Origin of the sequence: Clostridium autoethanogenum DSM 10061, from assembly GCF_001484725.1 — a bacterium.
Lineage (GTDB): Bacteria > Bacillota > Clostridia > Clostridiales > Clostridiaceae > Clostridium_B > Clostridium_B ljungdahlii.
On sequence record NZ_CP012395.1, the window covers coordinates 2,595,215 to 2,825,900 of the forward strand.

The 230,686-nt window shown below is 31.5% G+C and carries 188 protein-coding genes and 4 riboswitches (2 of these 192 cut by a window edge); of the genes, 144 read left to right on the forward strand and 44 right to left on the reverse strand.

Annotated features, from left to right (window positions below):
- The 15 genes from uvrA to rlmD form a co-directional block, all read left to right on the forward strand.
- On the forward strand, positions 1-80 hold the end of the coding sequence (gene uvrA / locus CLAU_RS11905; RefSeq protein ID WP_023162603.1) for an excinuclease ABC subunit UvrA. 2,743 nt of this gene lie to the left of the window's left edge; 80 of the gene's 2,823 nt are visible here — the last part of the coding sequence; the start codon falls outside the window, past its left edge; the stop codon is at positions 78-80.
- A gap of 69 nt (positions 81-149) precedes the next feature.
- Positions 150-590: an FHA domain-containing protein gene (locus CLAU_RS11910; protein ID WP_013236997.1), complete on the forward strand. Its 441-nt coding sequence runs from the start codon at positions 150-152 to the stop codon at positions 588-590.
- Between the two features lie 52 nt (positions 591-642).
- Positions 643-1,845 (forward strand): FtsW/RodA/SpoVE family cell cycle protein, encoded by a 1,203-nt coding sequence (locus tag CLAU_RS11915; protein WP_013236998.1) that lies wholly within the window; start codon positions 643-645, stop codon positions 1,843-1,845.
- Between the two features lie 4 nt (positions 1,846-1,849).
- Positions 1,850-3,277, forward strand: a complete 1,428-nt coding sequence (locus CLAU_RS11920) for a peptidoglycan D,D-transpeptidase FtsI family protein (protein ID WP_013236999.1) — start codon at positions 1,850-1,852, stop codon at positions 3,275-3,277.
- 142 nt (positions 3,278-3,419) lie between these two features.
- A complete protein-coding gene (locus CLAU_RS11925; RefSeq protein WP_013237000.1) occupies positions 3,420-4,028 on the forward strand; it encodes a metal-dependent hydrolase in 609 nt (202 codons plus the stop codon).
- A gap of 17 nt (positions 4,029-4,045) precedes the next feature.
- The gene (gene uvrC, locus CLAU_RS11930) at positions 4,046-5,914 is read left to right on the forward strand and encodes an excinuclease ABC subunit UvrC (RefSeq protein WP_013237001.1); all 1,869 of its coding nucleotides are present in this window, start codon (positions 4,046-4,048) and stop codon (positions 5,912-5,914) included.
- 204 nt (positions 5,915-6,118) lie between these two features.
- On the forward strand, positions 6,119-7,033 hold the full coding sequence (gene murB / locus CLAU_RS11935; protein ID WP_013237002.1) for a UDP-N-acetylmuramate dehydrogenase: 915 nt from the start codon (positions 6,119-6,121) through the stop codon (positions 7,031-7,033).
- 121 nt (positions 7,034-7,154) lie between these two features.
- The gene (gene rapZ / locus CLAU_RS11940) at positions 7,155-8,039 is read left to right on the forward strand and encodes an RNase adapter RapZ (RefSeq protein ID WP_013237003.1); all 885 of its coding nucleotides are present in this window, start codon (positions 7,155-7,157) and stop codon (positions 8,037-8,039) included.
- A complete protein-coding gene (locus CLAU_RS11945) occupies positions 8,036-9,364 on the forward strand; it encodes a gluconeogenesis factor YvcK family protein (protein ID WP_013237004.1) in 1,329 nt (442 codons plus the stop codon). Before rapZ ends, CLAU_RS11945 begins: the two co-directional genes overlap by 4 nt.
- 13 nt (positions 9,365-9,377) lie before the next feature.
- A complete protein-coding gene (whiA, locus tag CLAU_RS11950) occupies positions 9,378-10,328 on the forward strand; it encodes a DNA-binding protein WhiA (protein ID WP_013237005.1) in 951 nt (316 codons plus the stop codon).
- Positions 10,329-10,339: 11 nt separating this feature from the next.
- On the forward strand, positions 10,340-11,644 hold the full coding sequence (locus tag CLAU_RS11955) for a DRTGG domain-containing protein (RefSeq protein ID WP_023162606.1): 1,305 nt from the start codon (positions 10,340-10,342) through the stop codon (positions 11,642-11,644).
- A 6-nt stretch (positions 11,645-11,650) separates the two neighbouring features.
- Positions 11,651-15,127, forward strand: coding sequence for a DNA polymerase III subunit alpha (locus tag CLAU_RS11960; RefSeq protein ID WP_013237006.1), 3,477 nt, complete (start codon positions 11,651-11,653; stop codon positions 15,125-15,127).
- Positions 15,128-15,342: 215 nt separating this feature from the next.
- On the forward strand, positions 15,343-16,299 hold the full coding sequence (gene pfkA, locus CLAU_RS11965; protein WP_013237007.1) for a 6-phosphofructokinase: 957 nt from the start codon (positions 15,343-15,345) through the stop codon (positions 16,297-16,299).
- Between the two features lie 30 nt (positions 16,300-16,329).
- Positions 16,330-18,087 carry a pyruvate kinase gene (pyk, locus tag CLAU_RS11970; protein ID WP_013237008.1) on the forward strand — a complete coding sequence of 586 codons (1,758 nt, stop codon included), beginning with the start codon at positions 16,330-16,332 and terminating at the stop codon, positions 18,085-18,087.
- Between the two features lie 271 nt (positions 18,088-18,358).
- Positions 18,359-19,789, forward strand: a complete 1,431-nt coding sequence (gene rlmD, locus CLAU_RS11975; protein WP_023162609.1) for a 23S rRNA (uracil(1939)-C(5))-methyltransferase RlmD — start codon at positions 18,359-18,361, stop codon at positions 19,787-19,789.
- 130 nt (positions 19,790-19,919) lie between these two features.
- Here the strand turns inward: rlmD and CLAU_RS11980 are convergent, their stop codons facing one another.
- Positions 19,920-21,707 carry a sigma-54-dependent transcriptional regulator gene (locus tag CLAU_RS11980; RefSeq protein ID WP_023162610.1) on the reverse strand — a complete coding sequence of 596 codons (1,788 nt, stop codon included), beginning with the start codon at positions 21,705-21,707 and terminating at the stop codon, positions 19,920-19,922.
- Positions 21,708-21,968: 261 nt separating this feature from the next.
- Between CLAU_RS11980 and CLAU_RS11985 the strand changes: the two genes are divergently transcribed.
- The 21 genes from CLAU_RS11985 to CLAU_RS12085 all read left to right on the forward strand — a co-directional run bounded on the left by CLAU_RS11985 (position 21,969) and on the right by CLAU_RS12085 (position 45,110).
- Positions 21,969-23,240, forward strand: coding sequence for a four-carbon acid sugar kinase family protein (locus CLAU_RS11985; protein ID WP_023162611.1), 1,272 nt, complete (start codon positions 21,969-21,971; stop codon positions 23,238-23,240).
- Between the two features lies 1 nt (position 23,241).
- Positions 23,242-24,402: an iron-containing alcohol dehydrogenase gene (locus CLAU_RS11990; RefSeq protein WP_013237065.1), complete on the forward strand. Its 1,161-nt coding sequence runs from the start codon at positions 23,242-23,244 to the stop codon at positions 24,400-24,402.
- A gap of 49 nt (positions 24,403-24,451) precedes the next feature.
- Positions 24,452-25,351: a 4-hydroxy-tetrahydrodipicolinate synthase gene (gene dapA, locus CLAU_RS11995; protein WP_013237066.1), complete on the forward strand. Its 900-nt coding sequence runs from the start codon at positions 24,452-24,454 to the stop codon at positions 25,349-25,351.
- Between the two features lie 23 nt (positions 25,352-25,374).
- Positions 25,375-26,376: a 4-hydroxythreonine-4-phosphate dehydrogenase PdxA gene (gene pdxA, locus CLAU_RS12000; RefSeq protein ID WP_013237067.1), complete on the forward strand. Its 1,002-nt coding sequence runs from the start codon at positions 25,375-25,377 to the stop codon at positions 26,374-26,376.
- A 97-nt stretch (positions 26,377-26,473) separates the two neighbouring features.
- The gene (locus CLAU_RS12005; RefSeq protein ID WP_013237068.1) at positions 26,474-27,424 is read left to right on the forward strand and encodes a phosphoglycerate dehydrogenase; all 951 of its coding nucleotides are present in this window, start codon (positions 26,474-26,476) and stop codon (positions 27,422-27,424) included.
- 35 nt (positions 27,425-27,459) lie between these two features.
- Entirely contained in the window at positions 27,460-28,773 is a 1,314-nt protein-coding gene (locus tag CLAU_RS12010) for an MFS transporter (protein WP_023162612.1), read from the forward strand.
- A 425-nt stretch (positions 28,774-29,198) separates the two neighbouring features.
- On the forward strand, positions 29,199-29,612 hold the full coding sequence (locus CLAU_RS12015; protein WP_275507166.1) for an MFS transporter: 414 nt from the start codon (positions 29,199-29,201) through the stop codon (positions 29,610-29,612).
- Positions 29,613-29,747: 135 nt separating this feature from the next.
- Positions 29,748-30,008, forward strand: a complete 261-nt coding sequence (locus tag CLAU_RS12020; protein ID WP_013237071.1) for a YkuS family protein — start codon at positions 29,748-29,750, stop codon at positions 30,006-30,008.
- Between the two features lie 265 nt (positions 30,009-30,273).
- Positions 30,274-30,477 carry a hypothetical protein gene (locus tag CLAU_RS12025; RefSeq protein WP_013237072.1) on the forward strand — a complete coding sequence of 68 codons (204 nt, stop codon included), beginning with the start codon at positions 30,274-30,276 and terminating at the stop codon, positions 30,475-30,477.
- 176 nt (positions 30,478-30,653) lie between these two features.
- Entirely contained in the window at positions 30,654-31,091 is a 438-nt protein-coding gene (locus tag CLAU_RS12030) for a M20/M25/M40 family metallo-hydrolase (protein ID WP_023162614.1), read from the forward strand.
- A 164-nt stretch (positions 31,092-31,255) separates the two neighbouring features.
- On the forward strand, positions 31,256-32,968 hold the full coding sequence (locus tag CLAU_RS12035; RefSeq protein WP_023162615.1) for a methyl-accepting chemotaxis protein: 1,713 nt from the start codon (positions 31,256-31,258) through the stop codon (positions 32,966-32,968).
- Positions 32,969-33,074: 106 nt separating this feature from the next.
- Positions 33,075-33,404 (forward strand): DUF3870 domain-containing protein, encoded by a 330-nt coding sequence (locus tag CLAU_RS12040; RefSeq protein ID WP_023162616.1) that lies wholly within the window; start codon positions 33,075-33,077, stop codon positions 33,402-33,404.
- A 226-nt stretch (positions 33,405-33,630) separates the two neighbouring features.
- Entirely contained in the window at positions 33,631-34,569 is a 939-nt protein-coding gene (locus tag CLAU_RS12045) for a DMT family transporter (protein ID WP_029170137.1), read from the forward strand.
- Positions 34,570-34,651: 82 nt separating this feature from the next.
- Positions 34,652-34,735, forward strand: a riboswitch (cyclic di-GMP riboswitch).
- A 165-nt stretch (positions 34,736-34,900) separates the two neighbouring features.
- Positions 34,901-36,613, forward strand: a complete 1,713-nt coding sequence (locus tag CLAU_RS12050) for a methyl-accepting chemotaxis protein (RefSeq protein WP_023162618.1) — start codon at positions 34,901-34,903, stop codon at positions 36,611-36,613.
- An 87-nt stretch (positions 36,614-36,700) separates the two neighbouring features.
- Positions 36,701-37,639, forward strand: coding sequence for a glycosyltransferase family 2 protein (locus CLAU_RS12055; RefSeq protein ID WP_023162619.1), 939 nt, complete (start codon positions 36,701-36,703; stop codon positions 37,637-37,639).
- Between the two features lie 23 nt (positions 37,640-37,662).
- Positions 37,663-40,719: a 6-pyruvoyl-tetrahydropterin synthase-related protein gene (locus tag CLAU_RS12060; RefSeq protein WP_058893782.1), complete on the forward strand. Its 3,057-nt coding sequence runs from the start codon at positions 37,663-37,665 to the stop codon at positions 40,717-40,719.
- A gap of 1 nt (position 40,720) precedes the next feature.
- Positions 40,721-41,344 (forward strand): Firmicu-CTERM sorting domain-containing protein, encoded by a 624-nt coding sequence (locus tag CLAU_RS12065; protein WP_023162620.1) that lies wholly within the window; start codon positions 40,721-40,723, stop codon positions 41,342-41,344.
- Entirely contained in the window at positions 41,341-41,937 is a 597-nt protein-coding gene (xrtG, locus tag CLAU_RS12070) for an exosortase family protein XrtG (protein ID WP_023162621.1), read from the forward strand. Before CLAU_RS12065 ends, xrtG begins: the two co-directional genes overlap by 4 nt.
- Entirely contained in the window at positions 41,918-43,288 is a 1,371-nt protein-coding gene (locus CLAU_RS12075; RefSeq protein WP_029170190.1) for a TIGR03111 family XrtG-associated glycosyltransferase, read from the forward strand. The genes xrtG and CLAU_RS12075 overlap by 20 nt, the downstream gene beginning before the upstream one ends.
- Positions 43,289-43,344: 56 nt before the next feature.
- A complete protein-coding gene (locus tag CLAU_RS12080; RefSeq protein ID WP_207644229.1) occupies positions 43,345-44,568 on the forward strand; it encodes a GGDEF domain-containing protein in 1,224 nt (407 codons plus the stop codon).
- A gap of 50 nt (positions 44,569-44,618) precedes the next feature.
- Positions 44,619-45,110 (forward strand): 6-carboxytetrahydropterin synthase, encoded by a 492-nt coding sequence (locus CLAU_RS12085; RefSeq protein WP_023162624.1) that lies wholly within the window; start codon positions 44,619-44,621, stop codon positions 45,108-45,110.
- Positions 45,111-45,152: 42 nt separating this feature from the next.
- On the opposite strand, the gene CLAU_RS12090 is transcribed toward CLAU_RS12085, so the two are convergent.
- Positions 45,153-45,467 (reverse strand): hypothetical protein, encoded by a 315-nt coding sequence (locus CLAU_RS12090; protein ID WP_029170189.1) that lies wholly within the window; start codon positions 45,465-45,467, stop codon positions 45,153-45,155.
- A gap of 336 nt (positions 45,468-45,803) precedes the next feature.
- On the opposite strand from CLAU_RS12090, the gene CLAU_RS12095 reads away from it, so the two are divergent.
- The 3 genes from CLAU_RS12095 (at position 45,804) to CLAU_RS12105 (ending at position 48,837) form a co-directional block, all read left to right on the forward strand.
- Positions 45,804-47,033, forward strand: coding sequence for an ammonium transporter (locus CLAU_RS12095; RefSeq protein WP_013237086.1), 1,230 nt, complete (start codon positions 45,804-45,806; stop codon positions 47,031-47,033).
- A 128-nt stretch (positions 47,034-47,161) separates the two neighbouring features.
- The gene (locus CLAU_RS12100) at positions 47,162-47,536 is read left to right on the forward strand and encodes a P-II family nitrogen regulator (protein WP_013237087.1); all 375 of its coding nucleotides are present in this window, start codon (positions 47,162-47,164) and stop codon (positions 47,534-47,536) included.
- A 170-nt stretch (positions 47,537-47,706) separates the two neighbouring features.
- Positions 47,707-48,837: a THUMP domain-containing class I SAM-dependent RNA methyltransferase gene (locus tag CLAU_RS12105; RefSeq protein ID WP_023162626.1), complete on the forward strand. Its 1,131-nt coding sequence runs from the start codon at positions 47,707-47,709 to the stop codon at positions 48,835-48,837.
- A 48-nt stretch (positions 48,838-48,885) separates the two neighbouring features.
- On the opposite strand, the gene CLAU_RS12110 is transcribed toward CLAU_RS12105, so the two are convergent.
- Entirely contained in the window at positions 48,886-49,524 is a 639-nt protein-coding gene (locus CLAU_RS12110; RefSeq protein ID WP_023162627.1) for a TetR/AcrR family transcriptional regulator, read from the reverse strand.
- A 189-nt stretch (positions 49,525-49,713) separates the two neighbouring features.
- On the opposite strand from CLAU_RS12110, the gene CLAU_RS12115 reads away from it, so the two are divergent.
- The 3 genes from CLAU_RS12115 (at position 49,714) to CLAU_RS12125 (ending at position 54,956) form a co-directional block, all read left to right on the forward strand.
- Positions 49,714-50,988: an efflux RND transporter periplasmic adaptor subunit gene (locus CLAU_RS12115; protein ID WP_023162628.1), complete on the forward strand. Its 1,275-nt coding sequence runs from the start codon at positions 49,714-49,716 to the stop codon at positions 50,986-50,988.
- A 14-nt stretch (positions 50,989-51,002) separates the two neighbouring features.
- Positions 51,003-54,059, forward strand: coding sequence for an efflux RND transporter permease subunit (locus CLAU_RS12120; RefSeq protein ID WP_023162629.1), 3,057 nt, complete (start codon positions 51,003-51,005; stop codon positions 54,057-54,059).
- A 402-nt stretch (positions 54,060-54,461) separates the two neighbouring features.
- Complete coding sequence (locus tag CLAU_RS12125; RefSeq protein WP_013237092.1) at positions 54,462-54,956, forward strand: methyltransferase domain-containing protein; 495 nt, start codon at positions 54,462-54,464, stop codon at positions 54,954-54,956.
- Positions 54,957-55,261: 305 nt separating this feature from the next.
- Here the strand turns inward: CLAU_RS12125 and CLAU_RS12130 are convergent, their stop codons facing one another.
- Positions 55,262-56,707 carry a DEAD/DEAH box helicase gene (locus tag CLAU_RS12130; protein ID WP_029170188.1) on the reverse strand — a complete coding sequence of 482 codons (1,446 nt, stop codon included), beginning with the start codon at positions 56,705-56,707 and terminating at the stop codon, positions 55,262-55,264.
- Between the two features lie 130 nt (positions 56,708-56,837).
- Here CLAU_RS12130 and CLAU_RS12135 point away from each other — a divergent pair, with 130 nt between their 5' ends.
- From CLAU_RS12135 to CLAU_RS12145, 3 genes are all read left to right on the forward strand, one after another.
- Positions 56,838-58,055, forward strand: coding sequence for a deoxyguanosinetriphosphate triphosphohydrolase family protein (locus CLAU_RS12135; RefSeq protein WP_023162631.1), 1,218 nt, complete (start codon positions 56,838-56,840; stop codon positions 58,053-58,055).
- Positions 58,056-58,256: 201 nt separating this feature from the next.
- The gene (locus CLAU_RS12140; RefSeq protein WP_023162632.1) at positions 58,257-59,258 is read left to right on the forward strand and encodes a sodium:calcium antiporter; all 1,002 of its coding nucleotides are present in this window, start codon (positions 58,257-58,259) and stop codon (positions 59,256-59,258) included.
- Between the two features lie 272 nt (positions 59,259-59,530).
- Positions 59,531-59,959 carry an Lrp/AsnC family transcriptional regulator gene (locus CLAU_RS12145; RefSeq protein ID WP_013237097.1) on the forward strand — a complete coding sequence of 143 codons (429 nt, stop codon included), beginning with the start codon at positions 59,531-59,533 and terminating at the stop codon, positions 59,957-59,959.
- 51 nt (positions 59,960-60,010) lie between these two features.
- Here the strand turns inward: CLAU_RS12145 and CLAU_RS12150 are convergent, their stop codons facing one another.
- Positions 60,011-61,240, reverse strand: a complete 1,230-nt coding sequence (locus CLAU_RS12150) for an NAD(P)-dependent malic enzyme (RefSeq protein WP_023162633.1) — start codon at positions 61,238-61,240, stop codon at positions 60,011-60,013.
- Between the two features lie 105 nt (positions 61,241-61,345).
- On the reverse strand, positions 61,346-62,755 hold the full coding sequence (locus tag CLAU_RS12155) for an aspartate ammonia-lyase (protein WP_023162634.1): 1,410 nt from the start codon (positions 62,753-62,755) through the stop codon (positions 61,346-61,348).
- 294 nt (positions 62,756-63,049) lie between these two features.
- On the opposite strand from CLAU_RS12155, the gene CLAU_RS12160 reads away from it, so the two are divergent.
- From CLAU_RS12160 to CLAU_RS12225, 14 genes are all read left to right on the forward strand, one after another.
- Positions 63,050-64,375: a 2-hydroxycarboxylate transporter family protein gene (locus CLAU_RS12160; protein ID WP_167599648.1), complete on the forward strand. Its 1,326-nt coding sequence runs from the start codon at positions 63,050-63,052 to the stop codon at positions 64,373-64,375.
- Positions 64,376-64,405: 30 nt separating this feature from the next.
- Entirely contained in the window at positions 64,406-64,669 is a 264-nt protein-coding gene (citD, locus tag CLAU_RS12165) for a citrate lyase acyl carrier protein (protein WP_023162636.1), read from the forward strand.
- Positions 64,670-64,691: 22 nt separating this feature from the next.
- Positions 64,692-65,564, forward strand: a complete 873-nt coding sequence (locus CLAU_RS12170) for an HpcH/HpaI aldolase/citrate lyase family protein (protein WP_023162637.1) — start codon at positions 64,692-64,694, stop codon at positions 65,562-65,564.
- Between the two features lie 59 nt (positions 65,565-65,623).
- Positions 65,624-67,165, forward strand: coding sequence for a citrate lyase subunit alpha (gene citF / locus CLAU_RS12175; protein WP_023162638.1), 1,542 nt, complete (start codon positions 65,624-65,626; stop codon positions 67,163-67,165).
- A gap of 142 nt (positions 67,166-67,307) precedes the next feature.
- A complete protein-coding gene (dcuS, locus tag CLAU_RS12180; RefSeq protein WP_023162639.1) occupies positions 67,308-68,912 on the forward strand; it encodes a DcuS/MalK family sensor histidine kinase in 1,605 nt (534 codons plus the stop codon).
- Complete coding sequence (locus tag CLAU_RS12185) at positions 68,909-69,610, forward strand: response regulator (RefSeq protein ID WP_023162640.1); 702 nt, start codon at positions 68,909-68,911, stop codon at positions 69,608-69,610. Before dcuS ends, CLAU_RS12185 begins: the two co-directional genes overlap by 4 nt.
- 130 nt (positions 69,611-69,740) lie before the next feature.
- The gene (locus CLAU_RS12190) at positions 69,741-71,168 is read left to right on the forward strand and encodes an amino acid permease (RefSeq protein ID WP_023162641.1); all 1,428 of its coding nucleotides are present in this window, start codon (positions 69,741-69,743) and stop codon (positions 71,166-71,168) included.
- 370 nt (positions 71,169-71,538) lie between these two features.
- Positions 71,539-72,687, forward strand: coding sequence for a methyl-accepting chemotaxis protein (locus tag CLAU_RS12195; protein WP_023162642.1), 1,149 nt, complete (start codon positions 71,539-71,541; stop codon positions 72,685-72,687).
- A gap of 274 nt (positions 72,688-72,961) precedes the next feature.
- Entirely contained in the window at positions 72,962-73,474 is a 513-nt protein-coding gene (locus CLAU_RS12200; protein ID WP_023162643.1) for an RNA polymerase sigma factor, read from the forward strand.
- The gene (locus tag CLAU_RS12205) at positions 73,471-73,920 is read left to right on the forward strand and encodes a hypothetical protein (protein ID WP_023162644.1); all 450 of its coding nucleotides are present in this window, start codon (positions 73,471-73,473) and stop codon (positions 73,918-73,920) included. The genes CLAU_RS12200 and CLAU_RS12205 overlap by 4 nt, the downstream gene beginning before the upstream one ends.
- A complete protein-coding gene (locus CLAU_RS12210; protein ID WP_013237104.1) occupies positions 73,901-74,425 on the forward strand; it encodes a hypothetical protein in 525 nt (174 codons plus the stop codon). The genes CLAU_RS12205 and CLAU_RS12210 overlap by 20 nt, the downstream gene beginning before the upstream one ends.
- Positions 74,418-74,723 (forward strand): LiaI-LiaF-like domain-containing protein, encoded by a 306-nt coding sequence (locus tag CLAU_RS12215; protein WP_023162645.1) that lies wholly within the window; start codon positions 74,418-74,420, stop codon positions 74,721-74,723. Before CLAU_RS12210 ends, CLAU_RS12215 begins: the two co-directional genes overlap by 8 nt.
- A gap of 109 nt (positions 74,724-74,832) precedes the next feature.
- Complete coding sequence (locus CLAU_RS12220) at positions 74,833-76,104, forward strand: WS/DGAT domain-containing protein (RefSeq protein WP_023162646.1); 1,272 nt, start codon at positions 74,833-74,835, stop codon at positions 76,102-76,104.
- Positions 76,105-76,136: 32 nt separating this feature from the next.
- Positions 76,137-76,787 carry an HAD-IA family hydrolase gene (locus CLAU_RS12225; RefSeq protein WP_023162647.1) on the forward strand — a complete coding sequence of 217 codons (651 nt, stop codon included), beginning with the start codon at positions 76,137-76,139 and terminating at the stop codon, positions 76,785-76,787.
- 149 nt (positions 76,788-76,936) lie between these two features.
- Here CLAU_RS12225 and CLAU_RS12230 read toward each other — a convergent pair whose 3' ends face one another.
- The 4 genes from CLAU_RS12230 to CLAU_RS12245 form a co-directional block, all read right to left on the reverse strand.
- The gene (locus CLAU_RS12230) at positions 76,937-77,635 is read right to left on the reverse strand and encodes a collagen-like domain-containing protein (RefSeq protein ID WP_023162648.1); all 699 of its coding nucleotides are present in this window, start codon (positions 77,633-77,635) and stop codon (positions 76,937-76,939) included.
- Between the two features lie 223 nt (positions 77,636-77,858).
- Positions 77,859-79,238, reverse strand: a complete 1,380-nt coding sequence (locus CLAU_RS12235; RefSeq protein WP_013237109.1) for a COG1361 family protein — start codon at positions 79,236-79,238, stop codon at positions 77,859-77,861.
- A 96-nt stretch (positions 79,239-79,334) separates the two neighbouring features.
- Positions 79,335-80,708: a hypothetical protein gene (locus CLAU_RS12240; RefSeq protein WP_013237110.1), complete on the reverse strand. Its 1,374-nt coding sequence runs from the start codon at positions 80,706-80,708 to the stop codon at positions 79,335-79,337.
- 361 nt (positions 80,709-81,069) lie between these two features.
- Positions 81,070-81,921, reverse strand: coding sequence for an AraC family transcriptional regulator (locus tag CLAU_RS12245; protein WP_023162649.1), 852 nt, complete (start codon positions 81,919-81,921; stop codon positions 81,070-81,072).
- Between the two features lie 136 nt (positions 81,922-82,057).
- On the opposite strand from CLAU_RS12245, the gene dapA (CLAU_RS12250) reads away from it, so the two are divergent.
- From dapA (CLAU_RS12250) to CLAU_RS12260, 3 genes are all read left to right on the forward strand, one after another.
- Positions 82,058-82,939 (forward strand): 4-hydroxy-tetrahydrodipicolinate synthase, encoded by an 882-nt coding sequence (gene dapA, locus CLAU_RS12250; RefSeq protein ID WP_023162650.1) that lies wholly within the window; start codon positions 82,058-82,060, stop codon positions 82,937-82,939.
- Positions 82,940-82,972: 33 nt separating this feature from the next.
- Positions 82,973-84,241: a dicarboxylate/amino acid:cation symporter gene (locus tag CLAU_RS12255; protein ID WP_023162651.1), complete on the forward strand. Its 1,269-nt coding sequence runs from the start codon at positions 82,973-82,975 to the stop codon at positions 84,239-84,241.
- Positions 84,242-84,494: 253 nt separating this feature from the next.
- Entirely contained in the window at positions 84,495-84,740 is a 246-nt protein-coding gene (locus CLAU_RS12260) for a hypothetical protein (protein ID WP_013237114.1), read from the forward strand.
- Between the two features lie 687 nt (positions 84,741-85,427).
- Here the strand turns inward: CLAU_RS12260 and CLAU_RS12265 are convergent.
- The 7 genes from CLAU_RS12265 to CLAU_RS12295 all read right to left on the reverse strand — a co-directional run bounded on the left by CLAU_RS12265 (position 85,428) and on the right by CLAU_RS12295 (position 93,732).
- Positions 85,428-86,699, reverse strand: a complete 1,272-nt coding sequence (locus tag CLAU_RS12265; protein WP_029170207.1) for a SpoVR family protein — start codon at positions 86,697-86,699, stop codon at positions 85,428-85,430.
- 5 nt (positions 86,700-86,704) lie between these two features.
- On the reverse strand, positions 86,705-87,907 hold the full coding sequence (gene yhbH, locus CLAU_RS12270; RefSeq protein ID WP_023162652.1) for a sporulation protein YhbH: 1,203 nt from the start codon (positions 87,905-87,907) through the stop codon (positions 86,705-86,707).
- A 4-nt stretch (positions 87,908-87,911) separates the two neighbouring features.
- Positions 87,912-89,834, reverse strand: coding sequence for a PrkA family serine protein kinase (locus CLAU_RS12275; protein ID WP_029170208.1), 1,923 nt, complete (start codon positions 89,832-89,834; stop codon positions 87,912-87,914).
- A 217-nt stretch (positions 89,835-90,051) separates the two neighbouring features.
- Positions 90,052-90,543, reverse strand: a complete 492-nt coding sequence (locus tag CLAU_RS12280) for a MarR family winged helix-turn-helix transcriptional regulator (protein WP_013237118.1) — start codon at positions 90,541-90,543, stop codon at positions 90,052-90,054.
- Entirely contained in the window at positions 90,500-92,077 is a 1,578-nt protein-coding gene (locus tag CLAU_RS12285; protein WP_013237119.1) for a DHA2 family efflux MFS transporter permease subunit, read from the reverse strand. The genes CLAU_RS12280 and CLAU_RS12285 overlap by 44 nt, the downstream gene beginning before the upstream one ends.
- Positions 92,078-92,089: 12 nt before the next feature.
- Complete coding sequence (locus tag CLAU_RS12290) at positions 92,090-92,743, reverse strand: HlyD family secretion protein (protein ID WP_013237120.1); 654 nt, start codon at positions 92,741-92,743, stop codon at positions 92,090-92,092.
- Positions 92,744-92,763: 20 nt separating this feature from the next.
- On the reverse strand, positions 92,764-93,732 hold the full coding sequence (locus CLAU_RS12295; RefSeq protein WP_013237121.1) for an HlyD family secretion protein: 969 nt from the start codon (positions 93,730-93,732) through the stop codon (positions 92,764-92,766).
- 457 nt (positions 93,733-94,189) lie between these two features.
- Between CLAU_RS12295 and CLAU_RS12300 the strand changes: the two genes are divergently transcribed.
- The 3 genes from CLAU_RS12300 to CLAU_RS12310 all read left to right on the forward strand — a co-directional run bounded on the left by CLAU_RS12300 (position 94,190) and on the right by CLAU_RS12310 (position 99,792).
- Positions 94,190-95,239 (forward strand): carbamoyl phosphate synthase small subunit, encoded by a 1,050-nt coding sequence (locus tag CLAU_RS12300; RefSeq protein WP_029170210.1) that lies wholly within the window; start codon positions 94,190-94,192, stop codon positions 95,237-95,239.
- A gap of 44 nt (positions 95,240-95,283) precedes the next feature.
- Positions 95,284-98,490 (forward strand): carbamoyl-phosphate synthase large subunit, encoded by a 3,207-nt coding sequence (carB, locus tag CLAU_RS12305; RefSeq protein ID WP_023162656.1) that lies wholly within the window; start codon positions 95,284-95,286, stop codon positions 98,488-98,490.
- Positions 98,491-98,622: 132 nt separating this feature from the next.
- Positions 98,623-99,792, forward strand: a complete 1,170-nt coding sequence (locus CLAU_RS12310; RefSeq protein WP_023162657.1) for a M20 metallopeptidase family protein — start codon at positions 98,623-98,625, stop codon at positions 99,790-99,792.
- Positions 99,793-99,889: 97 nt separating this feature from the next.
- On the opposite strand, the gene CLAU_RS12315 is transcribed toward CLAU_RS12310, so the two are convergent.
- Positions 99,890-101,833: a sigma 54-interacting transcriptional regulator gene (locus CLAU_RS12315; RefSeq protein ID WP_023162658.1), complete on the reverse strand. Its 1,944-nt coding sequence runs from the start codon at positions 101,831-101,833 to the stop codon at positions 99,890-99,892.
- Positions 101,834-102,243: 410 nt separating this feature from the next.
- On the opposite strand from CLAU_RS12315, the gene CLAU_RS12320 reads away from it, so the two are divergent.
- Together CLAU_RS12320 and CLAU_RS12325 are read left to right on the forward strand one after the other, a co-directional pair.
- Positions 102,244-103,140 carry an isocitrate lyase/PEP mutase family protein gene (locus CLAU_RS12320; RefSeq protein WP_023162659.1) on the forward strand — a complete coding sequence of 299 codons (897 nt, stop codon included), beginning with the start codon at positions 102,244-102,246 and terminating at the stop codon, positions 103,138-103,140.
- Between the two features lie 198 nt (positions 103,141-103,338).
- Positions 103,339-104,622, forward strand: a complete 1,284-nt coding sequence (locus CLAU_RS12325; RefSeq protein WP_023162660.1) for an MFS transporter — start codon at positions 103,339-103,341, stop codon at positions 104,620-104,622.
- A gap of 460 nt (positions 104,623-105,082) precedes the next feature.
- Here CLAU_RS12325 and CLAU_RS12330 read toward each other — a convergent pair whose 3' ends face one another.
- On the reverse strand, positions 105,083-106,297 hold the full coding sequence (locus tag CLAU_RS12330) for a sensor histidine kinase (RefSeq protein WP_023162661.1): 1,215 nt from the start codon (positions 106,295-106,297) through the stop codon (positions 105,083-105,085).
- A 3-nt stretch (positions 106,298-106,300) separates the two neighbouring features.
- Positions 106,301-106,978, reverse strand: a complete 678-nt coding sequence (locus CLAU_RS12335; RefSeq protein WP_023162662.1) for a response regulator transcription factor — start codon at positions 106,976-106,978, stop codon at positions 106,301-106,303.
- 268 nt (positions 106,979-107,246) lie between these two features.
- Here CLAU_RS12335 and CLAU_RS12340 point away from each other — a divergent pair, with 268 nt between their 5' ends.
- The 5 genes from CLAU_RS12340 (at position 107,247) to hemL (ending at position 114,414) form a co-directional block, all read left to right on the forward strand.
- Positions 107,247-108,197: a glycosyltransferase family 2 protein gene (locus tag CLAU_RS12340; RefSeq protein WP_013237127.1), complete on the forward strand. Its 951-nt coding sequence runs from the start codon at positions 107,247-107,249 to the stop codon at positions 108,195-108,197.
- 162 nt (positions 108,198-108,359) lie between these two features.
- Complete coding sequence (locus CLAU_RS12345) at positions 108,360-108,779, forward strand: GtrA family protein (RefSeq protein WP_023162663.1); 420 nt, start codon at positions 108,360-108,362, stop codon at positions 108,777-108,779.
- 12 nt (positions 108,780-108,791) lie between these two features.
- Positions 108,792-110,999, forward strand: coding sequence for a glycosyltransferase family 39 protein (locus CLAU_RS12350; RefSeq protein WP_023162664.1), 2,208 nt, complete (start codon positions 108,792-108,794; stop codon positions 110,997-110,999).
- Positions 111,000-111,582: 583 nt separating this feature from the next.
- Positions 111,583-111,751: riboswitch (cobalamin riboswitch) on the forward strand.
- A 158-nt stretch (positions 111,752-111,909) separates the two neighbouring features.
- Entirely contained in the window at positions 111,910-113,106 is a 1,197-nt protein-coding gene (hemA, locus tag CLAU_RS12355; RefSeq protein ID WP_023162665.1) for a glutamyl-tRNA reductase, read from the forward strand.
- A gap of 33 nt (positions 113,107-113,139) precedes the next feature.
- Positions 113,140-114,414 (forward strand): glutamate-1-semialdehyde 2,1-aminomutase, encoded by a 1,275-nt coding sequence (gene hemL / locus CLAU_RS12360; protein ID WP_023162666.1) that lies wholly within the window; start codon positions 113,140-113,142, stop codon positions 114,412-114,414.
- Between the two features lie 297 nt (positions 114,415-114,711).
- Here hemL and CLAU_RS12365 read toward each other — a convergent pair whose 3' ends face one another.
- From CLAU_RS12365 to CLAU_RS12375, 3 genes are all read right to left on the reverse strand, one after another.
- Positions 114,712-115,515: a lipid II flippase Amj family protein gene (locus CLAU_RS12365; protein WP_023162667.1), complete on the reverse strand. Its 804-nt coding sequence runs from the start codon at positions 115,513-115,515 to the stop codon at positions 114,712-114,714.
- Between the two features lie 497 nt (positions 115,516-116,012).
- A complete protein-coding gene (gene galU / locus CLAU_RS12370) occupies positions 116,013-116,882 on the reverse strand; it encodes a UTP--glucose-1-phosphate uridylyltransferase GalU (protein WP_023162668.1) in 870 nt (289 codons plus the stop codon).
- Positions 116,883-116,917: 35 nt separating this feature from the next.
- Positions 116,918-118,573, reverse strand: a complete 1,656-nt coding sequence (locus CLAU_RS12375) for a glycosyltransferase 87 family protein (RefSeq protein ID WP_023162669.1) — start codon at positions 118,571-118,573, stop codon at positions 116,918-116,920.
- A gap of 129 nt (positions 118,574-118,702) precedes the next feature.
- Here CLAU_RS12375 and CLAU_RS12380 point away from each other — a divergent pair, with 129 nt between their 5' ends.
- From CLAU_RS12380 to CLAU_RS12390, 3 genes are all read left to right on the forward strand, one after another.
- Positions 118,703-119,542 (forward strand): DNRLRE domain-containing protein, encoded by an 840-nt coding sequence (locus tag CLAU_RS12380; RefSeq protein WP_023162670.1) that lies wholly within the window; start codon positions 118,703-118,705, stop codon positions 119,540-119,542.
- Positions 119,543-119,692: 150 nt separating this feature from the next.
- Positions 119,693-120,496 carry a DUF6385 domain-containing protein gene (locus tag CLAU_RS12385; RefSeq protein WP_023162671.1) on the forward strand — a complete coding sequence of 268 codons (804 nt, stop codon included), beginning with the start codon at positions 119,693-119,695 and terminating at the stop codon, positions 120,494-120,496.
- 65 nt (positions 120,497-120,561) lie between these two features.
- Positions 120,562-122,364, forward strand: a complete 1,803-nt coding sequence (locus tag CLAU_RS12390; RefSeq protein WP_023162672.1) for a tetratricopeptide repeat-containing glycosyltransferase family 2 protein — start codon at positions 120,562-120,564, stop codon at positions 122,362-122,364.
- Between the two features lie 30 nt (positions 122,365-122,394).
- Here the strand turns inward: CLAU_RS12390 and CLAU_RS12395 are convergent, their stop codons facing one another.
- From CLAU_RS12395 to CLAU_RS12410, 4 genes are all read right to left on the reverse strand, one after another.
- Positions 122,395-123,297, reverse strand: coding sequence for a sensor histidine kinase (locus CLAU_RS12395; protein ID WP_023162673.1), 903 nt, complete (start codon positions 123,295-123,297; stop codon positions 122,395-122,397).
- Positions 123,298-123,370: 73 nt separating this feature from the next.
- On the reverse strand, positions 123,371-124,111 hold the full coding sequence (locus CLAU_RS12400; protein WP_023162674.1) for an ABC transporter permease: 741 nt from the start codon (positions 124,109-124,111) through the stop codon (positions 123,371-123,373).
- Positions 124,104-125,027: an ATP-binding cassette domain-containing protein gene (locus CLAU_RS12405; protein WP_013237140.1), complete on the reverse strand. Its 924-nt coding sequence runs from the start codon at positions 125,025-125,027 to the stop codon at positions 124,104-124,106. Before CLAU_RS12405 ends, CLAU_RS12400 begins: the two co-directional genes overlap by 8 nt.
- An 86-nt stretch (positions 125,028-125,113) precedes the next feature.
- Positions 125,114-125,809, reverse strand: a complete 696-nt coding sequence (locus CLAU_RS12410; RefSeq protein ID WP_023162675.1) for a response regulator transcription factor — start codon at positions 125,807-125,809, stop codon at positions 125,114-125,116.
- 114 nt (positions 125,810-125,923) lie between these two features.
- A riboswitch (SAM riboswitch) is annotated at positions 125,924-126,024 on the forward strand.
- A gap of 78 nt (positions 126,025-126,102) precedes the next feature.
- On the opposite strand from CLAU_RS12410, the gene CLAU_RS12415 reads away from it, so the two are divergent.
- The 6 genes from CLAU_RS12415 (at position 126,103) to CLAU_RS12440 (ending at position 132,670) form a co-directional block, all read left to right on the forward strand.
- Positions 126,103-127,059, forward strand: coding sequence for a methionine ABC transporter ATP-binding protein (locus CLAU_RS12415; protein ID WP_013237142.1), 957 nt, complete (start codon positions 126,103-126,105; stop codon positions 127,057-127,059).
- 2 nt (positions 127,060-127,061) lie between these two features.
- Positions 127,062-127,718 (forward strand): methionine ABC transporter permease, encoded by a 657-nt coding sequence (locus CLAU_RS12420; RefSeq protein WP_013237143.1) that lies wholly within the window; start codon positions 127,062-127,064, stop codon positions 127,716-127,718.
- Between the two features lie 81 nt (positions 127,719-127,799).
- Positions 127,800-129,074, forward strand: coding sequence for a nickel-dependent lactate racemase (gene larA / locus CLAU_RS12425; RefSeq protein WP_023162676.1), 1,275 nt, complete (start codon positions 127,800-127,802; stop codon positions 129,072-129,074).
- Between the two features lie 319 nt (positions 129,075-129,393).
- Positions 129,394-129,780: a GntR family transcriptional regulator gene (locus CLAU_RS12430; protein WP_013237145.1), complete on the forward strand. Its 387-nt coding sequence runs from the start codon at positions 129,394-129,396 to the stop codon at positions 129,778-129,780.
- A 22-nt stretch (positions 129,781-129,802) separates the two neighbouring features.
- Positions 129,803-130,939: a DUF1648 domain-containing protein gene (locus CLAU_RS12435; protein ID WP_013237146.1), complete on the forward strand. Its 1,137-nt coding sequence runs from the start codon at positions 129,803-129,805 to the stop codon at positions 130,937-130,939.
- Positions 130,940-131,485: 546 nt separating this feature from the next.
- Positions 131,486-132,670, forward strand: a complete 1,185-nt coding sequence (locus CLAU_RS12440; protein ID WP_023162677.1) for a pyridoxal phosphate-dependent aminotransferase — start codon at positions 131,486-131,488, stop codon at positions 132,668-132,670.
- A 717-nt stretch (positions 132,671-133,387) separates the two neighbouring features.
- Here CLAU_RS12440 and CLAU_RS12445 read toward each other — a convergent pair.
- A complete protein-coding gene (locus tag CLAU_RS12445) occupies positions 133,388-134,149 on the reverse strand; it encodes a LysM peptidoglycan-binding domain-containing protein (RefSeq protein WP_023162678.1) in 762 nt (253 codons plus the stop codon).
- Between the two features lie 7 nt (positions 134,150-134,156).
- A riboswitch (cyclic di-AMP (ydaO/yuaA leader) is annotated at positions 134,157-134,292 on the reverse strand.
- Between the two features lie 455 nt (positions 134,293-134,747).
- On the opposite strand from CLAU_RS12445, the gene CLAU_RS12450 reads away from it, so the two are divergent.
- Entirely contained in the window at positions 134,748-135,911 is a 1,164-nt protein-coding gene (locus tag CLAU_RS12450; protein WP_023162679.1) for a DUF116 domain-containing protein, read from the forward strand.
- 19 nt (positions 135,912-135,930) lie between these two features.
- Here the strand turns inward: CLAU_RS12450 and CLAU_RS12455 are convergent, their stop codons facing one another.
- Positions 135,931-137,388, reverse strand: coding sequence for an MDR family MFS transporter (locus CLAU_RS12455; protein ID WP_023162680.1), 1,458 nt, complete (start codon positions 137,386-137,388; stop codon positions 135,931-135,933).
- A 162-nt stretch (positions 137,389-137,550) separates the two neighbouring features.
- Positions 137,551-138,000, reverse strand: a complete 450-nt coding sequence (locus CLAU_RS12460; RefSeq protein ID WP_023162681.1) for a MarR family winged helix-turn-helix transcriptional regulator — start codon at positions 137,998-138,000, stop codon at positions 137,551-137,553.
- A gap of 319 nt (positions 138,001-138,319) precedes the next feature.
- On the opposite strand from CLAU_RS12460, the gene CLAU_RS12465 reads away from it, so the two are divergent.
- The 11 genes from CLAU_RS12465 to CLAU_RS12515 all read left to right on the forward strand — a co-directional run bounded on the left by CLAU_RS12465 (position 138,320) and on the right by CLAU_RS12515 (position 149,313).
- The gene (locus CLAU_RS12465; RefSeq protein WP_013237152.1) at positions 138,320-138,682 is read left to right on the forward strand and encodes a DUF2089 domain-containing protein; all 363 of its coding nucleotides are present in this window, start codon (positions 138,320-138,322) and stop codon (positions 138,680-138,682) included.
- Positions 138,683-138,707: 25 nt separating this feature from the next.
- On the forward strand, positions 138,708-139,097 hold the full coding sequence (locus CLAU_RS12470) for an SHOCT-like domain-containing protein (RefSeq protein WP_023162682.1): 390 nt from the start codon (positions 138,708-138,710) through the stop codon (positions 139,095-139,097).
- A gap of 12 nt (positions 139,098-139,109) precedes the next feature.
- Positions 139,110-139,361, forward strand: a complete 252-nt coding sequence (locus CLAU_RS12475; RefSeq protein WP_023162683.1) for a hypothetical protein — start codon at positions 139,110-139,112, stop codon at positions 139,359-139,361.
- A 50-nt stretch (positions 139,362-139,411) separates the two neighbouring features.
- Positions 139,412-140,683 carry an MFS transporter gene (locus CLAU_RS12480; RefSeq protein ID WP_023162684.1) on the forward strand — a complete coding sequence of 424 codons (1,272 nt, stop codon included), beginning with the start codon at positions 139,412-139,414 and terminating at the stop codon, positions 140,681-140,683.
- Positions 140,684-140,796: 113 nt separating this feature from the next.
- Complete coding sequence (locus tag CLAU_RS12485) at positions 140,797-141,345, forward strand: hypothetical protein (protein ID WP_023162685.1); 549 nt, start codon at positions 140,797-140,799, stop codon at positions 141,343-141,345.
- A gap of 461 nt (positions 141,346-141,806) precedes the next feature.
- The gene (locus CLAU_RS12490) at positions 141,807-143,210 is read left to right on the forward strand and encodes an amino acid permease (protein WP_013237157.1); all 1,404 of its coding nucleotides are present in this window, start codon (positions 141,807-141,809) and stop codon (positions 143,208-143,210) included.
- Positions 143,211-143,266: 56 nt separating this feature from the next.
- Complete coding sequence (locus CLAU_RS12495; protein WP_023162686.1) at positions 143,267-144,676, forward strand: amino acid permease; 1,410 nt, start codon at positions 143,267-143,269, stop codon at positions 144,674-144,676.
- Between the two features lie 367 nt (positions 144,677-145,043).
- Complete coding sequence (locus tag CLAU_RS12500; RefSeq protein WP_023162687.1) at positions 145,044-146,756, forward strand: methyl-accepting chemotaxis protein; 1,713 nt, start codon at positions 145,044-145,046, stop codon at positions 146,754-146,756.
- Between the two features lie 314 nt (positions 146,757-147,070).
- Positions 147,071-148,015 carry a sensor histidine kinase gene (locus tag CLAU_RS12505; RefSeq protein WP_023162688.1) on the forward strand — a complete coding sequence of 315 codons (945 nt, stop codon included), beginning with the start codon at positions 147,071-147,073 and terminating at the stop codon, positions 148,013-148,015.
- Between the two features lie 83 nt (positions 148,016-148,098).
- A complete protein-coding gene (locus tag CLAU_RS12510; RefSeq protein ID WP_029170187.1) occupies positions 148,099-148,971 on the forward strand; it encodes a tRNA 2-thiocytidine biosynthesis TtcA family protein in 873 nt (290 codons plus the stop codon).
- Positions 148,972-149,043: 72 nt separating this feature from the next.
- A complete protein-coding gene (locus tag CLAU_RS12515; protein ID WP_023162690.1) occupies positions 149,044-149,313 on the forward strand; it encodes a hypothetical protein in 270 nt (89 codons plus the stop codon).
- Positions 149,314-149,385: 72 nt separating this feature from the next.
- On the opposite strand, the gene CLAU_RS12520 is transcribed toward CLAU_RS12515, so the two are convergent.
- Together CLAU_RS12520 and CLAU_RS12525 are read right to left on the reverse strand one after the other, a co-directional pair.
- A complete protein-coding gene (locus CLAU_RS12520) occupies positions 149,386-149,766 on the reverse strand; it encodes a hypothetical protein (protein WP_023162691.1) in 381 nt (126 codons plus the stop codon).
- Between the two features lie 26 nt (positions 149,767-149,792).
- The gene (locus CLAU_RS12525; RefSeq protein WP_023162692.1) at positions 149,793-150,233 is read right to left on the reverse strand and encodes a cell wall hydrolase; all 441 of its coding nucleotides are present in this window, start codon (positions 150,231-150,233) and stop codon (positions 149,793-149,795) included.
- A gap of 205 nt (positions 150,234-150,438) precedes the next feature.
- Between CLAU_RS12525 and CLAU_RS12530 the strand changes: the two genes are divergently transcribed.
- The gene (locus tag CLAU_RS12530) at positions 150,439-151,494 is read left to right on the forward strand and encodes a cell wall-binding repeat-containing protein (RefSeq protein ID WP_023162693.1); all 1,056 of its coding nucleotides are present in this window, start codon (positions 150,439-150,441) and stop codon (positions 151,492-151,494) included.
- 172 nt (positions 151,495-151,666) lie between these two features.
- On the opposite strand, the gene CLAU_RS12535 is transcribed toward CLAU_RS12530, so the two are convergent.
- A complete protein-coding gene (locus CLAU_RS12535; RefSeq protein ID WP_023162694.1) occupies positions 151,667-151,897 on the reverse strand; it encodes a type II toxin-antitoxin system MqsA family antitoxin in 231 nt (76 codons plus the stop codon).
- A 724-nt stretch (positions 151,898-152,621) separates the two neighbouring features.
- Between CLAU_RS12535 and CLAU_RS12540 the strand changes: the two genes are divergently transcribed.
- The 6 genes from CLAU_RS12540 (at position 152,622) to CLAU_RS12565 (ending at position 163,402) form a co-directional block, all read left to right on the forward strand.
- Complete coding sequence (locus CLAU_RS12540; protein WP_023162695.1) at positions 152,622-156,185, forward strand: cell wall-binding repeat-containing protein; 3,564 nt, start codon at positions 152,622-152,624, stop codon at positions 156,183-156,185.
- 632 nt (positions 156,186-156,817) lie between these two features.
- Positions 156,818-160,129, forward strand: a complete 3,312-nt coding sequence (locus CLAU_RS12545) for a cell wall-binding repeat-containing protein (protein WP_023162696.1) — start codon at positions 156,818-156,820, stop codon at positions 160,127-160,129.
- Positions 160,130-160,879: 750 nt separating this feature from the next.
- Complete coding sequence (locus CLAU_RS12550) at positions 160,880-161,536, forward strand: ABC transporter ATP-binding protein (RefSeq protein ID WP_023162697.1); 657 nt, start codon at positions 160,880-160,882, stop codon at positions 161,534-161,536.
- The gene (locus CLAU_RS12555) at positions 161,533-162,294 is read left to right on the forward strand and encodes an ABC transporter permease (RefSeq protein ID WP_023162698.1); all 762 of its coding nucleotides are present in this window, start codon (positions 161,533-161,535) and stop codon (positions 162,292-162,294) included. The genes CLAU_RS12550 and CLAU_RS12555 overlap by 4 nt, the downstream gene beginning before the upstream one ends.
- Positions 162,295-162,445: 151 nt before the next feature.
- On the forward strand, positions 162,446-162,994 hold the full coding sequence (locus tag CLAU_RS12560) for a transposase (protein ID WP_023162699.1): 549 nt from the start codon (positions 162,446-162,448) through the stop codon (positions 162,992-162,994).
- A gap of 147 nt (positions 162,995-163,141) precedes the next feature.
- Positions 163,142-163,402 (forward strand): hypothetical protein, encoded by a 261-nt coding sequence (locus CLAU_RS12565; protein ID WP_023162700.1) that lies wholly within the window; start codon positions 163,142-163,144, stop codon positions 163,400-163,402.
- Between the two features lie 100 nt (positions 163,403-163,502).
- Here the strand turns inward: CLAU_RS12565 and safA are convergent, their stop codons facing one another.
- Positions 163,503-164,114 carry a SafA/ExsA family spore coat assembly protein gene (safA, locus tag CLAU_RS12570; RefSeq protein ID WP_023162701.1) on the reverse strand — a complete coding sequence of 204 codons (612 nt, stop codon included), beginning with the start codon at positions 164,112-164,114 and terminating at the stop codon, positions 163,503-163,505.
- Between the two features lie 124 nt (positions 164,115-164,238).
- On the opposite strand from safA, the gene CLAU_RS12575 reads away from it, so the two are divergent.
- Positions 164,239-164,931: a metallophosphoesterase family protein gene (locus CLAU_RS12575; protein WP_023162702.1), complete on the forward strand. Its 693-nt coding sequence runs from the start codon at positions 164,239-164,241 to the stop codon at positions 164,929-164,931.
- Between the two features lie 62 nt (positions 164,932-164,993).
- Here CLAU_RS12575 and CLAU_RS12580 read toward each other — a convergent pair whose 3' ends face one another.
- Positions 164,994-168,056, reverse strand: coding sequence for an insulinase family protein (locus CLAU_RS12580; RefSeq protein WP_023162703.1), 3,063 nt, complete (start codon positions 168,054-168,056; stop codon positions 164,994-164,996).
- A 205-nt stretch (positions 168,057-168,261) separates the two neighbouring features.
- Positions 168,262-169,221 (reverse strand): helix-turn-helix transcriptional regulator, encoded by a 960-nt coding sequence (locus CLAU_RS12585; RefSeq protein ID WP_013237171.1) that lies wholly within the window; start codon positions 169,219-169,221, stop codon positions 168,262-168,264.
- A 371-nt stretch (positions 169,222-169,592) separates the two neighbouring features.
- Here CLAU_RS12585 and nifH point away from each other — a divergent pair, with 371 nt between their 5' ends.
- From nifH to CLAU_RS12635, 10 genes are all read left to right on the forward strand, one after another.
- Positions 169,593-170,411 (forward strand): nitrogenase iron protein, encoded by an 819-nt coding sequence (nifH, locus tag CLAU_RS12590; protein ID WP_013237172.1) that lies wholly within the window; start codon positions 169,593-169,595, stop codon positions 170,409-170,411.
- 147 nt (positions 170,412-170,558) lie between these two features.
- A complete protein-coding gene (locus CLAU_RS12595; RefSeq protein ID WP_013237173.1) occupies positions 170,559-170,885 on the forward strand; it encodes a P-II family nitrogen regulator in 327 nt (108 codons plus the stop codon).
- Positions 170,886-170,898: 13 nt separating this feature from the next.
- Entirely contained in the window at positions 170,899-171,291 is a 393-nt protein-coding gene (locus tag CLAU_RS12600; protein ID WP_023162704.1) for a P-II family nitrogen regulator, read from the forward strand.
- Positions 171,292-171,314: 23 nt separating this feature from the next.
- Entirely contained in the window at positions 171,315-172,925 is a 1,611-nt protein-coding gene (gene nifD, locus CLAU_RS12605) for a nitrogenase molybdenum-iron protein alpha chain (RefSeq protein WP_029170224.1), read from the forward strand.
- Positions 172,925-174,286, forward strand: coding sequence for a nitrogenase molybdenum-iron protein subunit beta (gene nifK, locus CLAU_RS12610; RefSeq protein ID WP_023162706.1), 1,362 nt, complete (start codon positions 172,925-172,927; stop codon positions 174,284-174,286). The genes nifD and nifK overlap by 1 nt, the downstream gene beginning before the upstream one ends.
- A 613-nt stretch (positions 174,287-174,899) precedes the next feature.
- Positions 174,900-176,237: a nitrogenase iron-molybdenum cofactor biosynthesis protein NifE gene (nifE, locus tag CLAU_RS12615; RefSeq protein ID WP_029702505.1), complete on the forward strand. Its 1,338-nt coding sequence runs from the start codon at positions 174,900-174,902 to the stop codon at positions 176,235-176,237.
- Positions 176,238-176,259: 22 nt separating this feature from the next.
- On the forward strand, positions 176,260-178,941 hold the full coding sequence (nifB, locus tag CLAU_RS12620; RefSeq protein WP_023162707.1) for a nitrogenase cofactor biosynthesis protein NifB: 2,682 nt from the start codon (positions 176,260-176,262) through the stop codon (positions 178,939-178,941).
- A gap of 191 nt (positions 178,942-179,132) precedes the next feature.
- A complete protein-coding gene (locus tag CLAU_RS12625; protein WP_023162708.1) occupies positions 179,133-180,167 on the forward strand; it encodes a homocitrate synthase/isopropylmalate synthase family protein in 1,035 nt (344 codons plus the stop codon).
- A gap of 49 nt (positions 180,168-180,216) precedes the next feature.
- On the forward strand, positions 180,217-181,017 hold the full coding sequence (locus CLAU_RS12630) for a beta/alpha barrel domain-containing protein (protein ID WP_013237180.1): 801 nt from the start codon (positions 180,217-180,219) through the stop codon (positions 181,015-181,017).
- 176 nt (positions 181,018-181,193) lie between these two features.
- Positions 181,194-184,526: a cell wall-binding repeat-containing protein gene (locus CLAU_RS12635; protein WP_013237181.1), complete on the forward strand. Its 3,333-nt coding sequence runs from the start codon at positions 181,194-181,196 to the stop codon at positions 184,524-184,526.
- A 52-nt stretch (positions 184,527-184,578) separates the two neighbouring features.
- Here the strand turns inward: CLAU_RS12635 and CLAU_RS12640 are convergent, their stop codons facing one another.
- The 6 genes from CLAU_RS12640 to CLAU_RS12665 form a co-directional block, all read right to left on the reverse strand.
- Positions 184,579-186,138 carry a cell wall-binding repeat-containing protein gene (locus tag CLAU_RS12640; protein ID WP_013237182.1) on the reverse strand — a complete coding sequence of 520 codons (1,560 nt, stop codon included), beginning with the start codon at positions 186,136-186,138 and terminating at the stop codon, positions 184,579-184,581.
- A 171-nt stretch (positions 186,139-186,309) separates the two neighbouring features.
- Complete coding sequence (locus CLAU_RS12645) at positions 186,310-187,002, reverse strand: response regulator transcription factor (protein ID WP_029170157.1); 693 nt, start codon at positions 187,000-187,002, stop codon at positions 186,310-186,312.
- A complete protein-coding gene (locus CLAU_RS21160; RefSeq protein ID WP_013237184.1) occupies positions 186,980-188,110 on the reverse strand; it encodes a sensor histidine kinase in 1,131 nt (376 codons plus the stop codon). The genes CLAU_RS12645 and CLAU_RS21160 overlap by 23 nt, the downstream gene beginning before the upstream one ends.
- A gap of 9 nt (positions 188,111-188,119) precedes the next feature.
- Positions 188,120-188,872 (reverse strand): ABC transporter permease, encoded by a 753-nt coding sequence (locus CLAU_RS21165; protein ID WP_023162709.1) that lies wholly within the window; start codon positions 188,870-188,872, stop codon positions 188,120-188,122.
- Positions 188,859-189,584 (reverse strand): ABC transporter ATP-binding protein, encoded by a 726-nt coding sequence (locus CLAU_RS12660; protein ID WP_013237186.1) that lies wholly within the window; start codon positions 189,582-189,584, stop codon positions 188,859-188,861. Before CLAU_RS12660 ends, CLAU_RS21165 begins: the two co-directional genes overlap by 14 nt.
- Before the next feature lie 96 nt (positions 189,585-189,680).
- A complete protein-coding gene (locus CLAU_RS12665) occupies positions 189,681-190,934 on the reverse strand; it encodes a hypothetical protein (RefSeq protein WP_013237187.1) in 1,254 nt (417 codons plus the stop codon).
- A gap of 461 nt (positions 190,935-191,395) precedes the next feature.
- Here CLAU_RS12665 and CLAU_RS12670 point away from each other — a divergent pair, with 461 nt between their 5' ends.
- The 3 genes from CLAU_RS12670 to CLAU_RS12680 all read left to right on the forward strand — a co-directional run bounded on the left by CLAU_RS12670 (position 191,396) and on the right by CLAU_RS12680 (position 194,272).
- Entirely contained in the window at positions 191,396-192,532 is a 1,137-nt protein-coding gene (locus tag CLAU_RS12670) for a TolC family protein (protein WP_013237188.1), read from the forward strand.
- Between the two features lie 33 nt (positions 192,533-192,565).
- Positions 192,566-193,708: a TolC family protein gene (locus CLAU_RS12675; RefSeq protein WP_013237189.1), complete on the forward strand. Its 1,143-nt coding sequence runs from the start codon at positions 192,566-192,568 to the stop codon at positions 193,706-193,708.
- A 156-nt stretch (positions 193,709-193,864) separates the two neighbouring features.
- Positions 193,865-194,272, forward strand: a complete 408-nt coding sequence (locus tag CLAU_RS12680) for a hypothetical protein (protein ID WP_013237190.1) — start codon at positions 193,865-193,867, stop codon at positions 194,270-194,272.
- A 316-nt stretch (positions 194,273-194,588) separates the two neighbouring features.
- On the opposite strand, the gene CLAU_RS12685 is transcribed toward CLAU_RS12680, so the two are convergent.
- The gene (locus tag CLAU_RS12685; protein ID WP_013237191.1) at positions 194,589-196,346 is read right to left on the reverse strand and encodes a WG repeat-containing protein; all 1,758 of its coding nucleotides are present in this window, start codon (positions 196,344-196,346) and stop codon (positions 194,589-194,591) included.
- 236 nt (positions 196,347-196,582) lie between these two features.
- Between CLAU_RS12685 and CLAU_RS12690 the strand changes: the two genes are divergently transcribed.
- The 28 genes from CLAU_RS12690 to rfbC all read left to right on the forward strand — a co-directional run bounded on the left by CLAU_RS12690 (position 196,583) and on the right by rfbC (position 227,430).
- The gene (locus tag CLAU_RS12690; protein WP_013237192.1) at positions 196,583-197,455 is read left to right on the forward strand and encodes an SLAP domain-containing protein; all 873 of its coding nucleotides are present in this window, start codon (positions 196,583-196,585) and stop codon (positions 197,453-197,455) included.
- A 187-nt stretch (positions 197,456-197,642) separates the two neighbouring features.
- Positions 197,643-199,457 carry a cell wall-binding repeat-containing protein gene (locus CLAU_RS12695; protein ID WP_013237193.1) on the forward strand — a complete coding sequence of 605 codons (1,815 nt, stop codon included), beginning with the start codon at positions 197,643-197,645 and terminating at the stop codon, positions 199,455-199,457.
- 183 nt (positions 199,458-199,640) lie between these two features.
- Positions 199,641-200,969 carry a cell wall-binding repeat-containing protein gene (locus CLAU_RS12700; protein ID WP_013237194.1) on the forward strand — a complete coding sequence of 443 codons (1,329 nt, stop codon included), beginning with the start codon at positions 199,641-199,643 and terminating at the stop codon, positions 200,967-200,969.
- A 143-nt stretch (positions 200,970-201,112) separates the two neighbouring features.
- Positions 201,113-202,159: a hypothetical protein gene (locus CLAU_RS12705; RefSeq protein WP_013237195.1), complete on the forward strand. Its 1,047-nt coding sequence runs from the start codon at positions 201,113-201,115 to the stop codon at positions 202,157-202,159.
- Positions 202,160-202,189: 30 nt separating this feature from the next.
- Complete coding sequence (locus CLAU_RS12710; protein WP_023162710.1) at positions 202,190-202,873, forward strand: YveK family protein; 684 nt, start codon at positions 202,190-202,192, stop codon at positions 202,871-202,873.
- 74 nt (positions 202,874-202,947) lie between these two features.
- Positions 202,948-203,715 (forward strand): tyrosine-protein phosphatase, encoded by a 768-nt coding sequence (locus tag CLAU_RS12715; protein WP_023162711.1) that lies wholly within the window; start codon positions 202,948-202,950, stop codon positions 203,713-203,715.
- A gap of 38 nt (positions 203,716-203,753) precedes the next feature.
- On the forward strand, positions 203,754-204,473 hold the full coding sequence (locus CLAU_RS12720) for a CpsD/CapB family tyrosine-protein kinase (protein ID WP_023162712.1): 720 nt from the start codon (positions 203,754-203,756) through the stop codon (positions 204,471-204,473).
- Between the two features lie 128 nt (positions 204,474-204,601).
- A complete protein-coding gene (locus CLAU_RS12725) occupies positions 204,602-204,829 on the forward strand; it encodes a DUF1659 domain-containing protein (protein WP_023162713.1) in 228 nt (75 codons plus the stop codon).
- A 38-nt stretch (positions 204,830-204,867) separates the two neighbouring features.
- Positions 204,868-205,086, forward strand: a complete 219-nt coding sequence (locus CLAU_RS12730; RefSeq protein ID WP_023162714.1) for a DUF2922 domain-containing protein — start codon at positions 204,868-204,870, stop codon at positions 205,084-205,086.
- A gap of 555 nt (positions 205,087-205,641) precedes the next feature.
- Complete coding sequence (locus tag CLAU_RS12735) at positions 205,642-206,265, forward strand: sigma-70 RNA polymerase sigma factor region 4 domain-containing protein (protein WP_023162715.1); 624 nt, start codon at positions 205,642-205,644, stop codon at positions 206,263-206,265.
- An 18-nt stretch (positions 206,266-206,283) separates the two neighbouring features.
- Complete coding sequence (locus tag CLAU_RS12740) at positions 206,284-206,850, forward strand: sigma-70 family RNA polymerase sigma factor (protein WP_023162716.1); 567 nt, start codon at positions 206,284-206,286, stop codon at positions 206,848-206,850.
- Positions 206,851-207,658: 808 nt separating this feature from the next.
- Entirely contained in the window at positions 207,659-208,327 is a 669-nt protein-coding gene (locus tag CLAU_RS12745) for a sugar transferase (RefSeq protein WP_023162717.1), read from the forward strand.
- 118 nt (positions 208,328-208,445) lie between these two features.
- Entirely contained in the window at positions 208,446-209,564 is a 1,119-nt protein-coding gene (locus CLAU_RS12750; protein ID WP_029170155.1) for a glycosyltransferase family 4 protein, read from the forward strand.
- A complete protein-coding gene (locus CLAU_RS12755; RefSeq protein WP_029170154.1) occupies positions 209,565-210,677 on the forward strand; it encodes a glycosyltransferase family 4 protein in 1,113 nt (370 codons plus the stop codon).
- Positions 210,678-210,797: 120 nt separating this feature from the next.
- On the forward strand, positions 210,798-212,111 hold the full coding sequence (locus CLAU_RS12760; protein ID WP_023162722.1) for a hypothetical protein: 1,314 nt from the start codon (positions 210,798-210,800) through the stop codon (positions 212,109-212,111).
- Positions 212,112-212,419: 308 nt separating this feature from the next.
- Positions 212,420-213,295, forward strand: a complete 876-nt coding sequence (locus tag CLAU_RS12765) for a glycosyltransferase family 2 protein (RefSeq protein WP_023162723.1) — start codon at positions 212,420-212,422, stop codon at positions 213,293-213,295.
- A gap of 209 nt (positions 213,296-213,504) precedes the next feature.
- Positions 213,505-214,398, forward strand: coding sequence for a glycosyltransferase (locus CLAU_RS12770; protein ID WP_023162725.1), 894 nt, complete (start codon positions 213,505-213,507; stop codon positions 214,396-214,398).
- A gap of 19 nt (positions 214,399-214,417) precedes the next feature.
- Positions 214,418-215,257, forward strand: coding sequence for an N-acetyltransferase (locus tag CLAU_RS12775; protein ID WP_023162726.1), 840 nt, complete (start codon positions 214,418-214,420; stop codon positions 215,255-215,257).
- 8 nt (positions 215,258-215,265) lie between these two features.
- Complete coding sequence (locus tag CLAU_RS12780) at positions 215,266-215,673, forward strand: sugar 3,4-ketoisomerase (RefSeq protein WP_023162727.1); 408 nt, start codon at positions 215,266-215,268, stop codon at positions 215,671-215,673.
- Between the two features lie 14 nt (positions 215,674-215,687).
- The gene (locus CLAU_RS12785; protein WP_023162728.1) at positions 215,688-216,785 is read left to right on the forward strand and encodes a DegT/DnrJ/EryC1/StrS family aminotransferase; all 1,098 of its coding nucleotides are present in this window, start codon (positions 215,688-215,690) and stop codon (positions 216,783-216,785) included.
- A 33-nt stretch (positions 216,786-216,818) separates the two neighbouring features.
- Positions 216,819-218,264, forward strand: a complete 1,446-nt coding sequence (locus CLAU_RS12790) for a lipopolysaccharide biosynthesis protein (RefSeq protein ID WP_023162729.1) — start codon at positions 216,819-216,821, stop codon at positions 218,262-218,264.
- Complete coding sequence (locus CLAU_RS12795) at positions 218,257-220,611, forward strand: glycosyltransferase (RefSeq protein ID WP_023162730.1); 2,355 nt, start codon at positions 218,257-218,259, stop codon at positions 220,609-220,611. Before CLAU_RS12790 ends, CLAU_RS12795 begins: the two co-directional genes overlap by 8 nt.
- 14 nt (positions 220,612-220,625) lie before the next feature.
- Positions 220,626-221,756, forward strand: a complete 1,131-nt coding sequence (locus CLAU_RS12800) for a glycosyltransferase (RefSeq protein ID WP_029170152.1) — start codon at positions 220,626-220,628, stop codon at positions 221,754-221,756.
- Between the two features lie 481 nt (positions 221,757-222,237).
- Positions 222,238-223,617 (forward strand): mannose-1-phosphate guanylyltransferase/mannose-6-phosphate isomerase, encoded by a 1,380-nt coding sequence (locus tag CLAU_RS12805; protein ID WP_023162734.1) that lies wholly within the window; start codon positions 222,238-222,240, stop codon positions 223,615-223,617.
- Positions 223,618-223,676: 59 nt separating this feature from the next.
- On the forward strand, positions 223,677-224,732 hold the full coding sequence (gene rfbB, locus CLAU_RS12810; protein WP_023162735.1) for a dTDP-glucose 4,6-dehydratase: 1,056 nt from the start codon (positions 223,677-223,679) through the stop codon (positions 224,730-224,732).
- Positions 224,733-224,911: 179 nt separating this feature from the next.
- Complete coding sequence (rfbA, locus tag CLAU_RS12815; protein WP_023162736.1) at positions 224,912-225,790, forward strand: glucose-1-phosphate thymidylyltransferase RfbA; 879 nt, start codon at positions 224,912-224,914, stop codon at positions 225,788-225,790.
- A 20-nt stretch (positions 225,791-225,810) separates the two neighbouring features.
- Positions 225,811-226,698, forward strand: a complete 888-nt coding sequence (rfbD, locus tag CLAU_RS12820; protein WP_023162737.1) for a dTDP-4-dehydrorhamnose reductase — start codon at positions 225,811-225,813, stop codon at positions 226,696-226,698.
- 183 nt (positions 226,699-226,881) lie between these two features.
- Complete coding sequence (gene rfbC / locus CLAU_RS12825) at positions 226,882-227,430, forward strand: dTDP-4-dehydrorhamnose 3,5-epimerase (protein WP_029170151.1); 549 nt, start codon at positions 226,882-226,884, stop codon at positions 227,428-227,430.
- Positions 227,431-227,738: 308 nt separating this feature from the next.
- Here rfbC and tnpC read toward each other — a convergent pair whose 3' ends face one another.
- Positions 227,739-229,280, reverse strand: a complete 1,542-nt coding sequence (tnpC, locus tag CLAU_RS12830) for an IS66 family transposase (RefSeq protein ID WP_058893783.1) — start codon at positions 229,278-229,280, stop codon at positions 227,739-227,741.
- Positions 229,281-230,003: 723 nt separating this feature from the next.
- Between tnpC and CLAU_RS12835 the strand changes: the two genes are divergently transcribed.
- Together CLAU_RS12835 and cps2T are read left to right on the forward strand one after the other, a co-directional pair.
- Positions 230,004-230,639 carry a sugar transferase gene (locus CLAU_RS12835; protein WP_029702423.1) on the forward strand — a complete coding sequence of 212 codons (636 nt, stop codon included), beginning with the start codon at positions 230,004-230,006 and terminating at the stop codon, positions 230,637-230,639.
- Between the two features lie 45 nt (positions 230,640-230,684).
- On the forward strand, positions 230,685-230,686 hold a 2-nt sliver of the coding sequence (cps2T, locus tag CLAU_RS12840; protein WP_013237224.1) for a beta 1-4 rhamnosyltransferase Cps2T. It continues 1,153 nt past the right edge of the window; only 2 of the gene's 1,155 nt are visible here; the start codon is cut by the window's right edge — 2 of its three bases fall inside, at positions 230,685-230,686; its stop codon lies beyond the right edge, outside the window.

Sequence of the window (230,686 nt, forward strand, 5' to 3'; positions counted from 1 at the left end):
TTCTCTGCATGGGTACTCCAGAACAAATATCTGAAAATAAGGGTTCTTACACAGGACAATACTTAAAAAAGATGTTATAATTTACATAAAGACTAGCATAAGCACACCTATAATGCTAGTCTTTCCATGTATTAAGGGAGGATATTTAAATGGATCTTAGTAAATTGAGTATAGTTTTTAAAATTGTTATCATAGGTATAGTATATATTATAATATTTTGGGCACTGAGAATAATGTACAAGGATGTTAAAAATGGAAGCAAGAGAGGTAGAAATGTTAATAGGAAATCCTTTGGACTTGAAGTAGTTAATCCAGGTGAAAATGCGAATCTTAGAAAAGGTGCTGTGATTCCAGTGCGAAGGGAAATAACCATAGGAAGAAAAGGCGATAATCAACTTATGCTAGAGGATCCATATACCTCAGGACATCATGCAAGAATTTATATAAAAAATGGGAAAGAGTGTATATTAGAGGACATGGGAAGTACTAATGGTACTCTTTTAAATGGTAAAAAGTTAAGGGGCAAGCACTATTTGGCTTCTGGTGATGAAATTAAAATTGGAAATACATCCTTTAAAGTTATAGGGTGATTAAATATAAGCAGTTTTTAAAAACTATCATAAATAAGTGGGTGGTGGAATATTGGATACTACTAGAGATGAAAAAAAGTTATTAAGATATACATATTTGTTGTGTTTTGTGTGTTTCCTTAATTTAGCCATTATAAAGCAGCCTTTTGATAAAGGTGCTATGATAATGGCACTAGTAACTTGTCTTCTTATAGGATATTCTTACTTTGTAATAAGAAAATTTTTCTCTGACGGAGATAAATATATATTTATTTTTTCCAGTATACTGTCAGTTATAGGTATGGTAATGATATATAGAATAGATACTGCAGCCTCTATTAAACAAATAATTTGGTTTGCAGTCGGAGTTACTGGATTTATACTCATTGTTGTATTAATGCCGGATACTAGCGGATTCAGCAAGTATAAATATATATATTTGGTAGTTACATTAATATTTATGGCAATGGGTACTTTTTCAGGTACTGAAATCAATGGTTCAAAAAACTGGGTTAGTCTAGGTGGAATTCAGTTTCAGCCATCGGAATTTGGAAAACTATTTTTGGTAGCCTATCTGGCGGCGGAATTAAAGGATTATAAAAATTTTAAAAATTTAATAATACCTTGTGCAGTAGTAATGCTATCCTTAGTGTTTATGGTAATTCAAAGGGACCTTGGATCTGCTCTTATATTTTTTGGGATATCTGTAACCATGCTGTATATAGCTACTTCTAAATTTAGGTATGTAGCTATATGTTTTCTCCTTTCAGCTGCAGGGTCAATAGTAAGTTATAGGTTGTTTAATCATGTTAGAATAAGGGTTATGATATGGAAAAATCCTTGGCCTTATGCTAATAATCAGAGTTATCAAATTGTTCAATCTATGTTTTCTATAGCATCTGGGGGACTTACTGGAACGGGGCTTGGACTAGGACATCCGGAATACGTCCCTATTAATACTACAGATTTTATATTTGCGGTGTTGTGTGAAGAACTTGGGATACTTATAGGATTTGCTATAATAATATTATACTTTTTATTGTTTTACAGATGTATGAGAGCTGCTGTCTATGGGAATGATAAATTTTCAAGGCTTTTGGCAGTAGGTTATAGTGCAATGATTGCATCTCAGGTTTTAGTTATAGTTGGTGGTGTTATGAATGCTATCCCACTTACAGGTATAACATTACCTCTTGTAAGTAGGGGGGGAAGTTCTATGCTAATAACGTTTTTTTCGCTGGGTATAATTCAGAAGATATCAGAAGAGGGTAGGTAGCATTATGAATAACATAGTGAACAATATAAAGAAAGTGATGATGGTCTTCTTAATATGTTTTATAGCACTTATTTCTTATATGACTTATTTTGAAATGATAGTGGGACCTAAGATAGAGAATAGTCCTTATAATAGAAGGTTATGGATAAAAAGAAATGAGGTGCTTAGAGGAACCATATATGATAGAAATGGTAATGCACTTACTAAGAGCGATCCTATAAATTCTGAAACTCAGAAAAGGGAATACACAGGGGGGGCAATGTTTGCCCATGTACTTGGTTATGTGGATCAAAAATATGGAATTACAGGACTTGAGAAAAAATATGATGAACAGTTAATGTCCAGTAATATTCAGGATAGTATAAAGAGCCTTATTCAAAATAAGGGGAAATCCCAAAAGAAAGTGGGAAATAGTTTAAAAACAACTTTGGATTTGGAAACTCAAAAAATGGCTTATGACCTGCTTGATGGAAATAAGGGGGCAGTTGTGGCGTTAAACCCAAAGACTGGTGAAGTAATAGCACTTGTTTCAAGACCTTCTTTTGATCCGAATGACCTTGCAAATACATGGCAGCAGTTAAATCAGGATAAAACTAAACCTCTTTTAAATAGAGCTACGGCAGGGCTTTATCCACCTGGATCTACTTTTAAAACTGTAACTGCTGTAAGTGGATTAGAAAATATATCAGGAATTCAAAATAGATATTTTCAGGATAATGGTGAACTTCCTTTAGGTGGAGGATATTCTCTGCACAATTTTGAAGGAGAGGTTCTTGGAAGTATTAATTTTAAACAAGCATATACTCATTCTAGCAACGCTTATTTTGGATCACTTGGAATTGAGCTCGGAAATGACAGGTTAAAACAAACTGCTGAAAAGTTCTTCTTTAATAAGGAAATACCTACAGATGGAATACCTGTAGAACCTAGTAAATTTCCAATGTTAAAATCCTATGAAAAGGGAAGTATAGCTCAGAGTGCTATAGGGCAGAGCAGCGATTTGGCAAGTCCACTTCAAATGGCAGTAGTTACAAGCACTATAGCTAATGGTGGTGTTATGATGAAGCCTCATTTGGTAAGCGATGTGCTTACAAGTACGGGTGAAGAAGTAAAGAGCATACAAGCAGAACAAGTAGGCCAAATAATTTCTTCAAATACAGCAAATACTATGAAAGATCTTATGAGATCTGTTGTAGAATCTGGAACAGGAACTAATGCTTCTGTGGAAGGTGTAGAAGTAGCAGGAAAGACTGGAACAGCAGATAATCAGACAGAAGGACCTGGTTCACCACCTCATTCCTGGTTTATAGGTTTTGCACCTTATGATGATCCACAGATAGCTGTGGCGGTAATTGTAGAAAATGGAGGACAGGGAGGAAAGTTAGCGGCTTCTATAGCTTCGCAAGTTATAAGAACAGCATTACGAAAATAATTGAAATTTTAAAATTCCCCGGGAAATTTTGTTGTAAAAAGTAAATTTGTTGTAAATTTAATGTTATAATATAGGCAATAAGCGGATTATCGAATTATATGCAAAAATATTTAACATTATGACAGGATAAAAAGGAGAAAATATGAAGGGGAAAACTCATGCGGAAATGGGAATAGTTACTTTTTTGTCCGTTTACAACGTACTTCCGGGGAAATTTAATTATATAGGCCTTTTAATAGTGGCATTTTCATCAATACTTCCAGATGTGGATCACCCTAAAAGTATAATAAACAAATATATACTTCCATTTAGAAATAAGACAAGTAAGATTATGGTGTATAGCTCTTTAGGGATAGGACTACTTTGGTACGATTATCTTTATACTAATGCACCTATTATTAAAGCTATTGGCATATCGTTTATAATAATAGCTGTGTCTTCTCATAGAAATGGATTGACTCACAGCTTGATGGGTATGATATTGTTTTCTTTTATTATAGGATATTTAGGAAACATGTATAATGTACACTATCTGGTGTACTATTTTATGATAGGATATGGAATGCATCTCCTTTGTGATATGGTTACCAATAGAGGGGTACCCCTTTTTTACCCTTTTAAGAATAAAAAATTTAAACTGCCGTTAACTTATAATACTAATTCTAAAATTGGTTGTGTAATAGAGGATTTTTTAATGATATTTGGACTTTTATTTACAATATACAAGCTTCCAATCATATTTTGTAAGTAGTTTTAGGAGTGGATGTAGTGTTTGATTTTGAATATCAGTTAAAGGTATTACCGGATAAACCAGGAGTATATTTAATGAAAAACTCTTTAGGTGAGGTAATATATGTTGGAAAGGCAAAAATTTTAAAGAATAGAGTTAGGCAGTACTTTCAAAATTCTAAGAATCATTCTGAAAAGGTAAAGGCTATGGTGAAGCATATTGCTGAGTTTGAATATATAGTTACAGATTCAGAAATGGAAGCTCTTATTTTAGAATGTAATTTAATTAAAAAATATAGACCTAGGTATAATATACTTTTAAAGGATGACAAAGGATATCCTCTCATAAAAATAACAGTAAATGAGGATTTCCCAAGAATAATATCCGCTAGAAATATGGTAAAGGATGGCTGTAAATATTTTGGACCTTATATTAGTCCTTCTGCTGTATATGAAACTATGGAAATTATAAAAAAGATATTTCCAATTAGAACTTGCAGACTATCAATAAAAGAAGGAGAAATGAAGGGAAGGCCTTGTTTAAACTACTATATAGGGTTGTGTAAGGCTCCTTGTACTGGATATATTACTAAAGAGGAATACGGAAAAATCGTGAGTGGAGTTATGGATTTCTTATCAGGAAAAAATAGAGACATAAGTAAAAAGCTTAAAGAAGATATGGAAATTGCCTCAGAAAAACTCGAATTTGAAAAAGCTGCAGAGCTGAGAGATAAAATCCTAGCAGTGCAAAAGATAATTGAAAAACAAAAGATAACCACTGGAGGATTTGAAGATGAAGATTTTATAAATATGTATTCAGATAATGTGGACAGCTGTGTTCAAGTATTTTTCTCTAGATCCGGAAAAATAATAGGAAGAGAGCATTTTATTTTAGAAAATACTCAGGATTTGCCTAAGGGTGAAATAGTATCAAATTTTATAGAGGGGTTTTATGGGGGAACTGCATATATAGCAAAAACAATATATGTGCCTGAAGCTGATGAAATTGAACTTCTCCAGAATTGGCTTAGTATGAAAAAAGATGCTCGGGTATATATTAAAATACCTCAAAAAGGAGAAAAAAGGGCTACTTTAAATATGGTGGAGGAAAATGCTAAGACAACTTTGAAAAATTTTAAATTGAAATTAATTCAAGATAAAAAGATGTACAATACTGCTCTTGAAGAACTTACAGAAGCATTAGACATGGAAGATATACCCCACAGAATAGAAGCGTATGATATATCTAATATTCAGGGCGTGGATTCAGTAGGTACTATGGTAGTGTTTGAAAATGGAAGAGCTAAAAACAGTGATTATAGAAGATTCAAAATAAATTCCGTAAAAGGAGCCAATGATTACGATAGTATGAGGGAAATACTGACTAGAAGATTTAAGCATGGCTTTGATGAAATAGAAAGAATAAAGAAAAGAAATTTAAAGTTTAGTGCAGGAAAGTTTTGTGCCTTCCCAGATTTAATTCTTATGGATGGTGGAAAGGGTCAGGTAAATGCGGCCTTGGAGGTGTTAAAAAAATTTAATATAGACATACCTGTGTGTGGAATGGTAAAAGATGATAGACATAGGACTAGGGGACTTATATATAAAAATGAAGAAGTTTTGATATCTCCGCATTCTAATGTAATTAAACTCATTGCTAGAATACAGGACGAAGTTCATAGGTTTGCAATAACCTATCATAGGAGTTTGAGAAATAAAAGAGTACTTCATTCTGTATTAGAAGACATACCTAATGTAGGTAACAAGAGAAGAAAAGAATTGTTAAAAAAATTTGAGAGTATAGAGAATATAAAAAAAGCTACCATGAATGAACTTATGGATACGCCTTCAATAGATAGACGTACGGCGGAAAGCATAATTTCATACTTTAAAAAAAATGAAAATTAAATATAGGATTTCTAAGCATTAGATGGAGTTAAAACTTCATCTAATGTCAATAACTCTGTTTATAAATCCTATATTTTTAACTTTATTTTGGGAAAAAATTTAGTTTGATAGATAAAAGAAAATATGATACAATTTGTAATTGCATTGTATATTATAATTACATAGTGTAACGCTTAATTTTAATTTTCAAGGAGAATATTTATAATGAATAAGTTTAAAGATTTTGCTACAAATTTAGAGAAAATATTAGATAAAGAAGACATAAAAATAGACGAACCTATGAAGGAACATACTTCTTTTAGAGTAGGAGGTCCTGTAGATATATTAGTTACTCCTAAAAAATTTCAGGAAGTAGTAGATGTTATAACGTTATGTAAAGAACATAATATACCTTATTATATAATGGGAAATGGTTCTAATTTACTTGTTAAAGATGGCGGAATAAGAGGCATAATGATTAAACTTATAAAACTAAATGAAGTTAAAGTTGAGGACAATAAGATTATTACAGAAAGCGGTGTATCGCTAAAGGATATTTCAACTACTGCCCTTAATAACAAGCTATCAGGTTTTGAATTTGCCTGTGGCATACCTGGAAGCGTAGGTGGGGCAGTTACAATGAATGCAGGTGCTTATAATGGCGAAATTTCACATGTTGTAGAAAGTGCAAAAGTCATAGATAATGAAGGAAAAATCAAAGTATTAGATAGAAAACAATTAGAGTTAGAATATAGAAGCAGTTCCATTTTGAAATACAAATATACTGTCCTAGAAGTAACCTTTAATTTGGAGCATGGGGATTATGAGAAGATAAAAAACCGTGTAGAAGATTTGAATAGAAGGAGAAATGAAAAACAACCTCTAGAATATCCATCTGCAGGAAGTACCTTTAAAAGACCAGAAGGGTATTTTGCTGCAAAACTTATAGAAGACAGTGGATTAAAGGGAAAGAGTGTAGGTGGCGCCCAAGTATCTGAAAAGCATTCAGGATTTATAATAAATAAGGGAAGTGCAACAGCAAAAGATATCTTAGATTTAATAGCTATTGTACAGCATAAAGTTAAGGAAAAATTTAATGTAGACTTGTATACTGAAGTTAGAGTTATAGGGGAAGAGTAGAGAGCGGAGAATTGGTGCTGTGTATTGCACTGGTTCCCCTTTTTAGGTTGTATTTATTGTTGTAGTTTGTTGTGATATAATTAGAAAAAGTAAAAATATTTTTAAATGGAGGGATGTGACTATGAGATTTGTTATAGTGACAGGATTATCTGGAGCGGGAAAAACTCAGGCTATAAGAAGTTTAGAAGATTTAGGGTACTTTTGTGTAGATAATCTTCCTCCTACACTAATACCGAAATTTGCGGAAGCATGCTATAAAACTGATGGGAAAATAGATAAAATAGCCCTAGTAATAGATATAAGAGGAGGTCAATTTTTTAATGACATATTTGAAAGCTTGAATTATCTAAAGGAGCAGGGTTATAAATATGAAATATTGTTTTTAGATGCTTCAGAGGAAGTACTTATTAAAAGATTCAAAGAATCCAGGAGAAAACATCCTCTAGCACCTGACGGAAGAATTTTAAATGGTATAATTATGGAAAGAAACAAACTTAGAGAATTGAAAGACAGGGCAGACAACATAATAGATACATCTAATTTAGTAACTAGGGAACTTAGAGAAGAGATAACTAAGATATATTCAGAAGAAGGACAGATGGAAACAGAGCTTATGATTACCGTACTTTCTTTTGGATTTAAATATGGCATACCTGTTGATTCAGATCTAGTATTTGATGTGAGATTTTTACCAAATCCTTTCTATATACCTGAGTTAAAAGAATATTCAGGTAAGGATACCTCTGTAATGAAATATATAATGAGTTTTAAGGAGACTAATGAATTTATAAATAAACTGGAAAGTATGTTAGAATTTTTAATTCCAAATTATCTAAAAGAAGGAAAGAGACAACTGATTATCTCCATAGGATGTACTGGGGGAAGGCATCGTTCTGTATTTATTGCAAATGCCATTTATAATAGACTAAAAAACAATGGGCATAAGGTTAATATTGATCATAGAGATATAGAAGAAGATGTTAATAAAGGTGGTAAAAAATTATGAAGATTGTAGATTGGCTTAGACCTGGCATAAAAGTTAAAAGGTGGGTTATGCTTGGAGCCATGGGAGTACTCTTTATAATATTTGGAGTAATAGAATTTGTAAACAGAAGATTTTACAGCCTTTACTATATATCATTTTATGTATTTTTAATTATATCCGGGATATTTGTAGTATATATTTCCATAACTCAAGGTATGAGATCTATAATAGCACTTATAAATAAAGGATATTTAAGTGTGTCATTAGATTCCAGAAAGTTAGAAAATTTAATATATGAAAAACGTCTTTTGGTAAAAGGTCCTAAAATTGTTGCTATTGGAGGAGGAACTGGCCTTTCCACTATGCTAAGAGGACTTAAATACTATACGTCTAATATAACTGCTATAGTAACTGTAGCAGATGATGGAGGAGGTTCCGGGGATTTAAGGGAAGATCTTGGAATGCTCCCACCAGGAGACATAAGAAACTGTATAATGGCACTTGCTGATACTGAGCCACTTATGGAAGATTTACTCCAGTATAGATTCAAGGATGGAAGATTGAAAAATCAGAGCTTTGGAAATTTATTTTTGGCAGCTATGGATGGAATATCCGGAAATTTTGAAGAAGCCGTCCATAAAATGAGTTCTGTACTTGCGGTAACAGGTAAGGTAATGCCTGTTACCCTTGACAATTTAACTTTAAAGGCCAGATTGAAAGACGGATCTATTGTAGAGGGAGAATCAAATATTCCCCAAAAAGCAATAGAAAGAAATAGTCCAATAGATAAAATTTTTATAGAACCTAGAGGTGCTAGGGCATTAAAAGAAGCCGTAGAAGCTATAAAAGAAGCCGATGCAGTAATACTTGGACCAGGTAGCTTGTATACGAGTGTAATACCAAATCTTTTAGTTGGTGATATAGCTAGTGCACTGCAAAATACAAATGCTGTAAAGCTTTATGTTTCAAATATAATGACCCAGCCGGGAGAAACGGATGGATTTTCTGTAGAAGACCATATTAGTGCTATATTTAATCATGTGGGTGCTCCCATAATAGATTATGTAATTATAAATGTAGGTAAAATAAATACAGAGTTAGAAGGGAAATATAAAGAAGAAGAATCTCATTTAGTTAAAATAAATGAAGATTTAGTAGCTTCTATGGGGGTAAAAGTAATTGAAGGAGATTTTATAAGTATTAAGAATGGACTTATAAGACATAATTCTGAAAAATTGGCTTCCATACTTATAGAAACTATTATGGATAAAAAGCTGTTATTTGATAGAAAGAAGATAATAGAATATTTTTATTTATCAGAAAGATTAAAGGAAAATAGGAGATAAGTGGGAGATATATATGTCATTTTCATTGAAAGTAAAAAATGAAGTTTGTAGGTACTCAAATATAGATGAGGAAGAAGCTATAGCAGAATTGTCTGCCATAATGAAGGTTAGTGGAACTTTGATGCTTGGAGGAAAGAGGCAGTTTAGCTTTAAGATAATTACTGAAAATGCTGCAATTGCCAGATTCATATTTAAGATATTGAAGGATATTTTTCATATACATACTAGAATCCTGGTTAAAAAGAGTAATTCTTTAAAAAAAAATAATGTGTATGTAATAATGATAACAGAAGATGCTGATGTAAGATCCATACTTAAAAAAGTAGGACTTTTAAAGGAGGAAGAAGATGTTTTTTCACTGGATTATAGTATAACAGAAGATATTAAGGAAAATGAAAAGCTAAAAAAGGCATATATAAGGGGAGCTTTTTTAGGTGGTGGGAGTATAAGTAATCCAGAAAAGACGTATCACCTTGAATTTGTGACTCATGACAGTGATTATGCATTGGATTTAAGTAAACTTATAAATGGATATGGATTGAATTCTAAAGTAATACAGAGAAAGAGTAGTTTTATAGTGTATATTAAAGAAGGAGAGCAAATAGTGGATCTTTTGAATATAATAGGAGCACACTCTTCTCTTTTGGAATTAGAGAACATAAGGATAATGAAGGAAATGAGGAATAATGTAAATAGGCTGGTGAATTGTGAGACTGCAAATTTGAGTAAAACTGTTAATGCGGCAGTAAGACAAATGGAGAGTATAAAGCTTATACAAAAAGAGATAGGGTTAAACAGGCTGCCTGAAAACTTAAGGGATATTGCAGAACTTCGGTTAAATTATCCGGATGAATCTTTAAAAGAATTAGGTGAAATGTTGAATCCTAAAGTAGGTAAATCTGGAGTAAATCACAGACTTAGGAGAATTGAGAAAATAGCAGATGAACTGAGAAAAGAAAGGTAGGCACAGATTATATGTCAAAACATGAGGATATAATCAAGTACATACTTTCACTAGAAACTGGTACTAAAATTTCAGTGAGAAGTATAGCAAGTGAGTTAGGGGTTAGTGATGGAACGGCATATAGAGCTATAAAAGATTCAGATAGCCTTGGAATAGTTACTACAATCCCAAGAGTAGGAACTGTGAGAATTGAAAAAGTTGAAAAGAAAAATATGGAGTCTCTAACTTATGGTGAAGTAATAAATATAGTAGATGGAAGTTTGCTTGGGGGAAAAAATGGAGTACATAAAATACTACATCGATTTATAATAGGAGCTATGACCATAGAGGCCATGAAGCAATATATAAAAAAAGATTGTTTAGTCATAATAGGAAACAGAGAAGAAGCCCAAAGACTTGCCCTTTTAAACGATGCAGGAGTCCTTATAACTGGCGGCTTTGGATGCAGTAATCAGATAAAGAACCTAGCTAACGAAAAGTGCCTTCCTATAATATCTACTAGCTATGATACTTTTACTGTAGCTAGTATGATAAATAAAGCTATTTCAGAAAATTTAATAAAAAAAGAAATAGTGCTTGTAGAAGATATAATGCAAATTAATCCATCTTATCTTAACGTTAAGGATACGGTACTTAAATGGAAGCAAATGATGAAAGAATTTAAGCATGACAGATATCCTGTAGTAGATGATGAAAATAAACTAGTAGGAATTGTTGCACCAAAGGATTTACCAAGTCATGGTTCTGATAATGAAGTTATAGGCAGGGTGATGTCTAAGGAACCAATTACAGTAACGCCTAAAACTACAGTAGCTTATGCAGCTCATATAATGGGGTGGGATGGTATAGAATTATTTCCTGTAGTAAAAGGTAAAAAACTAATAGGAGTTATAACTAGGAAAGATGTGATAAAGGCACTTCAGTACATGGCAAGGCAGCCTCAACTAGCAGAAACTCTTGAAGACTCCATACTAAAGAAATTTGAATTTCAGGTTAAGGATGGTAGAAATTGCTTTACAGGAAGAATAACTGCAGAAATGCTAGATTCTATGGGGACAGGTTCCTGGGGTACCTTAAATATGCTTTTGTCCACTATGGCAATTGTAATCTTGAGACAGAAAAACAATGCAAATATACTTGTAGATAATATAAATACATATTTTATGAAGCCCGTACAAATTGATAATGAAATTACAATATATGTAGATGTAATAGGCAAAGGTATAAATTATTGCAAAGTAGAAGTTAGTATGCTTAATGATAAAAAGGATATAGTTGGGAAAAGCATTTTATCTGCAAAAATGATAAGAAGGTAATGTTTAATGGACAAAGGAAAACATAGATGGGTTAGCTTACACCAACATACGGAATATTCCCTCCTGGATTCTTCAGCTAAAATTCCAGAACTTATAGCCAGAGCAAAAGAACTGGGAATGGATAGTATGGCAATAACAGACCATGGTGTTATGTACGGATGTGTGGAATTTTATAAAGAAGCAAGGGCACAGGGAATCAAGCCTATAATAGGCTGCGAAATATATGTATCTCAGGGAGATATGACTATAAAGCAAAACAATGGCAAAAATGAAAACTACCATCTGGTGCTTTTGGTGAAAAATGAAGAAGGATATCAGAATTTAATGAAAATAGTATCTACAGCTTCTATAAAAGGATTTTACTATAAACCAAGGGTAGACCATAATTATTTGAAAAATCATAGTGAAGGGCTAATAGCACTAAGTGCTTGTATGAGTGGTGAAGTTCAATCCAATATATTAAAAGGAAATATAGATAAAGCTGAAGAGACAGCTTTGTTTTATAAAAGTGCTTTTAAAGATGGTTTTTATTTGGAAATTCAATATCATGGTATAGAGGCTCAGCTCAAGATAAATGAACAGTTGATTTCTATGTCTAAAAAATTAAACATACCTTTAGTTGCCACAAATGATGTTCATTATATAAAAAAGGAAGATTACAGGGCTCATGATATTTTGCTTTGTATACAAACTGGCAAAACTGTAGATGAAGAAAATAGAATGAGATATCCTTCAGATGAATTTTATCTAAAGTCGCCAGATGAGATGTATGATATGTTTTCCAATGTGCCGGAGTCTCTAGAGAATACGATTAAAATAGCAGATCAATGTAATTTTGACTATGAGTTTCATAAATCAAAGCTTCCTAAATTCCCTCTACCGGAAGACACAGATCCTTATGAGTACATGAAGGATTTATGCTATAAGGGACTTTATAAAAGATATAATGATGTAACAGATGAATTGAAAAGTAGGCTGGAATATGAGCTAGGCATAATAAAGAAAATGGGTTATGTTGACTATTTTCTTATAGTATGGGATTTTATACGATTTGCGAGAAAAAATGGGATAATGACAGGACCTGGACGAGGAAGTGGAGCAGGTTCTATAGTTGCCTATACACTTGAAATAACTAAAATAGATCCTATAAAATATAAGCTTATATTTGAACGTTTCCTAAATCCTGAAAGAGTTTCTATGCCGGATATTGACAGTGATTTTTGTTATGAAAGGCGTGGAGAAGTAATAGATTATGTGGTAGAAAAGTATGGAAAAGACAGTGTGTCTCAAATTATAACTTTTGGAACCATGGCAGCCAAGATGTGTATAAGAGATGTAGGCAGAGCGATGAATTACAGTTATGGGGAAGTAGATAGAATAGCCAAAATGATACCTTCAATTCCCAATATAACTATAGATAAAGCACTTGACATGAATCCTGAGTTTAAAGAAGCTTATGACAGTGAATCAAGAACTAAAGAACTTATAGATATTGCTAGAGCACTTGAAGGGCTTCCAAGGCATACCTCTACCCATGCGGCAGGAGTTGTTATAGCTTCAGAACCTCTTGTAAATTATGTGCCACTTCAAAAAAATGAAGATAATATAGTTACACAATTTACTATGAATACTCTGGAGGAGCTAGGACTTCTCAAAATGGACTTTTTAGGATTGCGTACGTTGACTGTTTTAAGAGATGCTGTTGAAATGATTAAAGAGGATAAGGGTATAGAAATTGATTTAGATACTATAGATTATGATGATAAAGCTGTTTACAATATGATAGGTGAAGGAAAAACTGTAGGGGTATTTCAACTTGAATCACCTGGTTTTAGTTCTTTTATGAAGGAACTAAAACCAGATTCTCTGGAGGATATAATAGCAGGAATAAGTCTTTATAGACCAGGACCTATGTCAGAAATACCCAAATATATTAAAAACAAAAATAACCCTGAGGGAATAGAATATGTAACCCCTCAGCTTGAACACATTCTTTCTGTTACTTATGGATGCATGGTATACCAGGAGCAGGTAATGCAAATTGTAAGAGATTTAGCAGGATATTCCATGGGCCGAAGTGATCTGGTGAGACGTGCTATGTCAAAAAAGAAACACCATGTTATGGAGGAAGAGAGACATAATTTTGTATATGGAATTGTAGATGAAAAAGGTGAAATACAGGTACCAGGCTGTGTGCGCAATGGTATATCTGAAAAAATAGCCAATGACATATTTGATTCTATGATGGATTTTGCATCCTATGCATTTAACAAATCCCATGCTGCAGCCTATGCTGTAGTGGCGTTTAGAACAGCGTATTTAATGTATTATTATCCTACTGAGTTTACAGCAGCTATGTTAAATAGTGTAAAAGGAGACAGTGAAAAAGTAGCCTATTATATAAGGTTTGCCAAAAGTATTGGAATAGAAATAATGCCTCCAAGTATTAATGAAAGTTGTACAAAGTTTACAGTAGAAGATGGGAATATAAGATTTGGGTTGTCTGCTATAAAAAATGTAGGTGAGAATGTAATAGATAGTATAGTCAGATCACGGTCCAAACATGGTAAGTTTAAAGATATAGTGGATTTTTGTAATAGTATAGACTTGGATTCCATAAACAAAAGGGTAGTAGAGAGTTTAATTAAAGCAGGCGCCTTTGACTGTTTTGGAGTGCTGAGATCTCAACTTATAGCAGTACATGAAAAAGTAATTGACAGTGTTATAAATTCTAGAAAAAAGAATATAGAAGGACAGGTGAGCCTATTTTCTCAAATTGAAGATAGTAGTGTAAGAATAAAATATCCTTCTATAGAAGAATTTAAAAAGCTAGATATGCTGGCTATGGAAAAGGAAATGACTGGATTATATCTTTCAGGACATCCGCTGGATGAATATGCAAGAACATTAGAATTGCAGGCAGATACTAAAATATCTGACATAGTAGGTAGGAAAACTTTAGAAGATAATTTTGTAGAGGAAGCTAAAGTAAATGATGGTGATAGAGTTATAGTTGGTGGAATACTTTCCGAAGTATCTAAAAAAATTACTAAAAATAATGATATGATGGCTTTTGCAAAGTTAGAAGATCTTTATGGAATTATGGAGATAATAGTATTTCCAAAAGTATTTCAGAGAGTTAGAAGTCTAATTGAAGATGATTATATGATTATAGCAAAGGGTAGAGTAAGCGTAAGGGAAGATGAACAGCCTAAGCTTCTCTGCGAAGTTATAGAGCCTCTGGTGAGAATAGATACAGAAAAACTTTATATTTTGATTGAAGATCAAGATATTTTAAAGGAAGCTTTAGAGAGAATTAGACCTGTATTTGTAAACTTTAAAGGAAATATTCCCGTATATTTGTGTACAAAAAAGGAAAGAAAAAAGTTTAGGTTGGATAGGGAATTATGGATAAAATCTGATTTGGAACTTATGTCTTTTCTAAGAAAAAGCTTTGGAGATAATAATGTAAAAATTATATAGATAAGAAGTATATTTTTGTGACAAAACAACCAAAATACTATAAGAAAGAAATTTTTATAATGTTTTGGTTGTTAGAATTTTATTTGAATAAAGTTCATAATGTGGTGAAAAGTACATAATTGTATGTTATAATTATGATTGTAATTATAGTAAATTAAGTTGGTTTTAACTAAAGCGGGACATAAATAGTCCCTGCGGTCATAGGGGGTGTGCATATGAAAACAATAGCTGTGTTAACAAGTGGAGGAGATGCTCCTGGAATGAATGCTGCTATAAGGGCAGTAGTGAGGACAGCTCTAGATAAAAACTTAAACGTAATGGGAATTAAAAGAGGATATAGTGGATTAATGAATGGCGAAATAGTACCCATGCAGAGGAGTAGTGTTGCAGACATTATACAAAGAGGAGGAACTATATTAAAAACTGCTAGATCTAAGGAATTTAAAACAGAAGAGGGAAGAGAAAGAGCAGTAAATATATTAAAAACATTTAGAATAGATGGATTAGTAGTTATAGGTGGAGATGGATCTTTCAGGGGAGCACATGAATTATCTAAATTAGGGATAGCTACTATAGGATTACCTGGAACTATAGATAATGATTTGGCATATACAGATTTTACCATAGGATTTGATACAGCAGTAAATACCGTTTTAGATGCTATAAATAAGTTAAGAGATACTTCTACCTCTCATGAAAGAGTAAGCATTGTAGAGGTTATGGGAAGAAATTGTGGAGATATAGCTCTTTATTCTGGACTTGCAGGTGGAGCTGAAAATATAATTTTACCTGAAAAAGGATATGATGAACAAGAATTGTGTAGAAGTATATTAGAAGCAAAGATGAAAGGAAAAATGCACAATTTAATATTACTTGCAGAAGGTATTGGTGGAGCTGAAGCTTTAGCTGAGAAGGTTGAGAATATTACCGGTATAGAAACTAGAGCTACAAAACTTGGACATATTCAAAGAGGAGGAAGTCCTACTTGTTCAGATAGAATTTTAGCTTCAAGATTTGGATATAGAGCTGTCGAATTGTTAGAACAAGGCAAATCTTCTAGAGTTGTTGGAATTAGAAACGGAAAGGTTGTTGATTTGGATATAGACGAGGCACTAAGTGAGCCAAGAAGGTTTGACGAAAAGCTTTATGAGATAGCTTATGCGCTAGCGTAAATAATATTTTCTATTAAGGAGTGTGTTACTATGCAAAAAACAAAGATGATTTTCACCATTGGCCCTGCAAGTGGTTCAGAAGAGGTTTTGTCAGAGCTTATTGAGGCTGGAATGAACGTATCAAGACATAATTTTTCTCACGGAGATCATGAAGAACATGAGAAGAGAATAAATATGGTAAAAAAACTTAGAGAAAAATACAATAAGCCAATAGCAATAATGCTTGATACAAAGGGACCTGAGATAAGAACGGGTAATTTTAAGGAAGATAAGGCAGAATTGAAAGAAGGGCAGCAGTTTACTGTTTATTGCGGAGAAGATATTTTAGGCGATGAGACTAAATGTTCCATAACTTATGCTGAATTGAGCAATGATGTAAAAAAGGGCGACAGCATACTTATTGATGATGGTCTAGTTGGACTTGAAGTTGAAAGTGTTGAAGCAAATAAAATAAATTGCACAGTTAAAAATAGCGGGGCAGTTGGCAATCATAAAGGTGTAAATGTACCGGGAGTTTCTATATCTATTCCTGCCATAACTGAAAAAGATAAAGATGATTTGAAATTTGGATGTTATATGGAAGTAGATATGGTAGCTGCATCCTTTATAAGAAAAGCAGCTGATGTTATGGCTATAAGAAAAGTACTTGAAGCAAATGGAGGACAAGATATACAGATATTTTCTAAAATAGAAAGTCAAGAAGGCGTTGACAACATAGATGAAATAATAAAATTTTCTGATGGGATAATGGTAGCAAGAGGAGATATGGGAGTAGAAATTCCTATAGAAAAAGTACCAATGATTCAGAAATTTATAATAGAAAAATGTAATAAGGCAGGAAAGCCTGTTATAACTGCTACACAGATGCTTGATTCCATGATAAGAAATCCTAGACCTACACGAGCAGAAGCTTCTGATATAGCTAATGCTATATTTGATGGTACAGATGCTATAATGCTAAGTGGAGAATCTGCTAATGGAAAATATCCTGTGGAAGCTGCTAAAACTATGGCAAGGATAGCTAAGAGAGCAGAGGAGCAAATTAACTATGATTCTTTGCTTGAGAAAAAGAGAGAAGCACATATACAAAATGTACCAAATGCTATAAGCCTTGCTGCATGTACTACAGCTTCGGAATTAAAAGCTTCTGCTATAATAACAGCTACTCAAAGCGGTAATACTGCTAGAATGGTTTCAAAATATAGGCCAGGATGTCATGTTATAGCTGTAACTCCAAGTGGTAAAGTAGCTAGGGGACTTGCTTTAAATTGGGGCGTATTCCCAATACTTGCCAAAAAGGTGGAGTCTACAGATGAAATGATAGACAATTCTGTTGAAATATCTTTGAAAAGTGGATATGTAAAAAAAGGAGACCTGGTAATCATAGCAGCAGGTATACCTGTAAGCTATTCTGGAACTACAAATATGCTTAAAGTTCATATAGTAGGAGATATACTAGCTCAGGGAAGAGGATCAGGGACTAGACCGGGTTATGGAACTGCAAAGATAGTAAGTAGTCCGAAAGAAGCAGATGAAGTAGTTGAAAAGGACGACATTTTAGTAGTTAAAGATTTGGATAAAGGATATATTAATATTTTGGATAGAGTTGCAGGAATCATATCAGAAAAAGGTGGCTTAACCTCTCACCTTGCCATTGAATGTCTTACAAGAGAAATACCTATTATTTGCAATGCAGGAGGTGCCACTGAAATATTAAAGACAGGCACATTTATTACTATGGACGTCATAAGAGGAATAGTATATAACGGCAGAGTAAATATAATGTAGTTATATTTTTAAATATTTATTGAAATTTAACATAACTTTAATGTATAATATAACAATATATGGCTAAAATTATATAACAGAGAAAGTAAGACAACTGATTCTATTTTTTGCACCTTTGCGGGTGCAATTTTTTTTGTTTGTACAAAGTGTTCCTTTAATTGTATACTGTACTTATGGAAATTTTGAATCATAAATTGGACTATGTATTGGTTGTGGTTGAGTTAAGAATTAATAATGAAAAGTTTTAGATTTTGTTTAAGTAGGTGAATATATGAGTGAAAAAATAGAAAAAAATAAAGAATATATAATTGAAATAGATGGCATGGGATACCAGGGAGAGGGAGTTGGAAAGGTAGACGGGTTTACAATTTTTATACAGGGAGCTATTCAGGGAGAAAAGGTAAAGGTAAAAGTCATAAAGGTAAATAAAAATTTTGCTTTTGGAAAATTGCTGGAGGTACTTGAACCGTCTCCTTATAGGGCAAATCCTCTCTGTAGTATATATAAAAGATGCGGTGGATGTCAGCTTCAGCATATGTCCTATGAAGGGCAACTTGATTTCAAAAAAAAGAGGGTAAAAGATTGCTTAGAGAGAATAGGAAAATTTGAAGTAGAGGAACAGGATAGAATATTTAAAGATAATGTTTTAGAGAAAAGCAGTGAAGATACTTCAGTAAAATTGTATAACACTCTAGGTATGACAAATCCCTATAGATATAGAAATAAAGTACAATTGCCAGTAGGTAAATGTAATCAAAAAATAAATATAGGATTTTATGCAAAGGCAAGTCATGAAATAATAGATATGGAAAGCTGCCTCATTCAAGACGAAACTTCAGATAAAATAGTAAAATTTATGAGAGATTGGATTGAAAAGTATAATATAGAACCCTATGATGAAAAAACAGGCAGAGGTACTATAAAACATATAATGACTAGAAAAGGATTTGCTACAGGTGAAATTATGCTGGTAATTGTAACTTTTACTGAAAACTTGCCTCATAAAAAAGAACTTGTAGAACTTATGTGTAAGAACATATCTGGAGTAAAGAGTATAGTACATAATATAAATAATAATAAAACTAATGTGATATTGGGTAAAAAATGTGTAAATCTATGGGGACAGGATACTATAAGGGATGCTATAGGTAATTTTAAATTTAATATATCCCCTCTTTCATTTTTTCAGGTAAATCCTATTCAAACGGAAGTGCTTTACAGTAAAGCATTGGAATATGCAGGCTTAAGTGGGAATGAAGTTGTATTTGATGCTTATTGTGGTACGGGAACTATATCTTTATTTTTATCCCAGAAGTCAAAGAAAGTATATGGTGTGGAAATAATCGATGAAGCCATAAAAAATGCAAGGATAAATGCGGAGCAAAATGGGGTAAATAACGTAGAGTTTATAACGGGAAAGTCTGAGGTAGTGATACCAGAGCTCATAAGCAAAGGAATAAAGGCTGATGTGGTAGTGGTTGATCCCCCAAGAAAGGGATGTGATATGGGGCTCCTTAAGGCAATTGCAGATATGGAACCAAGGACTGTAGTTTATGTGTCCTGTGATCCTGCAACCCTTGCCAGGGATTTAGCAGTGTTGAGAGAGCTCGGATATATGACTAAAGAAGTACAGCCTGTGGATATGTTTGCACAGACTGCTCACGTGGAGTGTGTAGTTAAGCTAATCAAGGTAAATCAATAGATTTGCGTAATTAAATATGAAAATTTGGCTGTTTGCCACCGCGTTTGTTTTCTGGGTGGCAAATTATTTTATATTAGAAATAACAGATTCTAATATGCCCTTTCACAAAAATAGATAGTTTGCAGATCATCTATTTAGATTTAATTAAACGCCACAATGTAGTTCGACTGATTTTGAGACTTTCAGCAGCCTTGGTTTGATTGCCGTTACACACCTCAATTACCTTTAGTGCAATATTTTTGTCAATTTCACTAAGAGGACGAGATAGGTCTAATAGCTTTGCAGAATATTTAGAATTGAAAGAAGTTGAAAAAATAGTTTTCTCTTTACTTAAGACTTCTTTTACCTCATCAGAAGAAATATATTGACCTTTAGTTATTATAGTGAGATTTTGAATAACCCGAGTAAATTGCGTATAGTTATAAGGCCAAGAAAATCCGCAAAGCATCTGTATTGCATCTGGCGTGATTCCTAAAATTTGTTTTCCAGTAGATATATTTAGTTTGTTAAGATATAGTTTTAAAATTGAATCTATGCGCGCTGGATCATCTCTTAATGCTGGTAAAGTGATGATAAAACAGTGCAGGTGATTTATAAATGCCATCATATTTGAATCAAGTGTTCCGCTAGAAGAACTTATACATGAAAGTAAAACTCTATTTCTTTTACAAATTTCCATATCTGTCATGGCAATTAAAAGCTCCTTTTGCTGCTGCTGACTTAAACCATTTACATTTTTTATAAAAATAGTGTTACCAGAATCACATAAAGGTGAATTATGATTATTTAAAATGTAATCCCATATTTTATCACTTAATAGAGTACAATCAATTTCTATAAATGGCTGCTTAACTGCAGGACTGTTTAAATAGATAGCCTTAGCAATTTGCTTTTTTCCTGTACCTTCTTCACCAGAAATCATAACAGGGTAAAAATTTTGATTTACTTGGTCAATGGTGCTGTTAAGTTTATCAATTGAACCAACTATACTATAAGCACTATTGAAATAATCTTTTTCTACTTCTTTACTGCTACTGTAATTGATACCGCATTTGTTGCCAGATAGTGGAGGCTTACTAACAGAAAAATAGAAAGCTATATATTCAAATTCGTCAGAGAGAATTCTCTGTCCTTGAATAGAATAAAGCAGGTTATTTTGACGATGTAAGAAATGACGTTTTCCAGTTGGAAGAACTTCATCTATTTTTTTATGAAGTGTATCTAAAATATCTGTATCATCATCTAAAAGTGTAGAATAAAACAATTTCCCATCATTTGTAAAAACTACTGTTTTGGCATCTCTTCCATGGATAAGTTGTCTTAAAAAGTGATTTTCAGATCTCATATTAGTATAGTTATTACAGTAAAAAACAGAAGTATCAAATGCATCACGAATACTTTCAATTCCCGATGTAATTAAAAATGCATTCATACCAAATTTTCTAGCAGTTGTATAGGTAATCATATCGCAAAGAATAGCATGGTAACCAGTATCTTTTAAATTTTGTAGAATTGAAATATCTTCATCTGCAGAATTTATTGTAAATATGTCAATTTCATATGGTAATAATTCCATTAAAGATAAAAGGCCCTTTGTAATATTTGGGAAACCAACTACTGCGACTTTTTTTGTATCAGCATCTGATAATTTTAAAGTACGTAAAATATCATAAACAGATGTGTTAATTTCAATTACAGGCAGTGAAACTGACTGTTGAAGTAATTTAGCAGTACCGCCTCGTGATATAATAACATCGTAGTTTCCGTGAAAATTATTTTGAGCGATTTCTACTCCTTTTTTTAAATCTCCCACCGTAATTGTCAGATCTATATTGGGATAATCTTTTGAGACCTTAATTAGTAAAGGCTCCATACTGGAATATGGTGCAATGGCTAAAATTCTTATTTTAGATGACATTTTATATCTCTCCTTATAATCATATGTTCAAATATGAAATACTTATGTAACAATATTATAATATTTCATCAATAAATACAATAAGCTTTAATATTGTTTCAAAATTAAACGAAAAATGTGGACGTTTTCATTTAATGGAATTATAAGTTCTGATATTATAAGGGCATAAAGAACACGGCATAATGTCCATGAAATCTTTATTAAATATTTTATTTTTATTAATAGAAATCATTACATTAATTGGAGGAGGCCTTACATTACATGGTTAAACTATTGATAATAGCAGATGATTTTACAGGAGCACTAGATACAGGTGTGCAGTTCACACTTAGTGGTGCTGTAACATATGTGATAGTTGATTCTCAAATCAATTACACTAAAATAGAGTCAAATGTGGAAGTATTAGTAATTGATGCAGAGACTCGCCATCTTGATAAGGCAGAAGCGTATCAAAAAGTATTTTCAATTGTAAGACAAGCAACTGAAATCGGAATTTCATATATTTATAAAAAAACTGATTCTGCTTTGCGTGGAAATATTGGTGCAGAACTTACGGCGGCAATGCTGGCAAGTAAATCAAAACACATTCATTTTATTCCTGCATTTCCGAAAATGGGTCGCACTACTGTAAATGGTGTACATTATATAAATGGAATTCCAGTTGCTCAAAGCATTTTTGGTCAGGACCCCTTTGAGCCGGTTTGTTACTCAGATATAAAAGAAATTATTAATTCTCAGTCTGAGCTTCCAGTTCATATTATGAGCGCAGATATTTCAGAATCATGTGAATCAACAGAAGGAATCATAGTGTATGATTCGAGTTGTGATCAGGATATCAAAAATATTGCTGAAAAGCTTAATAAAAAGGATGAAATGCATCTAATAGCTGGTTGTGCAGGATTAGCGTCTATATTATCACAGATTCTTCAGCTTGGAAGCGAGAGACCGCGAATACCTGAAATAAAACCCAATATGTTTGTAGCATGCGGCAGTGTTAATCCAGTTTCAGTTGCTCAATGCAATGATGCAAAGTGTAAGGGAATACCATATTTTAGACTTACTCCAGAGCAAAAGCTGAACACTGATTGGGCAGAAAACTGTGATGCAGATGAATTTATTCAGAATTTGTATGATTCTAGTGAAAATAATCATATGGTCATTATTGATACAAACGATATGGAAGGCACTGAGAGCACAACTGCTTATGCACAGAAAAAAGGAATTTCAACTGAACAGATGCGTACACATATTATATCTAGCATGGGCAAGATTTTGAAGCGGTTAATTGACAAGGGATGTGATAGTACCATTTTCATTATGGGGGGAGATTCACTCATTGGATTTGCACGTGAGGCTGGTATTAAAGGTATATTTCCTGTATGTGAAATGGATTGTGGAGTTGTGCTGTCACAGCTTAATTATAATGGAAAGATGCTAAATGTAATTTCAAAATCTGGTGGATTTGGTAAAGAAACTATATTTAGCGATTTATCAAAAATGCTTTTAAGATTAAATGAGGGAAGGAAGTTATAAAATGTTAGAAAAATATAATCTAAAAATGCCACATGTTGTATATAGTGGTGAAAATTCATTAGAAAATATAAAAACAATTATTTTAGAAAATAAAGTAAATAAGTTAGCTGTTTTTACAGACAAAGGAATTGAAAGTGCAGGTTTATTAGATTATCCTATGAACTTTGTGAATGCAACAGGAGTTGAAGTAAGTATACTTGATGATCTACCACCTGAACCTACATATAGTCAAGCACAAAAGCTTGTAGATGAATTTAAGGCAAGTAAAGCTGATTTTATTATGGCAGTAGGCGGAGGCAGTGTTATGGATACTGCAAAGCTTGCTAGTATACTTGCAACAGATGATTATGGAGTTCATGAATTATTAGATGAACCTAAATTAGCTAAAAAGTGTATAAAGACTTTGATGATACCTACAACAGCTGGAACTGGAGCTGAAGCTACACCTAATGCAATCGTGGCAGTTCCTGAGAAAGAATTAAAGATAGGTATAGTAAATGAAGAAATGATTGCAGATTATGTTATTTTAGATGCAATTATGATTAAAAAGTTACCTAGAAAAATTGCAGCTGCTACTGGTGTAGATGCATTAGCTCATGCTATTGAGTGCTTTACTGGAAACAAGGCAAATCCTTTCAGTGATATTTTTGCTCTAGAAGCTTTGGATATGATTCTTAATAATATTGTTAAGGCCTGTGATGATGCTGAAGCAATGAGTGCTAAAAATAAAATGCAAATTGCAAGCTTTTACGCAGGAGTTGCAATAACAGCTTCAGGAACAACAGCTGTACATGCTTTAAGTTATCCACTTGGTGGTAAATATCATATTGCTCATGGCGTATCTAATGCGATTCTTTTGGTACCTGTAATGAGATTTAATGAACCAGTGTGTCGCGCAAAATTTGCTGAAGCATATGACAGATGTGTTCATGGAGAAAAAACTTGCACTACTGTGGAAGAAAAAAGTGAATTTATGATTAAACAGTTTGAAAAAATTGTAAAGCATTTGGATATTCCAACGAGTCTATCTACTTTTGACGTACCAGCATCTGATTTGGATATTTTAGTTGATGCAGGAATGCAGGTTACACGTTTACTAGATAATAATATGCGTAAAGTTACCAAAGAAGATGCCTGTGAATTATATAAACAAATTCTTTAAATTAAAGTTTTTATACAAAATTAAGTTTTTATAGAAAGGATGTTTAAAAATGAAACAAGTTGAAATTAAAGGAATTATATCAGCAATGATTACACCAATGAATGAGGATGAATCTATAAATGCTGCTGCACTTAGAGAACAAGTAAATCGCCAAATTGAAAACGGTGTACATGCTATATTCTGTTTTGGTACTAATGGAGAAGGTTATATTTTAAATAAAGAAGAAAAAAAGTTAGTTCTTAAAACTGTAATTGAAGAAACTAATGGACGTGTTCCAGTATATGCAGGTACAGGATGTGTTTCAACTAAAGAAACAATTGAGCAATCAAAAATGGCAATGGATTTAGGAGCCGATGCATTAAGTATAATTACACCTAGCTTTGCAGTAGCCAGCCAAAATGAATTATATGATCATTATAAAACTGTAGCCGAAGCAGTAGATATGCCAATCATATTATATAATATTCCAGCGCGTACTGGTAATGCTTTAGCTCCAGCAACAGTTGGAAAGTTAAGTCAAATTCCTAACATTATTGGTGCAAAAGATTCTTCAGGTAACTTTACAAACATTCTTGGATATATTTCTGCAACTGAAAAAAATAATTTCAGTGTCTTATCTGGAAATGACCAATTAATTCTTTGGGCTTTAAAAGCAGGTGGTGTTGGAGGTATTGCAGGTTGTGCAAATGTATATCCTCATACTATGGCATCAATTTACAATTCTTATATGGAAGGTAATTGGGAAAAAGCTAAAGAATACCAAGATAGCATAGCTAGTTTCCGTGGCTGCTTTAAATATGGAAATCCAAATACAGTTGTTAAAACAGCAGTGTCATTATTAGGATACAATGTTGGTAAATGTCGTGCACCTTTTAATCAATTACCAGAAGAAGGCATTGAAGCTTTAAAGAAAGTGTTAAAGGAAAATGCAGATAAAGGAATGAGATAATTTTAGAGTAAGGAGGAAAAGAGATGCTTAAAAAACTTGTAATTGGTATTACAATGGGTGATGCATCAGGAATTGGTCCTGAAATTATAGTAAAGGCATTAAGTCATAGAAATGTATATGATATTTGTGCACCAGTTGTAATAGGAGATCCAAAGTTTTTAAAAAAAGCAATAGAAATTACTAATTCTGATGTAAGCTTAAATTTAATAAATGATATAAAAGATGCAGAGTTTTCATATGGTAAAATTGACTGCTTTAATATTGATATAATTCCCGAAGATTTAACTATTGGAAAAATGTCACCGGTTGCCGGAGATGCAGCATTTCAATTTGTAAAAAAAGCTGTTGAACTTGCAAAAGAAAATAAAATACAAGCTATTTGTACCGCACCTTTAAACAAGGAAGCAATGCAAAAAGGTGGACATAAATTTGCTGGACATACAGAAATTTTAGCAGAATTAACTAATACAAAAGATTATTCAATGATGTTATCATCACCAAAACTGAAGGTAATTCATCTTACAACACATGTTGGTCTTGTAAAAGCAGTTGAAATGATAAATCCTGAAAGAACTTATAGGGTTATTAAATTAGCTAATGATGTATTAACTAGAGCTGGATACAAGAATCCGAAGATTGCAGTTTCTGGTATAAATCCACATGCTGGTGAAAATGGACTTTTCGGAAATGGTGAGGAAGAAGAAAAATTGATTCCAGGAATAAAAAGAGCTCAAGAAGAAGGTATAGAAGTAAGTGGACCTTATCCACCTGATACAGTATTTTTCCGTGCTGTAAATGGTGACTTTGATATTGTAGTTGCCTGCTATCATGATCAAGGACATATTCCTATAAAAGTTCTTGGAATGTCTGATGGAATAAATGTAACAGTTGGGTTAAATGGAGGAGTTATACGTACGTCTGTTGACCACGGAACTGCCTTTGACATAGCTGGAAAAAATATTGCTGATGAAAAGAGCATGTTAGCTGCAATTAAATCAGCAGTTGAATTAGTACCTAAAAATTAATAATTATACTATCATTATAAAATAATTGAATTTATCAAATTAGTATGTAAATTTGTTCATACTGATTTGGTAAGAAATGAGAGAGGACGTGTAATAAATGAAAGTAATATCTACATCACCTTCATTTGCAAAATATTCAAAAGAACCTATAGAGTATTTAAGTAAAAACGGTATAGAAGTCAGTTATCTGCCAGCAGATATTGCAGAAGACGAATTTATAGAAAAGATACACGATGTTGATGCATTAATAGTGGCTTTTACTCAAATTAATGAAAACGTATTAAAAAATGCGCCAAATTTGAAAATTGTATGTAAACATGGTGTTGGGGTTGACAATATTGATTTAGAAGCAACAAAAAAGAGAAATGTATATGTAACAAATGTTCCGAATGCTAATAAACATGCTGTTGCAGATTTTGCGTTTGGATTAATACTTGCTTCAGCAAGACAAATCCCTCAAGCTAATGATTTGACAAAGAAAGGCGAATGGCCAAGGACTTTTGGAACTGATGTCCATGGAAAAACTTTAGGAATTGTTGGACTTGGAAACATAGGTAAAGAAGTTGCTTTTAGAGCAAAGGGATTCAGTATGAATGTATTTGCATATGATCCTTATCCAGATGAAAAGTTTGCAGCTGAAAATGGAATTACATTTGTAACGATAGATAAATTATTAAAACAAAGTGATTTTGTTTCAATTCATATTCCACTTTTAGATAGCACGAAGAATTTAATTGACTATAAAAAATTGAAGATGATGAAAAAAAGTTCATATTTAGTTAATGCATCAAGGGGGGGGATTGTTGTAGAAGAGGACCTTTATAAAGCATTGAAAGAAGGAGTAATTTCAGGGGCAGCTTTAGATGTATTTACAGAGGAACCCTTAAAATCACACCCATTATTTGAGTTACCTAATTTTATTGCATCACCTCATATTGCGGGCTATACAGCTGGGGCTACTGATGCACTTGGAATGACTTGTGTAGAAAATATTGTAAGCGTATTAGTCAATAAAGAAAAACCTAAATTTATTGTGAACAAACTTTAAGTTCTTTATAAATAGGTTAAATTGGGGGTATAGTTGTGGAAAATAGAAAAAGTACATTGAAAAACAGCATGGGTAGAAGGACAAATATTCGCTGGATTGTTGCTGCTATGATGTGGGCTGCAATTGCAATTAACTATATTGATCGTACAGTACTTTCTACAGGAGCTACTCATATATCTAAAGAATTTAGCTTATCATCTGGAGAAATGGGTATTCTCATGTCTGCATTTTTCTGGTCATATGCATTATTACAAATTCCAGCAGGTTGGGTTGCAGACAGAATTGGTCAAAAAAAGACCCTTGGATTTGCTGTTGGCTGGTGGTCTATAATGACTGCTGTAACGGGTTTAGCAGTAGGATTTAAATCATTGCTAGGATTTCGTGTAGCTTTAGGAGCTGGAGAAGCTGGTGCGTATCCAAGTAATGCAGGAATAACTTCAAAATGGTTTCCTAAAAAGGAAAGAGCTACTGTTTCTGGATTGTTTGATAGTGGCTCCAAATTTGGAGGAGCAATTGCAATGCCATTAATTGCATGGCTTATTGTAACATTTGACTGGAAATTAACCTTTGCTTTTATAGGTTTGTTAGGCGTTATATGGACTATTATATGGTTGTTATTTTTTAAGGAAACTCCTGCGGAACATAAAGGAGTAAATAAGCTTGAGTTAGATTACATAAACCAGGATAACAATGAAAACGTTAAAGCTGAAAATGTTGATTCAAAGAGTTCGATAAAATGGTATCAATTACTGAAATATAAAAATATTTGGGCTATGTGCATAGGATTTTTTATGATAAATTATAATTCATATTTCTTTATTACATGGCTACCTACTTATTTGGTCAAAGAAAGAGGAATGAGTTTACTTAAAATGGGATTTGCGGCGTCACTTCCTTTATTATGTGCTATGGTTGCTGAAATAATAGCAGGTTGGCTATCTGATAAGGTATACTCTAAAAAGTTATTATCACTTACTGCAACGAGAAAGGTATTTTTAATTGTAGGCTTATTAATGGCATCTTGTATTGGAGTAGCAGCGTTTACTAAATCACCAGCTTTAGCAGTTGCATTACTTTGTATTGCTAAGTCGGGTAACACTGTAGCAGCTTCTCAAGTATGGGCACTACCTGGAGATGTTGCACCTAAAAATATGACATCAGTAGTTGCTGGAATGCAAAATACAGTTTCTAATATGGGTGGAGTTGTAGGACCAATTATTACTGGATTTATTGTAGGAGCAACAGGATCATTTGTTCCAGCACTATTGTTCTCAGCTGTTCTAATTGTAATTGCCATTTTTAATTATTTATTCTTATTAGGAAAGGTTGAACGTATTGAAGTACAATAAATAATAATTGATTTATAGTATACTTTAAATAAATAAGCTGTTACGTTAATTAGCGTAACAAAGTTGAAAAAAGATATTGTAAACTAATATTCCAACGGATTTATTCCACGGTGCTTTTGTACCGTGGATTTGTATTCTTACAATAAAAAGATGGTAGGTTGTCCGTTGAATATATCGTAGAAATCGTGCTATAATGTAAACTCTAGAAAGATGTAAATAGCCTTGAGAGAAGAACTCTTAGGGCTTTTATTATACAAAAATTAAGGCTTCAGACTTATGTTCTGAGGCTTTTGTTATTGTTGGAGGAATATTGAGGTCAAGATTTTGCCTATGTCATCAAATATTATAGCTGTAAGATAAGATAAAATTCCTATATAGAAATTTGGAATTATAAGGAATATATACCAGCAACTTTAATAGGTATTATCATCATGATTGTTTCTTCAAAATTGGCAGACAGAGGAAAGTTATCTATGATAGCGTTTTTTTCATTTGCAGGTATATTAGTTGGAGGAGGAAGCCTTTTTTTTAACAATTTTTATATTATACTTTTGGGAACTACTTTTTTCATGGCAGGATATATGAATTTTAGTGCAATACTCCCGGGAAGTGTAACAAAACTTTCTACAAAGGAAATTAGAGGAACTGTTACTGGTATCTATAATACAGTACAATTTATTGGCTCATTTGTGGGTGGAACTTTAACAGGTATATTGTGGGGAATAAATAGTCATTTTCCAGCAGTATTTATTATTATAGTTAGTATAGTAGGATGTATTTTTGTTAGAAAATTAGAAACTATAGACAAACATACATCTACTGATAAAATAAAGTTGTAAAGGAACTTAATGAAAGTGTAGGTAAATTTAAATTATAATACACCATTATGAAACAAACAACTTTTATTAAAATAAACGTGATAAGTATGTATATCCACACCTATGAGTGGAAAAATAAATACGAGGTGATAACATATGAAAAACATTGGTGTGGAAAAAGGATTGTCTAGAATGGCAGATTATCTAAATGCTCAAGGATATTCAGTGCAAATTTTAGGAGAAGATCTTGAGAATAATGTTTCAAAGTGCAAAAATTTAGATGCAATTGTTACAGCAGGATATAATACAGATATGATGGGTTTTAGTGATACTTCTACAAAAGTTCCTGTTATTAATGCTGACGGTTTAACACAAGAAGAAGTAAAGAATATGATTCAGCAGAAAACTACTAGATAATAATATCAGCATTTCTGTTCGTAGAACGTAGAGTATGAGAAATTATAATAGGATTAAGGAGTAAATGCCTTGGTCCTATATTTTATGTGTGGATGTGTAGCATAATGGTAGTTAATGGATCAATTACTAACACTGCTTGCAATCTCTCAATGACTTAAATAAAAGCTATCCATTGTCTTTAATAAGAAAGTTGTAACAAATGATACTGAACTTATAGTTTTTCAGTGATAAACTAATAGTAAATCAATTCTAAGGAGGAAAGAATATGGATATAGTAAGTTTAAAAAGGCAGCATAGTGAAGAAATGAAGAAAGTTACTGAAGCATATGAAAATTATAAATCAAAATATAATACATCTAATAAAATTACAAATAATATTGAAGGGTTTAAACAAGATACAATACAAATTTTTAAGGCCTTATCAGATAGAATAGATAGAGAAGAAAAGGAGTTATATCCATTACTATAGACGTCAAGTTTTATATAGTGTTAAAGAAGATGATAGGGTTGTACATAGAGAAAAATAGAATATTAAAGGCTTAGTTAAATTTTAGTTTGTAAAAATATAGCTAAGCTTTTTTCTGCTGTATATCTAAACACTATAATACAATTAAAAATCTTCCTTTTGCCAAAGAAAATTCAAAGTTGTACAAAGGACCTTCAATTAATTTAGCAATGATTCATGGAGGGGAAGTATATAATAAAGTACCTGATTATTGTAAAATGTCTCTTGATATAAGAACTTTGCCTGAACAAAATATAGATGATATTGTTTTACAAATTAAGAATAAAGTAGATTGTAAAATAATTATTTCAGATACAGGGGATCCAGTAAAAACTGATATAAATTCTCCTTATGTTAAAAAGCTTAAAAATGTAGCTTCACAATTTTTAGATAGAGATTGCATTTTATTTGGACAACATGGCTCTGCAGATACACGTTTTTATTCAAAAGATAACATTCTGGCAGTAGAGTTTGGATCAAGTGGGGTAAACTGTCATGGAAATGATGAATATGTTTTAATAGATACGATTACAAAATATAAAAATATTTTGAAACAGTATGTAAAAACATTTCAGTAGTTTATGCGTTATGTGAAAAATGACAATAGTGAATAAGATTTATATAGTTGAGAAGCATTTACTTAGGTAGGTGCTTCTTATATTGTGCAACACCGGATAATTTGGATTTTATTAGGCATTGTTGTAATATATAGTATATAGGGGAATGAAAGGGGAGATAATATATGACTTTTTTTAAAAATATGAGAGTAAGGATAAAATTAATTTTATGTTTCCTTATTATATCTATATTAATTGTTATTGTTGGAATTATAGGTATAAAATCGTTAGGAGTTGTAAATGCCAATTCTGAAGAAATGTATAATAATAGACTACAAAGTGTGTATATGCTTACAGATATGAAGCAAAATTTGACACAGGCTGAGTCTGATATATTACAGTTGGTATATGTAAAGGATAATTTTAAAAAGGATGACTTAGAAAAAGATATTCAACAAAATAAGGCTGAAAGTGATAAGTATATCTCTAGTTATGAAAAGTTATCCATGAATGACGAAGAAAAGCAAATATGGTCTACATTTAAAAGTCAACTTAGTCAATATAGAACTTTAAGAGAAAACGTTGTCGAATCTGTGAATACGGCAAATAATGATAAAGTAGTAACACAGTATGAACAATTAATAGGATATAAGACGGAAATGTTTAGCAACCTTGAAAAACTTATAAGTATAAATAACGATAGTGCCAAGGCATCTAATGTAGAGAACCACTTAGTATATATAACTTCAAATAGATCTATGATAATATTAATGATAATAGGGGCATTAATTGCAATAGGTCTTGGATTATTTATATCAAGGGATATAAATAATCCACTAATGGAAACATTAGATTTTGCAGAAAATTTATCAAAATTTGATTTAACCCATGAGTATCAAGTTACTAGAAAAGATGAATTTGGTAAAACCAGTGAAGCACTTATAAAAGCCCAGAAGAATATCAAAGAACTTATAAAGGTAATAATGGATAATTCACAGGATATGAGTGCATCTAGTGAAGAACTTTCTTCTACATCAGAAGAATTGTCATCCAAAGTTCAAGAAATAGACAATGCAGTAACAAATATAACAGCTCAAATTGAAGATGCAAGTGCATCATCACAACAAATATCTGCATCTATACAAGAAATAGATTCAAGCATCAATGAGTTATCTGGCAAAGCAATAGAGGGAAGCAATAATGCAAACAATGCAAAAGAAAAGTCCACCAAAGGCAAGAAAGATGGAAAAGAGATTATGGATCAGGTACAAAATTTGTATACGGAAAAGAGAAACAATATGCTGCAGGCAATCGAAGATGGAAAGGTTGTTAAGAATATAAGCGTTATGGCAGATACTATTTCAGGTATTGCAGAGCAGACAAATTTGCTTGCACTAAATGCATCTATAGAGGCAGCTAGGGCAGGAGAGCAGGGAAAAGGCTTTGAGGTAGTTGCACAGGAGGTAGGAAAACTTGCAGAGGAATCCCAAAATGCTGTAGCAAGTATACAGGATACTATTTTAAAGGTTCAGGATGCATCTAAAAAGTTATCTGAAAATGGTAGTGATTTGTTAAAATTCATAAATGAAGAGATATACGGAAAAATTGAACAGCTTAGAGATATAATAGATTACTATAGTGAGGATTCAGATTTTGTAAGTAAGATGTCAGAAGAAATAGCATCTATGTCGGAAGAACTTACTGCTACAGTTGCTCAAGTAAGCGATGCAATTCAAAATGTGGCTTCAACTTCACAGAAATCGAGTGAAAATGCACAAAATATAAAAATTGGTGTTAGTGAAACAACTAAGGCAATAGATCAGGTAGCTTTGAGTGCACAAAGTCAGGCTGAATTTTCACAAAAACTCAGTGAAATGGTACAAAAATTTAAGATTTAGAAGAGGTCATATCTAAGGATTTTTTATGATAAATATGATATAATGATGCTGTTTAGAAATTTTGCCATAAGGGTTCATCAAGATTAAAGTTTAGGAGATAAGTGAGTTGAAAAGAAATAAGATATTTGTTAGTGGTTATGCAAAACTTCCAGGTGGAATAACTGCAACTGAAGTTTATACTGAAATTGCAATGACAGCTGTTTTAGATAGGATTACGGGAAAAATATATGAAATAGAGTGTACACTTGTAACTAATACAGCAAGAGAATACATAAAAAAATTGCTTATTGGTAGAAACATAAAAGATATAGATGATATGGTAAAAGATATTTCTGATAATTATTTTGGAATTGCTAAAAAAGCTATAATAGCATCGTTGACAAACTGTTATGAAAGATATATACTTATTACCAAAAGCGGTAATGAAGACAAATAAATGTAAATTTAATGAGAGTGCCATTTTGTTATGGTGCAAAGTTATCCCTTTGCATAAAAGTGACAGGAACACGGCATTAATATATTCTAAAGTATATTAATGCTGTTTTTTGATGTTGTTTTTTAATTAAAAGTATATAAGTTGAATAAAAGGAGGTATAAGTAAAATTAAAAAAGGTTTCAATTAATATATTTAAATAATATTTTAGGAAAGGATGTTTGTAATTGTGGGTTATGTATTTATTATTTTAGCTGCTGTAATTTTTAGTACGATGGAAATCGTAGGCAAGCTAGCTGTGGGTTTAAACCCATTGCAATTAAATTTTCTTAGATTTCTAATAGGAGGATTAATTTTATTACCACCAACTATTAAAGCTGTGAGAAATAAAAAAATGAAGTTTAAAAAAGATGATTTATATTATTTTTTAGGTACAGGATTTTTATGTGTTGTACTCAGTATGTCCCTGTTTCAATTGGCAATTACATTTACAAAGGCATCTACAGTTGCCATAATTTTTAGTACAAACCCTGTATTTACAGTAATGTTTGCATATTTGTTCTTAAAAGAAGATTTAAATAGAGGTACTATTATATCAATTATATTTAGTCTGATTGGTATAGTGTGCATACTAAATCCTTTTGGTACAGTTAGTGATGTAAAAGGAATAGTATTATCTATTTTAGCAGCTGTTACTTTTTCACTCTATAGTGTAGTTGGAAAGTTGAGATCTGAAAAGTATGGAAGTATTACTTTAAATTGTGTTAGTTTTTTAGTTGGAGATGTTATCATGCTTCTGATTATATTATTATCAAATCTTCCAGTAGTTAGCAGCATAATAAATCCTAAGGGTGGTTTAAGTTTTATGTCTCATATACCAATTATTTATGGAATAAATGCTGCTAATATAATTCCAGTAATATTTTTAGGAATTGTAGTAACAGGATTGGGATATATGTTTTATTTTATGGCTATGGACGAGACTTCAGCAACCACAGCATCTATAGTTTTCTTTATTAAACCAGCACTTGCACCTATTTTTGCATTAATTGCTTTAAGTGAAAAAATACCTATGAATACTGTCATAGGAATATGCTTCATACTAATAGGATCCTATTTTTCCTTTACAGCTAAGAGTAGAGCTAAAGTTGGAGAAATAGAAGGTTAAATAAGAATTGTATAGTCATAAGTTAACTTTACAGCATAAGAATTTTGTTGAATAAGGCATATATTTGTGTTAATATTATTGATAATGTAAAGGAAACTATGATATATATGCCGTAATTTGGGTATCAGACATATATGGAGTTAATGATACAACCGACCTTACATCTATAATCTATAGGTGTGAGGTTTTACTTTTACAATTTAATAATTTCCATATTTGTAAATAATGTAGTATTGATTTATATTATTTATTGAGGTGGAAATTTAGTAATATATTTAAGTTTTATGTTATTTAGGATAAGTTATTTAATATCTTACGAGGGGGAAATAATATGAGATGGTTTAATGATTTAAAAATTAAACAAAAACAGATTATAGGCTTTTTTATGGTAACTTTATTCGTTGTAATTGTAGGAACAGTAGGTTTGGTGAACATGTATAACATAAATAAAGGTTCCAATCAGATGTACAGTGTGGATTTAGAAAATGTTAAAAATCTTGACAAGTTTGATGCTGATATAATGCATCAACGCTTAGAACTAATAAATCTTGTTGAAAGCAAAGATAAAGATAAGGTTCAGGATACTATAAAAAATATAGCTCCTTATCAAAATAAAGATAACAGTATATTAAATGATTATAAAAACTCTGATTTGACTTTGCAGGAAAAAAATTTAGTATCTAAGTTGGAAAGTCAATTGATTGACTGGAGAAATATATGTAATAAAATTATAGAACTTATGGGTCAAGGAAAATATGATGATGCCATGAATGCAAATAAAGAAGCAGCTACTTATAGAGATAAATTAACTTCTACTATTGAGCAGTTGACTCAAAGTGCAGTTCAAAAAGCCAATGATAAGAATAGTAGCAATATGTCTATATATAATGAGTCATTATATATGATAATGATAATTACTCTAATTGGAATAGTTGTGGCTTTCTTTTTAGGAAATAAGATTGCTTCATCAATTTCAAAAGAAGCAAATAATATTTTGAAATTTACAGATGCTATAAGTCAGGGTGATTTAAGTAAATCCATTCAGTTATTAAGTAAAGATGAAATGGGGATTATAGCTAGTGAGTTGGGTAAGGCTAATAAAAATATTAGAAATTTGATACTTGAGATAACGCAGAGTACTGAAAGTATAAGTGCTTCTAGTGAGGAGTTATCTGCTACTACAGAGGAAATCTCTTCTATGATGTCGTCTGTAAATGAGTCTACGTCACAAATAGCAGGTGGATCTGAAGATTTAAGTAGGATTACAGAAAAAATAAGTGTTTCTTGTGAAAAAATGGAACAAAATACAAATAAGCTTACCCAAAAAGCAAGTGAAGCTACAAAATCTTCAACAGAAATAAAAAACCGTGCTGTGGACATAAAGGAAAAGGCAGCTCAAAGTATAGAAGAAGGTAATGATATATATAATAAAAGAAGAGAGGATATTATAAATGCTATTGAAAAGGGCAAAGTAGTTTCAGAAGTTAAAATTATGGCAGCTTCTATTGGTGATATAGCAGAGCAGACAAATCTCTTAGCGTTAAATGCAGCTATTGAAGCTGCAAGTGCAGGTGAGCATGGTAAGGGATTTGCGGTAGTTGCAGATGAAGTTAGAAAATTGGCAGAAGAATCTTCAGAAGCAGTTGAAAATATAAATAGAATGGTACTTGCGGTGGAAGATGCTTTTAATAATTTGTCTGACAGCGGCAAAGAAATTTTGAATTATATATCAAATAGTGTTAAACCCAATTATCAAATTCTAATGGATACAGGGCTGCAGTATGAAAAGGATGCAGAATTTATGAATCAGATGTCAGAGGAAATTGCTGTAGCTTCAAAACAGATGAGTGATATAGTATCTGAGGTAAATGGTGGTATCCAAAGTGCAGCAGCTACTGCCCAGGAGTCTGCGGCTGGATCTGAGGAAATTTCCAGTAGTGTAAATGAGGTTACTAAGGCTATTTCAGATATATCTGGTTCTTCTCAAAGCCAGGCAGAACTTGCAGAAAAACTTACAGATATAGTAAGTCAATTTAAAATATAAAAATTCGAATATTAAAGTAAGAAGTGTGTGCATAAAATTATTTATACCTAATATTATAACTACAAATTGATATAAGGGGTTGAGATTATGGTTTCCATAATTATACCAATATATAATGAAGAACTGCAAGTATATTCTAATGTAGTTAAAATAATGTCAATTTTATTAGAGAATAATATAGAACATCAATTTGTATTAGTCAATGATGGATCTACAGATAACTCTTCTAAAGAGATGAATAGATTGTGCAAGGATTACGATAACATATCCATTATTGAATTAAGCCGTAATTTTGGAAAAGAAGCTGCTTTATGTGCAGCCTTAGAGCATGTATCGGGAGATGCTTGTGTCATACTTGATTGTGACTTGCAGCATCCCCCAGAATTAATACCTGAGATGGTGCGTCTTTGGAAGGAACAAGGCTATGATGTGGTAGAAGGAATTAAATTGGAGAGAGGAAAGGAACCTTTATTTAGGAAATTTGCTGCGTCAGCGTTTTATGATTTGTTCAATAAAGTGTCAGGCATAAACTTAAGCAGTGCATCTGATTTTAAATTATTGGATAGAAAAGTAATAGAGGCTTGGAAATCAATGCATGAATCAATTACTTTCTTTCGAGGTATGTCAGCCTGGGTAGGATATAATAGAATTCAAATTCCCTTTGAGGTCCAAGCTAGAACTAGCGGTAAGTCTAAATGGTCACTTGGTAAGCTAGTAAAGCTTGGAATATACTCTGTTACTTCTTATACATCACTGCCATTGTATATAGTTGCTTGGTTAGGTATTATAATGATGATTGTTGATTGCATTTTATTTGTACAAACGTTGTATATGAAATTTAATGGTAAGGCTTTTACAGGATTTACTACAGTGATAATTCTGATACTAGGAATTGGAAGTTGCATAATGATAAGTTTAGGAATTATTGGCATATATATATCTAAAATATATGGCGAAGTAAAGAGAAGACCTAGGTATTTGATTGCAAAAAAACAAGGAAAAGAATTTTATTATAAAAATCAATAGGAATCATTAGGTGGTGATTTTTAGTGAAGTTTCAAGGATATAAGTATAAATTTAAAATAAATATTTCTCACAGTGTTTTAATCAATAATAGACGTGGAAATTTACATTCACATACGTTTGAAATTTCACTTTTCATAAAAATTATCAACGATGATTTTGCCTTGTATGATGATGTGGAAAAAATAGTACAAGAATTTTTGAATATTTATGATGAAAAAGAATTAAACTTGATTAAACCTTTTGATAAGATAGAACCGACAATTGAAAATGTAGGAGATTTCTTGTACGTTCGGCTTAAAGGGATATTGAAGAATAATAATATGATACTTATAAGGTTAGAAATTAGTGAAACTCCTGCAAGGGTTTATGTTGTAAATTATGATGAAAATCATATAAAAGAACCAGGTTACGAGAAAGAGTTTAAAAGCTATAAAAAAAGAATGACAAGAATAATTATTAATAATATTTTAAATACTACAGCTAAACAATTAACAGATGATTTAAAAAATTCGAGTAATACTATTGTTGAAGGAACATGGATACAAGAGGATGATAAAAAGGAAAAAGTTATAGAAAAGAAAAATACTATAAAAATAAAAGAAAGTAAAAAGGCTCCTGACGATATAGGGCATAGTGGAAAAGTGAGAAAAAACAATTATGTGTTTTTAGAGATATTGGGAGCAATATCTGTTTTGCTAATTGGAACAATAGTACTTTTACTTTGTATAATAAAAACAGGAGGATACCCTTGGGGTGCAGATACTTATGGACATATATTTAAAGGAGACTTGTTATACAAAAGCATAAAAGAAGGCAATATATATCCACTTTTTACTCAGTTTTGGTACAATGGTGTACAACCATTTAGGTATTGGGGACCACTTTCCTATTATGTACTTGCTGGATGTGAATTTATTTCCGGTGGCAATCCCATTAATGGGTATGTAATTTTTATTGGGTATTCATTTTTTATAGGAGGTTTAGGGTGGCTGCTGTGGGGTATACACCAGAGAAGAATATTACTTTCCTTAGTTTTTGGAATTCTATGGTTTTTTCTTCCGGAAAATATAAGAGTGCTTTTTGTTGCTGGAAATATACCTAGGGTTATTATTGCAGCACTTATACCTTACTTGTTCTATTTTGTATGGAAATTTGTAAAGGATGATGATAGATCTTCTATTATACCTATTGCACTGTTTATGTGTGCTATAATAATGTGCCATTTAATGATAGGGGCTATGGTAGGAATCGCTTCATTTATATTTTTATCCCTTTATTCTATAATGAACAAGAAAATTGAAAAAAGCGTTCATGTTATATTAACAATGCTTTTATCCTTTGCAATTTGTGGAATTTGGATTTATCCTGCTTTAAAGGGCGGACTGGTTTCTATGGATAGCGGGGCTACTTCCTCTCAGATGATGGAGCTTTTGGCTACCCCATTTACTATCTCATTGAATCCATTTTTAAGATTATTTGGTATAGTAGATAGAGAATATTTTTACTATGGGCTGTCAATTTTGATTATATCGATTTTAGGAATATTTGTTTCAAATAAAAAAAGTGCACCCGGATTTGTTACCTCTATAGTGATATTTCTGGGAACAACTACAGCTTTTGTACCTATGCTTGAAAAGATGCCCTTTAGTCAGCTATTGTGGATGGTTAGATTTACTCCTATAGCCTATGCATTATTTATTATCAGTTTATTGAATTGGACAAAATGTAAAAAATATTTTATGATTATAATGGTGGTTTTAATAGCTGCTGACAGTTCTTTATCATTTAATCTTTCATTATACCCACAAATTAAATCCGCTGAAGTAGACAATATTTTAAGTTCAGCTAAAAATATTACAAAACAGAGAATTGCACTGCTCGACGACAGTACATTTGGGGCATATCCATCTTTCTATATTTGCAGTGAAGATAAGAAAATTTCATATTCCTATGGTTGGGCATGGCAGGGTGCGGCAACGGCTCAAAATATTGTGCTTTTAAATACTGCACTTGAAAAAGGCTATTACAATTATATGTTTGACAGATCCCTTGAAATGGGATGCGATACTGTTGTTGTAGCCAAAGCACCTATGAAAAAGGATAAAAGAGATTTTAACATTATAAATAATGCAGCAAAGTTCTCTCAATACACCTTATACAAAGAGACAAGTGAAGGTTATGTATTTCATAGAAAAGCTTCGGAAAACTTTGGGGTAGTAACAAAATATTCCGGTTTGTGTATAGGGCGTTCTGCATCGGATATACCTCTTGAATATCCTTCTTTTGAAATAGGATCTTCCTGGAATATTGAAGATTATACATTAGATGAACTTAGTAAATATAAAGTGATTTATCTTTCAGATTTCCGTTATAATAGTAGATCTAAAGCAGAAAATATGGTTTCTAAACTAAGTAGTATGGGAATAAAGATTATTATAGATATGAATAGAATTCCGGCAGATACAATTACAAATCGTATGGTTTTTCTAGGGGTCACGGCCCAGCCTATTACGTTTAATACAAAGATGCCTGACATGTTTTTTAACGATAAAAAGTATGAAAGTGTAAATTTTAAAGATGAATATAAAAGATGGAATACAGTTTATTTGGATAATGTTCCTCAGGTTACAGGATTCTCTTGGGTCAACGGCAAAAAAGTTCCTTTCCTTGGAAATGGAAAAGAAAGAAATAAAAATGTAACTTTTTTAGGTTTTAACTTAATTTTTCATGGAATGGAAAATGACGATAGCAGGGTATTAGCCATAATGAATACAGTGATGGGAACTAAATCTTCTATATTGCCTAAACGAGTTCTTGTACCTATAAATTTAAAATATGGACAAAATTCAATTACTATAAATTCTCCTAAAAACAATGTCAATACAACAGTTGCATTCTTGGATGCCTATAAAAGTAATAGTGGCGAAATCTATGCAAAACAAAATCTTTTGAATGTAAATAAAGGTGAAACTAAAATTAGAGTTACTTATCCCTATTTATTTCAAGGAATAGCTGTATCTGTAATAGGACTACTGGGGTTTGCATTTTTCATTATTTATATATATAAAAGGGTGGTCTAAAATGAAAAAGATAATTACAATTATATCTGTACTCCTTATATCTGTAATGTTTTTATATCCTCTAAAAGTATATGCTGCTGACAGTGGGGTGACACTAGATGGATATTTTGATGACTGGATTGATAAACCAAGCCAAAAATTATATTATTGGCAGGGAGCAGTTCACACTGTGAAGTGGTATTCAGATGATAAAGACTTATATTTATATATAAAAATGGCAACTGTAGGTGGGCAGCAGTTGAATAACTATATAATAATGTATTCTGATAATAATGGCATTCAAGGAAACTTGACTATACAGGTTGATAGACCGTCCAAAGGACGTATATCTATTTATAATTATAGCATGGATTACAGGCCGTTTTCTACAGACGGATACGTAGTACGTGGAAGCAACATCGACGGAAAAACAAGTGATCAGGGTGAGTTTAGAATACCTTTAACTATTTTTCAAAAGGACGTCAAAGACCAAATGACTACCTTAAATCTTCAGTTTCCTAATTTAGGTAACCAGGGTATAGCATTTCAAGTAGGTAGTACCTATCCTTACATGGGAGTTTCTATAGGTGTCTTGATTGTTGCTTCTGGATTTTTTATCTATCGTAGAAAGAGAAAAATAGAATGAAGATATTAATATGTTTTTTACTAATTGTATGGATATATTTAATAACGGTTTTTACGAGGGCTAAATTGCATTTCTTTAAATTTGTGGTTGGATCTGTTGGTTTGTTTTTTTTCATGATGGTGATTTTACAGCCTTATTTAGTAAATATGTTAAGTCGTTCAGTTGCAGCAGCTTCGGGTATTATGGGGGATGTCACAGGATGTTACCAGGCTTTTTACCAGTATTCGCTTATACTTATACAAAGTGGAGGGTCAGCTATATCCATGTATATAGACTATGAGTGTTCAGGAGTAATAGAGATACTTGCTTTTACTGCACTTTTATGGTTCTTTCCTTTATATAATACACTGGAAAAAATAATGTACAATATAATAGGAGTAGTGTGGATATTTGTGGCGAATATAATTAGAATTTTTATTATTTGTATACTTGTATATTATTATGGTAACAATATTTTTTACTTTGCTCATACTATATTTGGAAGAATAGTTTTTTATGCCTTGTCAATAATTTTGTACTTTTACGTATTTACCAGGTCTCAAATTAAAAGGCAAAAGGTAGGTAATGTTTTATATGGAGATGATATTAAGTAAAACCTTTAAGGAAATGATTTTTTGGATGGCGTGGATCATAATACCTTTTATAATGGAAATCGTGCCTTCCATTGTAGGATTTTTTATTCTAATTAAAAAGAAAATGTCCCTAAAAAAGGAATGCTTTTCAGGAAAACTTCCGGAAATAACAGTTATTGTTCCTGTATATAATTCTGCACAAACCCTGGAATCTTGCATTAAATCCATATATGAATCTAATTATCCTACTGGACTTATAGATGTGATGCTTGTAAATAATATGAGTAGTGATAATAGCTTCGAAATTTTTACAAAAAGCCAGAAAGAATTTGAAGGGCTGTCCATGAGGTACTTAAATGCAAAACAAGGTAAATCAAAAGCACTTAATATGGCACTTTTTAATAGCGGAGGAAAATATATAATTCACATTGACAGCGATGGCATACTTGAAACTAACGCAATAAGGAATATGGTTGTACGTTTTGAAGAAAATCCGCATATCCACTGTATGACTGGTGCAATTTTAACTGATGCCAAATATATAGAAAACACTAAAACTCCATTTTTAAAGTTAGTAAGAAGGTGTGAATTTTTTGAATATGCTCAAGCATTTTTAGCAGGAAGAAATTTTGAATCGGAGCTCAACAGTATATATACTTTATCTGGTGCTTTTTCAGCATTTAGAAAATCTACAATCTTAAAAACTCAGCTCTACAATAGTGAAACTGTATGTGAAGATACCCAGATAACTTTTCAAGTCAGACATTTATTAAAGAAAAAAGTATACTTGTGTGAAAATGCACTTTTTTTTGTTGAACCTATCGATAATTTTAATAAGCTATATACCCAGCGTCAGCGTTGGCAGCGCGGCGAAATGGAAGTTTCACATATGTTTTTAAAGGACAAGATCTATTCAGCTGGAGGATTTTTCAGCAATTTTATGATAAGAATATTGATGTATGATCATACATTTGCGTTTCCTAGGATGATATGGTATTTTGCCCTTATATTTCTTCTATTTATGGATTATCCCCTTTATCTTGTCTTAGGATCTGTATTTGTAATATATTTATTATATGTTCTATCTGCATTTTTATTTTATCTAAATGTAAGGGTATATCTCGCAGAGTATAAGGATATAAGGAAATATTATTCTGCAAAAGTTTATTTGATTGTTTTAATGCCCCTATTTAACTTTATGATATTTTGGATAAGGTTTGCAGGAATTATCAACAGTATAAAGCTTGAGAGTAAGTGGAAGACACTGAATTTAAAAGAGGAGTATAGAGCATTTTGCAATGTAAGTAAGTCGGATTTTCAAAGAGTATTTAAAATAATAGACAAAGTAAGAAGGATAGTCAATAATCCATGATATTGTATTGGAGAAATAAAACTAAGATCATAATTTCAAGAGAGGAAACTGCATTGATGATGAAGAAAAGAGCATCAGAAAATTATTTGATAAAAATACTTCTAATCTTTATAATAACTGCAGCCTTTATTTCAGCATTGTGGCTTGACATATTTTATGAAATAGGCAATCATAAAAAGAATATAATAGATGCTTTTTCAAGAGAGCAATATTCAACTACTAATCAATTATCAGACAGGCTACAGGAAAGTTTAAATGATTATGTACAAAATAAGGGACTTACATTACATTTGGCAGAAGAAAAGGTTATAAGTGAGATTATTAAAAAGGAGATAAATTCTCAAAATAAATATATGTTTTTTTATAATAGCAAGCATATTTTATTTGAAAGAAATTATTTAACCACTGAAGAGTATAAAGGTAAAGGATTAAAAGATAGTTTTAATTTATGGGAATATAATGGTGGCGGTAACTTGGATGAAGTAAAAGGTCTCATGAACTCTGGGATAAGTGGTAAAGGTGAAATTGTAAAGGACAGTAAAGAGGGAAAAGAAATTGTTTCCTGGTGCTTTTTTAAAGTATTAAACGAGAAATATGTTATAGGAATGTCAACTTCAGAAAATTATCTATTTAGAGAGACTTTATTCAATCAACACGTTGTAAGGTTATATATTCTTGGTGGAATAGCTACTATGGCAATTATAATACTTTCAGCAGCTTTTTCACTATACCTGTATCTCATGTTTAAAAAAGTAAAGAGCCTCACAAACCAACTTAAAAACAAGAACATTCAAGTACAAAACTTTGTTTCTGCAATAAGTCAGGTGGAGAAAGCTGCACGTAAGGCTACCATATGTGATCCACTTACAGGAGTGTATAATAGAAAGTTTTTTTATACCATCCTTCCTAAAATGAATGAGGAGTTATTTTTTCCTATTACAGTAATTAGAGTAAGTATAGAAGGTATAAAAAATGTAAATAATGTTTTAGGCCGTGGAAAGGGTGATGAGGTATTAGTAGAATTAGCAGAAATACTTTTAGAAAGTTGTAATGAATCTGATATTGTTTCAAGAATAAGTGATAATAAATTTGTACTAATTATGATTAACACAGGTAGAGAAGCTGCTTTCAGAAAAGTAGATGAAATAGGAGAAAAAATAAGAAGTAGTTTTATCGTTCCTATATGTAGTATATTTTTTGGAGTTGCAGTAAAAACATCTGAAACGCAAAATTTATTTAGAATTTTAAAGTCTACAGAAAAAAATATTAGGCAACTGTAATTTGAAATACTTGAAGTATAACTACTATGTGGAAATGGAGGAATAAACTTTTGAAATATAACCAATATAGATTTAAATTTTACCTCAATGCATCACACTCTATATATCTAAAGGGTATTTTGGGTGAAGAACACCCACATACTTGGGAGATTACCCTGGATACAGTTAAGTTAGAAGATAACTTTATTATTTTTAATGATATAGAAAAGAATATTGAAGAATACTTGCAAAAGTTTCAAGATAAATATATTAATAACATTACTCCATTTAATACGTTGAATCCAACACTTGAAAACATATGTGCATATTTTAAAGAATGTTTTGAAAGCTTGCTAATGGAAAATAAGTGGCTGCTGCTATCTATAGAAATAAGTGAAACTCCAACACGATCATATATTATTGATGTTTCTGATGAAATTAACTACAATAATATTTCACATATTAAAGACAAAGAAAAATATAATTGGAATAAGGGTATTTCCATTGTAAATCAGGAGATTGATCGGATCACAAAATTAGTTATTGATAAAAATAAGTCATAAAAATAGATTCATGAAAGTAAAATATTCATGAATCTATTTTCTTTAGCTTATCTTAAATGCTCCTACCATTTCTTGAAGGTTGTCAGATGAATATTCTAAAGTATCACTTATTTCTTTTAACCTTGTTGTTTTGCTCAGTATTTCTTCAAGTAAATTCAGGGATTCCTCACTACTGCTAGTACCTTTAACTGTTCTTCTATTTATTTCATCTGCAGCTTGATTTATATTTACAACTATGTTGTCTACATCTTCGATTTCTTTATTAGTTATTTGAAATATATTGTCCGTAGTTAAATTGGAAACTACTTCAACAGAGTCTTTTGATGTTTTGGAAGAAATACCAACTCTCTTTATCATAGACATTTGATTATTTATAAATTTATTAAACCATCTTGAAAGCTCACCTATTTCATCGTAAGAAAGTTTGTCTACTCTTTTTGTTAAATTTTAATTTATAGTATTCATTAATAATGTGTAGTATATTTCTTAATCTTATATACAATACTGAAATATATAAGAATAAATTCTTATATGAATATTAATGAACTAAATTCTGCAATTGTTAATAAAAATATACTATTCATAATAAATTATTAAAATTTTAATATTACTATTGATAATTTGTCTAAAAATTAGTATTATATATATAAGTTTTTCAAAAATTTATACACATTTTTAAAAGGAGGTATTTTTATGAACGGAGTAAATGGAGCAGATACAGTTTTCGTACTTATAAGCGCGGCACTAGTAATGATAATGACTCCAGCACTGGCCTTATTTTATGCAGGAATGGTTAGAGGAAAGAACACTTTAAACAGCACTCTTCATAGTTTTTCAGCTTTAGCAGTTATATCTATTCAATGGATACTTATAGGATACACATTGTGTTTTGGTACAGACATTGGAGGAATCATAGGTGGTTTTAATTTTGCAGGCTTAAAAGGAGTTGGATTTGCACCAAATGCAGATTATGCAGCTACTATTCCACAGCAAGTATATATGCTGTTTCAGCTTATGTTTGCTATAATAACTCCAGCACTTATATCAGGATCTATTGCAGAAAGAATGAAATTTATGCCTTGGGTAGCATTTGTTTTACTTTGGACAACTTTAGTTTATGATCCTATTGCTCACTGGGTATGGGGAACAGGTGGATGGCTTAAAAATCTCGGAGCTTTGGATTTTGCAGGTGGTAATGTAGTTCATATTAGTTCAGGTATTTCCGGACTTGTGGCAGCACTTATGCTTGGTAAAAGGAAAAATGTAGGAAAACCTAGTAACCTGCCGATGACATGTTTAGGAGCTGCCATACTTTGGTTTGGTTGGTATGGATTTAATGCTGGAAGTGCACTTGCTATAAATGATGTAGCAGTAAATGCTTTTATAACTACAAATACTTCCGCAGCAGCTTCAGCAATAAGTTGGAGTATTTGTGAACTTCTCTATAGGAAGAAAGTTACTTCTCTTGGAGTCGCTAGTGGAATAGTTGCAGGTCTTGTAGCTATAACTCCAGCTGCAGGTTTTGTAAGTCCTTTAGCTTCAATACTTATTGGATTAATAGGAGGAGCTATTTGTTACACTACTGTTACTTTTGTAAAATCTAAGTTTGGATATGATGATGCACTTGATGCTTTTGGATGTCATGGTGTAGGAGGAATCTGGGGAGGAATTGCTACAGGAATATTTGCATGGAAAGCAATAAACTCTGCCGGTGCGAGTGGACTTATACATGGAAATCCTAAATTGGTTTTAATTCAACTTACAGCTGTTGTGGCAAGTGTTGTATATTCTGCAATAGTTACATTTATAATAATTAAAGTAATTAAAGCTGTAAGTGGTATAAGAGTAACTGATAAAGATGAACAAATTGGACTTGATGTTACAGAACACGGTGAAGAAGCTTATGGAGGAATGAATATTTAACAATTGACTATTTTATTGTAAGAAAGGGAACTCTAGTTTAAAATAAGAATTGAATTAGAGAGTTAATTTTCATAAAATATCATAAGCTGTATTATGAAAGCAAATATATGTTTAAAGGAGGTAAAATAATGGGAGACAAACTTACTAAGGTTGATATTATTACTTCTGGCGGAAGATTTGAAGAGCTGAAAAAAGCATTAGGAGATATAGGCATTTCAGGTATGACTGTTACAAATGTTTTAGGGTGTGGAATGCAAAAAGGCCATAAAGAATATTATCGTGGGTTAACTATGGATATTAATTTATTGCCTAAAGTTAAAGTAGAGATAATAGTTTGTGAGGTACCTGTAGAGAAAGTTGTTGAAACTGCTAAAAAAGTTCTCCACACTGGAGAAATGGGCGATGGAAAAATATTTGTATATAATGTAGAAAATGTTATACGAATAAGTACTGGCGACGAAGGCAAAGCCGCCCTTCAATATAACAAAGATGATAAAAGGTAAATATAAACAGAAATTCTGAATTAATAATACTCTGGCCAACAATTAATAATACTTGTTAATTGTTGGCCTTATATTTTATAATTTCTATATAAATTAAAACTACATTTGATATAATAACTATAGAACTTGTAAAGGAAAGCTAGATTTATATATAACTTTAGGAGGATAATATGGACTATACTTTAATTGCCACATCAACTTTTGGACTTGAGTCCGTAGTGGCTAAAGAGCTTAAAAACTTAGGATATGATGACTTAAAATTGGAAAATGGTAAAGTTACTTTTCCTGGAGATGAGATGGATGTAGTTACCTGTAACTTGTGGCTTAGAACTGCAGACAGGGTACTTATAAAAATGTCAGAATTTAAAGCTGAAAGTTTCGAAGAACTTTTTCAAGGAACGCTTGCTGTAGATTGGGGAAGCATAATGCCTGAAAATGCGTTTATGCATGTAACTGGAAAATCTATAAAATCCAAACTACATAGCGTGCCGGATTGCCAGTCAATAGTTAAAAAAGCGGTTATTGAATCTATGAAAAAAAAGTATAACAGAGAGAAATTTAGTGAAGATGGAGTAGAATATAAAATAGAAGTAGCAATATTAAAGGATATAGTAACTTTAACTGTGGATACTTCCGGTGAAGGACTTCATAAGAGGGGATATAGGAAGAACTCAGGTGGAGCACCTATGAAGGAAACTTTAGCAGCAGCTTTAGTTCTCCTAAGCAAATGGGAGCCCTCTAGAGTACTCGTAGATCCTATGTGCGGTTCTGGAACTATTGCCATTGAAGCTGCTATGATAGGAAAAAATATAGCACCAGGTTTAAATAGGAGCTTTGTGTCAGAAAAGTGGGGTATAATTCCTCATGATTTATGGGATGATTTGAGAAAGCATGCTAGAAATTCCATAAATAATAAAGAGTTTAAAATTTTAGCTTCGGATATAGATGGCTGGGTAATTAAAACCGCAAAAGATAATGCTAAAAAAGCAGGAGTGGCAGACCAAATTGAATTTCAAAAAATTCCTGTTCAAAGTTTTAGTTCAAAAAAGAAATATGGTTTTATAATAAGTAACCCACCTTATGGTGAAAGACTTGGAGATGTCAAAGAAGTGGAGAAACTTTATGAGGATATGGGCAGCGTATTTTCAAAGCTTGAAAATTGGTCTTATTTTATAATAACGGCTCATGAAGGATTTGAAAAACATTTTGGAAAAAAATCAGATAAGAATAGAAAACTATATAATGGGAAATTAAAATGTTATTATTATCAGTATTTTGGAGAAGAGCCAAAACATAATTAACTGCCTAACGTACATAAAATGACTTATATATTTTTTATTATGTATAAGTCATTTTTGCTTTATCCCATTTATTAATAAATCGCAGTATGTCTCTGTGATTTCATTTATAGATTTTTCATGCTTTTTATATGTAGCATATCCTTTGGAAAATTCCACTTCTGGTATATTGAGTCTCTCCACAATGAAGTCTCTGAGAAGTACCATATTTCTAAATATATAAAATATTATAATATTTTTATCTAAATCCCTACGTATCAATTTTTTATCTTGAAATATATCTATTATAGCTATAAATTCTTTTCGATTCGTTGGTAAATAGCTTTTAAATTGTTCACTTTTACAGGCATGAAAAAGAAAGCTAGCATAGTTGTAATACATAAAATCAAATTCCAATACATGTATTACAAGTTTTTTTGACAACGTTATAGCATCTAAATACTCTTCTTCTGGTTTAAAGTTGGTTATATAAGCTAATTGCTTGCTCAAGGTATAGTCAATAAGAAAGATATATAGGTCTGTTTTATTACTAAAATATCTATAGAAGCTTCCCTTAGCAATTTTTAAATTAGTTATAATTCTATTTAAAGAAGATGAATCAAAATCGTGATTTGAAAATTCCTTAATAGATATTTCTATAATTTCCTTCTGTCTTTCTTTTGGCAAATTAAAAAAAGTTTTATTAGGCAAAGTTTATCACTCCTAATTTTATAATTAATACAATTTAAGCAATAGGTTTATAATCATGGAATCTCTCAATAGTAATTATAACATTTATGATCAAGTTTTCTAGTATTGACAATAAAAGTACGTAGGTGGTATAATTTATTGATTGACCACATGGTCGCGACTTATCATTCTTATATTAGGAGGTGTATTATGTCAAACAAAGTTCTTAATGTTATAAGAGAAAAGGTACCTAATGTTGTTGTAAGAAAAAAAGTACCTATTATTTGTTTAGTTGTTGTAGTTATTATTGCATTAACAACGTATTTTACAGCTTTTTCAAAGAATAAAGAAAAAGAACCTACTGCTAAAAGTTATCCGGTAAAAACTGTGGAAATTAAAAGCGGAAGTTTTCCTATGACACTCCAATATGAAGGATTAACAGGAGGCAGTGAAGTTAGAAAATTATCTTTTAAGAGTTCAGCTAAAATTTCAAAGATATATGTATCGAAGGGCCAACATGTAAAAAAAGGTGAAAAATTAGCAGACCTTGATAAAACTGATTTAAATTTTGCAGCACAAGCTGCTAAATCTCAAATGGATACAGCTTCGGCACAATATAGTAAAGCAGTAAATGGAGCACAGCAGGAAGATATAAATAAAGCTCAAATAGCCGTGCAAAATGCACAGGATAACAATAATTATTATAAAGATTTATATAATAAATATCTTAAATTAAATCAAGCCGGAGCTATTTCAAATCAGCAGTTAAATGATACAAAGCTTCAGGTAGACAGTACTCAGAATGCATTAGATAGTGCCGAGCAAAGTTTGCAGCAGCTTCAAAATGGGTCTAGACCAGAAGACAAACAAGCAACTCTGGACCAATTAAATGAGGCAAAAGCAGATTATGATTCAAAAGAAAGTTTACTTAATGATGCTACTATGACTGCAGATATGGATGGTTATGTTGTTGATGTATTAGGTAAAGAAGGAGAAATGCAGCAGGCAGGTAGTCCAGTAATATTGTTTAGAAGTGAAAATCAGGTTATTACAGTAGGTCTGTCGGATGATGATGTAAAGAAAGTAAAAGTTGGGACAAAGGCACAAGTAAATATTGGAGACGATAAGGCACAAGGAGAAATTATAAATATAGTCCAAATGGCAGATAGTAAATCTGGAACATATAGTGCTGAAATCAAGTTGTCTACTCCTGTAGACTCTAGCAAATATTATGTAGGTGAAACTTCAACAGTTTACATAGACATGGGTCAAACGAATTCTATATCCGTTCCAATTAGTTCAGTCTTAAATGATGGCGAAGATTATGTTTATGTAGTTGAAAATGGACATGCTGTTAAGAAAAATATAACTTTAGGCGATACTGATGAGGATAAAGTTTCAGTAGATGGGTTAAAAGATGGAGATGAACTTGTAGTTCAAGGAATGAAGAACTTAAAATCAGGATATAAAGTTACAGTTAAATAGAAGGAGAATATAATATGGGATTAATTAAAGCAGCTATAAAAAATAAAAAAATTGTATTATTTCTAGTGGCTATAATTATAGTTAGTGGCTTTTACTGTTATAGTGGAATCTCAAAACAGGAAACCCCAGATGTTGCATCTCCAGCAGCTATGATTACTACAGTTTATCCAGGTGCTTCACCTAGCGATATAGAAAAGTTGGTTACTAAAAAGGTTGAACAGAAAGCCGAGGAAGTTGATGGATGTGACTATGTACAATCTTATTCAGAAAGCAATGCGTCAATAGTTATACTCTATTTAAACAATGATGCTGATGAAGATAAATCTTGGAGAGATTTAAGAGATAAGATAAAAGATTTAAAATCTGACCTTCCAAGTGGATGTAATGATAGTGAAATTAATACTAATCTTACAGAAACAGCTGGCAGCATAATAAGTATATCAGGTAATAATTATTCTTATCAACAGTTAGGAGATTATGCTGATGATATAAAGAAGGAACTTCGTGATACTGAAGGTGTTTCTAGGATAGATGTAAAGGGTAAGCAGGATAGACAAGTAAAAGTAGATATAGATTGGAATAAAATAAATAAATATCAAATATCTGTAGCAGATGTATGTTCTGTATTAAAAGCACAGAATGTAGACATACCATCAGGTTCCTTAAATTTGGTTACGGGTAAGATAAAAGTAAATACACCAGGTATGTTTAGTTCACTGCATGATATAGAAAATACTGTTGTAGGAGTCTCAAGTAGTACAGGTGAAATGGTAAGAATTAAAGATATAGCAAAAGTATATATGGACTATGATGATGATTCAACCTATAAATTTACTGACAATGCTCAAAATGCAGTATTGCTTGCGGTGTATTTTCAAAAAAATAAAAATATAATTCCAATAGGAAATGACATAAAGAAAAAATTAGACACAATAAAAAAAGGAACTCCAAGTGATCTCAAAATAGATGAAGTTACTTTTCAACCTAAAGATGTAAGTGATTCTGTCTCATTTTTTATGAAAAATCTCAGAGATGGAATAATACTTGTAATCATAACTGTTCTTATAGGCATGGGATTTAGAAATGCAATGGTAGTATCTGCAGTTATACCTATATCAATATGCATGACTTTTGCTATTATGTATGCTCTTGGAATAAAAGTTGAACAGATGTCAACTACAGCACTTATTATAGCACTTGGAATACTTGTTGATGATGCCATAGTAATAGGAGATGTCATACAGGTTGGAATAGATGATGGATTGCCGAGAAATGAAGCGGCATTTAATGGAATAAAGAAATTATTTGTTCCAGTATTTACCTCTACATTAATTATTGTAGGAGCCTTCTTACCGCTGCTTTCCATATCTGGAGTAGTCGGCAAATTTTTAAAGAGTTTGCCACAGGTTGTTATAATATGTGTAATTTGTTCTTATTTATGTGCGTTGTTTGTAACACCAGCTATGTCTTCTTTGTTTTTTAGAAAGAGTAAGGAGAGCAAACGGCAAAATCCAATCCGTATGATGTTTGAGAATCTTTTAAAATATGGACTTAAGCACAAGAAAACTATTATTGGGGCAGCATTAGCTGTTTTTGCAGTGGCATTGATTTTAATTAAAACTCTCGGAATGCAGCTCTTCCCTTATGTAGATAAAAATATGATATATATAGATGTCTCAAATGAAAAAGTTGCGGATATAAAAAGTACCAGCAAGTTGGTGAACCAAATAGAAGGCATATTAAAACAGCAAAAAGAAGTTACAGCTTATACTTCAGCTATTGGAGGTGGTATGCCTAAGTTTTATGTAACATTACCTACAGTTGCACCTGCAGATGATACAGCTCAAATTATGGTAAAAGTAGATTTAAATAAGACAAATAAGTTTAAAACTAGGCAGGAGTTAGTAGAATATGTACAGAATCAAATAGACAATAAAATTTCTGGTGGTACAGCTACAGTAAAACAACTTGAGGAAGCGATGCCTATAGGTGCACCGATACGTTTAAGACTTACTGGAGATGACTTGGATCAGATTCAGAAGGCTTCTGAAAAGATACAGCAGCAGTTAAAAAATATACCTGGAACTATGAATGTAAGAGATGACGCTGCTAAAAAGACTTATGAATATGAAGTAAATATAAATGAAAATAGAGCATCACAACTTGGCTTATTAAAGTCAGATATACTGCAGCAGATTAATGTTGCACTTAAAGGGTATAAGGCTTCTACTTATAGAAAAAATGGTAATGAATATGATATTATGGTCAAAACAAATATTTCATCTGTAGGAGACTTGAAAAACTTATATATTGAATCAGGTGTTACCAAGAATAAAATACCTTTATATGAGGTTGCATCTGTTAAACTTAATTCGGAGATAGATAAGATAACTCATTATAAAGAAGACAGAACTATAACTATTTATAGTGATGTTAAAAGTGGATATAATTCAGTTAATATAGAAAAAGAATTGAAACAAAAAATAGATGGAATGAGTATAGATCCAGTAAAGGTTATATATGATGGTGAAAAGGCTCAGATAAGTAAATACTTCACAAGCCTTGGTGTAGCAGGTGTACTCATTTTAGTAATAATATATGTACTTTTGTTTATTCAGTTTAAATCATTTGTACAACCACTTGTAATAATGTGTTCTCTGCCGCTGTCCCTTATAGGAGTTTCAATAGGACTTCATGCTTTTGGAATGAATCTGTCACTTACAGCTTTTATGGGCATAATAAGCTTAATTGGAGTTGTTATAAGAAATGCCATACTTCTCATTGAGTATATAAATAATGGCAGAGAAGATGGGCTTTCTGTAGATGATGCTTGTATGTTTGCCGTAAGCCAAAGATTCAGGCCTATAATATTGAGTTCTACGGCAACAATTACAGCACTTATACCACTGGCTTTTTCAGGTAGTGCACTTTTTGGACCTATGTCTGTTGCCATGATGTGTGGACTTTTGACAGCTACATTCCTTACTTTTGTGGTAGTACCTGTAGTTTATTCTATGGTAAATACGAAACTAGAGAAAAAGATTAAGAGTAAAGAAGTTATTACTGATTAAGAAATGCAATATAGAGTTTTAACTTAAAAATCAACTTATACTTAGAAATATTTAATTGTACTTGTGGTTGTACAAATATTGGGAGTATAAGTTGATTTTTTGCTTAGAAATTCCATAACAGGAAAAGGGTAAGGTATATTAATATAAAAAGTTTAATATAATTATAGTAAAGAAAGTATGAATTCGTTGGATACTTTTCACATTTTTATGTAGCTGTAAATAATATATATTAAAAGCATGAAGGAATATTCTCTAGTAAATGTTTAGGAGTGGTTTATAACGAAATATAATAGTGAAGAAGAAAATTGCTATAAAGATAGGGGGTATAGGAAACTTCATCTTGGATGTGGAAGAACTATACTTGAAGGATGGATAAACTTAGATCTTATAAAGCTTCCAGGTGTGGATGTAGTTGCAAATTTAGATGAATGTACTAATGTTAAGCTTCCATTTGAGGATGACTATTTTGAAGAGTTTTATGCAAGCCACTTAATTGAGCATATAAAAAATGCACTGCCTATGATGCAGGAACTTCATAGAATAGCAAAACCAAATGCTAAAGCTACTTTTAGGTGCCCTTATGGATCCAGTGATGAAGCTTTTGAAGATCCTACTCATGTTAGGCAGTATTTTTTAAACTCTTTTGGGTATTTTGGACAACCGTTTTATTGGAGAGCTGACTATGGTTATAGAGGAGATTGGAAAGTAAAAAGACTTATTTTAACAGTTGATAAAAATAAATATGAGGGTGTTGAGCCTTATAAGATTTTAGAGGAAGTAAATAAATTTAGAAATATTGTAAAGGAAATGGTTGTTGAATTAATAGCAATAAAGCCTATAAGAAAGCCTAATAAAGATTTACAAGATCGTGTAAATGTTGAATTTAATCTAGTTTAGCTTTACGCCTATAGGGTTTCTAAGCAAAAATCAACTTATACTCCGAATATTTTTAGTAATTAAAAATTAAGAGTTAAGAATTAATAGTTAATAGTTATGGATGATTTTCCTCCATTAGCACTTCAGAAAATCTAAAATGTGGTATTACTTATTCAAAGACTCAATAAGTTTCAAATTTTAAATTTTTCGGAGCGTAGAGGAGAAAAATTGACCTTCACTATTAATTCTTAATTATTAATTCTTAACTTAAAAATATTTCTACACATAAGTTGATTTTTAAGTTAGAATATCCTATAGGTTTAGCATTATTTTTGAGCTATTTCTACTCTTACAGATTTCCCCTTGATGGTTTTGTGTTTAAGCCCATCGAGAACTATATGGCCTTTCCCAGATAGTATATCAACGTAAGAAAAGTTATCTTGAATTTCTATTATGCCAACGTCCTCAGGATTAATACCATCGATACTTGATATAGTTCCAGCAATATCTCCTGGTCTTATTTTTTTCTTTTTACCTGCACTTATATATATTTTTGTGATGTCTTTATTTAGTTTAGTGGATTTATCTTTTTTTATCTTAGGAGCAGCTTTTAATTTTTCCTTGTATATATCCTTACCTTTTTCTACTTCTTCTTTTGATGGAATTGTACCTTTTTCAATAGTAAGATTGAAGAATTTTTCTATTTCTTCTAGAAATCTATATTCTTTAGGTGTAACAAAAGTTATGGCAGTTCCACTTTTCCCGGCACGACCGGTTCTTCCTATTCTATGAACATAACTTTCTTTTTCCATAGGAATATCATAGTTTATGATATGAGTTATATTTTCTACATCTATCCCACGGGCTGCAACATCCGTGCATACAAGGAAAATAAATTCTCCTCGTTTAAATCTTTTCATAACATCAATTCTTTCGGATTGAAGCATTCCTCCGTGAAGACCACTGCAGGAATAACCTTTACCTTTCATTTGAAGCACAAGGTCTTCTACATTCTTCTTTGTTCTGCAAAATATCATAGAACTTTCTGGCCTTTGAGTATATACTAGCTTATTTAACAAATCGAATTTTTTATATGCCTCTATCTGATAATATATTTGATTGATTCTATTTATTACGGGATCTTCGGCGTCTATTTCTACATTAATAGGATTATTCATATATGCAGCACATAATTTAAGTATTTCCTGGGGAATGGTTGCAGAAAAAAGGAGAGTTACTCTATTTTTAGGCAGCTTATCTAGAACAGCCTTAACTTGGTCTATAAATCCCATATTTAGCATTTCATCTGCTTCATCTATGATCAAATATTGTATTTTCTTCAGGGAAAGAGTACCTTTTTCTATATGATCTAGTGTTCTTCCTGGTGTTCCAACTATTACGTGAGTTCTTTGTTTAAGTTCTTTTATCTGAGTTGTTATAGGCTCTTTTCCAAAGATTGCAGTACAATTTATTCTCTTAAATCTTCCTATATCGTAAAAATCTTCTTTTATTTGCAGTGCAAGTTCTCTTGTAGGAGCAAGTACTAATACCTGGGAATTTTTTTCTTCAAGTTCTATTTTTTCACAGATTGGTATGGCGAAAGCTGCTGTTTTTCCGCTGCCGGTTTGTGACTTTACTATAATATCCTTGTTTTTAAAAATAAGTGGTATTACTTTTTCTTGAACCTGAGACGGATTTTTATATCCCAATTTTTCTATTGACTTTAATATATCTTCGCTTAATGCGAAATCTTTAAATTCTAGTTTATCCATAATTTTTTTTACCTCGTATACTTTTATATTAACAATACTTATCATACTATTATGTCCTTATAATGTATAGGAAATTATAGTTATGTTATAATATTTACGCGATACAAGTTGCAAAAAGGAAGGTCGAAAAATGGAGAGAAAAAAATTTTTAGATGTTGCTACTACAGAGAATAACGAAAAATGGAAACAAAGCATTTCTAGAGAAAACAAGTTGTATGAAAGAAACCATGAGCTCCGAAGCGAATTTTCAAGAGATTATAATAGAATATTGCATTCTACTTCATACAGGAGACTAAAACATAAAACTCAAGTATTTTTTGCAACAGATAATGACCATATATGTACAAGAATCGAACATGTAAACCATGTCTCTGCTGTGAGCTATACTATTGCCAACTATTTGGGGTTAAATACACAGCTTACTACAGCCGTTGCTATTGGACATGATTTAGGACATACCCCTTTTGGACATGAAGGTGAAAAAATATTAGGAGACTTTTCTAAAGCACAATTAGGCAATGAATTCTGGCACGAAAAAAATAGTTTAAGGTTTGTAGATAAAATAGAAACTTTACCAAACCCTGCGGGAAAGCAAAGCAATCTTGATTTAACCTATGCTGTAAGAGATGGAATTGTATGTCACTGTGGAGAGGTAAGAGCAGAGGCAATTTTTCCAAGAGATCAGGTTGTAGATTTAAACGACATACAAAAAACATTACAAATATCTTCTTATACCTGGGAAGGTTGTGTCGTCAAGATAGCAGATAAAATATCTTATCTGGGGCGGGATATAGAAGATGCTTTTAAACTTGGAATATTAAAGAGAAGTCAATTAAAAGAACTATATAATATAACAAAAGATACTGTTGGTATACACAGTATAAGAGAAATAAATAATACGGTGCTCATGCATAATTTTATTGTAGACCTATGTCAAAATAGCAGTCCGGATAATGGTATTGTATTGTCAAGCAAATATTTGACTTTTATTAATCTTGTGAATAAATTTAATTATGAAAATATTTATAATCATGAAAGACTTAATAATTTTAAAAATTATGTAAAATTGGTTTTAGATACCATATTAAATACTTTAATGGGTTATTATGATGGTGAAGAAACTTTAGACAAAATTAAAGACTTTAAAAGGATATATCCTTCGCTGCATGAGGGATTTTGTGGATGGTTAAAAAAATATTGTATTCAATTTAAAGGAAAATGGAGAGATAATGAAAAAATTTATGATTTAAAGAATTATCGTGATTATATCCAGGCTATCATAGATTATACATCCGGTATGACGGACAATTTTGCCATAAGAGTTTTTAATGAAATGTTGAGATTTTAATTGACAATATAAAGTTATGTGAGTAAAATATAATAAATTGATATATAGTCAAGAGGGAGTAGTTTGAAAGATAATGTCAACATATTGGCTTTTTAAAAACCTGGCATTATCCACAATTATGTGTAACGAGACTTTTGGTGTATTTAGTTTAATACACCAGAAGTCTTTTTTTATTTTTTACTTTAAGAGGAGGCGTTTAAAATGATTTTATCTGGTATTACTATGCTTTTGTCAGCTCTTTTAATTTATTTTAGCTGCGAATTTTTTGTTAATAGTATTGAATGGGTGGGCAAGGCTTTTAATATATCCAAAAATGCAGTAGGAACTGTACTTGCAGCCTTTGGTACTGCTTTACCTGAAAGTATTGTGACCTTAATTGCAGTAGTATTTGGAGCAAACTCAAGCCAAAAGGATATCGGAGTTGGTTCAGCTTTGGGAGGTCCTCTTGTACTGAGTACCATTGCTTATGCAGTAGTTGGGGTAAGCATAATTATGTTTAGTAGTAAGAGGAAAATAGGAAAGCATATTAAAATTAACGCAAGAAAGTTGGGAAGAGACCAAATTTGGTTTATGTGTATTTTTGCATTTAAAGTGGCATTGGGATTTGTAGCTTTTTCCATAAAGCACTGGTTGGGATTTTTATTCCTGGCTGTTTATGTACTTTATTCTTATGGGGAATTAAAGGCAGGTGCGGAAGAAACTGAAGAAAAACTTGAACCTTTAAAGATTAGTCCTAAAAATACACATCCTACAAAAATTATGATTTTAGGTCAAACCATAGTATCTCTAGTATTTATTTTTGCAGGTTCTCAGATATTCGTACACAATTTAGGCTCACTAAGCAGCTTCCTTGGAGTACCACCGCATATAATAGCATTGATACTCAGTCCTGTGGCAACAGAACTCCCGGAGACACTAAATGCAGTTATATGGGTAAGACAGGGAAAGGAAAATTTAGCACTTGCAAACATCAGTGGATCTATGATGATTCAAGCTACTGTGCCAAGTGCACTTGGAATTATTTTTACACCATGGATGTTTGATAAAAGTCTGGCGCTTTCAGCTTTTATAACTTTTATAGCAATCTTATTTTTATGGATAACTTTAAGAAAAAGCCATTTATCAGCTTGGAGATTATCTCTTAATGCCTTATTATATGTTGTTTTCATAGTTGGAATATTATTTATAAAAAGTTGTATATAGATTATTTTGTTTTTTTAGTTGGTAAATTAAATATTAAATTAAAAAAATTAATTGGGAGGATGAAAAAGTTTATTTTAAAAGTTATTGAGGATAATTTATTGACATATAGTATATTTAAACTATAATAAAAATGTACTACAATTGGATAAGTGGTAGTATTTTAATGGAATAAATTTACATATAAATGTTTACATTTTACTAAATTTACCTATAAGAGATATTCAGAACAAAATTGTTTTCGTCTCATTTTTTACATTATGGAGGAATAGAAAATGGACATGATTGATCGTCAAATTGTAAAGTGCCTGCAGAAAAATGGTAGGATTTCAATAAAAAAATTGTCAGAAATAGTTTGTCTAACTCCTCCTGCGGTCGCAGAACGCATAAGAAAGCTTGAAGAAGCAGATGTTATTATGGGATATAGGGCTGTTATTAATCCCCAGAAGATGGGAATGAATATAGAAGCTCTTATAAATATTACATTAAAAGCAGGTAAACGAAAAGAATTTATTGATTTTGTAAGAAAAAGTAAGTGTATAGTGAAGTGTTATCATGTTACAGGAGGTTTTTCCATGACTGTTAAAGTAATAGTCAAAGAGACGTCCGAGTTAGAAACATTAGTAGGTAAAATTCAGCAGTATGGTAATACACAAACTCTTATTATTCTTTCTACTATTATTGAACATAAAGGAATTGTATAGATAATATTTTTAAAGTCTGGAAGAAAACCAGACTTTAAATTTTTGTGTTTATTATGCTTGTACAAGCTTTTTAGTATGTTCTTCTACCATTTCAGGAGTGATGTCAGTTCTTCTTGCAACTCCACTTTCTATGGCAGCCTTTGCTACATAATAAGCTACCTTTGGTGCTATTCTTGAGTCAAAAGCATCTGGTATAACATAATCTTCATTAAGTTCTTTTTCAGTTATTATGTCTGCTATAGCACATGCAGCAGCTATTTTCATTTCTTCATTTATTTTTGATGCCCTTACATCAAGTGCTCCTCTAAATATTCCAGGAAATGCAAGAACATTATTTATTTGATTTGGGAAATCTGATCTTCCCGTACCAACTACTCTGGCACCTGCAGCTTTTGCTTCATCAGGGTAGATTTCAGGCTTAGGATTGGCCATAGCAAAAATGAGGGGATCTTTAGCCATTGTTTTTATCATTTCAGGAGTAATTACTCCAGGAGCAGATACACCTATGAATACATCAGCTTCTTTTAGTACATCTTTAAGTGCACCTTTTATCATACTAGGATTTGTAACTTCTGCTAGGTCTTTTTTTGCAGCACTTAAATTTTCTCTATCTTTTGATATAGCACCTTTTCTATCGCATACAATAATGTTTTTAACTCCTCTACTTACAAGCAGTTTTGCAATTGCTGTACCTGCAGCTCCTGCACCATTTATTATTACTTTTAAGTCTTCAAATTTTTTGTTTACTATTTTAAGTGCATTTATCATAGCAGCTAAAGTTACTACTGCTGTTCCGTGCTGGTCGTCATGAAAAACTGGTATATTGCAGACCTTTTTTAATTTATCTTCTATTTCAAAGCACTCAGGTGCTTTTATATCTTCTAGGTTTATTCCTCCAAATGTGGATTCTATTAATTTTACTGTTTCTACAATCTTGTCAGGATCTTTGCTGTCAACACAAATAGGAAAAGCGTCTACTCCTGCAAAAGTCTTAAATAGAATAGATTTACCTTCCATTACAGGTAAGCCAGCTGCAGCACCTATATTTCCAAGTCCCAAAACTGCACTGCCGTTAGTTACTACTGCTACATAATTTCCCTTAGAAGTATAATCGTATAACGTATTATAGTCCCTGTTGATTTCAAGACATGGTTCAGCAACACCTGGAGTATATGCTAAGCCTAGGTCCTCTCTAGTTTTAACAGATACTTTACTTTTAAGTGCTATTTTACCTTCATGTTCTTTATGAAACTTTAATGCTTCTTCCTTTAAATTGTTCATATGTAAACCTCCTTGTATGATAAAAAATATTTCCAGCAACCAAAATAATAAATGAAAAACAGGTTACTGGAAATTATATTACGTTATAGGCTTTCTAAACCCATATTAAGCAAATTCATATTTTTTTAATTCCCTAGGTTCAGTCATACTTATAGGATCTAGTATACGATCTAATTCAGATTCTTTTAAAATACCATTTTGAAGTATGATTTCTTTTACTGGCTTTCCTGTTTTTATAGCACTTTTTGCAATTGAGGCAGCCTTTTCGTATCCAACATAAGGTGTAATGGCAGTAACTATGCCAACACTATTATCCACTAACTTCTTACATCTATTTGTATTTGCTGTTATACCTGAAATACAATTTTCTGTAAAAGTTTTTACACCGTTAGTAAGGGTTTCTATGGATTCAAATAAGTTGAAGAATATAACTGGTTCAAAGGCATTTAATTCCAGTTGGCCAGCTTCAGCAGCCATTGTTATTGTAACATCATTTCCTATAATATTAAAGGCCACTTGAGTCATTACTTCTGGAATTACAGGATTAACTTTTCCTGGCATTATGGAAGATCCATTTTGTTTTGGTGGAAGATTTATTTCTTCTAAACCAGTTCTTGGACCTGATGACATAAGTCTTAAATCATTTGCCATTTTAGATAAATTAACGGCACAGGTTTTTATAGCACCAGATACTGACACAAAACCATCTAAATTTTGTGTGGCATCTATCAAATCATCAGCTTGTTCTAATTGTATGCCAATAATATCACTGAGTATAGGTACTACTGTATTCATATATTTATTATCTGCATTTATTCCAGTACCTATTGCAGTACCACCTAAATTTAACACTTCTAATTCTTTTTTTGCAGCTTCAAGTCTTGAGATATCTCGTTTTATAACGGAACTATAAGCTTTAAATTCTTGTCCTAATCTAATGGGAACCGCATCTTGAAGCTGAGTTCTTCCCATTTTTATAATATTATTAAATTCTTTTGCTTTTATATCTAAATTCATATCTAATTTCTTTAGTTGTTCTATAGCTTTTAAAAGAAGTTTTAAAGCAGTTATTTTTCCTGCAGTTGGGAAGACATCATTTGTAGATTGTCCCATATTAACATGGTCATTAGGATGTACAATTGAGTAGTCTCCTTTTTTACCTCCTAAAATCTGAATAGCTTCATTTGCGATTACTTCATTTGCATTCATGTTTGCAGAGGTACCAGCTCCACCTTGAATAGGGTCTAGTATGAATTGATCTTGCAAATTACCACCGAGTATTTTATCACTAGCCTCAATTATTGCTTTTTCAATGTTTTCATTTAAAAGTCCTGCTTTATAATTAGCTATAGCTGCTGCCTTTTTTATTTGAACAAGGCTTTTTACAAGCTCTGTATTTAATTTATATCCTGTTATATTAAAATTTTCAGCTGCTCTCAATGTTTGAACTCCATAATAAGCCTCTGTAGGTACTTCCTTTGAACCGATGGAATCACTTTCAATTCTAAAATCCATAAATATTCCCCACCTTTATTTTTAAATTTATAAATTACAAATGCTTTTTCTTTTAATTTAATAATAACCTGTTAATTCAAAACAGTAAATAAAATTAAGAAAACTCCGTAATAATGAAAATAAATCACCATATTTAGTTTATAAAAATTAGAAAAACATAGGGTTAACTTAAAAAATTAAGGTGGTTAAATAGTCTAATAACTTTAATTACTTAATTATTATAAAACTTTAATAAACTATCTAAGATGTGAAAACGTTTCTACAATTATACTTGTAGAAAACAAAATTTAAGGAGTGATTGATTTGCAAAATATAGTTAATTCTAAAAATGATGAAAACGTTTTTTCAAAACTATTAAAATCAAAATTAGGTGTTTTTTCTATACCATTATACATTGTAATAGCAATTATAGTTTATTTAGCATGTGTATATAATAAATTGCCTAATGATATGATAGGTGGTTTTGCAGTATTAATGACAATGGGAATATTTCTTGGAGCTATAGGGTCAAAGCTCCCTGTACTGAAAAACATAGGAGGTCCAGCTATTTTTACAATATTTATTCCTTCTGCAATGGTTTATTATAAATTGATAAATCCATCAGCAATTAAAGCAATGACTACTCTTATGAAAAGTTCAAATTTTTTGTACCTGTATATATCATGCCTAATTACAGGAAGTATCCTTGGAATGAATAGAAAAGTAATGATAAAAGGATTTATAAGAATGTTTGTTCCGCTTATAGTAGGAACGATAGGCTCTATATTATTTGGATTACTTATTGCAGTTATATTTGGATTTAAAGCAGAAAAAGCATTTTTTTATGTAATTTGCCCAATATTATCAGGAGGACTTGGAGAAGGGGTACTTCCTCTTTCAATGGGATATGCAGATGTTCTCCATGAGTCCCAGAGTGCATTTATCGCACAACTTGTACCAGCAGCTATGATAGGAAATGTAGTTGCAATAATAATATCCGGTATATTAAAACATTTGGCTGAAAAGAAACCACATCTTACAGGTAACGGACTTTTAGTAAAAACAGGTGATGATAAAGAAATATTAGAAGCTATGAATACTGAAAAAACTGTAGATTTCAATTTAATGGGTGGAGGATTGTTAGTTGCTTGTACTTTCTTTGTGTTTGGAGCATTAGCAAGTAAATTCATTGGTATTCCAGGACCAGTTATCATGATTTTTATGGCGGCAATTGTTAAATACTTAAAGCTTCTTCCAAAAGAAATTGAAACAGGAGCTTACCATATGTATAGTTTTACAAGCAAAAGTCTTACGTGGCCGCTGCTTGTTGGAGTTGGAGTAGTTTATACACCGTGGAAAGATGTAGTAGCTGTAGTTTCACCTATATATATTTTAATTTGTGCAGCAGCAGTTATAGCAATGGTTGCTTCAGGATTTTTCATAGGTAAGTTATTAAACATGTATCCTATTGAATCAGCTTTAGTAACTGCTTGTCATAGTGGGTTGGGAGGAACAGGTGATGTAGCTATACTTTCCTCTGCAAACAGAATAGAATTAATGCCTTTTTCACAAATATCTACTAGACTTGGTGGAGCAACAATGGTAGTTATAGCTACTATGCTTTTGAAAATGTTATCTTAGAAATTTTAAATGAAATAAGGAGGCATATATATGAAGATCAATAAAATAGCTAAAGCAGGTACACTTGAATCTAATGACATTTTAATAATGGTTGTACCAAATGAATCATGTGGAATAAAAGTTGAAATTGATAGTGTTGTAATGAAGCAGTTTGGTAAACAAATAGAAAGTGTCATTATAGATCAAATTAAAAAAATGAACATTCAGGATATAGAAATTAAAGCTCAGGATAAGGGAGCATTAGATTATACTATAAGAGCTAGAGTTCAGACAGCTATAGAAAGGGCATTATAACAATTGAAAAGAGGTAATATAAATGAAGGGATTAAGGAGAACAATGCTTTTTATGCCCGGTAACAATCCGGGAATGCTCCAGAATGCACCAATACTTGGAGCTGATTCTGTAATACTTGATTTAGAAGATGCAGTTAGTCTTACCGAAAAGGATAGTGCCAGAGCATTAGTAAAAAATGCAATTAGTTCATTGGACTATTCTAAGGTAGAATTGGTAGTTAGAGTAAATCCACTGGATACAGAATATGGTCCAAAGGATATAAAAGCTATTGCAAGTGTAAAACCAGATGTACTTATGATACCTAAAGCAACAGAAAAACAACTTGAAGATATAGATAATATGCTTTGTGAAATAGAAAAACATAGTAATTTTCAAAAAGGAAATATAAAGTTATTTCCAATAATTGAAACTGCATATGCCCTGGAAAATGTATATAGAATAATAAATTCTTCGAAAAGAGTTTCAGGAGTTCTTTTGGGAGCAGAAGATTTAACTTCAGATTTTGGTATAAAAAGAACTAAAGAAGGAGAAGAAATTTTTTATGCTAGGAATAGAGTTTCTACTGCTTGTAGGGCAGCAAGAGTTGATGCAATTGACACACCGTTCACAGATACAAATGATTATGAGGGACTAAAGAAAGATACAAGTAAAGCAAAGAGTCTAGGCTTTACAGGTAAGGCATCTATTAATCCAAGACAAATAGATACTATACATGATGTTTTTTCTCCAACAGAAGAAGAAGTGAAGCATGCTCTTAGAGTATTAAAGGCAAGGGATGAAGCAAAAGAAAAAGGACTTGGAGTATTTTCACTGGATGGTAAGATGGTAGATGCTCCAGTTATTAATAGGGCAGTTACTACATCAAAATTAGCTAAGGTTTTAGGATTGATATAATAAAGAACTCTGTTTACATGAAAATTTAGAGATAATTATGTTGAGAAATGAGGGATAATATGAAAAATATACTGGGAAGAGAAATTCCAGATTATATTGAGGGTTACGGAAAAGTAAAGCCTTTCAATGGTGCGTCTGCAAGTTATGGTATAAAGACAAAATCAAAAGTAAAGCTTACTTCAGTAAAACCTGGAGATAAAAAATTACTTTCAAGCATAAATGAAGCTTTAGATAAAGTAAAAATAAAAGATGGAATGACTATTTCTTTTCATCATCACTTAAGAAATGGTGATTTTATTTTAAACAATATAGTATATGAAATAGCTAAAAGAGGTATAAAAAATATAAAGATAGCTGCAAGTTCAATATTTCCTATTCATGAGCCATTGGTTGAACATATGAAAAATGGGGTTGTAACGGGAATAGTGACAAATTATATATCAGGTCCTGTAGCAGAGGCAGTATCAAGGGGATATTTAAAAACACCTGTTGTTATGATGACACATGGTGGGAGGCCAAGGTCAATAGAGAGTGGAGAGATTCACATAGATGTAGCTTTTATAGCAGCACCTACAGCAGATAGTTATGGTAATATAAATGGTGTTTATGGTAATGCGGCTTGTGGATCACTTGGGTATGCTGTACCTGATGCGCAGTATGCAGATAAAGTTGTAGCAATTACAGATAATTTGGTTCCTTATCCTGCTTGTCCCATAGAAATAAGCCAGGAATACGTTGATTATGTAGTAAAAGTGGACTCAATAGGTAATCCGGATGGAATAGTATCAGGAACGACTAAGATTGCTAAAGATCCAGTGGGTCTTAAAATTGCACAAATGGCTGCTAGAGTTATGGACGCATCTGGTTATATAAAAAATAACATGTCATTTCAAACTGGTGCAGGTGGTACATCGCTGGCAGTAGCAGCGGAGTTGGAAAAAATAATGAAGGATAGAGGTATAGTTGGAAGTTTTGCGGCAGGTGGTATAACTGGTTATATTGTAGATATGTTAGATGAAGGATTATTTAGAAATTTATTTGATGTACAGTGCTTTGACTTAAAAGCTGTAGAATCATATAGGGACAACCCTAAGCATCAGGGAATGGGAGGATCTATGTATGGAAGTCCATCAAATAAGGGAGCTGTAGTCAACAATCTAGATGTCATGATTCTTGGTGCAACTGAAATAGATACTGATTTTAATGTAAATGTAACCACAGGTTCTAACGGAATAATAATGGGAGGATCTGGAGGACACAGTGATACGGCAGCCGGTGCAAAGCTTGCAATTGTTGTTACAAATCTCGTAAAGGGAAGACTCCCTATAATAAAAGATAAAGTAACTACAATAACTACACCAGGAGAAAGTATAGATGTAGTTGTTACAGAAAGAGGAATAGCTATAAATCCAAAAAGAAAGGATCTAATTGAAAAACTTGAAAAAAGCAATCTCCCTATAATTACAATAGAAGAACTTAAAGATAAAGCTGAGAAGATGACTGGCAAACCAGAAGAAGTAAAATTTTCCGATGATATAGTTGCAGTAGTTGAATATAGAGATGGAACAGTTATTGATGTGGTTAAAAAAGTATTAGGATAGTTTTAGATGGAGTTATACAAAACAAGTAAAGTTCTAATCATCAGATGGGGTTTCGATCCTATCTGATGTTTTTTTTATGATTAATACAAAATAACTCGATATATTTGTTATTTTGTATTAATTTATATAGGGAGGGATTATAATGAAGATAAAGGAAGTTCATTTTAAATTGCATACGAGAATTGCCTTATTAGTATGTGGTGTTGTAGCACTTGTATTAATAGTAACTAATATTTTTATTAGCAAAAAAATAACGGATATGACTAGAGAACATCTTGAGGAAAAAGCTTTTGATATTGCACATATTGTTTCTCAATCACCTACAATAATTGACGGACTTAATAATCCACAGCATGAGAGCAAGATTCAGTATCTTGCTAATAAGATGAAGGACTCAACAAATGTTCAATTTATTGTTGTTACGGACATGAAAGGAATTAGGAAATCTCATCCTGATAAAATAGAGTTAGGTAAAAAAGCTATAGGTGGAGATTTCGGAAAGGCATTCCAAGGGAATGAATACGTTTCCAAAGCCCAAGGAACTTTGGGAAAATCTCTTAGAATTTTTGTTCCTATTAGGGACAATAATAGTCGTCAAATTGGGGTGGTTGTTGTTGGAATTACGATGGATAAAGTACAGCAATCAGTTATACAAAGTAGACATACAATATATTTTGGTATAGTTTTTGGGTTCTTGACAGGTGTAGCTGGAGCTGTTTTACTTGCTAATAATATAAAGAAAACTATGTTTGGAATGGAACCATCTGATATAGCTAAACTGTTGAGGGAAAGGAGTGCCATGCTTAAGTCTGTAAGAGAAGGAATACTTGCTGTAGACAAACATGGAATAATAACACTTGTCAATGACGAGGCTGCAAGAATATTTGATAAAGCTGATATACGTAATGTTGTGGGTAAAAAAGTTGACGATTGTGTTGATAATACTAGACTTATTCAAGTACTAAAATCGGGGAAATCAGAACTTGATAGGGAACAAGAACTTAAAGGTATAACTTTGATTACAAATCGTATTCCCATTTTTGTAAATAATAAAATTGATGGTGCTATTGCTACCTTTCGTGATAAGACAGAGGTGAAGATACTGGCAGAACAACTTACAGGGGTAAAGTCATATGCTAGTTCACTTAGAGCACAAACCCATGAATTTATGAATAAACTCCATGTAATACTGGGTATGCTGAGCATGAAATCTTATGATGAATTATCCGAATATATACAAACTATTGCTAATAAATATCAAAAAGAAATTGGTTTTGTTATAAGGCATTTTAAAGACCCTGTACTATCAGGATTTATACTTGGGAAAATGAGTTACGCAAGAGAAAAAAATGTTAGCTTAGTATTGTCAGAAGATTCATATGTTCCAGAGCCTTCTAATAAAGAAATTACTCATGAGTTGATAACAGTCGTAGGTAATTTGATAGATAATGCAATAGATGCAGTTTCTATAAGTGAAGATAAGATAATTTATGTAAGCTTGGTTCCGGATGATAATCGCTTGCATATTACTGTTTCAGATACTGGAAATGGGTTTGATGATAAAAATAAAAATGAAATATTTAAAAAAGGTTTTTCGACAAAAGAAGGTAGTAGAGGCTTTGGACTTTACTTAGTTAAGAGAAGTATAGAAAAGTTAGTTGGGCGTATAGATGTATATTCTAAAATAAATGAAGGTACTACTTTTGATGTTGAAATAAACTATGAAAGAAAAGGTGATTTAATTTGATAAAAGTCCTAATTGTCGAAGATGATCCCATGGTGTGTGAATTAAATAAAAGATACCTAAGCCAGATAAACGGATTTAAATTAGTAGATACTGCTTCTTCCTTTGAAGAGGCAGTTAAAGTACTGAAAAAAAGTCAAATTGATTTAATACTACTTGATATTTTTATGCCAGGAAAAAATGGACTTGATTTATTTAAATATATTAGAAAATTAAATGGGGAAGTTGATGTTATAATTGTTTCAGCAGCTTGCGATATAAATGTGATAAAAAAGTCACTTCACTTAGGTGTGGTTGATTACTTAATTAAACCATTTGAATTTGAAAGATTTAATTCTGCACTTTCAAGTTATAGGGATGCTCAAAATTTTATAAAGGGGAATAATGTTATAAATCAAAAAGACTTAGACAATTATATTCTTAATAAGGATCAACAAACGATAAGTAATCTTCCAAAAGGATTAGATAAAAATACATTACAAAATGTTTGGACAAGCATTTTAAAGGTAGGTATAGATGATTTTTCAACAGTAGAATTGGCTGAAATGATGGGAATGTCAAGAGTTTCTATGAGAAAATACTTGGAGTTTTTGCATAGAATAGGAGTATTGACTATGAATATAGAATATGGTTTGGTTGGAAGGCCTGAATATAAATATAAATGTATTAATTTTAGTGGAAATTTTTTGATGCACTATTAACTGAAAGTATTTTTCTGACACGGCGATTATTGATAATGTTTATGTCAGAGTTTAAATATTTGTATTGAATGTTTTTTCAAATTTAACAAATACTATCATTAAGATTATATAGGCTTGAGGTGGTATATTAATGAAAAGTAATCATAAAGGACTTTCAGCAGGTCAGCTTACAATGATGGCTTTAGGAACTGTAATTGGTGGTTCATTTTTCCTAGGTTCTGCTGTGGCTATTCATGCGTCAGGTCCTTCTATTATTATTGCTTACATACTAGGCGGAATTTTAGTATATTTTATTCTTTCTGCACTTTCTGAAATGACTGTATCTGACCCAGCTCCGGGATCTTTTGCTACCTATGCAGGTAAAGCTTTTGGACGTGGAACTGAATTTATGGTGGGATGGGTTTACTGGACAGGAATGGTTCTAGCTATGTCCAGTGAAGCAGCAGCAGTATCAATTTTAATTCGAAGGTGGTTTCCTAAAGTATCAATATCTTTAATTGGAAGTATCGTTATTATTTGTATTACATTGCTCAACTTGTTGGGTGCAAGTAAATTGAGCAAGCTTGAGAGTGCCCTTGCTTCTTTTAAGATAGCTGCCATACTATGTTTTGTTATTATTGGCATACTTCTAGTTACAGGGTTAATAGGTGGAGTTTCGCAAGTTAAATTAGGTCGATTAGGGAGAGAACCTTTTTTTGCTGGGGGAATAAAAAGCATTGCAGGAAGTATGCTTATAATTATGTTTGCCTATGCTGGTTTTGAGATAATTGGTTTAGCTGCTTCAGAAACTAAAGATCCTAAAAAGGTAATTCCAAAAGCTATTAGATATACTGTGTTAAGCCTTGTTGGGCTTTATATAGCTTCTGCAGCTGTAATTATATTTTTAATTCCTACAGCTGCCATTAGTGAAAATGTAAGTCCTATGGTAGCAGCCCTTAACAATTGGGGAATGGGTTGGGCAGGTAATGTTATGAACATAATAATGATTACTGCTATACTTTCTACAATGTTAGCAGCTATGTTTGGACTTGGAAGGATGATTCGGTCTCTTGCAGATAGAGGGCATGCACCTGCATTATTGAGGGATAAAAAGGATGTGCCTTATAGAGGAATGATGCTTTCAGGGTTTTCTATGCTTTTGGGACTCATAATAGGACTCTTATTTCCAAAGGTTTATTTATTCTTAGTAAGTTCAGGAGGTTTTGCTTTACTTTTTACCTATGCAATTATTGTAGCTTCTCATATTCGTTTTCGCAAAAAAAACTTACAAGAGTTAAAGAAAAAAGGATATCCCTATGGCTCATTGATTACTTTAATAAGTCTTGCCGTTATCATTGCAAGTATGCCTTTTATTTCAGGGCAAACCTCAGGCCTTATAGCTGGAATTATAATTATAGCCGTGTACTTATTTATATATTTAGGTGTAGAAGTCTATAAAAGAACTAGGGAAGCTATAAGTGTGGATAACAAGTTAAGTGTAAAAAAGCAAATAGTTGACTTACTTACAGAATTTTCTGAGGAAATTACTGATCATAAGAAAGATAAAAAAGGAAAGTAATTACATTTGAGTAATTTCAAATAAAAATTTTATTCTATTTTTTATAATCTTGATTCCCCATGAATATTTTTAAATTAAAAATAAGACATAATAAATATTTTGTTTAATTTATTATAACATAATATAGTCTTAAATCCAGTTTTTATTAAAATAGTTACATAAAAGTACCATAAAGAATAACATTTATTTACTTATGGTGTAATTTTGTGTAAATTTATGGATAAAATTTGCTATTAATAATAAAAAAGTTCATTTAATTTCACAATAATATGACAAAATATTTATTATGTACTAATAATGTAAATTATATTTTATAGTACCACAGTTTAATTAAAATGTTTAATATAGAATGGAAAGGAATAGTGAGGATATGATCAAGGTAAATCAAATAGACAGTGTAAAAGAATTTGCTAAAGTTCAAGCAAATTTAGTATCTGGTGGAGTTGTATACGGAATTATAGAAGGTGATACCATGAAATGGGTGCAGTCTTCAGATTCATTTAGTTTGGATGTATTTCATGTTGGTAAAAAATTTGATAGTAATAGTACATCTCTTACTTCAATTCGAGAAAAAAGAGTATTGTCTCAGAAAGTTCCTCGTTCTGCTTATGGAGTGAGACTTTTAATAACTTCAATTCCTATTGTAGATGAGCAGGGTAAGGCTGTTGGTGCTTTTTCCATGGCTATTCCAAGATTACATCCTGTAGCAAAAGCTTTTGGAAACTTTGCACCCATATTAGCGGAAATGTTTTCAGAGGGTGTCTTTTTATGTTTAACTGATCTTCAAAAATTTCAATATGTACAATCTTCAAAACAATTTGATATTGATTCTATAACAATTGGAGATGAATTCGGATCAGATTTTATCAGTAAAGAAGTGATAAGTACAGGAAAAGCCAAAGTTGAAAAAATAGATGCTGTAAAGTATGGTACTCCTGTTATGATGTTAGGTTATCCACTAATTGATGAAGATTCAAATGAGATTGTTGGTAGTTTTGTTATAGCTATGCCAAAGGAGACTGAAGCAGAGTTACGTAATATGTCAGGTAATCTTACAGAAAGTATAACAGGGATATCTTCTGCTATTGAAGAATTGGCAGCATCAGCATCACAAATACATAACAATGAACAGGAACTTAATAATGATATAAGTCAGATAACAGAGTTATCAGAAGAAATAAATAAAATATCTTCTTTTATAGAGGATATTGCAAATGAAACAAAGATGTTGGGACTAAATGCTGCTATTGAAGCGGCTAGAGCAGGACAAGCTGGCAGTGGTTTTGGTGTAGTGGCAAATCAAATAAGAAAACTTTCTGAACAAGCTAAGAGTACAGTGCCTAAGATTAAGAAATTAACAGATAATATTGAAGAAAAAGTAGATGGATCTAGCAAGAAAAGTAAGGGATCTCTAGCTTCAAGTCAGGAACAGGCTGCTGCAACTGAAGAAATTACAGCAAGTATAGAAGAGATAACTACCATGTCAGAAAAATTAAGTGAAATTGCACTTAAACTTTAATTCTATAGAGTCTCTAAACGAAAAGTCAACTTATACTCTGGACATTTTTTACAACCTTCGTTGCTGTAAAAATATGCCTGCGTATAAGTTGATTTTTAAGTTAGAGATTTATCTTATACATATAATTATCCTCATATGATTATTCTAAGTAAAATTTGAACTTATAAATAGAGCTATGCTGATAAAATTGAAAGCATATTTAAAAAATTTTTAAATTTAATGAAGTGTTTTTTGTTTTTGAATCGTTATAGTAAGTGTAAGGATAAAAAAGGCGGTGGTGATTATTCAAAGAGATGAATTTGCAAATTATATAAAACAATATGAACGCTTAATCATTACTATATGTTTATCTTTTACAAAAAATTATTTTGATGCAGAGGATTTGGCACAACAAACTTTTTTGGCTGCTTATAAAGATTATGAGAAATTTCAAGGAGAAAATTTTAAAGCCTGGCTCACTAAAATTGCTGTAAACAAGTGTAAAGACTATATGAAAAGTCCTGCACGAAAAATAAATAGTTTAACTGATCAAGAATATGAATGTTTGGAAGACAAGAAAAGCTGCATTGAAGATACTGTGATAGAAAATGATACTTCACAGAAAATACATGACTTGTGTAATAAATTAAAGGAGCCTTACAGGACTGTAGCCATAAATTATTTTTGTAAAGATATTAAACTTTCTCATATGGCTGAATCTACGGGTCAAAAACTAAAAACTCTGCAGACACGTTTGTATAGATCAAAAAAATTATTAAAAGTTTTATGGAAGGAGGAGTTTATGTGAGTGAAATACTGTTTGATGAAAATGGACATTTAACTAAAAAATCCATAAAGTGCCTTAAGGACGGTTCCTTAAAAAGTGAGGAAAGCATTATGATTTTAGATCATGTTTCTGAATGTGAAAAGTGTAGTGCCTACATTGCTGATGGTTTTGATGATACTGAACTTGTAAAAGCTCCTTCTGGATTTTGTGATGAGGTAGAGAATAAAATAAAAAAGAGAAAGAGCAGTGAATTTATTTTTTACTCGCTTAGAGTTTCAATTGCAGCTTGTATGGCACTCATGATTGTTTTTTCAAACACATTAAATTTTATAGTAAATACAAAAAAAGTAGTAGGTATTGCACCGCCAAATTTAAGTATTGTAAATTCAATAAATACGAATATAAGTAATTTTTCTCAGAAGATAATTAACATGGAGGGTTTTAATAATGAGAATGAAAAAAGGTAAGATTTCAACATTTATTTTTTCACTTTTACCTGGCGCAGGGCATATGTATATGGGATTTATGAAAATGGGAATATCTTTTATGTCAGCTTTCTTTTTTGTAATATTTATAGCTGGTTGGCTTAACATAGGTCCTCTCTTGTTTGTTTTACCTCTTATTTGGTTTTATTCCTTTTTTGATTGTGTAAACAAACGGTATTCTTCAGATGAAGAATTTTTAAATTTAGAAGATAATTATTTGTTTTCACTTGATAAGCTATTGAAAGTTGATCAAAAAGTATTTACAAAGCAGAGATTATTTGTAGGTATAGTATGTTTATTCCTTGGGTTGTATTTAATATGGGATAACGTAATGAATACTTTATGGGGTCATATTCCAAATGAGGTGTATGAGATGCTGTCTGATGTAACAAGAACTGCACCTAGAATAATTATAGGTATTGCAATAATTGCTGCAGGTATAAAACTAATTAAAGGTAAAAAGAGGGAGATGGATGAAGATGTTTAAAGGTCGTAGAGTTGGCACCCTTACGGCAGGTATAGTGCTCGTTATGTTTGGAACAATGTTTTTGTTAAATAGAATGCTTCCCAATATAAATTATTATCTAATAGTGTCATTGTGGCCTATTATTCTAGTACTTTTAGGTATTGAAATTATTGCAGGCTATATAATAAATAATGAAGAAAAGATGAAATATGATGCAGGTGCCATTATTTTAGTAATATTATTATCTGTTTTTTCAATGGGTATGGCAGGTGCCCAGTTTATAATTCTTCATTTCCCCCAATGTAAAATCATTTTTTAAATAAGGAAAATCCTATTAAATTAATTTTAAATGGTAATTGACAGAAACAGGTTTGATGTTTAACATTAAACCTGAAATTTTTGCGTATATTTTAATAGGAGTGAGTGATATGTTAATGACTGATGTTAAAAGGTATAAAGCTGAAACTTGGGACATAATGCAATTTATGTTTGAAAAATTCAATGATCATCAACTTCATTGTGTAATTGAATTGGATAGCCATATTGATGAAAATTGTTTAAAAAAAGCAGTGTATATGTCAACTTGGGAATTTCCATTAGTAATATGCAAATTTGTAGAAAAGAAGTCCTCACCTTATTGGCAAAGTTGTAAATTTACAACAGATGATATTGTAAGAATAATTGAAACGGAAAAGGTTTATGAGGAGATAGAAAAATGTATTGTACTAAAAACAGATACATTTAAAGGACCACAACTTAGGTTAAATATTATAAGAAGTAGTACCCGTGATTGTCTTTGCATAATAATTAATCATATGCTCTGTGATGCTGCAGGCTTTAAGGATTATCTTTATATGCTAAGCTCTATATATTCCAACCTAAAAGATAACCCGGGTTATACCCCTAATTTTCAGATGAGTTCTAGAAGTGCAAAACAGGTACTGGATAACTTTAGTGATTTGGATAAGGTTAAAATATTTTTTTCTTCATCACAGGTATCCAAATACAATGGGGGCATCTATTTCCCATTGGAAGGAGATAATAATAATCCTTTTGTTGTTATTCATAAGATTACCAAAGATAGAGTTAAGTTTATAAAAAAATATGCTAAGGAAAGTAAAACAACTATAAATGACATTGTTATTGCATCATATATAAGGGCTCTTCAAAAGGAATTACATTGCAGCCATATAGCTCTTCCTTGTCCTGTGGATCTTAGAAGGTATATTCCAGAAAAGAAGGCACAGGGAATATGTAACTTAACATCAAATATGGTATGTGATATAGGAAAAGATATAGGTGAAAATTATAAAGAAACTCTTTTAAAGGTAAAAAAGTCCATGGAACATGAAAAGAAAAGTTTTTCATGTCTTAATGGTCCAATGATGCTTGAAATTATATTTTCTCTATTACCTTATAAATTTGCAAAATCACTTGTATGCAAGTTATTTCATAACCCTCCTATAGCTATGACCAATATTGGAATTATAGATAAAGAGAAGCTTTCATTTTATGGAGCTGGAGTTAAAGATGCTTATATGAATGGATCTATTAAATATAATCCTTATTTTCAAGTTGCACTTACTACCTTTGATGATGAATTTACCTTTAGTGTAAACTTTTGCGGTACACAGAAAGATAGACAGAAGATCCAGAGTTTTTTGCAAACCCTTGATGATGAACTCCCTAAACTGATATAATTTAATTTATATAGAATTTGGGGGAATATAAAATGAAATATAAATATATATTATTTGATTTGGATGGAACAATTACAGAGTCTAAGGAAGGAATAACTAAATCAGTACAGTATGCATTGAAGAAATTTGGTATTATAGTGGAAAGTCTTGATTTGCTTGAAAAGTTTATAGGACCACCATTAAAATACTCATTTAGTGAATATTTTGGTTTTGATGAAAATAAGTCTCTTGAGGCAGTGCAGTATTACAGAGAATATTTTGAGAAAAAAGGAATAATGGAAAACAAGGTATATGATCATATTGAAGATTTACTAAAACAATTGAAAGAGCTGAAGTTAAAATTAATTATAGCCACATCAAAGCCTACTAAATTTTCAAATATAATATTAAATAACTTTAATCTAACCTCATATTTTGATGCCATTGTTGGCAGCAATATGAATGGGACAAGATGTACAAAAGGAGAAGTAATAAAGCATGTATTAGAAAAGTATAGGATTAATTCTGATGAAGCTGTAATGATAGGAGACAGAAAATATGACATGATAGGGGCAAGACAAAACAATATGGATTCTATAGGAGTAACCTATGGATATGGATCTCTAGAAGAATTAAAAAATGAAAATCCAACCTATATTGCAGACAGTGTAATGGATATATTGAATAAAGTTACACAGCAATAAAGAGATTATAAGCAAAAAATCAACTTATACTCCGAATGTTTTCCACTAAGACTTATATACAAAATATTTAAATGTGCTTGTTTATTGTAAAATGTTTCTACGTATAAGTTGATTTTTAAGTTAGAAATTTATATTATACGTAAGATCCTTCACTCTATTTTATCCTGGAGCTGCTTTATCTTTTTTATGTCCAGAATAGCCAGAATCTCCTTTAGCTTCTTTATCTCTATTTCATCTAATCCAGGGCAACACGGATCTCCTTTTGGACCTCTAGGGCCGGGACAGCCAGGGTCTCCATCATGTCCTCTAGGACCAGGACAACCAGGGTCTCCTTTTGGACCTCTATCTCCAGGACAGCCCTTATCACCTTTATCGCCTTTAGGCCCAGGACAGCTAGGATTTCCTTTGTCACCTTTAGGCCCAGGACAACCAGGATCGCCCTTATCGCCTTTAGACCCAGGATCGCCCTTATCACCTTTATCGCCTTTAGGACCAGGACAGCCAGGATCGCCCTTATCGCCTTTAGACCCAGGATCGCCCTTATCACCTTTATCGCCTTTAGGGCCAGGACAGCCAGGATCGCCCTTATCGCCTTTAGATCCAGTGCAGCCGGGATCGCCTTTAGGACCAGGACAACCGGGATCACCTTTTGGACCTTTCTTACCGCAAATTGTTATACATTTATGATAACAATCATTTTTTGATTCATCATGACATTCAGAACCATCCATATTGTGTTTACTTGTCTCATCAAGTTCCATTTCCTGTGTCTCAATATTTTCACTTTCATTTTTATCAACAAATTCACGGCTGCTTTTTGAGTGATCCGATCTTCTATGCTTTGCCATATATTTATTTCCTCCTTTTTATAATGATTTAGATAACATATCTAAAGTTGTGTCAAATTAAAAATCAATAGAAATAAGGCTTACTTAATTTAAGGACTTCATCCTTAATACATAGTATGTTGATTTATTAATATTGCAACATAATCAAGGCTTAAAATTATATATGCCAGTACTTTAAAAAATACTGGCATAATTAAAATTTTGTTATATTATATGATTAAATTTAAGAACATGGTTGTCTGCAGGTTAGGTTAAGTGTAATATCTATATCAGATTTAACAGGTAGGTGTCCTGCACCAAGGAATACCTGAGAATTTGGCTCTGACAGGACTATGCTGTTTACAGTATTTTCGATAGTTGCAGTACCGAACAGTGAACTTGATATAACTGTAAAACGTACTGTTCTATTTATTGATCCTCCTGCAGGTATTTGGAGGTTATTATCGCTAAGTGTAATATTTATAGGGCCAACTATATTAGTGCTAAGAGGAACTGATTCCTCACTTGAAGTAAATTTGGCAGTGAATCCACCAAAATCATTAAACTGTAATGTTATACCAGATGGTATGAAAAAATTGTCAATTACATTGACAGTAGTATTAGGCGATAGGTCTATAGAGGAAATTGTTACTGTAAACGAAGCGCTATTTTCATTAATATTGCAGCATTTTACAACACCTAGTTCAACAGCACTAAATTCCGTTGAACAAGTATCTGTACTTTCTGTGCCTGTTGCGGATGCTCTAACTGTATTGTTTACAGTATAGGTTCTAGGCACAGTTATACTAGTAATTGGAATTGTATAAGTTACAGGTATTGTATCTCCCGGGCTAATGGTACCAAGATTTCCACTTATAATAACTTCTCCAAGAACAGTTGTATTTATTGAAAGGGTAGATGGATTGACTGTAATTGTACCTAGTACCAGTGCGGATGAAATAAAAACCGTATCAAGATACTGTACGTTATTAAGAGCAGCATTTCCTGTATTTGTAACATTAACTGTGTAGTTTAAGGTTACTTGATTATTGGTAATTGTATGATTACATGTTTTTATTACTGAAAGTACTCCCTGATCATTACATTTAGGAAGAAGAAGGCAATCGCAATCAAAAGTTAATATATTGTTAGCAGCTTTTATTTTTATTGGCTGTGTGTCAGTAGGAAAATTGCCTACTAATTCAATTCTATATTCTACACTTACGCCTTTTTGGTATCTTTCGCTAACTTCTATTTTTAGCCATTGAAAGCCTGAAGGTGCATTACCAAAATTAGGATCAGTTAAAGATAGTGTAAAATTGATAGATTGAAATTGTCCACACCCATCTATTTTTTCAAAAACTTCTACACTTTGGGATGATATAGATTGACAAATAGGAATAACAAAATTACTTATAGATCGGGTATCTTTATTGCAGTCAGTAATAAACTTATAAGTCCAGAAAGATTTTGTAAGCAGAGGATCATAAGCTGGATTGTTGACTACCCTTCCATCAGAAAGAGTCTGGCATTGTGGTTGTACAACTGAAATACCATTTTGTGCTCCACAGCAGCATATATTTGTATAGGATGTGCAGCTACATGGCTGTACTTGGTCTGCCATATAATATCACTCCTCTTTTATTCTAATTAAAATTATAACTCTAATTTAATATATTAAAAAATTAAAAAGGCGTTACAAAGATAAGAATTTGTACATTTACTGGCATTTGACACTAGGAAGTATATCTATGTTAGATGTTGATGACAGATTTTTTATATCAATAAGTACCTGTGAATTAGGATTTGCTAGAGTAATACTTTTTAAAGTATTTGTGATAGTTATCTTGCCTGCTATTGTACTGGATATTACTTTAAATGTAATTGCTTTGTAGGTGCATCCATCTTGTAGTATTTTGAGATTTCTGCAGGTGAGTATAATATTTTGTGGACCAGTTATATTGGTGTTAATAGGCACAATATCATATTTATTGCCAAATGTAGCAGTATACATCCCAAAATTATTAAATTGTAAAGTAATCCCAGATGGAATGAATAAGTAATTTATTATGGTTACTTCTGTGTCAGGTGAATAACGCGTATTCCATATTGTAAGTATAAAAGAGACTTTATTTTGATTTATTATACTACAGTGATTTTCTGAGCTAAGTTTTACCACATCAATATTCGAAGAGCAGACGCTGTGAGCTGATGTATACATAGCAGAAACTACAACATTGCTGCCTATTTTGTATTTTTTTGGTTTAGTTATATTTTCTACTGGAATTGAATAGATAACTGTTAACATTTGACCAGGTTTTATTATGTCAAAACGTCCGTTGATTAGAATTTGACCGGGTATATTTCTATCAATAGAAAGATTAGATGTATTAATGTGTATTTTACCTAGGATAAATGAAGTTGGAATATATATTTTATCGTTATAAATAACGTTATTGAGAGCAGTGTTTCCTGTATTTAAAATATTGACCTTGTATTTTAAAATAGCTTTGTTATTGATAATAGAAGTGAAGCAGCTCTTTTTTACAGTAAGATTTCCTTTAGAATTACAAGTTGGTACAAGTATACTATCTTCAGTAAATTTAATTATATTATAAGTTGTTTTTATTTTTAAGGACTGACGACTAGAGACATAATTCCCGAAAATTTCTAAAATGTATTCTACACAAACTCCTCTATAATATCTTTTTAAATTTTCTATTTTTAACCATTTAAATCCTTTAGGAGCATAGTAGAAAGAAGGATCATTTTTTATAAGGGTAAATGGAACAGGATTGAATACAGTGTTACAGTCTAGTCGTTCATAAACTTTAATATTTTCTGACTTAATTAAGTGGCAAATAGGAATACCAATACTTTTTATACTTCCATCCATTTGCATATCACAGTCAATTATGAATTTGTATGTCCAAAAGGATGATGCAAGTGACGACACATAAGCTGGATTGTTTACAGTACTTCCATCTGGAAGTACCTGATATTCTGGCTGTATTATTGAAATACCATTTGAATATTTGCAGGAGTATATGTTTTTATAAGGTATTTTATTGTAAGGTTGAGAAGAATCTGCCATAAGAAATTTCCTCCTTTAAAATATATAATTTTTAAGTCTTAATAATTAATATATTTACAAAATGTTTTAGTGATACAAAAATTCAAAATTTGATAATAAATATAGTTTTTTATATAAAAAAGAAGACGCTTGGAAAGTAGATGGAAATTATGAAAAGATATTTAATTAAGCAACTACTTAGTAGTAACTGGAAAATTATTGGTGTACATTGGAAAGCATATATTAGACAGGATAAATGATATAAAAAAGAGTACGACAAAAAAGCCTAAGGTTTTAGATTTGTCAAAAGTTTTTATTGTGACGAAATTTGTTATTACATGCTTTGTATAAGTTAACTTTCAAACTAGAAACTCTACAGAAGTTAGCTCTTGTAGTATTTTTTAGGAGAAAGTCCAAACATCTTTTTAAAGGCTCGCACAAAGTTGGAGTAATCTCCAAAACCAGATTTTGCACATGCATCTGATGCATTTTCACCGTTGGTTATTAATAAATTAGCCATAATCAATCTTTTTTGAAGTATATAATTGTGAAGGGTATACCCGGTTTGTTCTTTAAATTTGTGCATTAAATAGTACTTACTTACATAAAATTTAGAGGATAGAGCATCTACAGAAAGGTTTTTGCTTAAGTTTTTATTTATATAATCTAGAATATTATCCATGCTCTTATCATATTTTATGTCATTGGACTCTGAAATATTTTTTTGTTTTAAAAACAATCTATTTATATAGACTATAAACTGTAAAAAATAGGATACTCTCAGCACGCTGTAACCTAATTCTTTGTTTTTAAAGGTATCTTCAATCTGAAAAAGTATTTTTTTTACATCTGCAAGCCATGTACTTTCGAGTCTCAATAAATTAAATCTTTGTTTTGATGCCAGTTCAAAGCAGCTTAATAAATTACAGTTATGATTATATCTTACTAAAAAGTCTGAATTTAACCACATAATTATACGTTCATAGGTTTCGTTTGAGTCTATTATAGCTTTGTGTATATCATTGCTGTTTACAAGAAGTATATCCCAGGGCTTTAATTTGTAAGATTTACCTTCTATTAGATAGGTTACATTGCCTGATATAAATATTACTATTTTATTAAAATTATGATAGTGAAATTGGAATTTAATATCTCTTTTATCTTTTAAGTGAAATATTTCAAAGTCACTTTTCAAATAACCTCTCTTTACTTTTTGAGTTGTATTTTTAATCATTCAACCATACCTCAACTATATTATATTTATATGCTAAAGCATTTTTCGCAATATTTCAAGCACTTTTCGCAATAAAACAAGTAAAAAATCAGTATATAATAAATATAAAGATTAAATCAAAAAATGAGGTGTTTTTATGAGTTTATTTACTGGTTCTGCAGTTGCAATTGTAACTCCATTTAAAGATGGCACTGTAAACTTTGACAAATTAAAGGAACTTTTAGAATGGCATATAAAATCAGGTACGAAAGCTATAGTTATTTGTGGAACTTCAGGTGAAGCTACTACAATGACGGAAAAGGAAAAGAAAGATACTATAAAGTTTACTGTAGATACGGTAAGTGGAAGAATACCAGTAATAGCTGGTACAGGTAGTAATTGTACTGCGCAGGCTGTAGATATGAGCGTATGGGCTGAAAGCATAGGTGTAGATGGTCTTCTCGTAATTACTCCTTATTACAATAAAACTACACAAAAAGGAATTATAGAACATTTTAAAGTAATAAACGATAGAGTAAAAACTCCTATAATAGTTTACAATGTTCCAGGAAGAACAGGATTGAATATACTTCCAAAAACTTTGAAAAAATTATGCGAATTTAAAAACATAAGCGGAATAAAGGAAGCCAGTGGTAATATAAGTCAAATTGCTGAAATGAAAGCACTTTGTGGTGAGAGAATTGACATATATTCTGGAAACGATGACCAGGTAATTCCAATATTGTCTTTAGGGGGATGTGGGGTAATATCTGTAATGGCGAATATAGTACCCTGTGATATGGAAAAAATGTGTAAATTATTCTTTAAAGGTGATATAAAGGCTGCACTTAAGTTACAGTTGGATTTATATTCACTTATAAAGGCAATGTTTATAGAGACGAATCCTATTCCAGTAAAAACTGCTATGAACATTTTAGGCAAAAATGTTGGAAACTTAAGACTTCCACTTACTACTATGACAGATGAAAACTTAAAAATATTAGAAAATGAATTAAAAAATTACGGACTTTTAGGATAGAAATTAACAGTTTGTAGAAAGGAGTGATAGGAAATGAAAAGCTTTTTTAAAAACTACAAATTTTCCATTATATTATTAGGCTCAATAATTTTAGGTGCAATTATAGGCGTATTGTTAGGATCTAAGGCACTAGTATTAAAGCCCTTTGGGGATTTATTTTTAAATTTAATGTTTATGGTTATAATACCTTTGGTATTCTTTAGCGTTACTTCTGCTATAGCAAACATGAAAGGTATGAAAAGATTAGGTAAAATTATGGCAAGTACCTTTGTAGTATTTATATGCACTGCGCTTGCAGCGTCTGTAATTGGTTTTATAGGTGCTTTAATAGTAAATCCTGCAAGAGGTATAGATTATTCAGCCCTTAAAAAGATTGTAACAACTGGAGGAGGTGCTGCTGATAAAGTGAAGCAAGTAGGGCTTTTACAGCAGATTGTAAATACTCTTACTGTTTCAGATTTTGTTTCTCTGTTTTCTAAAAGTAATATGCTGCAGCTCATTGTATTTTCAGTACTTTTTGGTATTTCGACTTCAGCCCTTGGGGAAAAGGCTGAACCTGTTGCAAAATTTTTAGAGGCAGCATCTAATGTAATGATGAAAATGGTTAAAATAATAATGTACTATGCTCCAATAGGTCTTGGATGTTATTTTGCTGCAGTAATAGGATCTCTTGGACCACAAATACTTCAGGGATATTTAAGAGTATTTATTCTATATATAGTTATATCAGTTATTTATTATTTCGGGTTCTTTACTTTCTATGCATTTTTAGCTAGTGGCAAGATTGGAATTAAAACATTCTGGAAAAACGCTGTAGCTCCAACAATAACAGCACTAGCAACTTGCTCAAGTGCAGCAAGTATTCCTGTTAATTTAGAATGTACAAAAAAAATGGGAGTACCAGAGGATATAGTTGAAACGGTAATCCCATTAGGGGCAAATATTCATAAAGATGGTTCTGTAATTGGTGGTGTTATGAAAATCACTTTCTTGTTTGGACTATTTGGAAGAAGTATGACCAGTCCTTCAGCCATACTTTCCATAATTTTTGTATCCTTTTTAGTTGGAGCTGTAATGGCAGCTATACCTAGCGGAGGTATGATTGGTGAGATGCTTATATTAAGTGTATACGGACTTCCAACGGAGCTGCTTCCTATAATTGCAGTTATAAGTGTAATAATAGATGCACCGGCTACTGTGCTTAATTCTACAGGAAATACAGTAGCTAGTATGGTAATATCCAGACTTGTAGAGGGAAAGTTAACATTTGAAAAAAAGTATGGCATAATGGAAGATAAGTAAGACTATAAGATTGTATAACTTAACTTTTGCACATAATAAGTTGTGACCTAATATAAAAATAATGCGAAGTAATTTTTTAAAGAACAAAGTGCAAAGTTCAAATGTCAAATAAGGATAATTTTCTTCCTAACGTCAGAAAATCTTTAAATTATAGATTTCCTGAGGTACGATGGAAATCATCTTTATCTGTTCTTTGTTATGTGAACTTTAAACTTTAATTATTAACTCTTAATTAGATAAAGGGGGGTATTTTATGAAGTATAAAATTGGACACGAAATTCAATTTACTCAGAGTTTTTGGCTGCCAGTAGAAGGTGGTAAAAAGCTGAAGGTATTAAAAGGAGATAAAGCCGTAGTGGTTAAAAAAATAGATGATAATTCAGGAGAAATATTATATATGACAGGGGAGGCTTCCGGCAAAAGCCAAGTTATAAATATTCAAGTGGATGATGAGATAGATGGGGATTATATAGCAAGACAAATAATGGAAGAACTTTAATTGAAACATCATAGAATTTCCAAACGAAAAATCACTTATACTGCGGATATTTTTTACAACCTTCAGCTCGTTAAACATTTTGATAAGGCTAAGCAAAAAATTTAAAAAAATACTGAGAACTTTTGAAAACTCGTACCTCAGACAATTCAAAAGTTCTAGATTTTTTAAAAATTTTTTTCTAAGCATTATATACAAAATATTTAAAAGAGCTTCATTATTGTAAAAATGTGCCTGCGTATAAGTTGATTTTTAAGTTAGAATACCTATGCAGATTGTAGAGTTTAAAAATAAATCTATAAGTGTTGAAAATTGCTAATTATAAATCTTGGTTGAATTTATAATTTTAACATTTAAATTAAACTGACAATTTGGACAAGTTTAATTCTAGGATTAACTATCTAGAGGGCTTTAAACCTAGAAAATCTATATAGTGATTTTAATTTGAATTTTAACTTATACAAAAAAATGTAATAACAAAATTGAAAGCACCTTTAAAAACTTTTCCATAAGTCTTAGTGAGGTATTTTAGAAAATCTTAGGAGCTTAGATATTGTTTGAGGTACGAGTTTAGCTAAGGTTCTTAGATTTTCAAAATACCAAACTTTAGACTTGCCAAAAGTTTTTAGGGTGTTAAAATTTGTCATTACATGCTCTGTATAAGTTAATTTTCAATCTAGAGACTTTATATTAATCACATCTTAAAGTTTTATAAGTAATAGTAGTAGGCTCGCTGCAGCATACTTCTATATCTTCTTTGCTTATTTTAGTGTTTAATTTCACGGGATATCCCCACAATTCATAAATGCATTTTAAAGTAGCTTCCATATAATTTGAATTTAATTCTCTCCCATCGTAAATATGTTTTAATACGAGGGTATTGTCCTTTTTTAAAATATCATCAACAACGATATTGGGAATGGAACCCATGCCACAATTATTGCATAGGGTATTTCTAATTTCAATCCAGCCCTTTTCATCAGGAATTTCTTTTATTACATAGTCACTGCGCTGTTTTGCATATTCAAATAAATTTAGTTCATAACACAGCTCTTTTGTTAAGTATCTTCGAATAAAAGATGCATCTCTTTCCAGTGCTCTTACTTCAAATATCTTATTTTCTCCGTATCTTTTATCTAAGTCTTCAAATATTTTAAAGCCAATATAATAGGGGTTAATTCCTCCCATAATAGGTGTAATTATATCATTGTGTCTTTTAATGAATTCAATGTGAAGTGAAGGCGAAAGGTCGAGTCTATTTAAGGTCTTATAATGCCAGTAACTTGCCCAACCTTCATTCATAATCTTTGTTTCAACCTGAGGTATAAAATATGCAGTTTCTTTTTTTACTACATATAAAACATTTTTTTGCCATTCTTCTAGTTGACTGTGATTTATAATAAAATCTATTAAATCTTCTTTTGATTCCTCCTCTGTTTTTTTTGCACCTATGGTTCTGTTTGTTTGAAATCTTATGGAATGAGCGGCATTTAAAATTTTTTCTACTCCTTCATACCCGATGCTTGGGTCATTTATATATTCTCTTATCATATCTGCATCATTTTTAAACATTTCAAGAGTATAGGATGCTTTAGTACCCTCTTTAAACAACCTGTTATTTTTAAAGAAATCATTGTGTCCGTATACATGAGCCATTGTTAGAATTTGCAGTAGTAGTGTATTGTCCTTCATCAAATAAGCAAGACAGGGATTTGAGTTTATTACCATTTCATAAGGAAGTCCTGTAAGGTTATATTTGTAAAGTGATTTTGTCCTGTCATAGGATTTGCCAAAACTCCAGTGAGGGTATCTAGCAGGCATTCCCAGATAGGCTTCGTATCCTATCATGTCTGTATAACTTACAATTTCAAATTCTTGAGGATAAAAGTCAAGTCCTGATTTTTTAGATGTATCTTCTATAATGTCACACCATTTTTCTAAATCTGTACCTGTATATTCCAGAAAAATCACCTTCCTTCCAGTTCTTTTTTCAGTATTTTTTTAAGAGATATCCATAAGTCTTGCTTCTCATTAATAGTTACAGTGGAAAAGTTATTTTTATCTATTCCTCGACGGAAAATATTTTTTATATTACTTCCAAAATAACTGGGTATGATTTCTGCATAGCTAAAAAGATTGCAGACTTCACATAAATCTTTGGCGGCTTTTAAAGCACGCTCGTTGTCTTCATCCCAATTGTCACCGTCACTTACATAAAAGGTATATACGTTCCAGTAAGCAGGATTATAATTTTCTTCAATTACCTCAAGAGCTTTATTCAATCCACTGGATATATAGGTTCCACCAGATTCTACCTTGTGGAAAAATTCATTTTCAGTAACTACCTTTGCTTTAGTGGAGTGAGAAATAAATTTAATTTCAACATTATTGTATTTAGCTTTTACAAATTGATACAAAATAAAGAAAAAGGATCTAGCTAAGAATTTTCTAGTGCTATCCATGGAACCTGATGTATCCATTACGCATATGACAGCAGCATTTAATTCACGCTTTTTTTTCTCCTTTATTCTGAAATATCTTAAATCTTCCTGTCTAAAAGGAAATCTTGAGTCTATATCTTTAGAAATAGTTTTATTTTGAAATAGTGGGTCTTTGGAAGCTTCTCTAATAGCTCTTTTAGAGTTTTGCTGTCTTTTTAGTTTTTCTATAACAGTTCTTTTCTTAGCAAGCCTTGGATTTATTCCATTTCTTTGATATCCTGATTTCTTTAAGGATTTTTTAGATAATAATTCTGAAAACTTTTTTTTGTCCATCAAAGGTAGCTCCATATCTTCAAGAAGATAATTCATAAGTTCTTCTAGGGTAATTTCAGTTTCGTACATATCTTCCCCTTCTTCGTTACCTGCACCGCCTTTGCCTTTGCTTCCATTTTCCTCTAGGGATCTTCCAATTTTATCTCCTCTTTTTTGAGATCCATTTCCACTTCCAACTTGGGGACTATTGCCTCCATATATAAAGTGGTATTCTTTAATGCCTTTTATGGGAATTTTAATTTTCTTATCTTTACTTTGACCTATAATGCTTTCTTCTGATATTATATCTGCAAGATTATCCTTTATGGATTTCTCTACTAATTGTTTGTGGCGCCTTCTATCTTCTAAGGATCTATCATGGTGATCCCTTGGATCAAATTCTCTAAAAATAGCCATAATATCAATCCTTCCATAGGTTGTTGGCAGCATATTTTAAAATAACGTCACAGCAGTGGTCACAATATCCATCTGCTTTCATTTCCTCAACCATGGAATTATATTTTTCATTTTGTTCCTTGCCCCTTACTTTTGATTTAGTTATAACTCTGGATAGTTCTTTTACAGATGCAGTGAGTTTTTTCTCAATAGCTTCTTTAAGAGGCTCATAGGAAGTATAGCTGATTTTTCCTCCATTTCTTATAACGTAGAACATATATGAAGTTACATCGGTTCTAAATCCTTTTGCAGAATTTTCGGAGATGCCAATATGTTCTTCTATAGATCTCATGAAAGTCTCGTCTGGTTCTAATTCTTCTCCAGTAGATTGATCCTTAATTTTATTTTTATTTACATAAGCTTCTGCATGATCTAGGTAATTGTCAAAAAGGCTTTCTGCCTGTTCTTTAAAACTGTGAATAAAAGCTCTGGTTATTTCTTTTTCCAATACTTTGTTATATTCTTTTCTAATGGTATCTTTTATAAAAGTTAAATATCTTTGTTTATCATCTTCAGCTATGTCTAAATCTTTAACTGCTTTTGTTAAGCTTTCCATTACGCTGAGAGGATTTATACAGTTGTACTCTGAGTTTGAAAGTGCACTATCTAAGGCTTTTACTATAAACCTGGTGGAAATGCCTGTCATTCCTTCTCTAGAACCTGCTTCCTCTTTTAATTCTGAAAAGTCAATTTTTTTAGTTGTGCCTTTTTCAACTATATCTTCTCCATTATAAATTTTTAATTTTGTCATAGGATCTACTTTGTTGGAAGGTGAAAGTCTGGATAGAATTGCGAACATTGCTGCTATTTCTATGGTATGGGGTGCTATATGTGCATTAAATTGACTCTTGCCAAGTATTTTTTTGTATATTTTAATTTCTTCATTTAATTCCATGCAGTAAGGAACTTCAATTTTTACTATTCTATCTAGTATTGCTTCGTTAGTATGATCAGATTTAAATTTGTTCCATTCAGATTCATTGGAATGTGCTAGAATAATTCCATCAAAATAAATCATTGAACCTTTACCTGGAGATGGAACTGATTTTTCCTGGGTAGCTGTAATTATTGTGTGAAGATATTCCACATCATTTTTAAAAACTTCAATAAATTCTACAAGCCCTCTATTACCTACGTTGAAAGCACCATTTAGTGAGAATATTCTAGGATCATCTTCAGGATACATATCCATTTTTGATATATCAATAGAACCTGTGAGCACAGATGTATCTTGGTTATTAGGATCAACTGGTGGTACTACTCCAATGCCCTTTCTTGATCGTATGGAAAAGTCAGTAGTAGTTACAGGAAATTTTTCATATTCGCCGCCGTAATCATGCTTTAGCCTATATTTACAAACAGGGCATAAATCGCCTTCAATTTCTACACCGAGTGCTTTTTCAAAGCTTCCTTTTAAATGTTTTGGTATAAGGTGCAGAGGCTCTTCTCTCATAGGGCATCCTTCAAGAGCATAAATAGGCTCTGAGGTTTCAAGAGCTTTTTTAATTGATTCTACTAGAGATGATTTACCAGCTCCTACAGGACCTACTAGGTAAAGCACCTGTCTTGATTCTTCTCCCATCATTGCTGCAGAGTGGAAATAATTCACTAATTTCATTATGACTTTGTCAATTCCAAAAAAGTCATCTTTAAAAAAGTTATACCTTCTAATTGGTTCATTACCGTATAATTTTTTTATTCTTGGATTTTCTTCAGGTTTTAAGACTTCATAACCTTTATTCATTATAATATCATACATTCTTCTATGAGATAATTTTACGATTTTAGGGTTCTTTTTTACAATTTCTAAGTACTCTAGAAAAGTTCCTTTAAACTCATGTTTTTTCCTTATTTCCCTGTCTTTTTCAATTATATCTTTAAAGTTCATATTCTCCTCTCCTTTTTATTATATCTATTAAATACTACGCAGCATAGGTATTTATTATGTATAATAATTGATAGCACTTGTGATTTCAATCAAGTGATTCTTAGATTCAGGTGGAGTTTGCTTAAGAGGATGGAAGCCACGGATAAATTTATAAGGATCAAAAGAAAGGTAAAGGGAAAATACTTCAGCAGCAAATTTTGCGGAAGCATTTTCCCTATTATTTAAGATCTTCTAATAGTGATTTGTAATGTTCTAAGGCATGAATAAATTGATCTACTGTCTCGTTATCCATATTTCTTATAGTATCGGATATACAGTTGGAAATAAAGACTTGTCTTATGTTTACTATATCATTGCTTTTTTTAAATTTTTCTGATATAGATAGTTTTACAATTCTCCTGTTGTTTTCAGGTATTTCTCGGGTTACAATGCCTTGATTTACCAAACGATCTATTATACCGGATACTGTACTCTTTGCAAGCAACAAATGATTGCTCAACTCATTTAATGTCATACCAGGTTTTTTATATAGATGAACTATAACTGCCAGTTGAGGTACCGTAAATCCGTATTGTCCTGCAATCTCTCTAAATTTATGACCAATAATTTTATGGATACTTTTAAAAAGATTAATTATTTTATCCGATTGCTCTAATATTAATTCATCATTTCGTGGCGGCAAGTTCTTTTGTGTTGGTATTGTGATCATCTCCTTTCACTGTTTTTTTACTTTTCATCATTAAAGTTAAGACTATAGTGACAATTACTATAACAGAAGTAATAGCAACTGCATAAGCCATAGCATCTATAGTAGCCTGTCCTTGAAACAATTTACTTAACGTAGATAATGCAGAGGCTTTAGCTGTGCCTTGGGGCAGGCCTTCTTGCATATATGATTTCGTAAGAATATTTATTGTATCATTAGCGGGTTTATTGTAGACATTTATTTGCTCAGATAATTTTAAATAATTATAGTTAGTTTTGCTTTGTATTATGGCGGACATTATTGTTACGCTGAGGGAACTTGCTATTTGTCTTATAGTACTAGAAAGAGCAGATGCTTTCCCAATTAAGTTTTGTGGTACTACATTCATTCCTGCAGTATTAATTGGCATCATGGTAAATCCTAGCCCAATTGACCTTATACATAGAATTAAGGTTATCATTTCTCTACTGGAATTCATGTTTATTAAAACTGAAAGATGATAGGAACTTAAGGCTAGTATTATAAGTCCGGGTATAACTAAGGGCTTGGCACCAATTTTATCAAACAAGTTACCGCTAACAGGCATTAGTATTCCAACTACAAGTGCAGCAGGCAGCATGATTAAACCTGTTTCCATTGCTGTATATCCTCTTATGTTTTGGAGGAATAAGGGCAGCACGTATACCCCACCCATAAGTGCCATGGTCAAAACGCAGATTATTATTTGACATACACTAAAATCAAATAATTTAAATACAGTGAGGTCTAAAAGTGGCTGTGGGTGGGTAAGTTCATTTACTACGAATAGTATAAGACTTAGGCATCCTAAAGTCAAAAGCAGTGGGTATTGTACTTTGCTCCAGTCAATTGAAGTCCATTCTCCAAGTACATATAAAATGCTTACTACTCCAATTGTAGAGGATAAAAAGCCTATTACATCAAAAGACTTAAATGTAATTTTTTGGGAGTCTTTTAGTAGAATTCCAGCTAAAATTACACCTAGTATGCCTATGGGAACATTAATGTTGAAAATAAGTCTCCAGTTCATATTTTGAATAATATATCCACCTAAAGTAGGTCCTATGGAAGGCGCTGCCATGGAAGCTATTCCCCAAATTCCAAGGGCTAGGCCTATTTTATCTCTAGGAAATATTTCATATATTATGGACATACCTACAGGCATTATCATGCCGCCGCCTAAAGCTTGTATAATACGAAATACTATCATAGATGTATTGTTCCAGGCAAATCCACACAGCATGGAGCCCAAAGTGAACATTGCAAGCGCAAACATATATATTTTTTTAGAACCGAAAACTTCCTGAAGATACCCCGTAAGAGGTATAATTGCACCAAGAGCTAGGGTATATGATGTCAGTATCCATTTTGAATCATCCATTGATACTCCAAAGACTGCCATCATCTTTGGAATAGCGATATTAACTATACTACTGTCAAGTATGGACATAAAAGTTCCTATTACTACAACAATTAATGCTAGCCAGCTGTATATAGATTCATTGTTGTTTTCTTCCATTATATCACCCCATTACTTTATGCGAATTTTAACAACGGCATTGGTACCTGGAAGTATTTTGTTGTTAAATTTGTCTAGAGAAATTTTTATAGGTATTCTCTGAACTACTTTTGTAAATGTACCACTAGTAGTAGTTGGTATAATAGATAGTGCAGATTGGGCTGCTTCTCCTACAGATTTTACTTTACCGGTAAATTTTTGAGACCCATACTCATCTATAGTAATGCTAACTGGCTGTCCAACTCTTATTTTTCCAAGCTTTGTTTCTTCTATGTCAGCAGTTATATAAAGTTTATTTGGATCTATTAAAGTAGCTAGGGTTTGGCCAGGAGACCAAATTTCACCGATGGTTCCCTGCTTTTTAATAATTATGCCATTTATAGGTGATCTTATTAAAGATTGATCTACCTTTGAGTCAGATAGGTCTGACATTTCTTGACGGGCTAATATTTGATTTTTAATAACAATATCTCCTTCATCCACATTGAGTTCTAGCAATTTGCCACTGATTTGTGGAGTTACGTTGACTAGGTCTGCATCTACTCTTGCATCGTCTGTTGAAACATAGTAGGTATTTTCATACCAATAATAAAATCCTATACTACTGAGTGCGGCTGCAATTACTACTAATATTCCTACAATCAATATTTTTCGTTTCTGTTTCATATTTGAAATACCTTCTTTCTCTATTTTTCAAGTCCAATTTCAGCAAACATACCGGGTTTTAGCTGTGAATCTTTATCTGTTAGGCTTACTTTAACTAAAATGTCTCTGCTTTCAGAATTTAAATTAGAATTTATAACGGCTATTCTACCCTTAAATTGTTTATCTGGTATTTCAGATACTTTTACAGCTACTTCTTGTCCTTCTTTAATTTGACTTACAATATCTAAAGGTGCATAGGCATTTACATAGAGGTTGCTGGAATTTATTATAGAAAGAAGTGTTGCACCAGGGGATACTGTATCTCCTACATTGACATTTCTTGTGTTTACTACTCCAGAAATAGGTGCTGTAATAATAGCATTGCTTAGAGCTGTCTGTGCAGTTTTTAAAGCTGCTTGAGCTTGATCTACCTGTGCTTTGTAAACATCTATAGATGATTTTGTGGGACCATTTTCTAGCATAGCGAGTTGTTCTTGGGCAGTTTTATATTGTGAATCTGCTGTAGCAAGCTGCTGATTGGCCGAATCCAATTCCTGCTGAGTTGCTGCTCCTGCATTTACTAAAGCCTGTACACGGTCGTAGTTCTTTTTTACTGTTTCGTAACTTTGAGAAGCACTGCTTACAGAAGACTGAGCTTCAGCGATTTGTTCAGGACGAGTGATGTTTTGGGCATTAGTTAAATTTGCATTTGCTGTATTTAAAGCTGCTTGGGCTTGATCAACTTGTCCTTGAAGATCTTTTGTATCTAGTTTAATAAGTACGTCGCCTTCATTTGTTTTTGAACCCAAGTCAACGGATATTTCAGAAACTTTTGCTGAAATTTTTGAAGTTATATTTGCCTGTTCATTTGTTGAAATTTTTCCTCCCATTAAAAATTGATCATTGGTATTTTGATTGATGTTTTTAATATTTTTACTTGTAGTATTTGTAGAACCGCAGCCTGTCAAAAATATTACTGTAGCCAGGCTAAATAAAATAGCTTTTTTCATATACAACCTCCTTTAATGGTTTATTCAAGCATTATTTGTATAAAAACTGTTCGTGTATTAACAGTTCTTATTATATACCCGTTTGTTTTCATTTTCAAGAATATTATTCCAAGTAATAATTTAAGTTTTATCTGATAATTGATTTTGCCATACTTAAACAAACAGGATGTTTAATTTAAAAAATACATTTTTTGATACTTGACATAAGCGCATATTTTAATTAAAATAAAGTTTAGAATTTAAGTGAAAAATACACTTTAAATTGGTCCTGTGAGGCCAGAAAGAGGTATGTTATGGGTAAGCTTTTTTATATCCTAAAAAAAATGAATAGTTTTGTATTTGAATATAGAAACTTTGGCAATAGAAAAATTATTTTTAAAAATATTTTTCTGTTGCTTTTTTTGTTTTTTAAGATGGATAAGTGTATTTTTACTTGTAAAAATGCAGGAGGTATATTATGAAAGCAAAACTTATATTGGAAAATGGAAGTATCTTTGAAGGGGAAGCTTTTGGGTATCTAAAAGATACTATAGGTGAAGTAGTATTTAATACTGGGATGACAGGGTACCAGGAGATACTCACAGATCCTTCTTATTATGGTCAGATAGTAACTATGACTTATCCCCTTATAGGAAATTATGGAATTAATTTAGAAGATATGGAATCATCCAGCCCAAAAGTAAAAGGGTTCATTGTAAGAGAAGTATGTAGTTATTCCAGCAATTTTAGATCTGAATTAGAACTATCTGATTATCTTAGAACAAATAAAATTTTGGGACTTTCAGGGATTGATACTAGAGCACTTACAAAAATGCTTAGAACAAGTGGTACTATGAAGGGAATTATAACTATAGAGAACTTGGACTTTGCAGCTGTAAAAGATAAAATTAAATCTTTTTCCAATAAAAATGCAGTATCTGAGGTAAGTACAAAGGGAAAATATGCTATAGGTGAAGGCAAAAGAAATATTGCTATTATGGATTTCGGAATTAAAAAAACTATGGTAAAAGCATTTGTAGATAGAGGATGTAAAGTAACTGTATTTCCTTCAAATACTAAAGCAGAAGATGTACTTCAAATTGATCCAGATTTGATATTTTTATCAAATGGTCCGGGAGATCCAGATGATCTTACCTGTGAAATTGAAAATATAAAAAAGCTTATAGGCAAAAAACCTATTACAGGAATATGTCTTGGACATCAGCTTTTGGCATTAGCCCTAGGAGGGAGCACAGCTAAACTCAAATTTGGTCACAGAGGATGCAACCATCCTGTAAAAGATCTTATAAGCGGTAAAGTGCATATAACTTCTCAAAATCATGGCTATTATGTCAATATACTGCCTGAAGATATGGAAATAACTCATGTAAGTTTAAACGATGGAACTATAGAAGGAATGAAGCATAAAAGTCTTCCTATATTCTCAATACAATTTCATCCGGAAGCATGTCCGGGACCGGAAGACAATAATTATATATTTGATGAGTTTATGAAATACGCACTTTAAAATAGTTGAGAATTGTGCATTGAATAGAAGGGAGATAGGTTTTTATGCCTTTAAATAAAAATATTAAAAAAGTATTAGTAATAGGATCTGGCCCTATAATTATAGGTCAGGCAGCAGAGTTTGATTATTCTGGAACTCAGGCTTGTGAATCTCTTAGGGAAGAGGGGTTAGAAGTTGTACTTATAAACAGTAATCCAGCGACCATAATGACAGATAAGGAGGTTGCTGATAAAGTTTATATAGAACCTCTTACGGTTGAATTCGTAGAAAAAGTTATAAAAAAAGAAAGACCTGACAGCCTTTTAGCAGGCATGGGTGGACAGACTGCATTAAATTTGACAGTGGAATTGTATGAAAAGAAAATACTTGAAAAATATAATGTGAATATAATAGGTACCTCTATAGAAGCTATAAAAAAAGGTGAAGATAGAGAACTTTTTAGAGATACTATGAATAAAATAAATCAGCCAGTTGTGGAAAGTGAAATAATAACGGATATGGAAAGCGGTAAAAAATTTGCAAACAGAATAGGTTATCCTGTTATAGTAAGGCCTGCATATACCTTAGGTGGAACAGGCGGCGGAATAGCTGAAAATGAAGAACAGCTGGAGACCATACTGGAATCGGGACTAGAACTCAGCTCCATAGGGCAGGTACTTCTTGAAAGGAGTATAAAAGGCTGGAAGGAAATCGAATATGAAGTTATGAGGGACAGCTTTGGAAACTGCATAACTGTATGCAACATGGAAAATATAGATCCTGTTGGAATTCACACAGGAGACAGTATAGTAGTAGCCCCTAGTCAGACCTTATCTGATAAGGAATATCAAATGCTTAGAACTGCATCCCTTGATATAATAAACGCAGTTGGAATAGAAGGCGGATGCAATGTCCAGCTGGCACTTAATCCAAAATCTTTTGAATATGCAGTTATAGAAATAAATCCAAGAGTAAGCCGTTCTTCAGCTTTGGCATCAAAGGCTACTGGATATCCTATTGCAAAGGTTGCAGCTAAAATAGCTCTTGGATATGGACTGGATGAAATAAAAAATGCAGTTACTAAAAAGACTTATGCTTGTTTCGAGCCATCTCTTGACTATGTAGTAGTAAAAATTCCTAAATGGCCATTTGATAAATTCCACAATGCGGATAGGGAACTTGGCACAAAAATGATGGCTACAGGTGAAATAATGGCAATAGGCAGTAACTTTGAAGCAGCATTTTTAAAAGGTATTAGATCTCTTGAAATAGGGGCCTATTCTTTAGAATATAAAAAATTTAAAGATTTCACCATGAAAGAACTTAAAGAAAGAATAGCATATCCTGATGATGAAAGAATATTTGCGATGGCAGAAATGATTAGGAGAAAATATAGAATTGAAAAACTAGCTGAGATTACAGGAATAGACATATTCTTTATAAAGAAATTCCAATGGATAATAGATGAAGAAGAAAAATTAAAGTTAAGTGACATTTCCAATATGGATAAAGAGTGGCTAACTTTGCTTAAAAGGAAAGGATTTTCAGATAAAGGCATAGCAGATATGCTCCGAGTATCTCCGGAAGAAGTATATAAGCTTAGAAATATATGGAGCATAACTCCGGCTTATAAAATGGTAGATACCTGTGGGGGAGAATTTGAAGCCCTATCACCTTATTATTATTCTACTTATGAACAATATGATGAAGTTCAGGTTTCAGATAAAAAGAAGGTTATTGTAATAGGCTCAGGACCTATAAGAATAGGTCAGGGAATAGAATTTGACTATGCTTCTGTTCACTGTATAAAGACCCTTAGAAAGTTAAATATAGAAACTATTATAGTAAATAACAATCCTGAAACTGTAAGTACAGATTTTGATATTTCAGATAAATTGTATTTTGAACCTATAACTGAAGAAGATGTACTAAGTATAATAGATAAGGAAAAACCTTATGGTGTAATACTTCAATTTGGTGGAGAAACTGCCATAAAGTTAGCAGAATTTTTAAAGGAAAAGAATATAGTTACCTTAGGTACAACAGCAGACCAAATAGATGAGGCAGAAGACAGAGAAAAATTTGATGACCTTTTGGAAAGACTAAATATAAGTAGACCTAAGGGAAAAGGTGTCTGGTCTGTAGAAGAAGGATTGGAAGAAGCAAGAAGATTAGAATTTCCTGTACTTGTAAGGCCGTCTTATGTACTTGGTGGTCAAGGAATGGAAATAACTTACGATGAGAAAGAACTTACTTACTACTTATCCATGGCTTTTAAGAAAGATAGGAAAAATCCTATATTAATAGATAAGTATTTGATGGGAAGAGAAATAGAAGTAGATGCAATTTGTGATGGAGAAGATGTGCTTATACCTGGAATTATGGAGCATCTTGAAAGGGCTGGTATACACTCTGGTGATAGTATAACTATGTATCCTAGTCAGAATATAAGTGATGAAATGAAGAAAAAGATATTGGATTATACCGAAAAACTTGCAACTGGAATCGGAATAAAAGGTATGATTAACATTCAGTTTATAGAGTATAAAGGAAATCTGTATGTAATAGAAGTAAATCCAAGAGCTTCAAGGACAGTTCCATATATAAGCAAGGTGAGCGGTGTACCTATAGTTGATATTGCAACTAGGGTAACTCTGGGTGAAAAGTTAAAGGATATTGGGTACGGAGTTGGAATTTCAAAAGAACCAAATATAGTAGCAGTTAAGGTGCCTGTATTTTCTACACAGAAGCTTCCAAATGTTGAAGTATCACTTGGACCTGAAATGAGGTCAACTGGAGAAGTGCTGGGTGTTTCAAATACTCTTACGGGAGCACTTTATAAAGGATTTTTAGCTGCAGGAATGTTTTCTAATATGAAAAATGGAGTAATGCTTGCTACTATAGGAGATCACGACAAACAAGAATTTTTACCTATAGCTAAAGAGATTTACAAAATGGGAATAAAATTTATGGCTACTCGAAATACGGCAAAACTTTTAAGAGATAACGGAATTGATGTTAAAGAAGTTAGAAAGATGAACGAAGAAAATCCTAATATAATAGATGTTATAAAAAATGAAGAGGTGGATTTAGTCATAAATACACCAACTAAAGGAAATGATTCTAGAAGAGATGGATTTCATATAAGAAGAACAGCCGTAGAGAGAAACATTCAAGTAATAACTTCTTTAGATACATTTAGAGCTATGACCTATGTCAAATCAGAAGATGTAGATAGTGATGAATTAGATGTATTTTCAGAGTATCAATGAATCTTACTTAGTTGGAAAAGCAGATATCCCAAATCTTTGATTTGGTGATAGTCACTTTCACAGAGTGCGTGGGAGTGTTACAGTAGGCAGCCATCAGATAAGTAAAAATACAATAATGAAAGGTTTGAAATTATGAGTGATATAAAGGAACTTACAGAAAAATATTACCCAGAAATAGTTGAGCTAAGAAGATATTTTCATAAATATCCAGAGTTAAGTAAAAAAGAATTTGCTACTCAAAAGAAAATCATTGAAGTACTGGAGGGCTTAGACTTAGAAATTAGAAAAGCTGCTGGTACAGGAGTTATTGCTGAATTAAAAGGTGAAAAACCAGGTAAAATTATAGCAATTCGAGCAGATATGGATGCACTTGCTATAGAAGATGAATGTGGAAAGCCTTATCAATCTCAAAATAAGGGTGCATGTCATGCTTGCGGTCATGATGGACATATTGCTATGCTTTTGGGAGTCATAAAAGTGCTTAGTAATCTTCGTCATAAGATACAGGGAACTGTAAGATTTATATTTCAACCTAGTGAAGAAGAAGTAGCTGATGGGTCAGGAGCAGCGGCAATTATAGCTGATGATGGACTAAAAGATGTAGATGCAATTATAGGAGCACATCTATGGCAGCCTGTTAAATTTGGAACAGTAGGAATATCTGCTGGTCCTATGATGGCAGCAAGTGATGAATTTACAATAGTTATTGAAGGAAAAGCAGGGCATGCCTCTATGCCACATCAGACTATAGATTCTATATTAACGGCATCCCAAATAGTGGTGGCATTGAATACAATTGTTGGAAGAGATGTAGACCCAATGAAGCAAGCTGTTGTATCCGTTGGAGTATTTAACTCAGGGCGTGTTTACAATTCCATAGCAGGAAGAGCTGAACTAAAGGGAACAATAAGGTCTCTTGATGAAAATGTGCGAGAAAAAGTATTTGGCCATATAAAAAAGATAGTAGAAGATGTGTGTGATATGGCAGGTGCGAAATGTGAAATCGAGAGAGATAGGTGCACTTATGTGCTGTCAAATGACCCTAAGGTTACTAGTATTGTTTTAGAAGCTGGTAAAGAGATGGTTGGACATAAAGCTCATGCTATAGAGCCTTTTATGAGTAGTGAGGATTTTTCGTACTATTTGCAAAAGATTCCAGGGTGCTTCATCTTTGTAGGTGTAGGTAATCCTGAAAAAGGTATCATATACCCTCAGCACCATCCTAAGTATGACATAGATGAGAGAGCCATGGCATACGGAATAGAAGTCATGAGCAATGCTGCATTGAAATTACTAAATTAGGTGCCAGGCACCATGATGGAACATAAATGTCCCACTATGGTGCCTGCTTTTTAATTTCTTAGTATTACTAATTTATATTTTTAGATTTATATTGATATCAATTTTTTCGTTTTATATTTATCTTATATTCCTTCATTTTTCTCCACAAGGTTGTTCTACTGCATCCTAAAGTTTCTGCAGTTTTTCCTATCTCTAAGTTATTCGTCATTAAGGTTTTTATAATATTATTTTTTTCAAATGTAGTCAAATCAAAATCATTTTGATCATGCTTATCTAGTTTGTCTATTTTGGTGTGTTGTCTAATTAATTCATTAATTAGATCATCGATTTTATTTTTCCTGTTTTCCTCATTAGATACAACAAATAATCTTTCAACAAAACTTTTTAATTCTCTAACATTTCCATGCCAATCATAATTGTTTAATTTGCTGAAAATTGAGCTGAAATCTATTTTAATATTTGATTTATTTTCATAGTTCAATTCATTTAAAATATTATTACCTATCTCAATAATATCATCTTTTCTGTTACGTAATGGAGGAATTGTAAGATTAAGTACATTAAGTCTGTAATATAAATCTTCACGAAATCGATGTTCTTTTATTTCATTAAATAAGTTTTTATTTGTTGCTGCAATAAATCTGATATTAATTGGTATTATGCTTTCTCCTCCAATTCTGCGAATTTCATTTTCTTGTAAAGCTCTTAAAAGTTTTACCTGAATTTCCATAGGCATTTCTCCTACTTCATCAAGGAATAAAGTGCCTCCATTAGCTAGCTCAAATACACCCTGCTTTCCGCCTTTTATAGCTCCTGTAAAAGAACCTTCCTCATATCCAAAAAGTTCAGATTCAAGTATGTTTTTTGACAGCGCAGAACAATTAATTGCTACGAATGGTCCCTCTTTCCGAGGGCTTGTATTATGTATGCTTTGAGCAAATAGCTCTTTACCAGTTCCAGTTTCACCAGTAATTAGTATTGTAAATTTTGAAAGAGAATAATTATATGCTATTTTTTTAATTTTTTTTATCTGCTCTGAACTGCCAATTATATCATCAAAATTGTGCTTAGCTACAAATCCTTTTTTATGTAATTGTACTCTTGCTTTTCGTTCACTTTTTTGTAAGGATTTTATTTCTTGAAATGTTGCTACTACTCCTTTTATATGTTGATCAACAATTATTGGTATTCGGTTAGTTGAAACCATTGTACCATTAATATTCATTATTTCGTCTGTTTCTTTTATGCCTGATTTAGTTACATCATGTAACCTAGTATTATGAATTACTTCTTTTATATCTTTTCCAATGCAATATTTTGAATCTGACTTTACTATTTTTTCAGCTAGACTATTTAAAATCTCAATTTTACCTGTAGTATCAACTGCAATAATAGCATCATGAGTATAGTTAAATATAGTTTTATATCGTTCCATCTTTAACTTTAGTTTTTCCTGTATTATGTGTTCTCTATTTTTCACTTTTAATAGTTGTTCTGCTACTTCTATTGCTTTTTTTACAGATGTTGGAGAACTCTCAACAACGATATGATTTAGACCATATTTTCTCGCAAAGTATTCTGTGGAAGTTCCTCCTATTCCCAAAACAATATTTTTTACCATTGCATTCTTTATACACATTTCACAATCTTTAAAAGTATTAAATGTATAATAATCTGCATCAATGTTTAATAAATAACACATAGTTTTTACGTCATTAGATATTTCTGAATATGAAAAAAAAGCTATTTTACCTTTAATCTTTATGACTTTCTCCATAATTGGAATATAGTCAGATAATGTTGTATCTATGTTAACGGTAGGTATATCCAGGTGTTGTTTTAATATTTCTGTTGTACCTTTTCTGCTGATTATTATTCTAGCTCCCTTAGATATCAATTCTTTAGAAAACACCAGTGCCTCGTCTAACTTTTTGATAAATACATCAATTTTTTTATTATTACTATTTATAATTTTATTAGCTAATTTAACTAATTCTTTGGATGGAGATATTAAACATATAGGTGTTACTTGATCTTGCATCTTAACAAATTCCTTCCTAATAGTTTTTATTATTAAAGTAATCTTTAGTAGCACATATTTATGGATAAATAAAAAAACAATTTTATTAAATTCTTCTATTAACATTTATTATACTGCAATGCATTTAAAAATGGGGCATTTGAAAGTACTGTAATTTATACTGTTTCATAATGTTTTACTTTCATAAAACATTATGAAACAATATGAAACAACTTAAATATATTAGGATAATATTTAATACATTTAAGTATTATCTTAATATTGGCAGAGTACAAAATGTAAGCTTTTTTTAATTTATACTTTAGAAAAGAGAACATTATAAAACTTGGCATAGAATTTGCTCTAATCAATAGTAGTACTAATTAGCCGGCATTAGTTATCAAATAAAAATTATGAAGGGATGGGTACAAATGAAAAATATGCCTAAACAATTACGTGAAAGATTAAAGGAGAAAGAAATACTTGTTGCTCCAGGAGCTTATGATCCTCTAACAGCAAAAATTATTGAAAAAGAAGGCTTTGAAGCAGTTTATATGACAGGTTATGGAACATCTGCAAGTATACTTGGAAGGCCAGATGTTGGATTGTTAACTATGAGTGAAATGGTGCGCCGTGCAGCAAATATTGTTGAGAGAATAAATATACCACTTATTGCTGATGCAGATACAGGGTATGGAAATGCTGTTAATGTTATGAGAACTGTCCGTGAATATGAAAAGGCAGGGGTTTCTTGTATCCAATTAGAAGATCAGGTTGCACCAAAGAAATGCGGACATATGCTAGGAAGAGAAATTATTTCACAAAATGAAATGGTTGGAAAAATTAAAGCTGCATGTGACGCAAGACAAAATTCTGATTTAATGATTATGGCAAGAACAGATGCACGTACTAATTTTGGATTAGAAGAAGCTATTAAAAGAGGAAAGGCCTACGAAGAAGCAGGGGCAGATATCTTATTTATAGAATCAGTTGAATCTGAAGATGAAATGAAAACAGTTACAAGTAGCTTTAATGTTCCTGTATTAGCTAATATGCTAGAGCACGGAAGAAGTCCATTACTTTCCGCAAGTCAACTTGAAAAGATAGGATATGATTTAACAATATTTTGTGTATCATCAACCTATGTTATTGCAAAGGCAGTAACTGATTTAATGAGACACTTAAAGGAAACAGGTACAACAAGTGACTATTTTGATAAAATGATAACATTTGAGGAGTTCAATAGATTAATAGGTTTACCAGAAATTCGTGAAATAGAAGAGAAATATTCAACAGGAAGAAGCGCAGTATTTCCTAAAGGTAACTAACTAAACTCTAACAGAAGAAGAGTTAAATCTTATCAATGATTTGTTTATTTTAAAGGAAATTGATGTATTATTATCTGATGTTGAAACCATCAGATAATAATACATCAATAAAAATAAGTACTGACTATTTTTTACTGCAGTTTTTATTTCCTACTAATGTAAATTTTTTATTAATATCATATTAAGGAGGTTCTTGAAATGCAGGCGAATACATGTAAACGAATTCAAGACAATAATGGATATTACAAATATTCTTGGGCTATACTTATTATTATGATTTGTGCCTATTTTGTGGACATGTTTATGAGATATAATATTCCAACGGTTATACCAACACTTATGAAGACATATAAATGGGATGCAGCCACTGTTGGGTGGGTTGATTCTTCCTATCTATGGGCTTATGCACTAATGCAGATGCCTTGGGCATACATAAGTGAGAGATGGCTTGGTGCACGTTGGACAATAACTGTTGGTACTGGGTTAATTGTTTTTTCAAGCATTGTTTTCGCGTTTAATATTTCTAATATCGGTGTGGGCATTGTTGCACGTGCATTAATTGGTGCTGGTGCTGCTGCAATTTGGGTTCCTGCAAATCCAATGCTTGCAAGGTGGTTTGCACCATCTCATCGTGGATTGCAAACAGGAATACTGGGAATAGGTGGAACTTTAGGTACTTTTGTTGGAGGAGCATGTATGCCAGCTTTACTTTCTAGTTTTTGCTTTTTCGGATTGCCAAATATTCAAAGTGGATTTTTACTTTCTGCCATTCCAGGACTTTTAATACTTTTTATTGTCCCCAATATAATTAAGAATAGACCAGAGGAAATTGGTTTGGTCTCACTTGATAATCAGACTAAAACAGAACAAACTAATAATGAACCAAGCATTGGATATATCATGAAACATTCCCCATACCCTTATATAATGGGCATAGTTTATGCTGGATTTCTCGGAACACAGTATTTTGTTTTTACATGGTTTGCAACATATTTAGGAAAAGTTTATATGGTTAATGTTAAATCAGCAGCACTTTTATGGGCTCTTTCTGCAACACTACCATCTGTTATTAGTCAGCCATTAAGCGGAATGATATCTGATAAAATTGGACATAAGAAAGCAACATCAGCAGCATTATTTCTTGCAGCTACATTTTCATTAGTATTTGTTTTTATTGCTTTAATGGGAAATAGATTGCCACTAGCTGTTACGATGACTGTTATGGTCCTATTCGCATTATTCGTTAACATGTGGGTTTTAGCTTGGCCATTTACTACTATGATGTTTCCTACAAAAGCCGGAGCTGTAGTAGGAGGATTTATGAATACTGTAGCTCAATTGGTTGGTGCTGCAGCACCAGTAATTTCCGGTTACATTATAAGGGGAACTAATTCTTATGTTGGAGTATTTGCATTAGGTGCAGTTTGCGCTTTAAGTGGTTTTATAGCATCATTATTTCTTAAAGAACATCGAGTGGTGTAATGTGAAATAGTGTTTTCAATATCCCTATGATAATTCTTTAATATACAATTAACACAAAGATGCTTTAATGTTGTCACTCTTATAAAAGGTATTAACAAAAAAAGAAATTATGATTAAAAATTAGAACAAAAGAATAGAGGTAAAGTTCATTTATACCAATTCATATACTGACAAATTTAACTTAGAAAACCTATCCAGATTCTATAACTTAAAAATCAACTTATACGCAGGTATATTTTTACAATGATGAAGCTCTTTTAAATATTTTGCATATAAGTCTTAGAAAAAATTTTTTAAAAAATCTAGAACTTTTGAATTGTTTGAGGTACGAGTTTTCGAAAGTCCTCAGTATTTTTTTAAAATTTTTTCTTAGTCTTATCAAAATATTTAATGAGCTGAATGTTGTAAAAAATATTCGGAGTATAAGTTGATTTTTCGTTTATAAATTCTATATGGATCTTTAACTTACTGGAAATACAACTTTAAAAGTAGATCCTTTACCTACAGTACTTGATACATCTATAGTTCCATTATGTTCTTCCACTATGCACTTTGCGATGGAAAGTCCAAGCCCAAAATTACCCTGTCTATTTGACCTAGCTTTATCAACTTTATAAAATCTCTCAAAGATTCTATTTAGATGCTCTGGAGCTATGCCTTCCCCTGTGTCAGACACTGTTATTTCAACTTTATTTTTTACTTTTCCTAAAGTTACTTTAATAGAGCCACCTTCAGGGGTATGTTTTATTGCATTGTCAACTAAGATAGTTATAAGTTGGTTGATCCTTCCCTCATTCCCTAAAAAAATTATATTGGGGTGAATATCTGACAAAATGGCTATTTTATGTTTTGCGGCAACTGGTTCAAGAGGAGCTACAGATTTAGTTACAGCACTGCTTATGTCAAAGGAAGAACTATCAAATCCGTTTTTATGAGAATCTGATCTAGCAAGAAATAAAAGGTCTTCTATGAGTTTAGTCATTCGTGTAGTTTCAATCTTAATATTTTTAAGCCATTTATCCTGGCTTTCTACGGTTTCATCTTTATTGTCTAGTACTATATCTAAATTAGTGGTTATAACTGCAAGGGGAGTTCGAAGTTCATGGGATGCATCTGCAGTAAAAGCTTTTTGTTTTTTCCAGGCATTTATAATAGGTTTTAGAGATATGTTGGCAAGGAATAAGCTTATTATAAATACAAAAACGAGACTTATTATGTAAATTGTTACAGATATAGTAATCAATCGACGCAGTACTTCATCGTCGAAGGCTTTATCTTGAAAAACCACAATAAGTCCATAGCTTTTAGGAACTTTAATATATCTCAAAATATAATTTCCATATGTTGAAGTGCCGTTTAGTTTGTCTTTCTTTAATATTTTTTCTAATAGTTCTTTATAGTCTTTTTCAGACAATGGGGAATTAGGGGATATTTCCTCAATTTGATTTTTAAAATTTATTTTTATAAAAAAGCTTTCAGAAGCAGTCATGTTTTTGTCATGAGGCCCGGAAGGTGGAATATTTTCCATTTCAGCTGTTTTACTCATACGCATATAGGCAGAATGTTCAAAACTTGTGTTCATAAGTATATATATGCCTGAAAATATGGTTATTAATACCAAGCTTGTAAGTATTAAATTGATTAGAATAAGTTGTATTTTTAGTTTACGAAACATAATTTAAACCTCTTTCAAGCAGTAGCCTATACCTCTTATAGTTTCAATGACTACATTGCATTTTAATTCTCTTAATTTTTTCCTCAGGTATGAAAAGTACACTTCAATGTTGTTATTCATTTCTATGTCGGAATCAAGGCCCCATACTCTATCTAGAATTTGATCTTTAGTTAGTACTTGATTTTTATTGCGGGCTAAAAGCTCTAGAAGCTGGGATTCTTTTGTAGTTAGTTTAGTTTTGTTACCATTGCATTCAATTTCTCCCCTCAGTGGATTGAAAGTTAGAGAGGACAGCTTAATGCTTCCATGTTGGATAAAATCTGTATGCCTTCTGCTGAGAGCTCTTATTCTAGCTAGCAGTTCCTCCTTAGAGAATGGCTTTACAAGATAGTCATCTGCTCCATTGTCAAGTCCTTCTACTCTATTTTCAATTGAGTCCATAGCAGTAAGCATAAGCACTGGGGTTTCAATACCTTTTTTTCTTATAAATTTTAAAATATCAAGTCCGTTTTTTTCTGGAAGCATTCTGTCAAGTATTATCAAATCATATATTTCGGATTCAGCCATTTCCTGTCCAGTAATTCCATCATAAGCTGTATCTACAGCGTAATTATTTTTCTTTAAAATATAAACTAGAGCATCTGAAAGCATAACTTCGTCTTCAACTAAAAGTAATCTCATAATAAAATTCCCTCCTTATCTCTAAATATTATACTATAAAGCTATATGATTTTAACTATGAAATATAATTAACAAACTTTTCTCCATTTATTGTTATAATTTTAAGTTTGTTTTAAGGTTGAAACCTCAAAATAATAATTAAGCTAGATCGATAAAGTTTCTAAGGTATTTGAAAGAAAATAACAAGTCAAAAATGCGACGGATATTTTTTATCATACTGACTGGTTATTTCTTTAAAAATGCCTAACATTAAATTGAGGTGAATAACATGAATGAAAATGTAATGTATTCTATAGTAGTACCACTGTATAATGAGGAGCTAGTAATAGATGAAAGCTATAGAAGACTTAAAAAAGTTATGGACTCTACTTTAGAGAATTATGAAATTATATTTATAAATGACGGAAGTAGCGATAAGACTAGGGAAAAGACGGAAAAGATATGTAGTGAGGATGAAAATATAAGACTTATTAATTTTTCGAGAAATTTTGGTCATCAATGTGCTATAACTGCAGGAATGGAAAACTCCATAGGGCAGGCTGTAGTTGTAATAGATGCAGATCTTCAAGACCCTCCAGAGGTTATTTTAGATATGATTAATAAGTGGAAGGAAGGCTATGATGTCGTCTATGGAAAAAGAGCTAAGAGGGAAGGAGAATCGTTTTTTAAGAGATTTACAGCAAGGTCATTTTATAGATTATTAAAGAGTATGACTAGCATTGATATTCCTGTAGACACCGGAGATTTTAGACTTATAGATAGAAAAGTGTGCAATGCATTGAATTCACTACCGGAAAAAAATAGATATGTGAGGGGACTTGTAAGTTGGGTTGGGTACAAACAAACCTTTGTAGAATTTGTAAGGCATGAAAGATTTGCAGGGGATAGCAAGTATCCGCTTAAAAAAATGATGAAACTGGCTTTTGATGGTATAACATCATTTTCTTATAAGCCGCTTATGCTTGCTGGATATTTAGGAGGACTATCACTTTTTATTGGAATTGTTTCAATCATAGTTGAATTTACAAAATGTATATTACAAAAAACCAGCATAGTAAATTTTGGACTCATAATATCAATTGATTTGATAATGTTTGGGATAATATTAAGTTGCATGGGTATAATAGGCCAGTACATTGGAAGAATTTTCGACGAAAGTAAAGGAAGACCTAATTATGTTATTGAAAATATAGTAAATAAGGCATTTGAAAGAAAATAACAAGTCAAAGATGCGACGGATATTTTTTATCAGACAAGGAGGTAGGTTCCGCAGATAGTGAATTCTATCTAAGGGTTCTGCCGACGCAGTATGATAAAAAATAGGCTAGCATACTGACTGGTTATTTATTTGAAAATGCCTAATAGAAAGGAGTAGATAAGTATGGATCAATTAATTAAAACTATGGATTTTATTTTCAATGGTAAACTAAAACTACTAAGTCGTTTTTCTGCCACTGGTGTTATAAATACAATAATAGATTTTGCTGTATTCACCCTTTGTCAAAGTGTATTTGGACTCCATTATACTATAAGCCAGGTTATAGGCTATAGTTTTGGAGTTGTAAATAGCTTCATATTCAATAAAAAGTGGACTTTTGAATATAAAAGTTCTGGAAAAAAGGTGATTCGAGAGGTATCACAATTTGTAATAGTAAATCTTATTTCACTTATTTCAACACTTGTGTTTATGAAATTTTTAATAAATGATTTTAATCTAAACGTGTATTTATCAAAAATAATTGTAACACTCATAGCTCAGGTAATAAATTTTTTATTATATAAAATATGGGTATTCAATTAAGGAGGAAAACTTATGAAAAAATTAAAATTTACAAAAGAAAGATTTGCACTATGTATAATTCTGGTCATATCTGCAATATTGAATTTTGCAAATTTAACTATAGAAGGATATGCAAATTCATATTATGCTGCAGGTGTAAAGAGTATGCTCATGAATTTTAAAAATTTCTTTTTCGTATCATTTGATCCCGCGGGATTTGTATCCATTGATAAGCCACCTTTAGGTTTTTGGATACAGACTATATCAGCAAAAATATTTGGATTTAGTGGATGGAGTATATTATTTCCCGAGGCTCTTGCCGGAGTAATTTCAGTTGGAATCTTATATTATATAGTAAAGAGATCTTTTGGAGAGATAGCAGGACTTATATCAGCTCTATGTCTTTCAATAACGCCAGTTTTTGTAGCAACCAGCAGGAATAATACTATAGACAATCTATTAATTGTGACATTACTTTTTGCCTGCTTATTTTTATCCAAAGCTGCTGAAAAAGGCAAGCTTAAATATTTAATAATAAGTTTGGTTCTTGTAGGATTAGGGTTTAATATAAAAATGCTTCAGGCATATATGATAGCTCCTGCTCTATATATAACTTATTTGATTTCTTCAGCTGTACCTGTAAAACAGAGGATAAAACATTTGATTATAAGTACACTTATTCTTGGAGTAATATCTTTATCCTGGGCAGTAGCAGTGGACTTGGTTCCATCGCAAAACAGACCTTTTGTAGGGAGTAGTACAAATAACACCGTTACTGAACTTATATTTGGACATAATGGATTGGAAAGGCTCAGCAGTACTAATGGTGGTATGGGTGGAGCACCATCAGGAAAGGTAGGAAATTTTCAATTTAAAGAATTTAGAAGTAATTTTAGCAAAAATCAGGCAAATTCACAAAGTGGAAACAGTAATGCTCCTAGTGCGATGACACCTCCACAAAATTCAGGAAATTCGGCTCAAAGTCCACAAGGAGGTCCGGGAGGTCAGAATACACAAGGCAATTCCAAGAATCAAGGTGGAGGACCTGGTGGCGGTGGGCCTGGCGGATCAAATGGACTTTCAGGAAGCTTTGGAGGACAGACAACGCCAGGTGTTACTAGATTATTTTCTAAAAATGTTTTGTCAGACCAGATAGTTTGGTTTTTACCTCTAGCTATATTTGGACTTGCTGCAGCTGTAATAGTAGAAAAACTTAAATTTCCATTTGATAATAAGAAAAAATTAGGGTTAACATTATGGACATTATGGTTGGTACCTGAATTCATATATTTCAGCTACACAAAAGGATTGTTCCATCCATATTATTTAAGTATGCTCGCTCCTCCAATTGCAGCTTTATGTGGAATAGGACTTACTTCCATGTGGAAGCTATATAAGGAAGGCGGCATAAAATCATGGATAATGCCTGCAGCATTTATTGCAGAAGGATTGGTACATCTTTTGATGTTATCCTATTTTACTACTACTATATCCACTACTATAAAATCTATAATTATAGCAGCTATCATATTGTGTTTTGCATCTTCTGCACTGCTTATAATATATAGAATAGTCAAGAGAGAAAATTTGGATCAGGATAATAATGGAAGACTTGCTAAGATATTTACAACACTTGCCCTTGTAGGAATTTTGGTAACACCTGCTATCGGTTCTGCTGCTGCTATAACTCACAGCTTAAGTTCTTTGCCTGCTGCAGGATTGGAGCTCCTGTCAAATAGTAAATCAGGAAATTCCATGATGATGGGTGGACAAAACAGCAGTAAGAATTCAAAACTTATAAAATTCCTTGAAAATCATACTTCAAATGAAAAATATGCACTTGTAGTTTCAAGTTCTGCTTCTGCTGAAGATATAATAATTGAAAGCGGCAAAAGCGTAATGGCCCTTGGAGGTTTCTCAGGATCTGACAAGATACTTTCCTTAAGCGAATTTAAACAAATGGTTAAAAAAGGTGAGGTAAGATATGTACTTACAGGAGGTATGGGAGGAAGAGATTCTCAGGATATAATGAATTGGATTCAGAAAAATGGCAAAGCTGTTTCAACTACTGAATGGAAAGACACTACTAGTTCTCAAGCTCAAAAAAGTTCAAATTCTAATAACAATACTACTAATAATAAAAAAGACAATAGCTCAAAAGAAAATAGTAGTTTCCAGCATCAGGGAATGGGTGGCATGGATAATGAAACGCTGTATGATTTAAAAGGCACTGTAAAATAGAGGTAGAGTTTCTAAACAAAAAAATCAACGTATACTCCAGATATTTTTTACAACCTTCAGCTAATTAAATATTTTGATAAGTCTAAGTAAAAAGTTCTAAAAAAGCTAAGAACTTTTGAAAACTCGTACCTCAGACAATTCAAAAGTTCTAAGTTTTTACGAATTTTTTTCTAAGACTTATATGCAAAATATTTAAAAGAGCTTCATTATTGTAAAAATATGCTTGCGTATAAGTTGATTTTTAAGTTATAAATCCACATTGAGGTGTTCTAGCTTGAAATTTGAACTTATACCTGAAAATAATGCTGACAAAATTGAAATCACACTTAAAAACTTTTTTTATAAGTCTTAGTGAGGTATTTTAGAAAATCTTAGAAGCTTATATATGTCTGAGGTACGAGTTTATATAAGCTTCTAAGATTTTCAAAATACCGAACTTTAGACCTATAAAAAGTTTTTAGTATGATGAGATTTGTCAGCATATTAACTGGTATATGTCAACTTTCAATCTAGAAACTCTATAGTTGATTCTTTTTATGATAATGTTATAATTAAAGTGAAAATTAATGTTGTAAAATAGAATTTAATAAATAATAGTATAGGTTTAATCAAAAGGGAATCAGGTGGGAATCCTGAACTATCTTGTAGCTGTATTAGGTGAATTTAAGTAGGACAAGCCACTTGTAAATAGGGAAGGCATACTTAGATGATGAAGCTTAAGTCAGAAGACCTGCCTATATAATAGGCCATTAACTCTACAAGTGATAGGGGGCATTGTAATAAATAAAGCATTTATTACTTATGTTTTATGTGTAAAGACCTTTTAACACTTAGTTAAAGGGTTTTTTAGGTATATAGTGAAGTTATATTTTAATTATAATAATATAGTTGTAATATTGGAGTTGATAAAATGATACAACTTATAGGGGTAAAAAGTGAATGTGATATTGAAATAAGGCAGAAGTTCTCTATTGTATCGTCAAAATTAGAAAACAAATTAAAAAATGTTTATAAAATTACAGCAAACGTTTTAATTTTGAGTACTTGTAACAGAACAGAAATATATGTGGATTCTAATACACAAGGGGAAGAACTAATAAATGCTGTATTTGATGCTTTAGGTTGGAGCAGGGAACTTATTACATATACCTTTTATGCAAAAAGTGAAGATGCTATTAAGCATTTAATGGAAGTAAGTTGTGGTTTCCATTCTAAAATTTTGGGAGAAGATCAAATTTTAGGACAAATTAAGACTGCATATAATATGGCATTAAAAGTTAAGACTATAAAAGGACAGCTTCAGAGGCTGTTTCAGAATGCAATAACTTGTGGTAAGAAGTTTAAGAATGACTGTGAAATGTATAAAATACCTGTATCTGTACCATCAATAGCTGTTAAAGAAGCAGAAAAAAGCAAAATAAAAAGGTATATGGTAATTGGGTTTGGAGAAATAGGAAAGCTTGTCCTCAAATATTTAGCTGGATTGAATACCGAAATAGTATATATCGTAGTGCGTGATTTGAACAAAGTTAAAGATTTATATGAAAATTGTAACTGGATTAAGTTCATAACTTTTAAAGAAAGAAAAGCTTATTATAGCAATGTGGATTGTATTATAAGTTGTACTTCTGCACCTCATGCTATAATTTATAAAGAAGAACTTCCTAAAAAGAAATTTCTCATATTTGATCTTGCAGTACCTAAAGATATAGATGCAGGTGTATTAAGTCTTCCAGATGTAAAAGTATATGACATAGATAATATAAGCAGTATTGATGAAAATAATAAGATTATGAGAAAAGAAAAAATGGAAAAGTACAGGTATATTATCCAAGAATATATAGATGAATTTATAAAATGGCAGTCTTTAGATGAGCTTTCACCGGAAATACAGAAGATGAAAAGTTTCGGAAGTGAAATATGTGAAAAGAGGATAGAGACATTTAAAAACAAGAGGTATACCAAGGATAATGAAGTGCTCGTACAAACTATGATACAGAGCACAGCCAAAGTATATATAAATAGGGCTATAGATGCATTAAAAGAAGCAAAACTTCAAGGAAAAGAAGATGAATATTTAAAGCTTATAAATAAAATATTCTGTTAATGATGAAGAAATGGAATGGAGATGTAAAAGTTAATGAGAAATGATGATATATTTAATGAATCCAAATTATACATGCCAGGAGGAGTAAATAGTCCTGTTAGAGCATTTAAAGATGTGCCTTTAAATCCACCTGTTATAAAGAAGGGAAAAGGAGCTTATATTTATGATGAGGATGGTAATAAATACATAGATTTTGTATGCTCCTGGGGACCTATGATTTTAGGACACTGTGATGATGATGTGGTAAAGGCTATAAAGGATACAAGCGAAAATGCTATATCTTTTGGTGCTACTACAGAGCTTGAATTGGAGCTTGCAAAATATGTATGTACCACTTTAGATAATGTAGAAATGCTTAGAATGGTAAATTCAGGGACGGAAGCAACTATGAGTGCAGTAAAGCTTGCTAGAGGATATACTGGAAGAAATAAAATAATAAAATTTGCGGGCTGCTATCATGGACATTTTGATGACTTTTTAGTAGAGGCAGGTTCTGGAGTTATGACAGAAGGTATTCCGGGAAGCGCTGGAGTCCCTGAAGACAGTGTAAAAAATACTTTAATAGCTAAATATAATGATCTTTCTAATGTTGAGAAGATTTTTGAGAAGCATGGTAAAGACATTGCAGCAATTATAGTAGAACCAGTAGCAGGAAATATGGGCGTAATTCCTGGAGATGCGAATTTCTTAAAAGGTCTTCGCAGTATTTGTGATAAAAATGGAAGCTTGCTTATTTTTGATGAAGTAATGAGTGGATTTAGAGTAGCTTATAAAGGAGCCCAGAGCATTTATGGAATAAAACCGGATATAACTACTTTTGCAAAAATTATAGGTGGAGGTCTTCCTTGCGGTGCTTATGGTGGAAGAAAAGAAATAATGGAAAAACTTTCACCAATGGGACCTGTCTATCAGGCAGGAACAATGTCCGGAAATCCTCTTGTAATGGCTGCAGGAATTGCAACTTTAAAGAAGCTGCATGACAATCCTGATTACTATACACATCTTGAAAAATTAGGTGCAAAATTGGAGCAGGGTATAAAGGACATAGCAAAAAAGAAAGGCATAAATGTTGTAGTAAATAGGTGCGGGGCAATGTTTGCTATATTCTTTACTAAAGATTCAGAAGTTAGAAATTATGAAGATGCTAAAAAATGTGATACTGCTCTTTTTGCAAAGTATTTTCAGCATATGATAAGCAAAGGCATATATATTGCACCTTCTCAATTCGAAGCTATATTTTTAAATGTAAAGCATACTGAAGAAGATATTGATAAATTCTTAGAGGCATTCAGCACATTTGAAGCCTAAAGTGTAGATTACTAAACAAAAAATAAACTTATGCTCCGAATATTTTTACAAACACAAACACGTTAAATATTTTGATAAGTCTAACCAAAAAATTTTGAAAACCTAAGACCTTTTGAAAACTCGTACCTCAGACAATTCAAAAGGTCTAAGTTTTTCTAAAATTTTTTACTAAGACTTATATGCAAAATATTTAAATGTGTTTGTTTATTGTAAAATATTTCTACGCATAAGTTTATTTTTAAGTAAGAAACTAGACTTTACAGTTTGAAAATTAAAAAAATCTTTTTTCCAAATCAACTAAATTAACCTTGCTATAATTACTATCAGATGTGAAGCAGGCACTAATATTAATTGTGCTAATATACTTCCTATAATCAATCCACCAACAATAAAAATTATGCAGCGGTTAAATTCCAATTCTGTACGTTCTCCTCTTATCACATCATCTGTCAGCATAGATAAATATGGATCAATAAATATAACCATGAATATTGTTGAAATACTGTTAATTACAGATGCTAAAGTGCTGCAAGTAGTTCTTAAATTAGGGCTTAAGCATCCAGCATATAATGATGATAAAATACTTACACTAGATATAGAAAACGCAATAATGTTTAGTAAAATTACCTTTTTAGGAGTTTTTCTAAAGTTCCTTAATTCAGATAAATTTTCTCTTTTAGGAATTGAAATACTATTTTTAAACTGCTCAATTCCTGATTTTGAAAATGCATGAATCATCAATCTAGGTAAAGATCTGTAAACACTAAATGATATAACCAATTTATTAAACACTTTTATAAAAGTTGGCATTAAAATTGCACCAGCTATTGTGGCTAAAGTAATAGAAAAAACTATCCATCTAAAAATATACAGTAAGTTACTAGAATGACCTGTATTTATACCATTTTCAATAGTTTTTGCTAACAAAGGAGCTTGAATAGTATTAGCTGTTCTTTGTATAAGTACAAAAACATTAAATACAGCAAAAGATACTGCAATTCTACCAGTTCTTATTCCCACAATTCTAGTAGAATATGCTAATGTTCCTATAACATAAATAATAAAAGTTAGCATAAAAACTAAATATACCTGTATTGTCATTTTTCTTACCACCTTATGGCTTCATTAGTTTATATTTGTTTCATAAATTTCTATATGCAAATTATATCACATACAAGGAAACATGCTGACAAAATTAAAATCACACTTAAAAACTTTTCGTATAAGTCTTAGTGAGGCATTTTAGAAAATCTTAGAAGCTTATATATGTCTGAGGTACGAGTTTATATAAGCTTCTTTAGATTTTCAAAATACCGAGCTTTAGACTTATCAAGAGATTCTTAGGTTCAGGTGGAGTTTGCTTATAAGGAATACCTTTTCTCCATCTGAACCTTAGAAGAACTTATCCAGGCGCGTAGCAGTGCTTATCCCCCACCTTGAAGAAAAGCAGATATTCCAAATCTTTGATTTGGTGATAGTCGCTTTCGCTGTGTGCGATGGGGGTGTTAGCAATGGTAGCGATCGGATAAAAAGTTTTTAGTGTGATGAGGTTTGTCATCATGTTTTGGTATGACTTGAAATTTCTACTTAGAATTTTCCTACAGAGCAGTTTTAATTGTGGATAAGTATTCTAAAAGCTCACCTTTTAAGACATTATTTTTTAGTGCATAGTGTATATTTGCCTGAAGAAAACCAAATTTATCTCCTGCATCATATCTTTCGCCTTCAAAACAATATCCGTATATTGCTTCAGTTTTTACAAGTTCTTTTAGGGCATCTGTTAGCTGTATTTCTCCGTTTTTATCTGGTTTGGTATTTTCAAGTATTTCAAATATTTTTGGAGTTATAATATATCTCCCTAGAATTGCAATATTTGAAGGGGCTTCCTTAACTGTTGGTTTTTCTACCATATCTTTGACTTTAAAAGTTCCCTTTTCAACTTCAATGCCGCTTATAATACCGTATTTTGATATAGCTTCTTCCTTTACAGGCTGAACACCTAAAATAGAAGTATTGTAGTTATCATAACAATCTATAAGCTGCTTGAGACAGGGTATTTTGCTGTCAACTATGTCATCGCCTAACATAACTGCAAAAGGTTCATCTTCTACAAAACTTTTAGCAAGGCTTATGGCATGACCTAGTCCCTTAGGTTCCTTTTGCCTTGTATAATATATATCTACCATATTTGATATGTTTTGAACCAGTTTTAATAAGGTTGTTTTATTAGTCCTTTTAAGTTGATCTTCAAGTTCTACGGATTTATCAAAATGATCTTCAATGGATTTCTTATTTTTACCTGTTATAATTAATATTTCCTCAATTCCAGAAGATACAGCCTCTTCAACTATATATTGAATTGTTGGCTTGTCTACTATAGGAAGCATTTCTTTAGGTTGAGCTTTTGTAGCAGGAAGAAATCTTGTACCGAGTCCTGCAGCAGGAATTATTGCTTTTTTAATTTTCATGAGTTACACGTCCTTTCTATTATTATTTACTTAACTCAACAATTGTGAAATGTGCATCGTGCATTGTGAACTAATTTCATATTATCTATTAATATTTTCATAAGATATATAAACAAAATTATGTTCAGCAGTGAAATACCATCTGTTATTAAACTGTGAGAATCTGAATTCATTCCTCTTGAACTACCAAATAGAATATAATAAATATTAGTGTAAATTGTTATAGTGTACCCAACTGCTAGAGCCAATAGCCTTTTATCTTTTAGGTATACAAAGCTTATAACTGATAATGCAGCAGCAGGAAACAAATATCTTTCATGCATTCCTGTGGAAAATGTGAAAACACCTGAAATTTGAACAAGTGCTGCAGCAAAGACAAACGCCTTGTTTTTGTTCTTTGCATATAAGTACCAGCAAGATAAAGTAATTGCAGTTATTGCAATCATTCCCCAAATCTGATAGTTAAATATAAAAAACACTTCTGAGTTCTTTTTATAATTTGCTCCAATTAGATTAAAAAAGTTAAATCCATTTACGGAAGCGTAAGGGTACTCTGATATGGTTTTTGAATATAATTTAAATATCCACAGGGCATTTTGGCTGTAGGAAAAAGGTAATATTATAACTAAAGCTGTGATAAGACCCGAAACTATTGACTTTACAAATGTTTTTAAATTCCTTTCTCGTACTAGTTCAAATAGAAGTACCGGCAAAAATATAATTCCCTGAGGTTTCATAAGCACTGCACAGGTAAAAGCTATAGATGACAGGATTGTCTTTCCTTCTGATAGCAAAAACAGTGACAGTACTATAATTAGTGTAAAGAAAGAATCTACTTGTCCCCAAAGTGCAGAGTCTATAAAAGTAACTGGGTTAAAAATGTAAAATGCACTAAGGAGAATGCTAAATTCTAGTGATAAATACTTTTTAGCTATCTTATATATAAAGTAAGCTGTAACCACATCAGCTATAATTGATGGAAGCTTTAAAAGTAATGTGTAATATGGATTAATTAAACTTATACTTGAAATCTTACCAATTAAAAATAGTACATACATATATAAAGGTGGATAGTCGCTAGATCTTGCATTTGTATAAAATTGAGAAAAACTATTTGCTGCAGTTGATGCCCAATCTTTAAATAAATTTATGTCTCCGCCGTATCCTTCCATAACTGTAGATAATGAAATTCTTAAAAATAGTCCTATACACAATAATGAAAAAATCAATATTTTTATATTATCTTTGTTTATTTTTAAATCTCTACGAGTTATAAAGTAGAAAGTTCCAGCACACAAAATTAAAAAGGCTATTAAATATAAGGTTAAAAAAGGTGCATATTTGCTTTTGGTAGATGAAAAGTCTCCTCTCATATCTCCACCGGGTATTTGATGTGTACCATTTCTAGATCTCTTACTGTTTTCTTTGCCAAAATGCATACTATTACCTGGCTGATTTTGAATGTTATTTTTTTGATTATACCTGGTTCCATTTGAAAATTTAGCATTATCTTTTGGAACAGGAATATTTTTATTGCTTTTATTATTGTTAAATTGTTGTATGTTGTTTTTAGATATAATAGTATTTGCTTTGTAATTTTTTATACTGTAAATACAAAAAAATGCGGATAGTAATATTAGAAAAATAAGACCTATCTTAAATAGATTCTTTTTTAGAAATATTGTCATCATTTCACTCTCCTCTCTTAGAAGTTAATTATATTTTCGGTCATGAAACTTAAAAAAGGCTTAAAAAAAGATAAACTTTGTAAGCCTTTTTTTTAAGTTTTATACATATTCTAGTTATGAGGGGGGAATTGTATGCCTTGTGAAAAAACACAAATTGTATGTAAAAAATGTATTACAATAACGAATTCAAATTCTAAAAATGATGTAGAGGATAATGAGTTAAAGGTTGGCTTTACAGGGAAAAATACATATAGAACTTATATGTATTTTAATATAAATGACATATCTGAAAATATAGTTGTAGATTCTGCAGAACTAGAAATATACTTAAATAAAATTAATATACCACATTCTAAAACAAATTTTTATGTATATCCACTTAAAGAGGACTTTGATCTAGATACGTCATTTGAAAATCAGCCTGAGTATTATGAAAAACAGGTAAAGTTTGAGTTAAATAAAAACTCTCACGGAATTATTCATGTAGATATAACTCATATTTTTGATCAGTGGCATGATAATTCTATAAAGAACAAAGGGTTAGTTTTAAAATCTAGAGAAAAACACAGGACACTTGCAAGCTTTTCCTCAAATTTGAGTCCTAATTATGAAGGTGCACCTAAATTAGTGGTTTGTTATTCAAAAATAAACCACGACCAGAAGATTGTAGATGTTGTAGAAAAGCATTGGGAGCTAAAGATTTTTAATACAGCACTTTCACCTACAGTAAATGTAGAACGTATTATAAATGGTACATTTTTTATTGAAAATAATAGCGATGTGGAAATTAAGGCAGTGGTAGAAGTAAGTGTAGATTCAAAACACTGGATTGAAGATACAGAAGTGGTTGTTGGCGCCAATAAGTCACAAGTTTTAATAGCTAAATACTATGGAAAATATTATAGGGTAAAATTTAATTGTTCTGGATTTGCATCTGCAAAACTTAACTTTATATGTCAGGTTTATCAATAGAAAGTTTGAAATATATATCATTTCTCTAGGTTAAAACTGTAGAAAATGTAAAATGTATCACAATTAATAGATGAAAGAATAACATATTAGTAGGCCTGAAAAATAAGGCCCATTCAAATGAATTAAACCGTAAAGAGGAGATGGGAATTCATGCCTAATAATTTGATATTTAATGGCACAGCTAGCGATTTAAAAACCCAAATGTATGCTTATAATGATACTACAAAGCAAGCTGAGGCTTTAACTATATCGGGTGGTAATTTAGCAGTAGCAGGAACAGTAACTGTAGGAAATACGGTAGCTGTAACAGTAGGAACAGTAACAGTAGCAGGAACAGTAAGTGTAGGAAATACAGTAACAGTGGAAGGAACTGTAAGCGTAGGAAATACAGTAGCTGTAACAGTGGGAACAGTAACAGTAGCAGGAAGTGTAACTGTAGGAAATACAGTAACAGTGGAAGGAACTGTAAGTGTAGGAAATACAGTAGCTGTAACAGTAGGAACAGTAACAGTAGCAGGAACAGTAAGTGTAGGAAATACAGTAACAGTGGAAGGAACTGTAAGTGTAGGAAATACAGTAGCTGTAACAGTAGGAACAGTAACAGTAGCAGGTACTGTAAGCTCAGTAACCACTGGAGTTGGATTTACTGCAACCAGCACTGCCATAACCACAGGAACAGGTATAAAATCGGTACTTCAGCAGGATACTTCTCAGCAATCAATGTACTCTTATTATATTAAGAATAATGATACTACAAATGCAATTACAGTAGCGCTGCAAGTTTCCCCAACTGAGACGTCATCCTATTTTGTAAATGATGTTAGTCCGGTAACACTTGAGAAAGGCAGTGCTACAGTTTTAACTACCAAGTATTATATGAATTATACAAGGCTTTATTATGATACGGGAACTAATACCGCTAATCTTGAAGCTTATTTTAATGGAAGAGTTTAGTTATATTGGTGCTGTCTTTTAGGCAGCACCATATTAATAGAAGTCTAAAAAGGAGGTTTGTAGATGTGCCTATAAGTTTGTGCATGATAGTTAAAAATGAAGAAGATGTCCTTGGAAGATGTCTGGCAAGTGTAAAACACTTTGTAGATGAGATTATAATTGTAGATACGGGATCTACTGATTCTACTGTAGAAATTGCTAAAAAATATGGTGCAAAGATTTTTTATTATAAATGGGATAATAGCTTTTCTAATGCGAGAAATTGTGCATTGGAGAAGGCTGAGAAAGATTGGATTCTTATAATGGATGCAGATGACGAATTTGAAAAAGAGGATACAAATAAGCTTCTTAAATTAACTAAAGATAAAAATAGCAAAACTAATGTATATTTTATGCAAACCTTAAGCTATTCAGGAGATAGTATAAGCAGCGGTGATATTACTTTGAATTTGAATGTAAGACTTGTGCGAAATAAAAAAGGGTACAAGTTTCTAGGTGATATACATGAACAGCTTATACCTCCACCAGAGCACATTATTAGTAAGGACGATATAAAAATTGAAAATATAAGATTTTATCATTATGGATATTTAAAAGAAATTGTGGAATCAAAAGACAAAAGGCAGAGAAATATGGATATAATTCAAAAGGAGCTGGATAAGGATCCTCATAATGGATTTATGCTATTTAATATGGGAAATGAGTACTATGCTAAAGAAGATTATAAAAAGGCATTGGAGTGTTATATGAAAAGCTATGAACAGTTTAATCCAACGGAAGGATTTAGTTCTAAACTCATATTGAGGATTGTTTCCTGTAATCAAATACTTGAAAATTTTGCAGAAGAATATAAGTTTGTTGATCGAGGGTTAAAATATTATCCTAATTTTACAGACTTAGAATTTATAAGAGGTAACACTTTCATTACTGAAAAAAAGTATCTTAAGGCCATAAGTTCACTAAAAAAATGTATTAAGATGGGGGAACCTCCTATTCAGATAAATGAATTAGTTGGAGTGGGTTCCTATAGAACCTATTTGGTTTTGTGTAATATATATTTATATCTAGGAGACAATGATTCGTCCCTTTATTATTGTGATAAGATATTAAAGATGAAACCCGGATATGTGAAGGCTATTTACAAATTATGTGAAATAATGGCGGTTAAAAAAGCTTCTATAAATGAAATGAAATCTAGGTTTGACAGCTATGTTGATAAAAGTTTGGATCCAAATATATATTTAGTTTTATCAGATGTATTTTATGGCCAAAATAAGTTTGATATTGCCTATGAATATGCAGATAGAGCTGATAAAATGTGTAAAGATGAAACTGACAGATCTAAAATATATTACTATAAGGGAGTTTGTTTGTTTTATCAGAAAAAATTTAAGGATGCTTATGGTTTTCTAAAAAAGATAAGTTCAGAGGAATTTATAGATAAAGCTTTTTATTATACTATGCTTTGCAATACCTTTGATGACACCATATCCACTAAAGACGTATTGACAGATGAGCCTAAGGATATACCTGACAATAAAAAGTATATGATATATATGAAGTTTAAGGATTTATTGGAAGGAAGAGAGTGTACAGACCTCTCAGAAGATACTGAGGATTCAAAGGATTTCTGTGAGCTTATATTTAATCTGCTTGCCATTTTGTTAAAAATAAATTGTTTTGATGAATTTGAAAAGGGTCTTCAACTTTTAAACTTAATTGAGAATCAGGACGTTTTATTATATCTGGGAAAACTTTATTATAAAAATGGATATCCAAAACTAGCTTATAAGGAGCTTGCACGATCTATAAAAATATATGACAGAATTGATGTAGAAGCTCTCGAAATGATGAAAAAATGCTTGTAAGGGGGTGAATCCCCTTACATCAGATTTAAATTAAGAAATTTTCCACTTTATAATGATACTTAGCTTGTTGTCTTTAAAATTAGCAGTAATGCTGTGTCCCATTTGTTCAACCAAAGCTTTTGTTATGGCAAGACCCAATCCAGTGTTTTTGCCTGTTCTCGTCCGATCTCCTGTAAAAAATCTTTCAAATAGGTGATCTATATCATCTGGATTTAAGTTATTAGCATTATTTGTAAATGTAGTTACAATGTAATTTCCATCCTTTTTTAGAGATACGGAAATAAACTTATCACCGTGTTTTAAAGCATTTTGGATGAGATTTGAAAATACACGTCTTACTGCATTTTCATCTCCTATAATTTCAGGTGCATTTTCATCAATTTCAATTAGAGGTTCAATTTCTTTATTTGTAAAATCGTTGTAAAAAGATGCTATTAGTTCGCAAAGTATATTTGAAAGTGAGATAGACTCTAATTCAAAAGAATATTCATTAGCTTCAAGTCTTGATAGGTCAAAAAAACCTGCTATAAGCATTTTTAAAGATTTTGCACGGTTTAGTATGATGTCCATATATTCATTTTTTTCATCCTTTGATAGATCGTCACTTTTTATAAGTTGAATATATCCTATAATGGAGGTAAGGGGAGTACGCAGATCATGGGAAATATTTGCTATAGCCTGCCTGAGTTCCATGTCCATATGTTTGTATTTTACTTCTGTCTGCTGCTTTTTATCTATATTTTTGTTTATTTCTAGGGCTAAATTTTGAAAACTGCGGTTTTGAAAGGATAATGTCACTTTTTGGTTTGTATCTATGTCGTTTATTTTCTTCAGGCTGCCAGTTATATGTTTGATTTCACTTTTTGTAAGAAAAAGCAGGGTGATACTTATACCTGCTAAAATTCCTAATAAAATTATAATAAACAAGTACATATATATCACCCTTTCAACTTATTTTATCCCATGGCTCCCATACTCTTAAGTAAATTCCACCTGAGTCTAAGAATTACTTTATTTCCATCTTTCTAAATATTATAATACCTATTATAGTAAAAATAATAGTATATGCAAATCCCAGTCCTGCAGAAGGGAGCATTTGCAGCAAAGTTAAGTTTGGATTTTTTATTGGAGTTAGTGCACTTATGTTAGTAGTAATTAAAATGTTGTAAATTCCATAAAATTTATTGGATACAAGTGCACAAAGCAATTTTATAAAACTGCCCATTAAAGCAAATATAGCTGCATAAGTATAGGCATAGGCATATTGATTTTTTAAAATAAAGCTGAGGAATACACCAAAACTAATTGCAGCTATATAAAGTGGTATGGCGCATAAAATCCTTAATGATAAGTTTATTAAAAATGCAGGACTTAAATTACCAGGTTTAAGAAATAAAAAGGTGCTTCCTACAAAAAAAATTAATACTAATAAGCAGGTTATAAAAGATAAAATTATAGGAATAATTACTTTTGAAATATATAGTTTTTCTCTTGATAAGCCTGAAGTCATTACATTTCTTAAGGTTTTATCCTTTAATTCTTCTGTGACATCAATATACATCATAACTAGAAAAACTACTGCAGGAAGGCAGCTCATAGCCATATCCAGGGATTCAAAAACTGTGACTTTAGGACCTCTAAATAGTGCATTTGCGCTCACTGATAGTAAAACTAGGACTAATATTATAACTTTATAAGAAAGTCTATTTAAACCTTTGTAAAGTTCAGCTTTTATATAATTAAGCATTGATGTCACCTCCAATTAAATCCATGAAGTAATTTTCTAGATTTGCAGATGTCTTACTTATGGAATATACTTTAATACCATTTTTTATAAAAGCTTCACTTATCATTTCAGGCTTATCTAGGTATTTAAAAACCTTAATTTCGTTCTCAGGAAGCACTTGATAGGAAGTACAGTTTAAATTCTTTTCAAGTATAAGAGAAGCATGAGCTGCATCGTCTACTTTTACGGATAAATATTCCCTGCATTTTTCCTCTAAATCCTTTGCAGAAATTTGTTCTATGAGGTTACCATTATCTATAAAGCCATAAGTAGTAGCAAGCTGAGAAAGCTCTCCTAAAATGTGGCTCGAAATCAATATAGTTGTATTTTTTTCTCTATTCAATTTTTTTAATATATCTCTGAACATCACTATACCAACAGGATCAAGACCATTTATAGGCTCATCTAAAATTAAGAAATCTGGACTTGCAATTAAAGCTAGAGCCAGGCCAAGACGCTGCTTCATGCCAAGAGAATAATGTTTGAATTTTTTATTACCTGTATCTAAAAGGCCTACTGTATTAAGCACTTTATCTACACAGTCTTTTTCAGGAATTCCTTTTTGAATTCTATAGTATTCAAGATTTTTTTTGCCTGAGAGATAAGGAAAGAAACTGGGTGTTTCTATTATGCATCCTGTTCTCATTCGTTCTTTGTTTAATTCGTCTTTGCTAGTTTTTGAAAATAATTCTATTTCACCGTTATCTTGCAAAGAAAGACCTGTTATTATTCTCATAAGGGTTGTCTTGCCAGCGCCATTTTTGCCTACAAGACCGTATATGTCACCTTTACTTATTTTAATATTTACATTATCAAGTGCCTTGTGATTTTTGTATTTTTTAGTAAGATTTTTTGTATGAAGCACTAAATCATTCATGATATCAACCTCCGTTTTCTTGTTGATTTTATATTAGAACAAAATCAGCAAGATACACTAAAGAAAAACTTAAGAAATGATTAAGTTTAATCTTTCATCTTAAACCCTATTCCCCAAACGGTATGTATGTATTCTGTGTTCGAATCAACTTTAGCTATTTTAGAGCGAAGGTTGCTCATATGCACATTTATGGTGTTATCATCGCTTATAAATTTATCTTTCCACACATGTTCAAATAAATTAGCTTTTGTAAATACTTTTTTTGGGTAAGACATTAGAAGTTCTAGTATACAAAATTCCCTTATAGTTAATATTACTTCTTGAGAATTTATAAAAACCTTGTGGTTTTCCCGGTCTAAGGTCATATTTTTATAGGTCAATATGTTTTGTTTTTCATTTGAGTTTGAAAATATCATATACCTTCTAAGTTGTGCACAAACTCTTGCCAGTACTTCTTCTACATCGAAAGGTTTTGATATAAAATCATCTGCACCTAGCTTTAAGACTTGAATTTTTGTTTCTTGAGCCGTTTTTGCAGATATTACAATGACAGGCATAGTTTTAATCTTTCGAATTTTTTCTATAAGCTTTTCTCCTGTAATGCCAGGTAGCATCAAATCAAGTAAAACTAGCTGAAAGTCATATTTTTCAATGCACATTTCAGCTTCAGTACCTGAAAAAGCCCCGCGGACATTGTAATTATTTTTTTCTAGTATCTTGCACAATAACTTATTTATATCTGTATCATCTTCTACTATTAAAATATTTATATTTTTGTTCATAGGTATTCCTCCAGAGTTTTTGAGTTAAGACAATTATAACATTTTTAGATAGGATGTATTGACATAATAAATCGTCACGTCTATAATTAAAAGCATAATTGAATATAAATCTTGAACTTATCAAGAGTGATTGAGGGAACGGGCCCTATGAAATCCAGCAACCAGTACAGTGTATAATGGTGCTAAATCCTGCAGCGAGAGCTGAAAGATGAGAGAAATTTTGAGTTAACTAAGTCTGAGATTTTTCTCGGGCTTTTATTTTTTCTTAAAATTGATATGGGAGGTTAAATATATTGATAGATATTAATAATGTAGGCAAGAGTTTTAACAATAAAAGTGTGCTTAAAAGTATAAATCTTCATATACAAGAAGGTGAAATATTTGGAATAGTTGGCCACAGTGGTGCTGGAAAATCTACACTTTTAAGGTGCTTGAATGGTCTTGAAAGCTATGACGCAGGAAGCATAAAGGTAATGGGCAAAGAAGTGAAAGATTTAAAAGGTAAAGAAATAAGGACTTTTAGAAAAAACTTGGGAATGATATTTCAAAATTTTAATTTATTAAACAGAAAAAATGTATATGATAATATCTCACTTCCACTTGAAGTCTGGGGATTAGAAAAAAGTAAAATAAAAACTAGGGTAAAAGAATTGTTAAATTTAGTAGGCCTTAGTGATAAAGCAAAGAGCATGCCCTCTGAATTAAGTGGTGGACAAAAGCAAAGAGTGGCTATTGCAAGAGCTTTGGCGCTAAATCCAAGTATACTACTTTGTGACGAAGCCACATCTGCCCTTGACCCAAATACTACCAAGTCAATACTTGAGCTTTTGAGAAAGATAAACAATGAATTTAAAATAACCATAGTAGTTGTAACCCATCAAATGGAAGTTATAAAAGAAATATGCAGTAAAATTGCCATTATTGATGAAGGTGAAATAAAAACTTCTGGAAATGTAGAAGAAATATTTTTAAAACCAGGTAAAAATCTAAAGAAGCTGCTTGGAAATGATAGTTTACTTCCAGATGAAGGTATAAACATAAGAATATTCTTTCCTAAGGAAATAAGCCAGGACAATTTGATAACTTCTATGGCTATAGATTTGAATATAAAGTTTTCTATAGTATGGGGAAAACTTGAAAGATTCCGCAGTGATGTTTTAGGAAGTCTGGTTATAAATGTAAATGATAAAGACAAAGAAAGTATATGTAATTATCTTTCTTCAAAAAATGTTAACTGGGAGGTAGAGTAAACATGGGATTTAGTGAAACATTTCAGGAAATACTACTTCCTGCTATTGGACAAACATTTTATATGGTTATAGTTTCTACAATACTTGCAGTAATTATAGGATTTATACCTGCTATTTTACTAGTTGTAACTGAACCTGGTGGATTAAAGCCTAATAAAGTAGTATACAAGATACTGGATGCAATAGTAAATTTATTGAGGTCATTTCCTTTTATAATACTTATGATAGCAATTTTTCCTTTTACAAAGCTTATTGTTGGAAAAACCATAGGTACAACAGCAGCAATAGTTCCTATTACAATAGCAGCAGCACCTTTTGCATCGAGAGTGATTGAATCTTCACTTAAAGAGATAGATCCGGGAATAATAGAAGCTGCAAAATCGTTTGGTGCAAGTAATATGCAGATAATATTTAAAGTTATGATTAAAGAGGCACTTCCTTCTATAGTACTTGGCATAACTCTTACTGTAATAAGTGTAGTTGGATGTTCAGCTATGGCAGGTACAGTAGGCGGAGGTGGACTTGGAGATGTGGCAGTAAAATATGGATATTATAGATTTCAGACTGACATAATGGTATACACTGTAATAATACTCATAATTTTTGTCCAGGTACTTCAAACTATAGGAAATCTTATATATAAAAAGCTTAACAAATAATTATTTGTTGAGATCGTATTTGTTTGGTAAAGTAATTATTGTAGAGTCACTTTAAAAATACATTTCTCGGAGGAAATTAGAATGGCTAAAATAGAATTACCATACCATAAAAAAATAATAGAAGCTGAAATAGATGACAACAACTTACTTGGCATACTTGAATCAAAAGCAAGCGAATATAAAGCAGAGCTAGGACAATTGGAAATAGTAGAAAAAGCTCTTGACAATCCTATAAACTCACCTAAACTTGAACAATTGGCTGAGAATAAAAAAAGTATAGTTATAATAAGCAGCGATCATACAAGACCTGTTCCTAGCAAAATTATTATGCCTGCACTTTTGAGAAGAATAAGGAGTATAAATTCTGATGCTAATATTACTATACTAATTGCCACAGGCCTTCATAGGGCTACTACTAGGCAGGAACTCATAGATAAATATGGAGAAGATATAGTAAAAAATGAAAAGATAGTAGTACATGATGCACAGAATGAAGATAATCTGGTAAAAATCGGTACATTGCCATCTGGTGGTGAACTTATAGTAAATAAACTTGCAGTTAAAGCAGATCTTTTAATTGCAGAGGGGTTTATAGAATCACATTGTTTTGCTGGCTTTTCAGGAGGTAGAAAGAGTGTGCTGCCTGGAATAGCCTCTGCCAAGACCATCCTGGCAAATCACTGTGCTGAATTTGTAGCACATCCTTCTGCAAGAGTTGGAAATTTAAAAGATAATCCTGTTCATAATGACATGCTATATGCAGCTAAAAAGGCAGGATTGGCTTTCATAATAAATGTAGCACTAGATGAAGATAAAAAGATAATAAATGCTTTTGCAGGTGATACAAATGATGCCCATGTAAAAGGCTGTGAATTTGTACATAATTTATCAAAAGTGAGTAAATTAGTAGGAGACATCTCCATTTCTACCAACGGAGGATATCCACTTGACCAAAATATATATCAATCTGTTAAGGGGATGGCAGCAGCCGGGGCCAATTGCAGGGATGGCGGCGTAATAATAATGGTGTCTGCTTGCAGCCAGGGCCATGGTGGTGAAACTTTTTATAACAATTTAGCTAATTTGAATACTCCAGAAGAATTCTTGAAAAAAGTCTCAAAAGTTCCCAGGAATAAAACTGTACCTGATCAGTGGGCATCTCAGATGCTCGCGAGTATACTTTCAAAACATACAGTAATTGTTGTAACAGATATGTGCGACCCTAAAATAATAAAGAATATGCATATGCAGCAGGCAGATACTTTTAAAGAAGCTCTAGAAAGGGCATATGGTATTATGGGGAAAGATGCTAAGGTTGTGGTTATACCAGACGGACTAGGAGTAATTGTAGACTAAAATGTTTTTAAAAAGTTTAAAGTTTAAATATCAAAGTTCAAATAATGATGATTTCTTTCGTACCTCAGAAAATTTATAATTTTAATATTTTCGATGTTAGGATGAAAAGTATCATTATCTGTTATTTATTCTTTGTTATTTGTTATTTAGTAATAAATTAAAAAGGCTATTGTGTAATGAACAAAAATTCATTATACAATAGCTTTTATTTTTTGCATTTCATTAACTTTTAATTCCCCTCAAAAAAATGTAAAAAACTATTGCACATGTTTTCTATTTGTTATATATTATATATAACAAATAGAAAAGGAGGGACGCTATGTTAGTTCAAATAGATTTTGAATCGGAAATGCCTATATATGAACAGCTTAGGAGGCAAATAATAGAAGGAATAGCCTCTGGTAATCTGAAATTAGGAGAGAGCCTTCCTTCTGTAAGACAACTGGCAGAAGATATTGGAATAAATCTTCATACAGTAAACAAAGCATATAATGCGTTAAAGTCAGATGGTTACTTGAATGTAGATAGGAGAACAGGAGCTGTAGTAAGTGGAACATTCCCTGAAAGTACGGAGGAGTTTGACAAAAAACTTAAGGAAGAATTTACTTACTTGATATGCGAAGCTCATTTAAGGGGAAAAAAGATGGAAGATATTCTGAGTCTGTGTTCTGATATATTTAAGCAGTATATTAAAAAAGATAAATAACTACTAAGGTGGGTGAAATTAAATGAAAGATAATTTGTTTATGTGTATATATTTATTTTTTATTTTTGTGATAATACTCGTAATCAATATGTTGACTCCTAAATTTACAAGAAAAGAAATTGTATTTGGAGTGAGAATCCCTGAAGATAAGATCGATTCAGATGAAATTAAGCATATAAAAGCACAATTTGTAAAGAATAATTTAATTATAGGAATTCCCTTTATTATTTTATTTAGTGTGCTAAATTATAGTTTTTTAAACGTAGGTATGATTTTGTTTACTACTTTTGCCTTTGTATTTATAAGCTTTTTAATATATCTTATATCAAACAGAGCTATGAAAAATCTTAAGTCACAAAAGTTGTGGCTTCAAGGTAAGAAACAGGTTGTAACTGTAGACACTAGTTTTTCTAGAAGCAAGAGCAATATGCTTGTGTCAGCTTGGTTTTTCTTGATACCTGCAGCTATCATTATAGTAAATATAATTTTAGGATATATGAATTATAACTCTTTACCTTATAAAGTCCCTACACACTGGGATTTTTCCGGTAATGTAACGGGATATCAATTTAAATCCAGGTTTCTAATTTGGGAGATGCCAATTGCTCAGATTTTTAGTACTTTTATATTTTTTATAGTCTATAAGGGAATTGGATGGTCAAAACAGCAGATTAGTTCTATAGATCCAGAAGCATCCGTAAAGAAAAATAGTATATTTAGAAGAAGCTGGTCCATATATATGGTTGTCTTTGCTGTAGTGACCAATCTTTTACTAACTGTTGCTACTGTTCAGATGTTTAGAGTATTTAATGTGAGTAATACTTTTTCAATCATCATAATATTGGCTTTTGTATTAATTACAATTTTAGGAAGTATAGCCTTATCCTTAAAGATTGGACAGGGTGGAAGCAATATAAAATTTAAAAGTGATGATGAAGAAAAAGGAAAGTCCGGTTTTGGCGATAAAGATGATGATAAGTGCTGGGTACTAGGAAATAGTATATATTATAACAAGAATGATCCATCCTTATTTGTGGAAAAAAGATTTGGCATAGGCTGGACCATAAATGCAGGCAGACCACTTGGAATGGCAATATATATAGGAAGTATTGTGATTATAATTGTAACTATAATTTTTGCTGTATTTAGTGGAAAATAATAATTAGAATATCTATAGGAATTCTAAGTAAAAAACAACTTATACTTCGGATATTTTTACAACCACAAGCTCGATTAAATATTTTGATAAGCCTAAGTAAAAAACTTAAAAAAATACTGAGAACTTTTGAAAACTCGTACCTCAGACAATTCAAAAGTTCTAGATTTTTTAAAAATTTTTTCCAAGGCTTATAGACAAAACATTTAAATGAGCTTGATTATTATAAAAATATGACTACGCATAAGTTGTTTTTTAAGTTAGAAAATTCATGGATATTCTAATTGAAAATTATCATTATATACTTTGGAATAAATTCACCTTAAAACTATAAATCGCTTAAAGTTTCACATTTGCAAGTTGATGTGCTAAAATATTTTATATAATGATAAAATATAGTTAAAAATTGAAAGTTGAGGGCTATGAATGATTTTCTTCTATTAACACTTTGGAAAATTGACCTTTACTTTCAGCTCTTAACTTTATGTATAAGTTAACTTTGAATTTTGAGAATCTATAATTACGAATTGAAAAAAGGGGGCAATTTTTATGATATCCAATAAAATGAAAGAACACGTATCTAAAAGTTCTATAATAAGGGCTATGTTTGAAGAAGGAAAGAGACTAGCTTCAATTTATGGGGAAGAAAATGTATTTGACTTTAGTTTGGGAAATCCAAATGTAGAACCACCAGAGGCTATAAAAAAGGCAGTAAATGAAATCATATCCGAGGAATCTCCCAATATGGTTCATGGTTACATGAGCAATTCGGGTTATGAGGATGTAAGGGCTAAAATTGCAGAAAACATAAATAAAAAATACAATTTGAAGCTTACTGAAAATAACTTGGTAATGACTTGTGGTGCAGCAGGAGGACTTAATATAATTTTTAAAACTCTTTTAAATCCAGGAGATGAAGTTATTACATTTTCACCTTTCTTTGGGGAATATGAGAATTATGTAGATAACTTTGGTGGAAAGCTTGTAATAGTACCTTCAGATACAGAAACTTTTGAGCCAAATTTAAATGCATTGGAGCAATCTATAAATGCTAAAACAAAGGCAATAATCATAAATTCACCAAACAATCCTACAGGAATAATTTATTCAGAAAAGCTTATTAAGGATTTATCACAGCTTTTAGACAAGAAACAGGAACAATTTGGTACTAGTATATACTTAATTTCAGATGAACCCTACAGGGAAATAGCATATGATGGAGTAAAGGTTCCATACATATTGAATTATTATAGAAATTCTATTGTAGGCTATTCTTATAGCAAATCCCTTTCGCTCCCGGGTGAGAGAATAGGATATGTAGTTTGCAGTAGTGATATGGATGATTTTAAAGATGTAATGCCTGCCCTTAATGTGGCAAATAGAATTTTAGGTTTTGTAAATGCACCATCTTTATTTCAAAGGGTAATTGCAAAATGTTTGGATTCAAGCGTAGATATGAATATATATAAGAAGAACAGAGACTTACTATACAATCATCTTGTTAAAATAGGATTTTCTTGTGTTAAACCTGAAGGTGCTTTTTATTTATTTCCTAAGTCATTAATTGCTGATGACGTTGAATTTGCAAAGGAAGCAAAGAAATTTAACCTGCTAATAGTTCCAGGTTCATCCTTTAAATGCCCTGGTCACTTTAGACTTTCCTATTGCATTTCTTACGATAAAATAGAGAAATCTTTAGACAGTTTTGATAAACTTGCAAAGAAATACCTCTAGAATAAAGTATCTGAACAAAAAATCAACTTATACTCTGGATATTTTTTACAAACTTCAGCTCGTTAAATATTTTGATAAGTCTAAGAAAAAAATTCTAAAAAAGCTAAGAACTTTTGAAAACTGGTACCTCAGACAATTCAAAAGTTCTAAGTTTTTATGAATTTTTTTCTTAGACTTATATGCAAAATATTTAAAAGAGCTTCGTTATTGTAAAAATATGCCTACGTATAAGTTGATTTTTAAGTTATAAATCCATATATAGATGGATAACTCTATAATTAAGTTTATCCAAATTGCCAGTTTCATTTAAATGATAAAGTTATAAATTCAACTAAGATTTATAATTAGTAATTTTGAGTAATTATAGTTTAGCTTTAAACTTTACGATCCATAAATCGTTAACTCTAGAACGTAGCCCTTCTAAATTGCTAATTGGGTTTTAAATTCTACCATTTATATTGAGATATCCTAGTTTGAAATTTGAACTTATACCAGAAAATAATGCTGACAAAATTGAAGCACATTTAAAAACTTTTTTTATAAGTCTTAGTGAGGTATTTTAGAAAATCTTAGAAGCTTATATATGTCTGAGGTACGAGTTTATATAAGCTTCTTTAGATTTTCAAAATACCGAACTTTAGACCTATAAAAAGTTTTTAGTATGATGAAATTTGTCAGCATATGAACTGGTATAAGTGGAATTTCAATCTAGAAATTCTAATATGTGAATACCAGTTTCCCAACTCTTAAAGCAATTGGTTTTGACCAGAGCCAAGTATTTGTAGTGGAATCATCAAAATAATAAATAGCACCTTTTGTTGGATCAGAACCATATAATGCTTCTAAAGCAGCCTTTCTAGAACTATCAGAAGCAGGCTTGTTTATCCATCCATTTAATACTGGAGTAAATTGATAATATCCATTGGATACTTGGTATATTACACCTTTTAATGTAGATGGAAACTGAGGACTTTGAACTCTATTTATAACTGAAGCAGCTACAGCTACTTTAGCTGTGTAAGGTTCACTTTCTGCTTCAGCAGTTACAAGTCTTGCAAGCAAATCTACTTCGCTGTCAGTACAGGAAATTATATATTTTGAAGAGGTTGTCCCATTAAAAACATAACCTGCAGGAATATTTAGTACTTGTCCAGGGTAGATATAACTGCTTACATTACTATTGGCAGCAATTAAAGTGTCAACAGATATGCCAAATTTTTTTGCTATCAAGTAAAGTGTGTCAGAGGCTTGTACAGTATAGGTCTTTGAATTAACATATAGAGCTTGACCTGGATATATGCTATTTCCACTTAAGCCATTATCATTAATAATTGAAGCTGCAGTTGTTTTAAATAATACTCCTATTTTAAATAGAGAGTCACCAGGTTTTACAGTGTAACTAGCTGCATGTACTTGAGTAAAAGATAATGTGCATAGAAATGCGGCAAATAACATTGTCCTGATTTTTTTAAAATTCATAAATATAGATCCCCCTTAATTTTGCCTGCGAGGTTAGTTGACGGGTTCGGGATTGGGATACCCCTACTTTTTAGTAAAAAGATTCACCCCAAAAAATAATTATCCCCCGCATCTCATTCCTGAGATTTAGGCTTGTCTATGTTTGCTATTCTAACAGTATTTCCAGAGTATATCCATATTAAATAGATGGGACTATTGACATAAAAAAACTTAAACATAAATTTAATACTTCTATAGAAGAAATTGCTGCAATAGTAATTTTTCACTGCCAATTGTCAACTGCTTTGAAACCTAACTCAACTTTCACAGTTAAAAAACTTGGGAAGCAATTTTTTTAAAGAACAAAGTTTAAAGTTCAAATATCAAATAAGGGTAAATTTCTTCCTAATGTCAGAAAATATTAAGATTGTAGATTTCCTGAGGTACGAAGGAAACCATCTTTATCTGTTCTTTGTTATTTGGACTTTGTTATCTTCAAAAGCTTTGATCTACAAAATTTTGATAATAAGTTAAAAATTCATAACATGACTTCTCGTTATTAAAAGTGATAATATAGTTGTATAAGTAAAATTCAAAAGTGATTAAATAGGAGAATATTATGGAAAATTGTATAACCTATTTTCTTAGAGATAAATCTAAAAATTCAAATGAATACTACAGGTGTATATCCAATTTTTCAAATGAAGTTATCGAAAAAATTGAAATCGAAGCAAATAATATAATAGAAAATTTTATAAATTTTATTAAGAATAATAGCATAGAAGAACTTAGAAGTAGGGAAGAGTATGAACTTGAATTCTTAATCATTGGAGTTTTGTGGAAAACCTATATAGCAAAAGCTTTAAATGCAGATAGACTGTCCTTGAATCTTTTAAAACTTCTATTTAATTTGAGGACAAAATCGAAATTTTTAAGAAAAAGTGTGGACAATTTAAGGGGAAGGCTTGCTTGTAAATATCTTTTAAAGAAAGAAGTGGAGCCTTCTTCTGTATCTTATGATGAAAGTGACTTTGAAAAATTACTACTTTGGTTAACTGCTTCAGGGGAATTCAAATATGAATGTAAGAGAATGAACACATGGCTGCTATTTTTAAAAAATAGCAGTGAAGAATATATTATAAAAGTAAGCAAGTGTGCCTTTAAAATATCACTGTGGTTTGAAAAAAGATCTATGGAGGTACTTGGAGTATATACTCCAAATGTACAAAAATTTTTAAACACCAACTATAGGTTATACGGAATAAGAGAGGATAATGTTTTCTGTGGTAGAAAGGAAGTTGAGTACCATCTAAATATGGTGGGAGCAGAGATATTAAGTAAGGCATTTAGAAAGTTATTTGTTAAAACAAAGGAAAGAAAAGTACTCCTTCCTGCTTGCATTTGCTTGAAACCGGAGGGGGTATGCAAGAGAAAAAGGGTCAAAGATGGTTTCTTGTGTAGAAATTGTTCTAAAAGCTGCAGGGTAAATGAGCTTACGAAGCTTGGCAAATCCCATAACTTTCAGGTATTAATTGTTCCCCACGAAACTGATGCCTTTTCAAATGCAAAAAATATTAGATATGGAGATGTGGGCGTTGTAGGAGTAGCTTGTGTACTCAATCTAATAGAAGGTGGGCTGAAGGCTAGAAGCCTAAACCTTGTCCCACAATGTGTTATCCTTGATTATTGCGGATGCAAAAATCATTGGGATAACAATGGAATACAGACAGATATCAACTGCAAAAAGTTGTTTGAAATTTTGCAAGTTGATGAAAACATGTGATGTTCCTTATATAAAGCTATTAGGCTTTGATACTTTTAGATTTTTTATTAATAGCATTATTTGCTATAAATAAAGATAAAATTAGGGCAATAACAAGAACGAAAGTTTCAATTGTAAAAGCGTGCTTTACTCCGAATACTAAACTTAAAGCTTGACTCTTTGCATTAGATGGATTGCCTGCAGCAAATAAGTATTTTTTTTGGGATGCACTCATTATAGCAACAAATAAAGAAGTTCCGAATGCTCCTGCTATTTGCTGTAAGGTGTTCATTATGGCAGTTCCATGAGGATAGTATTTTGGAGATAATTGATTTAAACTATTAGTTTGTACAGGAGTATTTATAAGTCCAACAGCTACTAGAGATAAACAATGGAGCACAATAATAACAGGAATAGTTATACTCATAGATACAAAACGTGAAAGTAAAAAGAATGTAATAGTTGATATTGCATATCCAGGTATAATTAATGCTTTAGGGCCAAATTTGTCATATAAATGACCTGAAATTGGTGATATAATTCCGTTGATAAATCCACCAGGTAACATTAAAAGACCAGCAGTAAATGCGGATAAACCCAGGGCACCTTCAAGAAACATTGGTAAAATAAGCATAGTAGCAAAGTTAATCATGTGCATAATTATCATAAGTATACAGCCAAGGCTAAACATAGATTCTTTAAAAGGATGCATGTCCAGCATAGGTTGGCTCATATGTAATTGACGCAGTACAAATATGGCTAATGCTATACAAGAAATAATAATAGGAGCTGCTATTAAATATGTATAAGAGCTTCCAATGTTACTAACACCGTATATAAATCCACCGAATCCCATAGTAGACAGTACAATTGATAAAAAATCTATAGGTGGTTTTGTAAGTTCTGTTACATTTTCGATAAATTTGTAACCTAAAGCTAAAGATATAACTGAAAAGGGTAATACTATAAAGAACAACCATCTCCAGTTGAGAGATTGAATAATTAAACCAGAAAGAGTTGGTCCAATAGCTGGTGCACAAAACATTACAAGATTAAATATACCAAGGGCTTTTCCACGTTTTTCTATAGGATTTATAATCAATAAAGTGTTTACTATATTTGGTATTAAAATACCAGTTCCAATAGCCTGAATTAATCGGCCTACTAGTAAAATTGAAAAAGCTGTAGAGAAACCACTTATAACTGTTCCAACTAAAAATATGGTTACAGAGGTTAGAAATAGCTGTCTTGTTGTAAAACTTTGAATAAGTAATGCAGAAACAGGAATTGCTATTCCCATAATGAGCATGTATCCTGTACTAAGCCACTGTACAGTATTTGCAGATATACTAAATTGGACCATTAAATTTTTTAATGCCATATTTAGTAAAGTTTCATTTAACATACACAAAAATCCTGCCATGATTAGTGCAATAGTTATTGGTACTACATTATAATTCCTTTGTTGATAATTTGACTCTTCCAAACGTTCTTCCATAAAATTTCCTCCTAGTTAATAATTAAATTAGTCATTTGCACAGTTGTGCAGATATTAGAATATATAAAAATCCTCCACTATGAAAAATACATTGTTACAATACAAAATAAAAATCATAATAGAGGAGGGTTAACCATGTTTTTATAAAAGGTAAATAGCTTATTATTTTTTGCTAATTTTCTTCTCTTCTATAGATATGTTTTTTTCAAATTTATTTAGAGTATCTATAAACAAATCTAATTGATCTTTTGAAATTTCATTTGTAATGTTTGTAAATAAGTGTTCAATGAATGGATATACTTCCTGTTTTAATTTTTTACCTTCAGGTGTAACGTAAATTAAAAATGAGCGCCTGTCTTCAGTACTTTTTTTGCGTACTACCAGTTTTTTTCTTTCAAGAATATCTAGTATTCGAACTAAAGTTGCCTGGTCTTTGTCAACCTTTTTAGCTAGCTGTTTTTGGTTGACGCCGTCTTCTTCTGTTAAAGACAATAATACTGACCACTGTTCTGTGGTTATATTATATTTCTTAAGATTTAAAGATAAAAATCTCAAAATTTTTCTATTAATAGAGTTTATATACATACCAATGGACTTATCAAGAGAATTCATAGCTTTTGCCTCCTAAAATATATGATGTAGATATAATTAATTTACATATAGTTAGCATACTAATAATATGTCAGACTACTAAAAATGTCAAGCAAATTTTAACTTTGAGTATTTCTAAAAGGCTAAAATGTTATTCAATGTAAGAATATATCTGCATATAATCTGATTTTTAAGTTAGAAAGCACATTATTTAATTTTACAAATACAAAACTTAATAATATTAATATACAAATAAATTAATATTAAAATATTTAATATTAATATTGATTTATTTAATTTACAGTGGTATATTATAAACATGGAAAAGGAGAGTGGTAATTTGACATATAAAATTATTAGCAAATGTCCTGTTTGTTCTTCTAAACTTTTAATTTCAAAGATAAAATGCCCTAAATGTAATACTGTAATTGAAAATGATTTTGAAATGTCAAAGTTTGAATATCTTACAGACAGCCAACTGAAATTTATAGAAGTTTTCTTGAAAAACAGAGGGAACATAAAGGATGTAGAAAAAGAACTAGGAATATCCTACCCTACTGTGAGGGCAAAGCTAGATGAGGTTATAACAGCACTTGGATATAATGTGGCAAAAACCAACACTGTGGATAAAAAGAAAGTAGTAGATATGCTTGATAAAGGTGAAATAACTGCAGATCAGGCTATTAAAATGTTAAATGAATAAATATATTGAAAAGGAGAAATAAAAAATGAATGAGGAAATATTAAAGATTTTGAAAATGGTGGAAGAAGGAAAAATTACCTCTGACAAAGCTCAGGAGCTTATTGAGGCACTAAATGATAAGAATACTTCTCTGGATGTCTGCAGCAATATTCCAAATGATGCTGATATCATAAATAAAATGCTTAAAATAAAGGTTATTTCTCATGACGGAGATAATGTAAATGTGAATTTACCTGTTAAATTTGTAAAGACCATGCTTAAAACTATAGGAAAAATTCCTATACCAGAAAATGCAAAATGTATGGAAAATTTGGATTTGAATGTTATTGCAGAAGCAATAGACAATGGACTTTCAGGAAAGATAGTAGATGTAAAAAGTGCAAATGGAGACGTAGTGGAAGTTAGCATAGAGTAAAGGAGAAAATTTATGAGAGTTCACATTAAGTCAGGTAAAATTAGATTTGTAATACCTTGCCCTATAGTGTTTCTAAAGTTTGGGCTTTCTATTGCAGGATCTTCCTTTATACAAAAGTATATTCCTGAGAAGGATAAAAGATATGTAAATATCATTGATTTTAAGAAACTTTCAAAGTGTATGGACATTTTAAAAGAATACAGAGGATTAAAACTTGTTGAGGTAGAATCCAGAGACGGAAGCCATGTTACCATAATTGTATAGATAAAGTTCACAATATTTTAAATATTATATTAATTAAGTAGGCGATAGAAATGAAAAATAATAGAAATTTACTATTTTATATGCTTGGAAGGTTTATATCTTATATTGGAACGGGAATACAACAAGTAGCAATACCTCTGTATATATTGGATATAACTCATTCCGGAATTATGATGGGTATATTTTCAGCAGTTAACTTTATTCCTAATGTTATAACTTTACCTTTTGCAGGTATTTTAGGGGATAGAAAAAATAGAAAAAATATTATGGTACTAGCGGACTTTGGAAGAGGAATTTTAGTATTAGCTTTAGGAATTTTAGTTGCTGAAAAAAATTTAAGTATCTATATGCTGTTTTTACTACAGGCCTTCATTTCAATTATGGATGGAATATTTTTGGCTTCGTCTACGGCAATTCTTCCAGAGCTTGTTTGTGAAGATGAACTTATGAAAGCAACTTCCTTAAGAGGAGGAAGTGATGCAATTTCTATGATTATAGGACCTGCTCTTGGAGGTGTAATATATGGGCTTGTTGGTATGAAGACAGTATTTTGCATAAATGGGCTGTCTTTTATAATATCAGCAGTATGCTCTATGCTCATAATTTATAAAAATATAGATATAGAAAAGGGCAAAATAACTGTAAAATCTTTCTTTACAGAAAATGGAGAAGTAATAGGCTTTATAAGGAAAAGTAGAGCTTTAATGCAGTTAACTATATTTTTTATGGTAGCTAATTTACTTGTAGCTCCTTTTGCAGATATAGTACTCCCTTTTGTATTGAAAAAATGTATAGGATTTGGTTCACAGCAGTATGGGTATTTAATTTCGTTCTTTACTTTAGGTATACTTTTAGGAAATATAGCCCTTGGAACTTACTTAAATAAATTTAGTACAAAGACAATTATAAAGAGGGCACTTATATTTGAAGCAGGTGTATTTTTCATATTTGCATTTTCCTTGTATCCAGCTTCAGTAAGATATTTTGGAGGACACGGTTTAAAGTTATTTGCAATTTTGGGCATTGTAACATTTTTAATAGGTTTATCTAATTCAGGAATCAATACTCCTATGAATGTAAATTTACAAAAGATGGTTCCAAATGAAATGCGTTCAAGGTTTTTTGCAATACTAGGTGTATTTTGTCAGGGAGCTATTCCTTTAGGGGCAATTATATATGGATTTGTTCTAGATAAATTTCCTTACTATTATATACTCCTTACCATAGTACTAATATTTTCTCTTGTAACTGCAATTTTTATGATAAAGGCAGATCCAGAAGCTTATGAACCTGAGATACCAAAAAATCTTGAGAAAGCATGATAGAAATGATGTAGCAGAATTGAATATTTTTAATACTATATAGTATACAAACTTTTAATTCGTAGTTGAAGCCCTTTGTTTTTATGCTACATAAAAACAAAGGAGGTGTTATTTTGAAAAAAGAATATTCTCATTCTAAAGTCCATGATATTGAATTAAAAGATTGTAAATATTTAGGACAAGGCCACAGCGGCAGAGTTTATCTTATGCCAGATGGAAAAGTTCTTAAAATATTTAAAAGTTCAACTAGCTGCAAAGCTGAATTTGATATATTAAAATCTGTAGAAGGAAGTCCCCATTTTCCTAAGGCTTATAAATTGGGAGATCATTATATGATAAGAGAATATGTAGGTGGGATGAATGTGTATGATTATATAAAAAAATATGGATTGAGCAGATCCTTTGTACTAAAAGTAGTAGATTTAGTTGATCATATGAAAAAATTAGGATTTACTAAATTAGAAGTTAGATTTCCACACCTATTTGTTCAAGAAGATGGTACGCTCATGATGATAGACCCGAGAAAAAGTTATGAAGAATATATACCTTATCCTAAGTCCTTTTTTAGAAAACTTAAAAACATGGGACTTCTAGATAAGTTTGTACAAATATTAGAAGAAGAAAGAAAAGGTTTGAAATGGATAGAATATATTAAAAGATAAGTAGAAAATGAGAGAGATTGCAGTTAAAATTGATTAACTGCAATCTTTTATATTTAAAATGATTTTTTATAATGTATTTTAAATAAATATGAATAAAACAATGTATTTATTTAAAATACATTGTTTTAAAAATGAATACTTTATTGTAATAATATGCATTTTATATTGAAATTAGGCATTTTATAAGGTATAATGAATAATGTATAAATTATATAAGGGCATGTAGGTTTGAGTAATTACACCAACTGCATGCCCTTTTGCAATATGGTATATTTTTATGCATTTCATAAAAATAAATGAAATTTATCTGACGGCTATCTACTGTAACGCTCAAACTTCTATCAAAGTGGGAGCTAACAGTAGCTACGCCCCTAGATAATTCATCTAAACTTAGTGGGAGAAACAACCTCCCACTAAGTAAGATTCATTGATACTTTAAACATTAATAAAGGGGGCATTTTATGAACATTTTTAAGAAAAAGTCGCTTGAACAACTTAGAGATAGTGTAAAAAAGACAGGTTTGAAGAAGAATCTTAAAGCAACAGATATAGCGGCTTTAGGAATTGGGGCTGTTGTTGGAGTTGGAATTTTTGTAGCAACTGGTGAGGGAGCTCATGCAGCTGGTCCAGGAATCATACTTTCATTTTTCTTATGTGGAATAGTAGCTTGTCTTTGTGGCTTATGTTATTGTGAACTTGCTACCATGTTTCCAGTAGCAGGAAGTACCTATTCTTATGCTTATATAGCATTTGGAGAATTTGTGGCAATGATTATTGGATGGTGTTTAACTGCTGAATATTTAGTTGCAGTTAGTGCAGTTGCATCTGGATGGTCTGGAACTTTTAGAGGTATTTTGCAAAATGTAGGGGTTACACTGCCTCATGCTATTAGTGCATCTCCAGCCAAGGGCGGAATAATAGATTTGCCAGCTGTTTTTATAATATTAGTATTAGCTTGTCTTTTGTACTATGGAATGCAGGAAAGTGCAAAAGTTAATAATATTATCGTTGGTGTGAAAGTATTTGTAATACTCTTATTTATTTTTCTTGGAGTATCTCATATAAAGCCATCTAATTATACACCTTTTATGCCTTTTGGATGGAAAGGGGTTTTTACAGGGGCAAGTACAGTCTTCTTCTCATATATAGGATTTGATTCTATTTCAACTGCAGCAGAGGAAGCTAGAAACCCTAAAAAAGATGTATCACGTGGAATTATAATGTGTCTTATAGTAGTTAGTATACTGTATATTTCCGTTGCAGTTGTACTTACTGGAATGGTTCCGTTTAAGGAAATAGTTTCAGAAAATGCTGTGCCTGCTGCACTTGCAAGGGTTGGCATTAACTGGGGATCAGCACTTGTAGGTGTTGGAGCTATTCTTGGAATGATTTCCACTATGATAGCTATGCTTTATGGTCAGATTAGAATATTTATGGTTATGTCTAGAGATGGATTACTTCCTAAAGCATTTTCAAAAATCCACAGCGTACATAAAACTCCATATATTTCTACTATACTAACAGGTGTTATAGCTGCCATAATAGCTGGGCTCTTACCTCTTGATATTATTGTAGAGTTTTTGAGTATAGGTACATTACTGAGTTTTGCAGTTGTATCTATAGGTGTTATTTATTTGAGAAAGGCAATGCCTGATATAGAAAGAAAGTTTAAATGCCCGGGAGTGCCTTTTACACCAGTAATAACTGTATTGTGCTGCATTGTACTTTTGGCATCAATGCGTGCAATAACCTGGATAGGATTTTGTGTATGGCTTGCTATAGGTATAGTGTTTTACTTTATTTATGGAAGAACCCATAGTGTTGTTCAAAATGAAAATTTGGACGAAAGCTCCCATAGCGCATAATTAAATTTTAATACCTATTTATATTGCATTTTAAATGCACAAGGATGAGGAAACTTATGAATATTTTTAAAAAGAAACCTATTGATCAATTGATGGATAGTGTAAAAAAAACAGATTTAAAGAGAAATCTTAAAGCAAGAGATATAGCAGCACTTGGAATTGGAGCTGTTGTTGGAGTTGGAATTTTTGTAGCAACTGGTGAAGGAGCTCATGCAGCTGGACCTGCAATTATACTTTCATTTATTTTAGCTGGTATAGTGGCTTGCCTATGCGGCCTGTGCTATTGTGAACTTGTAACTATGTTTCCAGTAGCAGGAAGTACCTATTCTTATGCTTATATAGCATTTGGAGAATTTGTGGCAATGATTATTGGATGGTGTTTAACTGCTGAATATTCAGTTGCAGCTAGTGCAGTTGCATCTGGATGGTCTGGAACCTTTAGAGGCATTTTGCAATCTGTGGGAATTACACTTCCTCAGGTAATTAGTGCATCTCCATCTAAAGGTGGGATAATAGATCTGCCGGCTGTTCTTATAATATTAATTTTAACAGGACTACTATGTTATGGAATGAGTGAAAGTGCAAAAGTAAATGATATTATTGTCGGTGTGAAAATATTTATAATACTTCTTTTTATTGTTTTAGGATTATCACACATACATATAGCTAATTATAAACCTTTCATGCCTTATAGCTGGAAGGGCGTTTTTACAGGAGCAAGTACAGTATTTTTCTCTTTTTTAGGATTTGATGCAATTGCTACATCTGCAGAAGAAGCTGAAGATCCTAAAAAAGGTGTATCAAGGGGAATTATACTATGTCTTATGGTTGTTTGTTTCCTTTATGTTTCAGTAGCAGCAGTGCTTACGGGAATTGTACCTTATAAAGAGATAATTTCAGAAAATGCCCTGCCTGCTGCACTCCAAAGAATCGGAATAAACTGGGGCTCAGCTCTTGTAGGAGTTGGGGCTATTCTTGGAATGATTTCCACCATGATTGCTGTTTTATATGGACAAGTTAGGGTATTTATGGCTATGTCTAGAGATGGGTTAATTCCTGAGGGTTTTTGTAAGATACACAAAACCCATAAAACTCCATACATTGCCACAATAATAGCAGGTAGTATAGCTGCTGCTATAGCAGGCTTCTTACCTCTTGATATTATTATGGAATTTGTAAGTATAGGTACACTATTAAGTTTTATGGTTGTATCTGCTGGAGTTATATATCTTAGAAAGGCTATGCCGGAAATTGAAAGAAGATTTAAATGCCCGGGAGTACCTTTTACACCTATAGTAACTATATTGTGTTGTTTGGCTCTTTTGGTATCTATGCGTGCAATAACCTGGATAGGATTTTGCGTATGGCTTGTTATAGGTATAGTGGTGTACTTTACTTATGGAAGATTTCACAGTGTTGTTCAAAACGAGGAACCACAAGCTTTTCGCAAATTAAATAGTAAGTAACAACTTTTGCACATGTAAAATTTTGATTTAATATAGGTAAAGCTTCGCAAGTTAAGAACTAATAATTAAAAATTAATAGTGAAGGATGATTTTTTAGCTGCCGCAAAAAATCCACATTAACTATTAACTAAAAAAGTTGAGTCAACAAATAAAAGAGCCTACAGCTACTTTCAAAAGTAGCCGTAGGCTCTTTTATTTGCAAATTAAATGGTTAAAATTAAGAAGTGTACAATTAATATGAAATAAAGGAAACAAAGTAGGTGCAGTCCCTTTATTTTAATATAAATTTATTGTAAAAAGTGTCGATATACTATAATATAATCAGATGAATAATATTATTCACACACATGAATAGGAGGGTTATTATATGAAATGGTTTTCGAACATAAAAATTCTAAAAAAACTGCTGACATCATTTATTATAGTATCAGTGCTTACAGGAATAGTTGGAATGATCTCTATTATCAAGATGGGAAAAATAAATGGAAATTTGAACAATATATATAATGTAGATTTAAAGGGGACAAACGACCTTCAACAATTAAAGACAAATTTAATGGCAATTAGAGGTGATATGCTTATAATTACTGATCCCGCAAATAAGAGTGACTTAAAAGTTGTAACAAATGAAATTAGTAGTTTAAAAGATAAAAATAATAAAATAATATCAGATTATAAAGCTACTATCAAAAGTGATGAAGATAAGCAGCTGTTTGCACAATTTGAACAAAATTTAGAAAGTTGGAGAAATTCTCGTGAAAATGTTATTAGTTTAGTTCAGCAGGGAAATTATGAAGCTGCAAAAGAGCAATTTGTTAAGTCTGAAGCTTATAGGGTAAAGATGTTTACAGCACTTGATAAAGACATAGATTTAAACATGAAAACCGCTGAAGCCGATTATAAGGACAGTATAAGCCAGTATAAGTCTTCCTTTAATATTATGGTTATTGGAATAATTATAAGTATAGTTTGTTCTATTTTACTTGGGCTTATTGTTGCAAAAGATATTAATAACCCAATTTTAAAAATTAAAAAATTTGCAAATGAATTTGCTGAATTTGATTTTTCTTCACCTATAGAAATGTCTAGAGAAGATGAATTGGGAGAAGCTGCCTTAGCACTTAACAAAGGTCAAAAGAATATAACTGATTTAATTAGAACAATTATGGCAAGCTCTGATGAAATGAGCAGTTCTAGTGAAGAATTATCTGCAACTGCAGAAGAGCTTTCAGCGAAGTCTGAAGATATGGATAATTCAGTGAAAGTTGTAGTAAGCAATGTAGAGGAAACAAGTGCGGCATTTGAAGAGATAACTGCATCTGTAGAAGAAGTAGATTCGAGTGTAAATGAATTGTCTGCAAAAGCTGTAGATGGAAGTGGTAAAGCCAATGAATCCAAAAAAAATGCTATTGCTGTACAAAGTAAAGGAAAAACAGCTATAGAAACAACACAGAAATTATATGAGCAAAAAAGAGAGAATATGATAAAAGCTATTGAAGACGGAAAAGTAGTAGAAGAAATAAGAGAGATGGCGGAAACTATTGCAGGAATAGCTGATCAAACTAATTTACTTGCACTTAATGCAGCCATAGAGGCAGCCAGTGCAGGTGAGCATGGAAAAGGTTTTGCAGTAGTGGCAGAAGAAGTAAGAGAACTTGCAGAACAATCTGCAGAATCAGTTGCAGGTATTCAAGAAACTATTGTAAAAGTACAGGATGCATTTAAAAACCTTTCTGAAAGTGGCCAGCAGGTACTGGCATTTATCAATGAAAAGGTAAATCCAGAATTTAAAGCATTTGGTGATATGGGAAAGCAATATTATGATGATTCTGAATTTGTAAGTAAGATGTCGGAAGAAATAGCTGCGATGTCTGAGCAGCTCACTACCATTATAGGGCAGGTAAATGAAACGGCACAAAGTGTAGCATCTGGTGCACAAAGGTCTTCGGAAAGTTCAAATTCCATACAGCAGAGCATTGAGGAAAATGTAAAAGCTGTAACTCAGATAGCTACTACAGCACAAAATCAAGCGGAGATAGCTCAGAACTTAAACGAATTAGTTCAGAAATTTAAAATTTAAATGCAAAAAGAAGTCAGTTCTACTTCAAAAGAGGTGGAGCTGATTTTATTTATAAATAATTTACTTATTTTTCATTTATGTAAAATTAATACATAAAAAATAAAAAATTACATAAATTTTCCGATTAAGTTATTTCTTTTTAATTTTATAGGTGATATAATTAGCATAAATGGTATTTTTTCTACTATAATTAAAAATAGTCTCTCATAAACGTTCATATAGTACAATAATTGTTAATATAATTTATATATACATTTAGCAAATTTAGTGTAATAAAATGGGATTATTAATGATATGGAAATGGGTGGAGATTTATGAAGAATTTTAATAAAGACGATGGAATTAATGAAAATGAGCTAAAAAATTTAATTATGATGAACTATACTCTAAGCTTGGAAAGAGAAATAGAGGAACTTAAAAATGATGCAAAAAAAAATAGTGAGAAATTAAATGAAGGTCAGGAACTCAATAAAAAAATTTTGCAGTTTATATATGGCTTATTTCATGAACTTAAGACACCTTTAAATGTTATTTTTTCTGCAGCACAGGTAATGTCATTGTGTACGGAATATAAAAATGAAGAAACTTTAGAGAAGCAGAGTCAGTATCTTAAAATAATCAAGCAAAATTGTTATAGACTTATGCGGCTTATAAATAACTTACAGGATTTAAGCAAATTGGATTCAGGATTTGTCAAATTGGAGTTGCACAACAGAAATATTGTAAGTTTTGTTGAAGATATTACGTTATCTTTAATTCCTTATGTTAAAGGAAAAGGCATAAATTTGATTTTCGATACCAATGTAGAAGAGAAGATTATGGCTTTAGATTACAATAAAATGGAGAGAATTGTTCTAAATTTGCTTTCAAATGCAATTAAATTTACACCTGAAAAAGGAACTATATGTATAGGGGTTGAAGATAAAGACGATAATGTATATATAAGTGTCAAAGATACAGGTATAGGAATACCTGAGGACAAGTTTAAATTTATATTTGAGAAATTCAAGCAGTGTGATAAATCACCCGTAAATGGCAAAGTGGGAAATGGTATAGGACTTTATCTTGTAAAATGTTTCGCTGAGATGCACGGAGGTAAAGTTAGTGTAAAAAGTACTGTAGGACAGGGAAGTACATTTACTGTAAAGCTTCCTGTTAAAGTTATAGAAGAAAAATTCAATAAAGTAATTTGCAGTGAAAATATGGATGAACAGCTCAGCATAGAGTTTTCAGATATATGTCCTAAAATTTCACAATGAGGCTTTTGATTCCACACTATAGAAATGTTTATTTTACAAAGTATAAATGTTATAATTGTTGTGGTAAAAAAGGCGGTGATAGTATGGATGAAATTGCAGGAACTGGATGTGACATATTAGTTCCTTTTAATGAAAGAAAGCCCTTAAAAGAGATAGAACATAGTATTACAAAAAGATATAGAAAACATATATGGTCTAAATTTGTAAGGGCAATAAGTGAGTTTAAACTGGTAGAAGAAGGAGATAAGGTTGCGGTAGCAGTGTCTGGTGGAAAAGACAGTTTGACTATGGCTAAATTGTTCCAGGAACTTCAAAAGCATTGGAAAGTAAATTTTGATTTAGAATTTATTGCTATGGACCCAGGATATCATGAAGATATAAAAAAGCTTTTAATTAGTAATTGTGAGTATTTAAATATTCCAGTGCACATTTTTGAGTCCGGCATATTTAATGTGGTAGATAATATTGCAAAAGATTATCCTTGTTATATGTGTGCAAAAATGCGTAGGGGGGCACTGTATTCTAAAGCAAAAGAACTTGGCTGCAATAAGCTTGCACTTGGACATCACTTTAATGACGTTATAGAAACAACTCTTTTAAATATATTTTATTCGGGAAGCTTTAAAACCATGATGCCAAAGCTAAGATCTCAAAATTATGAAGGAATAGAACTTATAAGACCTCTTTATTATGTAGAAGAATCTTACATTGAGCGTTTCATACAATCAAGTGGCATATGGCCTCTCAATTGTGCCTGTATGGTTGCAGCAAAAAGAATAGGAAACAAGCGTTATGAAATTAAGGATATGATAAAGAAGTTGAAAAAGGATTTTAATAAGGATATAGATAAATTAATTTTCCATGCCACTGAAAATGTAAATATAGATTCTATATTAGGTTGGGAAAAAGATGGAGAAAAACATTCATTTATAGAATCTTATGAAAAAAACAGTTAACAATTGAAACACGAAAATTAAAAAAATGTCAATTGTGAACTGTGAATTGTGAATTGATAAAGGGTGTGTCGAATGCTGAAAATATGGGGAAAGTTAGTTAAGCACAATAAAATAATAAAAGATGAAGTAGTTGTATCAGAGGACGGAGAAAATTATCAGGAAGATTTAAAAAGTTGTATTCTGGAATTGTGCAGAAAATTTGACATAGAAAAGCCTTACTGGCTTCCTGCTAACTTGGAAGAATATAATAGGAGAAGTAAGACGTCTTTTAATTCTGATAATTTTATAGATGAAGTTGAATTTGATAAATTTGAAATAGAAGAAATTGATGATGAAAAATAAAGAGATCCTATGAAAGGAACTCTTTATTTTTTACACTAAAAATTGCCAGTTATGAATTGTGTATTGAAGAAGCTAGTCAAAAATGGTCACAAATTTTACAGAATATATGTCTGCCAGCTCTCTTGTACTTGTCTCTTCATTTCTTATTATTATATAGCTAATTCCCACACTATCCAATATTCCAGTACGATCTTGGAGTGTTCCTGTACCCAAAAGGAAAGTTACTCTTACTCTTTTACCTATTTGGGTTTTTAAGTAACCTTGAGTGTAATTTGTGTCTTGTTGTACTGGAGAACCTGGAGCCATTTCAAAAGGATTAGGGGATGGCATTGGTGGATGAGATGGTATTGGCGTTTGGCGTATTTCATCACTGGAGTCAAATTCAGGCATTTCTGGTTCAGGTTCAGGAGTCATGGGCATAGTTCTAAAGTAATTGGGATAATTTGAAATCATTAAGATACCTCCATATTTATTAATAATCAAGTTTTAGCATATAGTTCTGTTGGATTATAAAAGCAGTGATTTGCTACTTTCACTTGAAAACTTCCTGTGCCAGTGTAAGGGAAAGTCCACGGACATGGGGCAAAGGGATTGAAGTACCAGAGAGAGTAGCCTATAGTAAATAATCTGTTACCTGCAAGTGCCCAGTCTGCTATGTCATAGTGTATTTGTTCAGGTACCATTGACCAGATATTTTGAGGATTGGGAACGCCCCCTATTTCAGTACGCATACAGTCAAATTGCCCTTTTTGATAAAGCACTTTTCTAAGGTCACCTTGACCTAGTCTCTGATATTCTCCATAGGGTACTCTAACTCTATTCATAATGGTAGTTGCCACTGCTTTCATACCATTTTCTCCTTCACCGCCTGCTTCACATTTTATAATTCTGGCCAGCAGTTCTCTATATGAAAATGCCATGATTTCACCTCGTATACTTTGCTTACAATATTAGTGTATTTAAAAAGATACTAAAAAGTTACAACCAGTATTTCGAAATAGTAATCTATTTGCAAAAAAAATTTATATTGTCTATAAAAAAAGCTGCTATTGTTATATAATTAATTTATATGTGTTAATAATTAATTTATATATGTTAATAATTAATTGAAGGAGAGGTAAACTAATGTTGAAAAAGAGAAGGTTTTTAAGCCCTATATTGACTGCCCTTGTATTATCAGTTACTTTAGGAGCTGCAAATGTACAAGCTGCTACAGTGAAAAGAACAGATGGTGGGGCTGGGGGAAGAATAGGCACAGCCAATCAAGTAGCTTTGGATTTGTTTAGTAAATCTCAAAATGTAATATTGGTAAATGGATACGGATATGCAGATGCAGTAAGTGCTACGCCTCTGGCAAAGCAGCTTAATGCCCCAATACTTTTAACTCATGGAGACGATTTAGAATCTGAAGTTGCTTCAACTATAAGTAGTTTGGGAGCAACAAAGGTATATATAGTTGGAGGTACAGGAGTTGTATCTACAGATATAGAGAACACTTTAAAAGATAAATATGACGTAGAACGTATATCTGGTGTTACAGACAGTACTAGAATGGGAACTAATGCGGAAGTTGCCAAAAAAGTTCTTAGTATGAGCAATCAGAAAAATGCAATACTGGTAAATGGACAGGATGGATATGCAGATTCACTTTCAGTAGCTTCAATTGCAGCTCAAAAGGGATATCCTGTATTGTTTGCATCTAAAACTCAAGTAGCACCTATAGTTAAAGATGTAATAACTTCCAAAGGATTAACTATACAAGCAGTAGGTGGAAGTGGAGTTTTACCGCAAGATGTAGTAGCTTCCGTAGGTGGAACTAAAGTTACAAGTGATGCAGATTGTTCCAATAGATTTGCTACAAACTTAGCTGTTTTGAATTACTTTAAAAATAATGGCGGTTTGGATTTCGGTACTATATATGTAGCAGCAGGTGGAGCAGCACAAGATCAATTTGCAGATGCACTTGTAGCATCCGCTGCAGCAGCAAAAACTGGTTCACCACTGGTTTTGACAGGCTCAGGAGCAGGGCAGGAACAGGTAATAAATGCCAACAGCTATATATTTGCAAATGCTAAGGATGACTCAAATGTAGTAATAGTTGGTGGAACATCATCTGTTTCCCAGGACATACAAAGTACCCTTCAAAGCACAGATGATTTGCAAATCATAGGAATAGAGTAAAAAAGAGCCTTTGGGCTCTTTTTTAGTTAAGAACAAAGAACAAAGAACAAAGTTCAAATATCAAATAATGATAATTTTCTTCCTAACGTCAGAAAATATTAAAATTATAGATTTTCTGAGGTACAAGGGAAATCATCTTTATCTGTTCTTTGCTATTTGAACTTTGAATTTTTTAAGCTGCTACTTCAGAATAGTTTACAACGAATATTTCAACTTTATTTTTCATAACTTCTTCAACTATTTTTTCTAATTTCAATGCTATATCATTTTCAATAAAATATTCTCCACATTGTTTACAAATGTTTGCTGGGACTCCTTTAATTATAATAATATGTCCATCCAAGTCTACAATATGATTAACTTTGCCTTGAACTAAATTTGACTTACATAAAACACAGTTCATATAATTACCTCTTTAATCTATTAACAATCATATCTTTAATATAGTCATTTTCTCATAAACATAATCATTTGTATAGTAAATGATTATGTTTATTTATATTTGAAATTTAAACTTTTTAGAAAATTTAATCCATGAAAGTTGTGAACTGTAAATTGTGAGCTGTGAATTGAAAAAAAGGATTTTTATAGATTGTGTAGAATAATATATAAGTGCTAGAAGTATAATTAAGCGAGATTATTAATTTCCATATATATAATAGGAATATATTTCCCATATAACCGTAAATTACTACGGTATAAAGTATGGAAAAACTAGAAATGATGTTGTATAATTGAATCATATCTTATTAATAGTAATTCATAAAGCCTTTATCATAAGCTGTAAACCATAGAAATTATGGATTTATTATGATATAATAGAGGATGAATTTGTTACTATTGTTATATAAGTATTAAAATTTTATGAAAAATCACGTAAGATTGCACAAAATTAGTAGAATGTGTAGTTTATATGTGGTATAATAAGGTCTGTTTCATAAATGTTGACCAAGCAGTATAAGTGTAAAGGAATGGGATTGTAAAAGAATGAATACATAATTGTAAAAATTACTTAAATAACACTTAACCGTATGGGAAGGCATTTTAAGAAAGTATATATTTAAAATATATATATATATATAAAGAATTTTAATTAAAATTCACTTAATCGAGGAGGGTATTACAATATGAGTAAGAAAAGTACAAAGGCACTTGCAAGTGCTACACTTATGTCCTTAGTGTTAACTACAGCTTTATCAGCAGGTCCTGTTAAAGCAGCACAAGGACCAGTAAACAGAGTAAGTGGCGGTGACAGATATGCAACAGCTGCAAAGGTTGCTACAACAAACTGGACAACTTCAGACAATGTTGTATTAGTATCAGGTGAAGGATATGCAGATGCAGTAAGTGCTTCCGCATTAGCTAAAAAATTAAATGCACCTATACTTTTAACTACAGGAAATACACTTAGTTCAGAAGCACAAAGTGCATTAAACACATTAAAACCAAAGAATGTATATGTTATTGGAGGAAATGCTTCAATTTCACAGAGCATAAGAGATGGACTTAAAGCCAACTATACTTTAAAAGAGTTAGGTGGACAAAACAGATATGAAACTAATGTAGCAGTAGCTAAAGAATTAGTTAGTTTAGGAGTTAGTGCTAGCGACGTTATGGTAGTTGGTGGACAAGGATTTGCAGATGCACTTTCCGTAGCACCAGTAGCAGCAGCAAAGGGACAAATCTTATTATTAGCAAATAATGATCAAGATGCATCTCAAGCAGCAATTAATTTTGTAAAAGACAACAATTCCAAAGTTACAGTTGTTGGAACTACAAATGTTATAAGCGATGCAATAAAGAATGCTTTTGGTTCAAACGTTACTAGAGTAGACGGTGGATCAAGCAGATTTGATACTAACTTAAAGGTATTAGATGCATTCAAGGCTGATTTAAAGGCTGACAAATTATATGTAGCAAACGCAAGCGCAGCAGATCCAGACAACCTTTATGCAGATGCATTAGTTGCTTCCGCATTAGCTGGAAAATATACTGCACCATTAGTATTAGTTGATAAAGATGGTACAGACGCAACTAATAAAGCTGTAGCTTATATTAAGGGTGAAAATGCAAAGGATATAGAAGTAATAGGTGGAACAGGAGTTGTTCCTGATTCAATAATTAATGAAATTACTGGTACTACTCCTTCTACTGATCCAGAAGTTAGTTCAATTAGTAATGTTGGATTAAATCAGATCAAGGTTGTATTTAATCAGGAAGTTGATTCTGATACAGCTGAAGATGTAACAAATTATAAAGTTGATGGATCAGCACTTACTACCCAAGATGTTAACTCTACTACTCCTAGTGATACTGATGCAACAGCAACATTACAGAGCGATAATAAGACAGTTTTAATAACTCTTGCTAAAAAGGAAAAACAAAATAGTAGTGTAGATGTAACAGTTAAAAAGGGAATACTTACTGCTGATAAGTCAGGTAATGTTCCAGAATTTACGCAGACTATAGCTTTTGCAGATACTACTGCTCCAACATTGAGTTCAGTATCAGCAAGAGGAAATAATAAATTAGATGTTGTATTCTCTGAACCTGTAAAAGTAAAGGCTACAAGTCAAAAGAATGCACTTCAACAAATAGCATCTAAACTTAAGATAAATGATAAAAATTTATCTTCTTTTGGAATTAATTATGAGACTAATACTGATACTTCACTTGAATATTCAGCATTAGATGACTCACTTAAAGCATCAACTGAAAGTGGATATTATTATACAGATGAAGTAGAAATATACTTTGATACAGCTCTTCCAACTGGAAATAATACTTTGAAGATTTCTGATGCTGATGATGATACTTTATCAGATGCTGCAGGATTCCCAATAGCAGATACAACTCAGGACTTTACAGTAGATACACTTACTTCTACACCTAAGATTACAAGCATAACAGCTGAAGATAGTGGAAAAGTATATGCTAATTTTGATAGACCAATGGATGCTAAAACAGCCGTTGAAATGGGTAATTATAAAATAAATGGTAAATCTATTACTACTGCACCTGAACTGAAAAAAGGAGATACTCAGGTAAAAATAAGTGGAGTAAGTGGTTTACTTAACAAGAATTCAAATACGATAAGTATTAGTGACAAAGTAGAAGATGCTTATGGCAATAAGGTTGCTGAGGATACTAATGAATCATTTACTTTAGATGAAGACACTACTAAACCTACAGTAACTTCTGTATCTGCTCTTGATGATACTACAATAAGAGTTAAATACAGCAAAGATGTAGATGCAAAGTATGCAACTAATGTATCCAACTATAAATTAAAAGATAGTGATGGTACCGATATAACATCAGCAATACCTTCTACAAATGGAATTACTGTTCCAGGTGAGACATCACCTGTTACAACAGATGTAGTTGATATACATTTGAATACAAAGCTAACAGATGCTAAGTATACTATAACAATTAAAAATATAGAAGATACTGCAACTACACCAAATGTAATGGATGATTATACTACTACATTTGATGGATCTTCTGATGTAAATGCTGAAGTAACAGGAGTTTATGCAGTAAATGATTCAAGTAATTTAGGTAGAAAAATTACTTTAGTATTTAATAAAGAAATGGATTCAAGTTCTCTTAATAATGTTTCTAACTATCAATTTAAAAATGAAAAGGGAGATACAAAAACACTTCCAAGCGGTTCTGATATTTCAATAAGCTCAGATAATAAGAGCGTAACTATTAAATTGCCAACTTCATATACTTATTATTATACTGTTAATAATGTTGTAGGAACTGGAGTTAATACTGCTATAACTTCTGAAGATAATCAGGTAACAGCTTTATATGCACAAGGAGTTAAAGATGTTAATGGCAATACACTTCAAGTTGGAAGTTATGGTGGTAATGTACAGGCAGCAGGTGATGGAGCAACAGTAAAACCTAATTCATTAAAAGTTTATTATGATAATGATGATTTGAAGGCAGATGTAAGCTTTACTGCTCCAATTGATGCAGATACAATGGATGCTTCAAAGTTTACATTAGGTGGACAACAAGCAGATTCTGCTAGCGTTGATGGAAGTAAAGTAACTCTTACTTTTAAGAGCAATAATGATGATACAAATAATGATGCAATAGATTTAACAAGCCTAACAAAAGTTAATACAATTAAGAAATTAGGTGCGAATGCAGCGTTAGCTATTACTGATGATAGCACTATAAAAGATGTAACAGGTGCTGCAGTTACAACTGGAGGAACTGTTACTCCATATTTCTATGATGCAGCTCCTAAAACAATTGTAACAAAGAATGCTAATGGTAATGTAACTGATTGGAGTGCAAAATTAGATTCAACTGCTGGAAGTGAAAATGTTAAAGTTAATGTCCAATTTGATACTCCAATTGAAGCTAGTAGTGTTCAGCCTGGTGATTTTACATTTAGTATAGGTGGAACTACAATTGATGCTGATGATGTTGATACTAGTCAGGCAGCTAATGGAATTGTTACATTTGTATTTGATAAAGTTAATAATCATACTGGATATAGTAAAATTGTTGCTGCTGGTGGAGTTGGTGCGACTCTTAAGATTACTCCTAAGGCATCTTCAACAATTACTACACCTAAAGACGGAAATGGAGATTATACTTCCTATGCACCTACGGATGATGATTTGAAGGGCATAACTGTTACAATTACTGCTTTAGGTAATTAAAATAAAAGTGCGAAACGTTACCTTATAAGCTTTAATTTAAAGGCCAAATAGGTGGAAATTTACAGGGAAAGGGCAAGTCTTTTCCCTGTATTTCTAACTACTCTATTAATTTGATAGATGAAATTTCTATTCAAAATTAACAGTTAAGAATTTTGTGCTTGAGTGAATACCCAAGACAGTTAAAAATAGTGATAGATAGAGTGGAACGTTTGATGCTGTATAAGAGGAGAGAGAAAAGTACAATCTTTCTTCTCCTATTTAAATTAGATGAACGGATAAAATTTGTACTAACATATCTAAAAATATCTTTAAGTCATAAAAATAATCAGGTCATATTCTGATTGAAAAATTAAATAATCAAATCAAAACTGAGAGTACCTTTTTAGGTACTCTTTTATTTTTTGGTGCCAGGCACCGCGAGGGAACAATAATATCCCACTTTAAGGTATTATGATGATTTTATTACCAATGGATTTGTCGAAGAACCATAAGGTAAAAAATATAAAACGTAGAGTTTTGTATGAATGTTTCACAAAATTTTGAGACGAACCATAAATAAAATCTATCATTAAGGTAAAAATGTATGGTACAATATTAATATATTGCTAAATAAGGTAGGAGGTAATAATTATATGAAAAGAAATGCTATAAAGGCAATAAGCACCACGGCTGTACTATCGCTGCTGCTTTCACCGGCACTTCCAGTTACTTCTGCTAAAGCGGCAGCAGGAGAAGTTACAAAATTGTCTGGAGCAGATTGTTACGAAACGGCAGCTGCGGTTGCTACACAAAATTGGACAAGTTCCGATAATGTAATACTTGTATCCAGTGAAGGGTATGCAGATGCTATAAGCGCAGTTGTGCTTTCAAAGCAGTTGAATGCACCCATACTTTTAACTGGAAAAGATAGCTTAAATACCACTACTAATGATGAAATAACTAAGCTGAAGCCAAAGAACATATATGTGATAGGTGGTAAAGGTGTAATATCTGAAGCTGTGCGAAATCAACTTAAAAATGAGAGCTATAATCTAATAGAATTATCAGGAAATACAAGGTATGAAACTAACCTTGCAGTAGCCAATCAGCTTATAAAACTCGGAGTGAGCGCGAACAACGTAATGATGGTTGGTGGTGAAGGCTTTCCAGATGCCTTGTCTGCAGCACCTGTGGCAGCTGTTAAAGATGAGATTCTTTTACTTGGAGTTAATAGTACTGAGGCTATGAGTCCTGTAATTGATTTTCTAAAAAGTAATAAATCTAAAGTTACTGTAATTGGTACAAATAATCTTATAAACGATGCTACTTATAAAAATATAGGGGCAGATCAGAGAATATCTGGAGGATCGGATAGATTTGCCACTAATTTAAATGTATTGAAAACTTTTAGCAGTGATTTAAAATCAGATAACATATATGTGGCAAATGCAGCAGGGGATAGATATACTGATGCTCTTATAGCTGCGTCTCTTGCAGGAATAAACTCCTCACCTCTTGTTATTATAGCTGGACAGAAAGATGCTCAAACAACAAATGCACTTGGCTATATTAAATCAAAGGCAAACTCTTCTACAAAGTTAAATGTAGTATCGGAAAATGGTGTAATGTCAGATAGCACTGTTTCTGATATCAAAAACGCAGCTCAAGGAATTGTTGGTGAGAGTGCTACTGTAAATTCTGTAACTGCAGTTGGACTTAATCAGATAAAAGTTGTGTTTAATACCAAAGTTGACAAGGATTCTGCTGAGAGAGCAGCAAATTATGAAATAGATGGTGGATATCTTGGATCGGTAGCTCAAACACAAGCTTCTGCACATCTTCAAGATGATGGTAGAACTGTTGTACTTACTTTTAGAAATCCATTTACGCAAGGAAAAAATGTTACTTTTAAAGTAAAAAACAATATACTTAGTGACGATTCATCATCTAGTATAACTGAATATGAAAAAGGAATTACATTTAAGGAAATAGGTTCTCCTTCTATTGAATCTGTAACTTCAGTTGGAGGAAATAAGCTGGAGGTTAGATTTTCAGAACCGATAAGAATGAATGAAAGTAATTTGACATCTATGAAGATAAATAGAAAAAGTATTACAAATTATGGATATAGTAAGTCTTATACTAAAATTATAAATGAGTGTGGAGATTGGGCAAGTGGAGTAGATATTTATTTTAATTCACCTCTTCCTATAGGTAATAATACATTTAGTATGCCGGATGGTACTTCAGAAAGTAAATTTGACAATGCTGCAAATATTCCAATTCAAAGTCAATCTAAGGATTTTAAAGTTGAGTCTGTATCAGGAACCCCACAGGTTGAAAGTGTTACCACAAATAATGCCGGCGTTATATATATAAAGTATGATAGGGCTATGGATACACAAACTGCACTTGAGTCATCAAACTATAAAATAAATGGAGATACTGTAGATGTAGATGATTCCTATGTTACTTTTGATTCCGGATCAGGAGACAGTATAGTAAAGATTAAAAATGTAGGAAGCATGCTTGATCAGGGAACAAATACAATTTTGGTTACTAATGATGTAGAAGATACCTTTGGAAACACAGTATCTCAAACAAGCAAGACACTTTATTATGGGAGTGACAGCAATAAGCCTACAGTCACATCTGCAAATATCTTGGATTCAGAAACTATAAGGGTTAAGTTTAGTAAAGATGTTATAAGAAGTTCTGCTACAAATACTGGAAACTATACTATTGTTGATTCTGATGGAAATGATATAAGTTATAAACTAAAAAATATAAATACTATAACTGTAGATGGTAACAATAATAGACTGTTCGATCTTAAATTTGATGAAGATTCGTTAAATGGATCAAAATATACTTTGACCGTAAAAAATATAATAGATACTGAAGCAAAGCCAAATTTGATAGATACTTATACTGCAACTCTATCCGGTACAGATGATGAAGGTGTAAAGGTTGCAGACATAGTAAAAAGGGCTGATGATGAACAAGCTGTTACTGTATTTTTCAATAAAACTATGGATGAAGATTCTATATCTAATAAGTCAAACTATTTATTTAGAGATGGAACAGGAGATGTGAAAAATCTTCCTGGGGGAGCAACCGTAACACCTGCTTCTGATGACAAAAGTGCAACTATTGAATTTCCTTCAAACTATACTATAGGAAATGGAACTACTGCTGGAAGTGTGCTTCAAATAGGAGTTCAGAACGTAGTTGATAAGAATGGAAAATCTCTTAGCTTAGGATATATAGGAGATATAAATACAGCTAGTGATAATGGACCTGCAATTATATCTGGTACAGCGGATATGTCCTTCAGCGGTGATGACATAATTGTTAAAGTATCTCTTTCTTCAGCACTTGATACGCTTGACATGAATGATTTCAGGGTTGATGGTTGCAAACCGGATAGTGTGACTACAAGTGGTAATACTGTAATTCTAATATATAAGTCAGGTGTAAAAAATAATGAAAAAATAGATGATATAAAAAATTGTGGTGAAAGTACAAATTTAAGCGTTGTAAATACAGGTTCGCTTGATGCTGCTGGCCGTACTATAAGAACTGGTTCTACTAAGGTTTATATACCTCCTGTAACAAAGTCAGATGACTTTGAAGCAATTAGTCAGTCAAATGCAGATACGATAAATGTAGTATTTAATCAGGATATAGATACTGCTATACAGAACCGATATGGTGATGATTTTATATTTACAGATGTAACTACAGGTAAGACACTAACTCCAAATGCTATAAGTGTAGATGATAAAACTGTAATTTATAGATTTAGTTCATCTTCTTTCAATAAAGGTGATTTAATTAAAATAGCTGCAAATAGAGATTCATTAGCTATAAGTATAAGAAGTGAAAAACATGATAATGCTGCGTATACTATGTATTCACCTTCAAGTGATGACTTAGATGGATATACTATTACTGCAAAATAAATAGAGGTGACAGGCACCTCTAGGGACAGAAATGTTCCCAATACAGTGACAGGCACTTGGTGGGGTATTTTATACCCCATCAAGTGCCTGTCACCTTTGTTTAAAAAGCAATTGTTTAATATGATTTTATAAATTGCTGTGTCCAATAACAAGTTCCATTGGAGCTTTTAGCAAGGCCAACCCTTATTTGATTCAAACTTGGATTTAAAATATTTACACTATGTCATGGAGAGTTCATCCAGGAATTCATTACCTCCTGGGTAGTCCTTTGTCCCACGGCAATATTTTTATCAGCTGCAGTAAATTTTATGCCGAAGTTTTGCATTATGGTAAAAGGTGAACCGTAGGTAGGAGATGTGTGATCAAAGTATCATTCTTGTTCATGTCTTGAAATTTATATATGGCCACTCTTGATAGTTCCCAATTTGCCCTAAATGGCTGATCTTGCACTTATCCTTGCTTGATTTAACAGTTTTACAATTTCATTTTCCATTGTTTTTATATCTATATTTGGAATAAATATCTTTTGCCCCGGATTATCATTGAAGTATTTGTAATGTCTAGTTTAACAGCTATGAGTTCATTTATTCCCACTTTAATGTTTGTTCCACATTTCATGAAAAAGTATTATATGGATAAAAACATAATAATATGATAAACTTTAACTAAAACTAAGTAAAAAATATCTGGAGTATATGTTGATTTTTGATTAGAACTCCATTAGATTTATATTAGAAAAAAGGTGTTATAATGACGTTACTTAAATTTGAAAATGTAACATATGTTAAAGATAATAATACTATACTAAAAGATATATCAGTAGATGTAGAAAAAGGGGATTTTATTTCTATCGTAGGACCTTCTGGCAGCGGAAAGAGTACATTTTTGAAGTTGTGTTCCTATCTCATAAGTCCTACTGAAGGAGACATATTTTATAAAAATACAAGCTATAAGGAATATGATCCAATAAAATGGAGACAATGCATAGCGTATTGTTTTCAAACCCCCTATCTTTTTGGGGATACTGTTATGGATAATCTAAAATTCCCCTATTCAATAAGAAATTCTAAATTTGATTTGAGCAAGGTGGAACAGCTTTTTACAGATTTTAAACTTAGCGAAGATTATTTAAAAAGGGAAGTAAGAGATCTTTCTGGTGGAGAAAAACAAAGAATAGCACTTATAAGGACATTGTTATTTAAACCAGATATACTTTTATTGGACGAGGTTACATCAGCACTGGATGTAGACAATACCTTGATTGTTGAAGGTGTGATTGAATCTTTAAACGAAAAGGGTATTACGATTTTGTGGGTAACTCATAATCCTAAGCAGAGTAAAAAGTATGCAAATAAAGTATTGACTATAGAAAATGGCAGAGCAAAGTCTTTGGAGGTGTTAAAATGAATGGCGGAGTAAATATGGATATTTATTCACTTTTAATGTCTTCAGTACTTGTACTTATTTCTCTTTTATTTTCATATTCTCAGAAGTTGAAGCTTGAAAAAGAAACAATAATTGGTGTAATAAGGGCTGTAATTCAACTTAGTGTAGTAGGATATTTGTTAAATTACATATTTGGTTTAAAAAATCCTTTATTTACCTCATTTTTGTTGATATTTATGATTTTTAACGCTTCCTATAATTCTGCAAAGAGAAGCAAAAAATTTAAAAATGGCTTGTGGATATCGTTTATATCCATATCAATAGGGACTGTTATTACATTATCCATTCTTTTGTTTTCAAAGGCTATTAAATATGAACCCTATCAAATAATACCTGTAGGTGGAATGATAATAAGTAATGCAATGGTAGCTCTAGGTTTATGTTTCAATCAAATGAACTCGAATTTTAAAAACAAAAGAGAAGAAGTGGAGACAAAACTATCTCTTGGAGCAGATATTTTACCATCCTCCATGGAAATAATAAGAAGTTCTATTAAGACAGGAATGCTTCCCACAATAGATTCTATGAAAACTCTTGGAATTGTGTCCTTGCCAGGCATGATGACGGGACTTATTTTGGCGGGAACTTCACCGGTTAACGCTGTTAGGTATCAAATAATGGTTACATTTATGCTGCTCTCTACTACATCTATAGCGTCTTTTATAGCTTGTTACTTGTATTATACTGCTTTTTTTAATGAAAAAAAGCAGCTAATCTAAAAGGTGTCTGTCACTGAGTGGGATATAAATGTTCCAATACGGTGACAGGCACCTAATGGGATGAAAAATGCCCTAAGTGACAGGCACCTTGTTTAAAACACAGTAATTTGGTTATAATCACAGAAAAATAATTTATCTGTGAGGTATAAAAATGCCAAGAAAAAATAGATTATGGCGTGAAGGCTCAATTTTACATATTACAGTTAGAGGAAACAGAAAGGAAGCCATATTTAAAAGTGTAGAAGATTATTGTGTTTATCTTAGAAATTTACAGCATGCTATAAAATTTTATAACAACGAATTTCAAATATTAAGTTACTGTCTCATGACTAATCACATTCATCTTCAAATTGAAACAAAAAGTGTTCATATAAAAAAATTAATGGGAAAAATAAATACTTTTTATGCTAAGTATTTTAATAATAAATATGATTATCATGGGCACCTTTTTCAGGGACGGTATGGTTCTCAAATAATAGATAGTGACAGCTATATTTTAGAAGCAAGTAGATACATAAGTTTAAATCCAGTGAGGGCTAACATAGTTAAAAAACCAGAAGATTATGAATGGAGCAGTTATCCTATGTTAATAGGTAAAAGAAAAGAAAAACTAATTAATTCAGATAGAATACTTTCTTATTTCATACAGAGCAGAAAGAGAGAACTATATAGAATGTATGTGGAGAGTGCAATAAGGTGACAGGCACTTTGGTGGACTATAAATATCCCGCTAGGGTGACAGGTACCAGTCAGAGATGGCTGCATAAACTGCCATATTTTAGAGATTGAAATATAAAATTATAGATGCTATAATGTAAAAACAGTATCTTTATTGGTGGTGAAAAATTTGGATAAGGAAACAAATCACATATTTCAACTTGCTTTGCAAAAATTAGATAACATTGAAAAAAGATTTGACAACGTGGAAAAAAGACTTGGCAACATGGAAAAAAGACAAGATGAGATATATAATGTAGTAAAAGCAATAGAACACAGCAATAATGTAAGAAAAGCTGAGATAGATAATTTAACTCATAAAGTAGCACACATAGAAGGTACAGTTAATGGAGTTGGAGAACTAATTGAAAATAGAAGATCAATTAAATAATTGTGTGAATTTAGGAGGGGGTAACCTCCTTTTTTGTGCTTTGGTGCCTGTCACTGAGTGGAATATAAATGTTCCAATACGGTGACAGTCACCTTATTGCTTAATAGGACTTTATAAATTGCTGGGTCCAATAGCAAGTTCCATTAGAATTTTTAGCGAGACCAACTCCTATTTGATTGAAACTTGGATTTAAAATATTGGCTCTATGTCCTGGAGAGTTCATCCAGGAATTCATTACCTCTTGTGCGGTTCTTTGTCCCATTGCAATATTTTCACCAGCGGCAGTAAATTTTATACCAAAATTTTGCATCATGGTAAAAGGTGAACCGTAGGTAGGAGATGTGTGATCAAAATATCCTTTGTTAGCCATATCTTGAGATTTGTATCTGGCCACTCTTGATAGTTCCCAATTTGATGTAAATGGTTGTAATCCTGCATTTACTCTTGCTTGGTTTACCAGCTTTATAACTTGATTTTCCGTTGTTTTTACATCTATATTTGGAATAGATATCTTCTGCCCTGGTATTATCATGGCAGGATTTGCAATCTGCGGATTGGCAGATATGAGTTCACTTATTCCCACTTGGTTTTTTACTGCAATTTTCCACATGGTATCTCCAGATACTACGGTGTAAGTTGATGATTGTGCATGAACTGCACCTGTGGACAAGACAAAACATAATGCTAAACTTGCTAAAAAGTTTTTTTTCAATGAAATCACCTCAGTATATTTTGTGACATATATAAAAATTTATCCCATGTGGTGCCTGGCACCGAGCGGGACATTTATTACCCCATTCGGTGCCAGGCACCACAGAGAAAGGAATGATAAACTTATGAAGATAGCAGTTATTTCCGATATACACGGAAACCTAGAAGCACTTAAAGCAGCACTTTGTGATATAGAAAAGAAAAACATTGATACTATAATATGTCTTGGAGACTTGGTGGGATATGGACCTTATCCTAATGAAGTAATTCAGCTTGTAAGAGAAAAGCACATATTAAACATACTTGGCAACTATGATGCAGCAGTGCTTGAGAAAAAATTTAATTATATAAGGGACAATGAAGTCAATAAATTTTGTATGCCATGGGCAGCAGAAGAATTATCAGAGGAAAACAGGGATTACTTAGAGTCTCTTCCTGGAGAAATAGTACTTAATTTTAAAAATAAAAAATTTCATTTTGTACATGGAAGCAATAGATCCATAAATGAATATTTAAAGGAAAATTCAAAAGAAGCAGAAGAGGCAATGGGTGTGCTAAAAGAAGATGTTCTAATATGTGCTCACACTCATATTCCTTATAGAAAGAAATATGGTGATAAAATTCTTTTAAATGATGGAAGCATTGGAAAACCTAAAATAGGCAGACCTAATGGAACCTACCTCATAATGGAACCAGACGAGGATGTAAAAAGTGACATTGTAGAATTCACTTATGACTATGAAAAAACAGTGAAGGCCATGGAGGAAAAAGGCATACACAAAGCCTGCATAAAAAATATAAAAACTGGAATAGAATAAAATTGGTGCCTGGCACCGAGTGGGACATTTGAGATCCCATTCGGTGCCAGGCACCTTATAAGTTATTTCTGCATATTTATAATCTCATTAAATAATTGTTTGTTTTGTTCAATCTTATCTGCAGAACCTTCTGCAAAGTATATATTTTGTTTTAGAACTTGATCCAGCATATTTCCATAACTTCTTATATCATCTGGTGTAGTTGAAAGTGCCTCTTTCTCATAGTTCAAAAGATCATTTACAGAAGAGTTTGTAAGATACATTGAATCACAAAGAGAACTTTCCTCGAGAGGTCCACTAGATTTTAAATTTGCAAAACTTTTAATAGCTCCTATAATGTAATTTGTCATTTCGCTGTCTGTTGCCTGAAAGTTTTTAAGGTAATTTACCGTACCTTGAAAGGCATCTAAGGTTTCTTTAAGGTTTGGATCTCTCATTGATGCAAGTATAACTTCACCATTAGGTGATAATGCAGATTGGACTCCATAGGCACCGCCGGTTGTCCTTACCTTATTCCAAAGATATCCGTTGTCTAATACGTTTTGCAGTACCATCATCTTTCCACTATAGGTATAGCCAGCTTTTTTAAAATCTCCAACCTGTATTATTGTTTGTACTTTTGCAGTAGAAGAAAAAGCTGTATTTTTATCAGGCTGTGCAAAAGTATATTTTTGCTGTGGAAGTACCTGAGAATTAATTTTAGGACTTATACTACTTAACTCATTTTTAAATGTTTCAGAAGTATTTTCATTTCCACTATAAGTTGCTATAAGATCATCTCTGTTAAATGCAAGTTTGCGTATATCATTTAGGTTTTTAGAGATCTCATCCCATTTTGAATCAAAGTTGCTGTCCAAGTCTTGCAAGAACTTATAATAGGAAAGTCCTGTAAGCTCTTCACTGTATCTTCCACTTTCACTCATATAGGAACTCATTCGCATAATTGCAGCTGCACCTGATCCTGAAGTCAAAGTTGCCTGTAGGGCTGACTTATTTTGCTCAATAATTTGTTTTATTCTCTGCTTATTGGTAAACTGGCTGTCATTTATAATTTCTTCAGTTAAATCAAGAGATTTTGAAATATTCTCGTCAGGTGCTAATAGAGATACAGTTAGTTTAGGACTATAATTATTTGGATCCTTGTTGCTTGATACTGCTGAAGGTGTAAAAGAAATAGTGCTTCCTACATACTGCAGCATTTCATTTGAAAGCTGATCATAACTATGTTCCTTAGTATCTACATTTCCAAGCAAAGATGAAAGTAGGCTCAAATAATGTAATTTATCTTGTGGAACCTTTGACGTATCAAAGTAAAGGCTTATGTTTGAAAGCCCATTTAAATCTGCATTATGGGTAAGAACTTTCATACCTGATTGACTTTCAACCTTATAGCTTAAATTTGGTAATTCGGGTTTGATATCCTTAAGTGAAAGCTTTGGTAAAGTTTCCAGTGCTTCTTTTGAATCCCCACTTTTTTGCCATGCATTAAAATCCTGGGTATTTTTTAAAAGTGAATTAACACCTGTTTCTCCTATTTGATTTTTATAATCTGCAAGTTTTTTAGCCGTAGCTTCAGTAGTCTTACTTTCAAGACCGGCTTCAGGCTTTAATACAACCATTGAGTGATAGTTGTTTGAAATCAGGTACTTGTCAATTAAACTTGTAAAATATTTATTGGAATCCGATTTCTTTATCTTTTCCATTATGTCACTTGTATCAAGGTACATGGTAGGATCTTTATCATATACCCATGTGGACAATGCAGTCTGGGATAATACAAGACCGTTTCCACCAAGCATAGGTGTTGTAAGTTTTTCAGATCGATCGCTTATGTCATAGGACTCAAGGGCAGATTTAAGAAAATCTTTATCAAATCCATTTTTTGAAATATTCTTTAGAGTATCAAAAATAGTTTTTTCAAAAACTTCTTTTGAAGATTCATCAGAATTAGTTGCATTAATTGAAAATACTGGCTGAATACCATTCATACTAAATGAAGAACTTACATTTTCTGCAATACCCTTTTCTGTAAGTGCTTTTTTAAGAGGAGCATTGTCTGTTCCCATAAGTAAATAATTCAAAAATGTTAATGCTGTATTTGTTTCCTTATCGCCTATATCGTCTGTAACAAAATTTAAAGAGAGATAAGTTTTCTTTTTTGTGTCTCCATCTTTAGGAACAGGATAAGAAGCTATTTTATCAGGTATATTAGACAATGATTTTTCGGCCTTAACGGAAGTATCTACATTAACTTTGTCAAATTTGCTTAAGTAATTTTGATCAATATATTGAAGATATTGTCCTATATCTAATTTACCATATAAATATATGTAGCTGTTTGATGGTGTATAGTTTTTCTTGTAAGTTGAAATTAACTGATCTCTTGTAAGAGAAGGAATATTCTCTGGATTTCCACCTGAATCCCACTTATAAGAAGTATCAGGAAACAGTGATTGATTTACTGCATTACGTAAAAGCCACTGAGGATTTGAATAGTCACCCTTCATTTCATTGTACACAACACCGTTAATTGAAAGAGCTGAGTCCTTAGATGGTAGATCATACCTCCAACCTTCCTGCTTAAATATATTAGGATCAGTAGTAACATTTGGGAGAAATACTGCATCCAAATATACTCCCATAAGGTTTTTAAGATCCTGCTCATTCGTACTTGCTGCAGGAAATGTAGTATAATCAGCACCTGTCATGGCATTGATGAAAGAACCCAAGGAGCTCTTAAGCATTTGCTGAAATGGAGATTTTACAGGATAATTTTTGGAGCCATCAAGAACTGAGTGTTCAATAATATGATTTACACCACTGTTGTCTGAAGTAGGGGTGCGAAAACTGATATCAAAAACTCTCTGGGTATCATCGTTTTTAAGATACATTAGTTTTGCACCTGTTTTTACATGAGTAAACTGCATAACAGTAGAATTAACTTTTGGCATATCCTTCACTGAAGTAAGTTGGAATCCATAATAGGTCTTTCCAATCTCGTTACAGCTTGTAACATTTGTATCTGCTGCATAGGCAGTTTCATTAGAAAATGCCACATTACAAGAAGAAAACAGCATGAAAAATGCTACAATAACAGTTGTTGCTTTTTTCAAAGATATTTTCATTATACATGTCCCCCCTTATTATATTTTATGTCTATACTATAGACGATTCACCAATTATTTCCTATAGTGTTAATGCTATTATATATTCTTTTAAAGAAAATTTATTAATTTTATAAATTATTTATAATTTGTTCACAATTATAATAAATGAAGCAGTGCCATTTTAAAATTAAGGGGAACAAGCATAATTTGCAGCCGGTAAACCTTAAAGTTCTGCTATTATATTTCCCATTTCAGTAAGATCATATCCGCCTATTCCTAGGAGTTCTGATTTAAATTGATTTGAACGGAGTATTTCAAGTATTGAGTTAAAGGGAGCTTTATTTATGTCTTCCTTCTTCATTACCAATTCATATCTTTCTTTTTGAATAGGTATAAAATCCACATTATTAACTTGAAGGGCTGTTTTTTCATTTCCGAGTCCTACATCAGCATCACCCCTAGCCACAGTACTAGCTATTTCTAGGTGAGAAAAATGTTCTTTTGCATAACCTTTTATATCACTACCACTTATGTTTAATAATCTAAGATGCTCATCTAAGAGGATTCTTGTACCACAGCCTTTTTCCCTATTTATCATAGTAATATCAGGTCTCTTTAAATCCTCAAAACCTTTAAATTTTTTAGGATTACCTTTGGCTACATAAAAGCCTTGCATTCTGCAAGCAAGATGAATTATTACAGTTGGAATTCCGGGAATTAATCTTCTTACAAAGGGTATATTATATTGATCGGAATCACCATCCCAAAGATGAGCGGTGGCTACCTGTATTTTTCCCATATAAAGTGATAAAAGTCCACTGTAACTTCCTACGTAGGAGCGGAAAGTTCTAGTACCGGGGCAGCGAATTTCTATGTACCTGGATAAAATATCGAGAAGTACATCCTGTCCGCATATTATAAAGCCTCCATTTGTATTATCTCTTGTAGGATAAAAAATATCAGGAGAAGATAGATCATTTTCTTTAACATCACTGGATTCATTTTGTGTAGTGTGTTTTGTCTTATTTTTATAATTTTCTACATCATTTAAATCAACTCTAATTTTTTTGCCAACTTTATAGCCGTTTAATTCTCCTCTTTTAATCAATTCATATACTGTATTTTTAGCTATTTTTAGCATATCGGCAACTTCCTGTGGAGTTAAGGTCGTATTTTCTAACATAAATTATCCTTCCTTTCAATGGTGCCTGTCACCATAGTGGGATATTTTTGCCCCCATTCGGTGCCTGTCACCTTATACAAATATTATATAATATAACTACATATTAAAGAAGTAAAATTAATTGGGAAGAGTTATATAACATAGTATAAACAAATATAGCATAAATGATAAGTTATTAACAACAATCAGTGAGTAATTATTAAAATCACAATTTTTATGTTGATATTTTAAAATGTTATCGGTTACAACGTATATTTTTTAATAAATTAGTAATTTAAATGTTGATTTTTCTAAAAAGGTATGATATATTTTTTATAAATTATTAAACAATAATTGTCATAAAAAAATTATAAGTGAGGAGTGAGTGTAAAATGAGACAGGTAGCTATTTATGGAAAAGGTGGTATTGGAAAATCTACTACTACACAAAACTTAACTGCAGGATTAGCAGAAATGGGTAAAAAAATAATGGTAGTAGGATGTGACCCTAAAGCAGATTCAACCAGATTACTTCTAGGAGGACTTGCACAAAAGACAGTTCTTGATACTTTGAGAGAAGAAGGAGAAGATGTAGACTTAGATGAAATATTAAAAAAAGGATATGGTGGAATAAAATGTGTTGAATCAGGTGGGCCTGAACCTGGAGTTGGATGTGCTGGAAGAGGTATTATAACTTCAATTAACATGCTTGAACAACTCGGCGCTTATGATGATGATTTGGATTATGTTTTTTATGATGTACTAGGTGATGTTGTCTGCGGTGGTTTTGCAATGCCAATACGTGAAGGCAAGGCACAGGAAATATATATAGTAGCTAGTGGTGAGATGATGGCCATGTATGCGGCAAATAACATATCAAAAGGTATAAGTAAATTTGCAAACAGTGGTGGAGTTAGATTAGGAGGCATTATATGCAACAGTAGAAAAGTTGAAAATGAGAGGGAATTACTTGAAGCTTTTGCAAAAAAACTTGGAACTCAACTTATCTATTTTGTACCAAGAAGTCATGATGTTCAAAAAGCAGAAATAAATAAGCAGACTGTTATAGAGTTTAGTCCTGAAGTTGAACAAGCAGATGAATATAGGGCACTTGCAAAAGCTATAGATGGAAACGACATGTTTGTAATACCAAAGCCAATGGCACAAGACGATTTAGAAGCTATACTTATGGAACATGGGTTGATGGATTAAAATGAATATTAAAAATAAAACAAAAAACACTAGAGTATACCTCTTAGTTTGTGAATGGAAACGCCAAGAGATATACCCAAAAAATAAGTCAGAATCGGTCAAATTCTAACTTTTTATAGTGTAACACAAAAGGGGAGGGTATTCAATATGTTATTGATAAAAGCTATTATTAGACCTGAAAAAGCACCAGAAGTTCTATCAGAATTATGCGATGCTGGGTTTCCGGCAGTTACCAAATTTGATGTAGTAGGCAGAGGTAAACAAAGAGGCGTGAAAGTAGGCGAAATATTTTACGATGAAATACCAAAACAAATGCTGCTCATAGTAGTAAAAGATGAATATAAGGATGATATTATAAAAATCATTACTAGAAGTGCAAAAACCGGTAATAAAGGAGCTTTTGGAGACGGAAAAATATTTGTAACTCCTGTGGAGGAAGTATATACAATAAGTTCGGGTACAAATGAATTATAAGGAGGCATGTAAGGTGAAAGAAGTTATGGCTATTATTAGAATGGACATGGTTGGTAAGACAAAAGATGCCCTTGCTGCAGCTGGATTTCCATCTATTACATGCAAAAAAGTTGTTGGGCGTGGTAAGAAAAAGGTGGACTTTTCTATAATTGAAGATTATATATCTGGAAGCAATATAGTGGATTTTTCAGATAAAAAAGTTGCAGAGCAGATATCTGAAGTGCACAGGTTAATTTCAAAGAGGTTAATTATTGTACTGGCTAAAGATGAAGAAGTAAAAAAAGTTGTTGATACTTTAATAGAGACAAATAGGACAGGAAATCCTGGAGATGGAAAAATATTTGTAATAGATGTAACTGATGTTGTGAGAATAAGGACAGAAGAAACTGGAGATGAAGCTGTTTAATCTTTATGGAAGGATGTGATTTTATGAGAAAAGAACTAAATAAAATAGTAGATGAAGTTTTGGAGCCATATCCAGCTAAAACCTATAAGAATCGAAAAAAACATATAGTTGTAAAGACAAAGGAAGATCCAAAACCTGTTATTGAAGCGAATATAAGGACAGTGCCTGGAGTAATTACATCTAGAGGATGCTGTTATGCAGGCTGCAAGGGTGTTGTCATGGGTCCTATTAAAGATATGATTCATATAACCCACGGACCTGTAGGGTGCTCTTTTTATAGCTGGGGTGGAAGAAGAAACAAAGCTAAAAGTGAAAAAGGCAGCCAAAATTTCATGGAATATGTTTTTGGTACAGATATGGAAGAAAAAGATATAGTTTTTGGTGGGGTTGGAAAGCTTAGACAGGCAATAAAGGAAGCAGTTGAAATTTTTCATCCTAAAGCTATAGGTATATATGCTACATGTCCTGTTGGACTTATAGGTGATGATATAAATGCAGTGGCACAGGAAGCTAAAAAACTTTATGGAATCAATGTGCTTGCCTTTAGCTGTGAAGGATATAAGGGAGTAACCCAATCTGCAGGACATCATATAGCAAACAATACCGTTATGAGTGAAATCATTGGTACTGGAAAGGGTGAGCATAAAAAGTATTCCATAAATATATTGGGCGAATATAACATTGGCGGAGATGCCTGGGAGATTGAAAGAATTTTAAATAAAATAGGGTATAACGTAGTGGCAACTCTTACTGGTGATGGGAGTTACGAACGTATTCAAAATGCCCACACTGCAGATGTAAACTTAGTGCAGTGTCATAGATCCATAAACTATATAGCAGAGATGATGGAAACCAAGTATGGTATACCGTGGATTAAGTGTAACTTTATAGGCATACAGGGTACTGTTGATACTTTAAGAGATTTAGCTAAAGTTTTTGACGATCCATACTTGTATAAAAAAACTGAAGAAGTCATTGAAGAAGAACTTGCAGATATCCAGGTAGATATGCAGTATTATAGGGAAAAACTTGAAGGTAGACTTGCTTGTTTATTTGTTGGTGGATCAAGGTCACATACTTATCAGGTGCTTTTGAAAGATTTTGGGGTAAAAACCATCCTTGCAGGATATGAATTTGCCCACCGTGATGATTATGAAGGCAGGGAGGTCATTCCTACAATAAAGATTGATGCTGATAGCAAAAATATTCCTCAATTGACTGTACATCCTGACAAGGAAAATTATCATGTGGTTTTGCCTAAAGAAAGGGTAGAAGCTCTCAAGTCAGAAGGTGTACCTCTTGCTTACTATGGTGGAATGGAAAAAGAAATGGATGAAAATACGGTAATAATAGATGACATGAACGCACATGAAATGGAAAAATTCATAAAGGAACTGCACCCTGATATGTTCTTGACAGGAATAAAGGAGAAATATGCCATTGAAAAAATGGGAGTTTTGTCAAGACAGCTTCATTCTTATGATTATACAGGTCCTTATGCAGGATTTAAAGGTGCAATAATATTTGCAAGGGAACTTGCAGGGGGTATATATACTCCGGCATGGAAGTATTTAACTCCACCTTGGAAAAAGGAATCCTTATTGGAAGGAAAAGTTATGGGAGGTGAACAGTAATGTTAGATGCAACACCAAAAGAATTAGTAGAAAGAAAACAACTGCGAATAAATCCGGCTAAAACCTGTCAACCTGTTGGTGCTATGTATGCGGCTCTTGGAATTCATAATTGCCTTCCACACAGCCATGGTTCACAAGGATGTTGTTCTTATCACAGGACTGTACTTTCAAGACATTTCAAAGAACCTGCTATGGCTTCTACAAGCTCATTTACTGAAGGAGCTAGCGTGTTTGGGGGAGGAGCTAATGTAAAAAAAGCTGTTAAAAATATATTTGCCATGTATAATCCAGATATTATAGCTATTCATACGACCTGTTTATCAGAAACTATAGGAGATGATTTGCCTACTTATATAAGAGAGATGGAGATACCTGAAGGTAAACTTGTCATTCATGCCAATACACCCAGTTATGTTGGCTCCCATGTTACTGGATTTTCCAATATGGTAAATGGTATGGTTCAATATCTTTCTAAAAGTAGTGGAGAGAAAAATGGCAAATTTAATATAATACCGGGATTTGTAGGTCCTGCAGATATGAAAGAAATGAAGAGAATTTTTAAACTTATGGACATTCCATATATAATTTTTCCTGATACAAATGGAGTGTTTGATACTCCAAATACAGGGGATTATAAAATGTATCCTAAAGGTGGAACAAAAATTGAAGACATAGTTGATGCTGGAAATTCAGATTTTACTGTAGCCTTTGGAAATTATGCTTCAGAACTTGCAGCAAAGTCTCTTGAAAATAAGTGTAAAGTGCCATATAAAACCTTGAGGGCACCTATTGGAATAGATGCCATGGACGATTTACTTATGAATTTAGTTAGGTTGACAGGTAAGGAAGTATCAGTAGAACTTGAGGAGGAAAGAGGACAGCTTCTTGACATGATGATTGATAGTGCCCAGTACTTTAATGGTAAAAAAGTAGCTATAGTTGGAGATCCAGATGTGGTCATTTCCCTTACCCAATTTGTCATAACCTTGGGCATGATTCCTAAATATGTCATAACTGGTACTCCAGGATCATTATTTGAGAAGGAAATTAAAGCTATGATGGACGAAGCAGGTTTAGAAGGAATTGTGAAAGCCAACAGTGATTTCTTTGAAATGCACCAGCTTATAAAAAATGAAGGAGTAGATCTTCTCATTTCAAATACGTATGGTAAGTTTATTGCTAGGGCAGAAGATATCCCGTTTGTTAGATTTGGATTCCCTGTAATGGACAGATATGGACATCAATATACTCCAAAAGTTGGATATTACGGTGCAATAAAATTAGTTGAGTCAATGTTAAACGCCATGCTTGATAAAGAAGAGAGAGAATGTGCAGAAGAAGATTTTGAAACAGTAAGATAAAGCTTCTAAGTTAAATATTAAATTGACCATAGGATATTTTTACAACCTTCAGTACTGTTAAATATTTTGATAAGTCTAGGAGAAAAATTTAAGAAAAGACTAAGAATTTTTGAAAACTCGTACCTCAAACAATTCAAAAATTCTAAGCTTTTCAAAATTTTTCACTGAGACTTATATACAAAATATTTAAATGCACTTCATTATTGTAAAAATATCTCTATAGTATAAATTAAATTTTAATCTAAGAATCGTGTAACAAGAATCAAAGTGAATTTTGTCATCATATTCTCAAGTATAAATTCAAATCTTATTTAGATTTCTATAGTGGAAATTGGTTAAATAACAAATAATGATAATTTTTCTGAGGTACGAATAAAATAACTATTATTTAAACTTTGAACTTTTAAATAAATAAAACTAAAGCCTATTGAAGCGAAGCTACAATACTGAGTACATTTTAGATTTTCTGAAGCTTTAGCGGAAGAAAATCATCCATAACTTTTAACTATTAATTCTCAACTATTAATTAAAAAGGGGTGGGTTGTTTATGGAAAAAATAAAAGAAGATTTTTATCATGACCTTCACGAAAAAAATAGAGATAGATTTTTAAAATTGGAAGCTAGAAAGTCAGAAATCCTAGAAGATAGAAAAGAATTTGTCTGTTATAACTCCAAGGACAAAGATACAAAAATCAGATGTGAGGAAAACAGTGTTTCTGGAGCTGTCAGTCAGAGAGCATGTGTGTATTGTGGAGCAAGGGTAGTTTTAAATCCTATAACAGATGCTTTTCATTTAATACATGGGCCAATAGGCTGCGCTGCTTATACGTGGGATCTTCGTGGAAGTTTATCAAGTGGTTCCGAATTATTTAGAAATAGTTTTTCTACGGATTTAAGTGAAACTGATGTTATATTTGGTGGCGAAAAAAAATTGAGAGCAGCTGTAGATGAAATAGTAAATAAATTTCACCCAAAGGTTATATTCATATATGCAACCTGTATTGTAGGAGTTATCGGAGATGATGTAGATGCAGTCTGCAAGATGGCCGAAGAAAAATACAAAATAAGAGTAATACCTGTGAAGTCTCCTGGATTTTCGGGGAATAAGTCTACTGGTTATAGAGCTGCCTGTAATGCCATATTGAAACTCATAGGAAATAAAAAAAGTGAAAAAAGGCTAAATGGAATCAATTATCTTGGTGACTTTAATCTGGCAGGAGAAGTATGGGTAGTAGAAAACTACTTGAAGAGGATAGGAATTAACATTGTTTCAAAACTTACAGGTGATGGAAAAGTTGATGAAATAGTGAAAGCACCTGGGGCAAAACTTAACATAGTTCAGTGTGCCGGTTCTATGGGATACTTAGCTAAAAAAATGGAAGAACTATATGATATTCCGTTTATAAAGACAAGTTTTGTAGGTCTTGAGGATACTGAAAATTCACTTTTGCAGGTGGCACATCTTGTAGGAAATGAAGAAACTGTAAAAAAGGCAGAAAAGCTTATAAAAGAAGAAGAAGAAAAGATACAACCTGAACTTGAATATTATAGGGGAAGGCTTAAAGGCAAAAAGGCTGCAATATATGTAGGAGGTGGCTATAAGGCCATATCACTTATAAAACAATTTAGGGACCTTGGAATTGAAACTGTAATGGTTGGAACTCAAACTGGAAAACCAGAAGATTATGAAATAATAAGGCAAATTACAAATGAGGGTACTGTAATACTTGATGATGCAAATCCTTATGAACTTGAAAGATTCATGGTTGAAAAGGGAGCAGATGTCCTTGTAGGAGGAGTTAAAGAAAGACCCCTTGCATATAAACTTGGAGTTGCTTTTTGTGACCACAATCATGAGAGAAAACACATACTTGGAGGATTTCAGGGAGCTATAAATTTTGCTAAGGAAATAGATTTGACTGTAAATAGTCCTGTTTGGCAATATATATAAATTTTATGGAGGGATGATGGAGATGAGCAATAAAAAATTGGTAAATGTAGATATAAATCCATGTAAAATGTGCATGCCTATGGGAGGAGTAATGGCCTTTAAGGGAATAGAAAATAATATGGTAATTTTACATGGTTCTCAAGGCTGCAGCACTTATATCAGAAGACATATGGCCACCCACTATAATGAGCCTGTGGATATAGCATCATCTGCTCTTACGGAACAGGGAACTGTATATGGTGGAAGTGAAAATTTGAAAAAAGGCCTTAGAAATATGATTAAAATGTATGAACCTACTACTATTGGTGTAATGACAACCTGTCTTGCAGAGACCATAGGAGAGGATACAAAGAGGATAGTAGAAGAATTCTATAATGAAGAAAAGGATAATGAGAAAATTAAAAATATAAAGATAATAACAGCATCTACACCGGGATATGGTGCTACCCAGGCAGAAGGTTACTTTCAAGTTTTAAGAAGTATTGTTGAACAAGCATGTGAAAAATCTGAGAGTACAGGAAAATTAAATATAATATGTGCCAACTTAAATCCGGGTGATGTGAGAAATATAAAACAAATATTAGATGATTTTAAAGTAGAATATACGATTTTACCGGATGTATCTAATACCCTTGATTCTGCTCATAATGAAAAATATAAGAGAATTCCAGCTGGAGGAACTAAAATAGAAGATATTAGAAAAATGTCTGGAGCAGTAGGCACTATTGAAATGGGCATGACTATTTCGGATGATAAATCTCCTGGCACATATTTAAAAGATAAATTCAAAGTGCCTCTTTACAAATGTCCCATACCAATAGGTTTTAGAAATACAAATAAATTTATTGAACTCATATCTAAAATAACTGGTATTTTAATACCCCATAAATACGTAGTTCAAAGGGGAAGATATCTTGATGCCATGGTTGACAACCATAAGTATACAGGTGAGGCAAGGGTACTTTTATACGGAGAGCCGGAACTTGTATATGCAGTGTCAAGGCTTTGCGAAGAAAATGGAATATTAATAAAAATGATAGGTATGGGATCTAAAAATGAAATGCTTAGAGAAAAGTTAAAGGAAGAATTAAAGGTTCAAAAAGAGGAATGTATCGTTTTAGATGATACTGATTTTAAAACTATGGAAGATTATGCTGAAAAGCTTAAAATAAATTTGATTATAGGAAATTCAGATGGTAGAAGAATGGCACAAAAATTGAAGCTTGAAATAATAAGAATAGGGTTTCCTATCCATGATAGAGTTGGAGGACAGAGGCAGGTAATAACATCATATAGTGGGTCTGCATTTTTAATAGATTCTGTGGCAAATGTTATGCTTTCTCATACTCAAAATACTTACAGGGAAAAAGCTTATAATGACTTTTATGCGCCTTTTGCAAAAATGGCAGAAAAAGAAAGTATACAATCTCCTGCTGATAAAATCTGTACACATCCCTGTTTTGGGGATAATGCGCATGAATTTGCTAGAATGCATATACCAATAGCTCCAAAATGTAATGTAAGTTGTAATTACTGCAGTAGAAAATATGATTGTGCAAATGAAAGCAGGCCGGGAGTAACAAGTGAGGTTTTGAGTCCAAAAGAAGCTCTTGAAAAGTTCAAAATTGTTAAGAGTAAAATGAAAAATTTGACTGTAGTAGGTATAGCAGGTCCTGGAGATGCCCTTGCAAATTTTGATCAGGTTAGAGAGTCGCTGAAGCTTATAAGAGAGTATTCTCCTGAAACAACTTTTTGCTTATCTACTAATGGACTTATGCTCCCATTCTATGCAAATGAACTGGTACAGCTTGGTGTATCACATGTCACAGTTACAATAAACACAGTAGACAGCAAAATAGGATTGAGAATATATAAAGAGGTAAATTATTTAGGACACAAATATATTGGAGAAGAAGGAGCAAAAATACTTTTAGACAACCAACTTACAGGACTAAGGTATCTGTGCTCCAAAGGTATAATATGCAAGGTGAATATAGTTATGCTCAAGGGTATAAATGATAATCACATAAAAGAAGTAGTTAAGAAAGTTAAGGAATGTGGAGCATATATGACAAATATAATGCAGATGATACCAGTTTCGGGAAGTGTATTTGAAGATCTGCCTCTTGTTTCCAATATAGAATTAAATGAAATGAGAAAAAAATGTGAAGTGAGTATGAAACAAATGTACCACTGTAGACAGTGCAGGGCAGATGCCATAGGAACACTTTCAGAAGATCATTCTATAGATTTTAGAAATGTAGGCTGCGGAGGCTGTTTGGGCAAATGTTCTGATGATAAAAAAGTAGAAGAAGAGAAGCTCCTTAAAAATGCAGCTAAAAGTAAAAAATATAAGTTTGCAGTATCCTCTAAATCAGGTATTAATATAGATCAGCATTTTGGACACGCTAATGAATTTTATATTTATACTTATAATGATGGAACTACAAAGTTTTTAGAAAAGAGGAATGTGGATAAATACTGCACAGGAGTGTACGAATGTGATGAACATGAGGATAAAATGGAAAAAACCATGAAAGCCATAGGTGACTGTAATGCGGTTCTTGCACTTAGGGCAGGTGTTGATCCCACAGAAAAGTTAGAAAAAAGAGGAATTAAAGTTATTGAAATGTATGATTCTATAAACAAAGGTATAGTAAAAGCTGTAAAATTATTGGAAGACGATAAAATTCAAGTCTATTGAAGCAATTCGTAATATACAATTTGTCAAAGAGCAAATATCAAAGAGTAAATAACAGATAATGATAATTTTTCTTCCTAGCGTCAGAAAATATTAAAATTATAGATTTCCTGAGGTACGAAGGAAGTCATCATTATTTGAACTCTGATATTTGAACTTTGAACTTTAACTGTGCATTGAAAGGTGGTGTATGTATGTCCATTATATTAGGAAAAGAAAAAAAATTTATTGTAGATAGAACTTTACCTGAAGTTGTAAAAAGGACTGAGATAGTTGACCAGGATTTAGTGGGTCAATTTATAGCACTTATTAAAAATATAGGTGTAGATTTTGTAGAAATTAATGGTGAAGTACTTCAAAAAATAAAAGACCTTCCTGAAAATGTAGATTACATATACAGGGTGGGAGATCTATTAGATGTGTACGAATTTGAACATTTAATTATAGATTACAAAAAAGCTGAAACATTACCAAAGGAATTTTTAAATAAGCTAAGAAATAAAAAGATAATATTAGAAGTAGATATTAAAGTTTTAGAGCAGTTTAATGTAGAAGATAACTGTAAAATTTTTAGTAAACTTAATATAATATGCATTAGAATAAAAGGCATTGTAAAGTATAACATAGCTGGGTGGAACAGACTTATAGAAAATATAAAAAATAGGTTTTCAGTATATGTGGATTTTTGTGCAGATGATAAATTTTATATGGCAACTTCCGTAAGCATTGAATCCTGTGTTGATGGTGCCGATGCTGTAACTGCAGCTTTTAATGGACAGGTTTATGGATTTGCATCTTTAGAAGAAGTTATTTTAGGATTAAAGATTATAAAAAATGGCAAAGTATGTGGAGACTTAGAATTTATGGAACAGCTAGCAGAAGTGTATACAAAACTTACTTGTGAAAAAGTGCATCCTATGAAAGCTGTAATAGGAGAAGATATTTTTAAATATGAATCCGGTATTCATGTCGATGGTATAGAGAAAAATCCAGATAATTATGAACCTTATAGTCCCTATGATATTGGAAAGAAGAGAATCATGTATATAGGGAAACATTCCGGGAAAAAAGCAGTGATGATAAAACTGAAGGAACTTAATATAAACTATCAGGATGTAGATATTGGAGAATTTTTGAAAGAAATAAGAAAAAATAGCATTAAACTTAAAAGAAATATTTTTGATAAGGAACTGATTGCAATGTTTAATAATTTTAAAAATATTCAGTAACTATTCACTATTAATTATTAATTCTTAACTAAAAAAGGAGGTGCTTCATATGGATGTTAATGTTGTAGACACTACTTTAAGGGATGGTGAACAGAAAGCAGGCATAGCCCTTGGAATAAATGAAAAAGTTAAAATTGCCAAAATTTTAAATGATATGGGTATTTATCAGATAGAAGTGGGTTCGGCAGCTATGGGTGGAGAAGAAAAAGCAAGTATTGAAAAAGTTGCAGCGTTGAATTTGAAAAGTAAAATATCATCATGGAACAGGGCAAATATTAAAGATATAGATGCTTCCATAGACTGTGGTGTAGATATAGTTCATATATCTATTCCTACATCTGATTTACAGATTAAATCTAAACTTGGAAAAGATAAAGCTTGGGTTTTAGAGCGTATAAAAAAATGTACAACCTATGCTTTAGAAAAAGGGTATGAAGTAACCGTAGGTATGGAGGATGCCACAAGGTCTGATATAAATTTTTTAATTGAATTTTGCACAGCTGTTTCTGAAATTGGTATCAAAAGAATAAGATATTCTGATACTGTAGGTATATCTTATCCAAGGAAAGTTTTTTATAGCATAAAAAAGTTACTTCAGGAAGTACCTATAGAAATAGAAATTCATGCTCATAATGATTTCGGAATGGCATTAGCAAATTCTCTTGCAGCTGTAGAAGCAGGAGCTAAGTTTGCAAACTGTACAATTTCAGGCGTAGGAGAAAGGGCAGGTAACTGTGACTTTATCAAATTTGCCAGAACTCTAGATATGTTTGAAGGCGAAAAAATATGTCCCCTAAATATCAATGATTTATTAGAAACAGAACAAATACTTAGGTGCCTGTCACTGTAGTGGAACATTTATGTCCCCATTCGGTGCCTGTCACCATAGTGAGATACTTTTGCTCCCTTTCGGTGCCTGCAACCAGATAATGTAATTGCAGTAAAATAAATAAATCCTATCATTAAAGCAAAAATGTATGGTACAATATTCATATATTGCTAAATAAGGTAGGAGGTAATAAGTATATGAAAAGAAATGCTATAAAGGCAATAAGCACCACGGCTGTACTATCGTTGCTGCTTTCACCAGCACTTCCTGTTACTTCTGCTAAAGCGGCAGCAGGGGAAGTTACAAAATTATCTGGAGCAGATTGTTATGAAACAGCAGCTGCAGTTGCTGAACAAAATTGGACAAGTACTGACAATGTAATACTAGCCTCAGGTGAAGGATATGCAGATGCTATAAGTTCTGCAGTACTTGCGAAACAGTTGAATGCGCCTGTGCTTTTAACTGAGGCAGGATCTCTTAATTCTAATGCAAAATCTGCACTGGATAAGTTAAAACCAAAGAATATATATATAATAGGTGGAACGGCATCAATATGCCAGAAAACAAGAGATGATCTAAAGAGTCAAGGTTATAATTTAATTGAGTTAAGTGGGAAAAATAGATATGAAACTAACCTTGCAGTAGCTAAAGAGCTTGTAAAGCTAGGGGTAAGTACAGATAATATAATGATGGTAGGTGGAGAAGGATTTGCAGATGCTCTATCTGCTGCACCTGTAGCAGCTGCTAAAGGTGAGATACTTTTACTTGGAGTTAATAGTACTCAGGCTATGAGTTCTATAGAGAATTTTATAAAGAGTAACAATTCTAAAGTTACTGTTGTAGGTACACAAGCTTTAATAAATGACGATACATATAAAAGTGTGGGTGCTGTAAACAGGATATCTGGAGGATCAGATAGATTTGCCACTAACTTAAATATATTAAACCAATTTGACAGTGAACTGAAGGCAGATAAACTTTATATTGCAAATGCTTCCGGTGATAAATATGCAGATGCACTAATTGCAGCTTCTATAGCTGGAATAAGTGATGCACCTCTTGTACTTATTGATGGTCAGGATGACAGTGGCACTGCAAATGCAATGAATTATATTAAAAATAAAGCAGGAAAAACTACGGATTTAAATCTTATAGAGGAAAATGGAATAGTTTCTGACAAAACTATCTCTGATATAAATGCAGCAGCATCAGGAAGCGGAGTTGAAAGTGCAACAGTTGGATCTGTATCTACAAATGGACTTAATCAGATAAAGATTGTATTCAACACGGATGTGGATAAAAACTCTGCAGAGAGGGCTGCAAACTATCAAATAGATGGTGGAGATCTTGGATCAACTGTGCAAAATCAATCTACAGCAACACTTCAGGAGGACAATAGAACGGTTTTTATTACATTTTCTCATCCCTTTACTTTAAACAAGAGTGTGACTTTTACTGTTAAAAGTGCTATAAATACAAAGAATTTAGGAAGTACTATACCTAAATATGACAAACAAATCACCTTTTCATCTATAGAGACTCCAACCCTTGATTCTATAACAGCTATAGGTGGAAACAAGTTAAGGGTGAAATTTTCAGAACCAATTAGAATGGACAGCAGTAATTTGTCTTCTTTCAAAATAAATAGGCAGAGTATAACTGCTTTTGGAATAAATACTTCTGATTCTGTTACTAAATTTAGGAATAAATCCTTAGATGGGGTGTGGGCTGATGGTGTAGACTTATATTTCAATTCTCCACTTCCAGTAGGCAAAAATACCTTTACTGTGCCAAATGGAGAAGCTGGAAGCAAATTTAGTGATGCAGCCAATTTACCAATAAGCAGTACTTCAAAAGATTTTACTGTAAATTCTGTATCTGGAAACCCACAAGTTCAAAGTGTTACAAGTAACAATGTAGATACTATTTATATAAAGTACAATAGACCTATGGATCAACAGACAGCTCTTGAACCAAGCAATTACAAACTAAATGGAACTACAGTAGATGTGGATGATTCTTATGTAACTTTTGATACGGGTTCTGGTGACACTATAGTAAAGATTACAAAACTTGGAGATAAACTTAAGCAGGGAGAAAATACAGTTACTGTAAAGGGAAACGTTACAGATACTTTTGGAAACTACATAAATGAATCTAATATGAACCTTTATGTTGGAGGAGATACCACTAAACCTACAATATCTACAGCTAGTATTTTTGATGAAAAAACAATGAGAATTAAGTTTAACAAAGATGTTTCTACAAGTTATGCTCAAAATAAGGGAAATTATACTGTACTTGACTCCACAGGAGCGAATATTAGTTATGAAATTGATCAAATAAATGCTATAACTATAGATGGAAACAGTAAAAGGACTTTTGACATAAAATTTAAAGAAAATGATCTTAAAGGTTCAAAATATACTTTGACTGTAAAAAATATAATTGATACAGAAGCAAATCCCAATATAATGGATAATTATACTACTACATTATCTGGAATGGACAATGAAGGTACAAATGTAACTGAGATATTGAGAAGGGTAGATAATCCTCATGCTGTTGCACTATTCTTTAGCAAGGCTATGGATCAATCTTCTTTAGAAAATTCATCTAATTATATGTATAAAGACGGTCAGGGATATACAAGAAGCTTACCATCCAGTGCTACAGTTACTCCAAGTATTGATGGCAAAAGTGTAACGATAGAATTTAATTCTGACTATACTATAGGCTCAGGAAGTAGCGGCTCCAGTGTAATTCAAATGGGAGTAAAAAATCTTAAGGATGTAGATGGAAATCCACTGGATCTTGGATCATATATGGGAGATATAACTATAGATGATAATAATGATGGACCAGGACTTGTAGCAGGTACTGCCCAGATGACTTTCATAAGTAATGATATATATGTCAAGGTATCCCTTTCAAAACCATTAGATGTATTATCCTTTAATGATTTTCGAGTAGCAGGTTATGCACCGGATACTGGGTCTACAAGTGGAAATGATGTAACACTTATATTTAAATCTGGAATTAAAAATAATCAGAAAATAAATGCCATAAAAAATGCAGGTAGTATGACTAATGTAAGCATAGAAAATACAAGTTCTGTAGATGCAGCAGGACGTAACATAAAGTCTGGTTCTACTGCAGTGTATATTCCCCCTATAACTAATCAGGATATGTGGTCTGCCAGTCCTAATTCTGGTATGAATGTTATAAATGTGGTATTTAATCAAGAAATAGATGATGATATTGTTACTTCTTATAATGATGACTTCTTGTTTACAGATGAAGAAACAGGACAGCAATTAACGCCTACATCAGTTTGGGTAGATAATAGAACTCTTGTTTACAGATTTAATAATGGTACCTTAAATAAAGGTGATCGCATTTTAGTAAGAGCTAATAGTGATAGTTCTAAGATAAATGTAAGAAGTGAAAATCACAATACTTCAGGATATACAATTTATTCTCCATCTGATAGTGATATTTCAGGTAAAATTGTAACGGTAGGAGAATAAAATATAAGCCCCCTAATATTTAATATCAGGGGGCTTATTATCTTTTCTTAAATTACTTTTGCTGATAACTTGTTAAAGCATTTCCAAGTCTTGTATCCAAATCGTCTATTCCTTTATTTCCATTTTCAATATTGGAAATACTATTTCCGTCGGTGCCGATATCTTGAAGTTCTGCAGTGGATTTTTCTAATTTGTCCATATCCATATTGTCAAGTGCATCTTTCATTTCAGTGAATATATTAAGGCAGCTAGTTGTATATTTCATAGTTGTATCTACATAATTAATTTGTGTATTTATACTATCTAAGTATTGTGTACTGTAAGTGTCTAATCCACTAGGTACTGAAAGATTTGAAGCTTCACTTTTGAGTGTTGTAAGATCACTTTTGTAAGAGGATAAACAAGAATTACCCTGGTTGAACAAAGTAATTAATTGTTCTATGTCTGATGACAGTTCCTGTGCTGTTGATGCAGAGGTAATAGCTACTCTTATATCAGTTGTCTTGTTGTATATATCCTCCATCTGCGTTGAAACAGTGCCTGTCTTATCTTCATAAGAATCACAATAGCCTTTTAGAGCAGTTATATAGTCTATTTCAGCTTGTGGTATTGATGAAGTAGGCTCCATCAAATATTCTACAGATAAATCTATAGAGTTAAGTCCTCCTAAAAGATATATATCCTTATATCCTTTCTCATCTATATAATTTTTTTGACTGGATATATCTTTTCCGTCAGTCAACATTATAGGTGCACTTAATTTGGAAGCTAGAGCACTTCCAGATAGTGCATCCGGAAAGTTTGCACCATTTGCCAGCACTGCAAAATTTGAATTCGAATTAAAGTACTTGCATATGCTGAGCGAAGTATCGTATCTAGTTTGTCCGCCTATTCTTACTATGTTACTATCCGTTAAGGCTGGCTGAAGACTTTTTATTTCATTTACTACATCATCACTTACAGAACTTTGTCCACCTATTACAAATATTTTGGATGGCTGTATGCTGGAAATAACATCTTTATTACTTTCAGAAAGCTTTCCATTATCTATCATAAATATAGGATATTTGTAACATGCAGCTACACTTGATACGCTGAGGGCATCTGCAAATCCCCAACCATTTGTAATTACCATAGGAGTACCTTTTTGAACATTCATAGAATTAATAATAGATTTGTTGGTCTCAAACCTGTTGCTGCCACCAAATCGTGTTACATTTCCATAGCCAAGTCCTTTTATGTAGCTTACAAAATCATCACTTACTGAAGAAGTACCTCCTAATATGTAGATATTTCCGCTCTTACTTAAATGGTTTTGTATATAATCTACTGCATTTGAAGAATTTTTAAAGTCATCGTTTAATAAAAGTATTGGTGCATTGTATATTTTTGACAATACACTTCCACCTAGAGCATCGGGAAAATTATTTCCATTAGCTATTATTACACTTTGAACTGTTCCACTTTCAAAATTATTTGCAATGTTTTCCGAAGTTTCATATCTGTTGTTCCCTGCAAGTCGTGTTACATTATACGTAGTTTTAGCATAGGTACTATTTGACATACCTAATACTATAGCCGCTGCTGCAGCTATTCCTAGTATTTTCTTCACTATCCTTCCATCTCCCTTTAAAGTATATATACATTAATTCTAACATAAAGTTACAAAAAAACCTATAAGAAAAATTTGACTAGATTTGTAATGGAGGGAATTGAGGAGGAAATATTCATTTAATGTCATAGCTTAACTATTAATTTAATAGATGTATAAGCAAGTCCCCAATTATACTCGAAGTCTGTATCCAGCGCCCCATACAGTTTCAATATATTGGGGATTTGAAGGTGAGGATTCTATTTTTTCTCTTATTCGTCCTATATGTACAGTAACAGTGGAAGTATCACCTATTGCATCTAATCCCCAAATTTTTTCAAATAAATCTTCTTTACTAAAAACTCTATTGGGGTTTTGAGCCAAGAATGATAGTATTTCAAATTCTTTTTGAGCTAAATTTACTTCTCTACCATTTACAAAAACTTGTCTACAATCTTGATTTATTTCCAAACCTCGTATAATAATATTATTTTTTGGAGGCTTAACAAATTTACCTTTTATTTTTTCATAATTTTTAATGTGGGATTTGACTCTTGCAACTAGTTCACTTGGGCTAAAGGGTTTAGTTATATAATCGTCAGCACCGAGGGTTAATCCTTTTATTTTATCAATTTCTTCTTTTTTTGCAGAAACTAGCAGTACAGGGATGTCTTTTTCTTCCTGTATACTATGTAAAATACTAAAACCATCTATTTGAGGAAGCATTATATCTAAAATTAACAGATCAAATTTGTTTTCTTTAAAATTATTTAAACCTTCTATTCCATCAGTACATATTACAACTTCAAAGTTTTCAAGTTCCAAATAGTCTCTTATGAGTTCAGCAATGCTTAAATCATCTTCAATTATTAAAATCTTTTTCATCATAAATTATCTGCCTTTCATGTAATTTAGGTAATGATATAGTTATGCTTGTACCGCTCCCTTCTTCACTTACAGCCCATATTTTACCTTTATGGCCTTCAACAATCTGTTTGGCGATTGCAAGACCAAGACCACTGCCTTTAGTTTCTGTTCTTGCAGAATCTGTTCGATAAAATCTGTCAAATATCTTATTTATATGATTCTTGTCTATTCCACAGCCGGTATCCTTTATTTCAATTATTATACTTGCATTATTTTCCCTAAGGTCAATTAGGATGCTTCCATTTTTAGTATCACCCATATATTTTTTAGAATTATTGATAATATTAAGTACAACTCTCATAAATCTTTCACGGTCAATCATCACATATTTGGATTTATTTAAGTTATTTTTAAGAGAAATAGTTATATTTGATTTATTTAGTTCAAAAGAACATTCTTGAGTGCAGTCTGTAAAGTAGCTAATTATATCAGTCTTTTCAAAGTTAAAGGGTATTTGATTTAAATCAAGCTTTGAGTATAAAAGCAGGTCGTCAATCATCTTGTCAATTTGCTGTGATTTAGAGTATATTGTTCTTAAATAGTGTTGAAGTTTTTCAGGAGTATTTGCCACTCCATCTAAGATTCCCTCAACATATCCTTTTATGGATGTAATTGGAGTTTTTAAGTCATGTGATATGCTTGAAACTAACATTTTTCTGTTATCATCATATTTCATCTTCATATGTATAGAATTTTTCAATTGTATTCTCATTTTTTCAAAATCAGAACACAAATCTTTTATTTCACTATCACCATCTTCAACAATTTCAAAGCTTAAATCTCCATGACTGATTTCTGAAGTTGCCTTTTTTAAACGTGCTATAGGAGTAAGTATTCTCTTTGAAAATAAATAAGAAATAATAATATTTGCTATTATAAAAGAAAATATAAAAGTGCTTGTTATGGTTATAATAAATATTTTAAATAAATTACTATCATATCCTATGTTTGTATTTAAAAATTTTGAACACACAACTATAAATATAAATGCAGTTAAAGTTGTAGCAATAAATGGTGTTATAAGTGTTACACTGTTGTAAATTATAAGACGTTTTTTAATATCCATTTTCTCACCTTAAAAATCTTTTTTATCAAATAAGTAATAACTTCCTGTAAAGAATAGTATATCATAGCTTAACATCATCATGAATTCACAAAATATTTTGTAAAGAGGAAGCTTGTTCATAATCCATAATTTGTACCAGTCAAACATACTTGTAAAAAATAATCCTGAGTACTTATAAAAAATGATACTTAAGAATTTAAATATGATAAAAATTAGAATGGATAAAAAGAATACACTTATACCATTCTTAAAAATATTTACTAAAAATACGATAATTAATGAAAAAACAATCATAGGAAATAATGTTATTAAATAAGAAAGAACTATTCTAGAGAAACTTAACAAACTTATTGTATTTGAATTAAAGATGAAACCTGCTGTTATTGAAAAAATCATTACAAAAATGAGATTTGATAATATAAATACAATTATGGCGGTTAGTTTTGCAGTAAATAACTTCAACCTCGTGATTGGCTTTGTGAGAGAAAGCTTTATTGTGTTATGTGAAAATTCTCCCGAGAAGCTATCTATTGTAATTAAAACAGTGAACAATGGAAGAATAATATTTGCTATAATGGACAGCACTAGTATAGGAAATTCCATGTTTGAAACTCCCATAAGTCCAAAGCCATTTCTCATTGCAATAATTACTATTTGACCTAGGACAATAACTATAAACGACATTACAGCAGAAACTAGTATCTTTTTCTTTTTATACAATCTTTCAATTTCATTGATTAGAGCAGCTTTAAATTCCATCATTTCTATTTACCTCGCTAACAAAGTAGTTTTCAAGTGAAACATAATTTTTTAAAATATTTTTAGTAGTATCAACATCAACTAAGGTGCCATTATATAATAAACCTATTTTACTGCAGGTCATTTCAATATCATGTATGAGATGGCTTGATATAAAAAATGTAGTTTGATAACTTTGAGCCATGTCTTTTATAATATTTCTTATATCAATCATTCCTTCTATGTCAAGACCGTTTAATGGTTCATCTAAAATAATTATTTTAGGCTTTGCCAAAATTGCAGCGGCAATTCCAAGTCTTTGCTTCATTCCAAGAGAGAATTTTTTAGTTTTTTCATTTTTATATTTTGAAAGACCAAGTAAATCTAAAACTTCATCAATTCTTGAATTGTCCACATCTTCATAATACCTGGAAGCTTGTCTTAGATTTTCAAATGCAGTTAAATATTCATAGGAATTGGCAGTTTCTATGATGCAGGACACACTTTGCATTGCTTTTTGAAAATCATCTACAATACTATGATCAAAAATTTTTACATCTCCACTGTCCGGTTTTATAAGTCCAGTCATAATTTTCATAGTAGTTGATTTACCAGCTCCGTTAGGTCCTAGAAATCCAAAAATGTCACCTTTATTTATTTTTAAATTTATATTTCTTATACCTCTATCATTTTTATATAGCTTGGTTAAATTATTTATTTCAATAACTGTTTCCAATTTACGTTCCTCCTTGTATACTCAGAAAATATGCTGACAAAATTTTAAAGATGAAGTCCGTCAGCATATTCATTGATATGATCAAATTTTACTTAATCAGTTAAAGACTTTATTCAATGTAGGGTTTGAAATCTCTTCATTACTTACATTAAAGTTTATATTGGCAGAATCAGGAGAAAAATATATATTTCCCTTAATAACATTACCGGAAGATGAAGTATTAAAAGATGCTGAAGTATTATTTTTTTGGAACTTGCCCTCGAAATTAAAGCTTTTTGCATTGGAAGAGTAATCTTTATATCCTTCTAAATATTCTTCATAGTATTTTCCTTTTACATGGTTACTATCTATTTCTTGAATTTCTATAAATCTTTCACCTATTTTTTCAAATTTAGAATCTTTTTCTATTGTAATATCATTTTTGTACTTACCAAGGTATGCAGTTGGATTAGATAATTTAGTATAGTCTTTTTCAGTACTTTCCTGTACCTTTTTACCAGAAAGATCTGGCTTATTTACTATTGTAGAGTTAACATCTTTAATTTTTAGAGATAATTCAAAAACCAAAAGGTGGCTGTTTCCACTATTGTCTTTTCCAGAAATTGCTCCAGAGGCAAGTACACTTTGTATTGAATCATCTTTATCTGTAATTACTTTTAATTGAACATCTTTAACAAATACATCCTTTGAAATCTGGGGAAGCTTTGTAGTTGATGTGTTTAAGCGTGAAGTTTGCTGAATTTGATTATTTATATCCTGCTTTAATTTAAAAGATGTTACTGCATTTATAAGTGAGGGTATTTGATTTTCACTTAAGGAAGTAGACAGTTCTCTTGTACCATCAGTTTTCCTAGCTACTGAAATGGAGTCCTTTAAATTTCCAATAGCAGTATCTACTATTTTTTCAATATCAGATGCTTGACTTTCCTTAAATGGATTTGAAAGAAATGAATTGGTTTTGTCTTTATCAGTTATGTTAGTTACATGATAGATATTGCTATCTGAAGTATTATGAGCTATAGTAACATTTTTATCTTTATAATATAGTTCTTCTGATTTAGTTGTTCCATTATTTACCTCACTTGTATTTTCTATAGATTTTTTAGATGCGTCGTATTTATTCAATATGTTTTTAGAATATATAACTGCACCATTATCTCTCATTACAAATGAACTATCTACAGTAAAGCTTGAAAATTTATTTGTGCAGTTTTCCGCAGTGTGTTTGAGAGAATCTTTAAGTTCATCATATCCACTTTTTGAATTGACTTCAGCAAATGCTGTAGTTGCAAACATAAGTGTTCCAATAGTAAAACTTATAAGCATTGCTGCTTTTTTATTCATTTTCATTTTCTATTGCTCCTTTATGGTTATTTATGAAAGACTTTCATAATTTAATTATAAATGGAGTGTATCTAATTTATATAAACCAAATATAAACAAAGTATAAACAGAGTTCTTGGCATCAGATGGAGTTTTACTCCACCTGATGCTTAGAAATCGTTATCCAGGGACGTAGTCGCTCTTTACCCCCACTTGGAGAAAAGCAGATATCCCAAATCTTTGATTTGGTGATAGTCGCTTTCGCTGTGTGCAAGCAGATATCCCAAATCTTTGATTTGGTGATAGTCGCTTTCACAGAGTGCGTGAGAGTATTAGAGCGAGTAGTCATCGGATAAATTTATGCAATTTTAAACAAAATCTTAGGTTAACTTTACCATGGAAATATAAATATAATTGTGATAGAATTAGTTATCATTGAAATATTATATTTTGGAAGAAGATAATTTAATATATGGAAGGAGGAAAAAATGAATAAAATTAAAATATTAGCTTTAACAGCAGTAATGACACTTTGTACAAGCACTGCAGTTTTTGCAGATGGAAATACATTAGATATAGATAGCTTTATTAATACTGCAATTCAAAATTCCTATGATGTTAAAAGTGCAGATATTTCCATAAAACAAGCCCAAAATTCTTATAATAGTGATACAAAAAATGCAGCCTCTTATTCTGATCAATTGGATCAGGGTGGAGCAACGTTAGATCAATATACTCGATTACAGTTGATGGAGAATATCAGCAGCAATCAACAGCAGGACAAATTTTCTGAATATGAATATACACAAATAAAAAGTGTAGCTGAAAATCAAGTTAAGTTATCTGCTTATAATCAATATACGACCATTATGAATGACAGGGATACAGTAGATTTGGAAAATCAAAATTTTAAAAATGCCCAGGAACAATATAACAGTGCACAGCTTAAATTGAGCCTTGGCACTATATCTCCTTCAGATGAGAAAAAGGCTGAAGCAGATTATACGGCAGAAAAAAATCAACTTAGAAAATGCCAGAGACAGTATAATTCAGATATTCAGAGTTTAAATAAAATTGCAGGAATTGATATATATACACAATATGATGTACTTCTTAAAGATAAGCTTACGGAATCACCTTATATAAGAAGTTACAATGAGTATTTAAACGATGCCCTTAAAAATAGAGCAGAAATTTTGATCGGACAAAAAAATATAGAACTGCAAAAATTTAAATATGATGTTGTAAATGGGGTGTTCTCTGATAAGCAAAGTGTACCAAACAGACTTGCCCAGGCTAATGTAGACAATGCTTCAGATAGCTTGGAAATTCAAAAATTGAATATAACTTCAGAGGTGAATAGCTTATATAATGATCTTCAAGTTAAGACAAGAATACTTGGATCAAAAAAGGATGCTTTAAACTTAGCACAGACAAATTATAATACCGCCCAAATAAAATATAATGTAGGTGTGATAAGTAGAATAGACTTTGACACACAGGCTGCTAATTTGAAGAGTGCCCAAAATGATTTGAAATCTGCAGAGAGAAGCATATGGATGGCACAGACTAAGTTAGAATTAGCTTGTGGAGCAGGAAGTGATACTTCAAATCTATCTAATTAATTAGAAGTTTTCATATTGAAGGGAGGAAAAAGTATGAAAGGTAAATTAAGTATAGCAATTGGATTAACATTAGCCTTAAGCGTAAGTAGTACATGTTTTGCAGCAAATAATAGTACTATAACACCTGTAAATAGTATCACTGGTAATGCAACTTTAAGTTTGGATCAGGTACTTAATGATATAGAAAAAAATAGTGTATCTATTCAAACTAAAGAGCAAAAGATACTTTTATATCAGAGACAATTTGACAGGGACAATATGAATGCAGCTCTTATACACGAAAGTGGGACAAGTGAGGCCAATTATCCAGCTGGACAATATGTGAATATAAAACTTACTACAGATGTAATTCCAAAGGCAGATGAGCAGAACATAAAGGATGCAGAACATGATAAGGATGATTCACTGCAAAATCTTAAATTTTCTACAGAGCAGGAATATTTAAATGCTCTTACCAATGAAGATCAGATAAATACAATAAATGACCAGATAAAAAATGTTGAGGAGCAAATTGCCCAGACTAAGGTAAAAATAGCAAATGGACAACTTACAAATAATGACTTGCAGTCTTTACTAGTTCAGGAAAGTCAGCTTCAGGCTTCTTTAAACCAACCCAAAGCACAGCTTCAACAAAATTTATTATCTATTAAACAGACAATAAATATGGATCTTGATGGGGATTTGACTCTGGTTCCAGCGGAAAAATCTTTTGTAAAATATGATGACAGTAATATAGAAGATAAGATTAATAAAGCAGTAGATAATAATTATAATATTGGAAAGATAAATAATAATCTTGATATACTCAGGGTAAAGGAAGATATATATAAACGTTACTCTTTTAATGATGAATCGGGTGAGGTAAGTACGGGACTTAGTATTGAAGATCTTGAAAATAGCCGAAACAATACTATATTGACTATTAAAACTAATTTATGGAATGGCTATTATGAATTAAAAGCTTTAGAAGATACTGTAGAAACTGAACAAGCAAAAGTGGCAAGTGCTCAGTCAACTTATGATAGTACTGAAGCAAAAGTTCAGCAGGGGGTCGCCATACAGCTTCAAGCGGATTCTGCAGCTCTTGCACTTAAGAGTGAAAAAATTAATTTAAAAAATGCCATAAACAATTATATGGTAGCAGTAGAGCAGTTTGAATATAATTTAACACAATAATTTAACAGCCAATATTTAAAGACTATGCTAGATAGTATTTAGCATAGTTTAATTTTTGAAGAAAATTAAATTTTTATTAAAAAAAATAGAAATACTATAAAATAGAATAATATATGATAAAATGAGATTTGAAATAATTATATGGAGAGTGATAATGTGAAACACAATTTTAAAAAATTAGGAATACTTGCCTTGATATTAACACTGTTTGTATCTCTATCGGGATGTTCCTTTGGAAAACAATCTTCTCAAAATGATGCTGCAAAAAGTACGGCAGAAAAGCAGAAAGAAGTGGCAAAACAAAAAGAAGCAGCCAAGATAACAACAGACACTGATAAAACAGCTCAGCTTAAAAAGGAAAAAGCTATATTTAATGGCCAAGTATATGTACAAAATAACAGAGCTATAGCTACAATGATAATTAAAAGTGGAGTTAGTGACCAGGAAGCTAAAGATCTTGCACAAAAATATGCCCAGGATTTGAAGAAAAAATATAAGAATATGCAGGTAAATGTAATGGCTGTAAGAGATAATAAAAATATAGTTAATTTGACCGTAAAGTAATGAAGTATATTATAATAAGGCAATATAAGGTTTTTAACTTAATATAAAAAAATTGCGAAACAATTTTTTTAAAGAACAAAGAACAAAGTTCAAATATCAAATAAGGATAATTTTCTTCCTAACGTCAGAAAATATTAAAATTATAGATTTTCTGAGGTACGATGGAAATCATCTTTATCTGTTCTTTGTTATTTGAACTTTGTTATTTTCAAAAGCTTTGCTTCGCAAAATTTTTATTTTTTGTAGTATAACGGAAAAAAATCAACCTTCACTTTCAACTCTCAATTTTCAATTCTCAACTCAAAAAAATTCCATATTAGTTATCTAATACTTGAAAGCTCATTTCTGTAACATCAGGTTTTAATTTATTACCTGACATATCCTGTATGTTGTATTTGCCGTTACTTAAGACTGTAATGGTATATGTTTCTCCAGGAGTATAGCCATTAGAAGGTGGATTTATCACTATAGTATCAGGACTTTCAAAAGTAAAAGAAACGTTGGCATATTCTCCGTTACTGTTAGTAACTTTGATATTGTCTGTCATGGTCATGTCTATGTCATTTAAAACTGTATCATCTTTGTTTGAAAGAGTGTGTCTTCCATCTATGGCTTTAGAAAATTTTATTTTCCAGGTTTTAAAAGGATCACTTATAGCAGTGCTTGGTATGGATTTTATACCAGGAACTTTTATCATATTACATTTCCCATCTTTTACAGCAAGGGAACAGCCGTCATTAAAACTGGAGGCACTATCAAAATCATAAGAGATAAAGGTAGAGCCAAGTCTGTCAACATAACCCCATTTTATATATTTTTCTTTAAGTTCTGAGTCATCAGAATTTTCAACAGAAGAAGAACCAGTATTTTTCTTTACCACAGCATATCCTTCATTAAAATCTGAAGCATTATCAAATATAGGACTTATTACCACGTCACCTTTTGAATTTATAAATCCATATTTTCCGTCTTTTTTCACCATTGCCATACCTTCTTTAAAAGCATATACTTTGTCAAATTGAGTTTCGCGAGTTAGTTCTCCTTTAGTATCTATGAAACCATACTGATCCTGGGAACATACAATAGCTTTTCCTTCCTGAAAAGTGTCTATCCAGCTAAATTGAGGTTGAACAATTATTTTACCTGTAGGGTCAATAAGACCATATTGGCCGTTTTCAACTATTTGGCACATTCCATCATCTGCAGGTATTATGCTGTCATAATTTAAATCTAGAATCAAGTTCCCTTTTTTATCTATGGCACCACGTTTGTCTCCACTTGATATTTTTATTAAGTTACTGTTCAAATATGATATGTCAGTGTATTTAGGTTCTAAAACCATTTTTCCACTCATATCTGAAAGACCCCAGTGTTTATCCTTTTTTATAGGAACAAGCCCAAGAATAGGAGATTTTATTTCATCAAAATCAAAGGATTTAAAATTACCAGATTTGTCTATAAGTCCCCAGGTATTTCCTTCTTCCACAGCAGCGTATCCATCGCTAAAATCATAGGCATTATTATAGTTACATCCAGAAAGTAAATTGCCATCACTTTTTAAAAATCCATAACTACCGCCTTTCCTAACTCTCATAAGTCCGTTAAAGAATCCATAAACGGCATCAAACTGTGGCTCAGTTACAATTTTACTGGAATTATTTATTAAACCCCATTTGGAATTTTGTTTTACAGCAGCTAGTCCATTTGTGAAGAAGTCTGAAACTTCTTCAAATTGTGGTTCTACTACAACGGATCCATTTCCATTGACAAATCCAAATTTAGAACCCTTGGCGACTTTTGCATATCCATTTTTAAAAGTAGATATGGAGGTAAATTCAGCTGGTGTTTTTACAATACCGTCTTTACCAATCAATCCATAAAAATTGTTATTTTGAAATTTTGCAAGGTTTCCTTCAAAGGCATATACATTTGTACAGGATATATTTAAATCTGTAATTGAATGATTTAAGTTGTTTGATGCTAACACTTTTGGTGAGTTAAAGATAAATCCAGCACTGGTTGAAAGCATAAAAGTAAACATTAAGCTTAAATACTTTTTAGAGATTTTTTTCAAAGTTCTTTCCTCCTTAAATATATTTTTAGCTTATTATATCATTTATATTATGTTATTAGAATTAAGACCAATAAAATTTATCCAGTTACAGTTTACCTATGGAAAATTTACCGTGATTTTACTGGAGGCTTAAAATTGACAACTGAAAATGGTAATGATATATTTAATTAAGGTATTATTAAAATGAATAAAAACTATTTAATATATAATTTAATATATTAATTTGGAGGTATAATATGGTTAAAAAAGCACAGAAAAATAGCGCACAAGACGGTGAAGAATATGTTTCAACAGTTCTTTCACTTTTAGATGAAGAAGAAAATGTAGTTTCAGATGTGCAGAAAGAAATTTTTGAAGATGAAATAAAAGAATTGCCGCCTATAAAAGAAGGACAACTTAATGTATCAGGTATATATGCCTATGATGAAGGAGACAAGCTTGAAGTTAAAATATATGTAAGAAATGGTCTTTCAGATAAATTGAATTTAAAGATGATACCTTTTGTAATTAAGAACTCTAAAGGGGATATTTTAGCAGCACAGCAATTTAATTTATCTTGTCTTGGAGAACTGCCACCTCATTCTGCAAGACCTATAAAACTTTATTTTGACAAAAAAAATGTTAAAGTAGACAAGATACCTCAGGATGACTGGGAAGTTGCCTTAAATGGAGAATTTAATGTTACATCTACTGTAAGACCTATATATGAAGGTCTTCCTGAAGGAATAAGTGATGAGGACAAACTTGTTTTTAATAAGTTTTTAGCTGAACTTCCTGAAATGGAAGAAGGACAATTTAGTATATCAACTTTTAGTATTGGAATTCAAACAAATGGTAATATTTTAGTAACTGCAGTTATGAGAAATGGATCAAATCAGCCTATTACTATAAATAAAATGCCTATGACTGTATTGGATGCTAAAAAGAGGGCTGTTAAATCTGAAAGTTTTGAATTGAAAGATTTTACAGTAAGTCCTTATAGGGCAAAGATATGTAATTTTGCATTTCCTACAGATGTACATCCAGAACAAGATCAGCCTCTAGATGGATGGTCTGTGGCATATAAGTTGGTTAAGATAAACGGTAAAGTTAATGTAAAAAGAAAATAATTTTTACAATTTCCTATAGAAAATTGTAAATTGTACGAATATAATATATGTGCATAATTTTTACATGGTATTTGGAAAAAAATGAATTTGTAGTATAATGTATATGTAATAAGTTGTAAGGCAGTGAATTATTTAGTGCTGTGTTAAATAATTTATGAACAATATATAATAATTGGAGGGATTACTTATGCAAAAAAAGAGCAAAAAAGTTCTGTCAGCCTGCAGTATAGCATCTTTACTTGTTACGACTACGGCAGTTTCCACAGGTGTAAAGGCTGCAGATTCTGGTGTGAACAGAGTAGGTGGGGCTAACAGATATGAAACAGCTGCAAAAGTGGCTGATTCAGGTTGGACTTCATCAGATTATGCTATAGTGGCAAATGGAGAAGGTTATGCAGATGCACTTTGTGCTACACCTCTTGCAAAAGCCAACAATGCACCTATACTTTTAACTACAGGTAACAGCAGTAACAGTTTAGAGCAAAATCAATTAAATGAACTTAAAAAATTAAACGTAAAACATGTAATTGTAATTGGAGGAACAGGAGTAGTACCTGACAGTGTTTTAAATAGCATAAAAGCACAGGTAACTGATGTAGAAAGAATAGGTGGACAAGACAGATATGAAACTTCTGTAAAAATAGCAGAAAAGCTTGGAACACCTGCAAAAGCAGTTATTGCCAGCGGCGAAGGCTATGCAGATGCTCTTTCAGCAGGTCCTGCTGCAGCTATAAATGGAATGCCTATACTTTTAAGTAGAGCAGGTAGCTTACCAGATACAATATCAAACTATCTTAAGGCACATTCACAAATAACTCAAACCTACGTAATAGGTGGTACAGCATCTATAAGTGATTCTATTTTAAACTCACTTCCATCAGCAAAAAGATTAGGTGGACAAACTAGATATGATACAAATGTAGCTGTTTTGCAAGAATTTGCTTCAAGCTTTAATTTCAGCAATATATATGCAGCACTTGGAGATGGACCTTTAGGTAACGAATTTGCAGATGCACTTACAGGTGGAGCACTTGCTGCTAAGAACAGGAATCCTCTTGTAATAACAGGAAAAACAATAAGCTCTGCTACAGCAAGTTTCCTTAAGGAGAAGGGACTTACAAATAGTACTCTTACGGTATTAGGCGGAACAGCTAGTATACCTGATTCAGTTGCTAGTGATATTAAAGGTGATATTGGAAATTCGTCAACACCAGGGGGTGGAAGCAGCGGTGGATCAGGCAGTAATAGTGTACCTCTTAGTGGTAGTTTGTTAAATAATCTTATAGTTGATAATAACGATTATAAAAACTTCGTACAAAGTTTAAATACACCTACAGGTAAGTATTACAATGAATATTTTACAATAAAACAAATTGATGATACTACTAATGATAAGTCTATAAATGTACAATTAAAGAAAAGTGATAGAAGTGTTGAAGACATATTTGTAGATGCACAAAATAAATATCTAGTTGACGGAAAACTTACTGATAGTGATATCCAGGCTATAAAGGATAATGTGGATAAAGTTAATGCTAAATTAGATTTGGTATATAATAAACAATTATTAGGAAGCTTAACTATAGGAAATAGCAATAAAGACTTAAAAACATTTTTATCAAGTCTAGGATCAAAATATATACTTAATGATGGTTCGGGACATTTAGATAAGGATTATATAGTGAATAAGATAACTACAGATTTACCTAAATATAACTCTGCTAGTGAATATGAAGCATTTAAAGATGATTTAACTACGAAAATAAGTAACTATTTTAAGAATGATTCTTCTACAGATACAATTGTTAAATATCACGGATATACTATAGGTAATATATATGATGATAGTACGAAAATGTTTGATTATCAATTATCACATGAAACTAATGCAGATAATTTAGTGAATATAGTTTTCCCAAGCAGTAAAGTTGGTGGGACATATACTATTAATCTTGCTAATAATGATGGACACTTTATAATAAATGTATCTAATATTAACTAAAATTGAAAATTTCAATAAAACTCAGGCCTAAAACCTGAGTTTTATTAATAAGTATAAATATTAATCCGATGACTACTGTTTATATAAATTCTTAAAATTACCACAACATGCAAAACAATATTGGTAGACAAAATAAATTTTAAGATTTACTATTAAATTGAGAATTGAATAAGGGGGATACTTATGTTACGAAGAAATAAAATAATTTCAAAACTAATACTTGGCGTTTTTCTTGCGTCCTCTACAGTGTTTGCTGCAGGTCAAAATGTTTTTGCAGCATCTAGTAGATTATGGGGACAGGATAGATATGCAACTTCTACTGCTGTATCTAAAAATAATTGGACATCCTCTGACTACGTAATACTTGCCAGCGGTGAAGGCTATGCAGATGCTCTCTGTGCAGCACCTGTTGCAAAAAAATATAATGCACCTATACTCTTGACTGGAAGCAAAGAGTTAAATGAAGGTGTGAAAAGTGAAATAACAAGGCTTAAGGCAACTCATGTAATAGAAATAGGTGGAGAAGCTTCTATTTCAAGTGATATAGAAAATGAGTTGAAGTCCATGAAACTTAATGTACAGCGTTTAGGAGGACAAAATAGATTTGAAACTTCTGTAGTTGTGGCAAATTTTCTGGGAAATGTTACTAAAGTAGTTGTAACTTCGGGATATGGATTTGCAGATGCCCTCTCCATTGCCCCTATAGCTTCAAATCAAGGTATGCCTATACTTTTGACAGGAAAGGATTCACTGTCTGATGCTGTGCAGAATTATATAAATCAGAATAAAGATTCTATAAAGAACTCCTATGTAATAGGTGGACAAGGAGTTATAAGCGACAGTGCTATTTCAGGACTTCCTACAGCTGCTAGAATAAGTGGTCAAAATAGATTTGATACCAATGTAAAGGTATTGTCTTATTTTAAAGGCAGTATTGATTTTAGCAATTTATATGTAGTAGAAGGAGACGGTCCTACTGGAAATGAATTTGCAGATGCTCTTTCTGGATCTGCAGCTGCAGCGAAAAAATCTTCACCTATAATTTTGACTTACAATACACTTTATTCTGGAATGGAAGATTTTATAAAATCAAATGTGCCTAAAACTGCAAGTGTTACAGTTATAGGTGGAACTGGGGCAGTCCCTGATAGTTTGATAAATACCATGGATCAGGTTGTGTCTGGAACCAGCACACAAAATCCTTCAACATCTGGAGGAGGATCATCTTCTTCTGACGATGCCAACTTGAGTTCAGTATTAAGTAAACTTAAAGCTATGGATACTTCTAAACTAGATACTAATCAAAAAACCGTAATTTCAGATATTATAACTGCTTTAGATAAATACGAGGCAGATTCAAGTTATAACTATAATACAGACGCTCAGAATGTAAAACAGCTTTATAATAACCTTACGCATGATGAAAAGAGCAGCCTTCAAACTGCTGTGGTAAATGCCGGAGTTAGTATTTCAGAAGGCATGACGCTTGCTAATAAGTTTGGATTATATTAGAAACAAATTTGGATTATAAAGTTTTAATTTACATCAATTAAATAAAATTTTTTTGTAAATAAGTTATCTTTAAATATGTTATAATAGGTGATGTATTTAAGGATAACTTATTAAATCATTTTTAAATTTTAGGAGAAAATAGTATGGGTAAATTGAAAAGTAGAAAAAAACCGGTGATTTTAATTATAATTGCCTTATTGGTTGTGGCAGTAGCAGTCTTTGCTAAACTTGTTTTTTGGAATTCATCTTACAGTTCGCCTAAATACAAGTTTTCGGCGGATCTTTTGACAAAAGTATTAAAAGCTCAGGAGAGCGGTGGAACTGTAGAACTTTCAAAAGATGAGGTAAATGGCGTTATATCCCTTTATTTTAAGCAATATAAAACTAGTGACCTTGTAGTAAAGTCGGTGGAAGCAGATTTTGAAGATGATAAGATGGTATTTTTGATACCTATTACCTATAAAAATTTTAATCTGTTGTTGTCATCTCAAGGCGATGTTTCTTTTCAAAAGGGAAAGATAATATATAACCCTGAATATTTTAAATTAGGTAAGATTACTTTACCAAAGTCCTATGTATTAAAGAAATTACAACCTAAGTTGAAAAATGGAATGGCTCTTGAAGGAGATTCTATAACTGTTAGTACTAGTGGACTTCCAATAAGCATTAAGAATATAAGTGTAAAAGACCAGAAACTTTTAGTCACCCTTGAAAAGAAACAGCTTAATATTGAAGATATGCTTAAAGGAAAAATAAGTAGTTCGTTACAAAATTTTATAAAAGATTTTTCTAATATAAAGAAATTAGACCCTTCTACGAAAACTAATGGTGAGAGCACAGGTGCAAAATCAAATGATAATGGTACTCCATCTGTCAGCAATACTCAGTCAAGTAGCAGCAAAACTCCCGTATCACAGGAAAGACAACAGGCATTAAATAGGTTATCAAGTGGTCTTAATGCTGCTTCAGGCGCTGTAAGTACGGGAGGTCAACAAGCAGTTATATCACAGTTGATATCTATCGTAAATAATATGAAAGATTCTTCATATAATCCATCTTCAGCAGAGGGAAGTGTTAGGGCTGCCTATGATAAATTGTCTGCTGAAGAAAAGGCAGGACTAAGATCTGCCGTACTTTCTAATGTCAATTCATCTGATGCAGGTACGTTAGGTATAATAATGGGAAATTAGTTTGTGTAAAATTCAAGGAGGAATATCTTAATGGAAGAAGAAACAACACTAGATCTTAGAGACTTTTATTATATATTGAAAAAGAGATTTAAACTCATAGTACTAGTAACAGTAGCTTGCACTTTACTGGCTGGAATTTTAAGCTTCTTTGTAATAAAACCAACCTATGAAGCAGGTACTACTATAATAGTTGGAAAACCTCAAAATAGCCAAAAGTCTAATACTCAGTATAATGATGTTATGATGTACCAAAACTTGGTGAAAACTTATGCACAAATTGCAGGATCAAATGCTGTTATGGAAAGTGCTTCTAATAAGATGAATGGTTCCGTAAGTGCAGGCCAACTTAAAAGTATTATTACGGTTACACCACAGCAGGGCACACAAATTTTAGAGATAAAAGGACAGAGCAAAGATCCATCCCAGGCTGTAAATATGGTAAATGCAGTATCAAATTCTTTTATAACCGAATCCAAAAGAGTATTTCCGACAGGCGGAGACATACAGATTATGGATAAACCTCAGTTTCCCAATAAACCGGTAAAGCCTAAAAAAGTGCTTAATATGGCAATTGCATTCTTTGTTGGACTTATGGGATCTATTGGATTTTCCTTTATGCTGGAGTACATGGATAATACTATAAAGACAGAAGAAGATGTAAACAAAATTTTGGGAATACCTGTAATAGGAATAATACCAAAAGGCAACATGTAAATAGTTAATAGTTAAGAATTAATAGTTAATAGTTAGTTGAGAATTGAGAGTTGAGAGTTGAAAAGAGGTATAGCATGATAGATATACACAGTCATATACTTCCAGGTATAGATGATGGATCAAAATCCATGGAAGATACTATAAAGATGCTGAGGCTCACAGAAGAAGATGGAGTGGAAACTATAGTGGCAACCCCCCATTTTTATAAAGGATATTATGAAAACAGCTATGAAGATGTGCTTGAATTAGTAGATAAGGTGAGGAATGAAGCTAAGCAGGAAAATATATGTGTAAATATTGTTTCAGCCCAGGAAGTGTTTTTGGACAGACATACTGTTGAAAATTTTAAGTCAGGGAAAATAGGATGTATTGAAGGAACTAATTACATGTTAGTAGAACTTCCAATGATGAATGTACCCAAAGATGCCCTGGATATTATATATGAACTTGAAATAAGAGGTGTGCATCCAATTTTGGCTCATCCTGAAAGGTATAAGTACATTATAGACACACCTTCTAAAATAAATGAATTTATGAATGAAAAATGTTTACTTCAAATAAATACGGGAAGTATTTTAGGCATCTTCGGAAAAAAAGTAAAAAAAACTGCAGAACTTCTCATAGAAAGTGGAGTATGCAGCTTTATAGCTTCAGATGCCCATTCCACTGGAGGAAGGTGTCCAGGTGTCAGTAAAGCTTTAGAGGAAGCTTTACAATTTAACAAGGATATAGAAGTACAAGTATTAGATAATTGCAAAAAAATGCTGAAAAATGAAATAATACAGCTGCCAGAGGAAAGAATAAAAGAGAGAAAGGGTATTTTCAGTTTTTTGAGAAAATAGATAAAAGTATCATCTGAGAGATAAATGGAGTGAAGACAATGGAAAAACCAAATATAATCACTGTAAAAAATCCTAAAGATCCTATTGCCGAAGCTTATAGGACACTTAGAACCAATATTCAGTTTTCTTCTTTTGACAAGAAGATACAGACTATAATGCTCACGAGTTCAGGGCCTGGAGAAGGAAAGTCAACTACTTGCTCAAATTTGGCAGTGGTTATGGCAGAGTCCGGATCAAAGACAATCATAATAGATTGTGACCAGAGAAAGCCAAGGCTTCACAAGATATTTTTGACTACAAATGAAGTTGGATTATCGGATGTTTTGGTTGGTAAAGTTAAATTTGAAGAGGCTGTAAAGGAAACAGGTATAGAAAATCTTAATTTGTTAACTTCCGGTACTAGACCGCCAAATCCATCAGAGCTTTTGGCATCAAAGAAGATGGAAAATTTTTTGCAGGACTTAAAGGAAAAATACGAATACATAATAATAGATACACCTCCTGTAGTTGCAGTAACAGATGCCCAGCTTTTGTCCCGTTATGCAGATGGGTGTCTGCTTGTTATAGCATCTTCCCAGGTGGAAAAGGAAGCAGCAGTAAAGGCTAAGGAGCTACTTGTAAAGGTAAATGCCAATATAATAGGAGTAGTTTTAAATAAGCTGGAGATAAAGGAAAAGGGTTACTATGGCTATTACTACCATTATTATTATGGCAGTGATGGAACTAAAATTAAAAAGAAAGAAAAAGGAAAAAAGTAACATATTTTTAGAAAGAGGTTGGAATTCTAAATTAGATATTCTAACCTCTTTTATTTTTTATTTTTTTGAAAAAATTTTGCCTCTTTTTTAAGAGGTGCATATATATTACTTGAAAGGGGTTGATAAACATGGCTGTAAAGTCAACAATATTACAAACGTCATTAATACTAAAGTATAAGGATGGTTTAGATGCCAAGGGGAAAGAGGTAATTAAACAACAGAGGTTTTCAAACATCAAGACAACTGCTGCAGACCAGGATATCTACGATGTTTCAAAGGAAATAGAAAAGCTTCTTGGAAAAACACTGAATGAACTTGTAAAACAAGATCAGAATGCCATAACAGTAACTGCTTAAACTTAAAATTGTGAATTGAAAAGAAAGGTGGAAAAATTATGAGTAAATCATTAGTTATGAGTTTCTTAAATGAGCAAGGCAAAAAAACTTCCATAAAAGTTGAAAATGTAAAAGAGGGCCTTGCAGATCTGGAAGTAAAAAATGCTATGACTGCAATTATTGCAAAAAACGTATTTACTTCAAAAAGTGGAGATTTGAAATCCATAGATGCAGCCCATATTTTAGATAGTTCAACTACAGAACTTCAGGTAAAATAGGCATAAGTAAGTAAAAAGCAGCGGATTTAGGCTAGTATTGTCTAAATTCGCTAGGTTTATCTGATGGCTAGCTACTGTAACACTCCCACTTCTATCAAAATGGGAGATAACAGTAGATACGCCTCTAGATAATTCATCTAAACTTAGTGGGAGAAACAAAGTCCCACTAAGTAAGATTCATTGATAAGTAAAAAATCAACTTATATTTTGGATATTTTTTACAACATTTAGCTCGTTAAATATTTTGATAAGGCTAAGCAAAATATTTAAAAGAACTTCATTATTGTAAAAATATTCCTACATATAAGTTGATTTTTAAGTTAGAAAGTCTAAAATTTGGTGGTCTCAAAGTCTTTCTTTAATTGTATTTTTTTAGTTTTATTACAAAAAGTTCGATAAAAAGTGTTACTTTTATGAATAAAATGTGGTCTTATATAGTAAAAGGTATATATTTTCAAATTTAGATTAATTTACATAGTACACATTTCAATTATAAATGGTATAGAGGTTGCATTGTAAAGATTACTTTAAAAATACTGTATTGGGGGAATGGCTATGGAAAATGACATCCACCTGAAGGAGCTTATAAAGGGAGTTAAAAATGGAGAATCTTACTGGATAGCTAGACTAGAAACACACTTTATAAAAATTATAAAAGAACTTTATTATAAAAAGATGTTTAAACACTGTGGAAGTATTTATGAGGAAGATGTGAAAAATAAATGTCTTCACAAAATGATTGTATCCTGTAAAAAATTCAGGGGAAGTACCTGGAGTGAATTTACAAGCTACAACATAAAGATAATAAGCAGTGTAATAGTAAATGCTATAAATAGTACTTCTAAGGTAAAAAATATTACTCTAAATTTAGAAAACGATTTCAACCAAGAAAATGCAATGGACTATATGCGTATTAGGCATAAAGGAAGTATGACTATGGAAGATGAGATATTGAATAGAATTATTTTAGAGGAAATGTTTGAATATTTTAATGGAAAGCTAAGTGAAAAAGAAAGAAAAACTATGCACCTAATTATTCACTATGACAATTTGAAGGAATATTCTAGAAAAAGCAATTGCAATTATGATGCACTTAAGCAGAGAGTGTATAGGCTCAGGAAAAAGTTGAACAAGCTTAGAAAAAACTATTACTTAAAAATCGGACTTGATGAAATTTAAAAATAGGAGGATAAGAGTATGGAAAATCTACAGCTTGAAATTTTACTTGAAAGAGCCCAAAGTGGAGACAAAAATGCAGTAGAGAGTATATGCATCAAATTCAATGGTATGGTAATTAATATGGCAAAATGCACCTACATAAAAGGATATGATATGGAGGACTTGATACAGGAAGGGCGGTATTCTGTGATAAAGGCAATTGGAATGTATGATATAAATTCCAAATATCCATTTGCTGCCTATGTGAAAAGTTCTGTTAAAAAGAACTTCTATAATATGATAAGAACCAATATAAAGAAGGTAAGCTGCTGCAGCCTCTACAGCAAAAATGAGGAAGGCTGCGAGTTTATAAATATGATAGCTTCAGATGAAAATATTGAAGAGGATTTGATAAAAAGAAAGCTTATAATTCAGCTGAATAAATCTATGGACAAGCTTTCCGAGGATAAAAGAAATTTAATAGATTGGTACTATATTCAAAATAGAAGTTTAAATGAGTATGCTGAAAAAGAGGGGATCTCTTATAGGACTGCGGTATATAGAAAGAGAAAAGCCCTGGAGAGTTTAAAGAGCTTTCTAGTTTGAAAGTTGACTTATACCAGCCATATACTAACAAATTTCATCACACTAAAAACTTTTTATAAGCCTAAAGTTCGGTATTTTGAAAATCTAAAGAAGCTTATATAAACTCGTACCTCAGACATATATAAGCTTCTAAGGTTTTCTAAAATACCTCACTAAGACTTATACAAAAAGTTTTTAAATGTGCTTTCAATTTTGTTAGTATATTTTGTGGATAAGCTCAAATTTCAATTAGAAAGTCTAAAAGAAAAGTTGAAGCGTCTGGCAAATCTAGACGCTATTTTTTTACTTTCAAATGAAAATTATGTTTAAAAAGAGAGGATAATGTGACAAGATTTTTAAAAAATAATGAATTAAAAATTGTCCATTTTTAATTCCAGTAAAGTTAAGATTAAAGATAAATTTTTTTATTAAATTTTATAAATGAGTTATATTTAAAGGTTGTCTATGCTTAAGTAGAGTACTATAATTAAAAAAGGGGACGGTATATTAATCTAATTGGTGAAAAATGTGGATAACTTGGTTAACATATATGATTTTTTACATAAAGTTCAATAAGATATAAACGAAGATACTAATGTAGAATTAATAGACTTCAGATCAGATGAAAGACTTTATGAGAAGTTTAGCTGAAGTGAATTTCTCATAAGGCGCTTGATGTTGGGTTTATTTTTTGTAATGATTAAAATTGATGACGTTAATATAATATATAAAATTAGTTCCAGATTTGAAGAAAGTGTCATATAGATATAAAGATTTTGTTTGAAAAATGTTATGCAAGTTTGCTTATTGTATAAGTAGGGGGGATTATATGACAGAGATGCAAAGCAGACCTATAGAAGTAACAGTAGAGAATATGGAAAAGTATGAAAAAAGTGATACTTATTACTTTATTAAAAGATGTATAGATTTAATTTTGTCTTTTATAGGTATTATTGTATTTTCTCCTATTATGCTCATAGTGGCTGCTGCGATTAAACTGGATTCCAAGGGATCTGTTATATTTTCTCAAATGAGAGTTGGAAAAAACGGAAAACTATTTAAAATGTATAAATTTCGCTCTATGGTAGATGATGCAGAAGAACTTTTGGACAACCTTCGAAGTAAAAATGAAATGACTGGACCTATGTTTAAGATAAAAGAAGATCCGAGAGTTACAAGAGTAGGTAAGTTTATAAGAAAAACAAGTATTGATGAACTTCCTCAACTGTTCAATGTGATTAAAGGGGATATGTCACTTGTTGGTCCAAGACCTAATCTTCCACAAGAGGTAATAAAGTTTACTGAGTATCAAAAGAAAAAACTTCTAGTAAAGCCTGGACTTACGTGTTATTGGCAGGTAATGGGCAGAAGTAATATTGATTTTGAACATTGGATGAAGCTTGATATTAAGTACATAGAAGATAGAAATACATTGCTTGATTTAAAGCTAATATTTAAGACTTTTTGGGTATTTTTTGGAGATGACGGAGCTGCATAGATATAAAGTATGTGTAATTCTATAATACAAAGCAAAAGACAAAATAGTACGTATTTTATATGATGTGTACGATTTATATGAAAAATAAAGAAGAATAGGATTAAATGAGGTATTTTTAATGAAAGTAGCATTAGTACATGATTGGCTTACTAATATGGGTGGAGCAGAGAGAGTAGTTATAAACTTTAAACAAATTTATAAAAATGCTCCAATATATACAACTATATATAATCCAGATAATTTAGATGATGAATTGAAGAATATAGATGTACGAACATCTTTTTTGCAAAATAAAAAGGGAGCAAAGAAAAATCACCAAAAATATTTTCCATTTATGCCTGCAGCATTTGAAAGTTTTGACTTAAATGAATATGATATAGTGCTAAGCAGCAGTTCATCCTGTGCTAAGGGGGTTATAACAAATCCAAATGCTATGCATGTGTGTTATTGTCATTCACCAATGAGGTATGGATGGGAATTTTATTATGAATATGCTAATAATTCCAATATGAAGAAACTTAAGAAGAATCTTTTAAAGTATTTTATGGATTATATGAGAGTTTGGGATAATGTTTCATCTAATAGAGTGGATTATTTTATAGCTAACTCTGAAAATGTAGCTAGAAGAATATGGGAACATTATAGACGTGAAAGTGTGGTTATCCATCCACCTGTAAGGTGTAGCTTGTTTAATATAAGCAATGAAGATCAGGATTGTTTTTTAATTGTATCAAGACTTGTAGAGTATAAAAGAATTGATTTGGCTGTAGAGGCTTTTAATGAATTAGGTTTACCATTAGTTATCATAGGTGATGGTGCTGAACGGCAAAAATTAGAGTTAAAAGCTAAAGATAATATAAAGTTTTTGGGTAGACAGCCTGATGAGGTCATAAAAGAATATTATTCCAAATGCAGAGCTTTTGTATTTCCAGGAGAAGAGGATTTTGGAATAACTCCACTAGAAGCTCAGGCAAGTGGAAGACCTGTTATAGCTTTTGGAAAAGGTGGAGCACTTGAAACTGTAGTGAGTGAAAAGACAGGAGTTTTTTTTGAAGAACAAACTGTGGAAGCTTTAAAAAATGCAGTAAAGGTATTTGAAAGTTTAAATTTTGATAAGGTATTTATAAGAAAGCATGCCGAAGAGTTTGATGAGGAAATATTTAAAGGAAAAATAAGAAATTTTGTTGATGAAAAATATGATGAATTTTTAGGTACTAAGAAGTGGAAGGTATTATAGATGAGTCAAGTAGTATTTAATGCTCTACAAACATCTTTAAGTGGAGGAATAGGAAGGTACTGTTATGAAGTATCAAAAGCTATATATAAACAACATAAGATTGACTTTAAAATTGTCATAAGAGAAGAAGATAAAGGTTTATTTAGTTTTGCGGATATAGAAGACTTAATAATTGTTGAAGGTATAAAAAATGCTAAACAGAGAAATTTTTATGAACAATTTAAATTGCCGAAATTAATTTATAAAAAATATCCTGATGCAATTATACATTATCCTGACACTATGGCTCCAATTTTTGCAAAGAATAAGGTAATTATAACAGTCCACGATTTAGCTTTTAAAAGTCTTAAAGACGCATTTACATGGAAAACAACATTGTGGAAGAATTTTATTACAGATTTATCTATAAAAAAAGCACATAAGATAATAGCTATAACTGAATTTGCTAAGAATGAAATATTAAAGTATTATCCTATGGTTAATGATAAGATAAGTGTTGTTTATAATGGATTTAATAATTTTTCTAAAGAACCTATTGATGTTAACAATATTAATCAAAAAATTTTAGATTTAAAAAATGGTAAATATATTTTAACAGTAAGTACTATATCACCAAGAAAAAATGTAGATGGACTTGTAAAGGCATTTAATTTAATAAAGAATAAAATTTGTGATTATAGATTAGTTGTGGCAGGAAAAAATGGTTGGTTATACGAGAATGTCTATAAATTAGTAGATGAGTTAAAATTAAATGATAAAGTTATATTTACCGGTGGGGTAAATGATGATGAATTGAAATTTCTATATAAAAATGCTGGATTGTTTGCATATCCGTCATTTTATGAGGGATTTGGATTGCCGCCACTTGAGGCAATGAGTTATGGAATACCTTGTGTGGTTTCTAATAGAACATCTATTCCTGAAGTTGTGGGTGATGCTGCTATTAAGGTTGATCCTTACGATTTAAATAAATTAGGTAATAAGATTGTTGAAGTTATTAATGATGAGATGTTATGTAATAACCTAAGAGTAAATTCTAATAAAACATTAGAATGTTTCTCATGGAAAAAATGTAGTATTGAAATGATTAATAATTATATGTTTATTTTTTGAGACAATTTATATTTAAAATATTATTTAGTTAAAAAAGTATGCAATGCCTACTTTTATAATTATATTATCAACTAAATAATAATGTTGTATAATGAAATATTGTAATATAGAGGGATGATTATGGATATACAATCTGGTATACAAGTTACAGGATATTTATTGATACCATTAGGAATAATGGCTTTTTTTATGGACATTAGATATTTATTGTATTTAATAATATTTTTTTCCGGATTTACAGGCATGAGTATTTATATGTTTGGGCAATCTTTTGGATTACAACCCGCTTATTATTTTTCATTGCTTTTTTTGATAAAGTATTTAATTTTAAAAAAAGGTAAAATATGCAGACCAAATAAGTTTTTAATTGCTTTTATAATAATATGTATATTGTCAACAATTTCACTTATTATAAACAAAGATAGAGGTATATTAATACTTAACCAAAAAGACATATATACATATGCGGAATTTAGTGTGCAGAATATTACTCAGTTATTTAATATTATTTTCTGTTTTGTTTTATACTGGTTTATAAAAGATTATTTTAATAATAATAATACTTTAAAAATTAATTCAGCTGTTAAAGTATTAATATGTAGTACAGCAGCAATATGCTTTTTAGGATTTTATCAGGAATTAGCTTATGTAAAAGGATGGAGATTTGATGAAATTTTTAGAAATGGACTTCATGGTAATATACAACCATTTGGTTCTTTTATTAGAGCATATTCAGTTACTAATGAACCATCAGTATACGCTTATTTTTTGGCACCAATTTTAGCTTTAGTATTATCAGTCCCAAATGATATTATAAAGCATAGGATACTAATAATTTTATTAATAATAATATCAGGTATAATGTCAACTTCAACAACTTTTATAATTGGAATTCTAGCATTACTAATAAAAATTATTCTTGATAAGAGTGTTAATTTTTTCAGAATGAAGAGAAATAAAAATCAAAAAATGGGCTTACTATTACCAATTACGTTTATATTTATAGTAATTTTAAGTTTAATATTATTTAGATTTAATTCTAATATAAAAGAATTGTTAACAACTGGAATGTTAAGTAAGCTGCAGGGAAATGGAGTATCTGGTCAAGAAAGAATGCTAGCTTTTCAGACTCAAATGAATGCAGCATTAAAATATCCTTTATTAGGAGTTGGATATGGGACTGCTAGAAGTAAAGACCTATTTTCTACATGGTTATGTAATATAGGGTTTATTGGTATGTCAATGTTTTTAATTTATTTATACAAAATTATTACTAATTTAAAGAAAACAAATAAGTTAGGATATGGAATTTCAAATTATATTTTTGTATTATTTGTATGTGCTTTTATATCTGTGCCAGAACCTTATTTTTTGTTTATTTGGATTATGCTTGCTATAGGAGAAAGTTTAGTGGAACAAAATTTAAGATTATAAAATAATAGAATGAAATGAGAAAAATTTTAAATTATACAGATTTTAAATTGAATAGTAAATATCAAATTATAAATAATTCGATGACTATTTATCTAAGAGAATATTTTGAAGGGACTATCTATAACAAAATCATGAGATATTCAATACATCATTATAAAGAATAATGATATAACAAAAAGGATAGCATAATAAAAAATTACTAAAATTGTATTGGGAGATGTAATTTATAGCAGATTGTCACATTATCGTGCATTAAAAACTTCTCCATTTTATAATATCTATTTAAAACATAAGAAGGATTGATTTTAATGCCATTAATATACATAATTTTGGTTAATTATAACGGACATAAAGATACAATAGAATGTGTAACTAGTTTAAGAAAGATAAATTATTCTAATTATAAAATCATCATAGTAGATAATTCATCTTCTGATAGTTCAGGTGAAATCTTAAAAAGAAAATTAAGTCATTGTAAAATTATAGAGTCAAAAAAGAATTTAGGGTTCGCTGGTGGAAATAACTTAGGAATAAAGTATGCATTAGATAATAAAGCAGATTATGTATTATTATTAAATAATGATACTTTAGTGGAAGCTAATTTTTTAAATAATATGATTAATTCATTTAATGTAGATAATAGAATAGGATTAGTTGGATGTAAAATAATGTATTATCCTCAAAAAAATATTATTTGGTATGGTGGAGGGTGCATAGATTGGTTTAGATTTATAGGAGATCATTATGGTATGAAGGAAATTGATCAAGGTCAGTGTGATAGAGAAAAAGAAATAGATTTTATGACTGGTTGTTGTATGCTTATCAAAAGAGAAGTTTTTGAAAAGGCAGGACTTTTATCTGGAGATTATTTTATGTATTTTGAGGATGTAGATTTTTGTGTAAAAGTAAAAAATACTGGATATAAAATATGGTATAATCCTAAAGCTATTATATATCATAAAGTTGGGTTTTCTTCAGGAGGTGAAGAATCTCCTTTTTCAATTGAATGGGGTACTAGAAATAGGTTTATATTTATGAATAAATATAAGAATAATGTAACTATGTTTAACTTTATATTATCAAAAATATTTTTTTATAGCACTAGGTTTATTAGGTATTTTCAATATATTTTAAGTAGAAAAAAAGATAAGGCAAATGCTATTATTAAAGGACTAAGGAAATAGCCATATTTAAATTAATTTGAATTTTTAGAGTAAATTATTTAGGGAGGTAGTGATAATTGATGAATCCTTTCGTAAAGACGAGTATTGAAAAGATTAAATATGCTGTTGAGAATAACAAATTAAATTTGATTGTAGGGACATGTGTATCCATGAATTCAAAACTATTTTAAACAGGCATAAGAGTATAAAAATATGAAAAGAGTAAAATAATGAATAATCCATTAGTTTCAGTTATAGTATTAACTTATAACAATTTAATATATTTTGATAGATGCATTAATTCAATTTTAGAACAAACATATGATAATATTGAATTAATAATTAGTGATGATTGTTCCAAACAATTTGATAAATGTATTTATGAACAACATATAAAAGCTAATAAATCTAATAATATTGTTAATTATAAAATAGTGAGTAACAATATTAATCTGGGAACTGTTAAAAATTTCAATAATGCTATAAAAATTAGTAATGGAAAATATATTATACCATTGGCAGTAGATGATTGCTTTTATGATAAAAATGTTGTAACATGCATAGTAAAAAAATTTATAAATCAAAACTGTTTGATATTAACAGGCTATAGAAAGGTATACAACAATGATGGTACGATTGAGAAGATCTTTCCTAAAAAAAGGCATATCAAAGTATTAAAATCATATCAAGATAAGTTATATAAGAAATTATGCAAAGAAAATTTTATTTCAGGTTCATGTACATCTTATAGTAGACAATTATTTAGTAGATATGGTTTCTTTGATGAAAAATATAGGTTATTAGAGGATTACCCTAAATATTTACAGATAACAAGAAATCATGAAAAAATATATTTCATTGATAAAATAATAATAGAATATACAATGGGTGGTGTAAGTTCATCACCAAATCCTATTTTAAAAAAGGATTTCAATTTGACTATAAAAAATGAAATATTACCTTATAAAAATTTGACGGGTACTTTTATGAATAGATTGAAAAAATTTGAGTATTTAAGATCAATTAGTAAAAGGTTTAAATGTAAGCTGCTAGTATCTTACTTAGATATAGTTATATATAAAATTATAAATAAGATTATTAAAAGATGTTTTAATAATCTTTAAAGTAGAATTTATACATAAAATGATAAAAGTTCAGAAAGAAAGTGAAAATATTATGATTGATTCATCAGCACAATTAGGCAAAAATATAATTGTAAAAGGAGACGTAATTATAGGTAAAAATGTTATAATAGAGGATAATGTATATATAGATTATGGTTGTATAATAAGAGACAATGTACATATTAAAAAGGGAAGTTTTATAGGAGCAAGGAGTATCTTGGGCGAATATCTAATGGACTTTTATAAAGATAAAACTAATAAAGTTCATCCATTAGTAATAGGAGAAAATACTTTAATAAGAACTGAAAATGTTATATATGGTGATAATATTATAGGCGATAATTTTCAGACTGGGCATAAAGTTACTATAAGAGAAAATAATAAAATAGGTAGTAATGTGAGGATAGGAACATTATCAGATATACAACATGACTGTAATATAGGAAATTATGTAAGTATTCATAGTAACTGTTTTATTGGAGAAGAAAGTAAAATAAGTGATTATGTTTGGATTTTTCCACATGTTGTACTAACTAATGATCCAACACCACCTTCAGATAAATTATTTGGTGTAATTATTGATTCGTTTGCAGCAATTTCAGCAAGAAGTGTTATTTTACCAGGAGTACATATTTGTGAAGATTCTTTAGTTGGGGCAGGTGCAGTTGTTACAAAAGATGTTTTAAAGGAAACTGTAGTAGTTGGAAATCCGGCTAAAAAAATTTGCTCAATAAAAGATATTAAAGATAAGGTAAGTGGCAAACCTGTATACCCATGGAGATATACTTTTAAGAGGGGTATGCCTTGGGAAAAATCTGATTATGAAACTTGGATAAAAAAACTTGATATACAAAAGTAGGTGAAATTATGTATAATACATCTTTATTAAAATTTAAAGATATAACTGATAAATACGGACACTTAACTCCAGTTGAGGGAAAAATAGATATACCTTTTGAGATAAAAAGAGTTTATTATATAACAAGAGTTCAAGATGGAATAACTAGAGGATTTCATTCACATAAAAAACTTCATCAAGTTCTTATTTGTCTAAATGGTTCAGTAAAAATAAGACTTAAAAATCCTGAAAATGAAGAGATTGTAGAACTAAAAGATCCATCTGTTGGATTGTACATAGGACCTATGATATGGAGAGAAATGTTTGATTTTACAGAAGACAGTGTCCTTTTAGTACTTGCTTCAGAATATTACAATGAAAATGATTATATAAGAAACTATGATTTCTATTTAGAAGAAGCTAAAAAAATATTTTAGAGGAAGTGTTAATATTGAATGTACCATTTGTAAGTTTTGAACCGATGCATAAAGAAATAGAAAATGAGATACTAAGTAAATTTAAACAGATGTATGAAAACAATTGGTTTATTTTAGGACAAGAAGTAGAAAACTTTGAGAGGGAATTTTCTGAGTTTTGTGATACTAAATATTGTATAGGCTGTGGCTGTGGTTTAGATGCATTAAGTCTTATACTTAGGGCTTATGAGATAGGTAATGGTGATGAAGTTATAGTACCATCAAATACATATATTGCTACAGCTTTAGCAGTTACTTATACTGGTGCAAAACCTGTGTTTGTTGAACCAAATTTAGATACATATGATATAAATCCAGATTTAATAGAAAAATCTATAACTGATAATACTAAAGCTATTATAGCTGTGCATTTATATGGACAGTCTGCTGATATGGATAAAATCAAAAAAATAGCTAAAAAGTATAATTTAAAATTAATAGAGGATTCAGCACAGGCACATGGAAGCTTATATAATGGTAGAAAAGCAGGTAGTCTGGGAGATGCCGCAGGATTCAGTTTTTATCCTGGAAAAAATCTTGGAGCACTTGGTGATGCAGGTGCAGTTGTTACTGATGATAAGGAATTAGCTGACAAAGTAAGAGCTATAAGAAATTATGGATCAGATGTGAAATATCATCACATATATAAAGGTGTTAATTCAAGACTTGATGAAATTCAAGCTGCTTTTTTAAGAATAAAATTAAGAAATTTAGAAAAATGGAATGACAATAGAAGAGACACAGCTAAAAAGTATTTGAATGGAATTAATAATCCAAAAGTAATAAAACCTCATGTAGCAAGTTATGCAGAACATATTTGGCATATTTTTGCTATAAGAACTGAGGGAAGAGATGAGTTTCGAAAATATTTAAAAGACAATGGAATAGAAACTGTAATACATTATCCAATACCAATGCACCTGCAACCTGCATATAAAGACTTGAATTTTAAAAAGGGAGATTTTCCGATAGCTGAAAAAATAGCAAATGAAGTTTTAAGTATTCCTATGTGGTATGGTATGAATGATGAAGAAATAAAGTATGTTATAGATAAAATAAATAGATATAAGTAGATATGAATATCTAAATTTGGAGAGGAAAATTTAATGATAACGGCTAAGTCATTAGTAAAGGGAAGTTTAATTATTGTAATATCGAATATTGTATTAAAGGCAATGAGTTTTTTACTTTTACCATTGTATACCATATACTTAACGCCAAATGATTATGGAATCGTAGATATAGCTAACACTTTTATAAGCTTATTTGTTGGTTTGTCATGTTTATGTTTAGATACGGGTTTTTATACTTTTTTTTATGATAAAGAAAGTAAAACATATGAAAAAAAAGTTTTTAATAGTACATTTTGGATATTAGTTGGTACAAGTCTTATACCAATTTTTATCATACTTTTTTCAAAACAACTAGCTGGTATTTTATTTAAAGATTCAAATAAAAATAAAGTAATAATATTATCACTTTTTACAATTTCCTCATCAATTTTAACCGTTATACCAAATGCAAGAATAAGAATAGTTAATAAAATGAAAATATTTGCTATTATCAATGTAGGGACATCTTTAATTTCAATAATACTAAATATTTTATTTATTGTTAAATTTAGATTAGGTTATTATTCATTGATAATTACAATATTAATAAATAATTTAATTCAAATGATTTCATATTTTTATATTGTAAGAGATGAAATAAGCATAAAATATTTTGATAGAAAATTAATAAAACATATATTAAAATATACTATACCTTTAATACCAGCAACAGTTTCATCGTGGGTAATTGATTTATCTGATAGATATATAATTAATCACTTTTTTTCATCATCTGAAGTTGGAATTTATGCAATTGCCAATAAAATTGTAATTATTTTAACTGTTTTTTCCAGTGCGTTTATGACATCTTATCCTAGTTTTGTGTTTTCTAATGCTAAACAAAAAGATGCAAAAGATAAGTTTGGGAAAATACTAAATTACTATTTTTTGATATTTTGTATTTTATCTATAATAATAACAGTTTTTTCAAAAGAAATAGTAATGTTAATGTCTCAGAGAACATATTGGATGTCTTATAAAATGGTTGGGTTTTTAACATTTGGAAATTTTGCTTTTGGAATGGCATTTTTAGTAGGGTCAGGTATGTCAATTGCAAAAAAGTCAACATATTCTATGATGATTTCTTGGATTTCAGCTATTGTAAATATTATTCTAAATATGATTTTAATCCCTAAATATGGAGCTGTTATTGCTGCAATAACTACCATGATAAGTTATTTGATAGTCTTTGTATTAAATTACTATTTTTCACAAAAGTTTTATCACTGTAATTATAATATAATAACTATATTAATTATGTATTTTGTTATTTTTATATTATGTAGTTTAACAATGACAAAGGCGCTAGTAATTAAATTACCTATGGCAACAATGATCATTTTATTCTTGTGTTTAATATTTAAAAATGAGTCTAATAACATAATTAAATTTATAAGGAATACAATGAAAAATTTTTTAGGGGTTGAAAATAATGAATAAAACAGTTAAATTACTTTTGAAGAAGGTTTTAAAGAAAATTTTAAAGAACAAATATAATTATTATAAACTTAAATTAAAATCATTATTTTATAAAACAAAACAAAAATGTATTAGTAATCGAAAAATTATGATAAAAGAGAAGCCATTAGTAAGTATAGTTATGGCTGTTTATAACAGAGAAAAATTTGTTGGAGATGCAATAAAAAGTGTAATTGATCAAAGTTATGAAAATATAGAATTAATAGTTATTAATGACGGTTCTTCTGATAATTCTGAAAAAGTGATAAAAAGTTTTAACGATACAAGAATAAAATATTTTTACAAAAAAAATTCTGGGCAACTTGATACATTAAAATTTGGATTTAGTAAAGTTAATGGAGATTATGTTACAAGAGTTGATAGCGATGATATGTTACAAAAGTATGCTATAGAAATTTATGTTAATTCAATGCTCAAAAATGAACAAGCTAAATTTGCATACTCAAATTTATTAGAAATTGATGAAGAAGGAAACATTATCCGTGAAAATAAGATAAATTCATTTAATAATGGAAAAGAAGTATTAAGATCAGTATATAAAAATTTTTGTTCAGTAATACCAGATCAGTCATTTTGGAAAAAAGATTATTTAAGACATGTGATAAATAATTATATTATTGGTAACGTACCTTTTTATATAGATAATATTTTAGATACTAAATTTGTATGTATAAATAAATCATTATATTATTATAGATTGCATAATTCAAATTTTGTTTCTAATCTAAAAAATTTTGAATTAGTTATTGATGGGATAATTAAAACAATTGATATAATAGTAAGAAAATATAATTTTGAAGATTATATGAATATAGATAAAAATTTAAGTATACAAGAAGGATATGAATTAATATCAGAAAGATTTTTGAAAGAAGCTAAAAAATATGTAAGTGGGATATTTGGAAAATTTAATTTTAGAAAAGAAGATAAAATATTTTTACCATTTTTACAAGAAGCGAATTATTGGTTGAAAAGATCACTTAAGGGTAATAATTTTTCTAAAAAGCAATTAAATATAAAAAATACAATTAACGAAATAACTGGTAAAAATTTGGAAATCGGTAATTATAATATAAAAAATAAAAGAGTTTTGATAGTTTCTACAGATAACCCTAATGGAGGACATTCAGTTGGTGGAAAACATATACATCTATATTTGCTTCAGAAAGGATTTGAAAAAATTGGCGTAATACATTATTTATCAACTTGTAATAATAATTTTGATGTGTACAGAAATATTAATGATTTATGTAAAAAATATAATTTAGACATTAGTAAATTAAAATCATCACCAGATATTGAATTTTTATATAGAATATATGATTATGAAAGTCAGCTTGAAAATGATATAGAAATAAAAATTAAATATAATTATATAAGCTATATAAATTGTCATGATGCTATAAGTACAATTGCAGCATTCAATATATTAGAAAAATTAAATTTACATATTCCCATAATAACTACGTTACATGGATACTTAACATATGAAAATGTTGATTATGGAGGAATTGTTGAAAATAGTTATATATATAACTTTTTTCTTGAATATGAAAAGAAAGCATATAAGGTATCTAGCAAAATTATTACTGTTGATACAAGAATTAAAGAATATGTACTAAAAATATGTAATTTAATAAAATACGATAATATAGTTGTTATTAAAAATGCAATTGATGATATCAATTTTTCTCCAATAGAAGAAAATCACAGAAAATTATTAGTGAAAAAATATGGCTTTAACCAAAGTTTAGTATTTGTTCCAAGGAGACTTGTACCTAAAAATGGAGTTAAATATGCAGTGCAGGCAATTAATTATTGTATAAAAAAAGGATTTGATGATTTACAATTAGTGATAGCTGGAGATGGAATAGAAAGGGAGCAAATAGAAAGATATATTAAAAAAAATAATATAGAAAAATATTTTGTATTGTTAGGAGATATCACACATGATAAAATATTGGATTACTTTAAGATGAGTAAAGTAGTATTAATACCTTCAGTGCCTTCTAACAATGTACAAGAAGCTACATCTTTATCTGCTTTAGAGGGAATGGCATGTGGTAAAGTGACTATCGCTACTAATATAGGAGGATTGAAGGAGATAATAAAAGAAGATTATAATGGCTATTTATCTAAACCAAGGGATTTAGAAGAAATGTCTGAAAAAATTATAAAAGCACTGAAGTTAAATAGTAAAAATTATAATTATATTGTTAGTAATGCAAGAAAGGAAATAGTTAAGAATCATGGTTATATAAATCACTGTAAAGAGTTTTTACAAGTTTATGATTCTTGTGTTAATTGAAGTGAGGTATTTTAATGAATGTTTTGATGATGCCAACATGGTATTTTGAAGAGAATAATCCATTTGCAGGTATATTTACAACAGAGCAATCTATTTATCTAAAAAAGTATTGTAATGTTGCAATTTACTATCCTTTTGATACAATTATGGATGAAAAATTTTCTAACAGATATGAAAAACAAATATTGACTTATAGAGGTAAATGGAAAAAATCAAAAATTCCTAAGATAACTAAAATTATAAATTTAGTAAGGATTATAAAAGAATTCAGATATATAAAAAAGAAATTTAAACCTGATATTATACATGCACATGTTGCAAATGGAGCAGGATTTTATGCTGTAATTTTAGGAAAATTATTTAAGATACCAGTTATAATAACAGAACATAGTCCATCTAATTTAATTATAAGTGGGAGGTTATCATACTATATTGTAAAATATGCTTATAAAAATAGTAAATATAATGTTTGTGTATCAAAACATTTAATGAATGAATTAAATAGAATATATCCATACATTAAATTTGATGTAATATATAATCCAATTAGAATTCCTAAAAATCTTGATAACAGTATTTTAAATAATAAACAATTAGGTTATATCAATATATCATTTGTTTCTGTATTTTATGATAAGTATATAAAAGGTATGCAATACTTATTACCAGCTATTAAGGAATTAAAAGAAAAAGGATATAAAATTTTATTACATATAGTTGGTGATGGCAAATTTCAAAAATATTATATTGAAAAGTCAAAAGAATTAAACATATCTGATTTCTGTAAGTTTTATGGATATTGTTCAAAAAAACAAGTTTTTAATATTGTAAATATGAGTGATTTTATGGTTTCGTCAAGCTTAACTGAAACATTTGGATGCGCTATTGCAGAAGCATTAATGATTGGAAAACCAGTTGTAATAACAAATTCTGGTGGACCTGAGGATTTTGTTAATGATAAAGTTGGAATTATAGTTAAAAAAGAAAGTAAAGAAGAATTAGTTAAAGGTATAGAGCAAATGATAAGATATTTGAATGATTATGATAGTAGTTATATTAGTAAATACTCTAAACAAAAATTTGAAATGGATGCTATAACTAGAAAGTATATGGATATTTATGAACATTATAAATTAAATAATTAATTGAAACTAGAGAGAAACTTTTTATGATAACAGGTAAGTCATTAGTAAAAGGAAGCCTAATTATTGTAATATCAAATATTGTATTAAAGGCAATGAGTTTTTCCTTTTACTATTATACACAAAGTACTTAACATTAGCTGATTATGGAATTGCTGAAGTACTGACCTGTACTCGAATTGTGATAAACACATATGAGTTGGATATAATAATCATATGGACAAGGCAAAAAAAATCCAATAAAATGGTAGAAATCGTAGTGCAGAATTTAGAGATGATGCTGTAATATTTTTAGTAGAAGAAGGCAGGTCTATAATCAGTGTATCAAAGAATTTGAAAATAAACGGTCAGACTTCAACAAACTGGATAGATAATAGAAAAATAAAAGGACATCCGGAAAAAGCGAAAATAGATGGACTTGAACGACAGCTTAGGGGAAAACAGAGAAGGATAATCTCAGTATAAAAATTAGAGGGTGAAACAAATGAAAATAATAATTCTAGCAGGTGGAAGTGGGACAAGATTATGGCCTCTTAGTCGTGATAGATATCCAAAACAATTTATTAAATTGCAAGGTGATAAGCCATCCTTGTTTCAGGAAACCTTTAAGAGAAGTTTATTATTAGCACAATTAAATGATATATATATAGTAACAAACGAAAAGTATAAATTTTTAGTAATGGGTTCTGTTGAAGAATTAGGTTATGAATATAGTAAAACTAACATCATTGTTGAACCTGAAGCTAAAAATACTCTGCCTGCAATTTATGCAGGAGTTTATGAAATAGCTAAAAAGAGTAGTGATACAGTAGTTGTTTTTCCTTCTGACCATATGATTACAAAAGGTCAGGAATTTGCAAATATTATTAAAAATTCAGAACCGTTAACCAGAGATTCAATTATAACCTTTGGCATTAAACCAGATAATCCAAACACTGGATATGGATACATTGCACCGGGAAATCAAAAATTAAATGGCTATGAAGTAAAAGAATTTAAAGAAAAACCGGAAGCTGAAATTGCTGCAACCTATGTGGATGAGGGCTATTATTGGAATGCAGGAATATTTATGTTTAATACTGAGATCTTTATAAACGAAGTAAAGCAGTATGCTCCAAACATATACAATGCTTTTGACAGCAGCAATAATGTAAAAGAAGCTTTTAGCAAAATAGATGAAAAAGTTTCAATAGACTATGGTATTATGGAAAAAAGCAAGAATGTAGCTGTTGCGCCTGTAGATATAGGCTGGAATGATCTTGGCAGCTTTGATTCCTTTTATGAAGTCTTTGATAAAGATGAAAATAATAACATATCCGATGGTGATAATGTACTCATTGATTCAAAAGACAACTACATATATTCAGAAAAAGGCAAGCTAGTAACAGCAGTAGGTGTCAATGATTTAATTGTAGTAGATAATAGGGATGCTTTGCTCATTTGCAAAAAAGATCAGTCACAAAAGGTAAAGAAAATTGTACAAACATTAAAAGAGAGAAATGATTGTAGAGTAGAATATCATGTTCAAGATTATAGACCTTGGGGCAGTTATAAAGTTCTGGAGGAAGAGAAAAATTCCTTTAAAATCAAGAGAATCAAGGTAAGTCAGGGTAAAAAGTTAAGCTATCAGATGCATTATCATAGAAGTGAGCATTGGATAGTTGTTAAAGGCATGGCCAAAATGACAATAGATGATGTAGAAAGGCTGGTGCCTGCAGGAGAAAGTATTTTTATAAAACCTGGTCAAAAGCACAGGCTTGAGAATCCAGGGAAGGTACCTCTTGAGATTATTGAAGTTCAGATGGGCAGCTATCTAGAGGAAGATGATATTGTAAGATTTGAAGATGATTATGGAAGAAAATAAGTTTGATCATGTGATGAATTGATCATATAATTTATACGGAAAAAGAGAGGAATGGCAATATGAAATCATATTTAGTAACAGGAGGAGCAGGTTTTATTGGCTCCAACTTTATTCATTATATGTTAAAAAAATATTCAAATATAAAAATAATAAACTATGACAAGCTAACCTATGCAGGTAATCTTGAAAACTTAAAATCTATATCTAAAAATCCTAACTATATTTTCATCCAGGGAGATATATGTGACAGGGAAAAGCTTCAACAGCTATTTGAAAAATATGATATAGATTATGTAATAAACTTTGCAGCAGAATCTCATGTAGACAGGAGCATAAGAGATCCTGAAGTATTTGTAAAGACAAATGTTATGGGGACTGTGACACTTTTGGATACTGCTAAAAATGCGTGGACTGTAGAAGATGGTTTTAAGCAAGGTAAAAAGTATCTTCAGGTATCCACAGATGAAGTCTATGGTTCCCTTGGAAGTGAAGGATACTTTACGGAAAAAACCCCTCTCGATTCTCACAGCCCTTACTCTTCAAGCAAAGCTTCTGCTGATTTAATGGTAAAGGCCTATTTTGACACCTATAAAATGCCTGTAAATATAACCAGGTGCTCCAATAACTATGGTGCCTATCAATTTCCAGAAAAACTCATTCCCCTTGTTATAAACAACTGCTTAAATAAAAGGGATATTCCTGTATACGGTGACGGACTTAACATAAGAGATTGGCTTTATGTAGAAGATCACTGTAAGGCTATAGATATGGTTATACATAGTGGTCAGTGTGGTGAAGTTTACAATATAGGCGGTCATAATGAGAGAACAAACATTCACATAATTAAAACAATAATTTCATATATACATGACAATGTAGATTCTTCTGTAGATGAAAGTCTTATAAAGTATGTAGAGGATAGAAAAGGACATGACAGGAGATATGGCATTGATCCTACAAAGATTAAAGATAAGCTTGGGTGGTATCCTGAAACTAAATTTGAAGATGGTATAGTCAAAACCATAAAGTGGTATTTGGATAATAAGGATTGGATGGATAATGTAACCTCTGGAGATTATAAGAAATACTATGAGAAAATGTACAAAGATAAATAACAAAGATGAAATATCAGAGAACAAATAATGAAATTTTGCCATAAGCGAAATAGATATAATTATTTTCTGACGCAGGAAGAAAATATTCCACATTTGATATTTGTTATCTGAACTTTGAACTTTCAATTGAAACTCATACATAATTATTAATTCTTAACTAAAAAAGGTGGTGTTAACTTATGAGAAAGGGCATAATACTGGCTGGTGGTTCTGGAACCAGGCTTTACCCAATGACTAAGGCAATATCAAAGCAAATTGTTCCAATATACGATAAACCTATGATTTATTATCCACTTTCTGTGCTTATGCTAGCAGGAATACGAGATATACTTATTATATCAACACCAAGGGATATGGATACTTTTAAAGAACTTTTTGGTGATGGGAGTCAGCTTGGACTTCACTTTAAGTATGAAGTGCAGTATGAACCAAAGGGGCTTGCGGAAGCATTTATAGTTGGACAAAAATTTATTGGAAATGACGATATAGTTCTTGTCTTAGGGGATAATGTATTTCATGGATATGGTTTTACCGAAAGATTAAAAGCCGCTTCAGACAGACATGATTGTTCAACTATTTTTGGATATCATGTGAGCAATCCTAAAGATTTTGGTGTAGTGGAATTTGATAAAGATTTTAATGTTATTTCCATAGAGGAAAAACCTTTAAAGCCAAAATCCGATTATGCAGTACCAGGACTTTATTTTTATAATAATGATGTGGTGGATATAGCAAAGAATATAGAGCCTTCTCCAAGGGGAGAACTTGAAATTACAGATGTAAATAATGAGTATTTAAAAAGAGGTAAACTTAAAGTAGAGCTCTTTGGAAGAGGAATGGCCTGGCTTGATACTGGAACTCCTCAGGGACTTTTAAATGCTGCTAATTTTGTGGAAGCTGTTCAGACAAGGCAGGGACTTTACATAGCTTGTATAGAGGAAATTGCCTATAGACAAGGATACATAGATGATAATCAACTGATAAAGTTGGCAGAGCCTCTTAAAAAAGTTGCTTACGGAAAATATATTTTGAGTTTGCTTAGTAAAAAATATTATTGATATTTTAGGAGTGAATATGATTGAAAGTATTGATTACAGGAGGAAAAGGACAGCTTGCTGGGCAGCTTGAAAAAATTTTAGTTAGTGGAAAATCTGAAATAGGAGCACTTGATAAAGTTTATTCTGATGCTGAAGTGAGATTTCCCAGTAGAGAGGAACTGGACATAACCAAATTAAATGATGTTAGAAATTTTATAACTGGTTATGCTCCAGATATAATTATAAATTGTGCTGCTTATACCAATGTGGATAAGTGCGAAACTGATTTTGAAAATGCTTTTAAGGTAAATTCTTTAGGAGCTAGGAATTTAGCATTAGCTTCACAGAATACAAAAACAAAACTTGTACATATTTCTACTGACTATGTTTTTAACGGCAGAGGTACTGTTCCTTTTAGAGAATATGATTTACCTGATCCAGTTAGTGTTTACGGAAAAACTAAACTTTTAGGGGAACAATATATTAGAGAAAATTCTAGCAGGTATTTTATAGTGAGGACATCCTGGCTTTATGGTTTATACGGTAAAAATTTTGTATACACTATATTAAAAGCTGCAAAGGAAAAAGGACATTTAGATGTGGTAAATGACCAGAGAGGTAATCCTACAAATGCTGAAGATTTAGCTTACCATATTTTAAAGCTTGCTCTTACTGATGAATATGGTATATATCACTGCAGCGGTAAGGGTGAATGCAGTTGGTATGATTTTGCCTGCAAAATTGTGGATTACGCGGGCATAGACTGCAGTGTGTCTCCTATGACTTCAGAGAATCTCAATAGGGCAGCTAAAAGGCCGGAATTTTCTTCACTTGATAATATGATGTTAAGATGTACTGTTGGTGACGATATGAGACAGTGGGAAGATGCACTTAAATCATTTATACAAAAATTGTATAAAAATAAATAACAAAGATCAAATATCAAAGAACAAATAATGAGATTTTGCCATAGGCAAAATGAATATAATTATTTTCTGACACAGGAAGAAAATTTTCCACATTTGATATTTGTTATTTGAACTTTAAACTTTAATTTATATTTGAACTTTCAATTGTGCATTGTGAATTGAATAGGAAGGGATATGATTAAAATAGGTAAATTTAATTTCGTAAAAACAGAAATAGAGGGAGTATACATAATAGAAACAGGAATTTTTGGAGATAATCGTGGTTATTTCATGGAAACTTATAATTACAATGATTTTAGGGAAGCAGGCCTTGATATGGTCTTTGTCCAGGATAATCAGTCCAAATCAAAAAAAGGGGTATTAAGAGGACTTCACTTCCAAAAAAATTATTCTCAAGGAAAACTGGTGAGAGTAGTAAAAGGCAGGGTGTTTGATGTTGCCGTGGACTTAAGAGATGGATCTAGTACTTATGGAAAATGGGTAGGAGTTACACTATCTGAGGAAAATAAGAAACAATTTTACATTCCAAAGGGATTTGCCCATGGGTTCCTGGTACTTTCAGATGAAGCGGAGTTTTGCTATAAATGTACTGAATTTTATCATCCTGAAGATGAGGGCGGCATTATATGGAATGATCCTGACATAAATATAAGATGGCCTCTTGAAGGTATAGATAATATTATTTTCTCTGAAAAGGATAAGTTGTGGCCTACACTTAAGGAGTATAAGTAGGTAGTCATCGGATAAAATAAAAAAGTAGCCCACCCACGCAATTGGTATAGCTACTTTTTTAAATAACTAATTGCCTAAACAACTAGAATTGATAACAACTGAAGATAAATGCCCAAAGTTATTTTTACCCATTTATTTCTTTAATTAGTTCTTTTTCTATTTGTAGTACATTAGGGAAAATTAATTTTATTCCTTTATTGATTTAAATTTTGACACTCGTGAAGAGAATGGAATTAACGTAAGCGATAAACTACCCAGTGTATAAACATAAAAAATAAACGACCATTCATTAAAATGGTCGTAATTTATTATGCTTTCTTTTTACATGAAGATTGAACCCATTGGTCCCATGGCAGGTATTCATCCAGGAATTCTGGATGTGCTTCAAATTGAACACCTGGTAAATTTTTAAACAAAAACTTGAGACAACTATAGGGCTCAAGGCCGTTAGCTTTAGCCGTTTCAATTATACTATAAACTGCTGCACTGGCTTCAGCTCCCCTTGGACTTCCACTGAAAAGCCAGTTTTTTCTTCCTATCGTAAATGGTCTTATGCTATTTTCTGATAGGTTGTTTGAAATGGCACAATTTCCATCCATTAGATAGTTCATAAATCCTTCTTTATTCTTTACTGCATAATCTACTGCCTTACCAAGCCTTGATTTTGGAAGACAGCTCTGTTTTATAGAATTAACCCAGCTCCAAAAGGCCTCAAGAATCGGTTTTTCCGTTTCAAGACGCTTCGTTTTTCGCTCCTCAGGTGTAAGATTCACAAGTAGTTTTTCTTCTGAAAAGAGTTTATTGCAAAAGTCAATTCCTATTGCCGGAAGTGTAGCTTCTGGACTTTTTATGTCTTTCGGAAGTGCTTCAACAAAATACCTTCTAAGATGTGTCCAGCACAGGCATCTTATTACTTCAGGTACTTTATTGTACCCACTATAACAGTCGGTATGAAGGTATCCTTTAAAACCTTTTAAAAATTTTTGTGGACAATTTCCACTTCTTGAAGGCTTGTAATCAAACAACCTTATAGGTGTCTGACTGCCTGCATACGTACTGTATACCCACATATAGGATTCAGATGCATTTTTCCTTTCAGGTTCCATAAGTACCTGTACAGGTGTCTCATCTGCATGCAAATATTTTTCTTCAATAAGTTTCTGGTGCATCAATTTTGTAAGTGGTATCAGCCAATCTCTAGCTGCAACCATAATCCAGTTACTCATTGTTGCACGGCTTAGCTTTACCCCCAGTGACTCCCATTCTTTCTCCTGACGGTATAGTGGAAGGGCATCTACAAATTTCTCATACATGATATGGGCAACCGTAGATGGTGAAGCCATTGAATGCTGTACTACAGGGTACGGCATTGGTGATTTCTCTATATAAGGCAATCCTTCTTTTCTGCATTTCCTACATTCGTAAGATTCCCGGTAATAGTCAATAACACGAACTTTTGCTGGAATAAATTCTAATTCTGTGCGAATAAATTCTCTGCCAATGCTTACTAGAGATGTTCCACATTTTTCACAGAAACGTTCGTCTTCTTCAAGACCACAAATTACTGTATCATGGGGAATATCTTTTAGAAGTTCTGCCCGTTGTCCATTGAATTTCTTACGTCGGTAGTTTGCTACTTCTTGTAATGTTGGTTCTGGCGCAGACGGCTTGCTTTCTGTTTCTACTTCATTAAAAAGGTTTATCTGACCTGCAATTACAGATGTTTTTTCACTGCTCCTGCCAAATAACTTGTGTGTTAAAAATTCAACTGTCTCATGGAGAGTTTTATTCTCCTTCTCCAGTTGTATTATGCGATTTTTAAGCTCTAGAATTTCATTTTTGGTATACATAATTGAGACAGTTCCTTTACTATTTTTTATATCTATTATTATACCATGAATTTCTATAAAACCGCATGATTTCAGATTTCTCTGACACTAGAGGGCATTTTGTACATCTACCTTTTTTACAGCCTTCGGCTGATGTATCATTTGAATAAAGTAAAGTAGTAAGCAGGGTAGAGTAATTTATCCTGTTTTTATTTTTGCTATATCCATCAGTTAGTGTGTATTTTCTAACTTAAAAATCAACTTATATATAAAATATACTAACAAAATTGAAGACACATTTAAAAACTTTTCTATAAGTCTTAGCGAGGTATTTTAGAAAATCTTAGGAGCTTAGATATGTTTGAGGTACGAGTTTAGCTAAGCTTCTTAGATTTTGGAAATACCGAGCTTTAGACTTATTAAAGTTTTTAAGGTGATGAAATTTGTTAGTATATGGCTTATATAAGTTGATTTTTTGTTTAGAATTACTGCTAATTGGTGGTTATTTTTTGCCTAAGATTTCATACTTTTCTAGACAAATTGCAGTATATATCTACCCCAATTTGACAAAAAATCATAGTTTAGTATTTTTTCATTAAACTTGACAAAACTGCTTATATTTTAAACTTGTTTATACTCAAATATCACATTATTATTAGATATGAGGGGGTTATGTAGACCTAATTAGTAAAAAAAGGTGGGGATTTTCCATTGAATGGGCTGCAAATCGAATCTATTAAAATAATGGTGAAAAGTATGGAGAAATATGAAAAAAGTGCTGGCTATCATTTCCTTAAGAGAACTATAGATATAATTTTCTCTTTTGTTGGAATTATTGCCTTTTTTCCGATTATGTTTGTAGTGGCAGTTGCAATTAAGCTTGATTCCAAAGGACCTATTATATTTTCACAGGCTAGGGTGGGAAAAAACGGTAAAATTTTCAAAATGTACAAGCTGAGGTCTATGACTCATGATGCAGAACAACTTTTGGACAACCTTCAGCATAAGAATGAAATGACAGGCCCTATATTTAAAATAAAACAAGATCCAAGGATTACAAGAGTGGGAAGGTTTATAAGAAAAACCAGTATTGATGAGCTTCCACAGTTGTTTAATGTGATAAAAGGTGAAATGTCACTGGTAGGTCCGAGACCTAATCTTCCGAAAGAAGTTGCAAAATTTACTTCTCAGCAGAAAATTAAACTTTTAGCAAAGCCAGGTCTTACATGTTACTGGCAAGTTATGGGCAGAAGCAGCATTGATTTTGATGAATGGATGAAACTAGATTTGAAATACATAAAGGACAGGAGCACGCTTTTAGATATAAAGTTAATATTTAAAACTTTAGGTGTATTTTTTGGAGATAAAAATGCAAGTTAAGAACTAAAAATATTAGATAAAATTTGCTAAGGTGGATACAAAAAAAT

Coding starts and splice junctions, on each gene's coding strand:
- CLAU_RS12440 (WP_023162677.1), top strand. CDS start 131,486: ATGATATCCAATAAAATGAAAGAACACGTATCTAAAAGTTCTATAATA.
- yhbH (WP_023162652.1), bottom strand. CDS start 87,907: ATGGCTATTTTTAGAGAATTTGATCCAAGGGATCACCATGATAGATCC.
- CLAU_RS12510 (WP_029170187.1), top strand. CDS start 148,099: ATGGATGAAATTGCAGGAACTGGATGTGACATATTAGTTCCTTTTAAT.
- CLAU_RS12340 (WP_013237127.1), top strand. CDS start 107,247: ATGAATGAAAATGTAATGTATTCTATAGTAGTACCACTGTATAATGAG.
- CLAU_RS12065 (WP_023162620.1), top strand. CDS start 40,721: ATGAAAAAGATAATTACAATTATATCTGTACTCCTTATATCTGTAATG.
- CLAU_RS12130 (WP_029170188.1), bottom strand. CDS start 56,707: ATGGATAAACTAGAATTTAAAGATTTCGCATTAAGCGAAGATATATTA.
- CLAU_RS12435 (WP_013237146.1), top strand. CDS start 129,803: ATGAAAGATAATTTGTTTATGTGTATATATTTATTTTTTATTTTTGTG.
- CLAU_RS12445 (WP_023162678.1), bottom strand. CDS start 134,149: ATGAATTTTAAAAAAATCAGGACAATGTTATTTGCCGCATTTCTATGC.
- nifD (WP_029170224.1), top strand. CDS start 171,315: ATGAGAAAAGAACTAAATAAAATAGTAGATGAAGTTTTGGAGCCATAT.
- CLAU_RS12050 (WP_023162618.1), top strand. CDS start 34,901: ATGAGATGGTTTAATGATTTAAAAATTAAACAAAAACAGATTATAGGC.
- CLAU_RS12055 (WP_023162619.1), top strand. CDS start 36,701: ATGGTTTCCATAATTATACCAATATATAATGAAGAACTGCAAGTATAT.
- CLAU_RS12315 (WP_023162658.1), bottom strand. CDS start 101,833: ATGCAAGATCAAGTAACACCTATATGTTTAATATCTCCATCCAAAGAA.
- CLAU_RS12310 (WP_023162657.1), top strand. CDS start 98,623: ATGAGTGATATAAAGGAACTTACAGAAAAATATTACCCAGAAATAGTT.
- CLAU_RS12190 (WP_023162641.1), top strand. CDS start 69,741: ATGAAAAGTAATCATAAAGGACTTTCAGCAGGTCAGCTTACAATGATG.
- whiA (WP_013237005.1), top strand. CDS start 9,378: ATGTCATTTTCATTGAAAGTAAAAAATGAAGTTTGTAGGTACTCAAAT.
- CLAU_RS12135 (WP_023162631.1), top strand. CDS start 56,838: ATGGAGAGAAAAAAATTTTTAGATGTTGCTACTACAGAGAATAACGAA.
- CLAU_RS12775 (WP_023162726.1), top strand. CDS start 214,418: ATGATAAAAGTTCAGAAAGAAAGTGAAAATATTATGATTGATTCATCA.
- CLAU_RS12230 (WP_023162648.1), bottom strand. CDS start 77,635: ATGGCAAAGCATAGAAGATCGGATCACTCAAAAAGCAGCCGTGAATTT.
- CLAU_RS12500 (WP_023162687.1), top strand. CDS start 145,044: ATGAAATGGTTTTCGAACATAAAAATTCTAAAAAAACTGCTGACATCA.
- rfbA (WP_023162736.1), top strand. CDS start 224,912: ATGAGAAAGGGCATAATACTGGCTGGTGGTTCTGGAACCAGGCTTTAC.
- CLAU_RS12285 (WP_013237119.1), bottom strand. CDS start 92,077: ATGGAAGAAAACAACAATGAATCTATATACAGCTGGCTAGCATTAATT.
- pdxA (WP_013237067.1), top strand. CDS start 25,375: ATGCTTAAAAAACTTGTAATTGGTATTACAATGGGTGATGCATCAGGA.
- CLAU_RS12155 (WP_023162634.1), bottom strand. CDS start 62,755: ATGGATTTTAGAATTGAAAGTGATTCCATCGGTTCAAAGGAAGTACCT.
- CLAU_RS12670 (WP_013237188.1), top strand. CDS start 191,396: ATGAATAAAATTAAAATATTAGCTTTAACAGCAGTAATGACACTTTGT.
- CLAU_RS12290 (WP_013237120.1), bottom strand. CDS start 92,743: ATGAAACAGAAACGAAAAATATTGATTGTAGGAATATTAGTAGTAATT.
- CLAU_RS12350 (WP_023162664.1), top strand. CDS start 108,792: ATGAAAAAATTAAAATTTACAAAAGAAAGATTTGCACTATGTATAATT.
- CLAU_RS12330 (WP_023162661.1), bottom strand. CDS start 106,297: ATGTTTCGTAAACTAAAAATACAACTTATTCTAATCAATTTAATACTT.
- CLAU_RS12245 (WP_023162649.1), bottom strand. CDS start 81,921: ATGATTAAAAATACAACTCAAAAAGTAAAGAGAGGTTATTTGAAAAGT.
- CLAU_RS12515 (WP_023162690.1), top strand. CDS start 149,044: ATGCTGAAAATATGGGGAAAGTTAGTTAAGCACAATAAAATAATAAAA.
- CLAU_RS12460 (WP_023162681.1), bottom strand. CDS start 138,000: ATGAATTCTCTTGATAAGTCCATTGGTATGTATATAAACTCTATTAAT.
- CLAU_RS12735 (WP_023162715.1), top strand. CDS start 205,642: ATGGAAAATGACATCCACCTGAAGGAGCTTATAAAGGGAGTTAAAAAT.
- CLAU_RS12140 (WP_023162632.1), top strand. CDS start 58,257: ATGATTTTATCTGGTATTACTATGCTTTTGTCAGCTCTTTTAATTTAT.
- CLAU_RS12455 (WP_023162680.1), bottom strand. CDS start 137,388: ATGGAAGAACGTTTGGAAGAGTCAAATTATCAACAAAGGAATTATAAT.
- CLAU_RS12585 (WP_013237171.1), bottom strand. CDS start 169,221: ATGTTAGAAAATACGACCTTAACTCCACAGGAAGTTGCCGATATGCTA.
- CLAU_RS12225 (WP_023162647.1), top strand. CDS start 76,137: ATGAAATATAAATATATATTATTTGATTTGGATGGAACAATTACAGAG.
- CLAU_RS12665 (WP_013237187.1), bottom strand. CDS start 190,934: ATGAAAATGAATAAAAAAGCAGCAATGCTTATAAGTTTTACTATTGGA.
- CLAU_RS11980 (WP_023162610.1), bottom strand. CDS start 21,707: ATGTCATCTAAAATAAGAATTTTAGCCATTGCACCATATTCCAGTATG.
- CLAU_RS12695 (WP_013237193.1), top strand. CDS start 197,643: ATGCAAAAAAAGAGCAAAAAAGTTCTGTCAGCCTGCAGTATAGCATCT.
- citF (WP_023162638.1), top strand. CDS start 65,624: ATGAAAAATATACTGGGAAGAGAAATTCCAGATTATATTGAGGGTTAC.
- rapZ (WP_013237003.1), top strand. CDS start 7,155: ATGAGATTTGTTATAGTGACAGGATTATCTGGAGCGGGAAAAACTCAG.
- CLAU_RS12560 (WP_023162699.1), top strand. CDS start 162,446: ATGCCAAGAAAAAATAGATTATGGCGTGAAGGCTCAATTTTACATATT.
- CLAU_RS12325 (WP_023162660.1), top strand. CDS start 103,339: ATGCAGGCGAATACATGTAAACGAATTCAAGACAATAATGGATATTAC.
- CLAU_RS12150 (WP_023162633.1), bottom strand. CDS start 61,240: ATGAACAATTTAAAGGAAGAAGCATTAAAGTTTCATAAAGAACATGAA.
- CLAU_RS12690 (WP_013237192.1), top strand. CDS start 196,583: ATGGTTAAAAAAGCACAGAAAAATAGCGCACAAGACGGTGAAGAATAT.
- CLAU_RS11990 (WP_013237065.1), top strand. CDS start 23,242: ATGTTAGAAAAATATAATCTAAAAATGCCACATGTTGTATATAGTGGT.
- CLAU_RS12420 (WP_013237143.1), top strand. CDS start 127,062: ATGGGATTTAGTGAAACATTTCAGGAAATACTACTTCCTGCTATTGGA.
- CLAU_RS12215 (WP_023162645.1), top strand. CDS start 74,418: ATGTTTAAAGGTCGTAGAGTTGGCACCCTTACGGCAGGTATAGTGCTC.
- CLAU_RS12645 (WP_029170157.1), bottom strand. CDS start 187,002: ATGAAAAAGATTTTAATAATTGAAGATGATTTAAGCATTGCTGAACTC.
- CLAU_RS12240 (WP_013237110.1), bottom strand. CDS start 80,708: ATGGCAGATTCTTCTCAACCTTACAATAAAATACCTTATAAAAACATA.
- CLAU_RS12320 (WP_023162659.1), top strand. CDS start 102,244: ATGAAAAATATGCCTAAACAATTACGTGAAAGATTAAAGGAGAAAGAA.
- dapA (WP_023162650.1), top strand. CDS start 82,058: ATGAGTTTATTTACTGGTTCTGCAGTTGCAATTGTAACTCCATTTAAA.
- CLAU_RS12760 (WP_023162722.1), top strand. CDS start 210,798: ATGGATATACAATCTGGTATACAAGTTACAGGATATTTATTGATACCA.
- CLAU_RS12525 (WP_023162692.1), bottom strand. CDS start 150,233: ATGGCATTTTCATATAGAGAACTGCTGGCCAGAATTATAAAATGTGAA.
- citD (WP_023162636.1), top strand. CDS start 64,406: ATGAAGATCAATAAAATAGCTAAAGCAGGTACACTTGAATCTAATGAC.
- CLAU_RS12630 (WP_013237180.1), top strand. CDS start 180,217: ATGGATGTTAATGTTGTAGACACTACTTTAAGGGATGGTGAACAGAAA.
- CLAU_RS12300 (WP_029170210.1), top strand. CDS start 94,190: ATGAAAGCAAAACTTATATTGGAAAATGGAAGTATCTTTGAAGGGGAA.
- larA (WP_023162676.1), top strand. CDS start 127,800: ATGGCTAAAATAGAATTACCATACCATAAAAAAATAATAGAAGCTGAA.
- rlmD (WP_023162609.1), top strand. CDS start 18,359: ATGAGTGAAAAAATAGAAAAAAATAAAGAATATATAATTGAAATAGAT.
- CLAU_RS12080 (WP_207644229.1), top strand. CDS start 43,345: ATGATGAAGAAAAGAGCATCAGAAAATTATTTGATAAAAATACTTCTA.
- CLAU_RS12730 (WP_023162714.1), top strand. CDS start 204,868: ATGAGTAAATCATTAGTTATGAGTTTCTTAAATGAGCAAGGCAAAAAA.
- CLAU_RS12385 (WP_023162671.1), top strand. CDS start 119,693: ATGCCTAATAATTTGATATTTAATGGCACAGCTAGCGATTTAAAAACC.
- CLAU_RS12115 (WP_023162628.1), top strand. CDS start 49,714: ATGTCAAACAAAGTTCTTAATGTTATAAGAGAAAAGGTACCTAATGTT.
- CLAU_RS12720 (WP_023162712.1), top strand. CDS start 203,754: ATGGAAAAACCAAATATAATCACTGTAAAAAATCCTAAAGATCCTATT.
- hemA (WP_023162665.1), top strand. CDS start 111,910: ATGATACAACTTATAGGGGTAAAAAGTGAATGTGATATTGAAATAAGG.
- CLAU_RS12195 (WP_023162642.1), top strand. CDS start 71,539: ATGATCAAGGTAAATCAAATAGACAGTGTAAAAGAATTTGCTAAAGTT.
- nifH (WP_013237172.1), top strand. CDS start 169,593: ATGAGACAGGTAGCTATTTATGGAAAAGGTGGTATTGGAAAATCTACT.
- CLAU_RS12495 (WP_023162686.1), top strand. CDS start 143,267: ATGAATATTTTTAAAAAGAAACCTATTGATCAATTGATGGATAGTGTA.
- CLAU_RS12795 (WP_023162730.1), top strand. CDS start 218,257: ATGAATAAAACAGTTAAATTACTTTTGAAGAAGGTTTTAAAGAAAATT.
- CLAU_RS12295 (WP_013237121.1), bottom strand. CDS start 93,732: ATGAAAAAAGCTATTTTATTTAGCCTGGCTACAGTAATATTTTTGACA.
- pyk (WP_013237008.1), top strand. CDS start 16,330: ATGCAAAAAACAAAGATGATTTTCACCATTGGCCCTGCAAGTGGTTCA.
- CLAU_RS12490 (WP_013237157.1), top strand. CDS start 141,807: ATGAACATTTTTAAGAAAAAGTCGCTTGAACAACTTAGAGATAGTGTA.
- CLAU_RS12145 (WP_013237097.1), top strand. CDS start 59,531: ATGGACATGATTGATCGTCAAATTGTAAAGTGCCTGCAGAAAAATGGT.
- rfbB (WP_023162735.1), top strand. CDS start 223,677: ATGAAATCATATTTAGTAACAGGAGGAGCAGGTTTTATTGGCTCCAAC.
- CLAU_RS12555 (WP_023162698.1), top strand. CDS start 161,533: ATGAATGGCGGAGTAAATATGGATATTTATTCACTTTTAATGTCTTCA.
- dapA (WP_013237066.1), top strand. CDS start 24,452: ATGAAACAAGTTGAAATTAAAGGAATTATATCAGCAATGATTACACCA.
- CLAU_RS12710 (WP_023162710.1), top strand. CDS start 202,190: ATGGAAGAAGAAACAACACTAGATCTTAGAGACTTTTATTATATATTG.
- xrtG (WP_023162621.1), top strand. CDS start 41,341: ATGAAGATATTAATATGTTTTTTACTAATTGTATGGATATATTTAATA.
- CLAU_RS12550 (WP_023162697.1), top strand. CDS start 160,880: ATGACGTTACTTAAATTTGAAAATGTAACATATGTTAAAGATAATAAT.
- CLAU_RS12025 (WP_013237072.1), top strand. CDS start 30,274: ATGGATATAGTAAGTTTAAAAAGGCAGCATAGTGAAGAAATGAAGAAA.
- CLAU_RS12210 (WP_013237104.1), top strand. CDS start 73,901: ATGAGAATGAAAAAAGGTAAGATTTCAACATTTATTTTTTCACTTTTA.
- CLAU_RS12260 (WP_013237114.1), top strand. CDS start 84,495: ATGAAGTATAAAATTGGACACGAAATTCAATTTACTCAGAGTTTTTGG.
- CLAU_RS12090 (WP_029170189.1), bottom strand. CDS start 45,467: ATGATAAAGAGAGTTGGTATTTCTTCCAAAACATCAAAAGACTCTGTT.
- CLAU_RS12780 (WP_023162727.1), top strand. CDS start 215,266: ATGTATAATACATCTTTATTAAAATTTAAAGATATAACTGATAAATAC.
- pfkA (WP_013237007.1), top strand. CDS start 15,343: ATGAAAACAATAGCTGTGTTAACAAGTGGAGGAGATGCTCCTGGAATG.
- CLAU_RS12375 (WP_023162669.1), bottom strand. CDS start 118,573: ATGATGACAATATTTCTAAAAAAGAATCTATTTAAGATAGGTCTTATT.
- carB (WP_023162656.1), top strand. CDS start 95,284: ATGCCTTTAAATAAAAATATTAAAAAAGTATTAGTAATAGGATCTGGC.
- CLAU_RS12480 (WP_023162684.1), top strand. CDS start 139,412: ATGAAAAATAATAGAAATTTACTATTTTATATGCTTGGAAGGTTTATA.
- CLAU_RS12540 (WP_023162695.1), top strand. CDS start 152,622: ATGAGTAAGAAAAGTACAAAGGCACTTGCAAGTGCTACACTTATGTCC.
- CLAU_RS12625 (WP_023162708.1), top strand. CDS start 179,133: ATGTCCATTATATTAGGAAAAGAAAAAAAATTTATTGTAGATAGAACT.
- CLAU_RS11960 (WP_013237006.1), top strand. CDS start 11,651: ATGGACAAAGGAAAACATAGATGGGTTAGCTTACACCAACATACGGAA.
- CLAU_RS12740 (WP_023162716.1), top strand. CDS start 206,284: ATGGAAAATCTACAGCTTGAAATTTTACTTGAAAGAGCCCAAAGTGGA.
- CLAU_RS12035 (WP_023162615.1), top strand. CDS start 31,256: ATGACTTTTTTTAAAAATATGAGAGTAAGGATAAAATTAATTTTATGT.
- CLAU_RS12430 (WP_013237145.1), top strand. CDS start 129,394: ATGTTAGTTCAAATAGATTTTGAATCGGAAATGCCTATATATGAACAG.
- CLAU_RS12395 (WP_023162673.1), bottom strand. CDS start 123,297: ATGTACTTGTTTATTATAATTTTATTAGGAATTTTAGCAGGTATAAGT.
- CLAU_RS12220 (WP_023162646.1), top strand. CDS start 74,833: ATGTTAATGACTGATGTTAAAAGGTATAAAGCTGAAACTTGGGACATA.
- CLAU_RS12280 (WP_013237118.1), bottom strand. CDS start 90,543: ATGATCACAATACCAACACAAAAGAACTTGCCGCCACGAAATGATGAA.
- CLAU_RS12595 (WP_013237173.1), top strand. CDS start 170,559: ATGTTATTGATAAAAGCTATTATTAGACCTGAAAAAGCACCAGAAGTT.
- CLAU_RS12120 (WP_023162629.1), top strand. CDS start 51,003: ATGGGATTAATTAAAGCAGCTATAAAAAATAAAAAAATTGTATTATTT.
- CLAU_RS12505 (WP_023162688.1), top strand. CDS start 147,071: ATGAAGAATTTTAATAAAGACGATGGAATTAATGAAAATGAGCTAAAA.
- CLAU_RS12020 (WP_013237071.1), top strand. CDS start 29,748: ATGAAAAACATTGGTGTGGAAAAAGGATTGTCTAGAATGGCAGATTAT.
- CLAU_RS12405 (WP_013237140.1), bottom strand. CDS start 125,027: ATGAATGATTTAGTGCTTCATACAAAAAATCTTACTAAAAAATACAAA.
- galU (WP_023162668.1), bottom strand. CDS start 116,882: ATGAAAATTAAAAAAGCAATAATTCCTGCTGCAGGACTCGGTACAAGA.
- CLAU_RS12835 (WP_029702423.1), top strand. CDS start 230,004: ATGGTGAAAAGTATGGAGAAATATGAAAAAAGTGCTGGCTATCATTTC.
- CLAU_RS11985 (WP_023162611.1), top strand. CDS start 21,969: ATGGTTAAACTATTGATAATAGCAGATGATTTTACAGGAGCACTAGAT.
- CLAU_RS12755 (WP_029170154.1), top strand. CDS start 209,565: ATGAGTCAAGTAGTATTTAATGCTCTACAAACATCTTTAAGTGGAGGA.
- CLAU_RS12750 (WP_029170155.1), top strand. CDS start 208,446: ATGAAAGTAGCATTAGTACATGATTGGCTTACTAATATGGGTGGAGCA.
- CLAU_RS11955 (WP_023162606.1), top strand. CDS start 10,340: ATGTCAAAACATGAGGATATAATCAAGTACATACTTTCACTAGAAACT.
- hemL (WP_023162666.1), top strand. CDS start 113,140: ATGAGAAATGATGATATATTTAATGAATCCAAATTATACATGCCAGGA.
- CLAU_RS11910 (WP_013236997.1), top strand. CDS start 150: ATGGATCTTAGTAAATTGAGTATAGTTTTTAAAATTGTTATCATAGGT.
- CLAU_RS12575 (WP_023162702.1), top strand. CDS start 164,239: ATGAAGATAGCAGTTATTTCCGATATACACGGAAACCTAGAAGCACTT.
- CLAU_RS12770 (WP_023162725.1), top strand. CDS start 213,505: ATGAATAATCCATTAGTTTCAGTTATAGTATTAACTTATAACAATTTA.
- tnpC (WP_058893783.1), bottom strand. CDS start 229,280: ATGTATACCAAAAATGAAATTCTAGAGCTTAAAAATCGCATAATACAA.
- CLAU_RS12545 (WP_023162696.1), top strand. CDS start 156,818: ATGAAAAGAAATGCTATAAAGGCAATAAGCACCACGGCTGTACTATCG.
- CLAU_RS11925 (WP_013237000.1), top strand. CDS start 3,420: ATGAAGGGGAAAACTCATGCGGAAATGGGAATAGTTACTTTTTTGTCC.
- CLAU_RS12470 (WP_023162682.1), top strand. CDS start 138,708: ATGAATGAGGAAATATTAAAGATTTTGAAAATGGTGGAAGAAGGAAAA.
- CLAU_RS12275 (WP_029170208.1), bottom strand. CDS start 89,834: ATGAACTTTAAAGATATAATTGAAAAAGACAGGGAAATAAGGAAAAAA.
- CLAU_RS12095 (WP_013237086.1), top strand. CDS start 45,804: ATGAACGGAGTAAATGGAGCAGATACAGTTTTCGTACTTATAAGCGCG.
- CLAU_RS12005 (WP_013237068.1), top strand. CDS start 26,474: ATGAAAGTAATATCTACATCACCTTCATTTGCAAAATATTCAAAAGAA.
- CLAU_RS12450 (WP_023162679.1), top strand. CDS start 134,748: ATGGAAAATTGTATAACCTATTTTCTTAGAGATAAATCTAAAAATTCA.
- CLAU_RS11920 (WP_013236999.1), top strand. CDS start 1,850: ATGAATAACATAGTGAACAATATAAAGAAAGTGATGATGGTCTTCTTA.
- CLAU_RS12715 (WP_023162711.1), top strand. CDS start 202,948: ATGATAGATATACACAGTCATATACTTCCAGGTATAGATGATGGATCA.
- nifB (WP_023162707.1), top strand. CDS start 176,260: ATGAGCAATAAAAAATTGGTAAATGTAGATATAAATCCATGTAAAATG.
- CLAU_RS12800 (WP_029170152.1), top strand. CDS start 220,626: ATGAATGTTTTGATGATGCCAACATGGTATTTTGAAGAGAATAATCCA.
- CLAU_RS12075 (WP_029170190.1), top strand. CDS start 41,918: ATGGAGATGATATTAAGTAAAACCTTTAAGGAAATGATTTTTTGGATG.
- CLAU_RS12745 (WP_023162717.1), top strand. CDS start 207,659: ATGACAGAGATGCAAAGCAGACCTATAGAAGTAACAGTAGAGAATATG.
- CLAU_RS12105 (WP_023162626.1), top strand. CDS start 47,707: ATGGACTATACTTTAATTGCCACATCAACTTTTGGACTTGAGTCCGTA.
- CLAU_RS12255 (WP_023162651.1), top strand. CDS start 82,973: ATGAAAAGCTTTTTTAAAAACTACAAATTTTCCATTATATTATTAGGC.
- murB (WP_013237002.1), top strand. CDS start 6,119: ATGAATAAGTTTAAAGATTTTGCTACAAATTTAGAGAAAATATTAGAT.
- dcuS (WP_023162639.1), top strand. CDS start 67,308: ATGAAGATAAAGGAAGTTCATTTTAAATTGCATACGAGAATTGCCTTA.
- CLAU_RS12520 (WP_023162691.1), bottom strand. CDS start 149,766: ATGATTTCAAATTATCCCAATTACTTTAGAACTATGCCCATGACTCCT.
- CLAU_RS12675 (WP_013237189.1), top strand. CDS start 192,566: ATGAAAGGTAAATTAAGTATAGCAATTGGATTAACATTAGCCTTAAGC.
- CLAU_RS12535 (WP_023162694.1), bottom strand. CDS start 151,897: ATGAACTGTGTTTTATGTAAGTCAAATTTAGTTCAAGGCAAAGTTAAT.
- CLAU_RS11945 (WP_013237004.1), top strand. CDS start 8,036: ATGAAGATTGTAGATTGGCTTAGACCTGGCATAAAAGTTAAAAGGTGG.
- CLAU_RS12380 (WP_023162670.1), top strand. CDS start 118,703: ATGCCTTGTGAAAAAACACAAATTGTATGTAAAAAATGTATTACAATA.
- CLAU_RS12100 (WP_013237087.1), top strand. CDS start 47,162: ATGGGAGACAAACTTACTAAGGTTGATATTATTACTTCTGGCGGAAGA.
- CLAU_RS12170 (WP_023162637.1), top strand. CDS start 64,692: ATGAAGGGATTAAGGAGAACAATGCTTTTTATGCCCGGTAACAATCCG.
- CLAU_RS12530 (WP_023162693.1), top strand. CDS start 150,439: ATGTTGAAAAAGAGAAGGTTTTTAAGCCCTATATTGACTGCCCTTGTA.
- nifK (WP_023162706.1), top strand. CDS start 172,925: ATGTTAGATGCAACACCAAAAGAATTAGTAGAAAGAAAACAACTGCGA.
- CLAU_RS12725 (WP_023162713.1), top strand. CDS start 204,602: ATGGCTGTAAAGTCAACAATATTACAAACGTCATTAATACTAAAGTAT.
- CLAU_RS12635 (WP_013237181.1), top strand. CDS start 181,194: ATGAAAAGAAATGCTATAAAGGCAATAAGCACCACGGCTGTACTATCG.
- CLAU_RS12790 (WP_023162729.1), top strand. CDS start 216,819: ATGATAACGGCTAAGTCATTAGTAAAGGGAAGTTTAATTATTGTAATA.
- CLAU_RS12705 (WP_013237195.1), top strand. CDS start 201,113: ATGGGTAAATTGAAAAGTAGAAAAAAACCGGTGATTTTAATTATAATT.
- CLAU_RS12400 (WP_023162674.1), bottom strand. CDS start 124,111: ATGCTTAATTATATAAAAGCTGAACTTTACAAAGGTTTAAATAGACTT.
- CLAU_RS12805 (WP_023162734.1), top strand. CDS start 222,238: ATGAAAATAATAATTCTAGCAGGTGGAAGTGGGACAAGATTATGGCCT.
- CLAU_RS12335 (WP_023162662.1), bottom strand. CDS start 106,978: ATGAGATTACTTTTAGTTGAAGACGAAGTTATGCTTTCAGATGCTCTA.
- CLAU_RS21165 (WP_023162709.1), bottom strand. CDS start 188,872: ATGATGGAATTTAAAGCTGCTCTAATCAATGAAATTGAAAGATTGTAT.
- CLAU_RS12235 (WP_013237109.1), bottom strand. CDS start 79,238: ATGGCAGACCAAGTACAGCCATGTAGCTGCACATCCTATACAAATATA.
- CLAU_RS12345 (WP_023162663.1), top strand. CDS start 108,360: ATGGATCAATTAATTAAAACTATGGATTTTATTTTCAATGGTAAACTA.
- CLAU_RS12580 (WP_023162703.1), bottom strand. CDS start 168,056: ATGAAAATATCTTTGAAAAAAGCAACAACTGTTATTGTAGCATTTTTC.
- CLAU_RS12700 (WP_013237194.1), top strand. CDS start 199,641: ATGTTACGAAGAAATAAAATAATTTCAAAACTAATACTTGGCGTTTTT.
- CLAU_RS12365 (WP_023162667.1), bottom strand. CDS start 115,515: ATGACAATACAGGTATATTTAGTTTTTATGCTAACTTTTATTATTTAT.
- CLAU_RS12410 (WP_023162675.1), bottom strand. CDS start 125,809: ATGAACAAAAATATAAATATTTTAATAGTAGAAGATGATACAGATATA.
- CLAU_RS12475 (WP_023162683.1), top strand. CDS start 139,110: ATGAGAGTTCACATTAAGTCAGGTAAAATTAGATTTGTAATACCTTGC.
- CLAU_RS12765 (WP_023162723.1), top strand. CDS start 212,420: ATGCCATTAATATACATAATTTTGGTTAATTATAACGGACATAAAGAT.
- CLAU_RS21160 (WP_013237184.1), bottom strand. CDS start 188,110: ATGGATATTAAAAAACGTCTTATAATTTACAACAGTGTAACACTTATA.